Origin of the sequence: Pseudomonas sp. R3-52-08 (genome assembly GCF_003851745.1) — a bacterium.
GTDB lineage: Bacteria > Pseudomonadota > Gammaproteobacteria > Pseudomonadales > Pseudomonadaceae > Aquipseudomonas.
On sequence record NZ_CP027730.1, the window covers coordinates 5,301,290 to 5,531,975 of the forward strand.

The 230,686-nt window shown below is 60.6% G+C and carries 203 protein-coding genes, 7 tRNA genes, 3 rRNA genes, 1 pseudogene and 1 riboswitch (2 of these 215 cut by a window edge); of the genes and pseudogenes, 97 read left to right on the plus strand and 117 right to left on the minus strand.

What is annotated here, in order from left to right:
• From fusA to tyrS, 24 genes are all read right to left on the minus strand, one after another.
• Positions 1-371 carry the 5' end (the start) of an elongation factor G gene (gene fusA / locus C4J91_RS24495; RefSeq protein WP_124364614.1) on the minus strand. It extends 1,735 nt beyond the left edge of the window, so only the first 371 of its 2,106 coding nucleotides appear in the window; the start codon lies at positions 369-371; its stop codon lies off the left edge, out of view.
• A 30-nt stretch (positions 372-401) separates the two neighbouring features.
• Complete coding sequence (gene rpsG, locus C4J91_RS24500; RefSeq protein ID WP_002555493.1) at positions 402-872, minus strand: 30S ribosomal protein S7; 471 nt, start codon at positions 870-872, stop codon at positions 402-404.
• Positions 873-990: 118 nt separating this feature from the next.
• Positions 991-1,362 carry a 30S ribosomal protein S12 gene (gene rpsL, locus C4J91_RS24505; RefSeq protein ID WP_002555494.1) on the minus strand — a complete coding sequence of 124 codons (372 nt, stop codon included), beginning with the start codon at positions 1,360-1,362 and terminating at the stop codon, positions 991-993.
• Between the two features lie 216 nt (positions 1,363-1,578).
• Complete coding sequence (gene rpoC / locus C4J91_RS24510) at positions 1,579-5,778, minus strand: DNA-directed RNA polymerase subunit beta' (protein WP_124364615.1); 4,200 nt, start codon at positions 5,776-5,778, stop codon at positions 1,579-1,581.
• Between the two features lie 64 nt (positions 5,779-5,842).
• Entirely contained in the window at positions 5,843-9,916 is a 4,074-nt protein-coding gene (rpoB, locus tag C4J91_RS24515) for a DNA-directed RNA polymerase subunit beta (protein ID WP_057724824.1), read from the minus strand.
• A gap of 219 nt (positions 9,917-10,135) precedes the next feature.
• Positions 10,136-10,501 carry a 50S ribosomal protein L7/L12 gene (gene rplL, locus C4J91_RS24520; RefSeq protein WP_003176432.1) on the minus strand — a complete coding sequence of 122 codons (366 nt, stop codon included), beginning with the start codon at positions 10,499-10,501 and terminating at the stop codon, positions 10,136-10,138.
• A 78-nt stretch (positions 10,502-10,579) separates the two neighbouring features.
• A complete protein-coding gene (gene rplJ, locus C4J91_RS24525; RefSeq protein WP_003232405.1) occupies positions 10,580-11,080 on the minus strand; it encodes a 50S ribosomal protein L10 in 501 nt (166 codons plus the stop codon).
• A gap of 199 nt (positions 11,081-11,279) precedes the next feature.
• Complete coding sequence (rplA, locus tag C4J91_RS24530) at positions 11,280-11,975, minus strand: 50S ribosomal protein L1 (RefSeq protein WP_003232403.1); 696 nt, start codon at positions 11,973-11,975, stop codon at positions 11,280-11,282.
• Positions 11,975-12,406, minus strand: a complete 432-nt coding sequence (gene rplK, locus C4J91_RS24535) for a 50S ribosomal protein L11 (protein ID WP_003176435.1) — start codon at positions 12,404-12,406, stop codon at positions 11,975-11,977. The genes rplA and rplK overlap by 1 nt, the downstream gene beginning before the upstream one ends.
• Before the next feature lie 116 nt (positions 12,407-12,522).
• Positions 12,523-13,056: a transcription termination/antitermination protein NusG gene (gene nusG / locus C4J91_RS24540; protein WP_003176436.1), complete on the minus strand. Its 534-nt coding sequence runs from the start codon at positions 13,054-13,056 to the stop codon at positions 12,523-12,525.
• Between the two features lie 9 nt (positions 13,057-13,065).
• Positions 13,066-13,434, minus strand: coding sequence for a preprotein translocase subunit SecE (secE, locus tag C4J91_RS24545; protein ID WP_124364616.1), 369 nt, complete (start codon positions 13,432-13,434; stop codon positions 13,066-13,068).
• Positions 13,435-13,479: 45 nt separating this feature from the next.
• A tRNA-Trp gene (locus tag C4J91_RS24550) sits at positions 13,480-13,555 on the minus strand.
• 163 nt (positions 13,556-13,718) lie between these two features.
• A tRNA-Thr gene (locus C4J91_RS24555) sits at positions 13,719-13,794 on the minus strand.
• A 26-nt stretch (positions 13,795-13,820) separates the two neighbouring features.
• Positions 13,821-13,894: transfer RNA gene (locus tag C4J91_RS24560), tRNA-Gly, on the minus strand.
• Between the two features lie 23 nt (positions 13,895-13,917).
• Positions 13,918-14,002, minus strand: a tRNA-Tyr gene (locus C4J91_RS24565).
• A gap of 141 nt (positions 14,003-14,143) precedes the next feature.
• Positions 14,144-14,590, minus strand: coding sequence for a hypothetical protein (locus tag C4J91_RS24570; RefSeq protein ID WP_124364617.1), 447 nt, complete (start codon positions 14,588-14,590; stop codon positions 14,144-14,146).
• Between the two features lie 7 nt (positions 14,591-14,597).
• Positions 14,598-15,347 carry a pantothenate kinase gene (locus C4J91_RS24575; protein ID WP_124364618.1) on the minus strand — a complete coding sequence of 250 codons (750 nt, stop codon included), beginning with the start codon at positions 15,345-15,347 and terminating at the stop codon, positions 14,598-14,600.
• Positions 15,337-16,293 (minus strand): bifunctional biotin--[acetyl-CoA-carboxylase] ligase/biotin operon repressor BirA, encoded by a 957-nt coding sequence (gene birA, locus C4J91_RS24580; RefSeq protein ID WP_124364619.1) that lies wholly within the window; start codon positions 16,291-16,293, stop codon positions 15,337-15,339. Before birA ends, C4J91_RS24575 begins: the two co-directional genes overlap by 11 nt.
• 159 nt (positions 16,294-16,452) lie before the next feature.
• Positions 16,453-16,568: ribosomal RNA gene (rrf, locus tag C4J91_RS24585) — 5S ribosomal RNA — on the minus strand.
• A gap of 171 nt (positions 16,569-16,739) precedes the next feature.
• A 23S ribosomal RNA gene (locus tag C4J91_RS24590) occupies positions 16,740-19,631 on the minus strand.
• Between the two features lie 239 nt (positions 19,632-19,870).
• Positions 19,871-19,946, minus strand: a tRNA-Ala gene (locus tag C4J91_RS24595).
• A 10-nt stretch (positions 19,947-19,956) separates the two neighbouring features.
• Positions 19,957-20,033: transfer RNA gene (locus C4J91_RS24600), tRNA-Ile, on the minus strand.
• 122 nt (positions 20,034-20,155) lie between these two features.
• A 16S ribosomal RNA gene (locus C4J91_RS24605) occupies positions 20,156-21,692 on the minus strand.
• The 16S, 23S and 5S rRNA genes sit together here with 2 tRNA genes alongside, the layout of an rRNA operon.
• A 497-nt stretch (positions 21,693-22,189) precedes the next feature.
• Positions 22,190-23,389, minus strand: coding sequence for a tyrosine--tRNA ligase (tyrS, locus tag C4J91_RS24615; RefSeq protein ID WP_124364620.1), 1,200 nt, complete (start codon positions 23,387-23,389; stop codon positions 22,190-22,192).
• Positions 23,390-23,597: 208 nt separating this feature from the next.
• Here tyrS and C4J91_RS24625 point away from each other — a divergent pair, with 208 nt between their 5' ends.
• Both C4J91_RS24625 and C4J91_RS24630 read left to right on the plus strand, forming a co-directional pair.
• Positions 23,598-25,010: a peptidoglycan DD-metalloendopeptidase family protein gene (locus tag C4J91_RS24625; protein WP_124365211.1), complete on the plus strand. Its 1,413-nt coding sequence runs from the start codon at positions 23,598-23,600 to the stop codon at positions 25,008-25,010.
• A 3-nt stretch (positions 25,011-25,013) separates the two neighbouring features.
• Complete coding sequence (locus C4J91_RS24630) at positions 25,014-26,105, plus strand: anhydro-N-acetylmuramic acid kinase (RefSeq protein WP_124364621.1); 1,092 nt, start codon at positions 25,014-25,016, stop codon at positions 26,103-26,105.
• A 74-nt stretch (positions 26,106-26,179) separates the two neighbouring features.
• On the opposite strand, the gene erpA is transcribed toward C4J91_RS24630, so the two are convergent.
• A complete protein-coding gene (erpA, locus tag C4J91_RS24635) occupies positions 26,180-26,530 on the minus strand; it encodes an iron-sulfur cluster insertion protein ErpA (protein ID WP_003176443.1) in 351 nt (116 codons plus the stop codon).
• A gap of 154 nt (positions 26,531-26,684) precedes the next feature.
• On the minus strand, positions 26,685-27,719 hold the full coding sequence (gene argC / locus C4J91_RS24640) for an N-acetyl-gamma-glutamyl-phosphate reductase (protein ID WP_010206935.1): 1,035 nt from the start codon (positions 27,717-27,719) through the stop codon (positions 26,685-26,687).
• Positions 27,720-27,854: 135 nt separating this feature from the next.
• On the opposite strand from argC, the gene hemJ reads away from it, so the two are divergent.
• The 6 genes from hemJ to coq7 all read left to right on the plus strand — a co-directional run bounded on the left by hemJ (position 27,855) and on the right by coq7 (position 32,269).
• Positions 27,855-28,283, plus strand: a complete 429-nt coding sequence (gene hemJ, locus C4J91_RS24645; protein WP_124364622.1) for a protoporphyrinogen oxidase HemJ — start codon at positions 27,855-27,857, stop codon at positions 28,281-28,283.
• 24 nt (positions 28,284-28,307) lie between these two features.
• On the plus strand, positions 28,308-29,270 hold the full coding sequence (locus C4J91_RS24650) for a nitronate monooxygenase family protein (protein WP_124364623.1): 963 nt from the start codon (positions 28,308-28,310) through the stop codon (positions 29,268-29,270).
• Positions 29,271-29,339: 69 nt separating this feature from the next.
• A complete protein-coding gene (locus tag C4J91_RS24655; protein ID WP_124364624.1) occupies positions 29,340-30,302 on the plus strand; it encodes a DUF805 domain-containing protein in 963 nt (320 codons plus the stop codon).
• 62 nt (positions 30,303-30,364) lie between these two features.
• Positions 30,365-31,153: an SDR family oxidoreductase gene (locus tag C4J91_RS24660; RefSeq protein ID WP_124364625.1), complete on the plus strand. Its 789-nt coding sequence runs from the start codon at positions 30,365-30,367 to the stop codon at positions 31,151-31,153.
• A gap of 45 nt (positions 31,154-31,198) precedes the next feature.
• Positions 31,199-31,537: a histidine triad nucleotide-binding protein gene (locus tag C4J91_RS24665; protein WP_124364626.1), complete on the plus strand. Its 339-nt coding sequence runs from the start codon at positions 31,199-31,201 to the stop codon at positions 31,535-31,537.
• 84 nt (positions 31,538-31,621) lie between these two features.
• Complete coding sequence (coq7, locus tag C4J91_RS24670) at positions 31,622-32,269, plus strand: 2-polyprenyl-3-methyl-6-methoxy-1,4-benzoquinone monooxygenase (RefSeq protein ID WP_124364627.1); 648 nt, start codon at positions 31,622-31,624, stop codon at positions 32,267-32,269.
• A 141-nt stretch (positions 32,270-32,410) separates the two neighbouring features.
• Here coq7 and C4J91_RS24675 read toward each other — a convergent pair whose 3' ends face one another.
• A complete protein-coding gene (locus tag C4J91_RS24675) occupies positions 32,411-32,833 on the minus strand; it encodes an OsmC family protein (protein ID WP_124364628.1) in 423 nt (140 codons plus the stop codon).
• A 245-nt stretch (positions 32,834-33,078) separates the two neighbouring features.
• Between C4J91_RS24675 and crp the strand changes: the two genes are divergently transcribed.
• Positions 33,079-33,723 carry a cAMP-activated global transcriptional regulator CRP gene (gene crp / locus C4J91_RS24680; protein WP_124364629.1) on the plus strand — a complete coding sequence of 215 codons (645 nt, stop codon included), beginning with the start codon at positions 33,079-33,081 and terminating at the stop codon, positions 33,721-33,723.
• Here the strand turns inward: crp and C4J91_RS24685 are convergent.
• The 4 genes from C4J91_RS24685 to C4J91_RS24700 all read right to left on the minus strand — a co-directional run bounded on the left by C4J91_RS24685 (position 33,720) and on the right by C4J91_RS24700 (position 37,058).
• Positions 33,720-34,415 (minus strand): lipoate--protein ligase family protein, encoded by a 696-nt coding sequence (locus tag C4J91_RS24685; RefSeq protein ID WP_124364630.1) that lies wholly within the window; start codon positions 34,413-34,415, stop codon positions 33,720-33,722. The genes crp and C4J91_RS24685 overlap by 4 nt on opposite strands.
• A gap of 157 nt (positions 34,416-34,572) precedes the next feature.
• Complete coding sequence (gene trpC, locus C4J91_RS24690) at positions 34,573-35,409, minus strand: indole-3-glycerol phosphate synthase TrpC (RefSeq protein WP_124364631.1); 837 nt, start codon at positions 35,407-35,409, stop codon at positions 34,573-34,575.
• A complete protein-coding gene (trpD, locus tag C4J91_RS24695) occupies positions 35,406-36,455 on the minus strand; it encodes an anthranilate phosphoribosyltransferase (protein WP_057723690.1) in 1,050 nt (349 codons plus the stop codon). The genes trpC and trpD overlap by 4 nt, the downstream gene beginning before the upstream one ends.
• Before the next feature lie 9 nt (positions 36,456-36,464).
• Positions 36,465-37,058 (minus strand): aminodeoxychorismate/anthranilate synthase component II, encoded by a 594-nt coding sequence (locus C4J91_RS24700; RefSeq protein ID WP_124364632.1) that lies wholly within the window; start codon positions 37,056-37,058, stop codon positions 36,465-36,467.
• Between the two features lie 425 nt (positions 37,059-37,483).
• Here C4J91_RS24700 and estP point away from each other — a divergent pair, with 425 nt between their 5' ends.
• Positions 37,484-39,406, plus strand: a complete 1,923-nt coding sequence (gene estP / locus C4J91_RS24705; RefSeq protein WP_124364633.1) for an esterase EstP — start codon at positions 37,484-37,486, stop codon at positions 39,404-39,406.
• A gap of 131 nt (positions 39,407-39,537) precedes the next feature.
• Here the strand turns inward: estP and trpE are convergent, their stop codons facing one another.
• From trpE to C4J91_RS24755, 10 genes are all read right to left on the minus strand, one after another.
• The gene (gene trpE, locus C4J91_RS24710) at positions 39,538-41,019 is read right to left on the minus strand and encodes an anthranilate synthase component I (RefSeq protein ID WP_124364634.1); all 1,482 of its coding nucleotides are present in this window, start codon (positions 41,017-41,019) and stop codon (positions 39,538-39,540) included.
• 68 nt (positions 41,020-41,087) lie between these two features.
• Complete coding sequence (locus C4J91_RS24715) at positions 41,088-41,906, minus strand: phosphoglycolate phosphatase (protein WP_124364635.1); 819 nt, start codon at positions 41,904-41,906, stop codon at positions 41,088-41,090.
• Positions 41,903-42,577 carry a ribulose-phosphate 3-epimerase gene (gene rpe / locus C4J91_RS24720; protein ID WP_065937054.1) on the minus strand — a complete coding sequence of 225 codons (675 nt, stop codon included), beginning with the start codon at positions 42,575-42,577 and terminating at the stop codon, positions 41,903-41,905. The genes C4J91_RS24715 and rpe overlap by 4 nt, the downstream gene beginning before the upstream one ends.
• 85 nt (positions 42,578-42,662) lie before the next feature.
• Positions 42,663-43,811, minus strand: coding sequence for an iron-containing alcohol dehydrogenase (locus C4J91_RS24725; protein ID WP_124364636.1), 1,149 nt, complete (start codon positions 43,809-43,811; stop codon positions 42,663-42,665).
• Between the two features lie 216 nt (positions 43,812-44,027).
• The gene (locus tag C4J91_RS24730) at positions 44,028-44,852 is read right to left on the minus strand and encodes an ABC transporter permease (protein ID WP_124364637.1); all 825 of its coding nucleotides are present in this window, start codon (positions 44,850-44,852) and stop codon (positions 44,028-44,030) included.
• Positions 44,853-44,864: 12 nt separating this feature from the next.
• On the minus strand, positions 44,865-46,091 hold the full coding sequence (locus tag C4J91_RS24735; protein ID WP_124364638.1) for an ABC transporter permease: 1,227 nt from the start codon (positions 46,089-46,091) through the stop codon (positions 44,865-44,867).
• 197 nt (positions 46,092-46,288) lie between these two features.
• Positions 46,289-47,329 carry an ABC transporter substrate-binding protein gene (locus C4J91_RS24740; protein WP_124364639.1) on the minus strand — a complete coding sequence of 347 codons (1,041 nt, stop codon included), beginning with the start codon at positions 47,327-47,329 and terminating at the stop codon, positions 46,289-46,291.
• Between the two features lie 43 nt (positions 47,330-47,372).
• Complete coding sequence (locus tag C4J91_RS24745; RefSeq protein ID WP_124364640.1) at positions 47,373-48,485, minus strand: ABC transporter ATP-binding protein; 1,113 nt, start codon at positions 48,483-48,485, stop codon at positions 47,373-47,375.
• Positions 48,486-48,689: 204 nt separating this feature from the next.
• Complete coding sequence (locus C4J91_RS24750) at positions 48,690-49,319, minus strand: response regulator transcription factor (RefSeq protein ID WP_124364641.1); 630 nt, start codon at positions 49,317-49,319, stop codon at positions 48,690-48,692.
• Between the two features lie 18 nt (positions 49,320-49,337).
• Complete coding sequence (locus C4J91_RS24755) at positions 49,338-51,332, minus strand: histidine kinase (RefSeq protein WP_124364642.1); 1,995 nt, start codon at positions 51,330-51,332, stop codon at positions 49,338-49,340.
• A 77-nt stretch (positions 51,333-51,409) separates the two neighbouring features.
• On the opposite strand from C4J91_RS24755, the gene C4J91_RS24760 reads away from it, so the two are divergent.
• The gene (locus C4J91_RS24760; protein ID WP_124364643.1) at positions 51,410-52,384 is read left to right on the plus strand and encodes an alpha/beta hydrolase family protein; all 975 of its coding nucleotides are present in this window, start codon (positions 51,410-51,412) and stop codon (positions 52,382-52,384) included.
• 132 nt (positions 52,385-52,516) lie between these two features.
• Here C4J91_RS24760 and C4J91_RS24765 read toward each other — a convergent pair whose 3' ends face one another.
• From C4J91_RS24765 to C4J91_RS24775, 3 genes are read right to left on the minus strand one after another with little or no spacing between them, the layout of a single operon-like run.
• Positions 52,517-53,284 (minus strand): TerB family tellurite resistance protein, encoded by a 768-nt coding sequence (locus C4J91_RS24765; RefSeq protein WP_124364644.1) that lies wholly within the window; start codon positions 53,282-53,284, stop codon positions 52,517-52,519.
• Between the two features lies 1 nt (position 53,285).
• Positions 53,286-53,960: an N-acetylmuramate alpha-1-phosphate uridylyltransferase MurU gene (gene murU / locus C4J91_RS24770; protein ID WP_124364645.1), complete on the minus strand. Its 675-nt coding sequence runs from the start codon at positions 53,958-53,960 to the stop codon at positions 53,286-53,288.
• On the minus strand, positions 53,957-54,982 hold the full coding sequence (locus C4J91_RS24775) for an aminoglycoside phosphotransferase family protein (protein ID WP_124364646.1): 1,026 nt from the start codon (positions 54,980-54,982) through the stop codon (positions 53,957-53,959). Before C4J91_RS24775 ends, murU begins: the two co-directional genes overlap by 4 nt.
• A 130-nt stretch (positions 54,983-55,112) precedes the next feature.
• Here C4J91_RS24775 and C4J91_RS24780 point away from each other — a divergent pair, with 130 nt between their 5' ends.
• The 11 genes from C4J91_RS24780 to C4J91_RS24830 all read left to right on the plus strand — a co-directional run bounded on the left by C4J91_RS24780 (position 55,113) and on the right by C4J91_RS24830 (position 69,214).
• Positions 55,113-57,887, plus strand: coding sequence for an LPS-assembly protein LptD (locus C4J91_RS24780; RefSeq protein ID WP_124364647.1), 2,775 nt, complete (start codon positions 55,113-55,115; stop codon positions 57,885-57,887).
• Positions 57,868-59,202, plus strand: a complete 1,335-nt coding sequence (locus C4J91_RS24785) for a peptidylprolyl isomerase (RefSeq protein WP_124365212.1) — start codon at positions 57,868-57,870, stop codon at positions 59,200-59,202. Before C4J91_RS24780 ends, C4J91_RS24785 begins: the two co-directional genes overlap by 20 nt.
• On the plus strand, positions 59,199-60,188 hold the full coding sequence (gene pdxA, locus C4J91_RS24790) for a 4-hydroxythreonine-4-phosphate dehydrogenase PdxA (RefSeq protein ID WP_124364648.1): 990 nt from the start codon (positions 59,199-59,201) through the stop codon (positions 60,186-60,188). The genes C4J91_RS24785 and pdxA overlap by 4 nt, the downstream gene beginning before the upstream one ends.
• Positions 60,185-60,997, plus strand: a complete 813-nt coding sequence (rsmA, locus tag C4J91_RS24795; protein WP_124364649.1) for a 16S rRNA (adenine(1518)-N(6)/adenine(1519)-N(6))-dimethyltransferase RsmA — start codon at positions 60,185-60,187, stop codon at positions 60,995-60,997. Before pdxA ends, rsmA begins: the two co-directional genes overlap by 4 nt.
• Before the next feature lie 209 nt (positions 60,998-61,206).
• Positions 61,207-61,587, plus strand: coding sequence for a Co2+/Mg2+ efflux protein ApaG (apaG, locus tag C4J91_RS24800; RefSeq protein ID WP_124364650.1), 381 nt, complete (start codon positions 61,207-61,209; stop codon positions 61,585-61,587).
• Positions 61,587-62,438 carry a symmetrical bis(5'-nucleosyl)-tetraphosphatase gene (locus C4J91_RS24805; protein WP_124364651.1) on the plus strand — a complete coding sequence of 284 codons (852 nt, stop codon included), beginning with the start codon at positions 61,587-61,589 and terminating at the stop codon, positions 62,436-62,438. The genes apaG and C4J91_RS24805 overlap by 1 nt, the downstream gene beginning before the upstream one ends.
• Positions 62,439-62,447: 9 nt before the next feature.
• A complete protein-coding gene (gene glpE, locus C4J91_RS24810; protein ID WP_124364652.1) occupies positions 62,448-62,777 on the plus strand; it encodes a thiosulfate sulfurtransferase GlpE in 330 nt (109 codons plus the stop codon).
• Between the two features lie 285 nt (positions 62,778-63,062).
• Complete coding sequence (locus C4J91_RS24815) at positions 63,063-64,985, plus strand: PrkA family serine protein kinase (protein ID WP_124364653.1); 1,923 nt, start codon at positions 63,063-63,065, stop codon at positions 64,983-64,985.
• A 99-nt stretch (positions 64,986-65,084) separates the two neighbouring features.
• The gene (locus tag C4J91_RS24820) at positions 65,085-66,356 is read left to right on the plus strand and encodes a YeaH/YhbH family protein (protein WP_124364654.1); all 1,272 of its coding nucleotides are present in this window, start codon (positions 65,085-65,087) and stop codon (positions 66,354-66,356) included.
• The gene (locus C4J91_RS24825) at positions 66,353-67,918 is read left to right on the plus strand and encodes a SpoVR family protein (protein WP_124364655.1); all 1,566 of its coding nucleotides are present in this window, start codon (positions 66,353-66,355) and stop codon (positions 67,916-67,918) included. Before C4J91_RS24820 ends, C4J91_RS24825 begins: the two co-directional genes overlap by 4 nt.
• A gap of 63 nt (positions 67,919-67,981) precedes the next feature.
• Positions 67,982-69,214 (plus strand): multifunctional CCA addition/repair protein, encoded by a 1,233-nt coding sequence (locus tag C4J91_RS24830; protein ID WP_124364656.1) that lies wholly within the window; start codon positions 67,982-67,984, stop codon positions 69,212-69,214.
• Between the two features lie 72 nt (positions 69,215-69,286).
• Here the strand turns inward: C4J91_RS24830 and folK are convergent, their stop codons facing one another.
• Positions 69,287-69,805, minus strand: a complete 519-nt coding sequence (folK, locus tag C4J91_RS24835) for a 2-amino-4-hydroxy-6-hydroxymethyldihydropteridine diphosphokinase (protein ID WP_124364657.1) — start codon at positions 69,803-69,805, stop codon at positions 69,287-69,289.
• Positions 69,796-70,149 (minus strand): dihydroneopterin aldolase, encoded by a 354-nt coding sequence (gene folB / locus C4J91_RS24840; RefSeq protein WP_015886183.1) that lies wholly within the window; start codon positions 70,147-70,149, stop codon positions 69,796-69,798. The genes folK and folB overlap by 10 nt, the downstream gene beginning before the upstream one ends.
• 74 nt (positions 70,150-70,223) lie before the next feature.
• On the opposite strand from folB, the gene plsY reads away from it, so the two are divergent.
• Positions 70,224-70,793 (plus strand): glycerol-3-phosphate 1-O-acyltransferase PlsY, encoded by a 570-nt coding sequence (gene plsY / locus C4J91_RS24845; RefSeq protein ID WP_124364658.1) that lies wholly within the window; start codon positions 70,224-70,226, stop codon positions 70,791-70,793.
• Between the two features lie 19 nt (positions 70,794-70,812).
• Here the strand turns inward: plsY and tsaD are convergent, their stop codons facing one another.
• The gene (gene tsaD / locus C4J91_RS24850; protein WP_124364659.1) at positions 70,813-71,838 is read right to left on the minus strand and encodes a tRNA (adenosine(37)-N6)-threonylcarbamoyltransferase complex transferase subunit TsaD; all 1,026 of its coding nucleotides are present in this window, start codon (positions 71,836-71,838) and stop codon (positions 70,813-70,815) included.
• A gap of 202 nt (positions 71,839-72,040) precedes the next feature.
• Between tsaD and rpsU the strand changes: the two genes are divergently transcribed.
• The 14 genes from rpsU to pqqE all read left to right on the plus strand — a co-directional run bounded on the left by rpsU (position 72,041) and on the right by pqqE (position 89,553).
• Positions 72,041-72,256: a 30S ribosomal protein S21 gene (gene rpsU, locus C4J91_RS24855; protein WP_002551877.1), complete on the plus strand. Its 216-nt coding sequence runs from the start codon at positions 72,041-72,043 to the stop codon at positions 72,254-72,256.
• Between the two features lie 440 nt (positions 72,257-72,696).
• A complete protein-coding gene (gene dnaG / locus C4J91_RS24860; RefSeq protein WP_124364660.1) occupies positions 72,697-74,667 on the plus strand; it encodes a DNA primase in 1,971 nt (656 codons plus the stop codon).
• 67 nt (positions 74,668-74,734) lie between these two features.
• Positions 74,735-76,585, plus strand: coding sequence for an RNA polymerase sigma factor RpoD (rpoD, locus tag C4J91_RS24865; RefSeq protein ID WP_124364661.1), 1,851 nt, complete (start codon positions 74,735-74,737; stop codon positions 76,583-76,585).
• Positions 76,586-76,718: 133 nt separating this feature from the next.
• Entirely contained in the window at positions 76,719-80,462 is a 3,744-nt protein-coding gene (locus C4J91_RS24870) for a bifunctional diguanylate cyclase/phosphodiesterase (RefSeq protein ID WP_124364662.1), read from the plus strand.
• A gap of 15 nt (positions 80,463-80,477) precedes the next feature.
• Positions 80,478-80,554 (plus strand) — tRNA-Ile (locus C4J91_RS24875).
• A gap of 112 nt (positions 80,555-80,666) precedes the next feature.
• Positions 80,667-81,113 (plus strand): Lrp/AsnC family transcriptional regulator, encoded by a 447-nt coding sequence (locus tag C4J91_RS24880; protein WP_124364663.1) that lies wholly within the window; start codon positions 80,667-80,669, stop codon positions 81,111-81,113.
• A gap of 167 nt (positions 81,114-81,280) precedes the next feature.
• Complete coding sequence (locus tag C4J91_RS24885) at positions 81,281-82,963, plus strand: NAD(P)/FAD-dependent oxidoreductase (protein ID WP_124365213.1); 1,683 nt, start codon at positions 81,281-81,283, stop codon at positions 82,961-82,963.
• A 10-nt stretch (positions 82,964-82,973) separates the two neighbouring features.
• The gene (locus C4J91_RS24890; protein WP_124364664.1) at positions 82,974-83,768 is read left to right on the plus strand and encodes a carbon-nitrogen hydrolase family protein; all 795 of its coding nucleotides are present in this window, start codon (positions 82,974-82,976) and stop codon (positions 83,766-83,768) included.
• 48 nt (positions 83,769-83,816) lie between these two features.
• Positions 83,817-86,180: a pyrroloquinoline quinone biosynthesis protein PqqF gene (pqqF, locus tag C4J91_RS24895; RefSeq protein WP_124364665.1), complete on the plus strand. Its 2,364-nt coding sequence runs from the start codon at positions 83,817-83,819 to the stop codon at positions 86,178-86,180.
• A 158-nt stretch (positions 86,181-86,338) separates the two neighbouring features.
• Positions 86,339-86,413 (plus strand): pyrroloquinoline quinone precursor peptide PqqA, encoded by a 75-nt coding sequence (gene pqqA / locus C4J91_RS24900; RefSeq protein WP_003194766.1) that lies wholly within the window; start codon positions 86,339-86,341, stop codon positions 86,411-86,413.
• Positions 86,414-86,484: 71 nt separating this feature from the next.
• Positions 86,485-87,396 (plus strand): pyrroloquinoline quinone biosynthesis protein PqqB, encoded by a 912-nt coding sequence (pqqB, locus tag C4J91_RS24905; RefSeq protein ID WP_078739427.1) that lies wholly within the window; start codon positions 86,485-86,487, stop codon positions 87,394-87,396.
• Positions 87,397-87,405: 9 nt separating this feature from the next.
• Complete coding sequence (gene pqqC / locus C4J91_RS24910) at positions 87,406-88,158, plus strand: pyrroloquinoline-quinone synthase PqqC (RefSeq protein ID WP_124364666.1); 753 nt, start codon at positions 87,406-87,408, stop codon at positions 88,156-88,158.
• Positions 88,155-88,430, plus strand: coding sequence for a pyrroloquinoline quinone biosynthesis peptide chaperone PqqD (pqqD, locus tag C4J91_RS24915; protein WP_124364667.1), 276 nt, complete (start codon positions 88,155-88,157; stop codon positions 88,428-88,430). The genes pqqC and pqqD overlap by 4 nt, the downstream gene beginning before the upstream one ends.
• Positions 88,372-89,553: a pyrroloquinoline quinone biosynthesis protein PqqE gene (gene pqqE / locus C4J91_RS24920; RefSeq protein ID WP_124364668.1), complete on the plus strand. Its 1,182-nt coding sequence runs from the start codon at positions 88,372-88,374 to the stop codon at positions 89,551-89,553. Before pqqD ends, pqqE begins: the two co-directional genes overlap by 59 nt.
• Positions 89,554-89,558: 5 nt before the next feature.
• Here the strand turns inward: pqqE and C4J91_RS24925 are convergent, their stop codons facing one another.
• The gene (locus C4J91_RS24925; RefSeq protein ID WP_003194776.1) at positions 89,559-89,717 is read right to left on the minus strand and encodes a YqaE/Pmp3 family membrane protein; all 159 of its coding nucleotides are present in this window, start codon (positions 89,715-89,717) and stop codon (positions 89,559-89,561) included.
• Positions 89,718-89,897: 180 nt separating this feature from the next.
• On the minus strand, positions 89,898-91,160 hold the full coding sequence (locus C4J91_RS24930) for an aspartate aminotransferase family protein (protein ID WP_124364669.1): 1,263 nt from the start codon (positions 91,158-91,160) through the stop codon (positions 89,898-89,900).
• 209 nt (positions 91,161-91,369) lie between these two features.
• Between C4J91_RS24930 and C4J91_RS24935 the strand changes: the two genes are divergently transcribed.
• A complete protein-coding gene (locus C4J91_RS24935) occupies positions 91,370-92,269 on the plus strand; it encodes a LysR family transcriptional regulator (protein ID WP_124364670.1) in 900 nt (299 codons plus the stop codon).
• Positions 92,270-92,496: 227 nt separating this feature from the next.
• Here C4J91_RS24935 and C4J91_RS24940 read toward each other — a convergent pair whose 3' ends face one another.
• The 10 genes from C4J91_RS24940 to bioB all read right to left on the minus strand — a co-directional run bounded on the left by C4J91_RS24940 (position 92,497) and on the right by bioB (position 104,946).
• Positions 92,497-94,275 carry an acyl-CoA dehydrogenase C-terminal domain-containing protein gene (locus C4J91_RS24940; protein WP_124364671.1) on the minus strand — a complete coding sequence of 593 codons (1,779 nt, stop codon included), beginning with the start codon at positions 94,273-94,275 and terminating at the stop codon, positions 92,497-92,499.
• Positions 94,276-94,413: 138 nt separating this feature from the next.
• Positions 94,414-96,183, minus strand: a complete 1,770-nt coding sequence (locus C4J91_RS24945; protein ID WP_124364672.1) for an acyl-CoA dehydrogenase C-terminal domain-containing protein — start codon at positions 96,181-96,183, stop codon at positions 94,414-94,416.
• A gap of 89 nt (positions 96,184-96,272) precedes the next feature.
• Positions 96,273-97,562, minus strand: a complete 1,290-nt coding sequence (locus C4J91_RS24950) for a diguanylate cyclase (RefSeq protein ID WP_124364673.1) — start codon at positions 97,560-97,562, stop codon at positions 96,273-96,275.
• Between the two features lie 344 nt (positions 97,563-97,906).
• A complete protein-coding gene (locus tag C4J91_RS24955; protein WP_124364674.1) occupies positions 97,907-99,712 on the minus strand; it encodes a phenylacyl-CoA dehydrogenase in 1,806 nt (601 codons plus the stop codon).
• A gap of 335 nt (positions 99,713-100,047) precedes the next feature.
• Positions 100,048-100,329 (minus strand): pyrroloquinoline quinone biosynthesis protein PqqE, encoded by a 282-nt coding sequence (locus C4J91_RS24960; RefSeq protein WP_124364675.1) that lies wholly within the window; start codon positions 100,327-100,329, stop codon positions 100,048-100,050.
• Positions 100,330-100,435: 106 nt separating this feature from the next.
• Complete coding sequence (gene bioD / locus C4J91_RS24965) at positions 100,436-101,116, minus strand: dethiobiotin synthase (protein WP_124364676.1); 681 nt, start codon at positions 101,114-101,116, stop codon at positions 100,436-100,438.
• On the minus strand, positions 101,113-101,925 hold the full coding sequence (gene bioC / locus C4J91_RS24970; protein ID WP_124364677.1) for a malonyl-ACP O-methyltransferase BioC: 813 nt from the start codon (positions 101,923-101,925) through the stop codon (positions 101,113-101,115). Before bioC ends, bioD begins: the two co-directional genes overlap by 4 nt.
• On the minus strand, positions 101,918-102,649 hold the full coding sequence (locus C4J91_RS24975) for an alpha/beta fold hydrolase (protein ID WP_124364678.1): 732 nt from the start codon (positions 102,647-102,649) through the stop codon (positions 101,918-101,920). Before C4J91_RS24975 ends, bioC begins: the two co-directional genes overlap by 8 nt.
• Positions 102,642-103,823 carry an 8-amino-7-oxononanoate synthase gene (bioF, locus tag C4J91_RS24980; protein WP_124364679.1) on the minus strand — a complete coding sequence of 394 codons (1,182 nt, stop codon included), beginning with the start codon at positions 103,821-103,823 and terminating at the stop codon, positions 102,642-102,644. Before bioF ends, C4J91_RS24975 begins: the two co-directional genes overlap by 8 nt.
• Before the next feature lie 67 nt (positions 103,824-103,890).
• Positions 103,891-104,946 (minus strand): biotin synthase BioB, encoded by a 1,056-nt coding sequence (gene bioB, locus C4J91_RS24985; protein ID WP_124364680.1) that lies wholly within the window; start codon positions 104,944-104,946, stop codon positions 103,891-103,893.
• 92 nt (positions 104,947-105,038) lie between these two features.
• On the opposite strand from bioB, the gene C4J91_RS24990 reads away from it, so the two are divergent.
• The 5 genes from C4J91_RS24990 to rarD all read left to right on the plus strand — a co-directional run bounded on the left by C4J91_RS24990 (position 105,039) and on the right by rarD (position 110,770).
• Complete coding sequence (locus C4J91_RS24990) at positions 105,039-105,776, plus strand: ComF family protein (protein ID WP_124364681.1); 738 nt, start codon at positions 105,039-105,041, stop codon at positions 105,774-105,776.
• A gap of 57 nt (positions 105,777-105,833) precedes the next feature.
• On the plus strand, positions 105,834-106,598 hold the full coding sequence (locus tag C4J91_RS24995) for a TOBE domain-containing protein (protein ID WP_124364682.1): 765 nt from the start codon (positions 105,834-105,836) through the stop codon (positions 106,596-106,598).
• 79 nt (positions 106,599-106,677) lie between these two features.
• Positions 106,678-108,576 (plus strand): PhoX family phosphatase, encoded by a 1,899-nt coding sequence (locus C4J91_RS25000; protein WP_124364683.1) that lies wholly within the window; start codon positions 106,678-106,680, stop codon positions 108,574-108,576.
• 166 nt (positions 108,577-108,742) lie between these two features.
• Positions 108,743-109,717, plus strand: a complete 975-nt coding sequence (locus tag C4J91_RS25005) for a serine/threonine protein kinase (RefSeq protein ID WP_124364684.1) — start codon at positions 108,743-108,745, stop codon at positions 109,715-109,717.
• A gap of 168 nt (positions 109,718-109,885) precedes the next feature.
• Complete coding sequence (gene rarD, locus C4J91_RS25015) at positions 109,886-110,770, plus strand: EamA family transporter RarD (RefSeq protein ID WP_124364685.1); 885 nt, start codon at positions 109,886-109,888, stop codon at positions 110,768-110,770.
• Positions 110,771-110,992: 222 nt separating this feature from the next.
• Here the strand turns inward: rarD and C4J91_RS25020 are convergent, their stop codons facing one another.
• On the minus strand, positions 110,993-111,505 hold the full coding sequence (locus C4J91_RS25020) for a glycine cleavage system protein R (protein WP_124364686.1): 513 nt from the start codon (positions 111,503-111,505) through the stop codon (positions 110,993-110,995).
• Between the two features lie 267 nt (positions 111,506-111,772).
• Between C4J91_RS25020 and C4J91_RS25025 the strand changes: the two genes are divergently transcribed.
• The gene (locus C4J91_RS25025) at positions 111,773-113,950 is read left to right on the plus strand and encodes a malate synthase G (RefSeq protein WP_124364687.1); all 2,178 of its coding nucleotides are present in this window, start codon (positions 111,773-111,775) and stop codon (positions 113,948-113,950) included.
• A 163-nt stretch (positions 113,951-114,113) separates the two neighbouring features.
• Here C4J91_RS25025 and C4J91_RS25030 read toward each other — a convergent pair whose 3' ends face one another.
• Positions 114,114-114,560, minus strand: a complete 447-nt coding sequence (locus C4J91_RS25030; RefSeq protein WP_124364688.1) for a response regulator — start codon at positions 114,558-114,560, stop codon at positions 114,114-114,116.
• A gap of 246 nt (positions 114,561-114,806) precedes the next feature.
• On the opposite strand from C4J91_RS25030, the gene C4J91_RS25035 reads away from it, so the two are divergent.
• From C4J91_RS25035 to C4J91_RS25075, 8 genes are all read left to right on the plus strand, one after another.
• A complete protein-coding gene (locus tag C4J91_RS25035; protein ID WP_124364689.1) occupies positions 114,807-116,729 on the plus strand; it encodes a putative nucleotidyltransferase substrate binding domain-containing protein in 1,923 nt (640 codons plus the stop codon).
• Positions 116,726-117,433: a PolC-type DNA polymerase III gene (locus C4J91_RS25040; protein ID WP_124364690.1), complete on the plus strand. Its 708-nt coding sequence runs from the start codon at positions 116,726-116,728 to the stop codon at positions 117,431-117,433. The genes C4J91_RS25035 and C4J91_RS25040 overlap by 4 nt, the downstream gene beginning before the upstream one ends.
• A 228-nt stretch (positions 117,434-117,661) precedes the next feature.
• Entirely contained in the window at positions 117,662-118,180 is a 519-nt protein-coding gene (locus tag C4J91_RS25050; RefSeq protein ID WP_124364692.1) for an RNA polymerase sigma factor, read from the plus strand.
• Positions 118,177-119,145 (plus strand): FecR family protein, encoded by a 969-nt coding sequence (locus tag C4J91_RS25055; protein ID WP_124364693.1) that lies wholly within the window; start codon positions 118,177-118,179, stop codon positions 119,143-119,145. The genes C4J91_RS25050 and C4J91_RS25055 overlap by 4 nt, the downstream gene beginning before the upstream one ends.
• Positions 119,146-119,352: 207 nt before the next feature.
• Positions 119,353-121,782 (plus strand): TonB-dependent siderophore receptor, encoded by a 2,430-nt coding sequence (locus C4J91_RS25060; protein WP_124364694.1) that lies wholly within the window; start codon positions 119,353-119,355, stop codon positions 121,780-121,782.
• Between the two features lie 64 nt (positions 121,783-121,846).
• Complete coding sequence (locus C4J91_RS25065) at positions 121,847-122,950, plus strand: PepSY domain-containing protein (protein ID WP_124364695.1); 1,104 nt, start codon at positions 121,847-121,849, stop codon at positions 122,948-122,950.
• Positions 122,947-123,129: a hypothetical protein gene (locus C4J91_RS25070; protein WP_124364696.1), complete on the plus strand. Its 183-nt coding sequence runs from the start codon at positions 122,947-122,949 to the stop codon at positions 123,127-123,129. The genes C4J91_RS25065 and C4J91_RS25070 overlap by 4 nt, the downstream gene beginning before the upstream one ends.
• Positions 123,130-123,292: 163 nt before the next feature.
• Positions 123,293-123,922, plus strand: a complete 630-nt coding sequence (locus C4J91_RS25075) for a glutathione S-transferase N-terminal domain-containing protein (protein ID WP_124364697.1) — start codon at positions 123,293-123,295, stop codon at positions 123,920-123,922.
• 174 nt (positions 123,923-124,096) lie between these two features.
• Here C4J91_RS25075 and creD read toward each other — a convergent pair whose 3' ends face one another.
• From creD to C4J91_RS25095, 4 genes are read right to left on the minus strand one after another with little or no spacing between them, the layout of a single operon-like run.
• On the minus strand, positions 124,097-125,446 hold the full coding sequence (creD, locus tag C4J91_RS25080) for a cell envelope integrity protein CreD (protein WP_124364698.1): 1,350 nt from the start codon (positions 125,444-125,446) through the stop codon (positions 124,097-124,099).
• Positions 125,447-125,497: 51 nt separating this feature from the next.
• Complete coding sequence (creC, locus tag C4J91_RS25085) at positions 125,498-126,937, minus strand: two-component system sensor histidine kinase CreC (RefSeq protein WP_124364699.1); 1,440 nt, start codon at positions 126,935-126,937, stop codon at positions 125,498-125,500.
• Entirely contained in the window at positions 126,937-127,605 is a 669-nt protein-coding gene (gene creB / locus C4J91_RS25090) for a two-component system response regulator CreB (RefSeq protein WP_124364700.1), read from the minus strand. Before creB ends, creC begins: the two co-directional genes overlap by 1 nt.
• A 9-nt stretch (positions 127,606-127,614) precedes the next feature.
• Positions 127,615-128,130 (minus strand): ATP-dependent zinc protease, encoded by a 516-nt coding sequence (locus tag C4J91_RS25095; RefSeq protein ID WP_372238155.1) that lies wholly within the window; start codon positions 128,128-128,130, stop codon positions 127,615-127,617.
• Between the two features lie 171 nt (positions 128,131-128,301).
• On the opposite strand from C4J91_RS25095, the gene C4J91_RS25100 reads away from it, so the two are divergent.
• Positions 128,302-129,189, plus strand: coding sequence for an acyltransferase (locus tag C4J91_RS25100; protein WP_124364701.1), 888 nt, complete (start codon positions 128,302-128,304; stop codon positions 129,187-129,189).
• Here the strand turns inward: C4J91_RS25100 and C4J91_RS25105 are convergent.
• Positions 129,186-129,758, minus strand: a complete 573-nt coding sequence (locus C4J91_RS25105; RefSeq protein WP_124364702.1) for a DUF2780 domain-containing protein — start codon at positions 129,756-129,758, stop codon at positions 129,186-129,188. The genes C4J91_RS25100 and C4J91_RS25105 overlap by 4 nt on opposite strands.
• A gap of 125 nt (positions 129,759-129,883) precedes the next feature.
• Here C4J91_RS25105 and C4J91_RS25110 point away from each other — a divergent pair, with 125 nt between their 5' ends.
• Positions 129,884-130,342, plus strand: coding sequence for an anti-sigma factor domain-containing protein (locus C4J91_RS25110; protein WP_124364703.1), 459 nt, complete (start codon positions 129,884-129,886; stop codon positions 130,340-130,342).
• A 148-nt stretch (positions 130,343-130,490) separates the two neighbouring features.
• Here the strand turns inward: C4J91_RS25110 and fdhA are convergent, their stop codons facing one another.
• From fdhA to C4J91_RS25150, 8 genes are all read right to left on the minus strand, one after another.
• Positions 130,491-131,690: a formaldehyde dehydrogenase, glutathione-independent gene (gene fdhA, locus C4J91_RS25115; protein ID WP_065885453.1), complete on the minus strand. Its 1,200-nt coding sequence runs from the start codon at positions 131,688-131,690 to the stop codon at positions 130,491-130,493.
• 121 nt (positions 131,691-131,811) lie between these two features.
• Positions 131,812-132,669, minus strand: a complete 858-nt coding sequence (gene purU / locus C4J91_RS25120; RefSeq protein WP_124364704.1) for a formyltetrahydrofolate deformylase — start codon at positions 132,667-132,669, stop codon at positions 131,812-131,814.
• A 120-nt stretch (positions 132,670-132,789) separates the two neighbouring features.
• Positions 132,790-133,422 (minus strand): sarcosine oxidase subunit gamma, encoded by a 633-nt coding sequence (locus C4J91_RS25125; protein ID WP_124364705.1) that lies wholly within the window; start codon positions 133,420-133,422, stop codon positions 132,790-132,792.
• A gap of 138 nt (positions 133,423-133,560) precedes the next feature.
• A complete protein-coding gene (locus C4J91_RS25130) occupies positions 133,561-136,578 on the minus strand; it encodes a sarcosine oxidase subunit alpha (RefSeq protein ID WP_124364706.1) in 3,018 nt (1,005 codons plus the stop codon).
• A complete protein-coding gene (locus C4J91_RS25135; RefSeq protein ID WP_124364707.1) occupies positions 136,575-136,877 on the minus strand; it encodes a sarcosine oxidase subunit delta in 303 nt (100 codons plus the stop codon). Before C4J91_RS25135 ends, C4J91_RS25130 begins: the two co-directional genes overlap by 4 nt.
• A gap of 15 nt (positions 136,878-136,892) precedes the next feature.
• On the minus strand, positions 136,893-138,143 hold the full coding sequence (locus C4J91_RS25140; RefSeq protein ID WP_010207084.1) for a sarcosine oxidase subunit beta: 1,251 nt from the start codon (positions 138,141-138,143) through the stop codon (positions 136,893-136,895).
• Positions 138,144-138,165: 22 nt separating this feature from the next.
• The gene (glyA, locus tag C4J91_RS25145; RefSeq protein ID WP_124364708.1) at positions 138,166-139,419 is read right to left on the minus strand and encodes a serine hydroxymethyltransferase; all 1,254 of its coding nucleotides are present in this window, start codon (positions 139,417-139,419) and stop codon (positions 138,166-138,168) included.
• 235 nt (positions 139,420-139,654) lie between these two features.
• Positions 139,655-140,383, minus strand: coding sequence for a TraX family protein (locus tag C4J91_RS25150; RefSeq protein ID WP_124364709.1), 729 nt, complete (start codon positions 140,381-140,383; stop codon positions 139,655-139,657).
• Positions 140,384-140,473: 90 nt separating this feature from the next.
• Between C4J91_RS25150 and C4J91_RS25155 the strand changes: the two genes are divergently transcribed.
• From C4J91_RS25155 to C4J91_RS25165, 3 genes are all read left to right on the plus strand, one after another.
• Entirely contained in the window at positions 140,474-141,514 is a 1,041-nt protein-coding gene (locus C4J91_RS25155; protein WP_124364710.1) for a low specificity L-threonine aldolase, read from the plus strand.
• 192 nt (positions 141,515-141,706) lie between these two features.
• Positions 141,707-141,907 (plus strand): hypothetical protein, encoded by a 201-nt coding sequence (locus C4J91_RS25160; protein WP_124364711.1) that lies wholly within the window; start codon positions 141,707-141,709, stop codon positions 141,905-141,907.
• An 88-nt stretch (positions 141,908-141,995) separates the two neighbouring features.
• Positions 141,996-142,529: a transposase gene (locus C4J91_RS25165; protein ID WP_124364712.1), complete on the plus strand. Its 534-nt coding sequence runs from the start codon at positions 141,996-141,998 to the stop codon at positions 142,527-142,529.
• A gap of 129 nt (positions 142,530-142,658) precedes the next feature.
• Here the strand turns inward: C4J91_RS25165 and gbcB are convergent, their stop codons facing one another.
• A complete protein-coding gene (gene gbcB, locus C4J91_RS25170) occupies positions 142,659-143,759 on the minus strand; it encodes a glycine-betaine demethylase subunit GbcB (protein WP_124364713.1) in 1,101 nt (366 codons plus the stop codon).
• 284 nt (positions 143,760-144,043) lie between these two features.
• Here gbcB and gbcA point away from each other — a divergent pair, with 284 nt between their 5' ends.
• Positions 144,044-145,339, plus strand: coding sequence for a glycine-betaine demethylase subunit GbcA (gbcA, locus tag C4J91_RS25175; protein ID WP_124364714.1), 1,296 nt, complete (start codon positions 144,044-144,046; stop codon positions 145,337-145,339).
• A gap of 690 nt (positions 145,340-146,029) precedes the next feature.
• On the opposite strand, the gene C4J91_RS25180 is transcribed toward gbcA, so the two are convergent.
• From C4J91_RS25180 to C4J91_RS25205, 6 genes are all read right to left on the minus strand, one after another.
• Positions 146,030-146,800 (minus strand): electron transfer flavoprotein subunit beta, encoded by a 771-nt coding sequence (locus C4J91_RS25180; RefSeq protein ID WP_124364715.1) that lies wholly within the window; start codon positions 146,798-146,800, stop codon positions 146,030-146,032.
• A gap of 10 nt (positions 146,801-146,810) precedes the next feature.
• Positions 146,811-148,031: an electron transfer flavoprotein subunit alpha/FixB family protein gene (locus C4J91_RS25185; RefSeq protein ID WP_124364716.1), complete on the minus strand. Its 1,221-nt coding sequence runs from the start codon at positions 148,029-148,031 to the stop codon at positions 146,811-146,813.
• Entirely contained in the window at positions 148,031-149,974 is a 1,944-nt protein-coding gene (dgcB, locus tag C4J91_RS25190; protein WP_124364717.1) for a dimethylglycine demethylation protein DgcB, read from the minus strand. The genes C4J91_RS25185 and dgcB overlap by 1 nt, the downstream gene beginning before the upstream one ends.
• 136 nt (positions 149,975-150,110) lie before the next feature.
• Positions 150,111-152,171, minus strand: a complete 2,061-nt coding sequence (gene dgcA, locus C4J91_RS25195; RefSeq protein ID WP_124364718.1) for a dimethylglycine demethylation protein DgcA — start codon at positions 152,169-152,171, stop codon at positions 150,111-150,113.
• Positions 152,172-152,186: 15 nt separating this feature from the next.
• A complete protein-coding gene (locus tag C4J91_RS25200; RefSeq protein ID WP_122542214.1) occupies positions 152,187-152,717 on the minus strand; it encodes a DUF5943 domain-containing protein in 531 nt (176 codons plus the stop codon).
• A gap of 51 nt (positions 152,718-152,768) precedes the next feature.
• On the minus strand, positions 152,769-153,746 hold the full coding sequence (locus C4J91_RS25205; protein WP_124364719.1) for a dipeptidase: 978 nt from the start codon (positions 153,744-153,746) through the stop codon (positions 152,769-152,771).
• Positions 153,747-153,964: 218 nt separating this feature from the next.
• On the opposite strand from C4J91_RS25205, the gene C4J91_RS25210 reads away from it, so the two are divergent.
• Together C4J91_RS25210 and C4J91_RS25215 are read left to right on the plus strand one after the other, a co-directional pair.
• Positions 153,965-154,366, plus strand: a complete 402-nt coding sequence (locus C4J91_RS25210; RefSeq protein WP_124364720.1) for a lysozyme inhibitor LprI family protein — start codon at positions 153,965-153,967, stop codon at positions 154,364-154,366.
• 40 nt (positions 154,367-154,406) lie between these two features.
• The gene (locus C4J91_RS25215) at positions 154,407-154,823 is read left to right on the plus strand and encodes a DUF3010 family protein (protein WP_124364721.1); all 417 of its coding nucleotides are present in this window, start codon (positions 154,407-154,409) and stop codon (positions 154,821-154,823) included.
• 191 nt (positions 154,824-155,014) lie between these two features.
• On the opposite strand, the gene C4J91_RS25220 is transcribed toward C4J91_RS25215, so the two are convergent.
• Entirely contained in the window at positions 155,015-155,959 is a 945-nt protein-coding gene (locus C4J91_RS25220) for a GlxA family transcriptional regulator (protein WP_164484572.1), read from the minus strand.
• Between the two features lie 191 nt (positions 155,960-156,150).
• Between C4J91_RS25220 and C4J91_RS25225 the strand changes: the two genes are divergently transcribed.
• From C4J91_RS25225 to C4J91_RS25245, 5 genes are all read left to right on the plus strand, one after another.
• Positions 156,151-157,095 carry a choline ABC transporter substrate-binding protein gene (locus C4J91_RS25225; protein WP_124364723.1) on the plus strand — a complete coding sequence of 315 codons (945 nt, stop codon included), beginning with the start codon at positions 156,151-156,153 and terminating at the stop codon, positions 157,093-157,095.
• Positions 157,096-157,166: 71 nt separating this feature from the next.
• Positions 157,167-158,054 (plus strand): 3-keto-5-aminohexanoate cleavage protein, encoded by an 888-nt coding sequence (locus C4J91_RS25230; protein ID WP_124364724.1) that lies wholly within the window; start codon positions 157,167-157,169, stop codon positions 158,052-158,054.
• A gap of 144 nt (positions 158,055-158,198) precedes the next feature.
• Positions 158,199-159,164, plus strand: a complete 966-nt coding sequence (locus C4J91_RS25235) for an L-carnitine dehydrogenase (protein WP_124364725.1) — start codon at positions 158,199-158,201, stop codon at positions 159,162-159,164.
• A 27-nt stretch (positions 159,165-159,191) separates the two neighbouring features.
• Entirely contained in the window at positions 159,192-159,683 is a 492-nt protein-coding gene (locus C4J91_RS25240) for a thioesterase family protein (protein ID WP_124364726.1), read from the plus strand.
• A gap of 224 nt (positions 159,684-159,907) precedes the next feature.
• A complete protein-coding gene (locus C4J91_RS25245; protein ID WP_124364727.1) occupies positions 159,908-160,171 on the plus strand; it encodes a hypothetical protein in 264 nt (87 codons plus the stop codon).
• A gap of 94 nt (positions 160,172-160,265) precedes the next feature.
• Here the strand turns inward: C4J91_RS25245 and C4J91_RS25250 are convergent, their stop codons facing one another.
• The 11 genes and pseudogenes from C4J91_RS25250 to pilM all read right to left on the minus strand — a co-directional run bounded on the left by C4J91_RS25250 (position 160,266) and on the right by pilM (position 176,415).
• On the minus strand, positions 160,266-161,369 hold the full coding sequence (locus C4J91_RS25250) for a GlxA family transcriptional regulator (protein WP_124364728.1): 1,104 nt from the start codon (positions 161,367-161,369) through the stop codon (positions 160,266-160,268).
• Positions 161,370-161,869: 500 nt separating this feature from the next.
• Positions 161,870-162,937: a uroporphyrinogen decarboxylase gene (gene hemE, locus C4J91_RS25255; protein WP_124364729.1), complete on the minus strand. Its 1,068-nt coding sequence runs from the start codon at positions 162,935-162,937 to the stop codon at positions 161,870-161,872.
• Positions 162,938-163,172: 235 nt separating this feature from the next.
• Positions 163,173-164,597: an FAD-dependent oxidoreductase gene (locus C4J91_RS25260; RefSeq protein ID WP_124364730.1), complete on the minus strand. Its 1,425-nt coding sequence runs from the start codon at positions 164,595-164,597 to the stop codon at positions 163,173-163,175.
• A gap of 124 nt (positions 164,598-164,721) precedes the next feature.
• Positions 164,722-169,167 (minus strand): glutamate synthase large subunit, encoded by a 4,446-nt coding sequence (gltB, locus tag C4J91_RS25265; protein ID WP_124364731.1) that lies wholly within the window; start codon positions 169,165-169,167, stop codon positions 164,722-164,724.
• Positions 169,168-169,516: 349 nt separating this feature from the next.
• Positions 169,517-171,088, minus strand: a complete 1,572-nt coding sequence (locus C4J91_RS25275; RefSeq protein ID WP_124364733.1) for an SPOR domain-containing protein — start codon at positions 171,086-171,088, stop codon at positions 169,517-169,519.
• A 10-nt stretch (positions 171,089-171,098) separates the two neighbouring features.
• Positions 171,099-172,199: a 3-dehydroquinate synthase gene (gene aroB / locus C4J91_RS25280; protein ID WP_124364734.1), complete on the minus strand. Its 1,101-nt coding sequence runs from the start codon at positions 172,197-172,199 to the stop codon at positions 171,099-171,101.
• A gap of 125 nt (positions 172,200-172,324) precedes the next feature.
• Positions 172,325-172,843, minus strand: a complete 519-nt coding sequence (gene aroK, locus C4J91_RS25285; protein WP_003171222.1) for a shikimate kinase AroK — start codon at positions 172,841-172,843, stop codon at positions 172,325-172,327.
• Between the two features lie 4 nt (positions 172,844-172,847).
• A pseudogene (locus C4J91_RS25290) lies at positions 172,848-174,101 on the minus strand (type IV pilus secretin PilQ); the annotation flags it as partial.
• A gap of 141 nt (positions 174,102-174,242) precedes the next feature.
• A complete protein-coding gene (locus C4J91_RS25295) occupies positions 174,243-175,214 on the minus strand; it encodes a pilus assembly protein PilP (protein ID WP_124364736.1) in 972 nt (323 codons plus the stop codon).
• The gene (locus C4J91_RS25300) at positions 175,211-175,762 is read right to left on the minus strand and encodes a PilN domain-containing protein (protein WP_124364737.1); all 552 of its coding nucleotides are present in this window, start codon (positions 175,760-175,762) and stop codon (positions 175,211-175,213) included. Before C4J91_RS25300 ends, C4J91_RS25295 begins: the two co-directional genes overlap by 4 nt.
• Positions 175,759-176,415: a type IV pilus assembly protein PilM gene (gene pilM, locus C4J91_RS25305; protein WP_256658892.1), complete on the minus strand. Its 657-nt coding sequence runs from the start codon at positions 176,413-176,415 to the stop codon at positions 175,759-175,761. Before pilM ends, C4J91_RS25300 begins: the two co-directional genes overlap by 4 nt.
• A gap of 220 nt (positions 176,416-176,635) precedes the next feature.
• Between pilM and C4J91_RS25310 the strand changes: the two genes are divergently transcribed.
• The gene (locus C4J91_RS25310; RefSeq protein ID WP_372237511.1) at positions 176,636-179,098 is read left to right on the plus strand and encodes a penicillin-binding protein 1A; all 2,463 of its coding nucleotides are present in this window, start codon (positions 176,636-176,638) and stop codon (positions 179,096-179,098) included.
• Positions 179,099-179,297: 199 nt separating this feature from the next.
• Here the strand turns inward: C4J91_RS25310 and C4J91_RS25320 are convergent, their stop codons facing one another.
• From C4J91_RS25320 to rpmE, 3 genes are all read right to left on the minus strand, one after another.
• The gene (locus tag C4J91_RS25320; protein WP_124364741.1) at positions 179,298-180,566 is read right to left on the minus strand and encodes a malic enzyme-like NAD(P)-binding protein; all 1,269 of its coding nucleotides are present in this window, start codon (positions 180,564-180,566) and stop codon (positions 179,298-179,300) included.
• A 181-nt stretch (positions 180,567-180,747) separates the two neighbouring features.
• The gene (locus C4J91_RS25325; protein WP_124364742.1) at positions 180,748-181,554 is read right to left on the minus strand and encodes a thermonuclease family protein; all 807 of its coding nucleotides are present in this window, start codon (positions 181,552-181,554) and stop codon (positions 180,748-180,750) included.
• A gap of 14 nt (positions 181,555-181,568) precedes the next feature.
• Positions 181,569-181,805 carry a 50S ribosomal protein L31 gene (gene rpmE / locus C4J91_RS25330; RefSeq protein ID WP_003237330.1) on the minus strand — a complete coding sequence of 79 codons (237 nt, stop codon included), beginning with the start codon at positions 181,803-181,805 and terminating at the stop codon, positions 181,569-181,571.
• A 251-nt stretch (positions 181,806-182,056) separates the two neighbouring features.
• Between rpmE and C4J91_RS25335 the strand changes: the two genes are divergently transcribed.
• The 10 genes from C4J91_RS25335 (at position 182,057) to C4J91_RS25380 (ending at position 194,951) form a co-directional block, all read left to right on the plus strand.
• Positions 182,057-184,276: a primosomal protein N' gene (locus C4J91_RS25335; protein WP_124364743.1), complete on the plus strand. Its 2,220-nt coding sequence runs from the start codon at positions 182,057-182,059 to the stop codon at positions 184,274-184,276.
• 236 nt (positions 184,277-184,512) lie between these two features.
• On the plus strand, positions 184,513-186,249 hold the full coding sequence (gene argS, locus C4J91_RS25340) for an arginine--tRNA ligase (protein ID WP_124364744.1): 1,737 nt from the start codon (positions 184,513-184,515) through the stop codon (positions 186,247-186,249).
• 1 nt (position 186,250) lies between these two features.
• The gene (locus C4J91_RS25345) at positions 186,251-186,952 is read left to right on the plus strand and encodes an SPOR domain-containing protein (RefSeq protein ID WP_124364745.1); all 702 of its coding nucleotides are present in this window, start codon (positions 186,251-186,253) and stop codon (positions 186,950-186,952) included.
• A 224-nt stretch (positions 186,953-187,176) separates the two neighbouring features.
• Positions 187,177-187,707 carry an ATP-dependent protease subunit HslV gene (hslV, locus tag C4J91_RS25350; protein ID WP_003171209.1) on the plus strand — a complete coding sequence of 177 codons (531 nt, stop codon included), beginning with the start codon at positions 187,177-187,179 and terminating at the stop codon, positions 187,705-187,707.
• A 35-nt stretch (positions 187,708-187,742) separates the two neighbouring features.
• Positions 187,743-189,080: an ATP-dependent protease ATPase subunit HslU gene (gene hslU, locus C4J91_RS25355; protein WP_124364746.1), complete on the plus strand. Its 1,338-nt coding sequence runs from the start codon at positions 187,743-187,745 to the stop codon at positions 189,078-189,080.
• A gap of 149 nt (positions 189,081-189,229) precedes the next feature.
• Positions 189,230-189,607 (plus strand): gamma-butyrobetaine hydroxylase-like domain-containing protein, encoded by a 378-nt coding sequence (locus C4J91_RS25360; protein WP_124364747.1) that lies wholly within the window; start codon positions 189,230-189,232, stop codon positions 189,605-189,607.
• Between the two features lie 248 nt (positions 189,608-189,855).
• Complete coding sequence (phaC, locus tag C4J91_RS25365) at positions 189,856-191,535, plus strand: class II poly(R)-hydroxyalkanoic acid synthase (protein ID WP_124364748.1); 1,680 nt, start codon at positions 189,856-189,858, stop codon at positions 191,533-191,535.
• Between the two features lie 149 nt (positions 191,536-191,684).
• Positions 191,685-192,530, plus strand: coding sequence for a poly(3-hydroxyalkanoate) depolymerase (gene phaZ, locus C4J91_RS25370; RefSeq protein WP_124364749.1), 846 nt, complete (start codon positions 191,685-191,687; stop codon positions 192,528-192,530).
• 89 nt (positions 192,531-192,619) lie between these two features.
• Complete coding sequence (gene phaC / locus C4J91_RS25375; protein ID WP_124364750.1) at positions 192,620-194,302, plus strand: class II poly(R)-hydroxyalkanoic acid synthase; 1,683 nt, start codon at positions 192,620-192,622, stop codon at positions 194,300-194,302.
• A 28-nt stretch (positions 194,303-194,330) separates the two neighbouring features.
• Complete coding sequence (locus C4J91_RS25380) at positions 194,331-194,951, plus strand: TetR/AcrR family transcriptional regulator (protein WP_124364751.1); 621 nt, start codon at positions 194,331-194,333, stop codon at positions 194,949-194,951.
• 193 nt (positions 194,952-195,144) lie between these two features.
• Here the strand turns inward: C4J91_RS25380 and C4J91_RS25385 are convergent, their stop codons facing one another.
• The 3 genes from C4J91_RS25385 to C4J91_RS25395 form a co-directional block, all read right to left on the minus strand.
• The gene (locus C4J91_RS25385; RefSeq protein ID WP_124364752.1) at positions 195,145-196,023 is read right to left on the minus strand and encodes a phasin family protein; all 879 of its coding nucleotides are present in this window, start codon (positions 196,021-196,023) and stop codon (positions 195,145-195,147) included.
• 12 nt (positions 196,024-196,035) lie between these two features.
• Positions 196,036-196,458, minus strand: a complete 423-nt coding sequence (locus C4J91_RS25390) for a phasin family protein (protein ID WP_124364753.1) — start codon at positions 196,456-196,458, stop codon at positions 196,036-196,038.
• Positions 196,459-196,563: 105 nt separating this feature from the next.
• Positions 196,564-196,839 (minus strand): polyhydroxyalkanoic acid system family protein, encoded by a 276-nt coding sequence (locus C4J91_RS25395; RefSeq protein ID WP_124364754.1) that lies wholly within the window; start codon positions 196,837-196,839, stop codon positions 196,564-196,566.
• A 144-nt stretch (positions 196,840-196,983) separates the two neighbouring features.
• Between C4J91_RS25395 and ubiE the strand changes: the two genes are divergently transcribed.
• The 9 genes from ubiE to C4J91_RS25440 are packed head-to-tail and all read left to right on the plus strand — an operon-like array spanning position 196,984 to position 202,940.
• Positions 196,984-197,754: a bifunctional demethylmenaquinone methyltransferase/2-methoxy-6-polyprenyl-1,4-benzoquinol methylase UbiE gene (gene ubiE / locus C4J91_RS25400; RefSeq protein WP_003171186.1), complete on the plus strand. Its 771-nt coding sequence runs from the start codon at positions 196,984-196,986 to the stop codon at positions 197,752-197,754.
• The gene (locus C4J91_RS25405; protein WP_124364755.1) at positions 197,754-198,377 is read left to right on the plus strand and encodes an SCP2 domain-containing protein; all 624 of its coding nucleotides are present in this window, start codon (positions 197,754-197,756) and stop codon (positions 198,375-198,377) included. The genes ubiE and C4J91_RS25405 overlap by 1 nt, the downstream gene beginning before the upstream one ends.
• On the plus strand, positions 198,374-199,978 hold the full coding sequence (gene ubiB, locus C4J91_RS25410) for a ubiquinone biosynthesis regulatory protein kinase UbiB (protein WP_124364756.1): 1,605 nt from the start codon (positions 198,374-198,376) through the stop codon (positions 199,976-199,978). Before C4J91_RS25405 ends, ubiB begins: the two co-directional genes overlap by 4 nt.
• A 41-nt stretch (positions 199,979-200,019) precedes the next feature.
• A complete protein-coding gene (gene hisI / locus C4J91_RS25415) occupies positions 200,020-200,412 on the plus strand; it encodes a phosphoribosyl-AMP cyclohydrolase (RefSeq protein ID WP_065893709.1) in 393 nt (130 codons plus the stop codon).
• Between the two features lie 2 nt (positions 200,413-200,414).
• On the plus strand, positions 200,415-200,747 hold the full coding sequence (locus C4J91_RS25420; protein ID WP_124364757.1) for a phosphoribosyl-ATP diphosphatase: 333 nt from the start codon (positions 200,415-200,417) through the stop codon (positions 200,745-200,747).
• Positions 200,748-200,772: 25 nt separating this feature from the next.
• Positions 200,773-201,051: a twin-arginine translocase TatA/TatE family subunit gene (locus C4J91_RS25425; RefSeq protein WP_124364758.1), complete on the plus strand. Its 279-nt coding sequence runs from the start codon at positions 200,773-200,775 to the stop codon at positions 201,049-201,051.
• Positions 201,052-201,061: 10 nt separating this feature from the next.
• Complete coding sequence (gene tatB / locus C4J91_RS25430; RefSeq protein ID WP_124364759.1) at positions 201,062-201,448, plus strand: Sec-independent protein translocase protein TatB; 387 nt, start codon at positions 201,062-201,064, stop codon at positions 201,446-201,448.
• Positions 201,445-202,236 carry a twin-arginine translocase subunit TatC gene (gene tatC, locus C4J91_RS25435; protein ID WP_124364760.1) on the plus strand — a complete coding sequence of 264 codons (792 nt, stop codon included), beginning with the start codon at positions 201,445-201,447 and terminating at the stop codon, positions 202,234-202,236. Before tatB ends, tatC begins: the two co-directional genes overlap by 4 nt.
• Positions 202,233-202,940, plus strand: a complete 708-nt coding sequence (locus tag C4J91_RS25440; RefSeq protein ID WP_124364761.1) for a 16S rRNA (uracil(1498)-N(3))-methyltransferase — start codon at positions 202,233-202,235, stop codon at positions 202,938-202,940. The genes tatC and C4J91_RS25440 overlap by 4 nt, the downstream gene beginning before the upstream one ends.
• A gap of 59 nt (positions 202,941-202,999) precedes the next feature.
• Here the strand turns inward: C4J91_RS25440 and C4J91_RS25445 are convergent, their stop codons facing one another.
• The gene (locus C4J91_RS25445) at positions 203,000-203,386 is read right to left on the minus strand and encodes an MAPEG family protein (protein WP_124364762.1); all 387 of its coding nucleotides are present in this window, start codon (positions 203,384-203,386) and stop codon (positions 203,000-203,002) included.
• Positions 203,387-203,574: 188 nt separating this feature from the next.
• On the opposite strand from C4J91_RS25445, the gene C4J91_RS25450 reads away from it, so the two are divergent.
• Complete coding sequence (locus tag C4J91_RS25450) at positions 203,575-204,810, plus strand: sodium:proton antiporter (protein WP_124364763.1); 1,236 nt, start codon at positions 203,575-203,577, stop codon at positions 204,808-204,810.
• Between the two features lie 20 nt (positions 204,811-204,830).
• On the opposite strand, the gene C4J91_RS25455 is transcribed toward C4J91_RS25450, so the two are convergent.
• Positions 204,831-205,712 (minus strand): LysR family transcriptional regulator, encoded by an 882-nt coding sequence (locus tag C4J91_RS25455; RefSeq protein ID WP_124364764.1) that lies wholly within the window; start codon positions 205,710-205,712, stop codon positions 204,831-204,833.
• Between the two features lie 91 nt (positions 205,713-205,803).
• Here C4J91_RS25455 and C4J91_RS25460 point away from each other — a divergent pair, with 91 nt between their 5' ends.
• Together C4J91_RS25460 and C4J91_RS25465 are read left to right on the plus strand one after the other, a co-directional pair.
• Positions 205,804-206,217: a VOC family protein gene (locus tag C4J91_RS25460; RefSeq protein WP_124364765.1), complete on the plus strand. Its 414-nt coding sequence runs from the start codon at positions 205,804-205,806 to the stop codon at positions 206,215-206,217.
• A gap of 34 nt (positions 206,218-206,251) precedes the next feature.
• A complete protein-coding gene (locus tag C4J91_RS25465; RefSeq protein WP_256658893.1) occupies positions 206,252-207,577 on the plus strand; it encodes a cation:dicarboxylate symporter family transporter in 1,326 nt (441 codons plus the stop codon).
• Between the two features lie 18 nt (positions 207,578-207,595).
• Here the strand turns inward: C4J91_RS25465 and C4J91_RS25470 are convergent, their stop codons facing one another.
• A complete protein-coding gene (locus tag C4J91_RS25470; protein WP_124364766.1) occupies positions 207,596-208,486 on the minus strand; it encodes a formate/nitrite transporter family protein in 891 nt (296 codons plus the stop codon).
• A gap of 144 nt (positions 208,487-208,630) precedes the next feature.
• The gene (locus tag C4J91_RS25475; protein WP_124364767.1) at positions 208,631-209,035 is read right to left on the minus strand and encodes an acyl-CoA thioesterase; all 405 of its coding nucleotides are present in this window, start codon (positions 209,033-209,035) and stop codon (positions 208,631-208,633) included.
• A 186-nt stretch (positions 209,036-209,221) separates the two neighbouring features.
• A riboswitch (S-adenosyl-L-homocysteine riboswitch) is annotated at positions 209,222-209,328 on the plus strand.
• A gap of 21 nt (positions 209,329-209,349) precedes the next feature.
• Here C4J91_RS25475 and ahcY point away from each other — a divergent pair.
• The 5 genes from ahcY (at position 209,350) to C4J91_RS25500 (ending at position 215,908) form a co-directional block, all read left to right on the plus strand.
• Positions 209,350-210,759, plus strand: coding sequence for an adenosylhomocysteinase (gene ahcY, locus C4J91_RS25480; RefSeq protein WP_124364768.1), 1,410 nt, complete (start codon positions 209,350-209,352; stop codon positions 210,757-210,759).
• Between the two features lie 167 nt (positions 210,760-210,926).
• Positions 210,927-211,772: a methylenetetrahydrofolate reductase [NAD(P)H] gene (metF, locus tag C4J91_RS25485; protein ID WP_124364769.1), complete on the plus strand. Its 846-nt coding sequence runs from the start codon at positions 210,927-210,929 to the stop codon at positions 211,770-211,772.
• 77 nt (positions 211,773-211,849) lie between these two features.
• Positions 211,850-212,932: a hypothetical protein gene (locus C4J91_RS25490; protein ID WP_124364770.1), complete on the plus strand. Its 1,083-nt coding sequence runs from the start codon at positions 211,850-211,852 to the stop codon at positions 212,930-212,932.
• Positions 212,933-212,995: 63 nt separating this feature from the next.
• Complete coding sequence (locus C4J91_RS25495; protein WP_124364771.1) at positions 212,996-213,799, plus strand: ABC transporter substrate-binding protein; 804 nt, start codon at positions 212,996-212,998, stop codon at positions 213,797-213,799.
• A gap of 222 nt (positions 213,800-214,021) precedes the next feature.
• Positions 214,022-215,908: a DEAD/DEAH box helicase gene (locus C4J91_RS25500; protein WP_124364772.1), complete on the plus strand. Its 1,887-nt coding sequence runs from the start codon at positions 214,022-214,024 to the stop codon at positions 215,906-215,908.
• A gap of 184 nt (positions 215,909-216,092) precedes the next feature.
• Here the strand turns inward: C4J91_RS25500 and C4J91_RS25505 are convergent, their stop codons facing one another.
• Positions 216,093-216,671, minus strand: coding sequence for a YceI family protein (locus C4J91_RS25505; protein WP_124364773.1), 579 nt, complete (start codon positions 216,669-216,671; stop codon positions 216,093-216,095).
• A 32-nt stretch (positions 216,672-216,703) separates the two neighbouring features.
• Positions 216,704-217,255 carry a cytochrome b gene (locus tag C4J91_RS25510; RefSeq protein WP_124364774.1) on the minus strand — a complete coding sequence of 184 codons (552 nt, stop codon included), beginning with the start codon at positions 217,253-217,255 and terminating at the stop codon, positions 216,704-216,706.
• Positions 217,256-217,527: 272 nt separating this feature from the next.
• On the opposite strand from C4J91_RS25510, the gene C4J91_RS25515 reads away from it, so the two are divergent.
• Positions 217,528-218,934, plus strand: coding sequence for an adenosylmethionine--8-amino-7-oxononanoate transaminase (locus tag C4J91_RS25515; protein ID WP_124364775.1), 1,407 nt, complete (start codon positions 217,528-217,530; stop codon positions 218,932-218,934).
• A gap of 84 nt (positions 218,935-219,018) precedes the next feature.
• Positions 219,019-219,738, plus strand: coding sequence for a 16S rRNA (uracil(1498)-N(3))-methyltransferase (locus tag C4J91_RS25520; RefSeq protein ID WP_124364776.1), 720 nt, complete (start codon positions 219,019-219,021; stop codon positions 219,736-219,738).
• A 138-nt stretch (positions 219,739-219,876) separates the two neighbouring features.
• On the opposite strand, the gene C4J91_RS25525 is transcribed toward C4J91_RS25520, so the two are convergent.
• Together C4J91_RS25525 and C4J91_RS25530 are read right to left on the minus strand one after the other, a co-directional pair.
• A complete protein-coding gene (locus C4J91_RS25525; RefSeq protein ID WP_124364777.1) occupies positions 219,877-220,779 on the minus strand; it encodes a transporter substrate-binding domain-containing protein in 903 nt (300 codons plus the stop codon).
• A gap of 34 nt (positions 220,780-220,813) precedes the next feature.
• The gene (locus tag C4J91_RS25530) at positions 220,814-222,055 is read right to left on the minus strand and encodes a D-amino acid dehydrogenase (RefSeq protein WP_124364778.1); all 1,242 of its coding nucleotides are present in this window, start codon (positions 222,053-222,055) and stop codon (positions 220,814-220,816) included.
• Between the two features lie 107 nt (positions 222,056-222,162).
• Between C4J91_RS25530 and C4J91_RS25535 the strand changes: the two genes are divergently transcribed.
• A complete protein-coding gene (locus C4J91_RS25535) occupies positions 222,163-223,065 on the plus strand; it encodes a LysR family transcriptional regulator (protein WP_124364779.1) in 903 nt (300 codons plus the stop codon).
• 15 nt (positions 223,066-223,080) lie between these two features.
• Here C4J91_RS25535 and C4J91_RS25540 read toward each other — a convergent pair whose 3' ends face one another.
• Complete coding sequence (locus C4J91_RS25540) at positions 223,081-223,698, minus strand: hemolysin III family protein (protein ID WP_124364780.1); 618 nt, start codon at positions 223,696-223,698, stop codon at positions 223,081-223,083.
• A gap of 144 nt (positions 223,699-223,842) precedes the next feature.
• Between C4J91_RS25540 and C4J91_RS25545 the strand changes: the two genes are divergently transcribed.
• Positions 223,843-224,763, plus strand: coding sequence for a LysR substrate-binding domain-containing protein (locus C4J91_RS25545; protein ID WP_124364781.1), 921 nt, complete (start codon positions 223,843-223,845; stop codon positions 224,761-224,763).
• A gap of 119 nt (positions 224,764-224,882) precedes the next feature.
• On the opposite strand, the gene madM is transcribed toward C4J91_RS25545, so the two are convergent.
• The 9 genes from madM to mdcA form a co-directional block, all read right to left on the minus strand.
• Positions 224,883-225,647 carry a malonate transporter subunit MadM gene (madM, locus tag C4J91_RS25550; protein WP_046069909.1) on the minus strand — a complete coding sequence of 255 codons (765 nt, stop codon included), beginning with the start codon at positions 225,645-225,647 and terminating at the stop codon, positions 224,883-224,885.
• 1 nt (position 225,648) lies between these two features.
• The gene (gene madL, locus C4J91_RS25555) at positions 225,649-226,053 is read right to left on the minus strand and encodes a malonate transporter subunit MadL (RefSeq protein WP_124364782.1); all 405 of its coding nucleotides are present in this window, start codon (positions 226,051-226,053) and stop codon (positions 225,649-225,651) included.
• 67 nt (positions 226,054-226,120) lie between these two features.
• Complete coding sequence (mdcH, locus tag C4J91_RS25560) at positions 226,121-227,020, minus strand: malonate decarboxylase subunit epsilon (protein WP_124364783.1); 900 nt, start codon at positions 227,018-227,020, stop codon at positions 226,121-226,123.
• Entirely contained in the window at positions 227,017-227,613 is a 597-nt protein-coding gene (locus C4J91_RS25565; RefSeq protein WP_124364784.1) for a malonate decarboxylase holo-ACP synthase, read from the minus strand. Before C4J91_RS25565 ends, mdcH begins: the two co-directional genes overlap by 4 nt.
• Positions 227,607-228,377, minus strand: a complete 771-nt coding sequence (gene mdcE / locus C4J91_RS25570; RefSeq protein ID WP_124364785.1) for a biotin-independent malonate decarboxylase subunit gamma — start codon at positions 228,375-228,377, stop codon at positions 227,607-227,609. Before mdcE ends, C4J91_RS25565 begins: the two co-directional genes overlap by 7 nt.
• Positions 228,374-229,216 carry a biotin-independent malonate decarboxylase subunit beta gene (locus tag C4J91_RS25575; protein WP_124364786.1) on the minus strand — a complete coding sequence of 281 codons (843 nt, stop codon included), beginning with the start codon at positions 229,214-229,216 and terminating at the stop codon, positions 228,374-228,376. The genes mdcE and C4J91_RS25575 overlap by 4 nt, the downstream gene beginning before the upstream one ends.
• Positions 229,209-229,508: a malonate decarboxylase subunit delta gene (locus C4J91_RS25580; protein WP_124364787.1), complete on the minus strand. Its 300-nt coding sequence runs from the start codon at positions 229,506-229,508 to the stop codon at positions 229,209-229,211. The genes C4J91_RS25575 and C4J91_RS25580 overlap by 8 nt, the downstream gene beginning before the upstream one ends.
• Positions 229,508-230,341, minus strand: coding sequence for a triphosphoribosyl-dephospho-CoA synthase (locus C4J91_RS25585; protein ID WP_124364788.1), 834 nt, complete (start codon positions 230,339-230,341; stop codon positions 229,508-229,510). The genes C4J91_RS25580 and C4J91_RS25585 overlap by 1 nt, the downstream gene beginning before the upstream one ends.
• A protein-coding gene (gene mdcA, locus C4J91_RS25590; RefSeq protein WP_124364789.1) for a malonate decarboxylase subunit alpha crosses the window boundary here: on the minus strand, positions 230,342-230,686 show its 3' portion. It continues 1,326 nt past the right edge of the window; the window shows 345 of its 1,671 coding nt (coding positions 1,327-1,671); its start codon lies off the right edge, out of view — the gene reads right to left on this strand; its stop codon occupies positions 230,342-230,344.

Here is a 230,686-nt window from a genome sequence, read left to right on the forward strand (position 1 = left end):
GACTGTGGCTCAACACCCGAGGTACCACAGAACACAACGACAGCGCCGTCGAGTACGCGCAGGGAACGTTCAACTTCAATGGTGAAGTCTACGTGACCCGGGGTATCGATTACGTTGAAGCGGTGCTCGTCTTTGTACTGCTTCTCGGAACCTTTCCAGAAGGCGGTAATAGCAGCAGAAGTAATGGTAATACCACGCTCCTGCTCCTGAACCATCCAGTCTGTGGTCGCGGCGCCGTCATGCACCTCGCCCATCTTGTGACTTTTGCCGGTGTAAAACAGTACGCGCTCGGTGGTGGTGGTTTTACCAGCATCCACGTGAGCGACGATACCGATATTACGGTAGCGGCTAATCGGAGTAGTACGAGCCATAAAGCCCTCGCAAAATTAGTGAAGCTAAAATTAGAAGCGGTAGTGCGAGAAAGCTTTGTTAGCTTCAGCCATACGGTGCACGTCTTCACGCTTCTTAACAGCAGCACCTTTACCTTCAGCAGCGTCCAACAGTTCGCCGGCCAAACGCAGGGCCATAGACTTCTCGCCGCGCTTACGGGCGAAGTCTACCAACCAGCGCATTGCCAGAGCGTTACGACGGGACGGACGAACTTCAACCGGAACCTGGTAAGTAGCACCGCCTACACGGCGCGACTTCACTTCGACCAGCGGAGCGATGGCGTCGAGAGCTTTCTCGAAGATTTCCAGGGGGTCGCTGTTCTTGCGTTCTTTAACCTTTTCCAGCGCGCCATAAACGATACGCTCGGCAACGGCTTTCTTGCCGCTTTCCATTACGTGGTTCATGAACTTGGCCAGAATTTGGCTTCCGTATTTTGGATCGTCAAGCACTTCGCGCTTGGCTGCTACGCGTCTTCTTGGCATGGATAAGCCCTCAAACGGTCTTCAGGTTCGCTCGGAATCGGTGCCCTTTCGGGACGCCTCCGACCTTACTCTTATCGACTCAGAAAATAAGATGATTCAGGTTTACAAAAAGCCGTTACTACTTAGGCTTCTTGGTACCGTACTTCGAACGACCCTGGTTACGACCTTTAACGCCGGAAGTATCCAAGGAGCCGCGTACGGTGTGATAACGAACACCTGGCAAGTCTTTTACACGACCGCCGCGGATCAGTACCACGCTGTGCTCTTGCAGGTTGTGGCCTTCACCGCCGATGTACGAGGAAACCTCGAAACCGTTGGTCAGGCGCACACGGCATACTTTACGCAGTGCCGAGTTAGGTTTTTTCGGCGTGGTGGTATACACACGGGTGCATACGCCACGACGTTGCGGGCAGTTCTGCAGCGCAGGCACGTCGGATTTCTCGACGATACGCTTACGCGGCTGACGTACCAGCTGGTTGATAGTTGCCATCTACTAGCTCCACTGTTGTCTTGCGACGCTATTGTCTTGCAAGAAAAGCAAAATGGCAGGAACGAATTCCCGCCAAATTTAGGGGTACAAGAGTCTAAAGAGGATCTTGCCCCCAGTCAAGGCAAGGCCCCGACCTCCCCGCCCGTCGAACCGGGGCAAAAATGCCTCGATCCGACGAATGGGGCTGCCAGGGCCCGGACTTATTTATCGCAGAACTCAGTTACCGCTTGAGTTCAGCGCTTCGGTCAGTGCAGCTTCCACTTCACTGGCGCTTACGCGCAACGGCTTGTCAGCGTCACGGCGACGTTTACGCTCGCTGTGATAGGCCAAACCGGTACCGGCCGGGATCAGACGACCCACGACCACGTTTTCTTTCAGGCCGCGCAGGTAATCGCGCTTGCCGGTTACCGCTGCTTCGGTCAGTACGCGAGTGGTCTCCTGGAAGGAGGCCGCCGAGATGAACGACTCAGTGGACAACGACGCCTTGGTGATACCCAGCAGCACGCGAGTGAACTTGGAAACGAATTTCTCGTCGCCAGCCAGACGCTCGTTCTCTACGAGTACGTGAGTCAATTCCATCTGGTCGCCCTTGATGAAACTGGAATCGCCGGATTCAGCGATTTCAACTTTACGCAACATCTGACGCAGGATGGTCTCGATGTGCTTATCGTTGATCTTCACGCCTTGCAGACGATAAACGTCCTGGATCTCGTTAACGATGTACTTGGCCAGCGCACTCACACCCAGCAGACGCAGGATATCGTGTGGGTCGCTCGGGCCGTCGGAGATAACTTCGCCGCGGTTTACCTGTTCGCCTTCGAAGACGTTCAGGTGACGCCACTTCGGAATCAGCTCTTCGTACGGATCGCTACCGTCGTTCGGGGTAATGACCAGACGACGCTTGCCCTTGGTCTCTTTACCGAACGCGATGGTGCCGCTGACTTCAGCCAGAATCGACGCTTCTTTCGGACGACGAGCTTCGAACAAGTCGGCAACACGCGGCAGACCACCGGTGATGTCTCGAGTCTTCGAAGTTTCTTGCGGGATACGCGCGATAACATCACCGATCGCGATCTTCGCACCATCCGCTACACCGACCAGGGCGTTGGCTGGCAGGAAGTACTGAGCGATTACGTCAGTGCCTGGCAGCAACAAGTCCTTGCCGTTGTCATCGACCATCTTCACGGCAGGACGGATGTCTTTACCGGCAGCTGGACGATCTTTCGCGTCGAGTACTTCAATGTTGGTCATACCGGTCAATTCGTCAGTCTGACGCTTGATCGTGATGCCTTCTTCCATGCCCACGTAGGTCACGGTACCTTTCATTTCGGTAACGATTGGGTGAGTGTGCGGATCCCACTTGGCCACGATTGCGCCAGCGTCGACCTTGTCACCTTCTTTAACCGAAATCACAGCACCGTACGGCAGCTTGTAACGCTCACGCTCACGACCGTAGTCATCAGCGATCGCCAGCTCACCGGAACGGGACACAGCAACCAGGTGGCCATCCACTCGCTCAACGTGTTTCAGGTTGTGCAGACGGACAGTACCGCCATTCTTCACCTGAACGCTGTCGGCTGCGGAGGTCCGGCTTGCCGCACCACCGATGTGGAACGTACGCATGGTCAGCTGGGTACCCGGCTCACCGATAGACTGGGCAGCGATAACGCCGACCGCTTCACCGATGTTCACCTGGTGACCACGAGCCAAGTCACGGCCGTAGCACTTGGCGCAGATGCCATAGCGGGTTTCACAGCTGATCGGCGAACGAACGATCACTTCGTCGATGCTGTTGAGTTCGATGAACTCGACCCACTTCTCGTCTACCAGAGTGCCGGCAGGAACGATAACTTCCTCGGTACCCGGCTTGAAGACGTCACGGGCAATAACACGACCCAATACGCGCTCACCCAGTGGCTCTACAACGTCACCGCCTTCAATGTGCGGAGTCATCACCAGGCCATGCTCGGTGCCGCAATCGATCTCGGTTACAACCAGATCCTGGGCAACGTCTACCAGACGACGTGTCAGGTAACCGGAGTTAGCGGTTTTCAACGCGGTATCCGCCAGACCTTTACGAGCGCCGTGAGTGGAGATGAAGTACTGGAGTACGCTCAACCCTTCACGGAAGTTCGCTGTAATCGGCGTTTCGATGATGGAACCGTCCGGCTTGGCCATCAGGCCACGCATACCGGCGAGCTGACGGATCTGCGCAGCAGAACCCCGTGCGCCCGAGTCGGCCATCATGTACATCGAGTTGAAGGATTCCTGGTCAACTTCGTCGCCGTGACGGTCGATGACTTTCTCTTTCGAGAGGTTGGCCATCATCGCCTTGGAAACTTCGTCGTTGGCCTTGGACCAAAGGTCGATCACCTTGTTGTACTTCTCGCCCTGGGTTACCAGGCCGGAGGCGTACTGGCTCTCGATCTCTTTCACTTCATCGGTTGCAGCCGCGATGATGCGAGCTTTTTCATCTGGGATAACAAAGTCGTTAACACCGATGGAAACGCCGGAAATGGTCGAATAAGCAAAACCGGTGTACATCAACTGGTCAGCGAAGATCACGGTCTCTTTCAAACCAACCACGCGGTAGCACTGGTTGATCAGCCTGGAGATCGCCTTTTTCTTCATTGGCAGGTTGACGACGTCGTACGACAAACCTTTTGGTACAACCTGATACAACAGCGCACGGCCGACAGTCGTGTCGACGATACGAACATTGCTCACGCTGCCGCCGTCACGGTCGTTGACGGTTTCGTGAATCCGCACTTTGACCTTGGCGTGCAGTGCGGCTTCGCCGGCACGGAACACACGGTCAACTTCCTGCAGGTCAGCGAACACACGACCTTCACCCTTGGCGTTGATCGCTTCACGGGTCATGTAGTACAGACCCAATACAACGTCCTGCGACGGAACGATGATTGGCTCACCGTTGGCTGGCGACAGGATGTTGTTGGTCGACATCATCAACGCACGCGCTTCCAACTGGGCTTCCAGTGTCAGCGGAACGTGCACGGCCATTTGGTCGCCGTCGAAGTCGGCGTTGTACGCAGCACAGACCAGAGGGTGCAGCTGGATAGCCTTGCCTTCGATCAGTACCGGTTCAAACGCCTGGATACCCAGACGGTGAAGGGTCGGTGCACGGTTGAGGAGAACCGGGTGTTCGCGAATCACTTCAGCGAGAACGTCCCAAACCTCTGGCAGCTCGCGCTCGACCATTTTCTTGGCCGCTTTGATGGTGGTCGCGAGACCGCGCATTTCCAGCTTGCCGAAGATGAACGGCTTGAACAGCTCGAGCGCCATCTTCTTAGGCAGACCGCACTGGTGCAGACGCAGGGTCGGGCCTACGGTAATTACCGAACGACCGGAGTAGTCAACACGCTTACCGAGCAAGTTCTGACGGAAACGACCTTGCTTACCCTTGATCATGTCAGCCAGGGATTTCAGAGGACGCTTGTTGGAACCCGTGATAGCGCGGCCACGACGACCGTTGTCGAGCAAGGCGTCGACCGCTTCTTGCAACATACGCTTTTCGTTGCGCACGATGATGTCCGGAGCGGACAGATCAAGCAGGCGCTTCAAGCGGTTGTTACGGTTGATCACGCGGCGGTACAGGTCGTTGAGGTCGGACGTCGCGAAACGACCACCGTCCAACGGTACCAGCGGACGCAGATCTGGCGGCAGAACCGGCAGAACGGTCAGCACCATCCACTCTGGCAAGTTGCCGGAACCCTGGAAGGCTTCCATCAACTTCAGACGCTTGGACAGTTTCTTGATCTTGGTTTCGGAGTTGGTTTGCGGAATTTCTTCGCGCAGACGGCCAATCTCGTGTTCCAGGTCGATAGCGTGCAGCAGTTCGCGGACAGCTTCGGCACCCATGCGGGCATCGAAATCATCACCGAACTCTTCCAGCGCTTCGAAGTACTGCTCGTCGTTCAGCAGCTGACCTTTTTCAAGGGTGGTCATGCCTGGGTCGATAACGACATAGCTCTCGAAGTAGAGAACGCGTTCGATATCACGCAGGGTCATGTCCATCAGCAAGCCGATACGGGACGGCAGCGATTTCAGGAACCAGATGTGGGCAACCGGCGAAGCCAGTTCGATGTGCGCCATGCGCTCACGACGAACCTTGGCCAGCGCAACTTCAACGCCGCACTTCTCGCAGATCACACCACGGTGCTTCAAGCGCTTGTACTTACCGCACAGGCACTCGTAATCCTTTACCGGGCCAAAGATCTTGGCGCAGAACAGGCCGTCACGCTCAGGTTTGAACGTACGGTAGTTGATGGTTTCCGGCTTTTTAACTTCACCGAACGACCACGAACGGATCATCTCAGGCGATGCCAGTCCAATACGGATGGCGTCGAACTCTTCGACTTGACCCTGGTTTTTCAGCAAATTCAGTAGGTCTTTCAAGGCCTTTCCTCCTGGCGGAGCAGAGAGCGGGCATCACTGCCCCGCTCTCGATTCGCGTCACGTGTTATTCGGTTTCCAGATCGATATCGATGCCGAGGGAACGAATTTCTTTGATCAACACGTTGAAAGACTCGGGCATGCCCGGCTCCATACGGTGATCGCCGTCCACGATGTTTTTGTACATCTTGGTACGACCGTTCACATCGTCCGACTTCACTGTGAGCATTTCTTGCAGAGTGTATGCAGCACCGTATGCTTCCAGTGCCCAGACCTCCATCTCCCCGAAACGCTGACCACCGAACTGAGCCTTACCACCCAGCGGCTGCTGGGTAACCAGGCTGTACGAACCGGTAGAACGAGCGTGCATCTTGTCGTCTACCAAGTGGTTCAGCTTCAGCATGTACATGTAGCCAACAGTAACCGGGCGCTCGAACTTGTTGCCGGTACGGCCGTCGAACAGCTGCATCTGGCCGCTTTCCGGCAGGTCTGCCAGTTTCAGCATGGCCTTGATTTCGCTTTCCTTGGCACCGTCGAACACCGGGGTAGCCATTGGAACGCCGCCGCGCAGGTTCTTCGCCAGATCCAGGATTTCCTGATCGGTGAAGGTGTCCAGCTCTTCGTTGCGACCGCCGATCTCGTTGTAGATCTCGTGCAGGAACTTGCGCAGGTCTGCGACCTTGCGCTGCTCTTCGATCATACGGTTGATCTTCTCGCCCAGACCTTTGGCCGCGAGGCCCAGGTGGGTTTCGAGGATCTGACCAACGTTCATACGCGAAGGTACGCCCAATGGGTTGAGGACAACGTCGACCGGGGTGCCATTGGCATCGTGCGGCATGTCTTCAACCGGCATGATCACGGAGACCACACCCTTGTTACCGTGACGACCGGCCATCTTGTCGCCCGGCTGGATGCGACGACGGATTGCCAGGTAAACCTTGACGATTTTCAGCACGCCTGGAGCAAGGTCATCGCCCTGCTGCAGTTTGCGCTTCTTGTCTTCGAACTTGTCGTCCAGCAGACGGCGGCGATCAACGATATAGGCCTGGGCCTTCTCGAGCTGCTCGTTCAGAGCATCTTCAGCCATGCGCAGTTTGAACCACTGGCCGTGCTCAAGACCGTCGAGGATTTCGTCGGTGATGTCCTGACCTTTCTTCAGACCTGCGCCGCCTTCAGCCTTGTGGCCTACCAGAGCGGAGCGCAGACGTTCGAAGGTCGCGCCTTCAACGATACGGAACTCTTCGTTGAGGTCCTTGCGGATCTCGTCGAGTTGAGTCTTCTCAATGGACAGTGCACGAGCATCACGCTCAACGCCGTCACGGGTGAAGACCTGTACGTCGATGACAGTACCCTTGGTACCGGTAGGTACACGCAGGGAAGTGTCTTTAACGTCGCTGGCTTTTTCACCGAAGATGGCACGCAACAGCTTCTCTTCCGGAGTCAGCTGGGTCTCGCCTTTCGGAGTGACCTTACCGACCAGGATGTCGCCAGCGCCAACTTCAGCACCTACATAAACGATACCGGCTTCGTCCAGCTTGTTCAGTGCAGCTTCACCCACGTTCGGGATGTCTGCAGTGATTTCCTCTGGCCCAAGCTTGGTGTCACGCGCCACACAGGTCAATTCCTGGATGTGGATCGTGGTAAAGCGATCTTCTTGAACAACTCGTTCCGACAGGCAGATGGAGTCTTCGAAGTTGTAACCGTTCCAGGCCATGAACGCGATGCGCATGTTCTGACCCAGTGCCAGCTCACCCATGTCGGTGGACGGGCCATCGGCCATGATGTCGCTACGCTGAACGCGGTCACCCTTACGCACCAGCGGACGCTGGTTAATGCAGGTGTTCTGGTTCGAACGGGTGTATTTGGTCAGGTTGTAGATGTCGACGCCGGCTTCACCGGTTTCAACTTCGTCATCTGCAACACGAACCACGATACGGCTGGCATCAACGGAGTCGATCACGCCGCCACGACGAGCCACGACGCAAACGCCGGAGTCACGGGCTACGTTACGCTCCATGCCGGTACCTACCAGCGGCTTGTCGGCGCGCAGGGTCGGTACAGCTTGACGCTGCATGTTGGAACCCATCAACGCACGGTTGGCGTCATCGTGCTCCAGGAACGGGATCAGCGACGCTGCAACCGAAACTACCTGCTTGGGCGATACGTCCATCAAGGTGACGTCTTCCGGCGCCTTGACGGTGAACTCGTTCAAGTGACGAACGGCTACCAGCTCGTCGATCAGGACTTTCTTGTCGTTCATCGTGGCCGAAGCCTGAGCGATCACGTGATCAGCTTCTTCGATGGCGGACAGGAACACGATCTCGTCAGTGACCAGACCCTCTTTCACCACACGGTACGGGCTCTCGAGGAAGCCGTACTGGTTGGTGCGCGCATAAGCGGCCAGGGAGTTGATCAGACCGATGTTCGGACCTTCCGGCGTTTCGATCGGGCATACACGACCGTAATGCGTCGGGTGTACGTCACGGACTTCAAAGCCAGCGCGCTCACGAGTCAGACCGCCCGGGCCCAGTGCAGAGACACGGCGCTTGTGGGTGATCTCGGAGAGCGGGTTGTTCTGGTCCATGAACTGCGAGAGCTGGCTGGAGCCGAAGAACTCTTTCACCGCTGCAGCCACTGGCTTGGCGTTGATCAGGTCTTGCGGCATCAGGCCTTCGCTTTCAGCCATCGACAGACGCTCTTTGACCGCACGCTCAACACGTACCAGGCCAACGCGGAACTGGTTCTCGGCCATTTCGCCTACGCAGCGAACACGACGGTTACCCAGGTGGTCGATGTCATCGACAATGCCTTTGCCGTTACGGATGTCGACCAGGGTCTTCAGTACCGCGACGATGTCTTCCTTGCACAGCACGCCCGAACCTTCGATTTCGGTACGACCGATACGACGGTTGAACTTCATCCGGCCGACCGCAGACAGGTCATAGCGCTCAGGGCTGAAGAACAGGTTGTTGAACAGGGTCTCGGCAGCGTCTTTGGTTGGCGGCTCACCAGGACGCATCATGCGATAGATCTCGACCAGCGCTTCCAATTGGTTGCTGGTGGAGTCGATCTTCAGCGTGTCGGAGATGAACGGACCGCAGTCGATGTCGTTGGTGTACAGGGTCTCGATGCGAACGACCTGGGCCTTGGCAATTTTGGCCAGGATCTCGGTGTTCAGCTCGGTGTTGCACTCAGCCAGGATTTCGCCTGTAGCCGGGTGAACGATGACCTTGGCGGTAGTGCGGCCCAGGACGTAGTCCAGCGGCACTTCCAACTCTTTGAGGCCGGCTTTTTCGATCTGGTTGATGTGGCGCGCGGTAATACGACGGCCAGCTTCAACAATGACCTTGCCTTTTTCATCCTGGATGTCCAGGACGGCAATTTCACCACGCAGACGCGAAGCGATCAGCTCCAGCTTGAGGGTTTCATCCTTCAGGCTGAATACGTTGGTGGTGTAGAAGGCGTCCAGCACTTGCTCAGTGGTATAGCCGAGCGCGCGCAGCAGTACCGAGGCCGGCAGCTTGCGACGACGGTCGATACGCACGAACACGCAGTCTTTCGGGTCGAACTCGAAGTCCAACCACGAACCGCGGTACGGAATGATCCGCGCGGAGTACAGGAGCTTACCGGAGCTGTGCGTCTTGCCGCGGTCGTGGTCGAAGAACACGCCCGGGGAACGGTGCAGCTGGGAAACGATTACGCGCTCGGTACCGTTGATAACGAAGGTACCGTTTTCAGTCATCAGTGGGATTTCGCCCATGTAGACTTCTTGCTCTTTGATGTCCTTGATCGCTTTGTTCGACGATTCTTTGTCGAAAATGATCAGACGGACTTTTACCCGCAAAGGTACGGCGTACGTAACACCGCGCAACACGCATTCTTTGACATCAAATGCCGGTTCGCCCAGGCGATAACCGACGTACTCCAGCGCAGCATTGCCGGAGTAGCTGATGATCGGGAAAACGGATTTGAAGGCCGCATGCAGGCCCACGTCGCGGAACTGATCTTTGGTCGCTCCCGCCTGCAAGAATTCACGATACGAATCCAGCTGGATAGCCAGAAGGTACGGGACATCCATGACGTCCGGCAACTTGCTAAAGTCCTTGCGGATACGTTTTTTCTCAGTATATGAGTAAGCCATCAGCGTTCCCCAGCTTGGTCACCTGCTTGTTTGGCCCTCCCGACGGGAGCAGCCAGAAAATCTTGCAAACCCCATGGTTTGCACCACCGCATCGGGTGGCTACAGCGCGTTAATGGCGGCGACCGAGTCGTCAGCCAAGAACGGAAAAAGGCCGGTGGCAAGAGCCACCAGCCATCAGCCTTCAGCTTAAAGCGTGGGCTGGAGACGCAAGGTCGATGCTTACTTCAGCTCGACTTTAGCGCCTGCTTCTTCCAGAGTAGCTTTGGCTTTGTCAGCAGCGTCTTTCGACACAGCTTCCAGAACCTGGGCAGGAGCGCCGTCAACTACAGCCTTGGCTTCTTTCAGGCCCAGACCGGTCAGTTCACGTACTGCCTTGATCACGTTTACTTTCTTCTCGCCAGCTTCCAGCAGCATGACGTTGAATTCGGTTTGCTCTTCAGCAGCGACAGCAGCAACAGCTGGGCCAGCGGAAGCAGCGGCAGCGGAAACGCCGAATTTTTCTTCGAAAGCTTTGATCAGCTCAACAACCTGCAGAACCGACATTTCAGCTACGGCGTTGAGGATATCGTCTTGGGAGATAGACATTGCTGTATTTCCTGAATTGGGGGACGGCCTACGCGGCCATCGAAATAAACAAAAATACGCGAGAGACGTTGCTCAGCCTTAGGCTGCGGCAGCTTCTTTTTGCTCGCGAACTGCAGCCAGAGTACGAGCCAGCTTGCTGGTAGCGCCTTGAATCACGCTCATCAGCTGCGAAATGGCTTCGTCGCGGGTCGGCAGTGTTGCCAGTACGTCGATTTGGTTAGCTGCGAGGAACTTGCCCTCGAACGCAGCTGCCTTGATCTCGAACTTGTCCTGACTCTTGGCGAATTCCTTGAACAAACGGGCAGCAGCGCCTGGATGATCTTTGGAGAACGCGATCAGAGTCGGGCCGGTGAACACGTCGTTGAGCACACTGTATTCAGTGTCAGCAACGGCGCGCTTGAGCAAGGTGTTACGTACAACACGTACGTACACGCCAGCTTCACGAGCCTCTTTACGGAGTCCGGTCATAGCGCCTACTGTCACACCACGGGCATCAGCCACGACAGCGGACAGAGCAGCTTTGGCAGCCTCGTTGACTTCAGCGACGATGGCCTTCTTGTCTTCGAGATTAATTGCCACGGGTTTAACTCCTGCTTGTTACCGTTTCATCCGGCCTAGGCCTGATGTCGTTTTGGTGTCTGATTCGGTAAGGAACCGGGAGCACCATCTGCGTAGGCTTGTTGGTTTAAGACTTGCGTCGCCTACGGTCTTGGATAGCCCCCGCCAGGCAGGGACCCCAATCTTTCAATTGGCGCAATCACTTGCGCCAACCTGTGTCTTATACGTCCAGCGAGCCTTGGTCGATGACCAGACCTGGGCCCATAGTGGTACTCAGGGTAACGCGCTTGACGTAGATACCTTTCGAGGAAGCAGGCTTGATACGCTTCAGATCAGCGATCAGGGCTTCAACGTTTTCCTTCAGCTTGACGGCATCGAAGCCGACCTTGCCAACGGAGGTGTGAATGATGCCGTTTTTGTCGGTGCGATAACGAACCTGACCAGCCTTGGCGTTTTTAACCGCGGTAGCTACGTCTGGCGTTACGGTGCCGACTTTAGGGTTAGGCATCAGGCCACGTGGACCCAGGATCTGACCCAACTGACCTACAACGCGCATTGCATCCGGGGAGGCAATAACGACGTCATAGTTCAGGTCGCCGCCTTTCATTTCGGCAGCCAGGTCGTCCATGCCAACGCGATCGGCGCCAGCGGCCAGAGCAGCTTCAGCGGCCGGACCTTGGGTGAAGACAGCAACACGTACGGTCTTGCCAGTACCGTGTGGCAGCACAGTAGCGCTACGAACGACCTGGTCGGATTTACGTGGGTCAACGCCCAGATTCACAGCAACGTCAACGGACTCGCTGAACTTGACAGTCGACAGCTCGGTCAGCAGAGCAGCAGCGTCTACAAAATTGTAGGCCTTGCCCGCTTCGATTTTGCCGGCGATAGCCTTTTGGCGCTTGGTCAGCTTAGCCATTACACACCCTCCACGTTAAGGCCCATGCTACGAGCAGAACCGGCGATGGTACGCACGGCTGCATCCATATCAGCTGCAGTCAGATCCGCGTTTTTGGTTTTCGCGATTTCTTCCAGCTGAGCACGAGTTACGGTGCCAACCTTAACGGTGTTCGGACGAGCGGAACCGCTAGTCAGACCGGCAGCTTTCTTCAGAAGAACCGAAGCCGGAGTCGACTTGGTTTCGAAAGTGAAGCTACGGTCGCTGTATACAGTGATGATCACTGGAGTCGGCAGACCTGGCTCAAGACCCTGAGTACGGGCGTTGAAAGCCTTGCAGAACTCCATGATGTTCACGCCGTGCTGACCCAGAGCTGGACCGACGGGTGGGCTAGGGTTGGCCTGAGCGGCCTTCACTTGCAGCTTGATGTAAGCGGTAATCTTCTTGGCCATGAGGCACTCCAATTACGGGTTCGAACGCCTCGAAAGGCTCCCCGGTTACTTGCGCGTTTATCCCAGTGACGACAAAACCCCACAGCCTAGGCTGCGGGGTTGGGATGCTTGCTCAGCTAGACCTTCTCGACCTGACTGAACTCCAACTCTACCGGAGTAGAGCGACCGAAAATGAGCACTGCCACTTGGATCCGGCTCTTTTCGTAGTTAACTTCTTCGACAGTGCCGTTGAAATCAGCGAACGGACCGTCTGTAACACGAACAACCTCACCTGGCTCGAACAACGTCTTCGGCTTAGGTTTGTCGCTACCGTCAGCAACGCGACGCAGAATTGCTTCCGCTTCTTTGTCAGTGATCGGCGCAGGCTTATCAGCGGTACCGCCAATGAAACCCATGACACGAGGAGTGTCCTTGACCAAGTGCCAAGTACCTTCGTTCATGTCCATCTGTACCAGCACGTAGCCAGGGAAGAACTTGCGTTCACTCTTGCGCTTCTGACCATTCCGCATTTCAACCACTTCTTCAGTGGGAACCAGAATTTCGCCGAAGCCATCTTCCATGCCTGCCAGCTTTACGCGCTCCAGCAAAGAGCGCATAACATGCTTCTCGTAACCCGAGTAAGCATGCACAACGTACCAACGCTTAGCCACGGGACACCCTTAGCCAACAATCAAGGAAACAAGCCAGCCGAGCAGGGAATCAAGCCCCCACAACAGCAACGCCATAACCAGAACAACAGCCACGACAATCAATGTGGTCTGTGTGGTTTCTTGGCGAGTCGGCCAAACGACTTTACGAATTTCGGTGCGAGCTTCCTTTACCAGGACCGCGAAAGACTTGCCTTTAACGGTCTGCAGACCTACAAAGGCAGCTACAGCAGCAAGGGCAAGCAAAGCGAGAACGCGGTACAGGATCGGCGAAGCAGAATAGTACTGATTGCCAACAACGCCTACGACCACCAAGGCGACTACGGCGAGCCACTTGAACAGATCGAAACGAGAGCTTTGAGCTTCAGCCTTAGGAGTCATCTATGAAGATCCTGTGAAAAGAAAGCCAGACACACCATGTGAATCTGGCAGGTCAGGAGGGAATCGAACCCCCAACCTACGGTTTTGGAGACCGTCGCTCTGCCAATTGAGCTACTGACCTAAAACAAAATCAGGCCGACCATTATGCAGGCCTGAAAAAGACTTTACAATAACCAACCCCAACAGACTTGAAATCAACTGACAACCAACGCCAGAAACAACACGATACAAGCCGAGGCAGCCGTTAAAACAAAGGCAGATATTTTCATATCTGCCTTGTTATATGGAGCTCTTGAGCGGATTTGAACCGCTGACCTCACCCTTACCAAGGGTGTGCTCTACCAACTGAGCTACAAGAGCAAAACACCGTGCACAAACTGCAAACTTGGAGCGGGTAGCGGGAATCGAACCCGCATCATCAGCTTGGAAGGCTGAGGTTCTACCACTAAACTATACCCGCGGAGCTTGCAGCTCACGCTAAAATGGTGGAGGGGGAAGGATTCGAACCTTCGAAGTCGTAGACGTCAGATTTACAGTCTGATCCCTTTGGCCGCTCGGGAACCCCTCCTAAGCGAGCCGGCATTTTACATCACGCCGACCTTCTGTCAAGCATTTTCTCATTTAAATTATGAGGTTAGCTGCATTGACGTCGCTTCCCACCAAAGCCTCTGAAGGTCTTCACTGCGAAGCGGGCGCCATTCTATGCAAACTATTCGAGAGTTGCAATGCCTTCGCACAGCATTATTTTGTGTTTTAACTCATTGAATTCCTTAGCAAGGTTTTCAAAGGGCAGATCATCCGCCAAGCGCCTGCTTTCAGGGGCCACTCGAAGCCAGTAACCGCTGGCCTCAGGCATGTTCAGCAATTGAACCTTGACCTTTATATCCAGGCTGGTGAGGCGCTGCTCGACAGCTTGCGCCTGACGCTGATCGGTAAATCCTCCGATGTACAGGCAGGAATTTTGCGTGTCGGGCGTTTTTGCACGATCTCTTCGAGCCATCGTTTCGGAAGATTCACTCAGCAATCGTATGTCCTGCTGGGAGCCACGATAAAGGCTCAGGGGGGTGACGTCCTTGGCGCGCAATGGCGCCTCTTGCTGATGCCATATATAATAAAAGACGTTGAGGATCAGTAGAAGCAGGAACAGCCAACGCATAAACACCTCATAACAACGGACATGCCATTGCCAGACCAATAAATACCAGATCAGGAACAAGCCGCGCCTGCGGCACAGCGTCGAACACCAGGTCAGCATCTCCACCCGTCAGGAACACCGTGAAGTCGTCTCCCCAATAACCTCTGGCAAGCTCGATCTGTGTCAACACAAACCCCCTTAGCATCAGTGTACAGCCACGCTCGACGGCCTCGGCGGTTGTACGTCCAGGCAATAGACGTTCCAGAGCACGCTCAGCAGCAGCGTCGTCGTAGCGTATCTTGCGCGTATGCGTGCGCAGCTGGTTGCGCATAAGAGGCAGACCAGGGCAAATGAAACCTCCCAAGTGTTCGCCATCTGCATCGATAAAATCGGCAGTCGCCGCAGTGCCAAAATCCAGCACCAGGCAAGCGCCTGACGCCAACTTGTACCCACCAAGGATCGCCAGCCAACGATCAAGACCAAGCCGCTCGAAATCGTCATAGCCATTGCGAACGCCCGCCATCTGCGCAGCTGATGTCGCGCACGAAACAGTGATGCCAAAAGCCTCGACCAATGTCTCAACCAGCTTGTTTGTTTCCTCCAGCGCACGAACGCTCACCAGCCGGCAACGGGTGAGCGACATGTCCGGCACCGCATTCAGACTTTCAATCAATGCGAGATTCGAACCGACAACGCCCTCCGCCACGGCGGCCACCCTGTCGACACCCAGCACTCGCCATTTGATAAAGCTATTCCCACAGTCGAGTTCAAGAATCATCACGCAACCTCAGGCTTAGCTCACCACCGCTGTAAGTTTTCTCAACACCGTCAACGCTCAAGCGCAACGCACCTTGACGGTCAACACCGAGTACCACTCCATCAATACGATTCACACCGGCGATAAGCGATACCGCCCGCCCTTGCCATGCATGATTGCTCTCCCATTCCTCCTGGAGAGCTGAAAAGCCAGACTCCCTGTGCCGATCCAGGTAGCGCTGGAGCTGCAAGCTGACTTGGGCCACCAAGGCATTACGATCAGCAGCAGAACCCGTCTCAAGCTGTACCGACGTCCATTGCTGGTCAACCTCGGCCTTCTGCATATTCACGTTGATGCCGATGCCGACAACCACGTGACAGATGTCTGCCGGATCCCCCACTAACTCCAGCAATATTCCAGCAATCTTCTTCTGCCCGACCAATACGTCGTTTGGCCATTTCAAGGCTGCGCCCTGCACACCCGACTCTCGCAAAGCCTGGATGACCGCCAAACCCACCACAAGACTCAAGCCCTCCAATTGCCCGAGGCCATCCTCAATACGCAGCACGAGACTGTAATAGATATTTTGGGCGAATGGACTGACCCACTTTCGGCCACGCCTGCCTCGGCCAGCTGTTTGCTGCTCAGCCAATACCAGAACCGGCGCGGCTTGCGCAGCACCCACCAAGCGCAACGCCTCAGCATTGGTGGAATCAATCGAGTCATGAACGTGGATAGGCCACGGCGCCGACGGCACACTTCGCGCAATCTCTTCTGCATTCAAAAACACCAGCGGCGCTGCTAGCTGGTATCCCTTACCACGCACCTTATGAATAGGTAGATTCAATTCAGCCTCAAGAAGCTGAAGCTGCTTCCACACGGCACTGCGGCTAACGCCTAGGGCGGCACCCAGCGCCTCCCCGGAATGGAATCGGCCATCTTTCAGAAGTTCTAACAGCGTAAGCATGCAGGTATCGCCTCACAATGAGGCACGCATAATAGCCATGCGAAGAGGCATTGCATAGAAAGGCCGCACATCCCCAGCCGGAGATATATACCCCTGGCACTTTTCGACCGTCCAAAACAAAACCCCATCTGCTTTCGCAAATGGGGTTTCGGAATTTAATCTTGACGATGACCTACTCTCACATGGGGAAACCCCACACTACCATCGGCGATGCATCGTTTCACTACTGAGTTCGGGATGGGATCAGGTGGTTCCAATGCTCTATGGTCGTCAAGAAATTCGGGTACTGAGTCGTGGCCAGATGGCCTCGCTTCAGCAAATTGGGTATGGGATAGAAGTCGGTGTTTTGTGAGCCTCGAACTTTCGGTTCATTGCGTCTTCACACACCGCAATCTGATGCTTCTGCTTTTTTAAAGTCAGGAGTAGTCAAATTGCTTGGGTGTTATATGGTCAAGCCTCACGGGCAATTAGTATTGGTTAGCTCAACGCCTCACAGCGCTTACACACCCAACCTATCAACGTCGTAGTCTTCGACGGCCCTTCAGGGGACTCAAGGTCCCAGTGAGATCTCATCTTGAGGCTAGTTTCCCGCTTAGATGCTTTCAGCGGTTATCTATTCCGAACATAGCTACCCGGCAATGCCACTGGCGTGACAACCGGAACACCAGAGGTTCGTCCACTCCGGTCCTCTCGTACTAGGAGCAGCCCCTCTCAAATCTCAAACGTCCACGGCAGATAGGGACCGAACTGTCTCACGACGTTCTAAACCCAGCTCGCGTACCACTTTAAATGGCGAACAGCCATACCCTTGGGACCGGCTTCAGCCCCAGGATGTGATGAGCCGACATCGAGGTGCCAAACACCGCCGTCGATATGAACTCTTGGGCGGTATCAGCCTGTTATCCCCGGAGTACCTTTTATCCGTTGAGCGATGGCCCTTCCATACAGAACCACCGGATCACTAAGACCTACTTTCGTACCTGCTCGACGTGTCTGTCTCGCAGTCAAGCGCGCTTTTGCCTTTATACTCTACGACCGATTTCCGACCGGTCTGAGCGCACCTTCGTACTCCTCCGTTACTCTTTAGGAGGAGACCGCCCCAGTCAAACTACCCACCATACACTGTCCTCGATCCGGATAACGGACCTGAGTTAGAACCTCAAAGTTGCCAGGGTGGTATTTCAAGGTTGGCTCCACGCGAACTGGCGTCCACGCTTCAAAGCCTCCCACCTATCCTACACAAGCAAATTCAAAGTCCAGTGCAAAGCTATAGTAAAGGTTCACGGGGTCTTTCCGTCTAGCCGCGGATACACTGCATCTTCACAGCGATTTCAATTTCACTGAGTCTCGGGTGGAGACAGCGCCGCCATCGTTACGCCATTCGTGCAGGTCGGAACTTACCCGACAAGGAATTTCGCTACCTTAGGACCGTTATAGTTACGGCCGCCGTTTACCGGGGCTTCGATCAAGAGCTTCGCGTTAGCTAACCCCATCAATTAACCTTCCGGCACCGGGCAGGCGTCACACCCTATACGTCCACTTTCGTGTTTGCAGAGTGCTGTGTTTTTAATAAACAGTCGCAGCGGCCTGGTATCTTCGACCGGCATGAGCTTACGGAGCAAGTCCTTCACCCTCACCGGCGCACCTTCTCCCGAAGTTACGGTGCCATTTTGCCTAGTTCCTTCACCCGAGTTCTCTCAAGCGCCTTGGTATTCTCTACCCAACCACCTGTGTCGGTTTGGGGTACGGTTCCTGGTTACCTGAAGCTTAGAAGCTTTTCTTGGAAGCATGGCATCAACCACTTCGTCGTCTAAAAGACAACTCGTCATCAGCTCTCGGCCTTAGAATCCCGGATTTACCTAAGATTCCAGCCTACCACCTTAAACTTGGACAACCAACGCCAAGCTGGCCTAGCCTTCTCCGTCCCTCCATCGCAATAACCAGAAGTACAGGAATATTAACCTGTTTTCCATCGACTACGCTTTTCAGCCTCGCCTTAGGGACCGACTAACCCTGCGTCGATTAACGTTGCGCAGGAAACCTTGGTCTTTCGGCGTGGGTGTTTTTCACACCCATTGTCGTTACTCATGTCAGCATTCGCACTTCTGATACCTCCAGCAAGCTTCTCAACTCACCTTCACAGGCTTACAGAACGCTCCTCTACCGCATCACTTACGTGATACCCGTAGCTTCGGTGTATGGTTTGAGCCCCGTTACATCTTCCGCGCAGGCCGACTCGACTAGTGAGCTATTACGCTTTCTTTAAAGGGTGGCTGCTTCTAAGCCAACCTCCTAGCTGTCTAAGCCTTCCCACATCGTTTCCCACTTAACCATAACTTTGGGACCTTAGCTGACGGTCTGGGTTGTTTCCCTTTTCACGACGGACGTTAGCACCCGCCGTGTGTCTCCCATGCTCGGCACTTGTAGGTATTCGGAGTTTGCATCGGTTTGGTAAGTCGGGATGACCCCCTAGCCGAAACAGTGCTCTACCCCCTACAGTGATACATGAGGCGCTACCTAAATAGCTTTCGAGGAGAACCAGCTATCTCCGAGCTTGATTAGCCTTTCACTCCGATCCACAGGTCATCCGCTAACTTTTCAACGGTAGTCGGTTCGGTCCTCCAGTTAGTGTTACCCAACCTTCAACCTGCCCATGGATAGATCGCCCGGTTTCGGGTCTATTCCCAGCGACTAGACGCCCTATTAAGACTCGCTTTCGCTACGCCTCCCCTATTCGGTTAAGCTCGCCACTGAAAATAAGTCGCTGACCCATTATACAAAAGGTACGCAGTCACCCAACAAAGTAGGCTCCCACTGCTTGTACGCATACGGTTTCAGGATCTATTTCACTCCCCTCTCCGGGGTTCTTTTCGCCTTTCCCTCACGGTACTAGTTCACTATCGGTCAGTCAGTAGTATTTAGCCTTGGAGGATGGTCCCCCCATATTCAGACAAAGTTTCTCGTGCTCCGTCCTACTCGATTTCATGACTAAGAGATTTTCGCGTACAGGGCTATCACCCACTATGGCCGCACTTTCCAGAGCGTTCCGCTAATCTCAAAGCCACTTAAGGGCTAGTCCCCGTTCGCTCGCCACTACTAAGGGAATCTCGGTTGATTTCTTTTCCTCAGGGTACTTAGATGTTTCAGTTCCCCTGGTTCGCTCCATACACCTATGTATTCAGTGTAAGGTAACCATCTTATGATGGCTGGGTTCCCCCATTCAGACATCTCCGGATCAAAGTCTGTTTGCCGACTCCCCGAAGCTTTTCGCAGGCTACCACGTCTTTCATCGCCTCTGACTGCCAAGGCATCCACCGTATGCGCTTCTTCACTTGACCATATAACCCCAAGCAATCTGGTTATACTGTGAAGACAACATTCGCCGAAAATTCGATCATACTCAATTAAGAGCGACTCACAAATTTTACCTTAGCCTGAGCCGTTACCAGTGAAAGTAACGGTCAGTCTATCTTTCTATCACATACCCAAATTTTTAAAGAACGATCTAATCAAAGACTAGAAATCAATATTCACAGCGGAATACTCATTTCTAAACTCTAACAGCAGAAACAGTTAATGGTGGAGCCAAACGGGATCGAACCGTTGACCTCCTGCGTGCAAGGCAGGCGCTCTCCCAGCTGAGCTATGGCCCCATAACAAAATTGGTGGGTCTGGGCAGATTCGAACTGCCGACCTCACCCTTATCAGGGGTGCGCTCTAACCAACTGAGCTACAGACCCAATTTCGAGCGCAACTGATTAGCTAAGAGCTATCAGCTTGGAGCTTAAAGCTGCTTCTATCGTCTTCTTCAATGAATCAAGCAATTCGTGTGGGAGCTCATGAAGCAGCTGATGTCGTCGATTAAGGAGGTGATCCAGCCGCAGGTTCCCCTACGGCTACCTTGTTACGACTTCACCCCAGTCATGAATCACACCGTGGTAACCGTCCTCCCGAAGGTTAGACTAGCTACTTCTGGTGCAACCCACTCCCATGGTGTGACGGGCGGTGTGTACAAGGCCCGGGAACGTATTCACCGCGACATTCTGATTCGCGATTACTAGCGATTCCGACTTCACGCAGTCGAGTTGCAGACTGCGATCCGGACTACGATCGGTTTTCTGGGATTAGCTCCACCTCGCGGCTTGGCAACCCTCTGTACCGACCATTGTAGCACGTGTGTAGCCCAGGCCGTAAGGGCCATGATGACTTGACGTCATCCCCACCTTCCTCCGGTTTGTCACCGGCAGTCTCCTTAGAGTGCCCACCATAACGTGCTGGTAACTAAGGACAAGGGTTGCGCTCGTTACGGGACTTAACCCAACATCTCACGACACGAGCTGACGACAGCCATGCAGCACCTGTCTCAATGTTCCCGAAGGCACCAATCCATCTCTGGAAAGTTCATTGGATGTCAAGGCCTGGTAAGGTTCTTCGCGTTGCTTCGAATTAAACCACATGCTCCACCGCTTGTGCGGGCCCCCGTCAATTCATTTGAGTTTTAACCTTGCGGCCGTACTCCCCAGGCGGTCAACTTAATGCGTTAGCTGCGCCACTAAGAGCTCAAGGCTCCCAACGGCTAGTTGACATCGTTTACGGCGTGGACTACCAGGGTATCTAATCCTGTTTGCTCCCCACGCTTTCGCACCTCAGTGTCAGTGTTGGTCCAGGTGGTCGCCTTCGCCACTGGTGTTCCTTCCTATATCTACGCATTTCACCGCTACACAGGAAATTCCACCACCCTCTACCACACTCTAGTCAGTCAGTTTTGAATGCAGTTCCCAGGTTGAGCCCGGGGATTTCACATCCAACTTAACAAACCACCTACGCGCGCTTTACGCCCAGTAATTCCGATTAACGCTTGCACCCTCTGTATTACCGCGGCTGCTGGCACAGAGTTAGCCGGTGCTTATTCTGTCGGTAACGTCAAAACAATCACGTATTAGGTAACTGCCCTTCCTCCCAACTTAAAGTGCTTTACAATCCGAAGACCTTCTTCACACACGCGGCATGGCTGGATCAGGCTTTCGCCCATTGTCCAATATTCCCCACTGCTGCCTCCCGTAGGAGTCTGGACCGTGTCTCAGTTCCAGTGTGACTGATCATCCTCTCAGACCAGTTACGGATCGTCGCCTTGGTGAGCCATTACCTCACCAACTAGCTAATCCGACCTAGGCTCATCTGATAGCGCAAGGCCCGAAGGTCCCCTGCTTTCTCCCGTAGGACGTATGCGGTATTAGCGTCCGTTTCCGAACGTTATCCCCCACTACCAGGCAGATTCCTAGGCATTACTCACCCGTCCGCCGCTCTCAAGAGAAGCAAGCTTCTCTCTACCGCTCGACTTGCATGTGTTAGGCCTGCCGCCAGCGTTCAATCTGAGCCATGATCAAACTCTTCAGTTCAAACATCTTTGGGTTTTTAAGAAACCCTAAACTTGGCCCAGCAATCGTTGGTTACATCTTTGATTTCTCGCGGAGTAACTTGTGATGCTGATAATCTTGTTGACTATCAGCCTGACTCCACAAGCACCCACACGAATTGCTTGATTCAGTTGTTAAAGAGCGGTTGGTTAAGAGCTATTCGTCTCAACCGAGGCGCGCATTCTACAGCAGCCTCATTTGCTGTCAAGCGGTTATTTTCAGAAGTTTTCGAAGATTTCTTCAACAACTTCAACCACTTGCGCTTGCGATCTCTCGTAAGCGGGAGGCGAATTCTACAGCGTTACACGCTGCTGTCAACACCTCTTTTTCAACTTCCTTTTGGCTTCGATGAACTGAAGCAACTTACCGTCGAAACCTACTTAACTCATTGTTTACCAATAAGTTTTCCGTTTCGACTGCGCCGGAAGTGGGGCGAATTATAGAGCGATATAATTCGCCGTCAAGCCCTAATTAACGACTTATTCGGATTTGAGCGTGATACGCGCAAATGCCTTCTTGCCCGCCTGGCAAACGTGAGTCGCGCCTAGCTCGTATATAAAGGTGCGATCAACCACCTCGCCATCTATACGCACACCACCCGAACCGAGAAGATCACGGGCAACCGCTGAGTTCTTCACCAGGCCCGCCTTATTAAGGACAGCTGCGATCGGCATTGCCTCTGCCGCCGTCAACTCGATCTCCGGCAGATCGTCCGGCAACTCGCCATCCTTCATACGATTACCGGCCGCACGGTGAGCGTTGGCCGCAGCCTCTTCACCATGAAAACGCGCCACGATCTCTTCGGCCAGCTTGATCTTCACATCACGCGGGTTGGCACCTGCCTCCACATCAGCACGCAACGCATTGATCTCATCCATCGAGCGGAAGCTCAGCAACTCGAAGTAACGCCACATCAATGAATCCGGAATCGAAACCAGCTTGCCGTACATCACGCCCGGGGCCTCCTGGATACCGACATAGTTGCCCAGCGACTTGGACATCTTCTTGACACCGTCCAACCCCTCCAGCAACGGCATGGTCAAGATGCACTGAGCTTCCTGCCCATAGGCACGCTGCAGCTCACGCCCCATCAACAGGTTGAACTTCTGATCCGTCCCGCCCAGCTCGACATCCGCACGCAACGCCACCGAGTCATACCCCTGGACCAACGGGTAAAGAAACTCATGGATAGCGATCGGCTGATTGGTGGAATAGCGCTTGTCGAAGTCATCGCGCTCGAGCATGCGCGCGACGGTGTATTGCGACGTCAGGCGGATGAAGTCCGCCGGCCCCATCTGGTCCATCCAGGTGGAGTTGAATGCCACCTCGGTTTTGGCCGGATCAAGGATTTTGAATACCTGGGTCTTGTAGGTCTCGGCATTGTCGAGCACTTGCTCGCGAGTGAGCGGCGGACGCGTTGCGCTCTTGCCGCTCGGGTCGCCGATCATCCCGGTGAAGTCACCGATAAGGAAGATGACTTGATGACCCAGCTCCTGGAACTGACGCAGCTTATTAATAAGCACGGTATGGCCAAGGTGCAGATCCGGCGCGGTTGGGTCAAAGCCGGCCTTAATACGCAGGGGCTGGCCACGCTTGAGCTTTTCGACCAGCTCAGCTTCGACCAACAGTTCTTCCGCACCACGTTTTATCAGCGCTAGCTGCTCTTCAACCGACTTCATAACAGACCCGCAAGGCTCAGATTCAAAAGGGAACCAACCATACAAGATCAGGGACTAATTACAAGTTTTGCCCTGCGCACGGACACCATTGCGCAAGCCCAGCGTTCGCGAGCTTGCGCCACAGATGATTTGGTTATATTTTATACAGTTATTTCATCTTCATCATGTCATTCATCTTTTCCATTTCATCTTCAAAGTCAAAATACCTATGACCACTGAACCGTCTAAAGCGCCGCCGCTTTACCCGAAGACCCACCTGCTCGCCGCAAGTGGTATCGCCGCCCTTCTCAGCCTGGCACTCCTGGTATTCCCTTCCAGTGACGTAGAAGCCAAACGAACATCCCTAAGCCTCGACCTGGAAAGCCCTGTCGAGCAACTGACACAAGATCAAGACGCTTCCGACGCGCAACAAGCCACAAATACCCCTGCTGAGTCTCCGTTCGCACAGATTGAAAATACGCCCGAAGAAACTCAGGAAGCCGCCCAGGAAAAGCCCGCAGCAGTTGCAGCCAAGAGTCCTCAGCACCGTGAAGTGATCGTGAGTAAAGGCGACACACTGTCAACGCTGTTCGAAAAGGTCGGATTGCCTGCCGCCACCGTCAATGACGTCCTGGCCACCGATAAGCAAGCCAAGCAATTCACCCAGCTCAAACATGGGCAGAAGCTTGAGTTCGAACTGACGCCCGATGGCCAATTGAACAACCTGCACACCAATATCAATGACCTGGAAAGCATCAGCCTGAGCAAAGGCGCAAAGGGTTTTGCCTTCAATCGCATCACCACCAAACCGGTCATGCGCTCTGCCTACGTACACGGCGTGATCAATAGCTCGCTGTCGCAATCCGCCGCCCGGGCGGGCCTGTCCCACAGCATGACCATGGACATGGCCAGCGTATTTGGCTACGACATCGACTTCGCCCAGGACATTCGCCAGGGTGACGAATTCGATGTGATCTACGAGCAGAAAGTTGCCAACGGCAAGGTGGTCGGCACTGGCAACATCCTTTCTGCGCGCTTCACCAACCGCGGCAAAACCTATACCGCAGTACGCTACACCAACAAACAGGGCAACAGCAGTTACTACACCGCAGATGGCAACAGCATGCGCAAGGCGTTCATCCGTACACCGGTGGACTTCGCTCGTATTAGCTCGCGTTTCTCCATGGGTCGCAAGCATCCAATTCTGAACAAAATCCGCGCTCACAAAGGTGTCGACTATGCCGCTCCCCGTGGCACGCCAATCAAGGCAGCTGGCGACGGTAAGGTTCTGTTGGCCGGGCGTCGCGGTGGTTACGGCAACACGGTGATCATCCAGCACGGCAACACCTACCGTACGCTGTATGGCCACATGCAAGGGTTTGCCAAGGGCGTCAAAACCGGTGGCAACGTGAAGCAAGGGCAAGTGATCGGTTACATCGGCACGACCGGCCTGTCCACCGGGCCGCACTTGCATTATGAATTCCAGGTCAACGGAGTACACGTTGATCCATTGGGCCAGAAACTGCCGATGGCCGACCCGATCGCCAAAGCAGAACGCGCGCGCTTCATGCAACAAAGCCAGCCGCTGATGGCCCGTATGGATCAGGAGCGCTCCACCCTGCTGGCTTCGGCGAAGCGTTAAGGCATGCCGCGTTATATCGGTGTGATGTCCGGGACCAGCCTCGATGGCCTGGATATCGCCCTTATCGAACAAGATTCGGCGATCAGTCTGATCGCCACCCATTACATCCCCATGCCTGCCCCCCTGCGCGCCGAGCTGCTCAGCCTGTGCGCCAGCGGCCCGGACGAGATCGCCCGTTCGGCAATCGCCCAGCAATCCTGGGTGACACTCGCCGCTCAAGGCATCCACACTTTGCTGGACCAGCAAAACCTCACACCCCAGGACATCCGTGCGATTGGCAGCCACGGGCAGACCATCCGCCATGAACCTGCCCGAGGTTTTACGGTACAGATCGGCAATCCTGCGTTGCTCACCGAGCTGACTGGTATCACGGTGGTCAGTGACTTCCGCAGCCGCGACGTTGCCGCAGGCGGTCAGGGCGCCCCCTTGGTACCTGCCTTCCACGAGGCGCTGTTCGGTGAAAGTACCGGCAAACGTGCGGTGTTGAATGTCGGTGGTTTCAGCAACCTGAGCCTGATAGAAACCGGCAGGCCGGTATCGGGCTTCGACTGCGGCCCGGGTAATGTCTTGCTGGACGCGTGGATTCATCATCAACGTGGCGAGCACTTTGATCGTGACGGGCAATGGGCAGCCAGCGGCAAGGTTCAGCCGCAGTTACTCAACACGCTGCTCAGCGACCCTTTTTTCGCGACCAAAGGCCCGAAAAGTACCGGCCGGGAAGTTTTTAACCTGCGTTGGCTGCAGCAACATCTCGACGGGCTGCCAGCGTTTCTTCCCGAGGACGTGCAAGCCACATTGCTGGAGCTGACCAGCCTGACTATCGTCGAATCTCTGCAAAGCGCCCAACCTCAGACAGAAACCCTGTTGATATGCGGCGGCGGCGCTCACAACGGGACGCTGATGGATCGATTGGCCGCGCTGCTACCGTCCACACAGGTCAGTAGCACCGCGTTCTATGGTGTAGACCCCGACTGGGTGGAAGCCATGGCCTTCGCCTGGCTGGCCCACTGCTGCCTGGAAGGCATCGCCGCGAACCGACCTAGCGTCACAGGTGCTCGCGGGCTGCGCGTACTGGGCGCGATCTACCCGGCCTGATCTCCAGGCAGCAAAACGCCGCTTGGCCGATCAAAGCCAAGCGGCGTTTTTTATGCGTGCAGATCAGGCTTCGATCAGATCGAGAACGAAGACCCACAACCACAGGTCGTCGTAGCGTTAGGGTTCTTGATCACGAAACGCGACCCCTCGAGCCCTTCCTGGTAATCCACTTCAGCACCCGCCAGGTACTGGAAGCTCATCGGATCAACGACCAGGCTCACGCCCTCGCGCTCAACGATGGTGTCGTCATCGGCCACATCTTCATCGAAGGTAAAACCGTACTGAAACCCTGAACAACCGCCGCCCGTAACGAATACGCGCAGCTTCAAGCGATCATTACCCTCTTCATCGACCAGGCTCTTCACCTTGTGCGCAGCACCGTGGGTGAATTGCAAAGCCGTGGGGGTGAAGGATTCAACGCTCATGCTGATAATCTCCCGGCGTAGCGCCGCCATATGCGTAATGGCCGGTATTATCCGCTTCTCCTAGAAAAGCGGTCAACTATTATGGGAGCAGCGACAAGCTTCAAGCCGTTGAGGTCCGAGCTTGCCGCTGACAACTTGAAGCTTGCGGCTGCCTTTAAGGCAACATGCCCGCATGGGACAAGCCCAACTTCTCATCCAGACCAAACAGGATGTTCATGTTCTGCACCGCCTGGCCCGATGCGCCCTTGACCAGGTTATCGATCACCGACAATACCACCACCAGGTCGCCATCCTGCGGACGATGCACCGCAATCCGGCACACGTTGGCGCCCCGCACGCTACGGGTTTCCGGATGGCTACCCGCCGGCATCACATCGACGAACGGTTCGTTGGCATAACGCTTTTCGAACAATGCCTGCAGGTCTACCGAGCGATCGACAACGGTCGCATACAACGTGGAGTGGATCCCACGGATCATCGGCGTCAGGTGCGGTACGAAGGTCAGGCCCACATCCTTACCCGCAGCACGGCGCAACCCCTGGCGGATTTCAGGCAGGTGACGATGCCCTTTTACCGCATAGGCCTTCATGCTTTCCGACGTCTCGGAGTACAGCGAGCCTACTGCGGCCCCACGACCGGCTCCGCTGACGCCCGACTTGCAGTCCGCGATCAGACGCGAAGCATCCGCCAAGCCGGCTTCCAGCAGCGGCAGGAAACCCAGCTGGGTCGCAGTCGGGTAGCAACCCGGCACCGCGATCAGGCGGGCCTGCTTGATCTGTTCACGATTGACTTCCGGCAAGCCGTACACCGCCTCCTCCAGTAACTCTGGCGCGCCGTGGGGCTGGCCGTACCACTTGGCCCACTCATCGGCATCTTGCAGGCGGAAGTCCGCCGACAGATCGATAACCTTGGTGCCCGCCGCCAATAGCTCGCCAGCCAACGCGTGCGCAACCCCGTGAGGCGTGGCGAAGAACACCACATCGCAGGCGCCCAACGTCTTGATGTCCGGCACACTGAAGGCCAGGCCGTCATAGTGGCCTCGCAGATTGGGGTACATATCGGCCACGGCCAGGCCAGCCTCGGAGCGTGAAGTGATAACCACCACCTCAGCCTGCGGATGCTGAGCCAACAGACGCAGCAATTCGACACCGGTGTAACCCGTGCCGCCGACGATACCGACCTTGACCATAAACCTGCCCTCAACGAACCCACTGGAAAGCCGTCGATAATAGGGGCCGTATCGCCCTGCGACAACCGCCAACGTGACGTACGGGCGCATGAGCTACTACTATCTTCGCTACCGTGAACCTGGGAATTACTGAAAATGCTCTATCTATGGGTCAAAGCCTTCCATATCGTCAGCATCGTCTGCTGGTTTGCCGGGCTGTTCTACCTGCCACGCCTGTTTGTCTACCACGCCCAAAGCGAAGACACCGTCAGCAAGGAGCGCTTCAGCGTCATGGAACGCAAGCTGTACCGGGGCATCATGGGCCCGGCGATGGTTGCCACGCTGGTCTTCGGCATCTGGTTGCTGGCGCTCAACCCCGGTATCTTCCAATCGGGCGCGTGGATCCACGCCAAACTCACCCTGGTCGTCCTGCTGATCGGCTACCACCACATGTGCGGCGCGCAGGTAAAACGCTTCGCCCGTGGCGAAAACACCCGCAGCCATGTCTTTTATCGCTGGTTCAATGAAGTGCCCGTTCTGATATTGCTGGCGGTCGTAATTCTGGTCGTGGTCAAACCGTTTTAACGTCAATTATCCGGGGAACCTCCAATGTCGCTGCCCGCCCTGCTTGAACAACGTTTGCGCCTGCCTGTGGTGGCTGCGCCGATGTTCCTGATTTCCAACCCGCAACTGGTGCTGGCCTGCTGCCGCAACGGGGTCGTCGGCAGTTTCCCGGCGCTCAATCAACGCGAAAGCAGCGGTTTCAAGGCCTGGCTGGAGGAAATCGAAGCCGGCCTGGCGCTGTTGGATAACCCGGCGCCCTATGCCGTCAACCTGATCGTGCACAACAGTAACCCACGACTGGCGGCCGACCTGGCGATCTGCGTCGAGCACAAAGTGCCCATCGTTATCACCAGCCTCGGTGCGGTGAAGGAACTGGTCGATGCCGTGCACAGCTACGGCGGCCTGGTGTTTCATGACGTAACTACTCGTCGCCATGCCGAAAAAGCCGCTGAAGCGGGCGTCGACGGCCTGATCGCGGTCGCCGCCGGCGCGGGTGGTCACGCCGGCACCTGGAGCCCGTTTGCGCTGATTGCCGAGATACGCCAGTTCTTCGACAAAACCCTGTTGCTGGCCGGCTGTCTCAACCACGGTCGGGAGATTCTCGCCGCCCAAGTGCTTGGCGCGGACCTGGCGTATTTCGGCACGCGCTTTATCGGCACCACCGAAAGCCATGCCCCGGATGCGTATAAAGAGATGCTGCTCACAGCGCGCGCCGCCGACATCGTGCACACTCCGGCTGTTTCCGGCGTACCTGCAAGCTTTATGCGCCAGAGCCTGGAAAACGCCGGTTTTGATCTCGCTGCTCTTCAAGGCAAAGGTGAGGTCAACCTCGGCTCCAAGCTCAAACCGTTGAGCGATGAGGCCAAAGCATGGAAGACTGTATGGTCTGCCGGCCAAGGCGTCGGTGAGATCAATGATTTGCCGAGCGTGGATGAACTCGTCGCGCGACTGGATGCGCAATACCGCCAGGCACGCGAAAACGCGGCACAATTGCGCTGGCCACGTTGAACCAAATACCAGGCCTGCCAATTGGGCAGCCTGCATACCCTCCCCTGATCAAGTGACAAGGATGCCCGCATGAGCGACAGCCGTTTCAAGATTGTGTTCGACGGAGCCTTGCGCCCGGGTGTCGAAAGCACCACCGCCAAACTGAACCTCGCCGAGCTGTTCAAGAGCGATGTCGAGGCGATCGAAAAGCTTTTCACCGGCCGCCCGGTTGCGCTCAAGCGCGATCTGTCCCGCGCCGATGCCGACACCTACCTCACCGCCTTGCAAAACGCCGGGGTCGAGGCACGTATCGAAGCCGAACAACCCGTGGCTTTCAGCCTTGCCGAAACCCACGAGACAGGCGCATCGGCCTCGGACTTCTCGCACGCCGCCGCATCGCCTTACGCACCGCCACGCGCTGCGGTCGGTGATAACTTGCCGGAGTACGCCACGCTCAAGGTCTTCACTATCCACGGGCGTATCGGTCGCCTGCGCTATCTCGCCTGGACGCTGGCACTGACCGTCGCGATGCTTGTGGCTGCAGGCATCATCAGTACCGTGGGTTTCGCGGTGGCCACTGCCTCGCCAACGATCGCGATCATTCTCGGCTCGCTGCTGGGCTTTGCACTGTTCGTTGCGCTCGTCGTGGTAAGCGTGCAAATCGGCGTGCAGCGCCTGCACGACCTGGGCTGGTCTGGCTGGCTGTATTTGCTGAACCTGGTTCCGCTGGTGAACAGCGTGTTCCCTCTGCTGCTGCTGGTACTGCCGGGTAACACTGGCGCCAACCAGTACGGTGCGCCCCCACCGCGCAACTCCACAGCGGTTAAAATCCTGGCTTCGTTGTGGCTGGCGTTTATCCCGTTGATGCTCATCGTCGTGGTCACCCTGGGCATGAACGGCTACCTGGATCAACTCGAAGCCAACATGGGCAGCAGCTATGAAAGCAGCTCCCTGAGCACCGATGAAGACGCCGACCAGAGCGGCATCGTTGATGAAGACGCCGCGCAAAGTGCTGACGACGCGGCCGAACCTGTAGACTCTCCAGAACAGTGAAGAAACGCCCGCCGCCTGTGATGCCTCTGTCACAGGCCGGCGGCGTTGCGATGGAGAAAGGCATGACCCGTTACGCTCTGATCACCGGTGCCTCCAGCGGTATCGGCCTGGCTTTGGCCGAAGCCCTGGCCCGACGTGGCCGCAGCTTGATTCTGGTGGCCCGCCAGCGTGATCAGTTGGAAAGCATTGCGATCGAATTGACTCAGCGTTTCGGCGTCGAGGTGCTATTTCGCGCCTGTGACCTTGGCGAGCCGCTGCGGTTGTCGGGTTTTTTGCTGGAACTCGAAGAAGGTGAGCGGCAGATCGACCTGCTGGTCAACTGCGCCGGTATCGGCACCAGCGGGCCGTTCCTGGCCCAGGACTGGATGACCGAGCAAGACCTGATCGAAGTCAACATCCTCGCCCTGACCCGCATGTGCCATGCGTTGGGCAATGCCATGGCGCTGCACGGCGGCGGGCAGATTCTCAACGTGGCTTCGGTCGCCGCCTTCCAGCCAGGCCCGTGGATGAGCAGCTACTACGCGAGCAAAGCCTTTGTGCTGCACTTCTCCGAAGGCTTGCGCGAGGAACTGAAGACCTGTGGCATCAACGTCTCGGTGCTGTGCCCCGGCCCCACGCGCACCGCCTTCTTCGGTACCGCGCAAATGGACACCGCAAAGCTCGACCGCAGCCAACAGTTGATGAGCCCCGAAGAAGTCGCGCTCTACACCGTGCGTGCGCTGGAGAAGAACAAGGCCATTATCATCCCCGGACGGCGCAACCGCTGGCTGGCATTCAGCCCACGCCTGAGCCCGCGCTGGCTGACCCGCAAAATTGCCGGCGCCATCAACAAGGCCTATTGCCCACGTTGACCGCTTAAGTACACTCACCTTCACTTTCACCCTGGAGAAACAGCTGTGGATACTCTGTTCACCAAGATCATCAACCGGGAAATACCCGCGAACATCATCTATGAAGATGACCAAGTCCTGGCTTTCCACGACATCGCCCCACAGGCGCCGGTCCATTTTCTGGTCATCCCGAAAAAGCCCATTCGCACCCTCAATGACCTGACCGAAGACGACAAAGCCCTGGCCGGCCATATCCTGTTCACCGCCCAGCGCCTGGCGGTGGAACTAGGCTGCGAAAAAGGCTTCCGCGTGGTGATGAACTGCAACGAAGACGGCGGGCAGACCGTTTACCACATTCATATGCATGTGCTGGGTCAGCGCCAGATGAACTGGCCACCGGGCTGAGTGCGCGGGGCAAATTGACTCAGCGCAAACGCGCCGTCCTCTCTTGCGGTAAACTGGCCGCCGAGATTCTTCCCGGAGGTCAGCATGACTACCCAACGTCACTACTCGCCGATTGACCGTCTATTGCTGCAAGCCGACACGGCCATGCGTACGCTGCTGCCGTTCAGCGGCCAACCGTACCGCCCGTCACCCGCCATCGTGCAGCCGGACGCACAGATGAGCGAGACCGAAACACGCCATGTGGCCGGCCTGATGCGCATCAACCATACCGGTGAAGTCTGTGCTCAGGCGTTGTACCAGGGCCAGGCGCTGACCGCCAAGTTACCGCAGGTACGTGCAGCGATGGAGCACGCGGCCGAGGAAGAGATCGACCACCTGGCGTGGTGCGAACAACGCATCCGCCAGCTGGGCAGTCATCCCAGTGTGCTGAACCCGCTGTTCTACGGTTTGTCGTTCGGTATCGGCGCCGCTGCCGGCCTGATCAGTGACAAGGTCAGCCTTGGTTTTGTCGCAGCCACCGAACGTCAGGTCTGCAAGCACCTGGACGAACACCTTGAACAACTGCCGGCCGAGGACGAAAAATCCCGAGCCATTCTTGAGCAGATGCGCATCGATGAAGAACATCACGCTGAAAGCGCACTGGATGCCGGTGGCTTCCGCTTTCCTGCGCCGGTGAGATTCGGCATGAGCATGCTGGCCAAAGTCATGACCAAGAGCACCTACAGAATCTGAAGCATGGAGATCATTCCCACGCTCCGCGTGGGAATGCCACCCAGGACGCCCCGCGTCCCGCTTTCAGCGCAAAATCCGGCACCTGCGCAAGGGTGACGCGGAGCGTCACGAGTTGCATTCCCACGCAGAGCGTGGGAACGATCAACCCAACTCGACGATTTCGTAGTCATGGGTAATGGCCACACCGGCCGCGCCCAACATGATCGACGCCGAGCAGTACTTCTCTGCCGACAGCTCGATGGCACGCTTGACCTGCGCTTCCTTCAGCGCGCGCCCCTTTACCACAAAATGCATATGGATCTTGGTAAACACCTTGGGATCTTCGGTTGCGCGTTCGGCTTCCAGAAAGGCTTCGCAGCTTTCCACGGCCTGACGGGATTTTTTCAGGATACTGACCACGTCGAAATTGCTGCAACCGCCGACACCCAGCAGCAACATTTCCATCGGGCGTACACCCAGGTTGCGGCCACCGGCTTCCGGCGGGCCGTCCATGACCACCACATGGCCACTGCCCGATTCACCGAGGAACATGGCTTCGCCCGCCCATTGGATGCGTGCCTTCATCGCCCAGACTCCACTGCTAAAAAAGGGTCGCCAGCTTAGCACAGGGCCTCGCAGCGGCAGCGCCCTGCAGGAAAACGATCAATAACAGCGTTTGCCGGTGAAATACGCTAATCGAGTCAGAATGTGTCTGGTAAGCTGGCGCCAAATCAATGGCGCATTGCCATCGTTTGTACAGCGTGTATCAATGCCGGTCGCGCTGATAAAAACAAATCCAACCACATCGTGCAGTTTTTCGGGATACAACCATGGTTGCTCTTACTCCCACACCCAAGATCAAGAACCTCGACAAGCTGCTGATGCATTGCCAGCGCCGGCGTCATCCGGCCAAGCACAACATCATCTGCGCGGGCGAGCGCTCCGAAACACTGTTCTTCATTATCAAGGGCTCGGTCACCATCCTGATTGAGGACGAAGACGGTCGCGAAATGATCATCGCCTACCTCAACACCGGGGATTTCTTCGGCGAGCTGGGGCTGTTCGAGCAGGCCGGCAAGGAGCAACAGCGCAGCGCTTGGGTGCGCACCAAGGTGGAGTGCGAAGTGGCTGAGATCAGCTATACGAAATTTCGCGAACTGGCCCAACATGATCCCGACATTCTGTATGCCCTGAGTGGGCAGATCGCCCAACGTCTGCGCGATACCACGCGCAAGGTCGGCGACCTGGCGTTCTTCGACGTGACCGGGCGTGTCGCTCGCTGCCTGCTGGAGCTGTGCAAGCAGCCAGACGCCATGACCCACCCCGACGGGATGCAGATCAAGGTCACGCGCCAGGAAATCGGGCGCATCGTGGGCTGTTCGCGGGAAATGGTGGGGCGTGTGCTCAAGGATCTGGAAGAGCGCAACCTGGTGCACGTCAAAGGCAAGACGATGGTGGTGTTCGGAACCCGTTAGCCTGGCAGCAAGCCTGCCAACATCTGACGGTACAAGGTGTCGAGCCGGCTGAGCGCGTCCGGCACGGGAAACACTTCGTGCAGCGCGATATGGCTCTCGGCACGCACGCGCTGTTCCAGGCCACAGGCTTGATTGAAACGATTGACCGCCGCAACCAACTCATCGCGATCGTTATCCAGCAATAAAGCACCGTGTACCAACCCCACTGGGCGACCACCGCTCTGCCGCCAGCGTTGGGCCGTGCCGACCATTTTCCGGCCATTGAGATTGACGTTGTAACGACCGTCGCAGAACGCGCCATCGATTTCGCCAATAGACGCCTCGCCGCCCAATTCAAGCAACACATCGCAGATCGGCTGGCACAGGCGCTGGTAGCCGGTTTCGATGCGCCCTTGATCCCCCTCACTGCGCGGCGGCGCATAGACCAAGGCGATATTGACCGTGGCGGCCGACTGCGGCACCGGCTCACCGCCGGTTTCGCGCAACAGCACCGGCCAACCGGCCTCTGCCGAGACTCGGCTGGCCGCTTCAAAAGCCGGCAATCGGCTCAAACGTCGCGGCATGACCAAGGCTTGATCGTTGGGTTGCCAGAACAACAGCCCGTATTCCCGCTCACCTGCGCAGACGGCGGCCAGCAAGTCCTGCTCGGCGGCAAGGCCTGCTTGCACAGTCATCGAAACCAGCTTAGTCATCAACATTGACCTACCTGAATAAGCACAAGACCAATGTGGAAGGGGGCTTGCTCCCGATGGCGGTGTGTCAGTTGTGAATCAGTCAACCGACCACCGCTATCGGGAGCAAGCCCCCTCCCACACTTTTACTGCATTTCACATACCGACTGCGCTGGAATCAATCCAGTGTGGAACCGCTCACCACCACACCCCGCTCCGGGAAGAACAGACGCTGCAGTTCCGCCCCTGGGTTCTCGGCGCGCATGAACGTCTCGCCGACCAGGAACGAATACACCTCGCTGATCTCCATCAGCTCCACATCGGCGCGGTTGACGATGCCGCTCTCGGTGATCACCAAGCGGTCACGCGGAATACGCGGCAGCAGGTCGAGGGTGGTTTCCAGGCTGACATCGAAGGTGTGCAGGTTACGGTTGTTGACCCCCACCAGCGGTGTGTCGAGGGTCTTCAGCGCACGCTCCAACTCGTCGCCGTCGTGCACCTCGACCAATACATCCAGGCCCACGCTCTTGGCTACAGCGGCCAGCTCGGCCATCTTCACGTCATCCAGTGCGGAAACGATCAGCAGCACACAGTCAGCGCCCAAGGCACGGGCTTCGACGATCTGGTAAGGATCAACCATGAAGTCCTTGCGGATCACCGGCAACGTGCACGCGGCGCGCGCCTGCTGCAGGAACAGGTCGGAGCCTTGGAAGAAATCGACATCGGTCAGTACGGACAGGCACGTCGCCCCGCCCTTTTCATAGCTGACGGCGATTTCCTGTGGCACGAAGTGTTCGCGGATCACGCCTTTGCTCGGTGAGGCCTTCTTGATCTCGGCGATCACCGCCGGCTGCTTCTTCTTGGCCTGTTCGAGCAAGGCCCTGGCAAACCCTCGTGGCGCATCAGCAGCTTTTGCCAGGGCTTCCAGCTCGGCCAGGCTCACACGGGCACGGCGCTCGGCGACTTCTTCAGCCTTGCGCGCCAGGATTTTTTCCAGAACGGTCGGAACACTCATGCTTCATTCTCCATCTTGAATACGGCGGTGAATGCTCCGAGTTCTTCAAGTTTCTCGCGAGCCAGACCGGTGTGCAGCGCATCGTGGGCCAAGGCGACACCTTCCTTAAGACTATAGGCATGGTCGGCTGCGTAAAGTGCCGCGCCAGCATTGAGCACAATCATTTCCGCGGCTTTTTGACCGTTTTCGGTCTTGCGTCGCCCCAAGGCATCACGAATCAATTCCAGCGACGCCGCTGGGCTTTCCACCGCCAGGCCATGCAGGCTCTGGCTCTTCATGCCCAGGTCCTCAGGTTCGACCCAATATTCTGTAACTTGGTCGTTCTTCAACTCCGCCACGAAGGTTGGCGCCGCCAGGCTGAATTCGTCCAGGCCATCTTTGGAATGCACCACCAGCACATGCTTGCTGCCCAGGCGCTGCAGCACTTCGGCCAGTGGCCGGCACAACGCCTGGCTGAAGACACCGACGACTTGATGCTTCACACCGGCCGGATTCGTAAGCGGGCCGAGCATATTGAACAGGGTACGCAGGCCGAGGTCCTTGCGCGGGCCGGCCGCGTGTTTCATCGCGCCGTGGTGGGATTGGGCGAACATGAAGCCAATGCCGACGCTGTCGATGCAGCGTGCCACCTGTACCGGCGTCAGGTTCAGGTAGATGCCGGCCGCTTCCAGCAGGTCCGCGCTGCCACTTTTGCCGGACACCGCGCGGTTGCCGTGCTTGGCCACGGTGCAACCCGCTGCCGCGACCACGAACGAGGACGCCGTCGATACGTTGAAGATGTTCGCACCGTCGCCGCCGGTGCCGACCACATCGACCACGCCGTCGAGGGTCTTGAGTTCGACCTTGTCCGCCAGCTCGCGCATCACCGATACGGCGCCGACGATTTCGTCGATGCTTTCGCTCTTCATGCGCATGGCCATCATAAACGCGCCGATCTGTGCGTCGGAGCACTGGCCGGTCATGATCTCGCGCATCACATCGCTCATTTCAGCGGTGCTCAGGTCCAGGTGACCGACGATACGGCCCAGGGCAGTCTTGATATCCATGGAAAGTCCTTAGCGCGTGCCGCCGCTCTGCTTGAGAAAATTGGCGAACAGCTCGTAGCCCTGCTCGGTCAGGATCGATTCAGGGTGAAACTGCACCCCTTCGATATTCAGTGTCTTGTGGCGCAGGCCCATGATCTCGTCGACCGAGCCGTCTTCCAGTTGGGTCCAGGCCGTCAGTTCCAGGCACTCGGGCAGGGTGTCGCGCTTGACCACCAACGAGTGATAACGGGTCACGGTCACGGGCAGGTTCAAGCCGTGGAACACGCCCAGATCCTTGTGGAATACCGGGCTGGTCTTGCCGTGCATCACCTGGCGCGCGCGCACCACGTCGCCGCCGAACGCCTGGCCAATGGACTGATGGCCCAGGCACACGCCGAGAATTGGCAGTTTGCCAGCAAAATACTGAATGGCTTCCAGGGAAATGCCCGCTTCGTTCGGCGTGCACGGGCCAGGCGAAACCACGATACGTTCCGGATTCAGCGCGGCGATCTCGGCGACGGTCAGTTCGTCGTTGCGCACGACCTTGACCTCGGCACCCAGCTCGCCCAGGTACTGCACAACGTTGTAGGTAAAGGAATCGTAGTTATCAATCATCAGCAACATGTGGGTTCAAACCTCTTGAATTCACTGATTTCAAATGACCGCCTTCCAAGCGTGTGGCCCGCTGCCAGACGCACGTTCCGGTTGCCGGGGTGAACGGCAAGGGGCGTCAGACAAAAGGTAAAAGAAGGCAAATCGGTACAGATCCGGCCAGGCCGGCAGGGAAAAATGTCAGGCGCGCCAACGCCAACGGGCGTGTGCCTTGACTACTCGCATCAAGAGTTTGCTGATGATCAACACGGGGAGGGTCTCATTCATACGTTCAGGCACAGTAACGTAGCCTCGCCAGCGGTGCAATATAGAGCAGCAAATACGGGCTTATGCTCGTTGGGATGCGTGCAGGAAAATTCGGTTTTGCGCTATAGAAAACGCTCAATACTTTGCTAGTGTTTCGATTCCGACATAAAAACAACTCAATGGAATTTTCCATGCTCAGAGCTCCGTTGTTCGCGCCCCTGGCTGCCGGCCTGCTTTCCCTGGCTTGCGCGCAGGCCTATGCGGCACCGTCACCCTACTCAACCATGGTGGTGTTCGGCGACAGCCTGGCCGATGCCGGTCAGTTCCCCGACGGCAGCGCCGGATCGACGTTGCGCTTTACCAACCGCACCGGGCCGACGTTCCAAGGGGATTACGGTCTCGTTTCTTCGACCTTGCTCGGCGCAAAGCTGGGTGTAGCGCCAAGCGACCTGAATGCCTCCACCTCACCGGTGCGTGCGGTCCAGGGTTTGCCGGACGGCAACAACTGGGCAGTCGGCGGCTACCGTACCGACAATATCCTCGACTCGATTACCTCGGTCTCCAACGCTGCGATCCCACCCGGCAATGCCGGGGGCGGCACGGTGCTGCGCAGTCGACAGGGTTACCTGCCGGCAAACGGCGGGCTGGCCGATCCAAATGCGCTGTACTTTCTGTCCGGAGGCGGCAATGACTTTCTCCAGGGTCGCGTACTCAGCCCCGCTCAAGCGGTCGCCGCCGGCGGGCGCCTGGCGGACAGTGCCCAGGCCCTGCAACAAGCCGGCGCGCGTTACATCATGGTATGGATGCTGCCCGACATCGGCTTGACGCCGGCCGTCAACGGCACCCCGCAGCAGGCAGCAACGTCGGCCTTGAGCACTGTGTTCAACCAGTCCCTGGTACAGCGCCTGTCGCAGATCGATGCGCAGGTGATCCCGCTGAACATTCCATTGTTATTGAACGAAGCCTTCGCCGATCCGGCACGCTTCGGCCTCGCCACCGGGCAAAACCTCACCGGCACCTGTTTCAGTGGCAACAGTTGCACCGCCAACCCGGTCTACGGCATCGGCGGCACCGCCCCGGACCCGACCAAGCTGATTTATAACGACTCGGTTCATCCTACCGTCGCCGGGCAACAGCTGATTGCCGACTACGCCTACTCCCTGCTCGCGGCGCCCTGGGAGCTGACCTTGCTGCCGGAAATGGCCCAAGGCACATTGCGCGCCCATCAAGATGAGTTGCGCAACCAATGGCAGGCAGACACCGGCCACTGGCAAGCCGTGGGCCAATGGCGAGCGATCGTGGCGGGAGGGGGTCAGCGTCTGGATTTCGATGACCAGAGCAGCTCGGCCAGCGGCGATGGCAGTGGCTATAACCTCAACATCGGTGGCAGCTACCGACTCAACGAGGCCTGGCGCGTGGGCGTCGCCGCAGGCCTGTACCGCCAGACACTGGAAGCCGGCGCCAGCGATTCGGATTACAAGCTCAACAGCTACATGGGCACGGCGTTCGCCCAGTATCAGCAGAATCACTGGTGGGCCGACGCCGCCTTGACCGGCGGCAAGCTGGACTTCGACAGCCTCAAGCGCAAGTTCGCCCTGGGCGTCAGCGAAGGTTCGGAAAAGGGTGACACCGATGGCTGGCTTTGGGCCTTGAGCGGTCGCGTGGGTTATGACATCGCCGCGCCGGGCAGTGACTGGCACCTGTCACCCTTCATCAGCGCCGATTACGCGCGGGTCGAAGTGAACGGCTACTCGGAAAAAGACAGCCGCTCCACCGCCCTGACCTTCGATGACCAGCAGCGCGACTCCAAGCGCCTGGGCGTCGGGCTGCAGGGCAGCTATCGCATTAACCCGCACACCCAGGTGTTTGGCGAAGTGGCCCACGAGCACGAGTTCGAAAATGACACCCAGAAGGTGAATATTTCGCTCAACAGCGTGCAGGGGATCGACTTCAAGCTGGACGGGTATACGCCGCGCAGCAATTCGGATCGCTTGAGCCTGGGGGTCAGCCACAAACTGACGCAGGACCTGGCGTTACGGGCGGCGTATAACGTGAGGAAGGATGACAGTTTGACCCAGCAAGGGGTCAGTGTCGGGGTGAGTCTGGATTTCTAACAGCAGGACAATGAAGGCTTAATGTGGGAGGGGGCTTGCCCCCGATAGCGGTCTGTCAGTCCATAATGTGCTGGCTGACACACTGCTATCGGGAGCAAGCCCCCTCCCACATTTTTGATCGGCGCCAGCCGCTAGTCCTGCGGCGTTTGCTCAGCCAACGCCACCGCACGGAACATCGCCCGGCGCTTGTTCAGGGTTTCTTCCCATTCAAGGGCCGGCACCGAGTCAGCGACGATGCCGCCACCGGCCTGCACATGCAGTTCGCCGTCCTTGATCACCGCCGTACGGATCGCAATCGCCGTGTCCATGTTGCCGTTCCAGGCGAAATACCCCACGGCGCCGCCGTAGACGCCCCGCTTGACCGGCTCCAGTTCGTCGATGATTTCCATGGCGCGAATCTTTGGTGCGCCCGACAAGGTACCGGCCGGCAGAATCGCACGCAGTGCGTCCATCGCAGTCAGGCCGGCCTTCAGCTCACCGGTGACGTTGGACACGATATGCATCACATTGGAATACCGCTCGATGACCATCTTCTCGGTCAACTTCACCGAGCCGATTTCCGAAACACGCCCGGTGTCATTACGCCCCAGGTCGATCAGCATCAGGTGCTCGGCGATTTCCTTGTCGTCGCTCAACAGGTCCTCTTCCAGCGCCAGATCCGCTTCTTCGGTGGCGCCACGCGGGCGCGTACCGGCGATCGGGCGCACGGTGATCAGGTTGTCTTCGACGCGCACCAGCACTTCCGGCGAGCTGCCCACCACGTGGAAGTCACCGAAATTGAAGAAATACATATACGGCGTCGGGTTGAAGCAACGCAGCGCTCGATACAGGTCGATCGGCGCGGCCTTGAAGTCGATGGACATCCGCTGCGAGGGCACCACCTGCATGCAGTCACCGGCGAGGATGTATTCCTTGATGGTATCGACTGCCCGCTCGTAGTCCGCCTGGGTAAAGCTGGAGCGAAATACCGGGTCGGCGGCGGGTGGACGGCTGAGGTCCAGGCCACGGCGCGGGGTGATCGGCTGGCGCAGTTTTTCCAGCAGCGCTTCGAGGCTGGCCTGGCCTTGCTCGAAGGCATCCGCCTGGGCAGGGTCGGCCAGCACTATCGCGTGCATCTTGCCGGCAAGGTTGTCGAACACCACCACCGCGTCGGAGACCATCAGCAAGATGTCCGGCACGCCGAGCGGGTCCGGGTTCGGGCATTTACCCAAACGCTGCTCCACGTAGCGCACGCAGTCATAACCGAAATACCCCACCAAACCGCCGTTGAAACGCGGCAGGCCGGGAATGGTCGGCACGTTGTAGCGCGCCTTGAAGGCTTCGACGAAGGCCAGCGGGTCTTCTACGTCATGGCTTTCGATCTCGAGGCTATCATGGGTGATGCTCACATGATGGTCATGCACGCGCAGTACCGTGCGGCACGGCAGGCCGATGATCGAATAACGGCCCCACTTCTCACCGCCCTGTACCGATTCCAGCAGATAAGAGTTCGGCTCGTCGGCCAGTTTCAGGTAGATCGAAAGCGGCGTGTCGAAGTCGGCCAGGGTTTCACAGGCCATGGGGATACGGTTATAGCCGGCAGCGGCCAAACGCAGGAATTCTTCGCGGATCATCAGGTGCCTCGTGGTGTGAGGGTCAATCGGTCAGGTAGGCAAACGGGCCGCAGCGCGGCGAGGATCAGTCAGGCGCGCCAACGCCAGCGGGCCAGGGCCTTGATGACTTTCATCCAGAGTTTGCGAGTGACCACCACGATGGCATTTCCAGTAGGGGACGGGTCGATGTCGGGCAACGTTATCTCAGCGCCCGCGCCCAAGCAACCGGGGATTAACAGGCGCAGGTCATCGATGACCAGCGCTGGCGATTCTTCTGCAATCGGCCGGCCATGGTTGTAGCCGTAACTCAAGGCCACGCACTGCACCCCCGCCGCTTTTGCCGCCAAGACATCACTGCGCGAGTCGCCGACGAACAACGATTGGGACGCCGGAATATTCGCCATTTTCATCACGAAAAACAGCGCCGCCGGATCAGGCTTTTTCTGCGGCAGGGTATCGCCGCCGATGATCCAGCGAAAATACCGGCCGATCTTCATCTGGTCCAACAGCGGAGCGACGAAGCGCTCCGGCTTGTTGGTGATCAGGGCCATTTCCACGCCCTGCTTGCTCAACCACTTGAGCGTGTCACGCACGCCGGGATACACCACCGTCCGTTCGTGGCTGCTTTCGTAGGCGGCATTGAAGAGTTCCAGGGCATGTTCGGCTTCAACCTCATCCACACCGGTGGCGTCGATATGGCCTGCCAGTGCCCGTCGCACCAACATCGGCGCACCGTTGCCGACCCATTCACGCACCGCTTCGATTCCCACAGGCTTGCGCCCCAGCTTGAGCAGCATCTGGTCCACCGCCGCCGCCAGGTCGGGCACCGAATCGATCAAGGTACCGTCCAGATCGAACATCACCAGCCGTGGCAATTTGCCGGGGAACAGCTGCTCAAAGCCGCTCATGGACGCGCCAGCGCCAGTTCGGCATGCATCTTGGCGATCACTTCCTGGTAATCCGGCGCATTGAAGATCGCCGAGCCGGCCACAAAGGTGTCGGCGCCCGCCGCCGCGATCTCACGGATATTATTCACATTGACGCCGCCGTCGATCTCCAGGCGGATGTCCCGGCCCGACGCATCGATCAGCGCCCGCGCCTCGCGCAGTTTGTTCAGGGTGCCGGGGATGAACTTCTGCCCGCCAAAGCCTGGGTTGACGCTCATCAGCAGGACCATGTCGACCTTGTCCATCACGTACTCCAGCACACTCAGCGGCGTGGCCGGGTTGAACACCAGGCCGGCCTTGCAACCGCCTTCGCGGATCAATTGCAGGGTGCGGTCGACGTGCAGCGTGGCTTCCGGGTGGAAGGTGATGTAGGTCGCGCCGGCGTCGATGAAGTCACCGACGATGCGGTCCACCGGGCTGACCATCAGGTGCGCGTCGATCGGCGCGGTAATCCCGTATTTGCGCAGCGCAGCGCACACCATCGGGCCGATGGTCAGGTTGGGCACGTAATGGTTGTCCATGACGTCGAAGTGCACGAAGTCGGCACCCGCGGCCAATACCTTGTCCACTTCTTCGCCCAGGCGGGCGAAGTCGGCGGAGAGAATCGATGGAGCAATGACGAAGGGCTGCATGACGCACCTTTTTTTGAGCTAAATCACGATGGCGCGCATTGTATACCTCATGCTTTGCCCTGCGCACCGTGACCTAACTCAACGGCTAGTACGCAGCCCGGTAGATTTTCTCGATATCGGCGGCACTGAGCTGGCGCGGATTGTTGCGCATCAGGCGTTCGATACCTGCAGCTTCAGTGGCCATCGCCGGGATAGCCTCCTCCGGCACGCCGAAACTGCGCAGGCCCGATGGAATCTCGACGGCGGCGCACAGTCGCGTCATCGCCTCGACGGCCTGGTCGGCGGCATCATTCACACTCAGCCCGCTGACATTTACCCCCATGGCCTGGGCGATGTCGCGCATCCGCTCGACACAGGCCAGCTTGTTCCAGTGCATCACATAGGGCAGCAACAGTGCGTTGCTCACGCCGTGGGCGATGTTGAACCGGCCGCCCAACGGATACGCCAGCGCATGCACCGCGCCGACGCCCGCGTTGCCAAAGGCCATGCCGGCCATCAGGCTGGCGGTGGCCATATCGTCACGGGCCTGAAGGTTGGCCGGGTTGGCATAAACCTTGGGCAAGGCGCCAGCAATCAGCTTGATTGCGCCGATCGCCAGGGCATCGGTGATCGGCGAGGCGTTCAGCGACAGGTAGGATTCAATGGCATGCACCAGCGCGTCGACGCCACTGGCGGCCGTGACGCTGCGTGGACAGGTCAGGGTCATTTGCGGGCTGATCAGCGCGACATCCGGCAGCAGGTAGTCGCTGACGATGCCTTTTTTCAGCTGGGCGACCTTGTCGGAAAGGATCGCCACATTGGTCACCTCGGAGCCGGTGCCGGCGGTAGTGGGAATCGCGATCAGCGGCGGGCCCTTGCGCGGCACCTGGTCGACGCCGAACAAATCCGCCAGGGCGCCGTGGTAACCGGCGTACGCGGCCACGCTCTTGGCGATGTCGATGGCACTGCCGCCGCCCACGCCGATCAGGCCGTCGTGCCCGCCGTCGCGGTAGGCCTGCATGCAGTCTTCGACAATGGCGACTTCCGGGTCGGGCAGCACGCGGTCGAAAATTTCATAAGTCCGCCCGCCCAGATGTTCGAGTGCCAGCGCGACGGTGCCGGACTTGACCAGCGCGGCATCGGTGACAATCAGCGGGTTATCCACATCCAGGCGCGTCAACTCGGCGCCGAGTTGCTCAATGGCGCCAGCGCCGGTCAGCAGTTTGTGGGCGATCTTGAATGAGGAAGTACTCATGTGCGCGGCCTCTTGTCGGTGATGGGCTGGCACAAGAATAGCTGGGGATTTTGGGTTGCCTAGCATTCACCGACTGAATGGTAATTTCCTGAATGAACGCAAACTAATGTGGGAGGGGGCTTGCTCCCGATAGCGGTGAGCCAGTTGATAAATAAATCAACTGACAGAATGCCATCGGGAGCAAGCCCCCTCCCACATTTTGATCTCCAACAGGCTTTAGACCTGGGCGGTGCGCAGCTTCTCGCTACGGCCACGCAGCCATTCCAGGGTCAGCAACAGCACCACCGAGAAGCCGATCAGCAGGGTCGCCGCGGCGGCAATGGTGGGGCTGAGGTTTTCACGGATGCCGCTGAACATCTGCCTGGGCAATGTGGCTTGCTCCGGCCCGGCGAGGAACAGCGTCACCACCACCTCATCGAACGACGTGGCGAAGGCAAACAGCGCCCCGGAAATCACCCCCGGCGCGATCAGCGGCAAGGTCACCCGGCGAAACGCGGTCAATGGTGATGCGCCCAGACTGGCCGCCGCCCGCACCAGATTGTGGTTGAAACCCTGCAAGGTCGCCGACACGGTGATGATCACAAACGGCACGCCCAGTACCGCATGTACCACGATCAGCGAGAAGAAGCTGTTGCCCAGGCCCAGCGGGGCGAAGAACAGGTAACTGGCCACGCCAATAATCACCACCGGCACCACCATCGGCGAAATCACCAGGGCCATCACCAAGGCTTTGCCAGGGAAATTGCCACGGGTCAGGCCAATCGCCGCCAGCGTGCCGAACACCATCGCCAGCACCGTGGCTGCCGGGGCGACGATGATGCTGTTCTTCAGGGCGCGCATCCATTCGGCCGACGCGAAGAAGTCCTGGTACCACTGCAGCGAGAAGCCCTGCAACGGGTACACCAGGAAACTGCCGCTGTTGAACGACAGCGGGATGATCACCAGCACCGGCAGGATCAGGAACAGCAGGATCAGGCCACACAGAATCCGCAGGCTGTAGAACCACAGCCGCTCCACCGGTGACATATAAGGGCTCAGCATCGCAAGGTCTCCTCAGCTCAGGCGCAGGCGACTGGCGCCCACCAGCCGGTTGTAGATCAGGTACAGCAACACCGTCGCCAGCAGCAGCAAGCCGCCCAACGCCGTGGCCATGCCCCAGTTGATGCTGGTGTTGGTGTAGAAGGCCACGAAGTAGCTGACCATCTGGTCGTTCGGGCTGCCCAGCAACGCCGGGGTGATGTAGTAACCAATCGCCAGGATGAACACCAACAGGCAACCGGCGCCGACACCGGCGTAGGTTTGCGGGAAGTACACGCGCCAGAAGCTGGCGAACGGGTGGCAGCCCAGGGAAATCGCCGCACGCATATAAGTCGGTGAGATACCTTTCATCACGCTGTAGATCGGCAGAATCATGAACGGCAGCAGGATATGCACCATGGAGATGTACACGCCGGTACGGTTGAAGACCAATTCCAGCGGCGTATCGATCAGCCCCAGGCCCATCAGGGCGCTGTTGATCAGGCCGCCGGATTGCAGCAGTACGATCCACGCCGCCACCCGCACCAGGATCGAGGTCCAGAATGGCAGCAGTACCAGGATCATCAGCAGGTTGCTTTTGCGCGCCGGCAGGTTGGCCAGCAGGTAAGCCAGGGGATAGGCCAGCAGCAGGCAGATGACCGTGATCACCAGGCCCATCCAGAACGTTCGGGCGAAGATATCCAGGTAGATGGCCTGGTCGGGGGTGGCCGGAGCGATTTCGCCCAAGTCGTCGATACGGTGATCGACGGCCGCCAGCAGGTAGTAAGGCGTCAGGCTGCTGGTATTGCGCCGGATCGCCTGCCAGTACGCCGGGTCACCCCAACGCTCGTCGAGGGTTTCCAGCGCGACTTTATATGAGGCCGGCGCGTCGGTAAACGGCAGCGCCCGCGCGGTTTTGGTCAGCAGGCTGCGATAGCCGGCCAGTTCCATATTCAAGCGCTTGGACAGATCGCCAAGGGTCTGGTTTTTGCGCGCTTGGGCCAAGTCTTCACTGAGCGCCTGGTACACCGGCTCGCCGGGCAAGCCACGGCCATCCCAAGCCGTGACCGCCACCACCGTACGCGGCAAGCCGCCCACCACTTCCGGGTTGCCGACGCTCTTGTAGAGCAACGCAACGATGGGCACCAGGAACACCAGCAGCAAAAACAGCACTAATGGCGCAATCAAGGCCTGGGCTTTCCAGCGATTGAGCCGCTCGGCACGGGCCAGGCGCTGCTTGAGGGTGGGAATGGCGAGGGCCATGGCTGAACTCCGGATCTTGAAGATAAATGCAGATCCCTTGTGGGAGGGGGCTTGCCCTAATGCCAGTGTAGGAGCGAGCTTGCTCGCGAAAAACGCCCAGGCAACGCGTTCATTCTGAATAAACGCGGGGCCCTGAGTTCTTCGCGAGCAAGCTCGCTCCTACAAAAAGCCTCAAGGTTTGCCCCCTCCCACATGGATTACTTGGCTGCCCAGGAATTGAAGCGCTGCTCGAGCTGCTCGCCGTTATCGGCCCAGAAGCTCACATCGATCTGCACCTGGTTGGCGATGTTTTCCGGGGTGGTCGGCATGTCCTTGAGCACGCCCTTGGCCAGCAACGGGACGGCCTGGGTGTTGGCCGGGCCGTAGGCAATGTTTTCGGAGTAGGTCTTCTGCTGCTGCGGCTGCACCGAGAAGGCGATGAATTTCTTCGCCGCTTCGGCGCGGTCCTTGGCCAGGCCCTTTGGAATGGCCCAGGCGTCGAAGTCATAGATGCCGCCGTTCCACACCACTTTCAGATTGCTTTCTTTCTGCACGGCGGCGATGCGGCCGTTATAGGCCGAGCTCATCACCACGTCGCCCGAAGCGAGGTACTGCGGCGGTTGCGCACCGGCCTCCCACCATTGGATCGAGGCTTTGAGTTCGTCGAGTTTCTTGAACGCACGGTCCTGGCCATCTTTGCCGGCCAGCACTTTGTAGACGTCCTTAGGCGCGACGCCGTCGGCCATCAAGGCGAACTCCAGGGTGTACTTGGCGCCTTTGCGCAGGCCACGCTTGCCCGGGAATTTCTTGGTGTCCCAGAAATCCGCCCAGCCGGCGGGTGCGGACGCCAGTTTGTCGGCGTTATAGGCCAGCACCGTCGACCATACGAAGAAACCTACGCCGCAGGGCTGGATCGCGCCTTTGACGTAGTCCGCCGTGTTGCCGAACAGTTTCGGGTCCAGGGGCTCGAACATGTCTTCGTCGCAACCACGGGAAAGCTCAGGCGACTCCACTTCCACCAGGTCCCAGGACACGCTCTTGGTGTCGACCATGGCTTTGACCTTGGCCATCTCACCGTTGTATTCACCGGCGATGATCTTGCCGTTGCCCGCGCTTTCCCACGGTGCATAGAAGGCCTTGACCTGGGCTGCCTTGTTGGCGCCGCCAAACGATACGACGGTCAGGTCCGGGCCTGCCATGGCCTGTGTCGCGCCCATCAGGCCGATAGCCAGGACGGAAAACTTAAGGGATCTCAACATTGTTGTGCTCTCCACGTGCAGGGTTGGTGAAGCCAGGGGGCGATCAGTTCGCCTCTAGAAGTGGGTCGAGTGCGCGAACGTGCTCGACTTGCCAGCCAATCGGTACTACGTCGCCGACCGCCAGGGCCGGGTCCAGCTCGGCGATCGGTTGTTTCACGAAAAAATCGGTCTTGCCGCAGACTTCCAGGCGCAAACGCACGTGGTCGCCCAGGTAGATGAACTCCGCCACCCGCCCGGAAAAACGGTTGATGCAGCTGTCACTTGCGCCATTGAGGCTGACACGCTCCGGGCGTACCGACAGGGTCACCGGGCCGCCGATCTGGCCGACGTTCACCGCCAGCGCCTCCACCTTCTCGCCGCGCGCCAGTTCCACCACGCAGCGCTCGCCGGTGTGGCTGTACAGACGGCCATTGAGGCGGTTGTTTTCGCCGATGAAGTTGGCCACAAAGGTGTTTTTCGGTTCTTCGTAGAGGGTGCGCGGCGCGGCGATCTGCTGGATTTCGCCCTGGTGGAACACCGCCACGCGGTCGGACATGGTCAAGGCTTCGCCCTGGTCGTGGGTCACATACACCACGGTGACGCCAAGGCGCTGGTGCAGGTGCTTGATTTCCATCTGCATGTGTTCGCGCAGTTGCTTGTCGAGGGCGCCGAGGGGTTCGTCCATCAGCACCAGTTGCGGCTCGAACACCAATGCGCGGGCCAGAGCCACCCGCTGTTGCTGGCCCCCGGACAGTTGCGCCGGGTAGCGCTGGGCAAAGGCGTCGAGCTGCACCATGCTCAACACGCGCTTGACCCGCTCGCTGATGTCGGTCTTGCTCAAGCCACGTACGGACAGGGGAAATGCCAGGTTCTCGGCCACGGTCATGTGCGGAAACAAGGCGTAGTTCTGGAACACCATGCCGATATCGCGCTTGTGCGGCGGCACGTTATTGATCGAGCGGCCAGCCAGCTGGATTTCGCCAGCGGTGGGCGTTTCAAAACCGGCCAGCATCATCAGGCTGGTGGTCTTGCCCGAACCGGACGGCCCGAGCAAGGTGAGGAACTCGCCCTTGCGAATCTCCAGGTTGAGGTCTTTGACGATCAGGTTTTCGCCATCGTAGCTTTTCTGCACGCCACGAAAGCTGACCAGCACATCATTTGAATCCACCTCGCTCATACCCGCACCTTTGTGTTTTGGACTGCTGTGACACAAGCGTAGTCCAGGCGCGAGGCCCCGGAAATCGGGGGCCAGGAGAGAATCGCATCAGCCGGATGGAAGGTTCGGGGTAGGGATCGCCCTACACACATGGCGGGCATGGGACAGTGCAGCGACAAGCCTTCGCTGGGCGGCGCTTGCGCGGTGTCGTTAATGGATACGCCGCTACAGCAGCTTGTGTTCCATGGCGTATTTCACCAGCTCGGCCAGGGAGCTGATATGGAGCTTTTGCATCAAGCGCGCCTTGTGGGTGCTGATGGTTTTGCTGCTCAGGGCCAGTTGCACGGCGATGTCATTCACGTTGGCGCCCTGGGCCAGGCGTTCGAACACCGAAAACTCGCGCTCCGACAACAGCGAATGCAAGGGGCGTGAGTCCGTCAGGCCGACTTCGAAGACCATGCGGTCGGCCAGGTCCGGGTCGATATAACGCCCGCCCGCCGCGACCTTGCGAATCGCCATCAGCAGCAGCGCCGGGTCGCTGTCCTTGGTGGCATAACCGGCCGCGCCAACCTTGAGAGCACGGGCGGCCATTTGCGCTTCATCGTGCATGGACAGCACCAGGATTGCCGGCGGGTTATTCAGCGCACGAATGCGCGCGATGGCTTCCAGGCCATTCACACCGGGCATGGAGATATCCAGCAACACCACCTCGCAGGGCACATGACGCAGCGTCTCCAGCAACTGCTCGCCATTGCTCGCTTCGCCCACGACCAGCAGGTCTTTGGCCAGGCCAATCAATTGCTTGATGCCTTCACGAACAATGGTGTGGTCTTCGGCTACCAGTACGCGGATCACGGGAATTTCCTTTTAGTGTCATGCATTCAACGGCACCGTGACACTCAGGGTGGTGCCCTCCCCCAACTCACTGACCAGGGACAACTGCCCGCCCATGATCAGCACCCGCTCGCGCATGCCGACCAGGCCGAACGATACCGGCCGCCCTTGAGCCTGCACGAAGCCGATACCGTCATCGCTGATGGTCAGCCGCAGGTCCGGGCCGTCCACCTCCAGCGTGAGTTCTACAGTATGCGCCTGGGCATGGCGCATCACATTGGTCAGGGCCTCCTGCAGAATGCGAAACAGGCCGATGGCCTTGGCATCGCTCAGCACCGGCACGTTTTCCGGGACTTTGACCAGGCAGGGAATCTGCGTGCGCGCTTCGAAACGTCGCGCCTGCCATTCGATGGCCGAAGCAATGCCGGCATCGAGAATCGGCGGGCGCAGCGCGGTTGCCACATCCCGCACCAGTTGGAAGAGCTGGGCGATCAGGCGTTTCATACTGTTCAAACGCTCGTTGAGGCCCGGGTCGAGCTGCGCATAGGCCAACTCACACATTGAGGTTTCCAGCTTGAGCACGGTGAGCATCTGCCCCAGTTCGTCGTGAACCTCGCGGGCGATACGCGCCTTTTCTTCTTCGCGCACCGTTTCCAGGTGGGCTGACAATTCGCGCAACTGCGCCTCGCTTTGCAGCAAGGCGGCCACATAGCGGCGGCGCTCGGTGACGTCCGTCAGGTACACCACCAGGTACTCGCCGTCGGCAAAGCGCAGAAAGCTCAAGGACACATCGGCGGGCAGGATGCTGCCGTCAGCGCGCAGGCAATCGGTGGCGAAGGTCTGGGCACCGTCCTCGCTGGCACGTGCGCGTTTCCACAGGTTGAGCCAGCGGTCCATGCTCAAGGCCGGGTCAAGATCGATCAGCGGCCGTTCGATCAACGCGCCAGGGCCATAGCCGAGCATGCTTTCGGCGGCGCGGTTGGCGTAACGCACATGGCTGTCCCAATTGACCCACAGGATGCCGACCGTACTTTGATCGATGGAAAACTGCGTCAGCCGCAAGGCTTCGGCACCGGCGGCACGCGCTGCGCTTTCCTCCCGCGCCGCCAGCAGGGCGTGCTCCAGGCTGCGCTGCTGGCGGCGCTGCCAGAGCACCGCCGCAAGGCTGGCGAGCAGCAACAGGCCCAGCAACACGCTGAGGTTTTTCCACAAGCCCATTGATTCGGTAAAACGCGGGTACTGGGGTTGCAGCCAGCGGTTGTGCAACTGGTCGAGGTCGCGGGCGGGTATCGCCCGCAAGGCACTTTGCATGATGCTCGCCAGCTCCGGCCATTCATGCCGCGTGGCCACCCGCAGCAACTGCGGCAGGCCGATATCGCCGACCACCGCCAGCCCGGCAAACTCCGCCTCGCCGGCCAACCGGCTCAGTTGCGCCTCATCCACCACCGCATAGCGCGCCTGCTGGCTCACCAGTAACTGCAGGGCCTGGCGTTCCATGGGCACGCCTTGCAGGTTGAGGTTGGGATACGTACTGCGCAGGTAGTCGGCCACCGCGCTGGGCATGCGCACAGCGATGCGCGAGTGTGTGTCGAGTTTTTCCAGCTCCACCGCGCCGCCGCCTTCGCGAATGCCGACGATATGCTGAGGCACCCGCATATACGGGTCGCTGAACAACCACAGGCGCAAGCCGGCCGGGGTTTGCTGCAGGCCGGGTGCGATATCCACCTCGCCGTCACGCACGGCAGCTTCCAACTGCTCCAGATCAGGAAAGTTACGCCAGGTCAGCTCGATACCCAGCGCCTTGGCCAGCCACTGCATCAACTCGACATTGGCTCCGGACAAGCGCTGCAGGCGTCGGTCGTATTGTGCGTAGGGCGCCTGCAGTACCAAGCCCACCCGCAATTGCGGGTGCAGCGCCAGCCACTCACGCTGCTGCGCATTCAGTTGCGCCTGGGGCACGGCGGGTGCCGGGGCGGCGTTCGCCATCAAGGCAATCCACAGACAGCCGATAACCAGCAGGAAGCGAAAACCCATGATCCACGTCTCACATCACTGACAAATACTGATCAACCCATTAGGCTGCTGGAATCATTTCTGGCCGGGATTTAACGATGCCACCTCGAAACCGTTCGGCACTGCCAGCATTGTGCCTGTCGCTGCTATTTACCAGCGCCTTTTCTGTCCAGGCCGCCGACGCGCCAGCGCCCGCCGCCGAAACACCCGTCGAGCGCCAGCCTTTGCCCGAGCGCAGCCAGGCAGAAGCCAGCGCGCTCGAACGCCAGGTCGCGCAACAGGAACAACAACAATTGCAGGCCGGCAGCGATACGTTCCTGGCCCTGTGGAAGCCCGCCAACAGCGCCGACCCTCAGGGCGTGGTGATTATCGTGCCAGGCGCCGGCGAAAATGCTGACTGGCCGCAAGCAATCGGCCCGCTGCGCAGTAAATTGCCGAACGCTGCCTGGGGCACCCTCAGCCTGTCATTGCCGGACGTCAATCTGGACACCCTGCCGCCACGCGTCATCGAACCGCCCAAAGCGGCAGTCGACACCAGCAGCAAAGACGGCAGCACGGTCGCCCAGCCGGTCGAACAGGCCGCCAGCGCAGAAGCCGAAGGCACTGACCCGGCGGTGGTACCGGGCGCGGATGAACAGGACAAGACCGATGCCAAACGCATCTTCGACCGCATCGACGCCGCCGTCGCGTTCGCCCAGACCCAGGGCGCCCGCAGTGTGGTATTGCTCGGTCATGGCACTGGCGCATGGTGGGCCGCGCGTTATCTGAGCGAGAAACAACCTGCCCAGGTGCAGAAGCTGGTGATGGTGGCCGGAAAGACACCCGCCGCGCGTCAACCGGACCTGCAGCAATTGGCGCCAGCGTTGAAAGTACCTACGGCGGATGTGTTCTATCAAGACGGCGCCCAGGACGGCAAAAATGCATTGGCACGTGCCCAGGCGGCCAAACGCGGCAAAAATGAGGGCTACAAGCAGGTGCAGCTCAAGGCCTTGCCCGGCAACAGCGCCGCCGAGCAGGAACAGCTGTACCGGCGCGTTCGCGGCTGGTTGAGCCCGCAGGCCAGCAAAGACTGAACACAGTGTCCGCCAATGCCAAAAAACAATGTGGGAGGGGGCTTGCTCCCGATAGCAGTGTGTCAGTCTCAGTAATTCAAACTGACCCACCGCTATCGGGAGCAAGCCCCCTCCCACATTAGGGCAATCGCCTCAGCGAAAGTCCCGCCGCTCGCGAATCAACGCATAGGCGTTATGCAGCTCACGGGTTCGCTCGGTCGCCTCGCGCACCTGCGCGGGGCTGGCGCCACTGCCGGCGATCTTGTCCGGGTGGTGGCGGCTGAGCAGGCGGCGATAGGCCCGCTTGATCACCGAAGGCTCGGCGGTGGCCGTCACCCCCAGAAGCCGCAACGCGTCCTGATAAGCCCCGCTACGATTGACCAATGGCTTGCGCGCCGGCGTGTAATCGGAGGCCAAGGCCCGGACCTGTTGCGGCGTCCAGCCCAGCCATTTGCCCCACAGCTCGATCAGGTCGCGCTCGGCATCATCCGCCCGGCCGTCCGCCCAGGCCATGCGCCAGCAGGCCCGTAAAACACCCTCGGCGGCATGGGGTTGCGCCTTGAGCACGCGCAGATAACTGCGCACTCGGTCACCGCCGGACTTGCCACGATTAAACGCCAGGATGGCTCGGCGCTGGGCCGACTCGGTCATCTCCAGTGCGCGCATTTCCTGGCGCGCCTGCTGGATATGCCCGTCCACGACCCGGCCGTTACTTTTGGCCAGGCGCCCCAGCAGCACGAACAACAACTCGTCGTTGCGCAACGCGGGGCGCCCGCCAAGGCGTTCGCGCAACTGCGCCCAGCTGTGCAACTGCAGGCGCCGGTCCAGCGCCTGTCCCAGCAATGCACCCAACAAAGCCCCCGGAATACTGGCAATCGCAAAGCCAGCCCCGGCGCCGATCAGCGTCCCTGGCCACAACATCCTACGGCCTCGCTGTCAGCAAGGTTTCGACCTGCGCCAGACGCTCAAGCGTTCCGACATCAACCCAGCGTCCCTTCATGTGTTCACCCGTTACCAGACCTTTGTCCATCGCCGCCCGCAACAGCGGCGCCAGCTTGAAGGCACCCGCACTGCAGCCCGCGAACAACTGGGGGTCGAGCACGGAAATGCCACTGAAGGTCAGGTTATCGGCACCGGGCGCCGCATCATGAAGCAACCCGTCGTTCAAGTAGAAGTCGCCACCGGAGGGGTGATGCGCCGGGTTGTCGACCATCACCAGGTGAGCCAGGCCTTGGAGCGGTCGCTTCAACTGGCTGAAGTCGTAGTCGGTCCAGATATCACCGTTGACCACCAGAAACGGCGCATCCCCCAGCAACGGCAACGCCTTGAAAATCCCGCCGCCGGTTTCCAGCGGCTCGCCTTCAGCTGAATAGCGGATGCGCACGCCGAACTGGGCACCGTCGCCCAGGTAGCTTTCGATCTGTTCGCCGAGCCAGGCATGGTTGATCACGATCTCGGTGAAGCCGGCCTTGGCCAGCGCTTCAAGGTGATACTCGATCAGCCGCTTGCCGCCCGCCTGCACCAGCGGCTTGGGCGTATGCAGCGTCAGCGGGCGCATGCGCTCACCCTTGCCGGCCGCCAGGATCATCGCTTTCATACGCAGGCCTCGGCCGGTTGGCGCAGGCTGGCGAGCAGCTCGCCGAGGTCACTCAACTCCGGTCGGTCGGCGAGCACCGCTTCTATATAGGCAAAGAAGCGCGGCACATCCGCCAGGTAGCGTGGCTTGCCATCACGGTGGCAAATCCGCGAGAAGATACCGATGACCTTGAGGTGACGCTGCACGCCCATCAGGTCGCTGGCGCGCAGGAAGTCTTCAAACTCGGCCTGCACGGGGATCCCCAACTGCCCGGCGCGCTCCCAATAGCCACGCTGCCACTCCCGCACGCGAGCCTGGGGCCAACTGAGGAAGGCGTCCTTGAACAGGCAGGTAATGTCGTAGGTTACCGGGCCGTAGACCGCGTCCTGGAAGTCCAGCACGCCGGGGCTGGGCTCGCTGATCATCAGGTTGCGCGGCATATAGTCGCGGTGCACCAGCACTTTGGGCTGCGCCAGGGCACTGTCGATCAGCTGTTCGCTGGCGCGCTGCCAGAGGGCTTGCTGCTGGGTATCCAGCTCGATACCCAAGTGACGGCGTATGTACCATTCAGGAAACAATTCGAGCTCGCGGCGCAGCAACGCCACGTCATAGCTGGGCAACGGCGCGTCCATGGGCAACTGCTGGAACGCCAGCAACGCGTCGATGGCGTCGGCAAACAATTGATCGGCGTTTTGTTCGTCAACCACGTCCAGGTAGGTGTTTCGGCCCAGGTCATTGAGCAAAAGAAAGCCACGCGGCAAATCTTCCGCATAAATTTTTGGCACATTAATTCCCGATTTCGCGAGCAAATGCGCGATATCGACGAAAGGTTTGCAGTTTTCCTGGGGCGGTGGCGCATCCATCACGACGAATGTATGCGCCCCACCCTCCCAGCGGAAGTAACGCCTGAAACTCGCGTCGCTGCTGGCCGCAGTCAATGTGGCCGGGGGTACGGCGCCCCAGTCCTGGGCGTTGAAGAGGATCGGCAACTGCTCATCCAGCCAGACTTCCAGCTGTTGTAAACGTAGATCGTGCTCGGGCATTACAAGGGTCTCCGACGGCGCTAGCCGTCAAGCGGGGCATGCTTTATTATCACGCATCTTTTTCAGACCATCGAGAGGCGTGCGGCCCAAACCGCGGGCAGATGGCACGCAGGAAGCCCGGACTAATAAGATGGCATTGAAATCCCCCGCGTTTCGTAGAAAATTTCCGTTGCTGGTAACCGGCAGTCTGCTGGCCTTGCAACCCTTCGCCACCTCATTCGTGGTCGCCGCGGAACAGTATGACTGCTCAGTCTCTGCTTCGGGTGCCTGGGATTGCGCGCCGAAAACCGCCGCCGCCCCATTGCCACCGCGCCCGGTGCATGACGGCTCTGCCGTCAGCTCGGCCAACAGCACGCCGCAAGGCGAGGCTGGCGGCAGCGTCGACGCCGAGCCCAAGACCATGCTGGTCACCGAAGCCAAGGGCCGTGGGCTGCGTTCGCGCAGCAAAGACTACAGCCACCTGGACTGGGTGCCTCGCGAGAAGCTGACCGCAGCGCAGCTGGCCGAAACCGGCCCTTACTGCGGCGGTGCCTACATCGAGCCGACTCGTCCTGGCATGAACGACAAGACGGACAAGAGCGATGCGCCGACCTTCATCGGTGCCAAGGCCTCTCGTTACGAGCAGGAACAGCAGGTCGCGACACTGGCCGGTGACGTCGTCATGCGCCAGGGCAGCATGCAGCTGGAGTCCCAGGAAGCCAGCCTGTATCAAGCCGAGAACCGTGGCGAGCTGAACGGCAACGTGCGCCTGCGCGACAACGGCGCCCTGATCGTGGGCGACCATGCCCAGGTCCAGCTCGATACCGGCGCCGCCCAGATCGACAACGCCGAATACGTGATGCACAAGTCGCGTATTCGCGGTAACGCGCTGTACGCCAAGCGTGCCGAGAACGCGATCATCCGTCTCAAGGACGGTACGTACACCACCTGCGAGCCGGACAGCAACGCCTGGCAGCTCAAGGGCAACAACATCACGTTGAACCCGGCCACCGGTTTCGGTACGGCTACCAACGCGACGTTGCGGGTCAAGAACATCCCGATCCTGTACACCCCTTACATCTATTTCCCGATTGACGACCGTCGTCAGTCCGGCTTCCTGCCGCCGAGCTTCAGCACCGGCAGTGAAACTGGCTTTACGCTGGTGACGCCGTACTACTTCAACCTGGCACCGAACTACGACGCCACGTTGTACCCGCAATACATGACCAAGCGCGGCATGTTGATGGAAGGCGAATTCCGCTACCTCACCAAGTCCAGCGAAGGGCAGTTTGGTGGGGCGTACCTCAACGACGACAACGACGAGCGGAAGAACCAGAGCGATTACGAAAAAACCCGCTATATGCTCAATTGGCAGCATAAGGGTGGGTTGGATTCGCGTCTGACGTCTCAGGTGGATTACACCCGGATCAGTGACCCATACTACTTCCAGGATTTGAAGTCGTTCGAGGAAGGGGTTGAGAGCCAGGATTATCTGAATCAGCAGGGCTCCCTGACGTACCGGGGCGATTCATATCAGGCCCGTTTGAACGTCCAGGCCTATCAGCTCGCGACGATTTCTCAGATCACGCCGTATGACCGGTTACCGCAGCTCACGTTGAATGGCCAACTGCCATTCCACCCGGGCGGATTGAACTTCAGTTATGAAACTGAAGCTGTACGCTTTGATCGTGACTTGGAAAATGGCACCTTTACTGACGAGAACGGCGCCGTGTCGCCTCGTCTGGACACCAACGTCAGAGGCCTGACCCGTGCAAACGGCACACGCCTTAACGTTGCACCAGCCGTCGAATACCCGATGAACTGGGCTTACGGCTTTATTACACCGAAGCTCAAATACGTTTACACCAAATACGATCTTGACCTTGATACGCTTGGCAAAAACTCGCTGGGTCCGGGAGATGAGTTCAAAAGCTCCCAAGACCGCGCCATACCTATCGCCAGTGTAGACAGCGGCCTGTACTTCGACCGTAAAACCAATTTGTTCGGTAAAGATTTCAATCAGACCCTGGAACCACGGGCCTATTACCTTTACGTACCGAACAAGGACCAGAGCGACATTCCGGTCTTTGATACCAGTGAATACTCGTTCAGCTACTCTTCGCTGTTCCGCGATAACCGCTTCAGCGGCTCCGACCGGATCGGTGACGAGAACAAGCTGTCTCTGGGCGTGACGAGCCGCTGGATCGAAGATAACGGTTTCGAGCGCCAACGCGTTTCGGTAGGTCAGGCCGTGTACTTCAAGGATCGTGAGGTTCAACTGCCAGGCGTATTGGCCGCTGATCGTGATGACGCCCGTACGGACGTATCGCCTATCGCTTTGGAATATGAATTCCGCTTCAACCGCGATTGGCGTGCCAGTGCTGACTACAATTGGGACCCCGAAAGCCATTCCCCACGGTCCGGCAGCGCGATGTTCCACTACCAGCCGGAAAACAACCCGAACAAGGTGATCAACGTCGGTTATCGTTATCGCAACGACCAGATCGTATATAACCAGTTGACCAACAAATGGCAGTTCGGCGGCGACTACGGTCAGCCAGGCGATCCGAACTACGTGAAGGATTATTACAAAATCCAACAACACGACTTCTCGATGATGTGGCCGATCATTCCGCAGTGGAACCTGATCACCCGCTGGCAGTATGACTACGCCCGCAACCGTACCCTTGAAGCCTTTGGTGGTTTCGAGTACGACAACTGCTGCTGGAAACTGCGCGTCATCAACCGCTACTGGGTTTCCAACGACGAATACAGCCAGATCGCCCCTCTCAACGAAAAGGGTGACCACGGGCTCTTCTTCCAGATTGTCCTCAAAGGACTCGGCGGCCTGACCGGCGCCAAGGTAGAGAGCTTCCTCGACAAAGGCATTGAAGGTTATCGTGAACGTGAAGACAAAGCTTTCTGAGTGTTTGCGCCCGCTCGTGCTGGGCGCGCTGTTCCTGGGTGCAGCCTCGGCGCATGCCGCGGTGCAACAGCTGGATAAGGTCGCAGCCATCGTCGATAACGACGTGATCATGCAGAGCCAACTGGACCAACGGGTCAAGGAAGTTCAGCAAACCATCGCCAAGCGTGGCGGTGGTGTGCCGCCGACCAGCGTCCTGGAACCCCAGGTGCTGGAACGCCTGATCGTGGAAAACCTGCAACTGCAGATCGGCGAGCGCTCGGGCATCCGTATTTCGGACGAAGAGCTGAACCAGGCCGTCGGTACCATCGCTCAACGCAACAATATGAGCATCGACCAGTTCCGCGCAGCTCTGGCGCACGATGGCCTGTCCTATGAGGACGCGCGTGACCAGATCAAGCGTGAAATGATCATTAGCCGTGTACGCCAGCGTCGCGTCGCGGAGCGGGTTCAGGTGTCGGAGCAGGAAGTGAAGAACTTCCTGGCCTCGGACCTGGGCAAGATGCAGCTTTCCGAAGAGCTGCACCTGGCCAATATCCTGATCCCAACACCCGACAGCGCCAACGCCGAGCAGCTCAATGCGGCCGCAGCCAAAACCCAGGCTATCTATGATCGCCTCAAGGCCGGCGCTGATTTCGCCCAAATGGCGATTGCCCAGTCCGGCAGCGACAACGCGCTCGACGGTGGTGACATGGGCTGGCGTAAAGCCGCTCAACTACCACCGCCGTTCGACCGCGAGCTGAGTGCGATGAACGTGGGTGACATTACCCAACCGGCACGTACCCCAGGCGGTTTCATCATCCTCAAGCTGCTGGCCAAGCGCGGCGGCGAGACCTCGCTGAAAGACGAAGTACACGTTCGTCACATTCTGGTCAAACCAAGCGAAATCCGTACCGAGGCACAAACCAAGGAACTGGCCCAGAAGATCTATGACCGCATCGAAAGCGGTGAAGACTTCGCCACCCTGGCCAAGAGCTTTTCGGAAGACCCGGGTTCTGCCCTCAACGGCGGCGACCTGAACTGGATCGACCCGAAAGCCCTGGTGCCCGAGTTCCAGCAGGTGATGGCCGATACTCCGCAAGGCGTACTGTCCAAGCCATTCAAGACCCAATACGGCTGGCATGTGCTGGAAGTCCTTGGCCGTCGCGCCACCGACAACACCAACCAGGCCCGCGAACAGCAAGCCCTGACCGTACTGCGTAACCGCAAGTACGACGAAGAGCTGCAAACCTGGTTGCGTCAGATCCGTGACGAAGCCTACGTAGAAAACAAGCTGCCAGGCGCCGAGCAAACAGGCACCGACCAGGCAACCCAGTGAAACCCCAGCGTTTCGCGGTAACACCCGGCGAGCCGGCCGGCATTGGTCCAGACCTGTGCCTGCTGCTCGCCTCGCAACCCCAGCCATATCCCCTGATTGCCATTACCAGCCGCGACCTGCTCCTTGAGCGGGCCGCGCAGCTGGGTGTGGCTGTCAACCTGCTGAGCGTCGCACCGGGCAACTGGCCCGACCTGCCGGCGCCGGCGGGCAGCCTGTATGTGTGGGACACGCCCCTGCAAGCCAAGGTCATCGCCGGGCAACTGGACAAGGCCAATGCGGCCTTCGTGCTGGAAACCCTGACCCGCGCCGGCCAAGGCTGCATCGACGGCGACTTCGCCGGCATGATCACCGCGCCCGTACATAAAGGCGTGATCAACGAATCCGGCATCGCCTTTTCCGGCCATACCGAATTCCTGGCCGAACTCACACACACCGAACAAGTCGTGATGATGCTGGCCACCCGTGGCCTTCGCGTCGCGTTGGTCACCACGCACCTGCCGCTGCGCGACATCGCCGACGCCATCACCGCCGAGCGCATAGAACGCGTCACACGCATCCTGCACGCCGACCTGCAACACAAGTTCGGCATTGCCCAACCGCGTATCCTGGTCTGCGGGCTCAACCCCCACGCCGGTGAAGGCGGGCATTTGGGCCGTGAAGAAATCGACATCATTGAACCGACATTAGAGCGTCTGCGCCAAGAAGGCATGGACCTGCGTGGCCCATTGCCTGCCGACACTCTGTTTACCCCCAAATATCTGGAGCACTGCGACGCAGTGCTGGCGATGTACCATGACCAGGGACTGCCCGTGCTGAAATACAAAGGCTTCGGCGCCGCAGTCAACGTGACACTGGGCCTGCCGATCATCCGCACCTCCGTCGACCATGGCACTGCCCTGGACCTGGCAGGCAGCGGCAAGATCGATACCGGCAGCCTGCACGTGGCCCTGGAAACCGCCTATCAGATGGCCGAGACCCGTATATGACTGAGCATTACCAACACCGGGCGCGCAAGCGCTTCGGGCAAAACTTCCTGCACGACGCTGGCGTAATCGACCGCATCCTGCGCTCCATTCACGCCAAGCCTGAAGACCGCCTGCTGGAGATCGGCCCAGGCCAGGGCGCATTGACCCAGGGCCTGCTGGCCAGTGGCGGCCAACTGGACGTGGTTGAGCTGGACAAGGACCTGATCCCGATTCTCAACCAGCAGTTTGCCGACAAGCCCAACTTCAATCTGCATCAGGGCGATGCGCTGAAGTTCGATTTCAATACGCTCAACGCTGCGCCCAGCAGCCTGCGTGTGGTCGGTAACCTGCCGTACAACATCTCCACCCCGCTGATTTTCCACCTGCTGAACAACGCCGGAATCATCCGCGACATGCACTTCATGCTGCAAAAAGAAGTGGTGGAGCGCCTGGCCGCCGGGCCGGGTGGGGGTGATTGGGGCCGGCTGTCGATCATGGTCCAGTACCATTGCCGCGTCGAACATCTATTCAACGTCGGCCCGGGCGCATTCAACCCGCCGCCGAAGGTCGACTCGGCCATCGTGCGCCTGGTGCCGCATGCCGTGCTGCCACACCCGGCCAAGGACCACAAACTGCTGGAGCGCGTCGTGCGTGAAGCGTTCAACCAACGCCGCAAGACCCTGCGCAACACGCTCAAGGCGCTGTTGAGCAACGCCGAAATCGAAGCGGCCGGCGTCGACGGCAGCCTGCGCCCCGAGCAACTGGACCTGGCCGCGTTCGTACGCCTGGCCGACCAGCTTGCCATCCAGCCTGCGCCGACAGTGGAATAAGGCATCAGGCAAAAAATGTGGGAGGGGGCTTGCCCCCGATGGCGGCGCGTCAGTCAATGACTGTTTAACTGACCCACCGCTATCGGGGGCAAGCCCCCTCCCACCTTTGAACTGCGCGCCCCCGACACCATCTCTGGCCTAGTGCCCACCTATTGGCCTAGACTGGCCCGCATCTGCTGTCCTGCGCATCTGCTTTTAAGGCCTCTTGCATGTCCGATCCTCGCTACCAGATCGACGTCAGCGTCGTTACCCGCTTCCTGGCGGACCAATCGCAACCTGAACACAACCGCTTTGCCTTTGCCTACACCATCACGGTGAAAAACAACGGGCTGGTGCCGGCCAAGCTGCTGTCGCGCCATTGGGTGATCACCGACGGTGATGGTCAGGTCGAAGAAGTACGCGGCGCGGGTGTTGTCGGCCAGCAACCGTTGATCGACATCGGCGCCAGCCATACCTACAGCAGCGGCACGGTCATGACCTCCAAAGTCGGCACCATGCAAGGCACCTATCAAATGAAAGCGACCGACGGCAAGCTGTTCGACGCGATCATCAAGCCGTTCCGCCTCGCCGTACCCGGAGCCCTGCACTGATGGCAACGTATGCGGTCGGTGACCTGCAAGGCTGCCTGGAGCCCCTCAAGTGCCTGCTCGAACGCGTCACGTTCGACCCGGCAACCGATCGCCTGTGGCTGGTCGGCGATCTGGTCAACCGTGGTCCGCAGTCCCTGGAAACCTTGCGCTACCTCTATAACCTGCGTGATTCGCTGGTCTGCGTGCTGGGCAACCATGACCTGCACCTGCTCGCGGCCGGTCACAACATCGAGCGCCTGAAAAAAGGCGACACGCTGCGGGAAATCCTCGAAGCGCCGGACCGGGCCGAGTTGCTGGAATGGGTGCGCCGACAAAAGCTCATGCATTACGACGAGGCCCGCAACATCGCCTTGGTCCATGCCGGCATCCCACCGCAATGGACGTTGAAAAAAGCCCTGAAATGCGCAGCCGAAGTCGAAAGCGCCCTGGGCGATGACAACCTCTACACCGCCTACCTCGACGGCATGTATGGCAACGAGCCGATGAAGTGGGACAGCGACCTCAGCGGCGTTGCCCGCCTGAGGGTGATCACCAACTACTTCACGCGCATGCGCTTCTGCACGGCCGAGGGCCGGCTGGACCTCAAGAGCAAGGAAGGCGCCGATACCGCGCTGCCTGGCTATAAGCCCTGGTTTGCGCACAAGGAACGCAAAACCCGTGACACGAAGATCATCTTCGGTCACTGGGCCGCCCTTGAAGGCAAATGCGAAGAACCCGGCGTGTTCGCCCTCGACACCGGCTGCGTGTGGGGTGGTGCCATGACCTTGATGAACATCGACACCGGCGAGCGCATCAGTTGCCAGTGTGAATCCCCCGTATCCAATACACAGACGGCCGCCGCCAAGCCCTAGGAGCCCGCCATGACAGAATTCAAACGTATTCCCCCCGAACAAGCCCAAGCCCTGCGCGAACAAGGCGCTGTGGTCGTCGATATCCGTGACCAGCCTACGTATGCCGCTGCGCACATTGCCGGCGCCCAGCATCTGGACAACGTCAACATCGCCGACTTCATCCGCGCCGCCGACCTCGACGCGCCGCTGATCGTTGCGTGCTACCACGGCAACTCCAGCCAGAGCGCAGCGGCCTATCTTGTCAGCCAGGGTTTCTCCGACGTCTACAGCCTGGACGGCGGCTTTGAGCTGTGGCGTGCGACCTATCCTGCGGAAATATCTTCAGGCGATTCGCAATAATTTTTTTCACACCCCGCTACCCCGCGTGACGCTTGGGCTTGCGCCGTTTCTGACGAACGGCGCGGCCAAACTAATTACGCATCGCGCCTTGACCTCCCCGATTCCGAACTATCCTTAGGCACAGGCCATCCAAATCAGGGGAGAGCCGGTACACCGGCGTGCGGGTCATCGGTAGCGTTTCAGGGTGTTCTGGGGGGAAAACAGCTATTGGCGAACGTCAATGACTGCCAGCATCGACTGATTGATCCGGCGTCGGCTCCACGTATCGAGCGAGGTGACGACGTCATGAGTATCTTTAGCCACTTCCAACAACGTTTCGCGTCCACACAGGAGGAGGAACTCACGCTTCAAGAGTACCTCGAACTGTGCAAACAGGACCGCAGTACCTATGCGTCTGCCGCCGAACGCCTGCTGCTGGCAATCGGCGAGCCGCAGCTGGTGGAAACCGCCAACAACTCGCGGCTGTCGCGAATATTCTCCAACAAGGTGATCCGCCGCTATCCGGCCTTTGAAGACTTCCACGGCATGGAAGAATGCATCGACCAGATCGTCTCCTACTTCCGGCATGCTGCCCAGGGCCTGGAGGAGAAGAAACAGATCCTCTACCTGCTCGGCCCGGTCGGCGGTGGCAAGTCGTCCCTGGCCGAAAAACTCAAGCAACTGATCGAAAAGGTGCCCTTCTACGCGATCAAGGGCTCGCCGGTGTTCGAGTCGCCCCTGGGCCTGTTCAACGCCACCGAAGATGGCGCGATCCTCGAAGAAGACTTCGGCATCCCTCGGCGCTACCTCAATACCATCATGTCGCCCTGGGCCACCAAGCGCCTGTCCGAGTTCGGCGGCGATATCAGCCAGTTCCGCGTGGTCAAGCTCTACCCGTCGATCCTCAACCAGATCGGCGTCGCCAAGACTGAACCGGGCGACGAGAACAACCAGGACATCTCCGCACTGGTGGGTAAGGTCGATATCCGCAAACTGGAAGAATACCCACAGAACGACGCCGACGCCTACAGCTACTCGGGCGCGCTGTGCCGGGCCAACCAGGGCCTGATGGAATTCGTGGAGATGTTCAAGGCGCCGATCAAGGTGCTGCACCCACTGCTCACGGCCACCCAGGAAGGTAACTACAACAGTACCGAAGGCCTGGGCGCGATTCCGTTTACCGGGATCCTGCTGGCTCACTCCAACGAATCGGAGTGGCACACCTTCCGCAACAACAAGAACAACGAAGCCTTCATCGACCGTATCTACATCGTCAAGGTGCCTTACTGCCTGCGGGTCAGCGATGAAATCAAGATCTACGACAAACTGCTGTTCAACAGTTCCCTGGCCAAGGCGCATTGCGCACCCGACACCCTGAAGATGCTCGCCCAGTTCACCGTGCTGTCGCGCCTCAAGGAGCCGGAGAACTCGAATATCTACTCGAAAATGCGCGTGTACGATGGGGAAAACCTCAAGGACACTGATCCCAAGGCCAAATCGATCCAGGAATACCGCGACACGGCGGGCGTCGATGAAGGCATGAACGGCCTGTCGACGCGCTTCGCGTTCAAGATCCTCTCCAAGGTCTTCAACTTCGACCCTCACGAGATCGCCGCCAACCCGGTGCATTTGTTGTATGTGCTGGAGCAGCAGATCGAACAGGAACAATTCCAGGCCGAAACCCGCGAGCGCTATCTGCGCTTCCTCAAGGAATACCTGGCGCCGCGCTACATCGAATTCATCGGCAAGGAAATCCAGACCGCTTACCTGGAATCCTACAGCGAGTACGGCCAGAACATCTTCGACCGCTACGTGCTGTACGCCGACTTCTGGATTCAGGACCAGGAATACCGCGACCCGGAAACTGGCGAAATCCTCAACCGCGTGGCACTCAACGAGGAGCTGGAGAAAATCGAGAAACCCGCCGGCATCAGCAATCCGAAGGATTTCCGCAACGAAATCGTCAACTTCGTGCTGCGCGCCCGCGCCAACAACAACGGCAAGAACCCAACCTGGCTCAGCTACGAGAAGCTGCGGGTGGTGATCGAGAAGAAAATGTTCTCCAACACCGAGGATCTGCTGCCGGTTATCAGCTTCAACGCCAAGGCCAGCAAAGAGGACCAGCAAAAACACAACGACTTCGTCACACGGATGGTCGAGCGCGGCTACACCGACAAACAGGTACGGCTGCTCTCCGAGTGGTATCTGCGGGTGCGCAAATCGCAATGACGTAGCTGCAAGCTTTTAGCTACAAGCTGCAAGTAAAAGCCGATCCGCTTTTACTTGTCGCTTGCGGCTTACGACTTGAAGCTCCCCGGAGGGGCCCCCATGAGCTATGTGATCGACCGACGCCTCAATGGCAAGAACAAGAGCACGGTAAACCGCCAGCGTTTCCTGCGGCGTTACCGTGACCACATCAAAAAGGCCGTTGAAGAGGCCGTCAGCCGCCGCTCCATCACCGACATGGAACATGGCGAACAAATCAGCATTCCCGGACGGGACATCGACGAACCCGTGCTGCACCACGGCCGGGGCGGTAAGCAAACCGTGGTGCATCCGGGCAACAAGGAGTTCACCACCGGTGACCACATTCAGCGCCCGCAAGGTGGCGGTGGGGGCAAGGGCGCGGGCAAGGCCGGTAACTCCGGCGAGGGCATGGACGAATTCGTGTTCCAGATCACCCAGGAAGAATTTCTTGAATTCATGTTCGAGGACCTGGAGTTGCCCAACTTGGTCAAACGCAACCTGACCGGCACCGACACGTTCAAAACCGTGCGTGCGGGTATCAGCAACGAAGGCAACCCGTCCCGTATCAACATCATCCGCACCCTGCGCTCAGCCCACGCCCGGCGTATCGCCCTGTCGGGCAGCAGCCGTGCAAAATTGAAGCAGGCCAAGGAAGAGCTGGAGCGCCTGAGGCGCGAAGAACCGGACAACTTCGGCGATATCCAGGAAATAGAGGCAGAAATCGAGAAACTCAGCGCGCGCATTCATCGCGTGCCGTTTCTCGATACCTTTGACTTGAAATACAACCTGCTGGTCAAGCAGCCCAACCCGAGTTCCAAGGCCGTGATGTTCTGCCTGATGGACGTGTCCGGTTCCATGACCCAGGCCACCAAGGACATTGCCAAGCGCTTCTTTATCTTGCTGTACCTGTTCCTGAAGCGGAACTACGACAAGATCGAGGTGGTGTTCATCCGCCATCACACCAGCGCCCGGGAAGTGGACGAAGAAGAATTCTTCTATTCCCGCGAAACCGGCGGCACCATCGTCTCCAGCGCGCTGAAGCTGATGCAGGAAATCATGGCCGAACGCTACCCGGTCAATGAGTGGAATATCTACGCGGCCCAGGCGTCCGACGGGGACAACTGGAACGATGACTCGCCGATCTGCCGCGACATCCTGATCAACCAGATCATGCCTTTCGTGCAGTACTACACCTACGTCGAAATTACCCCCCGTGAGCACCAGGCGCTATGGTTCGAATACGAGCGCATCGGCGAAGCCTTTGCCGATACGTTCGCCCAACAGCAACTGGTCTCGGCCGGCGATATCTATCCGGTCTTCCGTGAACTCTTCCAGCGCAGGTTAGTGACATGACCGCCAAAAAAGAGCATAAGCGCCAACCCATTTCCACCGGGTCCGAATGGACCTTTGAACTGATCCAGGCCTATGACCGGGAAATCAGCCGCATCGCCGCGGGTTATGCGCTGGACACTTACCCCAATCAGATCGAAGTGATCACCGCCGAACAGATGATGGACGCCTACGCCTCCGTCGGTATGCCGCTGGGTTATCACCATTGGTCCTACGGCAAACACTTTCTCAGCACCGAAAAGTCCTACACCCGCGGCCAGATGGGCCTGGCCTACGAGATCGTGATCAACTCCGACCCGTGCATCGCTTACCTGATGGAAGAAAACACCATCTGCATGCAGGCGTTGGTGGTGGCCCACGCATGCTACGGGCATAACAGCTTTTTCAAGGGCAACTACCTGTTCCGCACCTGGACCGATGCCAGTTCGATCATCGATTACCTGGTGTTCGCCAAGCAGTACATCATGCAATGCGAAGAGCGCCACGGCATCGACGCGGTGGAAGACCTGCTCGACTCCTGCCACGCGTTGATGAACTACGGCGTTGACCGTTACAAACGCCCCTATCCGATTTCGGCCGAAGAAGAACGCCTGCGTCAGAAGGAACGTGAGGAACACTTGCAGAAACAGATCAACGATCTGTGGCGCACCATTCCAAAGCGCGCCGGCAAGAACAGCGACAAGGACAATGCACGCTTCCCCGCCGAACCTCAGGAAAACATCCTGTATTTTCTGGAAAAACATGCGCCGCTGCTGGAGCCATGGCAACGCGAAATCGTGCGCATCGTGCGCAAGATTGCCCAGTACTTTTATCCACAGCGCCAGACCCAGGTGATGAACGAGGGCTGGGCGACGTTCTGGCACTACACGCTGATGAACGACCTGTACGACGAAGGCCTGGTCACCGACGGGTTCATGATGGAGTTCCTCACCTCCCACACCAGCGTGGTGTTCCAGCCCGGCTTCGATAGCCCGTACTACAACGGCATCAATCCCTATGCGCTGGGCTTTGCGATGTATCGGGACATCCGGCGCATGTGCGAACACCCCACCGAGGAGGACCGCCGCTGGTTCCCGGAAATCGCCGGTAGCGACTGGCTCTCCACCATCAAGTTCGCCATGAGCAGTTTCAAGGACGAGAGCTTCATCCTGCAGTACCTGTCTCCCCAGGTGATTCGCGACCTCAAGCTGTTCAGCATCATGGATGACGATCTCAAGGACGACCTGGTAGTGCCCGCTATTCATGACGAACCCGGCTACCGGACTATCCGCGAGACCCTGGCGGCGCAATACAACCTGGGCAACCGCGAGCCCAACGTACAGATCTACAGCATCGATGTGCGGGGTGACCGCTCGCTGACCTTGCGTCACCAGCAGCACGACCGCAAACCCTTGGGCGAATCCACAGAGGAGGTACTCAAGCACTTGCACCGGCTGTGGGGCTTCGATATCCACCTGGAAACCCTGCAGGGCGACCAGGTGGTGAAAACCCACCACGTTCCCCCGCGCAGCGATCATAACGACACCGACTACGGCCGCCTGGACCTGGCCGTCGTGCATCTCTGAAACGGCAAAGCCTCCATTGGCCCGGCACAGACGGTATCCTGTGCCGCTAATGGAGGCTTTTTCATGAAAATCTACAAAGTCGGCGGTGCGGTGCGTGATCGCCTGCTGGGCATCGAGGTCACCGATATCGATCGCGTCGTCGTTGGCGCCACCATCGAAGAGATGCAGGCCAAAGGCTTCAAGCCGGTCGGCGCTGACTTCCCCGTGTTCCTGGACCCGAAAAACGGCGATGAATACGCCCTCGCCCGCACCGAGCGCAAAAGTGGCAGGGGCTACGGCGGCTTCGTGTTTCACGCCAGCCCCGACGTCACGCTGGAAGAAGACCTGGTTCGTCGCGACCTGACCATCAATGCCATGGCCGAAGATGATGAGGGCAATCTGACCGACCCCTATCACGGCCAACACGACCTGGAAGCACGTGTTTTACGTCACGTTTCGCCCGCGTTCGCCGAAGATCCCCTGCGAGTGCTGCGGGTTGCGCGGTTTGCCGCTCGCTATGCGCACCTCGGATTCAGCGTGGCTCCCGAAACCCTGGCACTGATGCGTCAGCTCAGCGAATCCGGCGAAATGGAAGCGTTGACGCCGGAGCGCAGCTGGAAGGAAATTTCCCGGGCATTGATGGAAGACCAGCCCCAGGTGTTTATTCAAGTGCTGCGCGACTGCCATGCGCTGAAAACCCTGATGCCGGAAGTGGATGCGCTGTTCGGCGTACCGCAGCCCGAAGCCCATCATCCCGAGATCGACACCGGCGTGCACACCCTGAGCGTGCTGGAACAGGCTGCAGTGCACAAACAACCGTTGACCGTACGCTGGGCCTGCCTGCTGCACGACCTGGGCAAAGGGCTGACACCTGTGGATAAGTTGCCGCAGCACATTGCCCACGAACACCGGGGCTTGAAGCTGATCAAGACGGTTAATGAACGCTTCAAAGTGCCAAAGGATTGCCAGGAACTCGCGCTGCTGGTGGGCCAATATCACACCCACGGGCATCGCGCCCTGGAGCTGAAGGCGTCGACGCTATTGGAGTTGCTGCAAAGTTTTGACGTCTACCGTCGACCGCAACGCTTCGAGGAATTCGTGGTCGCCTGCGAGATGGATGCGCGGGGCCGCAAGGGTCTTGAACAGCGCAGTTATCCACAGGCGGATTATTTGCGGGGGGCGGCAAAGGCTGCGCGCGAGGTGGCGGTGGCGCCACTGCTGGAAAAAGGCTTCAAAGGTCCGGAGCTGGGTGAGGCGCTCAAGCGTGAACGGCTCAACGCACTAAAAGCCTACAAAGAACAACACAAGCCTCTGTAGGAGCGAGCTTGCTCGCGAAGGACATCAACGATAACGCAGCGCCCTCTGGTTTTTCGCGAGCAAGCTCGGCTCCTACAGAAGCACATCTGCCGTGAGTGGCCGGCCCTGCCACTCAAACGCCACAGGCGCGAGCACCTGATCGATCTGCGCATCGCGCCACAGGGCAGCCATGGTCTTGCCCGCTTCAGGATGCACCCGATCCGGTGCCATCATCGACAGCGGCCACAACACAAAAGCGTTTTTCAGGATCTCAGCCCGTGGCAGGATCAAACCGTCGAAATTACCCACCAGATCGCCATACAGCAGCACGTCGATATCCAGGGGCAACCCTTTACGATCTGGCGCATAGCGGCCGTTGTCGGCCTCGATGGATTTCAACCGACGGTCCAGCTCCATCAATGACAGGTCGGTCCAGGCCGACACCACCAGATTGAAGAACGGCCCGCTCTTGATACCCACCGGCTGGCTTTCGAACACCGCCGAACAGCGCATGTCCGTCAAAAAGCTCGCCAGCGCATCGAGTCCCGCACGTAAATTGAGCTCGCGCTCGATATTACTGCCCAGGCCAAGGTAAACCTGAGTCAGCGACATCCGCGCTCGATCTCCACGCCCACGCCTTTGGCCGCTGGGACGGCACCTGGCTTGGTCAATTTGAGGTGCAGCCAGGGAATCTGGAATTCACTCATCAACACTTCGGCCAGGCGCTCGGCGAAGGTTTCCACCAGTTGGTACTGGGACTGCTCGGCAAAGGCCTGGATACGCGCGGACACGCTGGCATAATCCAGCGCCAGGGTGAGATCGTCGCCAGCGGCGGCCGGACGGTTATCCCAGGCAAAGCTCAGGTCCAGGCGCAGGCATTGACGGATTCCGCGCTCCCAGTCGTAGGCGCCGATCACGGTGTCGACTTCCAGGCCTTCGATAAACACTCTGTCCAAGCACTCTTCTCCGCAGCACGACAAGGGCGCGATGCCCCGTTAGAATCAGGGCGTCCTCGCCCGGAATAGTTAGCATGTTTTGGTCACTGGCGATTCTCGCCTACCTGCTCGGCTCGCTGTCCTTTGCCATTTTGCTCAGCCGCCTGACGGGAAATCCCGATCCGCGAATGAGTGGCTCAGGCAATGCCGGCGCCACCAATATGTTGCGCCTGGCCGGCAAGAAACTCGCCGTGCTGACGCTGCTGGGCGACATCTGCAAGGGCCTGCTGCCCGTACTGCTCGCCAGCCTCGTCGGCCTTTCCCTGCAACAGCAGGCCTGGGTGGGCGTATGCGCCGTCCTGGGCCATCTGTTCCCCCTGTACTTCCGTTTTCGCGGCGGCAAAGGCGTCGCCACGGCGGCCGGCATGCTGCTGGGGATCTACCCGCCGGCAGCCTTGCTGGCGGTGCTCGCCTGGCTGCTGACGTTCTACCTGACCCGCACCAGCTCGCTGGCTGCGCTGATCGCCACACCGCTCACCCTGCCATTACTGGCCTGGCAAGCACCGGCGGCGCTGCTGCCGATGAGCGTGCTGACACTGCTGATCGTCTGGCGTCACCGCGGCAATCTACGCGACCTGTTTGCCGGGCGCGAACGGCATTTCTAACGGGCGTCCAGGCTAACCCTTACAACGGCGACAACTGCTCCATCGGCCAACGTGCCTGCACGCTGATCGCCAGGCTCTCATGCTGCCCGGCCTGCAGGCGTTGGCAGCCGGCGTAGGCGATCATCGCGCCATTGTCGGTGCAGAACTCAGGGCGCGCATAGAACACGTCGCCGTTCATCTCACCGAGCATTTTCTCCAACGCGCTGCGCAAAGCCTTGTTGGCACTGACGCCGCCAGCAATCACCAGGCGCTTCATGCCTGCCTGCTTCAGGGCGCGCTTGCACTTGATGGTCAAAGTCTCCACCACGGCCTGCTGGAACGCCAGCGCGATGTCGCAACGGGCTTGCTCGCCGTCGTCTCCGGCGCTGACGCTCTGCTGCCAGGTATTCAACGCCGAGGTTTTCAAGCCGCTGAAGCTGAACATCAGCCCCGGGCGATCGCACATCGGCCGTGGGAACGTGTAACGACCGGCCACGCCTTTTTCGGCAAGACGGGCGATTTCCGGACCACCGGGGTAATTGAGCCCCATCATCTTCGCGGTCTTGTCGAATGCTTCGCCTGCGGCGTCGTCCAGCGACTCGCCCAACAACGTGTATTGGCCGATGCCGTCGACCTGAACCAGCTGCGTATGCCCCCCCGAAACCAACAAAGCGACGAACGGGAACGCTGGCGGTGTTTTTTCCAGCATCGGTGCCAGCAAATGCCCTTCCATGTGGTGCACACCGAGGGCCGGAATCCCCCAGGCAAACGCCAGCGCCTGGGCACAGGAAGCCCCAACCAGCAGGGCCCCGACCAATCCCGGGCCTGCGGTATAGGCAATCGCGTCGATCTCGGTCGGCACGCAGCCGGCCTCATCCAACACCTGGCGAATCAACGGCAGCATGCGTTTGACGTGATCACGGCTGGCAAGCTCCGGCACCACGCCGCCATAGGCGCGGTGCAGGTCGATCTGACTGAACAGCGCATCGGCCAAAAGCCCGCGTTCACTGTCGTAAAGTGCGACACCGGTTTCGTCGCAGGAGGTTTCAAGTCCCAGTACTAGCATGGGTTTGCGCCTTGTAGAGGCTGAATTCGAAGGCGCGCATAATAGTCGCCACTCCCCCTCCCGACTAGCGGTTTTCGATCAGAGGCTTTGCATTCCTGCCAATGAGGGGTTAACATCCGCAACCCTTAAAAACCGACGACCTCAGCCGCGAATTGTTTGCGACGAGAACGTTGATCCCGGTAATGAAAGAAGGTAGCTCTGGATGCCAGCCGTCAAAGTAAAAGAGAACGAACCCTTCGACGTAGCTCTGCGTCGTTTCAAGCGCTCCTGCGAAAAAGCCGGTGTTCTGGCTGAAGTTCGTAGCCGCGAATTTTATGAGAAGCCAACTTCTGAGCGTAAGCGTAAAGCAGCAGCCGCTGTTAAGCGTCACGCCAAGAAAGTTCAGCGCGAACAGCGCCGCGCCGTTCGTCTGTACTAATACACAGACGTTCGTAGCAAGCTTCTGCCAAGCCCGGCCCTCAGCCGGGCTGTTGGCATTTGCGGATATCGCTTGATGCTTCATCGTCGACGCCGCACACGCGACCGAGACACTGCTTCACACGTCAGGACTGGCTCTTTTGCCAGCGGTGCACGTCTCTTCTGACGAGCCTAACAAGGCTACTGACGAGCACACCTATTCTTCAAGCAGGCGATCAACTGTGTCGACTGTGCCCATTGATGAGCTTCCGAGACCGCTCACAGGTCAAGACCGGACTCACGGGCAACTTTTATTCGTCGGACACTGATAGAGACTAACGTCAGCGAATGTTCGGCAGATACACTCCCTGACACCCCATGCAGACGATAATGCTCGAGCGCCCAACGTGCGCTTGAACATTTCACGGGCCCTCATTTACACGCAGTGATGACGAGAACGCCATGGCCGGGCTGATTCCCCAGAGCTTTATTGACGACCTTCTGAACCGCACCGACATCGTCGATGTTGTCAGCTCACGCGTGCAACTGAAAAAAGCCGGCAAGAACTACACCGCCTGCTGCCCGTTCCATAAAGAAAAAACCCCGTCGTTCAGTGTCAGCCCGGACAAGCAGTTCTATTACTGCTTCGGTTGCGGCGCCGGCGGCAACGCCCTCGGCTTCCTGATGGACCACGACAACCTGGATTTCCCCCAGGCCGTCGAGGACCTGGCGAAAGCCGCGGGCATGGAAATCCCCCGCGAAGAAAGTGGCCGCGCGCACAAACCGCGACAACCCACCGACTCGCCGCTGTATCCGCTGCTGACCGCCGCCGCCGATTTCTACCGGCAAGCACTTAAAAGCCATCCGCAGCGCAAAGCCGCTGTCGATTACCTCAAGGGCCGAGGCCTCACCGGTGAAATCGCCCGGGACTTCGGGCTCGGTTTTGCACCGCCCGGCTGGGACAACCTGTACAAGCACCTGAGCAGCGATACGCTCCAGCAAAAAGCCATGATTGACGCCGGCCTGCTGATTGAAAACGCCGAGACCGGCAAACGCTATGACCGCTTCCGTGACCGCGTGATGTTTCCGATCCGCGACAGTCGCGGCCGCATCATCGCGTTCGGTGGCCGAGTGCTGGGGGACGACAAGCCCAAGTACCTGAACTCCCCGGAAACCCCGGTGTTCCATAAAGGCCAGGAACTCTACGGCCTGTTCGAAGCGCGCAAGAACAACCGCAACCTCGACGAGATCATCGTGGTTGAAGGCTATATGGACGTCATCGCCCTGGCTCAGCAGGGCCTGCGCAATGCGGTGGCGACCCTCGGCACCGCCACCAGCGAAGAACACATGAAGCGCCTGTTCCGCGTCGTGCCCAGCGTGCTGTTCTGTTTCGACGGCGACCAGGCCGGCCGCAATGCCGCCTGGCGCGCGCTTGAGGCCACGCTGTCGAGCCTGCAGGACGGGCGTCGTGCACGCTTTTTGTTCCTGCCCGAAGGCGAAGACCCGGACACCCTGGTGCGCTCCGAAGGCACCGACGCGTTCCGGGCGCGTATCAATCAACATGCGCAACCGCTTGCGGATTATTTTTTCCAGCAATTGACCGAAGAGGCCGACCCGCGCTCGCTTGAAGGCAAGGCCCATATGGCTACCCTCGCAGCGCCGTTGATCGACAAGGTCCCAGGCGCCAACTTGCGCACCTTGATGCGCCAGCGCCTGCTGGAAATCACCGGATTGAGCGGCGAAGCCGTGAGCCAACTGGTGCACAGCGCTCCTCAGCATGCGCCGCCCGCCTACGACCCAGGCATGGATTACGACGCCATGCCGGACTATGCCGACTTCCACCAACCGCAGGAGGCGTTTACGCCCCAGCAGGAGTGGACGCCGAAGAAGCCCGGGGCCGGCGGCAAGAAGTGGGACAAAAAGCCCTGGAGCAAGAATGGCAAGCGCGGCGATCGCGATGAGGCCTATGCCCCGCGCACGCCGGTTGCCGTAGAAGCGCCAACGCTGATTGCGTTGCGCACGCTTATCCACCACCCGCAATTGGCGGGCAAGGTTGAAAGCGCCGATCATTTCGCCAACGAAAGCAACACCTACGCTCAGGTGCTTATCGCCCTGATCGAGGCCGTGCAGAAAAATCCTAAGCTAAACTCAATTCAGCTGATGGCTCGCTGGCATGGCACGGAACAGGGCCGCCTGTTGAAGGCACTCGCGGAAAAGGAGTGGCTAATTGACGGCGATAACCTTGAACAACAGTTTTTAGACACCATTAACAGGTTATCCGCGGGTCAACATACACAGACCCTCGATGAGCTCATCAAGAGAGCAAGACAGCCGGGATTGTCGGCTGAAGAGCAGATTCAGATAGCAAAACAGATGCGCGACCTCTTAAAACAGAACGTTTGCACATCAAACCCGACCTCAGCTGGCGTGTGAGGTCATAGCTCGGGTATAATCCTCGGCTTGTTTTTTGCCCGCCAAGACCTTCAGTGGATAGGGTGTTATGTCCGGAAAAGCGCAACAGCAGTCTCGTATCAAAGAGTTGATCACCCTTGGTCGTGAGCAGAAGTATCTGACTTACGCAGAGGTCAACGACCACCTGCCTGAGGATATTTCAGATCCAGAGCAGGTGGAAGACATCATCCGCATGATTAATGACATGGGGATCCCCGTACACGAGAGTGCTCCGGATGCGGACGCCCTTATGTTGGCCGACGCCGATACCGACGAGGCAGCCGCTGAAGAAGCCGCTGCCGCGTTGGCCGCGGTGGAGACCGACATCGGTCGCACGACTGACCCTGTGCGCATGTATATGCGTGAAATGGGTACCGTCGAGCTGCTGACACGCGAAGGCGAAATCGAAATCGCCAAGCGTATCGAAGAGGGCATCCGTGAAGTGATGGGCGCAATCGCGCACTTCCCTGGCACGGTTGACCACATTCTCTCCGAGTACACTCGCGTCACTACCGAAGGCGGCCGCCTGTCTGACGTCCTCAGCGGTTATATCGACCCGGACGACGGCATTGCGCCGCCTGCCGCCGAAATACCGCCGCCTGTCGATCCGAAGGCGCCGAAAGCGGACGACGACGCCGACGAAGACGAGGCTGAAGCCAGCACCGACGACGAAGAAGAAGTCGAAAGCGGTCCAGACCCAGTCATCGCTGCCCAGCGTTTCGGTGCGGTTTCCGATCAAATGGAAATCACCCGCAAGGCCCTGAAGAAGCATGGTCGTGCCAACAAGCAGGCAATTGCCGAGCTGCTGGCCCTGGCTGAGCTGTTCATGCCGATCAAGCTGGTACCGAAGCAATTCGAAGGCCTGGTTGAACGCGTTCGTAGCGCCCTTGAGCGTCTGCGTGCACAAGAGCGTGCGATCATGCAGCTCTGTGTCCGTGATGCGCGCATGCCGCGTACCGACTTCCTGCGCCAGTTCCCGGGCCACGAAGTTGACGAAAGCTGGAGCGACGCCCTGGCCAAAGGCAAGGCGAAATACGCCGAAGCCATTGGTCGCCTGCAGCCGGACATCCTCCGTTGCCAGCAGAAACTGAGCGCACTGGAGGCTGAAACCGGCCTGACGATTGCCGAGATCAAGGACATCAACCGTCGCATGTCGATCGGTGAGGCCAAGGCCCGCCGCGCGAAGAAAGAGATGGTTGAAGCCAACTTGCGTCTGGTGATCTCCATCGCCAAGAAGTACACCAACCGTGGCCTGCAATTCCTCGACCTGATCCAGGAAGGCAACATCGGCTTGATGAAAGCGGTGGACAAGTTCGAATACCGTCGCGGCTACAAGTTCTCGACTTATGCCACCTGGTGGATCCGTCAGGCGATCACTCGCTCGATCGCCGACCAGGCCCGCACCATCCGTATTCCGGTGCACATGATCGAGACCATCAACAAGCTCAACCGTATTTCCCGGCAGATGTTGCAGGAAATGGGTCGCGAACCGACCCCGGAAGAGCTGGGCGAACGCATGGAAATGCCTGAGGATAAAATCCGCAAGGTATTGAAGATCGCTAAAGAGCCGATCTCCATGGAAACCCCGATCGGTGATGACGAAGACTCCCATCTGGGTGACTTCATCGAAGACTCGACCATGCAGTCGCCAATCGATGTCGCCACCGTTGAGAGCCTTAAGGAAGCGACTCGCGACGTACTCTCCGGCCTCACTGCCCGTGAAGCCAAGGTACTGCGCATGCGTTTCGGCATCGACATGAATACCGACCACACCCTTGAGGAAGTCGGTAAGCAGTTTGACGTGACCCGTGAGCGGATCCGTCAGATCGAAGCCAAGGCGCTGCGCAAGTTGCGCCACCCGACGCGAAGCGAGCATCTGCGCTCCTTCCTCGACGAGTGATACCAGAACCCCCGGCCCAGGCCGGGGGTTTTGCTTTCTAACAATTACTTCCACAGATAACTGCCCCGCAACCCCCCTCCCCCGCAATGCCCGTCTACACTCGAGAAATTCCCCGTGCCATAACGAGACCGTTATGCCCAGATTGCCGACCGTGATACTGCTGTCGCTGCTGACCTGGACCGCAACGGCTGGCGCGTTGACTCTCACGGATGATGAGCGTAGCTGGCTGACGGACCATCAGGAGCTGCGCCTTGGGGTGGATACGTCCTGGCCCCCCTTTGAATACCGCGATGAAGAGAGCCGCTACCAGGGTTTGTCCGCCGATTATGTGCGCCTGATCCAGGATCGCCTGGGCATCCGGGTCAAGCTGATCGAGCCAGCAAACTGGACCGCTGTGCTTGAGCAGGCACGCAACAGTCAGCTCGACCTGCTACCTGGCGTCATGTCTACCCCGGAACGCCAGAGTTTCCTGGCCTTCACGCGCCCCTATCTCGACTTTCCCATCGTGATACTGGCCCATGAAGGCGGCGCCAAGCCGCGCAATCTCAACGACTTGTACGGACTGAAAATCGCAGTGGTGGAAAACTATGCGCCGCATGAATTACTGCGCACCCACCACCCGGACCTCAATCTCGTCGCGATGCCGAACGCCAGCTCTATGCTGCAGGCCCTGGCCACCGATGAAGTCGATGCGGTCGTCAGCGACCTGGCTTCCAGCGTGTGGAGCCTGCGCCAACTGAAACTCGATGGTTTGTACGTGAGCGGCGAAACGCCCTACCGCTATCAGCTGGCAATGGGCGTTCCGCAGGATGAGAAAATACTGGTGGGCATTCTGGACAAGGTCCTCGCCGATCTCAGCCCAGCCGAAACCGATGCGATCCAGCAGCGCTGGGTCGGCAGCTTCAGCGATCACCGCACGTTATGGGCGGATTTGCTGATGTACGGTCTGCCTGCGGTATTGCTGCTGAGCACCGTGCTGGCCGTTGTGATTCGAATCAATCGTCGGCTCAGCTCGGAAATTTCCCGCCGGGTCGCCCTTGAGCAAGAACTGCGCAGCAGTGAGTACCACTATCGCGGCCTGGTGGAGAGCCTGTCCGCTATCGCCTGGGAAGCCAACATCAGCGATTTCACCTACAGCTACGTGTCGCCCCATGCTGAAGAATTGCTCGGCTACCCCCGCGCACATTGGCTGATCCCCGGTTTCTGGCGCAACATCATTCATCCTGCCGACCTGACCCGCGCCGAAACGTATTGCTACCGTGAAACCCGCGCTAACCGTGATCACAGCATCGACTATCGCGTTATCACCGCCGATGGCCGCTGCCTGTGGGTACGCGACATTGTCAGCCTGATCGAATACGGCCATGAACCGGTGCTGCGCGGCTTGATGATCGACATCAGCGAAGCCAAGCGTACGGAGGAGGCACTGCAGCTGTCCGAGCAGAAGTTTGCCTCAGTGTTCCAGCAATGCCCGGACATCCTGGTGATCGCCCGCCTGTCCGACGGATGCCTGCTTGAAGTCAACAAGGCCTTTGAAGACCAGATCGGCCTGAGCGCCCAGGAGGTGGTGGGCAAAACCGCCACCGAGCTGAATATCTGGGGTGTTGAAGGCGTCGGCCCGGATCTGCTGCAACGCGTGCAGACCACCAGCATCCGCAACCTGGAGATGATTTTCTGGCGCAGCAATGGCCAGGCTTTTACCGGGCTTATTTCGACCGAGCCGTTCCAACTCGATACCACCGAGGCCCTGGTGGTCGTGGTGCGAGATATCACCCAGCTCAAGGAAACCCAACAGCAGCTGCAAACTTCCGAGGAGAAGTTTGCCAAGGCGTTTCATGCCTCTCCCGATGGCTTGTTGCTGAGCCGGCAAAGCGATGGGCTGCTGATCGAAGTGAACGAAGGCTTCAGCCACCTGACCGGCTACACCAGCGCCACGTCGCTCGACCAGTCGGCCCTGGACCTTGGCATATGGGTCGACCTCAATGAGCGCAAGCACATGCTGGAGTTGATGCAGCGCGACGGCTTTGTCCGCGACTTCATCTGCCATATCCGCCGCGTTGACGGCCAGATTCGCCTCTGCGAACTGTCCAGCCGCCCGCTGCCCATTGGCGACGAAGACTGCATGCTGACCATCGCCCGCGACATCACCGAGCGCCAGCTGATGCAGGAAAAACTGCAACAAGCCGCCACGGTGTTCGAAAGTACCGCCGAAGGCGTGTTGATCACCGACACGCGGCAGAACATCAGTGCGGTCAATCGCGCCTTCAGCGAAATCACCGGCTACAGCGAGGCCGAAGCGCTGGGCCATACCCCGCGCCTGCTCGCCTCCGGCATGCACGACAGCGCTTTCTATGCCGCGATGTGGCACCAACTGACGACCCAAGGTCACTGGCAGGGCGAAATTTCCAACCGGCGCAAGAACGGTGAGCTGTACCCGAGCTGGCTGACCATCAGCGCCGTGCGCAATCGCGAGCAGGTGGTCACGCATTTTGTCGCCGTATTTGCCGACATCTCCAGCCTCAAGCTCGCCCAGGCGCGCCTCGACTATCAGGCCCATCACGACCCATTGACCGGCCTGCCCAACCGCACGCTGTTTGAAAGCCGACTGCAGGCCGCCCTCAACGGCCAGCAGGAAAGCGGCAGTCAAGGCGCGGTGTTGTTTCTCGACCTGGACCGCTTCAAACACATCAACGACAGCCTGGGCCACCCGGTCGGCGACCTGCTGCTCAAAGACATCGCCGTACGCCTCAAGGACCAGCTGCGCGATATCGACACCGTCGCCCGCCTGGGCGGCGATGAATTCATCATCCTGCTGCCCGGCCTGCACCAGGCCAGCGATGCCCAATACCTGGCGAACAAATTGCTCGATTGCTTCACACCGCCCTTCCAGGCCGGCGAGCACGAGTTCTTTATCAGCGCGAGTATCGGCACAAGTTTGTACCCGCAGGACGGCACCGATGTCGCCACCCTAGTCAAAAATGCCGACGCCGCGATGTACCGTTCCAAAGCCAAGGGCCGCAACCGCGTTGAAAGCTACACCCGCGACCTGACGGCTCAGGCCAACGAACGTGTGGCACTGGAGCATGAACTGCGCCGCGCCATCGAACGTGAAGAGATGAGCCTGTATTACCAACCCAAACGCAGCCTGCTCACCCAGCAACTGATCGGCGCCGAAGCCTTGATACGCTGGCATCACCCGACCTTTGGCGACGTACCGCCGGAACACTTCATCGCCCTGGCCGAAGAGAACGGCACGATTCTGCAAATTGGCGACTGGGTACTGGAACAGGCCTGCCGACAGATGCACGCCTGGCAAGGCGCGTTCGATGATTTCGGGCCGCTGTCCGTCAACCTCGCCGGCGCGCAATTGCGTCACCCAAACCTGCTGTCACGCATCGAACAACTACTGCGCGATTACCGCCTGGAACCCGGCTGCCTGCAACTGGAGATCACCGAAAACTTCATCATGAGCCAGGCCGAAGAAGCGCTTGACGTGCTGCACCAACTCAAAGGCCTGGGCGTGCAGCTGGCAATCGATGATTTCGGTACCGGCTATTCCTCCCTCAGCTACCTCAAGCGCCTGCCGCTGGACTTCCTCAAGATTGACCAATCCTTCGTCCGCGGCCTGCCCGACGACCCTCACGACGCCGCCATCGTCCGCGCCATCATCGCCCTCGGTCACAGCATGCAATTCACCATCATCGCCGAAGGCGTGGAGAACCCTGCCCAGCAAGCCTTCCTCGCCGCAGAAGGCTGTGAACAGATGCAAGGCTACATCGTCAGCCTGCCCCTGCCACCGGAGCAATTTGCCGCAACCTTCCTTCGCACGAGGCAGAAGGATTTTTCGGATGGCACAGTGAACAAACCATCGTTATAATCCGCGACCTACTGAGGGCCTATAGCTCAGTTGGTTAGAGCAGAGGACTCATAATCCTTTGGTCGTAGGTTCGAGTCCTACTGGGCCCACCAATTTCAAAAGCCGCGCATTGCGCGGCTTTTGCATGTCTGGCGCCGCAGTTCTGTAAGCCCGACCAAGCCTGTAACATGCACACCCACTGCCCCCCGCACTGGAGCTCCATCCTTGCCCGCCCTCGACGAAATCGACCGCCAACTGATCGCCGCGCTGCAACTCAACGCCCGCGAAAGCGTGGCCATGCTTGCCCGGCAACTGGGCATTGCGCGGACCACGGTGACTTCGCGCTTGGCGCGTCTTGAGAAGACCCAGGTGATTACCGGTTATGGCGTGCGCCTGGGCCAGCGCGTGGCGGATGGCGGGCTGCAGGCGTATGTGGGGATTACCGTGCAACCGCGTTCGGGCAAGGAAGTGCTGCGCCGGCTGAGCGCGATGGCTCAGGTGCAGCAGTTGTGCGCGGTGAGCGGTGAATTTGATTACGTGGCGTGGCTGCGCACAGAGTCGCCGGAGCAGCTTGATCAATTGCTGGATCAGATTGGCAGTGTCGAGGGTGTGGAAAAAACCACTACTTCAATCATTCTCAGTAACAAATTGGACCGTGGGCAACCTATCTGACCAGTGATTTCGTCAGATTGACTAAAACGGGTGCAATCCGACGACACATTGCGTCTTATTAACGAACGCAACGCTCCCTAAACTGGCTGCCATCTTTTCCTATACTCAACGGGCCCTGTCCCGCCGAGTCGTCAGTAAGGTCAGCCATGAGCATTCCGTCCAGCACCATCAGCAAGACCAACCGACACCCCGCCAATGGTAAAAAGCCTATCACCATCTTCGGCCCGGATTTTCCGTTTGCCTTTGATGACTGGATCGAACACCCCGCTGGCCTGGGCAGTATTCCTGCCGCCAACCATGGTGCTGAAGTGGCGATTGTCGGCGCGGGGATCGCGGGCCTGGTGGCCGCTTACGAACTGATGAAGCTGGGCCTCAAGCCGGTGGTATACGAAGCCTCGAAAATGGGCGGTCGCCTGCGCTCCCAGGCGTTTGAAGGCGCCGAAGGCATTATCGCCGAGCTGGGTGGGATGCGCTTTCCGGTGTCGTCCACCGCCTTCTATCACTATGTGGACAAGCTGGGCCTGGAAACCAAACCCTTTCCCAACCCGCTGACGCCGGCGTCTGGCAGTACCGTCATCGATCTGGAAGGCCAGACGCACTACGCGCAAAAACTCTCCGACCTGCCGGTGCTGTTCCAGGAAGTCGCCGACGCCTGGGCCGACGCGCTGGAAGCCGGTTCGCAGTTCGGCGATATCCAACAGGCGATCCGTGACCGCGACGTGCCGCGCCTCAAAGCGCTGTGGAATAAGCTGGTGCCGCTGTGGGACGACCGCACCTTCTACGACTTCGTCGCCACCTCAAAAGCCTTTGCCAAGCTGTCGTTTCATCATCGCGAAGTATTTGGCCAAGTCGGTTTCGGCACCGGCGGCTGGGACTCGGATTTCCCCAACTCGATGCTGGAAATCTTCCGCGTGGTGATGACCAACTGCGACGACCATCAGCACCTGGTCGTTGGCGGCGTGGCCCAGGTGCCCATGGGCATTTGGCGTCACGTACCGGAGCAATGCGCCCACTGGCCTGCCGGCACCAGCCTCAGCTCATTGCATCGAGGCGCGCCACGGGCCGGCGTGAAGCGCATTGCTCACGCCGCCGACGGCCGTTTCGCCGTCACCGACAACTACGGTGACACCCGCGAATACGCCGCCGTGTTGACCACCTGCCAAAGCTGGCTGCTGACCACCCAGATCGAATGCGACGAAACCCTGTTCTCGCAAAAAATGTGGATGGCCCTGGACCGCACGCGCTACATGCAGTCATCGAAAACTTTTGTCATGGTCGACCGCCCGTTCTGGAAAGACAAAGACCCGGAAACCGGCCGCGACCTGATGAGCATGACCCTCACCGACCGCCTGACGCGCGGCACTTATCTTTTCGACAACGGCGACGACAAGCCTGGGGTGATCTGCCTGTCCTACTCGTGGATGAGCGACGCGCTGAAAATGCTGCCCCAGCCCATCGATAAGCGGGTCAAACTGGCACTCGACGCGCTGACGAAGATCTACCCGAAAGTCGACATCAAGGCGCGCATCATCGGCGACCCGATCACCGTGTCCTGGGAAGCCGACCCACATTTCCTCGGGGCCTTCAAAGGTGCATTGCCCGGCCACTATCGGTATAACCAGCGGATGTATGCGCACTTCATGCAGAAGGACATGCCCGCCGAACAACGTGGGATTTTTATCGCCGGCGACGACGTTTCCTGGACCCCAGCCTGGGTGGAAGGCGCGGTACAAACCTCGCTGAACGCGGTGTGGGGCATCATGACCCACTTCGGCGGCAGCACCCATCCGGAAAACCCAGGGCCCGGCGATGTGTTTGACGAGATAGGGCCAATCGCCCTGCCCGAATAAGGAGCCTGACATGCGTGTCGCCCTGTACCAATGCCCGCCACTGCCGCTGGACGTGGCCGGTAATCTCAAGCGCCTGCAGCAACTGGCGCATGAAGCGTCGGGTGCCGATGTGCTGGTGCTGCCGGAAATGTTCCTGACGGGCTACAACATTGGCGCCGAAGCCACAGGCGCCTTGGCCGAGGCCCGGGATGGCGAGTCGGCACACACCATTGCTGAAATCGCGCAAAGTGCCGGGCTGGCGATTCTGTATGGTTACCCGGAGCGGGCCGAAGACGGCCAGATCTACAACGCCGTGCAGTTGATCGACGCCCACGGCAAACGCCTGTGCAACTACCGCAAGACTCACCTGTTTGGCGACCTCGATCACGCGATGTTCAGCGCTGGTGAGGATGACTTCCCGCTGGTGGAAGTGAACGGCTGGAAGCTGGGTTTCCTGATTTGCTACGACCTGGAGTTTCCGGAAAACACCCGGCGCCTGGCCCTGGCCGGTGCCGAACTGATCCTGGTGCCCACTGCCAATATGGTGCCGTTCGACTTTGTCGCCGACGTCACCGTGCGGGCGCGGGCGTTCGAGAACCAATGTTTCGTGGCCTATGCCAATTACTGCGGGCACGAAGACGATATTCAATATTGCGGCCAAAGCAGCATTGCCGGGCCCGATGGCCAACGCATCGCCCAGGCGGGCCTGGATGAAGCGTTGATTGTCGGCACGCTGGACCGGCAATCGATCCTCGACGCCCGCGCCGCCAATCATTACTTGCACGACCGTCGCCCCGAGCTTTACGGCGCGCTGCACAAGCCCTGATCCACCGGGTTTGCTAGCATAGGCGCTTCCCCCGCTTCGGAAGTGCCCATGCCTGCGTCGGTTCACGCTCAACCCCTGCACCTCACTCTGGCTAATGGCCTGCGGATTCGCCTGCGCCATGCACCGCGCTTGAAGCGCTGCGCGGTTGTTTTGCGGGTGGCTGCCGGCAGCCATGACGCGCCATTGGCATGGCCGGGGCTGGCGCACTTCCTTGAGCATTTGTTGTTTTTGGCAACCGAGCGCTTTCCGGCAGACGAAGGGTTGATGGCCTACGTGCAGCGCCATGGCGGGCAAGTGAATGCCAGCACCCGCGAGCGCACTACCGAATTCTTTTTCGAGCTGCCGGTTCCGACCTTCGCCGATGGGCTCGTGCGGTTAGCCGACATGCTGACGCACCCTCGTCTGGCCCTCGACGACCAACTACGCGAGCGCGAAGTGCTGCACGCCGAGTTCGTTGCCTGGTCGCAAGATGCCAAGGCGCAGCAACAGGTGGCCTTGCTGGAGGGCTTGGCCGCTGATCACCCGTTGCGCGGCTTCCATGCGGGCAATCGCGACAGCCTGCCAGTGGAATGTGAGGCTTTTCAGCAGGCGTTGCGCGAATTTCATCAGCGCTTCTATCAAAGCGGGCAGATGACGTTGAGCCTTGCCGGCCCACAATCGCAGCAAGACCTGGAAGCGCTGGCGCAGCAATTCAGTGCGCAGTTGAACGGCGGCCCGTTACATCCCCAGGCCGCGCCGCCAGCGTTGATGGCCGGGCAAGCCAGGGGCTATCAACATGTTGCCGATCATCATCTGCATCAGGTCATCACCTGTGACGCACCGCGCGAAGCGCTGGCGTTTCTCTGTACCTGGCTCAACAGCCCGGCGCCGGGTGGCTTGCTCGCTGAACTCAAAGCGCGACGCCTGGCGACTGCCTTGCACGCCTCGGTGCTGTACCACTTTGCCGGACAGGCTGTGCTGGATATCGACATCCAAGGCGATGCGACTACACAGATCGAGGCGCTGCTGCACGACTGGCTGAGTTTTTTCGCACACAGCGACTGGACGCCCCTACGCGAAGAGTTCGCCTTGCTGACTGCTCGCCAACAACAAGTCCAAAGCGCCCTGGGGCTGGCACGCAACGACCTTGAAGACGTATCGGACCAAAGTCTCGCAGCGCTCAAGGCCATGCTCGACGCACTGCATCTGCCGCCCGCCAGGCATGAATGGCAGCTTGCGCCGGCTAACCCGTTTCTTCGTCCCGCTGCTCAAGAAGAACGTGCCGGCTTGATTCGCGGCCAGACCAGCGCCCACCGGGGCTTGCGCACATTCGCCCAGGACCGCTCGCGGGGCCGACGGGAAACATCGGCGCTGACATTCAGCCAGGCATTGGCCAATGACACCGGTGAAGGCGCCCTGTACCTGCGCTGGCGATTTGAGGGCGCCGTGCCTGCTGGCCTGGACAGTCTGTTACAACCGCTGCGCGACAGTGCCGGTCAAGCGGGCGTCGAGTTGGCTTTCGAAACCATCGCCAATGACTGGCAGGTAAAAATGCTCGGTTTCCACGAGCCCATGCCAGCCGTGCTTGAAGCAATGACGCGCTGCTTGAGCACTGCCGCTGAACACTTGGCGCCTCCACCCCCTGCACCGATGATTGCCATCCGCGAATTGCTCAAGGCATTGCCCGCCTGCTGTGCCGGCGTTCAGCCGACGCCCCAAGCGACGCCAGCCTCGTGGGCCACCGCCCGCTGGCACGGGCTGGGCTCAGGGTTGCCGGCAGCCTGTGAAGCGGCGATCAAGACCGCAGCAGCCCGCTTGCCTGGGCAGCCTGCGCCTTTCCAGTGCGAGCCTCAACCGCTCAAAGGTCAGCGCCGCTGGCACGAGATCAACACCGCGTCCAGCGAAGCGGCGATGCTGTTGTTTTGCCCGACACCCACTCAAGCCCTGTCCGATGAAGCCGCCTGGCGCTTGCTCGGTCATCTGCTTCAGGGCCCGTTCTACCAGCGTCTGCGGGTCGAACTACAAATCGGCTACGCCGTTTTCAGTGGCATCCGACAGGTCAATGGGCAGACCGGCTTGCTGTTCGGCGTGCAGTCTCCCAGCGCATCCCTCGGTGAGATCGTCGAACAGGTGCAGACGTTCCTGGCACAACTGCCGTCGTTGATCGAGCGCAGCGCAGACATGGGCAACAAGGCCTTGGCGCAGCAATTCACTGCCCAATCCCTGCCGATGGCCCAAGCCGCTGATTTGCTGTGGCATGCGCAGTTGGCGGGCCACTCATCGGGTTATCTGGAACAATTACAAGAATTGATACAAAGCTGCTCGCGGGACGATATGCGGCGCGCCGCGCAACAACTGAACGACGCCACAGGCGGCTGGCGCTGCATCGCCAACGGCCCGTGCATCGGGGGGCGCTGGCAGCCAGCGGCGTGATCATTGCCAACCGTGCAACAGGCTTTTTCTTTCGGGACAGCGCTAACTTGAAAAGAATTGCGTAATATTCCCACGCAATATCTGAACATCTCCCATGGGAGGTGGACTATATGTACTACTTGGTAGTGAACATCCCGTCCCTTGATAGGAGTATGAATATGACCTGGTCCAAACCTGCTTACACTGATTTGCGCATCGGTTTCGAAGTCACCATGTACTTCGCCAGCCGTTAATCCGCTGGGTAATACAACGCCTCGGTTCGCCCGGGGCGTTTTTGTTTTGAGCTGTGCTTGATGGAGCGATCATGTTTGTCCAGATTCTAGGTTCCGCCGCCGGCGGCGGCTTCCCGCAGTGGAACTGCAACTGCGTGAATTGCGCAGGTTTTCGTGATGGTAGCCTGCGGGCCCAGGCGCGGACCCAGTCGTCCATCGCGATTTCCGATGATGGTGTGAATTGGGTACTGTGCAACGCATCGCCGGATATCCGCGCACAACTGCAAGGGTTTGCGCCGATGCAACCGGGCCGCGCCCTGCGTGACACCGGCATCAGCGCGATCATCCTGATGGACAGTCAGATCGACCACACCACCGGCCTTCTGAGCCTGCGCGAGGGTTGCCCGCACCAGGTGTGGTGCACCGACATGGTCCATGAAGACCTGAGCACCGGTTTCCCGCTGTTCACCATGCTTACTCACTGGAACGGCGGCCTGGCCTGGAACCGTATTGAGCTGGACGCCAGTTTCACCATCCCGGCCTGCCCCAACCTGCGCTTCACGCCACTGCCGCTGCGCAGCGCCGCCCCGCCGTATTCTCCGCACCGCTTCGACCCGCACCCAGGCGACAACATCGGCCTGATCGTCGAAGACCTGCGCACTGGTGGCAAACTGTTCTATGCCCCAGGCCTGGGCAAGGTCGACGCGCCGCTGCTGGACATCATGGCCGGCAGCGACTGCCTGCTGGTGGACGGCACGATGTGGGACGACGACGAAATGCAGCGCCGTGGCGTCGGTACCCGCACCGGCCGCGAAATGGGCCACCTGGCGCAAAATGGCCCTGGCGGCATGCTCGAAGTGCTGGAACAGTTGCCCGAGCAGCGCAAAGTGCTTATCCACATCAACAACACCAACCCGATCCTCGATGAAGATTCCCCCGAGCGAGCCGAGCTGGTGCGGCGTAATGTCGAAGTAGCCTACGACGGCATGAGCATCGAGTTGTAGGAGACTCATATGACTGATACACCGATGACCCCTGAAGCATTCGAACACGCCCTGCGCGCCAAAGGCGCCTTCTATCACATCCACCACCCGTATCACGTGGCGATGTACGAAGGCCGCGCCACCCGCGAGCAGATCCAGGGCTGGGTCGCCAACCGCTTCTACTATCAGGTGAACATTCCCCTCAAGGACGCGGCGATCCTGGCCAACTGCCCGGACCGTGAAATCCGTCGCGAATGGATCCAGCGCCTGCTCGACCACGATGGCGCGCCCGGCGAAGACGGCGGCATCGAAGCCTGGCTGCGCCTGGGCCAAGCCGTCGGTCTCGACCCGGACCAACTGCGCTCCCAGGAACTGGTATTGCCCGGCGTACGCTTTGCGGTAGACGCCTACGTCAACTTCGCCCGCCGCGCCAGTTGGCAAGAAGCCGCCAGCAGCTCCTTGACCGAACTGTTTGCGCCGCAGATCCACCAGTCGCGCCTCGACAGTTGGCCGCAGCATTACCCGTGGATCGACCCGGCCGGCTACGAATACTTCCGCACCCGCCTGGGCCAGGCCCGTCGCGACGTGGAACACGGGTTGGCGATCACCCTGCAGCACTACACCACCCGTGAAGGCCAGGCGCGCATGCTGGAAATTCTCCAGTTCAAACTGGACATCCTGTGGAGCATGCTTGACGCCATGAGCATGGCCTACGAACTGAACCGCCCGCCATACCACAGCGTGACCGAGCAGCGGGTGTGGCATAAAGGGATCATCCTATGAGCTTTGATCGCAGCAAAAAACCGACCTGGCGCCCGGGTTACCGCTTCCAGTATGAGCCCGCGCAGAAAGGCCATGTGCTGCTTTACCCGGAAGGCATGATCAAGCTCAACGACAGCGCCGCGCTGATTGGTGGCTTGATTGACGGTGAGCGCGACGTGGCGGCCATCATCGCCGAGCTGGACCGGCAATTTCCCGGCGTGCCGGAACTCGGTGATGACATCGAGCAATTCATGGAGGTCGCCCGTGCCGAGCACTGGATCACCCTTGCCTGAAAAACCCGCCATCGGCCTGCCGCTGTGGCTGCTCGCCGAGCTGACTTACCGCTGCCCGCTGCAGTGCCCGTACTGCTCCAACCCGCTGGATTTTGCCGAGCAGGGCAAGGAGCTGAGCACCGAGCAATGGATCAAGGTCTTTCGCGAGGCCCGCGAAATGGGCGCCGCCCAGCTCGGGTTTTCCGGCGGTGAACCGCTGGTGCGCCAGGACCTGGCCGAACTGATCTTCGAAGCGCGCAAGCTGGGGTTCTACACCAACCTGATCACCTCAGGCATTGGCCTGACCGAACAGAAGATCAGTGATTTCAAAAAGGCCGGCCTGGACCATATCCAGATCAGCTTCCAGGCCAGCGACGAACAGGTCAACAACCTGCTGGCCGGCTCGAAAAAAGCCTTCGCGCAAAAGCTCGAAATGGCTCGGGCGGTGAAAGCCCACGGTTATCCGATGGTGCTGAACTTCGTCACCCATCGGCATAACATCGACAAGATCGACCGCATTATCGAGCTGTGCATTGCCCTCGAGGCGGATTTTGTCGAGCTTGCCACCTGCCAGTTCTACGGCTGGGCGCAGCTCAATCGTGTGGGGTTATTGCCGACCAGGGAACAACTGGTACGCGCTGAACGCATCACCAACGAATACCGCGCCAAGCTCGAAGCCGAAGGCCACCCGTGCAAGCTGATTTTCGTCACGCCGGATTACTACGAAGAACGCCCGAAAGCCTGCATGAATGGCTGGGGCAGTATTTTTCTGACAGTGACACCGGACGGTACCGCCCTGCCCTGTCATGGTGCCCGACAAATGCCGGTGCAGTTTCCCAATGTGCGCGACCACAGCATGCAACACATCTGGTACGACTCGTTCGGCTTCAACCGTTTTCGTGGCTACGACTGGATGCCCGAGCCGTGCCGTTCATGCGATGAGAAGGAAAAGGACTTCGGCGGCTGCCGTTGCCAGGCCTTCATGCTCACGGGGGATGCGAGCAACGCCGACCCGGTGTGCAGCAAGTCCGAGCAGCACGGCATCATCCTTCAAGCGCGGGAAGAAGCCGAACACGCCACCCAGACCATCGAGCAACTGGCGTTTCGCAATGAGCGCAATTCGCGCCTCATCGCCAAAGGCTGAGGGTCTCAGCGCTTGGCGATGATGTACACCGCGTGAATGATGCCGGGGAAGTAACCGCACAGGGTCAGCAGAATGTTCAGCCAGAACGCGCCGCCGAAGCCTACTTGCAGGAACACACCCAGTGGCGGCAGCAGAATAGCGATGATGATACGAATGATGTCCATGGGTCAGCTCCAGAAATCGGCTCGTGTGAGCCGTGTAGCTAATCGACCTTGGCGCTTCGTGAGGGTTCAGTAGGTTCTGGCGTTGGGCCATCCTTTAATCAACAGACAAAAAAACGCCCCCAGCCAAAAGAATCAGGCTGGAGGCGCCGCGTATCCCGCGAGACGGTTCAGGAAATGGGGTTAGACGGCAATGCCCTTGCGGCATTGCAGTTGGGCGGTGCGTACCCGAGAGAAGGCACGGGCAAGGCGCAGAAGCATTTCGTCGATGTGGTTTTTGCTGACATTCAGGGCGGGGGTAAAGCGCAGACAATCAGGCTGCGTAGCGGTGAGGATCACGCCTTCGTGCAGCGCGGCCTTTACCACCGCAGCCGCAGAATCGTCCGACAGCGTGAGGCCCCATAGCAGACCGTTGCCGCGCAATTGTCCGTGTTCATAACGGTGAGCCAGGCGCGCAAGGCCTTCTGCCAGGTACGTGCCGGATTCGCGTACCTGTTCAAAAAAGCCGCTGGCCAACACGGCATCGAGTACCGCACCACCCGCTGACGCCATCAGCGCATTGCCGTGATGCGTGCCGTCCAGCTCGCCCGCCTCGAAGCAACAGGCTGTGCCGCGCGCCAGCAACGCCGCGAGGGGCACGCCACCGCCCAGGCCTTTGCCGAGGGTAATGATGTCGGCGCGTACGCCGTATTGCTGTTCGGCGAGCAGGCTGGCGCAGCGGCCGATGCCGGTTTGCACTTCGTCAAGAATCAGCAGGATCCCCAGCTCGCCGCACAGGCGTTCGACGCCTTTGAGGTAGTGTTCGGTGGCGGGAATGACACCCGCGGCGCTCTGGATTGGCTCCAGCATGATGGCGACGGTGTGCGCATCGACGGCGGCGTGCAGCGCCGGCAGATCGTTGAACGGCACATGGCTGAAGCCCGGCAGTTGCGGTTTGAAACGGTTTTCGCAGGCACCTGCCGAAGCCGACAAGGCCGCGAAACTGCGGCCATGGCAGCCGTTGCCTGCCGTGATGATGTGGTAAGCCCCGCCGCGATGCAACTGGCCCCATTTGCGCGCCAGCTTGATGGCGGCTTCAGAGGCTTCCGCACCGCTGTTGAGCAGGTACGCCTGATCGCTGCCGGTGTGATGGCACAGGCGATCAACCAGGTCGAGCTGAGCCCGGTTGTGCAAGCCCATCCCAGGGTTGATCACGCTTTGCATCTGCTCGGCAATCGCGTCGCGCACGACTTGTGGACTGTGACCGAGGCTATTGGCGCCGCTGCCTTGGCTGAAATCCAGGTAGGCACGGCCGTCGCTGTCCGACAGCCAGGCGCCTTGACCCTGGACGAATACTTCGGCGGGGCGGGTGGCAGACGGCATCAGACAATGGCTGGAAAAATCACGATGCGGATCATGAAGCACCAGGTCGTCAAGGCTAGGCGCGGCGCGCCGGAACAGGTTCACAGTTCACCTCTGACAGCAAGCGGACCTTGGTCGGTACCAGGTGCAAGCTCGGTGCTGAGGTGTGTTGCCTTGCCTATGTAAACGCCATTACCAAAAACGTTATTCATTGCTCGATCCGGCCCTGCAAGCCCTGCGAATAGGCGCTAGACTAGGCGTCTCAAGGGCCCACGGCCATTTCGATTTTTCAGCTTTTTCGATAAGCAAAACTTATGGATTTCAAGCAACTGCGTTATTTCGTCGCGGTTTACGAAGAAGGTCATGTAGGCCGTGCCGCCGAGCGTCTGTCGATCTCCCAGCCGGCCTTGTCGCAGCAGGTTCGCCAACTGGAACAGAACCTGGACGTGAGCCTGTTCGAGCGCAGCAGCAAACGCCTGCTCCCTACGCTGGCAGCACACACGTTATACAACCATGCCTTGCCCCTGATCGACGGCATGCAGCAAGCCGTGGAGGCGTTGCGCAACTTCAAAGGCCAGGCGATGCGCACCTTGGCCATCGGCGTGCTGCAAACCGTGCACACCAGCCTGGTGCCGCAGATGCTCGAGCGAGTGCGCAAGGCCCAACCTCACCTGGTGGTGCAGATCTACGAATTGACCGGGCTGGAAATCGAACGCCGGCTGCTCAACGGCTCGCTGGACATCGGTATCAGCTACCTGCCACCGCGTCAGCCGGGCCTGCATGGCGTGTTGTTGTATGAAGATGAATTGAAGGTGGTCATCCCTGAGCAGCATCCCTTGCGGGAATTCAAGAAGGTCTCGCTGAAACAGGCAGCCGAGTTGCCCATGTTGCTATTGGGCGAGGAATTTCAGGTGCGCCAGATCTGGCAGGCCCAGTTGGCCAACCTGGGCCGGCGCCCGCAGGTGCAGGCGGAGCTCAATACCATGGTGGGGATTCTCGACAGCTTGCCCCACACCCAGTTGGCCACTGTGCTACCGGGGCGCTCACAGGACGAACACAACAGCCAGTCGTTGCTGTGGAAACCATTGAGCGAACCCAGGGTGCCGTTGAAAGTCGGATTGGTGTGCCGTGACGTGCAGCGCCAGCAAGCGACGGTGGCATTGCTGCTCACGTTGCTGGAAGACGTGATGAATGCCCCGCAGGCAGGCGCCTGACTTTTTCGCGGGCAAAAGAAAACCCCGCCGAAGCGGGGCTTTGCAGACTGTTTCCCTGACATCCATTTCACTCCGCCATCCTGGCAGAATCCTACGTGTCCGTGTTGTTGCTTTGCGCTTCCTGCGCGACGTCCATGTGAAGTAGATTATCCGTGGATCCAATATGGCGATAGAGGACGATTAGCAGCACGTCATGTAAGAGAATGCTTACATACGTGCCTCGCCCCCTAGAACAGCGCTTCATCCATCAGGAACAGTGATTCGCTACCGGCTTTTACCGACGCGCTCAACGAGTGAATACGCGGCAACAGGCGTGCAAAGTAGAAGCGCGCAGTGCCCAGCTTGCTGGCATAGAAATCCTCTTCGGCCTCTTTGCCCAACGCGGCCTTGGCCATGCGCGCCCACATATAGGCGTACGCCATGTAACCGAACGCATGCAGGTATTCCACCGAGGCTGCGCCGATTTCATTCGGGTTGGTCTTGGCACGGTCCAGCACCCAGGCGGTCAGTTCATCCAGGTTATCCACCGCCGCGCCGAGCGGACGGGTGAACTCGCCCAATGCCTCGCCCGCAGTGGCGATGAACTGGCGGATCTCATCGGCGAACAAGGTGTAGAACGCGCCACCGCTGCCGACAATCTTGCGCCCCATCAAATCCAGCGCCTGGATACCATTGGTGCCTTCGTAGATCTGGGTGATGCGCACATCACGCACCAACTGCTCCTGGCCCCACTCGCGAATGTAGCCGTGGCCACCAAATACTTGCTGGCCGAGCACGGTGGTTTCCAGGCCCAGGTCCGTGAGGAATGCCTTGGCGACCGGCGTCAGCAACGCCACCAAATTGTCGGCGCGCTCGCGGGCGGCGGCGTCTTCGCTGAACTTGGCGATGTCCAATTGCGTTGCGACGTAGGTGGAGAACGCACGGCCGCCTTCGTTCGCCGCCTTCATGGTCAGCAGCATGCGGCGCACGTCCGGGTGCACGATGATCGGGTCGGCGGGTTTTTCCTTGGCTTGTGCGCCCAATGGAGAGCGGCTCTGCAGCCGGTCGCGGGCATATTCAATTGCGTTCTGGTAGGAGCGTTCCCCGGAAGCCAGGCCCTGAATGCCCACCCCCAGGCGCTCGTAGTTCATCATGGTGAACATCGCCGCCAAGCCACGGTTAGGCTCACCCACCAGGTAACCCACCGCTTCGTCGAAGTTCATCACGCACGTCGCGGAGGCCTGGATGCCCATCTTGTGTTCGATCGAACCGCAGTTCACCGGGTTGCGTGCGCCGAGGCTGCCGTCGGCGTTCACCATGAACTTCGGTACCAGGAACAACGAGATACCTTTGGGGCCCGCCGGTGCATCCGGCAGTTTGGCCAGCACCAGGTGGATGATGTTTTCGGTCAGGTCGTGTTCGCCGCCGGTAATGAAAATCTTGGTGCCGCTGACTTTGTAGGAACCGTCCGCTTGCGGCTCCGCCTTGGTGCGAATCATGCCCAGGTCGGTGCCGGCATGGGCTTCGGTCAGGCACATGGAACCGGCCCACTCGCCGGAATACATCTTCGGCAGATAGGTGGCCTTGAGTTCCTCGCTGGCGTGGGTATTGATCGACACGCAAGCGCCCGAGGTCAACATCGGGTACAGGCCGAAAGCCAGGCTCGACGAGTTGATCATCTCTTCGACCTGTGCCGACACCGCCTTGGGCATGCCCATGCCGCCGTACACCGGGTCGCCACCCACACCAACCCAGCCGCCTTCGGCGTAAGTCGCGTAGGCCTGGGGGAAACCGTCCGGCGTAGTGACCGCACCGTCCGTCCAATGGCAACCTTGCTCATCGCCGCCACGGCTTAACGGCGCGATGGATTTGGCGGTGACCTTGCCGGCTTCTTCGAGGATCGCTTCAACGGTTTCGGCGTCAACCGTATCTGCCAGGGCAGGCAATTGGGCCCACGTCGTGGCGACTTCAAAAACTTCGTTGAGGACGAAGCGCATATCACGCAACGGCGCTTTGTAATCAGCCATGGCAAACCTCGTGAGAAGGTGAAAAGTGATTCGATAGGATCGGTTTTACAGACTCCGAGTGTACCCGAACAACTTTTCAGACACATAGGGTCCGTTCGTGACCAATAAGTATTTATAAGTCACAACGACCCGTTCGGCCTATAGGGAAAACGCGCGCGCCGGTAAGCTCATCAGGCAGTCGCTGCCCGCCTCCACCGCAGCCCGGTGCATGGCGGTGCGTAGCAACAGGCGCTTGAAGTAAAAGTCGCAGGTCGCCAGTTTGCCCTGGGCAAACTCTGGCTCGTGGTGTGCCTGCGCCGCGATCGCCATGCGCAACCACAGGTAGGCAAGGATTATGTAGCCGCTGTACATCAGGTAATCCATGGCCGCCGCGCCCACTTCGTCGGGATTTTTCATCGCCGCCGTGCCGACCTTCAGGGTCAGCTCACCCCATTGCTGGTTCAACTGGTTGAGCTGCTCTACAGCGGCCTTGAGTTGCGCGTGCTCGGCATTGGCGACGCAGAACTTATGCACAATTCTGGTAAAGCCGCGCAGCAACTTGCCCTGGCTGCCCAGCACCTTGCGCCCCAGCAGGTCGAGGGCCTGGATACCGTTGGTGCCTTCATAGATCGGCGCAATCCGGGCATCCCGGACCAATTGCTCCATGCCCCACTCGCGAATGTAGCCATGGCCGCCGAATACCTGCATACCGTGGTTGGTCACCTCCAGCCCGGTTTCGGTCATAAAGGCTTTGCAGATCGGCGTGAGGAAGGCCAACAGGTCCTCGGCCTCTTGGCGCTGGCCGGCGTCGTCACTCAGGTGCGCCGTGTCGAGCAACTGGGCGGTGAAGTAGGTCAGCGCGCGATTACCTTCGTTGAAGGCTTTCATGGTCAGCAGCATGCGGCGTACGTCGGCATGCACGATGATCGGGTCGGCGGCTTTCTCCGGGGCCTTGGCGCCAGTCAACGAGCGCATTTGCAGGCGGTCGTTGGCGTATTTGATCGCGCCCTGGAAGCTCGCCTCGCCATTGCACAAGCCCTGCATCCCAGTGCCCAGGCGCGCGTGGTTCATCATGGTGAACATGCAGTTGAGGCCTTTGTTCGCCTCACCAATCAGGAAGCCCTTGGCGCCGTCGAAGTTCAGCACGCAGGTGGCCGAGGCCTTGATGCCCATCTTGTGCTCGATGGCGCCGCAGTGCACCGCGTTGCGTTCACCGGAGTCGGCATGGAACTTGGGCACGATAAACAACGAGATGCCTTTGGTGCCCGCCGGTGCATCCGGCAGTTTGGCCAGCACCAGATGGATGATGTTGGCACTCATGTCGTGCTCGCCGGCCGAGATGAAGATCTTGCTGCCCGTGACCGCATAACTGCCGTCGGCCGCAGGTACGGCGCGGGTCTTGATCAAGCCCAGGTCGGTGCCGCAGTGGGCTTCGGTCAGGCACATGGTGCCGGTCCATTCGCCAGCGGTGAGCTTGTGCAGGTAAGTGGCTTTCTGTTCGTCGGTGCCGTGGGCGTGGATCGCTGACATTGCACCGTGGGTCAGGCCTGGGTACATGCCCCAGGAGGTGTTGCTGGAGCCAATCATCTCGCTCAGCACCAGCCCCAGTGACTGCGGCAAGCCTTGGCCGCCGTAGGCCGGGTCTGCCGCCAGGCCATGCCAGCCGCCGTCCACGTACTGGGCGAAGGCTTCCTTGAAGCCCTTGGGCGTGGTCACCACACCCTGATCAAAATGACAGCCCTCTTCATCGCCGCTGCGATTGAGCGGCGCGAGTACGTTCTCGCAGAACTTCGCGCCCTCTTCGAGAATTGCATTGACCATGTCGGGGCTGGCGTCCGTCGCGCCCAGGGCCGCGTAATGGCCGTGGAAGTCGAACACGTTGTCGATCAGAAAGCGCATGTCGCGCAGGGGAGCTTTGTATTCAGGCATGGCAATGTCTCCGGCGGCAGATAGTTCAACCTACTGCCGGCCAACGCCCCGGACAATCACTGTAGCGCTGCTGAATACAGCACCATTACTCAACCGGCAGCACGCTCCATACGCACCGCACCGCGACGGTTCTGCCCGGCCGCAATCACACAATTGCGCCCAGCGCCCTTGGCGGCATACAGCGCCTGGTCGGCGCACTTGAGCACTTCTTCAGCGCTGCGCTGCTCGGCCTGACGCTCGGCCACGCCGATGCTGACGGTCACCGACACACTCGAGGCGCCGCTGCCGGCCCGACGCTGGCGGCCTTGATGGTCGTCAGGGGGGCGGTCCGGGTTGCGCAATTTGATCGCATAGTTGGCGATGATCTCGCGAATTTCCTCCAAGTGGGGCAGGCATTCATCCAGGCTCTTACCGGCGAACACCACGGCAAACTCTTCCCCGCCGTAACGATAAGCACGCCCACCACCGTTGACCTTGGACAGCTTGCTCGCCACCAGGCGCAACACCTGGTCACCCACGTCATGGCCATGGGTGTCGTTGAAACGCTTGAAGTGGTCGACGTCGCCCATCGCCAGCACGTAGTTGCGCCCCAGCCGCTGCATGCGCTCGTTAAGGGCGCGGCGCCCCGGCAAGCCGGTCAGCTCATCGCGAAACGCCATTTGATACGCCTCGTGCGCCACACCGGCAGCGATCATCAGCATGACCTGGCTGCACATGATGTTGAGGGTAAACGGCAGGATGAAGGTTTGCGGCAGCATCCAGAACATCCCCAGCAACCCCACCAGTTGCGCGGCGTGCAGCGGGCGCGGCTGATACCAGTACTGGGCGGCCAGGGTGAGAAAGCCGATCAGAAACATCGGGTATGACAGCTGGATCAGGCTCATCCAGGCGCCATGCAGCACCGGCCAGCGAATTTCAGCCAACCAGTCCAGCACGCCCTGGGGATAACTTTGCTCCAGCGCCAGCGCCACGCTGCCGACGGCCAGCAACACCGCGCAACGTGCGACGAAGTCGCGGAACAGGTGGGTCTTTTCCTGCCACAGCGCATACACGCTGAACAACAAGGGCAGCAGCAGGCAGCACAGGTGAAACACCACGGCGGCGTCTTCGCGCACGCGGCCATTATCGCGGTAGAAATCGGTCTGGGTGTCGAGCAGGAAATAAGCGACATACACCGTGATCATCAGGAACAGCTCACGCTGGCGCCGGTACACCGCGCAGTACGCACCGCCGAGTAACAGCACCAAGGTTGGCAGTACGTTGAACAGCGAGGTGAAGAAGACGTTGAGGTCTTTGAGATACGCAGCAGAGAGCCCGGCCAGCAACAGCAGTAACGAGGGCAGGAAATGGCTGAACCGTACAGCAGACACGCGTGACAAGGGTAAAACTCCGACCCGCAAAAAATGATGGCATAGTGCCTCTGCGCGACCAGTTAACCACAACTCGTCCGGCATGTATCACATTGCCATCACTGTAACGGCACCGGCTGGTAATCCCTTAATGCCAGAGCGCATTTTTATGACCGACAGTGACCGAATGTGGGAGGGGGCTTGCTCCCGATAGCGGTGGGTCAGCTACAAAGGGGCTGACTGATACACCGCTATCGGGAGCAAGCCCCCTCCCACAGGGGATCGCATTAACACTCTCAGGCTCGTGGCATTACAACTGGCGAAAAAAAACCGCCGCCCCTTAGGGCGGCGGTTTTGGAAGATCCCGGTGCAGCTTAGTAAGCCAGGCCGAAGTCTTCTTCTTTCATGTCCATCAAGTTGCTGGCGCCCGACAGCATGGTTGCCACGTGGGTGCGGGTGCGCGGCAGGATGCGCTGGAAGTAGAAGCGCGCGGTCTGCAGCTTGGCGGTGTAGAACGCCTCTTCGGTGGTGCCAGCAGCCAGTTTTTCAGCGGCCAGGCGGGCCATGTCGGCCCAGAAGTAAGCCAGGCACGCGTAACCGGAGTACATCAGGTAGTCCACCGAGGCGGCACCGACTTCTTCACGGTCTTTCATCGCGGCCATGCCGACCTTCATGGTCAACTCGCCCCACTCTTTGTTCAGCGCCGCCAGCGGTGTAACGAACTCTTTGACCGCGTCATTGCCTTCGTTGGCCTGGCAGAACTTGTGGACGATCTTGGTGAAGCCCTTCAGCGCTTCGCCTTGGGTCATCAGCACTTTACGACCGAGCAGGTCCAGCGCCTGAATGCCGGTGGTGCCTTCGTACAGCATCGAAATACGGCTGTCGCGAACGTTCTGCTCCATGCCCCACTCAGCAATGAACCCGTGGCCGCCGTAGATCTGCACGCCGTGGTTGGCGGACTCGAAACCGACTTCGGTCATGAACGCCTTGGCGATCGGGGTCATGAAGGCCAGCAGGCCATCAGCCTGTTTCTTGGCTTCGTCATCGGTGCCGTACTTGACGATGTCCACTTGCTTGGCGGTGAAGTACACCATCGCACGGTTGCCTTCGGCGAAGGCTTTCATGGTCAGCAGCATGCGGCGCACGTCGGGGTGCACGATGATCGGGTCGGCGGCTTTTTCCGGCGCTTTCGGACCGGTCAGGGAGCGCATCTGCAAGCGATCACGCGCATATTTGAGGCCGCCCTGAAAGCCGATTTCGGCGTGGGCCAGGCCTTGCAGCGCAGTCCCCAGACGCGCGGTATTCATAAAGGTGAACATACAGTTCAGGCCTTTGTTCGCCGGGCCGATCAGGTAACCCGTGGCCGCGTCGAAGTTCATCACGCAGGTGGCGTTGCCGTGGATACCCATCTTGTGCTCCAGGGAGCCACAGGTCACCGCGTTGCGCTCGCCCACCGAACCATCGGCGTTGGGCAGGAACTTGGGCACGATGAACAACGAGATACCTTTGGTGCCAGCCGGTGCATCCGGCAGGCGCGCCAATACGATGTGGACGATGTTGTCGGCCATGTCGTGTTCACCGGCCGAGATGAAGATCTTGGTGCCGGAGACTTTGTAGGAACCGTCAGCCTGGGGTTCGGCCTTGGTGCGCAGCATGCCCAGGTCGGTGCCGCAGTGCGGCTCGGTCAGGCACATGGTGCCGGTCCACTCGCCCGAGACCAGTTTGGTCAGGTAGGCGTCTTGCTGCTCGGGCGTGCCATGCTCGGAAATGGTGTTCATCGCGCCATGGGACAGGCCTGGGTACATGCCCCACGACCAGTTGGCTTCGCCGACCATTTCACTCACCGCCAGGCCCAGGGACTCCGGCAGACCTTGGCCGCCGTGCGCCACATCGTGAGCCAGGCTCGGCCAGCCGCCTTCGACGAACTGTTTATAGGCTTCTTTGAAACCTGCTGGGGTTTTAACGCCTGACTCGCTCCAGGTACACCCTTCGATGTCACCCACGCGGTTCAACGGTGCCAGCACTTGCTCACAGAACTTGGCGCCTTCTTCCAGAATGGCGTCGACCATGTCCGGCGTAGCGTCCTGGCAAGCCGGCAGGCTCTGATAGTGCGCTTCATAGCCGAGCAGTTCGTCACGCACGAAGCGAATATCACGCAAGGGGGCCTTGTAGTCAGGCATAGCGATAAACCTCTGCTGATGTATCTGGGATGAACAACCGCGTGGATGTGTGATGGCGGTCAAACAGGTGTTTGAAACATACGTTTACGACCTGGGGTTGTCAAGCGTCGGCCCGATGCCGTTTGTCTTGATGCGGGTCAATGGCAGGCACGGCGAAGCCTGTGGCGGGTTGCCGCTTCACAAATGAGTACAGGGATTTATCAGGAGTAAGCAGGGAAAAATGTGGGAGGGGGCTTGCCCCCGATAGCGGAGTATCAGTCAGTATATTTTTGACTGACCCATCGCCATCGGGGGCAAGCCCCCTCCCACATTTTGAATGGCATAAGGCAGAAGGGTCAGGCGTAAGTATCGATCAACGTACCGAGCATTTCGTCCGAAGCCTTGGCAACTTTTGCCCCCAGCTCCACTTGAAACTTGCCCTGGGCCATTTCGACCATATTGCTCGCCGAATTGGATGCCTGGGCACGATCGTTGGCTTGCAGACGGTCGCTCTGCGCGGCCGATGGCTGGGTGGTCGCGGCGCTGGCAATGTTGCCGGCGGCCTGGTCGACACGGCTCTGCCCGGCCTGAATGGTGCTCAGGCCCGAATAAAACGCGCTGCTTCCAGAGATTTCCATGGCGCAAGCCTGCCTTTAGAGAATCGTGATAACCAATTGAACCAGACATCCTGGCAAAAGGCCCGCTAAAAACACTAATGGCATATTGCCTTAGCGATAGCCAAAATCAGTCAAGCAGGTCCATTTCCAGGTAGGCGGCCACCGCGGCTGCCCCGGCGTGCTTGAGTTTGGGCACTCGCCCCAGGCAAGGCGCCGGCAAACGCTCGGCCAAGGTGGCGAGGTTCTCTTCCAGACGAGAGGTCTTCGGATCGATGATATTGGCCACCCAACCGGCCAGCGACAGACCATCTCGTGCGATCGCTTCGGCCGTGAGCAACGCGTGGCTGATACACCCCAGCCGCACCCCCACCACCAGAATCACCGGCAGCTTGAGCGCAATGGCCAGGTCCGACAGATTGGCCTGGTCGGCCAGGGGCACACGCCAACCGCCCGCGCCTTCGATCAACGTGAAGTCCGCTTGGTGCGCCAGGATCCGTTGCATCGGCTTGAGCAGCGATTGCACCGTGAGCGCGACACCTGCCTCACGGGCGGCCAGATGCGGTGCAATCGCCGGTTCGAACGCCACCGGGTTGACCTCGGCATACGTCAACGGCAACGAACATTCGGCGAGCAGCGCCAGGGCATCGGCATTGCGCAACCCCTTGGGCGTTACCTGGCAGCCCGAGGCCACGGGCTTTCCCGCCGCCGTGCTTTTGCCGGCTTGCCGCGCGGCATGCAGCAGGCCGGCAGCGATGGTGGTCTTGCCCACATCGGTGTCGGTACCGGTGATGAAATAAGCGGCGCTCATAGCGGTTTCTCCAGTACGGCGTACACCACCTGATAGGTGGCGGGCAGGCCCTGGGCCTGACGGAACTGCTCGTAAGCCTGGATCAATGCCGCGATTCGCGCACGGCCGGTCAACCCTCCCGGGCGCCCTGGGTTGAGGTTATGCGCGCCCAAGGCTTTCAATTCGTGGGTCAGGCTGCGTACGTCCGGGTAATGCAGTACATGGGCCCGCCGCTCCAGGCTCGCCACCCGAAAACCACTGGCGGCGCACAGCTGTTGATACGCCTCGAAGGTGCGGAAGCGGTTGACGTGAACCAGGCCATCCGCCGCGCGCCAGCTTTCGCGCAGCTCATCCAGCGTGCCTACGCACAGGCTGGCGAAGGCCAGCACGCCGCCCGGTTGCAGCACGCGAAACGCTTCACTGAGGACCGCATCGAAGTTCGCACACCACTGCACCGCCAGGCTGGAGAAGATCAGCTCGAAGCTGTCCGCCTTCAGCGGCAGGCGTTCCGCATCCCCCGCGACGAAGTGCTGCGCGCCGCCCAAAGGCCGCGCATGGTTGAGCATGCCCTCGGCAATATCCAGCGCGGCGCCCTGGCCGGCCGGCAGGCGCTCAGCCAGTGCACGGCTGAAATAGCCCGTGCCGCAGCCCAGGTCGAGCCAGCGCTGGGGCGCAAGGCCCATCGGCAGCCGAGCGAGCAGTGCGTGCCCGACCGCTCGCTGCAACTCGGCCACGCTGTCGTAACTGGCGGCGGCCCGGGAGAACGAAGCGGCCACCTGTCGTTTGTCCGGCAAGGCGCCCGGCAGAGGAGGATGGGATAGATCAGTCATCAGCATACTCATGCAAAAAAGCCTGGATGGCCCCCGCCACACCGTGGGGGTCTTCCAGAAGAAAAGCGTGACCGGCCTGTTCAATCAGGCCGATTTCCACATCGGGCAGCAGCGCCAGCAAATCACTGGCGGCTTCGGCCGGCACCAGCCCGTCCAGGCCGGCAAACAGATGCAGCTGTGGCCCGCGAAAGGCCTGCAAGGCGGCGCGGGTGTCCAGTTGGGCGAGCAACTCCAGGCCGGGCATCAACACGCTGGGCGCCGTGTTCGGTGCTCCACTGACCAGCAGCCGCGACAGCCCGCGTGGGTCGGCGGCGCCTTTGGCGCACAACAGGCCAAAGCGCTTGAGGGTGACCTGGGAATCCGCGTGGCAGCCGGCGAGGAACGCGTCGAATGTTTCAGCGGGCATGGCATGGGGCCAATCAGCGTGGGCGACAAAACACGGATTGCTCGCCAGGGTGAGCAAACCGCAGCAACGCTCGCCGCGTCGCGCCGCCAGCTCTGAGGCGAGCATGCCGCCGAGGGACCAGCCGCCGAGCCAGACATTGTCCGGCAGCGTGGCATCCAGTTCGTCGAGCCATTCGGCCAGTTCGCTGCCGTCCAGTGCCGGCAAGGGCTCGACCTGCACCTGCAGGTGTTCATTCAAGCCCTGCAACGCCGCAGCCAGCGGCTCCAGCGGCGACACCCCCAGGCCCCAGCCGGGCAGCAATACCAGTCGGTCACGCATGCTCGGGCTCCGTGGCGTTCAACAATCGGAAACATGCTTCCAACGCGTTTAACAATAGCTGCACCTGCGCCGCGCTGTGGGCCGCCGTCAATGTCACGCGCAAACGAGCGCTGCCGGCGGGCACAGTGGGCGGGCGGATCGCGGTCACCATCAACCCGCGCTCGCGCAGCATCTGCGACAGGCGCAGGGCGCGCGCGCTGTCGCCAATCAGGATCGGCTGGATCGGGGTAAAACTGTCCATCAGAGCCAGGCCGAGCTGTTCGGCGCCCTGGCGAAACTGGCGAATCAACGCGTTGAGGTGCTCGCGGCGCCAATGCTCGCTGCGCAGCAGCTCGAGGCTTTTCAGGGTGGCGCAGGCCAAAGCCGGCGGCTGGCTGGTGGTGTAGATGTACGGGCGGGCGAATTGGATCAGGCTTTCGATCAGCTCTTCACTGCCCGCCACAAAGGCCCCGGCGGTGCCGAACGCTTTGCCCAGGGTGCCGACCAGCACCGGCACGTCCTCCTGACTCAGGCCGAAATGTTCGACGATGCCCGCGCCATTGGCCCCCAGCGGGCCAAAGCCGTGGGCGTCATCCACCATCAACCAGGCACCTTTGGCCTTGGCTTCACGGGCCAGCGCCGGCAGATCGGCCAGGTCGCCATCCATGCTGAATACGCCATCGGTCACCACCAGCGTGTTACCGCAGGCTTTCTCCAGGCGCTTGGCCAGGCTGGCGGCATCGTTATGCAGGTAGCGGTTGAAACGGGCCCCCGACAACAAGCCGGCATCCAGCAACGACGCATGGTTGAGACGGTCTTCCAGCACAGTATCGCCCTGCCCCACCAACGCCGTGACCGCGCCGAGGTTGGCCATGTAGCCGGTGGTAAACAGCAGCGCACGCGGGCGCCCGGTCAGGTCGGCCAGTGCTTCTTCCAGCGCATGGTGCGGCGTGGAGTGGCCCACCACCAAGTGCGACGCACCACCGCCCACACCCCAGCGGGACGCACCGGCGCGCCAGGCCTCGATCACCTGCGGATGGTTGGCCAGGCCCAGGTAGTCGTTATTGCAGAAGGCGAGCAGCGGTTTGCCGTCCACCACCACTTCCGGGCCCTGAGGGCTCTGCAGCAAGGGGCGTTGACGGTAAAGGTGTTCGGCACGGCGGGCAGCGAGGCGCGCGGCGAGATCGAAAGACATGCAGGGTCAACTCGGTCAAAACTGTGGGAGGGGGCTTGCTCCCTCCCACATTGGGATTTGGTTTCAGTCAAACAGCGGCGTTGTAGAACTGTTCGCTGCTCTTCTGCTCCACCAACGCCTGCTCAATGGCCGCCTGATGCACTTCATCGGCGTGCTCCTCGCGGGCTTCCGGCAGGATCCCGAGGCGCGAGAACAATTGCATGTCCTTGTCCGCCTGCGGGTTGGCGGTGGTCAGCAGCTTGTCGCCGTAGAAAATCGAGTTGGCGCCAGCAAAGAATGCCAGCGCCTGCATCTGCTCGTTCATCGCCTCACGCCCAGCCGACAGGCGCACATGGGATTGCGGCATCAGGATGCGCGCCACCGCCAGCATGCGGATGAAGTCGAACGGGTCGATGTCGTCGGCATTTTCCAGCGGCGTGCCGGCCACCTTGACCAGCATGTTGATCGGCACCGACTCCGGATGCTCCGGCAGGTTGGCCAGTTGGATCAGCAGGTTGGCACGGTCATCCAGGGACTCGCCCATCCCAAGGATGCCGCCCGAGCAGATCTTCATCCCCGACTCACGCACGTAGGCCAGGGTTTGCAGACGCTCGCCGTAGGTGCGCGTGGTGATGATCGACCCGTAGAATTCCGGCGAGGTATCCAGGTTGTGGTTGTAGTAATCAAGGCCAGCCTGGGCCAGCGCGGCGGTCTGGTCCTGATCGAGACGGCCGAGGGTCATGCAGGTTTCCAGGCCCATGGCCTTCACGCCTTTGACCATCTCCAGCACGTAGGGCATGTCTTTGGCCGAAGGATGCTTCCATGCGGCGCCCATGCAGAAACGCGTCGAACCGATGGCCTTGGCGCGCGCGGCCTCTTCGAGGACCTTTTGCACTTCCATCAGTTTTTCTTTTTCCAGGCCGGTGTTGTAGTGACCCGACTGTGGACAATATTTGCAATCTTCCGGGCACGCGCCAGTTTTGATCGACAGCAGGGTGGATACCTGCACGCGGTTGGCGTCGAAATGCGCGCGGTGCACGGTCTGCGCCTGGAACAACAGGTCATTGAACGGCTGCACGAACAGTGCTTTGACTTCGGCCAAAGACCAATCGTGACGCAGGGTGGCAGAGGTGCTGGCGCTCATGGGTGATTCCTTGATTATGCTTAGGCTAACGCTGCGGGCAGGGCAATACCCACAGGTACGACACGGATGCTCGGCATATTTAAGGAAGATTCATGCACTGTCAACCAACCCACAAACACCAGGTTTACATCTGGTTAAAAAGCGTACAAACCTGTTTAATCTGCGATGAACGGGCTGATAGCGTCGATTGTGTGTGCAATGCCTGCGAAACCGAGCTGCCATGGTTGATGGAGCAGTGCGACGTGTGCGCCCTGCCCTTGCCGATGGACGGGTTGATTTGCGGCCAATGCCAGAAACACCCACCCGCGTATAAACAGGTGATCGCGCCCTGGACCTACAGTTTTCCGGTGGACAGCCTGATCAGCCGGTTCAAGCATCAGGCACGCTGGCCCTTGGGGCACTTGCTGGGACGCCTGCTCGGGCGATTCCTGCACCACCGGTTCGAGAATACCGAACTCAGCCGCCCCGATTGCCTGCTGCCGGTGCCGATGCCACCCAAACGTCTGCGCCAGCGGGGTTATAACCAGGCCGCAATGCTGGCGCGCTGGCTCAGCAGCGACCTGAACATCCCCTACGATGAACACCTGCTGTTACGTCCCCATGAAACCGTTGCGCAACAATACCTCGACGCCAAGACGCGCAAGCGCAACCTGCGCGATGCCTTCGCCCTGGCACCCGGCGCCTGGGTGCAGGGACGTCACCTGGCGCTGGTCGACGATGTACTGACCACCGGCGCCACCGCCCATAGCCTGGCGCGGTTATTGATGCAGGCCGGTGCGCGCCAGGTCGATGTGTATTGCCTGGCCCGCACGCCAAAACCCGGCGCGTGACTTGACTCCCGTGCCGCTGGGCGGCAACGTCCGCTCATTCCAGCCAAGCGTGTCCACATGCCCCTGACCTCCCCGCTCAGCCAGCACATCATCCGCCGCCCCCAGCGCATTGCCCTGCTGGGGCATATCGCCGAGCAGGGTTCCATCACCCGCGCCGCCAAAAGTGCCGGGTTGAGCTACAAAGCCGCCTGGGACGCCATCGATGAATTGAACAACCTGGCGCAAAAGCCCCTGGTGGAGCGCAGCGTCGGCGGTAAAGGCGGTGGCGGCGCCAGGCTGACCGCCGAAGGTGAGCGCGTGCTGCGCCTCTATCAGCGCCTGCAAGTGCTGCAAGCTGAAGTGCTCGCCACGGACGAAGCGGCCCGCGACTTCAACCTGCTGGGGCGCCTGATGCTGCGCACCAGTGCGCGCAATCAACTGCACGGTCAGGTCAGCGCCATCGAGCGCCAGGGCCGTAATGACCGAGTCCGCCTGGAATTGGCTGGCGGCCTGCAGCTGGACGCACAGATCACCCACGACAGCACGCAACGGCTGGAGCTTGAGGCTGGCGTGGAAGTGGTTGCCCTGATCAAGGCCGGATGGTTGGAATTGTTGGCCATCGGGCAAGCCGCAACACCTGGACACAATTGCCTGAGCGGTATGATCGAGACGATTCTGGACGCCGAAGACGGCCCCAGCGAAGTGCGCATCGGCCTGCCCAACGGTCAGGTGCTGTGTGCCCTGGCGCAGCCCGCCGCACTTACCGCGCTCAATGCAGCGCAAGGCCAGCCGATCCAAGTGCAGTTCGCCCCCGGCAATGTATTGCTCGGCACCCCGGTGTAGCCGGCACGCACCATCAAACTGCAACAATTTCGTCACGCGCGCTCCTTAAGGTGTCTGCAAAAACCGTAGGGAGCCTGACATGAACTTATTAGAAGAAAACCAAGCCACCGACCTTGAACAGATGGTCGGCCTCACACGTCGCCGCTTCATCGGCGCCGGCGCCCTGTGCGGCGCTGCGATGTTCCTGGGCGGCAACCTGCTCAGCCGCAGCGCACTGGCCGTGAACGCCGCTTCTGCCAGCCCGTTGCTGGGGTTTGCCAGCATCGGCGCGGCTACCAGCGACGGCATCACCCTGCCGCCCGGCTACAGCGCCTCGGTGCTGATCAGTTGGGGCCAGCCCTTGAGCAAGCGTGCGCCAGCCTTCGACCCCAGCGGCAACGGCACCGCCGAGGCCCAGGAACAACAGTTCGGCGACAACAATGACGGCATGAGCCTGTTTCCCTTCCCCGGTGACGACCGCCGCGCACTGATGGCGATCAACAACGAATACACCAACTACCGCTACCTCTACGCCCATGGCGGCGCGCCGCAATCGGCCGAAGACGTGCGCAAGGCGTTGGCCAGCGAAGGCGTTTCGGTGATCGAAATACAGCGCAAGGGCGATACCTGGCAGTTCGTCCAGGATTCACGCTACAACCGGCGCATCCACGGCAACACGCCGATCCGCCTGAGCGGGCCCGCCGCCGGCCACGACTGGTTGAAAACCCGCGCCGACAAGACCGGCAAGAAAGCCCTCGGCACCTTCCAGAACTGCGCCAACGGCAAGACGCCGTGGGGCACTTACTTGACCTGCGAAGAGAACTTCACCGACTGCTTCGGCAGCAGCGACCCACAGCAAAGCTTCGACGCCGGGCAAAAACGCTATGGCGTGGTCGCCGCCAGCAAAGACATCCACTGGCACACCCACGACCCGCGCTTCGACATGGCCAAGAACCCCAACGAACTCAACCGCCATGGCTGGGTAGTGGAAATCGACCCGTTCGACCCGCACTCCACACCGGTCAAGCGCACCGCCCTGGGCCGCTTCAAGCACGAAAACGCTGCCCTGGCAGAAACCCGCGATGGCCGCGCCGTGGTGTACATGGGCGATGACGAGCGCGGCGAGTTCATCTACAAGTTTGTCAGCCGCGATCGGATCGACCACAACAACCCGAAAGCCAACAAGGATCTGCTCGATCACGGCACTTTGTACGTGGCGATCTTCGACGCGGGCGATGGCGACGCCGATCATCCCAAGGGCAAAGGCCAATGGGTCGAACTCACCCACGGCAAAAACGGCATCGATGCCAGCAGCGGCTTTGCCAACCAGGCCGAAGTGCTGATCCATGCCCGCTTGGCCGCCAGCGTGGTGAAAGCCACGCGCATGGACCGCCCGGAATGGATCGTGGTCAGCCCCACCGACGGCCAGGTCTATTGCACACTCACCAACAACGCCAAGCGCGGCGAAGACGGCCAGCCGGTGGGCGGGCCCAACCCGCGTGAAAAGAATGTGTATGGCCAGATCCTGCGTTGGAAAGCCGACGCCGATAACCACGGTGCCACGCACTTTACCTGGGACCTGTTCGTGGTCGCCGGCAACCCCGGCGTACACGCGGGCTCGCCGAAGGGCGGCTCGTCCAACATCAACCCGCAAAATATGTTCAACAGCCCGGACGGCCTGGGTTTCGACAAGGCCGGCCGCCTGTGGATCCTCACCGACGGCGACTACAGCAACGCAGGCGACTTCGCCGGCATGGGCAATAACCAGATGCTCTGCGCAGACCCTGCTACTGGAGAAATCCGCCGGTTCATGGTCGGGCCGGTGGCGTGTGAAGTGACCGGTATCAGCTTTTCGCCGGATCAGAAAACCCTGTTCGTGGGCATTCAGCATCCGGGTGAAACCGGGGGGTCGACCTGGCCGGAGCACCTGCCGAATGGCAAGCCGCGCTCGTCGGTGGTGGCGATTCGGCGTGATAATGGTGGAGTTGTCGGCGCCTGACAAAACGCTATCGGGGCAAGCCCCCTCCCAAATTTTGACCTGCGGATACATTCCGTGTGGGAGGGGGCTTGCCCCCGATAGCGATAGCACAGCCCCCACCTATCTCAAGCCCGGTGCGTTACCATACCCGGCCGGACGCGGCGCCCTGCTGCGCGCAGGAGTTCGCATGGCCCACCCGTTTGAAACACTCACTCCCGACCTGGTGCTCGACGCCGTCGAAAGCATCGGCTTTCTCAGCGACGCCCGTGTATTGGCGCTCAACAGCTACGAAAACCGCGTGTATCAGGTGGGCATCGAAGACTCCGAACCGCTGATCGCCAAGTTCTACAGGCCCCAACGCTGGACCAACGAAGCGATCCTGGAAGAACACCGTTTCACCTTCGAGCTGGCTGACTGCGAAGTACCGGTGGTCGCCCCACTGATCCACAACGGCGAAAGCCTGTTCGAGCACCAGGGTTTCCGCTTCACTCTGTTTCCACGCCGTGGCGGCCGGGCGCCGGAGCCGGGTAACCTCGATCAGCTCTATCGCCTCGGGCAATTGCTCGGGCGTTTGCATGCCGTGGGTTCCACCCGCCCGTTCGAACACCGCGAAGCGCTCGGCGTGAAGAACTTCGGTCATGATTCCCTGACCACGTTGCTCGAAGGCAACTTCATTCCCAAGAGCCTGTTGCCGGCCTACGAGTCCGTGGCCCGCGACCTGCTCAAGCGTGTGGAAGAGGTCTACAAGGCCACCCCGCACAAGAACATCCGCATGCACGGTGACTGCCACCCCGGCAACATGATGTGCCGCGACGAGATGTTCCACATCGTCGACCTGGATGACTGCCGCATGGGCCCGGCGGTGCAGGACCTGTGGATGATGCTCGCGGGTGACCGCCAGGAATGCCTGGGCCAACTGTCGGAATTGATGGACGGTTACCAGGAGTTCCACGACTTCGACCCACGGGAACTGGCCCTGATCGAACCCTTGCGCGCCCTGCGCCTGATGCACTACAGCGCCTGGCTGGCGCGACGCTGGGAAGACCCGGCATTTCCCCACAGCTTCCCGTGGTTTGGCAGCGAGCGCTATTGGGGCGACCAGGTGCTGGCGTTGCGTGAGCAGTTGTCGGCGCTCAATGAAGAACCCCTCAAACTCTTCTGACCGCTGATCGTTCCCACGCTCCGCGTGGGAATGCCGATTTGGACGCTCTGCGTCCGCTTTTTGTGTGACGCAGAGCGTCACCCGATGCATTCCCACGCGGAGCGTGGGAACGATCGAAAAACCCAATTACAATCGCGCTTTGTTAGCTGCCTAAGCAAGGATTCTGCAATGCACGCCGCCAACCCTCGCAAGGGGTACATCCTGGGCCTGAGTGCCTATGTCATCTGGGGTCTGTTCCCGCTCTATTTCAAAGCCATTGCCAGTGTGCCCGCCGCCGAGATCATCGTGCATCGCGTGCTGTGGTCGGCGCTGTTCGGCGGTTTGCTGTTGATGGTGTGGAAACACCCAGGCTGGTTTCGCGAGCTGCGTGACAACCCCAGGCGTCTGGCGATCCTCGCCCTCAGTGGCTCGCTGATCGCCGCCAACTGGCTGACCTACGTGTGGTCGGTGAACACGGGGCGCATGCTTGAAGCGAGCCTGGGTTACTACATCAACCCGCTGGTGAATGTGCTGCTCGGCATGCTCCTGCTCGGCGAACGCCTGCGTCGTCTACAATGGGTGGCCGTGGGTTTGGCGGCGGTCGGTGTGGCGCAACAGGTGTGGCAGGTCGGCAGCTTGCCGTGGGTGTCATTGGTGTTGGCGCTGACGTTTGGCTTCTATGGCCTGATCCGCAAGCAGGCGCCGGTCAAAGCGCTGCCGGGGCTGGTGGTGGAAACCTGGATGCTGGTACCGATTGCCATCGCGTGGTTGCTGTTCAACCCGACGGCGCACAGTGCACAACTGGCTTTCTGGAGCACCTCCGAGGCCTGGTGGCTGGTGGCGGCCGGGCCAGTCACGCTGGTCCCGCTGGTGTGTTTCAACGCCGCCGCACGGCATTTGCCCTACACCGCCCTGGGCTTTCTACAGTACGTCGCGCCCACGCTGGTGCTGCTGGAAGCCGTGCTGCTGTTCGGCGAACATCTGGCGCCCAGTACGTTGATCGCCTTCGCCTTCATCTGGGCCGGCCTGGTTATCTACAGCCTGGATGCTTGGCTGACCATGCGCAAACGCTGATCAAATAACGTACAAACCCTCGCAAGCCACGGCCTTCGTGGCTTGCAGCGATTCACCCCAAGGTTATCCACAACCTGATCCCCGCCATTTGTGCACAAGCCGTTGAAACTGTTCGTTTTTTGCTCAGGCGGCAAAGAGGCCCGGTCGGCGTGGCCTGGCGACGGGTCTCTACAGGTTATCCACAGGCCCATGCAAGATTTCCATGCATAACCTTGTGCATGATTATTCGTCGGCGCGCAGTTCCACCATCAGATCATCCGCCAGGGTTTCCAGGGAGGCCTGCAACGTATCCAGGGATAACGTCGACGGCACCTGCAGCAAGGCCTCGGCGTTGAACAGCGGATCGCCGCTCATCGGCGCCGGGCGCACGTCGGTGCTCAAGCGCTCCAGGTTGACGCCCTGTTGACTCAACAGCGCAGTGATCTCACGCACGATGCCCGAGCGGTCATTGCCCACCAGGGTCATCACAATCGGTTTTGAAGCCGACGCCTGCCCGGAACTGCCCTCACCCACCAGCACGCGAATGCCGTGTGTGGATAAATCCTCCAGCGCCCCCACCAATGCCTGACGACTCTCTGCGGGAACGCTGACACGCAGAATCCCGGCAAACTGCCCGGCCATATGGGCCATGCGGCTTTCCAGCCAGTTGCCACCGTGGGCGGCAATGTTTTGCGCGATGCGCTCAACCAGGCCGGGTTTGTCGGCGGCGATAATTGTGAGTACAAGATGGTCCATGGCGAAGCCCTCTGGAATTCAATCTACAAGGTGGACCCGGGAGCCCTCGAAAACAAATCGTGTACCATCTTTATATTTATCTGGAACAATCCAATAGTTTTTTGAGAACATCCGATTCTCCGCTGTGACCGTACGACCAAAGTGGGTCGCTAAACGACGTATTTAGTCTAATTTTCACAACCGCAAGTCATCATGTAGTATGCCCAACCGTGCACTACATAATGAAAATCTGAAAAAGCGCATAAGCTCCGCAGAGTGAGGCAAGCAATGACTGAACACGTTCAAGTCGGTGGCCTGCAGGTCGCCAAAGTCCTGTTCGACTTCGTGAACAACGAAGCCATTCCCGGTACCGGCATCACTGCCGACCAGTTCTGGGCCGGCGCCGACAAGGTCATCCACGACCTGGCCCCGAAGAACAAAGCCCTACTCGCCAAACGCGACGATTTCCAGGCGCGGATCGATACCTGGCACCAGACCCATGCCGGCCAACCCCACGACCCGGTGGCCTACAAAGCCTTCCTGAAAGACATCGGATATCTGCTGCCAGAAGCCGCAGACTTCCAGGCCTCGACCCAAAACGTCGACGATGAAATCGCGCGCATGGCCGGCCCTCAGCTGGTGGTGCCGGTGATGAACGCCCGCTTCGCCCTCAACGCCTCGAATGCGCGCTGGGGTTCGCTGTATGACGCGCTGTATGGCACCGACGCCATCAGCGAAGCCAACGGCGCGGAAAAGGGCAAGGGCTATAACAAAGTGCGCGGCGACAAGGTCATTGCCTTCGCCCGTGCGTTCCTCGACGAAGCCGCGCCGCTCAGTGCGGGCAGCCACTTTGATTCCACCGGCTACAAGATCGTCGACGGCAAGCTGATCGTCAGCCTCAAGGGCGGCAGCAACAGCGGCCTGCGTGACGACGCGCAGTTGATCGGTTTCCAGGGCCCCGCGGCCGAGCCGATTGCGATTCTGCTCAAGCACAACGGCCTGCACTTCGAGATCCAGATCGACGCCAACACCCCGGTCGGCCAGACCGACGCGGCCGGCGTCAAAGACGTGCTGATGGAAGCCGCACTCACCACCATCATGGACTGCGAAGATTCCGTCGCCGCTGTGGACGCCGACGACAAAGTGGTGATCTACCGCAACTGGCTCGGCCTGATGAAGGGCGACCTGGCCGAAGAAGTGGCCAAGGGCGGCAAGACCTTCACCCGCACCATGAACCCTGACCGCGTCTACACCGGCGTGGATGGCAGCGACGTGACCCTGCATGGCCGTTCGCTGCTGTTCGTGCGCAACGTTGGGCACTTGATGACCATCGACGCGATCCTCGATAAAGACGGCAACGAAGTGCCCGAAGGCATCCTCGACGGCCTGCTCACCAGCCTGGCGGCGATCCACAGCCTCAACGGCAACAGTACGCGCAAGAACAGCCGCACCGGTTCGGTGTACATCGTCAAACCGAAGATGCACGGCCCCGAAGAAGCGGCGTTCACCAATGAGTTGTTCGGCCGTATCGAAGACGTGCTGAACCTGCCGCGCAATACCCTCAAAGTCGGGATCATGGACGAGGAGCGGCGTACCACCGTCAACCTCAAGGCCTGCATCAAGGCGGCCAGCGAGCGCGTGGTGTTTATCAACACCGGCTTCCTCGACCGCACCGGCGATGAAATTCACACCTCCATGGAAGCCGGCGCGATGGTGCGCAAGGCCGCCATGAAAGCGGAAAAATGGATCGGCGCCTATGAGAACTGGAACGTCGATATCGGCTTGAGCACCGGCCTGCAAGGGCGTGCGCAAATCGGCAAAGGCATGTGGGCGATGCCCGATCTGATGGCCGCGATGCTCGAACAGAAAATCGCGCACCCACTGGCTGGCGCCAACACCGCCTGGGTGCCCTCGCCCACCGCGGCTGCGCTGCATGCGCTGCACTATCACAAGGTTGACGTGTTCGCGCGCCAGGCCGAACTGGCCAAGCGCGAGCGCGCATCCGTGGACGATATCCTGACTATTCCCCTGGCCAGCAACACCGATTGGTCTGACGAAGAAATCCGCAACGAACTGGATAACAATGCCCAGGGCATCCTTGGCTATGTCGTCCGTTGGATCGACCAGGGCGTCGGCTGTTCGAAAGTGCCGGACATCAACGATGTCGGCCTGATGGAAGACCGCGCCACCCTGCGTATCTCCAGCCAGCACATCGCCAACTGGTTGCGCCACGGCATCGTCGACGAAGCCCAAGTGATGGAAAGCCTCAAGCGCATGGCGCCGGTGGTGGACCGTCAGAATGCCGGGGATGCGTTGTACCGCCCGCTGGCGCCGGATTTCGACAGCAACATCGCGTTCCAGGCAGCGGTGGAGTTGGTGATTGAAGGGACCAAGCAACCGAACGGGTATACCGAGCCGGTGCTGCACCGCAGGCGTCGGGAGTTCAAGGCTAAAAACGGCCTGTAAATGAAAAAGCCCTGATCGGAAGATCGGGGCTTTTTTTCGGGTGTTGGGGTGATTGAACTGGCCTCATCGGGAGCAAGCCCCCTCCCACATTTTGAATTGTGAATACTTTCAGAAGGTGGGAGGGGGCTTGCTCCCGATGGGGCCATCACCTTCATCACAAAACTCAGGAAACCATCCCCAACTCCTGCTTCACCAACTTCGCCAACTCCGCGCTATCAATCGGCTTGAGCAAAAAAGCCACCACTCCCAACTCCATGGCATCGATCACATCCCGCGCTTCGGCGTCCCCCGACATGATGATGATCGGCAACTCCGCACGAGTCGACTCGCGCACTTTTCGGATCAGTTCCAAACCGTTGCTCGGCGCCATGCGCAGGTCGGTGATCAGTAAACCGATGGAGCTGGTGGATTTCAACAAATCCCACGCCGCCTCACCATTGTCAGCCGTCATGCAGCGAATGCCGTTCAGCCCGAGGATTTCCGCCAGCAATTCACGCGCATCCTTGTCGTCGTCCACGATCAATACACGTTGGGGCGGTAAATCGGGCTCCAGCATCACGGCGCTAAGCGCCTCGCGCTCGGCATCACTCAAAATATCGTGGTCGGACATACAGTTCTCAGCAATTCTCATCAATCTCGCAGCACACTCGTCAGACATCTGCGGGAGGGCGAACAATGTGCACTTCGTCGGAAAGTTTGCCTAGTGGGTGTTCTACGGGTTTTGGACGATAGTCATGTAAGGTTTTTCCTTAGTTTTGCGTGGGTTTCACCAACCTAGACTTACGTCCAATGGGCACCCGCCGTGCGGCAGTCGACCATGCAGCACGATAACGACAAAAAAACTGCGGTCACTGTTATGAGTAAAGCTGATGCTTTCACGCAGGCGGGTAAAACCGCCGTGTTGCAGAACATCCATGGCACTTTGCAATTCCTGCAACGCTTCCCTCCATTCAATCAGATGGAACAGGCGCACCTGGCGTTTCTGGTGGAACAGTGCCAACTGCGCTTCTATGGCCCCGGCGACAGCATCCTCAAACCGTCGGGCGGGCCGGTCGAGCATTTTTATATCGTCAAGCAGGGCCGCGTGGTCGGCGAGCGCCCGGACTCGGCAGATACCACGTTCGAAATCACCACCGGCGAGTGCTTCCCCCTCGCCGCTTTGCTCGGCGAACGCGCCACCCGCACCGAGCACAAAGCCTGCGAAGACACCTTCTGCCTGCAACTGAACAAGATGGCGTTCATCAAGCTGTTCGCCCTGTCCAGCCCGTTTCGGGATTTCGCCTTGCGCGGTGTCAGCAGCCTGCTTGATCAGGTCAACCAGCAGGTGCAGCAAAAAGCCGTGGAAACCCTCGGCACCCAATATTCCCTGAACACGCGCCTGGGGGAACTGGCCATGCGCCATCCCGTCACCTGCAGCCCGGACACCGCGCTGCGCGAAGCGGTGAGGCTGATGCACGAGCAGCAGGTCGGCAGCATTGTGATTGTCGATGAGCACAAGGCGCCGCTGGGCATCTTTACCTTGCGTGACCTGCGCCAGGTAGTGGCCGACGGCACCGGTGATTTCAGTCAAGGTATCGCCGGCCATATGACCCAGGCGCCGTTTTTCTTGTCCCCGGACCACAGCGCGTTCGACGCGGCGATCGCCATGACCGAGCGGCATATCGCCCATGTATGCCTGGTGCAGGACCGGCGCCTGTGTGGCGTGGTATCGGAGCGCGATCTGTTTTCCCTGCAGCGCGTCGACCTGGTGCACCTGGCGCGGACCATCCGCAACGCGTCCCGGGTGGAACAGCTGGTGGCGATCCGCGGCGAAATCGGCCAACTGGTCGAGCGCATGCTGGCCCACGGCGCTTCGTCGACCCAGATTACTCACATCATTACCTTGCTGAACGATCACACCGTGTGCCGCGTCATCGAGCTGACCCTGGCGGAAAGAGGTGACCCCGGCGTGCCCTTCAGTTGGTTGTGCTTTGGCAGCGAAGGCCGCCGCGAACAGACGCTGTACACCGACCAGGACAACGGCATCTTGTTCGAGGCCAAAGACGCCGTGGAGGCCGCCGACATTCGCGAGCGCCTGCTGCCCCTGGCGCAACAGATCAACCAGAGCCTGGCGCTGTGCGGCTTCAGCCTGTGCAAGGGCAATATCATGGCCGGCAACCCGGAGCTGTGCCTGTCGCGGGCCGAGTGGGCGCGGCGGTTTGGTGCTTTCATCCGCGAGGCGACGCCGGAGAATCTGCTGGGGTCGAGCATCTATTTCGACTTGCGGGTAGTGTGGGGCGACGAGCAGGGCTGCGAGCAACTGCGCCAGGGCATTCTGGATCAGGTGGCGGACAACCGACTGTTCCAGCGCATGCTGGCCGAGAATGCCTTACGCCAACGCCCACCCGTGGGGCGCTTTCGCGAGTTCGTGCTGACGCGCAAAAACGGTGAAAAGGCCACCCTTGATCTCAAGGTGCAGGGCCTCACGCCGTTTGTGGACGGTGCGCGCCTGCTGGCCCTGGCCCACGGCGTGCATGCCAACAACACCCTGGAGCGGCTGCGCCAGTTGGTCGCCAAAGGCGTGATCGAGCCACTGGACGGCGCCGCGTATGAAGAGGCCTATCACTTCATCCAACAAACCCGCATGCAACAGCACCAGGTGCAGACGCGGGAAAACCAGCCGTATTCCAACCGCGTCGATCCGGACAGCCTCAACCATCTGGACCGGCGCATCCTGCGCGAATCCCTGCGTCAGGCCCAGCGCCTGCAAAGCAGCCTGACCTTGCGCTATCAACTGTGAGCCTGTTCAGTTGGCTGCGCGCGAAAAAACCCAGGCTCGACGCGGCGCAGCAGCAGCGCCTGGCCGAGTTGCGCGGGCCCTCGGCGCTGGGCCATGGCACATTGCGCAGCCAGCGCTGGGTGGTGGTCGACCTGGAAACCAGCGGCCTGAACCTCAACCGTGACCAGGTGCTGTCCATCGGCGCCGTGGTGATCGAGGACGGTGCGGTGGATTTCTCGCAGATGTTCGAACGCACCCTGCAACGCACCGCCACCAAACTCAGCCCCAGCGTGTTGATCCACGGCCTCGGCCCCAGCGCCATCGCGGCCGGCAGCGACCCGGTGGACGCGCTGCTGGACTTCATGGCGTTCGTTGGCGACAGCCCGCTGCTGGCCTTCCATGCGCCGTTCGATCAACACATGCTGGGCCGGGCGCTGATGGACAGCCTGAGTTATCGCCTGACCCACCCGTTTCTCGATGTGGCCGATATCGCCCCGCTGTTATGCCCTGAAGCGAACATCCGTGAGGCGGGGCTGGATGACTGGATCGGCCATTTCAAATTGCAGGTGGGCGAGCGCCATCACGCCAGCGCCGACGCATTGGCGACGGCGGAGCTGATGCTGATTCTGTTCAGCCGTGCGCGCCAGCAACACATCGACACGCCCCAGGCGCTGCAAGAGCGTTTGTCCCAGTGGAAGCGGCGTAAACAAGCTCCGTCGTTCTAGGGGACGCGGAGCGTCCGGGGCGGCATTCCCACGCCGTCGTTCTAGGGGACGCGGAGCGTCCAGGGCGGCATTCCCACTCCGTCGTTCTAGGGGACGCGGAGCGTCCAGGGCGGCATTCCCACGCAGAGCGTGGGAACGATCTCCCGACAGACGCCAATTGCGCCCATCCCACGCCTCTGACACAATCGCGAATAATTCTCGTTAGTTTAAACTTTATTCGGTGATGCCTTGTCGTCGGTCCAGCCCCCACACAGTGAGCTTGTTGGCGCGTTGTATCGCGACCATCGCGGCTGGCTGCTGGCCTGGCTGCGGCGCAACGTAGCCTGCCCGAGCCGCGCCGAAGACCTCAGCCAGGACACCTTCATGCGCCTGCTGGGCCGAGACGGGCTGCGCGCACCCCGCGAGCCACGCGCCTTTCTGGTAGCGATTGCCAAAGGCTTGCTGTTCGACTACTTCCGCCGCGCCGCCCTGGAACAGGCCTACCTCACCGAATTGATGCTGATCCCGGAAAGCGAACACCCTTCGCCCGAAGAACAGCACCTGATCCTTGAAGACCTCAAGGCCATCGACCGCCTGCTCGGCACACTGTCGAGCAAAGCCCGCGCCGCGTTCCTCTATAACCGCCTCGACGGCATGGCCCATGCAGAAATCGCCCAGCGCCTGGGTGTGTCGGTGCCGCGTGTGCGCCAGTACCTGGCCCAGGGCATTCGCCAGTGCTACATCGCGCTGTATGGCGAGCCGACGTGACGCTGATCAGCTCCAAGCCGGTGTCGGCCCGCGTGCTGGACGCCGCGATTGCCTGGCAACTGTCCCTCGACGCAGGCGATGGCAGCGAGGTGGAACAGGAAGAATTCGCCAAATGGCTGGCCAGCGATGAAGAACACGCCCGCGCCTGGCGCCAGCTGGGCATGCTCGACCAGCGTTTCAGCGTAGCCTGCGGGCCCGCGCGGGCCGCGTTGTTGCAGTCGCGCGAAAGCGTTCGCCAGCGCATGCGCAAGCTGGGCCGTGGCCTGGCGAGTATTGCGCTGGTAGTGGGGCTGGCGTTGTTTGCCGGTGAGCGGTATGTGCCGATCCACTATTGGCTGGCCGATCAACGCACCGCCACCGGCGAACAGCGCACGCTCACGCTGGCGGACGGCAGCCGGATCACGCTCAATACCCACAGCGCAATTGACGTGCATTTCGACGCTAAACGCCGTTTGATTGTGTTGCAGGAAGGCGAAATTTTCGTCGAAACCGGCCACAACGATGCGCGTCCGTTCTCTGTCCAGACCCGCGACGGCAACCTGCGGGCGTTGGGGACGCGGTTTATCGTCAGGCGCGAAGATCACGCCACGCGCCTGAGCGTGCTGCAATCGGCCGTGGCCGCCCAGCCCCAGGCACTGCATCAGGAGCAGGTGTTCAAGCAAGGCCAGCAAGTGCTGATGCGCAGCGATGGCCTTGGCCCTCTGCTTGCCGTGCCCCCGGCCACCGACGCCTGGACCCGCGGCATGCTCGTCGTCGACAACGCCCGCCTGGGCGATGTGGTGGCGGAACTCGGCCGGTATCGCACCGGCCATCTGGGCGTGGATGACAACGTGGCCGACCTGCGCATCACCGGCAGCTTCCCACTGCATGACACCGCCCTGGCGCTCAATGCGTTGTTGCCAACGCTGCCGGTGCGGATCGAGCAGCACACGCCGTGGTGGGTGACTGTCAAGGGTAAACCTTAGGGTTTGAAGTGCCTGGGCGATTGCTATCGGGGGCAAGCCCCCTCCCACATTTTGAATGTATTCACAAATCAAAGTGTGGGAGCGGGCTTGCCCCCGATGAGGCCCTCAAGAACACCACCCAAAAAATAGTTTCACCCCGCCCTATCACTTTCCAATTCTCGTCCGGCACCTAGGCAATTGAGAAATATTTCCATTCAGGAGCCGCCCATGTCCCGCACGCTAGACACTTTGTTGCGCCCCAGCCTGTTAGCCGTGGCGATTGCCCTCGGCGCCCCGCTGCTCAGCGCCCCGCTGATCGCCGCCGAACAGGCCACCAGCGTGCGCGCCTACAACCTGCCGGCCGCACCACTGGCCGCCACCCTGAACCAGATCGCCAGCCAGACCGGCCTCGCCCTCACCCTCAATCCGGCGCTCGCCGCCGGCAAGACCTCGGCCCCGGTCAAGGGCCAGTTCGACGCGCAGGGTGCGCTGCGGGAAGCGTTGCGGGGCACGGGGTTGCAGTTGGAGCAGAGCAGCGCCGGGACGTTTACGTTGATGGCGATTGCAGATGGTGTCGTGGCGTTGCCGCAGACGAGCATTATTGGTCAGGGCAGTTATGAGAGCGCGTGGGGGCCGGTCGAAGGTTACCTGGCGAAACGCACCGCCGCCGGCACCAAGACCGACACGGCCCTGGTCGAGGCGCCGCGCTCGATCTCCGTGGCCACCCGCGAGCAAATGCAGGATCGCAACGTGCAGAACCTCGACGACGCCGTCAAATACATGCCTGGCATCGTCTCCGCCAGCTACGGCAGCGACACCCGCTACGACTGGATGCGCGTACGCGGTTTCGAACCCACCCAGTTCCTCGACGGCCTGCCACTGTCCCGTGGCGTATACGCTAACCCGAAAGCTGAAACCTGGAACCTGGATCGCCTCGCCCTGCTGCGCGGCCCGGCTTCGTCGGTCTATGGTCAGACCCCGCCGGGCGGCCTGTTGGACATGGTCAGCCGCCGTCCCAGCGCAGAATCGAGCCACGCTATCCAGGTGCAATACGGCAGTGACAACTACCGCCAGATCAATTTCGAAAGCACTGGCAAGATCGATGATGAAGGCCAGTTTCTCTACGGCCTTGGCGGCGTGGTGCGCGATGCCGGCACCCAGGTCGATCACATCGACAACAAGCGCTACAACATCGCGCCAAGCCTGACCTGGAATATCGACACCGATACCAAGCTGACTTTCCTGTCGCAGTTCACCCGTGACGATACAGGCACCACCAGCCAGTTCCTGCCGATCCAAGGCACCAAGATCAAATCGCCGCTGGGCGACGTTTCCCACCACAAGAACCTCGGTGACCCCGATTACGATTTCTACGACCGCACCTACTACGCACTCGGCTACGCGTTCGAGCACCGCTTCAATGACACCTGGCAGTTCAAGCAAAACCTGCGCTACACCAAATCCGAGCTGGCGTTTCAGCAACTGACGGTGGGTTCGTATGCCTTCTCACCGGCCGACACCAATGGCAACATCAGCCGCTCGTCGACCAACGTGGACGAAGACATCAGCCAGTTCGCCGTCGATAACAACTTCCAGGCGGACTTCTCAACCGGCGCTGTGAACCACACCGTTCTGCTCGGTCTGGACCATCAACGTACCGATACGTCGTACTTGGCGATTTTTGGCGACGGCGGCACCACGAACATCTTCAACCCGGTCTACGGCCAGCCGATCGTGCGCCCGGCGCGCTCCACTGCGTTCTACGATTACAACCAGAAAACCGTACAGACCGGCCTTTACGTGCAGGACCAGATGGCCCTGGACAACTGGCGCCTGACCCTCGGCGGACGCGAAGACTGGGTACACCAGGGCACCACCTACTTCAACAAAAGCGACGCAACCAATACCGACCGCAGCAAAAACTTCAGTGGCAATGCAGCACTGAGTTATGTGTTTGACTCGGGTTTCGTGCCCTACCTCTCGTACGCCGAGTCATTCCAGCCCGCAAGCAACGCCAGTGTGGACCCCCTTCAGTCGTTTAAACCGACGGAAGGCAAACAGTGGGAACTTGGGATCAAATACCAGCCACCGGGCTCCAATACATTGCTCAGCGCTGCGGTCTACGACCTGACCCAGAAAAACGTGCAGGTCACCAGCTTCCAGTCCGGCGGCGCCTCGGTAACCGACCAGACCGGCGAGGTAAAGGTCAAGGGCCTGGAGCTGGAGGCTATCTCTGACGTAACCGAAAACCTCAAGGTAATCGCGGCGTATACCCTGGCCAAATCCGAAGTGCAAAAAGGTGACTTCAAAGGCAACCGCCTGCAACTGATGCCAAACCAGCAAGCCTCCCTGTGGACCGACTACACCTGGCATAGCGGCGCACTGGATGGGTTCGGCATCGGTTTTGGCGCCCGCTACACCGGCAATACCTATGGCGACCAGGCCAATACCTGGTCCGGCAAAGCCAACGCCTACACCGTATTCGACGGCGCCGTGCACTACGACCTCGGCCGCCTGGACAACAGCCTCAAGGGCGCGTCGGTGAAAGTGAACGCGACCAACCTGTTCAACAAAGATTACATTTCCACCTGTGACGGTTCCTACTGCTACTTCGGCGACCAACGCAGCGTCGTCGCCAGTGCCACCTACCAATGGTAATCGGCTGAGTTAACAACCGGGCCGTCCCAAACGGGGCGGCTTTGGTGTGTCTGAAGGCTAGAACATGAAAAGCAAAACCATCCGCCGCTGGTCCTTCATCCACACCTGGACCAGCCTGATCTGCACCGTATTCCTGCTGCTGCTCGCCCTCACCGGCCTGCCGCTGGTGTTTCACCATGAGATCGACCATCTGCTGGGCAACGAGCCGCAGCTCAAGCAGATGCCCGTCGGGACGCCGCAACTCAACCTGGAGCAACTGGTGGCCAAGGCCCAGGCTCATCGACCCGGCGAGGCCATGCAGTACCTGGCGTGGGACGAGGACGACCAGAACGGTGTGATCGCGATCATGGCCGCCACGGCCGGCACCGAACCGAATTCGTCCCACACCTTCATGCTGGATGCGCGTACCGGCGAAGCGGTGGAAATGCCCTCCGCCAATGGTGGACTCACCCTGTTCCTGCTGCGCCTGCATGTGGACATGTTCGCCGGGCTGCCAGGCAAGCTGTTGCTCGCGTTCATGGGCCTGCTGTTCGTGCTGGCGATTATCTCGGGCACGGTGCTGTACCTGCCGTTCATGCGCCGCTTGAAGTTCGCCACCGTGCGCCAAAACAAGTCAACTCGCCTGCGCTGGCTCGACCTGCACAACCTGATCGGCGTAGTCACCCTGACGTGGGCACTGGTGGTGGGCGTGACCGGTGTGATCAGCGCCTGCGCCGACCTGATCATCGCCGCCTGGCGCGAGGACGCCCTCAGCACCATGATCGAACCCTATAAAAACGCCCCGCCACTGACTCAGCGCGCACCGGCCACTGAGCTGCTGAGCATTGCCGCCAATGCCGCGCCGGGAATGGAGCCAGACTTCATCGCCTTCCCCGGCACGCGCTTTTCCAGCGAACATCACTACGCCGTGTTCATGAAGGGCAGCACCCACCTCACTTCCCATCTGCTCACCCCGGTATTGATCGACGCCCGCACCCTGGCCGTGACCGCCATCGCCGCACGGCCCTGGTACATGGACGCCATGGGCATGTCCCAGCCGCTGCACTTCGGTGACTACGGCGGCATGCCGATGAAAATCCTCTGGGCGGTGCTGGATGTGCTGACCATCATCGTGCTGGTCAGCGGGATTTACTTATGGATCGTGCGGCGCAAGGCGGGCAAGGCATGAAGCCCCGGCAGTCGAGTTTCTGGAAAGTGTTTGGCATTCCGCTGGGGATTGGCCTGTTGAGCGCCGCCGGGTTGTTTGCGGCGTTGCTGGGGGATGGGGGGTGGGATGTGTTGAGTTGGGTCGGGTTGGGCGTTCCTGCTGGCATTGGTGCATGGGGGTTGTTCAAGCGGCGCGGCTGAGGGCGCTATCGGGGGCAAGCCCCCTCCCACACTTGAATTGTGAATGCCGTTAAATGTGGGAGGGGGCTTGCCCCCGATGAGGCCTTCAAAACCACCAAAAATCCCCCTCGCCAGCCACGGCACAAGCCTCTAGGCTAGCCACATCCCATTTCGAGGAATGCCCATGTCCGCCCCCAGCATGACCTTGTTCCACAACCCCGCGTCGCCGTTCGTGCGCAAAGTCCGCGTGCTGCTGATCGAGACCGGCCAGCAGGACCGTGTGGCCCTGCATGCCTGTATGCCCACCCCCGTCAACCCGGATGCGCATGTGGTGCAAGGCAACCCGGTCGGCAAGATCCCGGCCCTGCGCCTGGCCGACGATTCGGTACTGCATGACAGCCGGGTGATCCTCGATTACTTCGACCACCAGCACGTCGGCAACCCGCTGATCCCCCGCGACGGTTCGGCCCGCTGGCGCCGCCTGACCCTGGCCTCGATGGCCGACGGGATCATGGATGCCGCCGTGCTGGTGCGCTACGAGACTGCGATGCGCCCGGTGGAGAAACATTGGGACCAGTGGCTGGACGAGCAGCGCAACAAAATGCGGCGCGCACTGGCCGAGCTGGAAGCCGAGGCGATTGCCGAACTGGCCAGCCACTTCGACATCGCCGCGATCAGCGTGGCCTGCGCCTTGGGCTACCTCGACTTCCGCCATCCCGACCTGCAATGGCGCATGGATAACCCAAGGCTTGCCGCCTGGTACGCTGAGGTCAGCCAGCGGCCTTCGATGCAGCAGACCCAACCGCCCGCGTGATGTTCACACAGACCCAATGTGGGAGGGGGCTTGCCCCCGATTGCGGTGTGTCATTGAGCACATCTGTTTCTGAACCACCGCTATCGGGGGCAAGCCCCCTCCCACATTGGAAAGCGGTGTGATTGAGGAAGTCGATCATCCTGGCCTTCATTTGCTGATCTTCGCGCAATCCGATCATTGCACCGCCTCCACCTTGCGCTTGCCCACGCCATACCAATCCAGCCTGCGCGTCAGCACCATCACCGTGCCCAGCAGGCCGAACAGCAACAACGAGCCCATCAGCAACGCGTAATCCTCGGCACTCAGCAGCCCGTACAACAACCCATACAACGCCGCCAAGCCCACCGAAAAGCCCAGGCCGTGGATCACGCTGCGCAGCACATGGCACACGTAGAAGCCGATCAACAACACGCAGGCACCGGCCGATATCAGGTACGCCAGGGCAAACCCCAGATGCTCGGACAGCGACAACAGCAGCAGGTAGAAGAACGCCAATGCAAAGCCCACCAAGGCGTACTGGATGGGGTGCACCGCCAGGTTCTTGAGCACTTCGAACAGGAAGAAGCCGGCAAAGGTCAGGGCGATGAACAGCAGCGCGTATTTGATCGCGCGTTCGCTCTTGAGGTACTGGTCCACCGGGTCGATGAAGTTCACGCCGAAGCTGCGGTTATTGAAGTCATCACAGCCCTGGCGGTCCAGGCACGTTTGCAGGGCCTGCTCGAGGTTGGTTGCGAAGAACGAGGTTTGCCAGTGGGCGGTAAAGCCCTTGTCGGTGACTTCCCGCTGCGCCGGCAGGAAGTTGCCGATAAAGCTTGGGTGCGGCCAGTTGGAGGCAAGTGATACCTGGCTGGTCTTGCCCACGGGCACCACCTGCAGTTGTTCGGTGCCCAGCAGGCGCAGGTCAAAGGCGAAGTCCACGGCGGCGGGTTTTCTGCTGTCCTGGTCGGGCAGCAGCACATGCACGCCCTCCCCCAGCCAGTCCACCAGGGAGCCCGGCGCAAATTCCAGGCGCTGATCGCCCAGCTCCAGCGTCAGCGCATTTTCGATGCCGCGAATATCGCTGATGCCCATCGCCAGAAACGCCGGTTCAAAACGGTAATCGGCGAAGTTTTCCGTGATGCCCAGTTGTGCTGGCAGTTGGAAACGCCCACTGATGCGGTTGTCGGCATGAAACAACCGCGCCTGGTAGATGCCCCGTGCGCGCAGCTCGGTCTGCACCTGGCCGTCGAGTTCAAAGCGCTCCGGCAGGAAATACAGACGGCCGCGCTCCTCGCGGGTTTCTTCGTAGCGTTTGTTGAGTTTTTCATTGAGTTTCCATTCGCGCACCGTCTTGCGATAAGGCACCACCATTACCGGGCCGGTGAGGCGCTGCGCGAAGCTGGAACTGCGGGCGATGTCCATCAATACGCCGTCGCGCAGTTGCTGGCGGTCGCTGATAATGCCGTTGATCATCAGCAACGGAATCAGCAACAGTAGGATCAGTAGCGCAATCGCGCCAAGTTTGAAAAGCAGGCTGCGGTTCATGGGGCTCTCCCTGTTTTGGTCAGAAGAGTCTGGGCAGCCTGTGTGGGGGATTTATGTGGGCAGTGTGGAGATTGTGTGGAGATGCAGCACCACCTCCACGCCACCCGGTACGTTGCCGATCTGCAGCGCGCCGCCGTGCAGCTTCATCACTTCTTCGACAAAGTTAAGGCCCAGGCCGGTGCTTTTGCGCCCGCTGGCCGGACGCGGCAGAGAATAGAAACGCTCGCTCAGGCGCGGCAATGCGTAATCCGGAATCGGCGCGGCCTGGTTGAACAGGCTCACCTGAACGTCGTTGTGCCGCACCTGCGCACTGAACCGCAGCTCGCCGCCGGGCGGGGTGAAGTCCAGGGCGTTGTCCAGCAGGTTGCCCAGGGCCTGGCGCAGCAGGAAGGGTTCGCCAAACACCCTCACATCGGCGCCGATACTTTGCTCGACCTGCAGGCCGGCGCTTTCGACCCGCGCACATTGCGCCTTGAGTACGTCATCGACCAGGCCCGCCAGCGCGATACTCGATTGTTCTTCCAGCCCCTGGCGTTGCTCTACCTGTGCCAGGTTCAACAACCGTTCGATCAGCTGCTGCAGGCGCGCGCTTTCGCTGTCGATATTGCCGACAAAACGCTGCTGCTGTTCGCGGGTCATGTCGCCCTGCAGCAACTCCGCCGCGCCGCGAATGGCCGCCAGCGGGCTTTTCAGTTCGTGGGTCAGGGTGTGCACGTAATGTTCGACATAGGCTTTGCCCTCCAGCTGCGTGCGCATGTGTTCGACAGCGGTGGACAGCTGCTTGAGCTCGCCGCCACGGTAATGGGGCAACTCGGCCCGACGCCCTTCGCTGACGGCCTCGGCATAGGCGGTCAAGCGTTTCAGGGCGACGCTCAGCCACCAAGACAACAGTGCGCCCAGCAGCAGGCCCAGAGTCACCAGCCCGGCGCCGTACCACAGCAGGCGCCGCTCGGTGCGGTCGACGTAGGGCTGCAACGAGCTATTGGGCTTGGCCACGGTCACCACGCCGATAATCCGGCCGTCGTCGCGAATCGGCGCGCCCACGTGCATCACCGACGAGGTTGGGTCATCCGCTTCGCTGCGGGTTGAGCGCGCGCCGTACTCACCGCGCAGGGTCAGGTACACGTCGTTCCACCTGGAATAGTCCTGGCCCACCGCCTCGCCCGTGGAGTCGAGCAATACCGTGCCCTTGGCGTCGGTGACATAGATGCGGTGGTTGACCTGGTTCTTCGGCAGGCCCCAGATGACCGCACCCGGCTGACGATTGCCATACGCCTTGAGCACCTGCGGCCAGTGGCTCTGGCCGAGGGTGCCGTTCTTCACATCGGTGCGCAGGATTTCGGCGAGCAGGTTGGCGGTGTCCACCAGGGTTTCTTCGGTGGACTGGCGTACGCCGGGGCGGATTTCCTTCATCACTGTGTTGAGCACAAAGTAACCGGTCAGGCCGATAAACAGCGCGTAAACCAGGAAAATCCGCAGCCCCAGGCGCATCAGCTATGGCTCGGGCTGTAGCTGTAACCCAGGCCGCGATGCGTCTGGATCGGCTCGGCATCGGCGGCCACGCTGCGCAACTTGCCGCGCAGGCTTTTGATATGGCTGTCGATGTTGCGCTCGTAACCAGCGTCGGCGGGTACGCCTACCGCGTCCAACAGTTGCTCGCGGCTGAACACACGCTCGGGTTGCTCCAGCAGGCTTTGCAGCAGGCGGAATTCGTGACGCGTCAGGCTCAGCGGCTGGCTGCGATAGTGGATCTGCATGCGTTCCAGGTCGACCTGGAACACCGCAGGCGCCACAGTCGGGCCGACCCGCTTGAGAATCGCCCGCACCCTGGCCGCCACTTCACGCGGGCTGAAGGGCTTGACCACGTAATCGTCGGCGCCGATTTCCAGCCCCACCACCCGGTCGATCTCGCCATCGCGCGCGCTGAGGAACATCACCGGCACTTCGCTGAACCGGCGCAATTGCTTGCAGGTTTCAAACCCGCTGATGTCGGGCAGGCCGATGTCGAGGATGATCAGGTCGGCCGGGGTTTGGCGCTGATGCTCCAGCGCCGCCTGGCCGAGGCTCAGCCAGGTGGTGCTGAAGCCTTCGCCTTGCAGGGCGAAGATCAGCGTGTCGGCAATCGCCGCTTCGTCTTCGACAATCAGGATATGCGGCATGTGGGTCCGTCAGCAGTCCGGTTTGTCGGCAGTGTAACGACGGGCCGGGTTTACTGCTGCACCGAATTCACGCAAGGCCTTGGCGCCGATCAGCAGCGGGTAATTGAAGCTGCTGCGGTCGGTAAGGTTGACCTCGACGGTACGCTTGACGTCACCCAGGCACATCTCCAGGTCGATCACCGGGCGCTTGGCCACACTGGCTTCGTCCTTGTCGTCATCTTCGTCGGCGCGGCTCTTGATCTTGCTGATGCGCGAGACCTTGTGCTCGTAGACTTTGTTGTCGGCGTCCTTGCCGCCGAGGCGGAAGCGCACCCAGTCGTCGCCATCACGGGTGAAGGTTTCGATATCGCGGGCCGACAGCGAGGCGGTCAGCGCGCCAGTGTCCATCTTGGCCTTGAAGGTCTGGCCGATTTCCGGCAGTTGAATGTATTCGTAGCGACCGTAGAGGGTCGGTTCGGCGGCCATCACGGGCAAGGCGGTGATAACGGGAAAAACTAGGGCGAACGCGCCAAGGAGCAATTTCACGGCATGATTTCCTCGAAAGAAGTGGACGGATTCTAGACCGCACGCACGGCACTTAGTTGGATCACCGAGCATAACCGGCACGTTGTGAAACATTCGTACAGCCATTTGCGATTTGGCCTCTAGACTCACCTTGCTTATCATTGCCCGCCCACAGAATTTCAAGAGTTGCTTATGCGCCGCCTGCTCACCGGCTGTTTGGTCACACTGCTGCTGTTACTCAACACGCTGATTTTGATCGGCCCCTTGCTGGTGTTTGCCCTGCTCAAGCTGGTGGCACCGGGCCGCTCGCGTGACTATGCGTCATCGGCGGTAATGTGGATCGCCGAGACCTGGGCCGAGATCGACAAGTTGATCTTCGCGGTGTGCATTCCCACCCAGTGGGATATTCGCGGCGGTGAGGACCTGCGGGGCGACACCTCTTACCTGGTCATCAGCAACCACCAGTCCTGGGTGGATATTCCAGCGCTGATCCAGGCATTGAACCGGCGCACACCGTTCTTCAAATTCTTCCTGAAAAAAGAGCTGATCTGGGTGCCCTTCCTTGGCCTGGCCTGGTGGGCGCTGGATTATCCGTTCATGAAGCGCTACACCAAAGCGTACCTGGCCAAGCACCCGGAGTTGGCCGGGCAGGACCTGAAGATCACCAAAGAGGCCTGCGAGCTGTTCAAGCGCCAGCCGGTGACGGTGGTCAACTACCTGGAAGGCACGCGGTTCAGCGAGGCTAAACGCAAGCAGCAGGATTCGCCGTTTAACCGACTGCTCAAACCGAAGGCGGGCGGCGTGGCCTTCGTGTTGGCGGCGCTGGGCGAGCAGTTGGATGCCGTCCTCGACGTGACCGTGGTGTACCCACAGCCAAAGATTCCAGGATTCTGGGATTTGATCAGCGGCGCGGTGCCGAAGGTGATCGTGGATATCCGCACCCGTGAATTGGACGCGGCGTTGTGGCAAGGGGACTACGAGAACGATCCGGCGTTTCGCCTGACCGTCCAGAACTGGGTCAACCAGCTCTGGCGGGAGAAGGATGCGCGCATCGAGCAGCTGCGCGCGCAGCAGTCTTAGCTGCCGGTGCCCCAGGCCTGGGCCAGCTTGCCCAGCACCGAGCTATCGGCGCCCTGCCCGCCCAGGTATTGCAGGATCACCGGGGCAAACTGACCGATCATGCCGCTGTCCATGCCCAGGGCGCTGAACGCGGTGTTCAAGTCATTAGTGTTTTTCACGTTGCCCAGCAGGCCGTCCAGGCCGCTGGTCTTGCTGCCGCCGGCCTGGCCGAGCATCCCGCTCAAGGCACCCAGGCTGCCCAGGGCATTGTTACCCGACAGTTTATCGAGGCCCGGCACGCTATCGCCCAGCTGGGAAAAGTCATTGCTGCTCAGCTTGTTCTTCGCCAGGCCCAGCATCGCGCCCGTGCCGCCGACGGCTTGCTCCGGGGTGATATTGAGTTGAGAGGTCAAGGCTGTCAGCAGGTCGGCCGTCTCCGATGTTGGAGCAGCGGCGGCGGCTTTGTTGTTGCCACCCTGCATGCCGGAAATGGCGTTGGCCGCATCGCCAAGGCTGAAGCCTGCGGCAAACACCGGGCTGGCGGCCACGGTCAACAGGCAGGAAAGGGCAAAACCGCGTGAAATCTTCATCAAGACAACCTCAGGAGATAGGTGCAAAAGCAGGCGTTGGACTGGGTATCCCGTCGGTTGTTCCGGAACCCATCGGGGATAAGCGGGTCTAGGAACTGACTACAAAATTTGTCAGGAAGAGACTTATGACTGCGATCCAACCCCAAGTGATTGAGCACAAGCCTGCCTTCTGGAGCCGCCCGCGTCTGTTCATCGGCGCCTGTGCCGTAGTGGCTGCCGGCATCGGCGGCGCGCTCTACACCCAGGACAGCGTCAAATCCGCGGCGACGTTGGTGACGACGACCCAGCAGCCGGCCGCGCAAATCATGGCGCACAAGGATTATCTGGAAGTACAGCCGATTGCCGCCACGGCGCCTGCGCCCGACCAGAGCCTGGAGCTGTGGGCCATCCCCAAAGACGGCACGCCTGTGTCTCTGGGACTTTTGCCGGAAGATGGCAAAGGCATCATTGGTTTGAATCCACGCCAACAGGAAAGCATCAGCAAGCCGGTGGAACTGATGGTGAGTTCGGAGACTAAGGGTGGCTCGCTGAGCAAGCAGCCAACCGGCCCGACCGTCTACCAGGGGGCACTGGCCATACGCTAATCCCTAAAACACCCTAAATCCCTTGTGGGAGGGGGCTTGCTCCCGATAGCGGCAGGTCAGTCACAGAGGCACTGACTGAACCACCACCATCGGGGGCAAGCCCCCTCCCACATTTGATTTTCAGTGGCTGGGACATTTGCCCAAGGTTTTACGCCGCGCTGAACAACTTATGCGGATCAATCACAAACTTCTTCGGCACGCCCGCATCGAACTCGCCATACCCGCGTGGCGCGTCGTCCAGGCTGATCACCTGCACGCCGACGATCTCGGCGATGTTGATACGGTCCCACATGATCGCCTGCATCAGCTGGCGGTTGTACTTCATCACCGGCGTTTGCCCGGTGTGGAAGCTGTGGGATTTGGCCCAGCCCAGACCAAAGCGAATGCTCAGGCTGCCCATTTTCGCGGCGGCATCGACAGCGCCTGGGTCTTCGGTGACGTACAGGCCGGGGATACCGATCTTGCCCGCCACGCGCACCACGCCCATCAGTGAGTTGAGTACGGTGGCCGGGGCTTCGGCCTTGACGCCGTCGTGGCCGTGGCCGCGCGCTTCAAAGCCGACGGCGTCGACGGCGCAGTCCACTTCAGGCTCGCCGAGCAGCGCGGCAATCTGTTCGTGCAACGGCGTGTCGGTGGACAGGTCGGCGATTTCAAAGCCCTGAGCCTTGGCGTGAGCCAGGCGGATCGGGTTGACGTCGCCGATGATCACGACCGCAGCGCCCAACAGACGTGCTGACGCGGCAGCGGCGAGGCCGACCGGGCCGGCACCGGCGATGTAGACCGTGCTGCCCGGGCCAACGCCTGCCGTGACGGCACCGTGGTAGCCGGTCGGCAGAATGTCGGAGAGGCACGTCAAGTCGCGGATTTTCTCCATCGCCTTGTCGCGGTCCGGCAGTTTCAACAGGTTGAAGTCGGCGTAAGGCACCAGCGCGTATTCAGCCTGGCCACCGGTCCAGTCGCCCATGTCGACATAGCCGTAAGCACCGCCCGGGCGCGCCGGATTGACACTCAAGCACACGCCGGTGTGCATTTCCTTGCAGGAGCGGCAACGACCGCACGCTACGTTGAAGGGCACCGACACCAGGTCGCCGATCTTCAGGTTCTCGACGTCGCTGCCCTTCTCGATCACTTCGCCGGTGATTTCATGCCCCAGCACCAGGCCGGTCTGGGCGGTGGTGCGGCCACGCACCATGTGTTGGTCGGAGCCGCAGATGTTGGTAGAGACCACGCGCAGGATGACGCCGTGCTCGATCTTCCTGCCACGGGGGTCCTGCATTTTGGGATAGTCGATTTTCTGTACTTCGACCTTGCCGTTGCCGAGATACACGACACCACGATTACCAGACATGTCAGTCACCTCTATATTTATCGTTGTTGAGATAGTGGAGTGAGCTTCACGCGGCAAGCTACAAGCCGCAAGAAGTGTGCAGTACCGCTTTTACTTGCGGCTTGAAGCTTGCAGCTAGCTACTAAAGAACGACCGTCCTGTTAGCGTTCAAGAACACACGTCTTTCGATGTGATACCCCACCGCCCGCGCCAACGTGAGCCCTTCGATATCGCGCCCCTTGGCAATCAAATCCTCGGGATAGTGGCTGTGATCCACCACCTCCACGCCTTGGGCGATGATCGGGCCTTCATCCAGATCGTTGTTGATGTAATGCGCCGTGGCGCCGACCAGTTTCACGCCCTTGTTGTACGCCTGGTGATAGGGCTTGGCGCCCTTGAAGCCCGGCAGCAACGAGTGGTGGATGTTGATCGCCTTGCCATCCAGCTTGCGGCACAGTTCCGGCGACAGCACCTGCATGTAGCGCGCAAGAATCACCAATTCGGCGCCGGTGTCTTCCACCACTTGCCACACCTGGCGCTCCTGGGACGGCTTGTCGTTGGGGTCCAGCGGGAAATGGAAGTAGGGAATCTGGTGCCAGTCGGCCAAGGGTTTCAGATCGGGGTGGTTGGACACCACCGCGACCACGTCCATCGACAATTGGCCGATGCGCTGGCGGTACAGCAAGTCATTCAGGCAGTGATCGGCCTTGGAGACCATGATCACCACTTTGGGCCGGTAGTTGGGCGCCGTCAGCTCGAAGATCATGCCAAAGGCTTCGCCGCGCGTGGCCAGGCCGTCGCGAAAGGCTTGCTCGTCAAAACCGTCCGGCTGGCGAAATTCCACGCGGATGAAAAACCGGCCCGAGAGGCGGTCATCGAACGAGTGGTGCTCGGTGACGTAGCAGCCCTGCTCGAACAGGTAGCGGGTGACCGCGTCCACCGTGCCGAGCACGCTGGGGCAGTCGGCGGTTAAAATCCATGTATCGGGTGCGCGGCTCATTACGGTTGACTCCTTGATCGTTCCCACGCTCTGCGTGGGCATGCCGCCATGGACGCTCTGCGTCCGCTCTTGGGACGCGGAGCGTCCCGGGATGCGTTCCCACGCGGAGCGTGGGAACGATCAGGCTTGAACGCTCAGGCCAAACTCGGCGCAGGCGTCCTGCAACCACAACCACCAGTAGTCCGAGAAGCTGCGACGGATCAGCAGTTCCCAGGTGTCTTCTGCGGTATGACGGATCACCAGTTGCGACTTGGCGAACACCGTGCCCACCGCCTTGCCCACCGGGAAGTTGTTGGGGTGCACGTCGTAGCTGGTGGACTTCATCAGCACATCGCGCACGTTCGGACCACTGAGTTCAAGAATTTGCTGGCCGCCGCTGACGTTGACGATCTGAATATGCAGGTCGCCCAACGCCGCACGCAGGTTTTGTTCGGCAGCGAACTCTTCGCCGCCTGGCACGATCAACAGCCACTCGTCCGGGCCGAGCCATTGCAGGCTGGTTTCACCGTTGACGATGACCTGCAGGGCGCCAGGCAGTTCGATGCCCAGGGCCTTGTGCACGCCGCTGGCGAATGCGGCATCGTGGCCGTCGCCGCGGAGGGTCAGGTGGCCCAGAAGCTTCTTTTCACGCACGGTCACGCCGGCATTCTTGCGGCCCTTGCCGACCAGGCTGGCGAGGTCGGCATGGTGCAGCGAGGACTCCGCCTTGGCGCCGGTGGTGGGGCGTTGTTGGTATACGTTGGCTGCTGTCATAAAGCACCTGTCTGAATTCTGTATTGATCGTTCCCACGCTCTGCGTGGGAATGCCGCCATGGACGCTCTGCGTCCGCTCAAGGGACGCGGAGCGTCCCGGGGATGCATTCCCACGCGGAGCGTGGGAACGATCAGGTATCAGATGTTCTGCCGCTCACCTTTCGGATCAAAGAACACCGAAGACACAATCTCCGCCTCGATCACGCTGCCATCGGCCTGGGGCGAAAACACCCGTTCGCCGATGCGCTTCAAGCCGCCCTTCACCACGCCCATGGCAAACGAATAGCCCAGGGAGTTGTGCGCATAGCTTGAGGTGACGTGGCCGACCATCTTCATCGGGATCGTCTGCTTCGGATCGAACACCAACTGTGCGCCTTCCGGCAGCCATACCGTCGGGTCAATCGGTTTGAGCCCGACAAGCTGCTTGCGCTCTTCACGCACGCAGTCTTCGCGGTTCATTCCGCGCCAGCCGATCCAAGAGAACGGTTTGGTACGGCCTACGCACCAGCCCATGTTCAGGTCGTCCGGGGTCATCGAGCCGTCGGTGTCCTGGCCGACGATGATGAAGCCCTTCTCGGCGCGCAGTACGTGCATGGTTTCGGTGCCGTACGGCGTCAGGTTGTACTTTTTGCCGGCCTCGACGATCTGTTCCAGCACGCCCATGGCGTAGTCGGCCTGCACGTTGACTTCATACGACAGCTCGCCGGTAAACGAGATACGGAACACCCGCGCCGGTACGCCGCCCACCAGGCCTTCTTTCCAGGTCATGAACGGGAAGCCGTCCTTGTCCAGGTCGATGTCGGTGACTTCGCTCAGCAGTTTGCGGCTGTTGGGGCCAGACAGGGTCATGGTCGCCCAATGGTCGGTGACCGAGGTGAAGTACACCTTGAGGTCCGGCCATTCGGTCTGTTGATAGATTTCCAGCCACTGCAGAACACGCGCGGCGCCGCCGGTGGTGGTGGTCATCAGAAAGTGATTGTCGGCCAGACAGGCGGTGACGCCGTCGTCGAAGACCATGCCATCTTCCTTGCACATCAGGCCGTAGCGCGCCTTGCCCACGTCGAGCTTGGTCCAGGCGTTGCTGTAGATACGGTTGAGGAACTCACGGGCATCCGGGCCCTGGATATCGATCTTGCCGAGGGTGGACGCATCCAGCAGGCCGACGCTGTCGCGCACGGCCAGGCATTCGCGTTTGACCGCAGCGTGCAGGTCTTCGCCGTTGCGCGGGAAATACCACGGGCGTTTCCACTGGCCGACGTCTTCAAATTCGGCGCCGTTCTTCACGTGCCAGGCTTGCAGCGCGGTGTAGCGCACCGGTTCGAAGATGTGCCCACAGTGACGGCCCGCTATCGCACCGAATGACACGGGTGTGTAGTTGGGACGGAACATGGTGGTGCCCATCTGCGGGATGGTCACGTTCAGCGAGCGCGCGGCAATGGCCAGGCCGTTGACGTTACCCAGCTTGCCCTGGTCGGTACCGAAGCCCAGCGCGGTGTAGCGCTTGACGTGCTCGACCGATTCGAAACCTTCGCGGGTAGCCAGTTCGATGGCGGCGGCGGTCACGTCGTTCTGCAGGTCGACGAATTGCTTCGGCGCCCGTGCGGTAACTTTTTCGTGCGGTACCTGGAACAGCGCCAGGGTCGGCTCTTCCAGACGGCTCAAGGCTTTCGGCAACACGCCTTCAACCGGGGCGAACCCGGCTTCGCTGGCCGCACGTACGCCGCCTTCGAACCCATCGGCCAGGGAATCGCCCAGGCCGTAGACGCCGTTGATACCGCCGACGCACACGCGTTTCTGCGGCGCTTCGCCCGGCACGAAACCGAGGATGTCTTCACGCCAGGTCGGCTTGCCGCCCAGGTGCGAGGCCAAGTGGACCACCGGGCTGTAGCCGCCGGAGCTGGCCACCAGGTCGCAGTCCAGCCACTCGCCGGGGCTGGTGACTTTGTGTGCTTTCACATCGATCGCAGCCACTCGGGCAGCGCTCACGCGCTTGGTGCCACGCGCTTCGACTACGGCGCTGCCGGTGAGGATACGAATACCTTTGGCGCGGGCTTCTTCAACCAGCGCGCCGCGTGGGTTGTGGCGTACATCGGCCACCGCGACCACTTGCAGGCCCGCATCGAGCCAGTCCAGTGCAACGCGGTAGGCGTGGTCGTTGTTGGTCGACAGCACCAGCTTTTTGCCCGGTGCCACGCCGTAGCGGCGCACGTAAGTAGAGACGGCTCCGGCGAGCATGTTGCCCGGCACGTCGTTGTTGCCGTACACCAGCGGACGCTCACACGCACCGGTGGCCAGCACCACACGCTTGGCACGCACGCGGTGGATACGCTGGCGCACCACGCCAATCGGCGCACGGTCGCCAAGGTGGTCGGTGAGGCGCTCGTGAATGGTCAGGAAGTTATGGTCGTGGTAGCCGTTGACGGTGGCGCGGGGCAGCAGCACCACGTCCGGCAGGGCTTTCAACTCGGCAATGACGCTGGCAACCCATTCGGTCGCCGGCTTGCCGTCAAGGCTTTCACGCGAATCCAGCAGCGAACCACCGAACTCTTCCTGTTCATCGGCAATGATCACCCGCGCACCGCTGCGCGCAGCCGCCAGTGCAGCGGCGAGGCCGGCCGGGCCGGCACCGACCACCAGCACATCGCAGTGACGGTTGAAGTTGTCGTAGGTGTCCGGATCGTTCTCGGTCGGCGAACGGCCAAGACCGGCCGCCTTGCGGATGTATTTCTCGTAGGTCATCCAGAACGATTGCGGGTACATGAAGGTTTTGTAGTAGAAACCCGGCGGCATCAGCTTGCCGCCGACCTTGCCAAGGATGCCCATCATGTCGTTGTTGACGCTCGGCCAGCCGTTGGTGCTGGTGGCAACCAGGCCTTGGTACAGCGCTTGTTGCGTGGCGCGCACGTTGGGAATCTGGGTGGCTTCGGTGGCGCCGATCTGCAGCACCGCGTTCGGCTCTTCGGCGCCGGCGGCGAAGATGCCGCGAGGGCGCGAGTACTTGAAGCTGCGGCCGATGATGTCGACGCCGTTGGCCAGCAGTGCAGCGGCCAGGGTGTCGCCTTCAAAGCCCTTGTAGCTCTGCCCGTTGAAGGTAAAGGTCAGGACTTTGTTACGGTCGATCCGGCCACCGTTGGACAGGCGATTGATCTGGCTCATACCTTCTCTCCAGCGGCCTTGGCGGTGAATTTCGGCTTCTCGCCGATCTTGTAGGTTTCAAGAATTTCGTAAGTCAGGGTGTCGCGCGTTGCGTTGAAGTACTGACGGCAACCGGCGGCGTGAATCCACAGTTCGTGGTGCAGGCCACGGGGGTTGTCGCGAAAGAACATGTAGTCGCCCCACTGCGCATCGGTGCAGGCATTCGGGTCCAGCGGCCGCGGGATGTGCGCTTGGCCGGACGCGTGGAATTCCTCTTCGGAGCGCAGTTCGCCACAGTGAGGACAGAAGATATGCAACATAGGAAATTTCTCCTGTTAGTGGGCGACGGCCGCAGCGCCGTGTTCGTCGATCAGCGCACCGTTGTGGAAACGGTCGATGGAGAATGGCGCGGCCAACGGATGCATTTCACCCTTGGCCAGGCTCGCGGCAAACACGTTGCCTGAGCCCGGCGTAGCCTTGAAGCCACCGGTACCCCACCCGCAGTTGAAGAACATGTTCGGCACCGGGGTCTTGGAGATGATCGGGCAGGCGTCCGGCGTGGTGTCGACGATGCCGCCCCACTGGCGGTTCATGCGCACGCGGGACAGCACCGGGAACATCTCGACGATGGCCTGGATGGTGTGTTCGATCACCGGGTACGAACCACGCTGGCCGTAGCCGTTGTAGCCGTCGATACCGGCGCCGATCACCAGGTCGCCCTTGTCGGACTGGCTGATGTAGCCGTGCACGGCGTTGGACATGATCACGCTGTCGATAATCGGCTTGATCGGCTCCGACACCAACGCTTGCAGCGGGTGGGATTCGATCGGCAAACGGAACCCGGCGAGTGACGCCATGTGCCCGGAGTTACCCGCCGTGACCACGCCGACGCGCTTGGCGCCGATAAAGCCCTTGTTGGTTTCCACGCCGATGCACACGCCGTTTTCCTTGCGAAAGCCGATCACCTCGGTCTGCTGGATCAAGTCCACACCGAGAGCGTCAGCGGCGCGGGCAAAACCCCAGGCCACGGCATCGTGGCGAGCCACGCCGCCGCGACGTTGCACGGTGGCGCCGAGGACCGGGTAACGGGTGTTTTTCGAGCAGTCGAGGTACGGGATCTCGTCCGCTACCTGTTTGGCGTTTAGCAGTTCGCCGTCCACGCCGTTGAGGCGGTTGGCGCTGACGCGACGCTCGGAATCGCGGATGTCCTGCAGGGTGTGGCACAGGTTGTACACACCGCGCTGGGAGAACATCACGTTGTAGTTCAGGTCCTGGGACAAACCTTCCCAGAGTTTCATCGCGTGTTCATACAGGTGCGCCGACTCATCCCAAAGGTAGTTGGAACGCACGATGGTGGTGTTGCGCGCCGTGTTGCCGCCGCCCAGCCAGCCTTTCTCGACCACGGCCACGTTGGTGATGCCGTGCTCTTTGGCCAGGTAGTAAGCGGTCGCCAGACCATGCCCGCCGCCGCCGACGATGACCACGTCGTAGACCTTCTTGGGGGTCGGCGTGCGCCACATCTTCTGCCAGTTTTCGTGATGGCTGAGGGAGTGCTTGAAGAGGCCGAAGCCTGAGTAGCGTTGCATAGTCATTACTCCAAAACCGCGCTCAGCGATAAACCGGGAAATCAGCGCACAGGGCAGACACGTGCTTGGCCACGTTGGCCTCGACATCGGCGTCGCCGAGGTTGTCGAGGATGTCGCAGATCCAGCCGGCCAGTTCGATGCACTGCGGCACTTTGAAGCCACGGGTGGTCACCGCCGGGGTGCCGATGCGCAGGCCCGAGGTCACGAACGGCGACTGCGGGTCATTCGGCACAGCGTTCTTGTTGACGGTGATGTGGGCGCGGCCGAGGGCGGCGTCCGCGTCTTTGCCGGTGAGGCCCTGACGGATCAGGCTGACCAGGAACAAATGGTTGTCGGTGCCGCCGGAGACCACGTCGTAGCCGCGTTTGATGAACACCTCGGCCATGGCCTGGGCGTTGTCGATCACCTGTTGCTGATACGCCTTGAAGCCGGGCTCCAGCGCTTCTTTGAAGCACACCGCCTTGCCGGCGATCACATGCATCAGCGGGCCGCCCTGGGCGCCAGGGAAGACAGCCGCGTTGAGTTTCTTTTCGATGGCTTCGTTGGCCTTGGCCAGGATCAGGCCACCGCGTGGACCGCGCAGGGTCTTGTGGGTGGTGGTGGTGACCACGTCCGCGTAGGGCAGCGGGTTCGGGTACAGACCGGCGGCCACCAGGCCGGCGACGTGGGCCATGTCGACGAACAGCAGCGCACCTACCTTGTCGGCGATCGCACGGAAGCGAGGGAAATCCAGGGTCTTGGAGTAGGCAGAGAAACCGGCCACGACCATTTTCGGCTTGTGTTCCACGGCCAGGCGCTCGACTTCGTCGTAGTCGATCAGGCCGGTGTCGGTGTTGATGCCGTACTGCACCGCGTTGTACAGCTTGCCCGAGGACGACACCTTGGCGCCGTGGGTCAGGTGGCCGCCGTGGGCCAGGCTCATGCCGAGAATGGTGTCGCCGGCATTGATCAGCGCCAAGTACACCGCACTATTGGCGGACGAACCTGAGTGCGGCTGCACGTTGGCGTAATCGGCGCCGAACAGCTGCTTGGCGCGCTCGATGGCCAGGGCCTCGACCTTGTCCACATGCTCGCAGCCACCGTAGTAGCGCTTGCCCGGATAGCCTTCGGCGTATTTGTTGGTGAGGCCGCTGCCTTGAGCTTCCATCACGCGCTTGCTGGTGTAGTTCTCCGACGCGATCAGCTCGATATGATCTTCCTGACGCTGCTCCTCGGCATTCATCGCCGCCAGCAGTGCGTCGTCATATCCCTGGATCTGGTCTTGTTTGCTGAACATCGCGTCTCTCCCAGCCTTTCGTATTGTTGAGGCCCGTGCAGGGCCCTTTGATGCGATGGTAGGGCTGGCGCGTGCAGGTCAAATGCCTGCGCACGCCACGCAAAGGTGCGTTTACGACATTAGATGAGCGACACGAAACAAATGTGGGAGGGGGCTTGCCCCCGATAGCGGTGGATCAGCTTGCAGATGCAGCGGCTGACACACCGCAATCGGGGGCAGCCCCCTCCCACAAGGGTTAAGCGATGATCTGGCGGATGAGTAGCAGCAGGAGGAAATGCGCAGGGTACAGAGCGTACGCCCAGCGACGCATGGCGGGCGGGGAGGCGCTTTTGGCATGTCGCAACAAGACCAATCCGGCCAATGGCGCGATCAGGCACGCGGCCAACCCGGTCAGCGCAACGATCGAGCCGCTGTTGAGCAAAATCTGCCATTGGTTGGCGGCCACGCAAACCAAGCCCGGCAATACACTGAAATACCATGGCCGACTGAATACCAGCAGCATCGCCAGCGGCAGCAATACACCAAAAAAACCGAACATCAGTTGCGTGGAAAAGACAGCGCCTATTGCGAGCGCCAGCAGCGCCAATCCTCGATCAACAAGGGCTTTGTGCTGCCATCCCCTGGCAACCAGCACGCCCAGCGCCAGGGTCGGTAGCACATTCAACGTATCGGCATCCTCGATGAACAGCCGATAGGGCACTTCGCTGATCACACTGAACAACAGCAACCAGCCAAGGTAGCGCCACTGGCCGCTCATCGGCGCATTGCGCGCACGATGCAGGTTCGCCGCAATCGCCAGGCAAAACCACGGGAACGCCAGGCGCCCCGGCACGTACAGCCCATCCAGGCTCAACCCCACATAGCGCAGGTGGTCCAGCACCATGCTCAGCAGCGCCAGCCACTTGAGCAGATCCAAAGCGCCATCGCGGATACGTCCGACAGGAATCGTTTCAGTACCGTGCATAATTCCCCAACGACTTTGCATTTACAGTGCGTGCGCCCCCCTCCCAATCTTGGTTAAAGTGCGCACCAACATCGACCACAGGAATGGGCCATGACCGACAAGAGCCAACAATTCGCCAGCGACAACTATTCCGGCATCTGCCCGGAAGCCTGGGCCGCCATGGAACAAGCCAACCAGGGCCATCAACGCGCCTACGGTGATGATGAGTGGACCCACCGCGCCGCCGACGGTTTCCGCAATCTGTTCGAAACCGACTGCGAAGTGTTCTTCGCCTTCAACGGTACCGCCGCCAACTCCCTGGCGCTGTCTTCGCTGTGCCAGAGCTACCATAGCGTGATTTGCTCGGAAACCGCCCACGTCGAGACCGACGAATGCGGCGCGCCGGAGTTTTTCTCCAACGGTTCCAAACTGCTCACCGCGCGCACCGAAAACGGCAAGCTGACCCCGGAATCGATCCGCGAAATCGCCCTCAAGCGCCAGGACATCCACTACCCGAAACCGCGCGTCGTCACGCTGACCCAGGCCACCGAGGTCGGCAGCGTCTACACCCCGGAGGAAATCCGCGCCATCAGCGCTACCTGCAAGGAACTGGGCCTGAACCTGCACATGGACGGCGCACGCTTCTCCAACGCCTGCGCCTTCCTCGGCTGCTCACCGGCCGACCTGACCTGGAAGGCCGGTGTAGACGTGCTGTGCTTTGGCGGCACCAAGAACGGCATGGCGGTGGGTGAAGCCATCCTGTTCTTCAACCACAAGCTGGCCGAAGACTTCGACTACCGCTGCAAACAGGCCGGCCAACTGGCGTCGAAGATGCGCTTTTTGTCGGCACCGTGGGTGGGCCTGCTGGAAAACCACGCCTGGCTCAAGCATGCGCGCCACGCCAACCACTGCGCGCAACTGCTCAGCAGCCTGGTGGCGGATATTCCCGGCGTTGAGCTGATGTTCCCGGTGCAAGCCAACGGCGTGTTCCTGCAACTCTCGGAACCGGCCATCGCCGCGCTGACCGCCAAGGGCTGGCGTTTCTACACCTTTATCGGCAAAGGCGGCGCACGCTTCATGTGTGCGTGGGATACCGAGGAAGAGCGTGTAAGAGAATTGGCGGCCGATATCAGGGAAGTGATGAACGCTTGAAGTAGAAATCAGCCCAGCTCGTACTGGCCGGTTGCCGAGTCTGTTTTTTGATATTTCTGACAGCAGCGCAATGTGATTTCGTTGTCTAGCCTCTTGGAACCCGAAAGGAAACGCAGCGATACCTGCCACCTTTCGGGTCTATTACCCGTCGAATGATCGGCCGGAAATACCTATCCAATGGAGAGCTCAATCATGGAATATCAAAACAACATCAATACTCTGCAAGGCAACGGCACCGACAGCACCACTGTCATCGACTGGGACGAGTTCAGGAAGCACGCCAAAGTCGGCGATACCATCCGCGAGCCATCCAGAACGCTCAGGATCTATGACAAAGTCTATGAAATGACAGCCTCAGGCCAACACTTCGTCATCCACATCTACGCCCAGTAACCCCCCACGTTGATCGTTCCCACGCTCTGCGTGGGAATGCCTCCTCCCCTGGACGCTCCGCGTCCCACCCCAACTCAAGGATGAGCACGTGGGTAGAAGCCGCTACGTCATCACCGAGCCCGAAAAGCCGCACTTTCTAACCTGTACGGTCATGGAGTGGCTGCCACTCTTCACCCGCAGTTACTTGGTGGACCATCTTTTAGATTGCTGGCGATATCAACAAAGTAACCATGCGTTAAACCTGTTTGGCTACGTCGTGCTGGAAAACCACCTGCACTTCGTTGCCCAAGCGCCCGACTTGGGAAAATGCGTCAGCCAATTCAAATCCTTCACTGCCCGTACCATCATCGACGACCTGCAAAGCAAAGGTGCGGAGCGCGTGTTACAGCGCCTGCGTTTCAGCAAACGTGCGCACAAGGCAGATCGTGTTTATCAACTCTGGCAGGAAGGCTCCCATGCAGAACTGGTCTACAGCGAGGCTGTCATGCGTCAGAAGCTTGATTACATCCATCACAACCCCGTGAAACGAGGCTATGTGGACCGCGCAGAACACTGGCGGTACTCCAGCGCTCGCAACTATGCAGGGATGGAAGGGCTGATCGACATACAGCCTTGGCTCTGATAAGCGGGACGCGGAGCGTCCCATGAGGCGTTACCACGCGGAGCGTGGGAACGATCAGCGCTAGTCAAGATCATTCCCACGCTCCGCGTGGGAATGCCTCCCCTGGACGCCGCGTCACCAGCGCTCGGGTCAGAACTCGATGCGCACATCGCCCTTCGGCACACTGCAGCACGACAGGATGTAACCCTCGGCTTCGTCCTCTTCGGTAATCCCGCCGTTGTGCTCCATCTCCACCTCGCCGCCCAGCTTCATCACCTTGCATGTGCCGCAGATGCCCATGCCGCATGCTTTCGGGATCAACAGGCCAAGCTTGGCCGCCGCCGCATGCACGGTTTCGCCCGGCGCAACGCGGATGCTCTTGCCGGACGCAATGAATTCCACCTGATGCAGGTCCGCCAGGTCGACTTCAGGGGCATCAGCGGCTTGTTCGGCCTGCTCCACCGCGTCGGCCCGCGCTTCTGGCGGCGTCGCGCCGAAGGATTCTTCGTGATAGCGCGTCATGTCGAAACCGGCGGCTTCCAGCAGGCGTTTTACCGCGCTCATGTACGGCGTCGGGCCGCAGCAGAACACTTCGCGCTCGAGGAAGTCCGGCACCATCAGTTCCAGCATCTTGTGGTTCAGGTAGCCGCGGTACCCGGCCCAGGGTTCTCCAAGCCCGTGCTTCTCACAGATCAGGTGCAGGCTGAAGTTATCGATCCGCGACGCCATGTGCTCCAGCTCGCGGTGGTAGATGATGTCTTTGGGTGAACGGGCGCTGTGCACGAAGACCATGTCGACATTGGCGTTGGTGTCGTAAAACCAGCGCGCCATGGACATCACCGGGGTGATACCGACGCCGCCGCTCAGGTACAACACTTTCGGATTGGTGTAGTCGATCGCGTTGAACAGCCCCACCGGCCCGTGCACCGCCAGCTCCTGGCCTTCATGCAGCGTGTCGTGCAGCCAGTTGGAAACTTTGCCGCCCGGTACGCGCTTGATGGTCACCGAAAAGCTGTAGGGCACCGAGGGCGAACTGGAAATAGTGTAGGAGCGCATGATCGGCTGGCCTTCGATTTCCAGCTCCAGGGTGACGAACTGCCCGGGCTTGAAAAAGAACAGGATCGGTTGATCGGCCATGAAGCAGAAGGTGCGCACGTCCCAGGTTTCCTGGATGACTTTGACGCAACGGACGATGTGCCGACCATTGGCCCAGGTCTGGGTGGTTACCGGATTCAGGAAGCTGTTGGACATACTGTTCTCCACCGCCGAGGCTCGGCCTTATGGTGGCGATTCTGCGTAACGCGAGAATCCGCCATTTACCTATCTGCGACATTCACATACTTACCGCGACCAGCCCCCAACGACAGGGGGTTGCGCGTCGGGATCAGATTGGGCCATGTCGCCCATGGATAAGGTTCGACGCAACGCCGGGCCCACACTCGCTCCCAACGAAAGACACTTTCTTTACGCCTTGCACAGCACCAACCGTAGCCACTATTCGCCGGCCACACAGAATGGCCATGAGGACATACACGATGGACGTCACCGCAACCTTAAGCTTGGGCGATCCGCTGGAACCCGCACGCAAGGCCACCGCGCAGATGCTGCAAGAGCGCGAGCGCACCTTTTCGCTGCCACAGCCGTTTTACTCTGATGAGCGACTGTTCGATATCGACATGCAGGAGATCTTCCAGAAAGAGTGGTTGATTGCCGGCATGACCTGCGAAATCCCCACCAAGGGCAATTACCTGACCCTGCAAGTGGGCAAGAACCCAATCATCGTGATCCGTGGCGCCGACGGCGTGGTGCACGCCTTCCACAACGTATGCCGTCACCGTGGCTCGCGCTTGTGCACCAGCGAGAAGGGCAAGGTCGCCAAGCTCGTTTGCCATTACCACCAGTGGACCTACGAGCTGGACGGTCGCCTGTTGTTCGCCGGCACCGAGATGGGCGCTGACTTCGACATGAAGCAGTACGGCCTCAAACCGGTGAACGTGAAGACCGCCGGCGGCTACATTTTCATCAGCCTGGCCGAAAACCCACCGGCCATCGATGACTTCCTGTCGACCCTGAACCATTACATGGAACCGTACGACATGGAGAACACCAAGGTGGCGATCCAGACCACCTTGTTTGAAAAAGCCAACTGGAAGCTGGTGCTGGAAAACAACCGCGAGTGCTACCACTGCAACGCGTCGCACCCGGAACTGCTGAAAACCTTGCTGGAATGGGACGACGTCACCGACCCGCGCGCCGACCAGGCGTTCAAGGACCACGTGGCTGCTTCCGCCGCCGCCTGGGATGCCGAGAAGATTCCTTATGCCCACGCCAGTTTTGGCCTGCGCAACCGTATCGTGCGCATGCCACTGCTCAAGGGCACCGTGTCGATGACCCTGGACGGTAAACAGGGCTGCGCAAAACTGATGGGCCGGATCAAGAACCCCGACCTGGGCTCGATGCGTATCCTGCACCTGCCCCACTCGTGGAACCACTGCATGGGCGATCACATCATCGTGTTCACCGTGTGGCCGATCAGTGCCCAGGAAACCATGGTCACCACCAAGTGGATCGTGCACAAGGACGCGGTGGAAGGCGTTGATTATGACGTGGAGCGCATGCGCCAAGTGTGGGACGCCACCAACGACCAGGACCGTCGCCTGGCCGAAGAGAACCAGCGCGGGATCAACTCCACCGCTTACCAGCCAGGCCCGTACTCCAAGACCTATGAGTTCGGCGTGGTGAACTTTATCGATTGGTACAGCGAACGCATGCTAAACAACCTCGGTGCCGCGCCCGCGCCCTACCTCAAAGGCGTGGCCGCCCACGAATAACCGACACGCCGTGGATCAAAATGCGGGAGGGGGCTTGCTCCCGATAGCGGAGTATCAGCCAATGCATGTGCAAGCTGATCCATCCCTATCGGGAGCAAGCCCCCTCCCACACTTGTACCAGGCGCGCTGAACAATATTTGATCAACTCTCGCGCGGACCGCTAAAAGCCTGCCCCTCCAGCCATTGCCCAACAACTTATCCACAAAGCCACCCACAGCAATTGTGGGCAACTGCGCTTTCCTTTGAAAATAAATCAAGAAAATCCGTGACTTATTCAAAGCCCAGGGTTTCACCTCCCATTGATCATTTTTTGATCTAAAGCCTGTAAGCCACGGTACTCAAGGGCTACAGAGGAACGCGAACACCTTATCCACAGAAGCACCAACAGACTTTGGGGGCAACTTTGCTCACGCTGTGGAAAACCGCGTCAAACCTGCATATATCGGGGGTTCAGCACTTTCAGGGCTGTAAAAACAACCTTTGATCAGATTTTGAGCAGATTGAGGATAGCCTTTGTTTATAAGGCCTGTAACCGACAGCGAACATCTTATCCACAGGCGGATCAACAGCCATTGTGGGTAAACCTCAGATCCAAATGTGGGAGGGGGCTTGCTCCCGATAGCGGTGGGTCAGTTACAGCTATATCAACTGATACTCCGCCATCGGGAGCAAGCCCCCTCCCACAGGGGTTCAGCGTACGACGCCTTCTTCTATCAACAGCTTGAGAATGGCTTCAGCGCCCGCCTCCGGGCTCAGGCCCTTGAGCACCTGCCCGCCGCCGCCACTGGCCTTGGCCGTTGCTGCCTTCATACGGTCGGCGCCGCTCTTGGCCTTGATCACCTTGAGGCGCTTGGGCCGCGACTTGGCCGGCTGCAGCAGCGCGTCTGTGAATAACTCATCCTGTTCGATCTCGACTTCGTGGGCGGCAAGCTCGCCACGTTGCGCTGGCCCATAGGCGCTTTGCCGAGGCTTGGGCGCGGCGTTATCCACAGTGGCGAGAAACGGCAGGCGCACCTTCAAGCGCCGCCGCTGGCCACGGGGCAAGGCTTGCAGCACATGGGCCACGCCGTTTTCGATGGACTCCACCTGGGCCAGGCCGACAATCAGCGGCCAACCCAGTTGTTCGGCCAGCAGAAACGGCAGCATGCCCGACCCCTCGCCGGTTTCCGCCTGGCTGCCGGTGAGCACCACCTGGGCACCGGCGTCGCGTAGATAGTCACTCAACACCGGCAATGCATCGGCACCCGCCGGCTGTTCCAGCACATGCAGTTGCGGCAAGCCCATGCCCAGGTAGCTGCGCAAGGTCGGCTCGCTGATGTCGCCCGCGTGCAGTACCTGCAACTTATCCCCAGCCATCTGCAAACCTAGCTCGACGGCACGCGCATCTTGTTCGGCTCGGCGCGGGCGCCCGGAAGTGGGGTGGGCGCCGACGGATACCAGGCTGATTACATTGGTTGTCATGGTCATACCCCTAGGCTGCATCGCGCTTGGCGCCGTTGCGGTGGGCCTCGACCGCAGCGATCAAGGCTTGCAGAATCGCGGCGCTTTCGCCGATCACCGACAGGTCGGCACGCTTGATCATGTCGCAACCCGGGTCGAGGTTGATCGCCACCACCTTGTCGCAGGCACCGATGCCTTGCAGGTGCTGGATCGCCCCGGAAATGCCCACGGCCACGTACACCCGTGCCGTGACCCAGGTGCCGCTGGCGCCGACCTGGCGATCACGCGCCATATAGCCATCGTCCACCGCCACCCGCGACGCGCCCTCGGTGGCGCCCAGGGCGGCGGCGGTCTGGTGGAACAGCGCCCAGTCCTTCACGCCGTTGCCGCCAGAAAAAATGAATTCCGCTTCGGCCATGGGAATCGCCGCCGGGTCCACCGCCACTGCGCCGAGGTCTTCGATACGTGGCAGGCTGCGCGCCAGGGTTGTGGATAACTCCACGGGCAAGACTTCATGGCGCGTCTCGCTGATCGGATCTGCACATTCGGCGGCCGCAAGGATCAGGCGTGGCAATGGCCGGGCCAGATCTTCCTGGCCCGCACCGGCGCGGCCGATGCACGCCTGGCCTTTGATCTGCCACACCCGCGTGGCCGGGCGCTCCTTGAGGCTGGCGGCAAAACGCCGACCCAGCTCGCCACCGCCGCTGCGGCTGTCCGGCAGCAACCAGTGACGCGGGTTGAACTGGTTATCCACAGCCCGCAGGCCCTGGACGCGCTGCTCCGGTGAATAACCGTCGAACTCATGACCGTCCAGCACCAGCAGGCGGTCTACACCCGCTGCAGCAAACGCGCTTTCCTTGTGTTCACCAAACACCACCGCCAGCACTGCGCCGTCGTTGCCGGCCAGTTGCCGGGCCAGGCCGAGCAAATCACGGTCGTGGCTGCTCAAGCGGCCACCGACCATATCCGGTACCACGTTGATGTAGAACGCCGGCATTGGCACCTGGTGCAGCGGCAACAGCACCTCGACCGCCGCCGTACGCTTGGCCGCACCGCCCTGCTGGGCGCCACTGCGGTCGATACGCTTGATCCCGTTGGGGCCGATAAAACCAATCCCATGCACGTTCTTGCGGATCACACCGTTGGGCCCCATCCAGCTTTGTTGCACGGGCTGCATCGCCGCGTGCAAAGGATGAAGACGGTTACGGGCGATCCATTCGGCACGGGGATCGCGGCGGATAATGTCGCTCATCAATGCACCTCCGCAGGTTCACGCTTGTTGGGCGCCTTGGCCGGTGCCGCATCTTCAAGCAAGGCGTCGGCCACCAATTCGGCAATGTCTTTGATCAACGGACGCGGTTCGACCACACCCTCGAGCATCGCCGTGCACTGCGGGCAACCCACAGCTACTAGTTCGGCGCCGGTTTCGCGGATGTCGTCCATGCGCATATCGGGGATGCGTTGCTTGCCGGGGATGTCGGTGATCGGCGCGCCGCCACCGCCGCCGCAGCAGCGTGAACGAAAGCCCGAGCGCTGCATCTCCTTGACCTCGATACCCAGCGCCCGCAGCACTTGGCGCGGCGCCTCGTATTCGCCGTTGTAGCGGCCCAGGTAGCAGGGATCGTGATAGGTCACGCTGTTGCCTTTGTGCTGACCCAGGTTCAGCGCGCCCTCGCCGATCAGCTCGGCCATGAAGGTGCTGTGGTGCTGCACGAGGTAGTTGCCGTTGAAGGCGCCGTATTCGTTTTTCAGCACATGAAAACTGTGCGGATCGCAGGTGACGATGCGCTTGAAGCTGTACTTGGCCAGGGTCTGGATATTGCGCGAAGCCAGCAACTGAAAGGTCGCTTCATCGCCCAGGCGCCGTGCCACGTCGCCGCTGTCGCGTTCTTCCAGGCCAAGCACGGCGAAGTCGACCTTGGCCGCCTTGAGCACTTTGACAAACGCGCGCAGGGTGCGTTGGTTGCGCATGTCGAAGGCACCGTCGCCGACCCAGAACAGCACCTCGCAGCTGCCTTTCTCGCTGAGCAGCGGCAGGTTCAAATCCGCCGCCCAGTTCAGCCGGCCGCCGGGTGCGAAGCCGCCGGGGTTGTCGGTGGCGATCAGGTTTTCCAGGACTTCGGCGCCTTTGTTCGGCGTTGCGCCCTTTTCCAGGGTGAGGTAGCGGCGCATGTCGACGATGGCGTCCACGTGCTCGATCATCATCGGGCACTCTTCCACGCAGGCGCGGCAGGTGGTGCATGACCACAGGGTCTCGGCGTCCACCAGGCCGTTGACGATCGGCTGGTGCGGATTGCCGCCGTGCTCGCCGATGGGTTTGCCTGGATACGGACTGCCGGCGAACTTGGCATCGGTGCCGCCAGCCAGGCCGACCACCATGTCCTGGATCAGCTTCTTCGGGTTCAGCGGCTGGCCGGCGGCGAACGCCGGGCAGGCGGCTTCGCACTTGCCGCACTGCACGCAGGCGTCGAAGCCGAGCAATTGGTTCCAGGTGAAGTCCTTGGGTTTTTCCACGCCCAACGGCGCGGTTTTGTCGCTGAGGTCCAGCGGTTTCAAACCGGTGGAACGCCCGCCCCCAAAGCGCTCGGAGCGGCGGTGCCAGGCCAGGTGCAAGGCACCGGCGAAGGCGTGCTTCATCGGGCCGCCCCAGGTCATGCCGAAGAACATTTCGGACACGCCCCACAGCACGCCCACGCCGAGCAACGCGGCCAGCAGCCAGCCACCGAAATCAGCGGGCAGGATCCCCGCCACCGGCAGCGTCACCAGGAAAAAGCTGACCGAGAACGCCATCAGGCTTTTCGGCAAGCGCATCCACGGGCCCTTGGACAGGCGGGCCGGCGGATTGCGCCGACGCAGGTAGACAAAGGTGGCGCCGACAAACATCAGCACCGAGGCCAGCAGCAACCCATAGCCGAGGATACGGTTGTGCAGGCCGAAACCGTGCACCAGGATCGCCAGCAGCGCCGACAGCACAAAGCCCAGCGCAGTAGCGACGTGGGTATTGGCGATGTATTTGTCGCGGGCGACCACATGGTGCAGGTCGACCATGTAGCGCTTGGGCATGGCCAACAGGCCGCCGAGCAGGTCGACCTTGGAGGCGCGGCCACGGCGCCACATGTTCACCCGGCGCAGGGCGCCGAGGACGGCAAGGCCTAGGGCGGCAAACAAAAGAATAGGCAGCAAGGTGTTCAACATGGTGAAGCTCCCACAGACCACACAAAACTAATGTGGGAGGGGGCTTGCCCCCGATAGCGGTGGGTCAGCTACAGCTGTATCAACTGACACTCCGCCATCGGGGGCAAGCCCCCTCCCACATTTGAACCCAGTCGGCTTAGAAATCCTTGCACAAGCGCAGGGCGTCATAGATCGCGGCATGGGTATTACGCTGGGCCACACAGTCACCGATGCGGAACAACAAGTACCCCTCACCCGGTTCGCTCAGGCAGGGCTGCGGCTTGATCGCGAACAGGGCTTCGACGTCTATCTGGCCCTTGTTGCGCGAACCTTCCTTGAGCCCGTAATAAATCGCCTCGTCCGGGCGCACGCCGTTCTCCACCACCACCTGGTCGACCACCCGCTCTTCCTTGGCCCCGGTGTATTCGTTCTCCAGCACCGCCACCAGCTTGTCGCCTTCGCGGTAGACCTTTTCCAGCATCATGTCGCCGGTCATGATCACTTCCTTGGGGTACATGCTGCGGTAGTAAGTCGGGAACGACGTACCGCCGATGGCCACGCCCGGCTTGATATCGTCAGTGACGATCTCGACCTGGCAGCCTTTGTCCGCAAGGAAATCCGCCACCGACATGCCGGTGAATTCGCAGATGGTGTCGTACACCAGCACGTTCTTGCCCGGTGCGACTTTGCCGTCGAGCACGTCCCAACTGCTCACCACCAGGCCTTCGGCAGCGCCCCAGTGTTCGTTCTGTTCAATGAACGGATGCCCACCGACGGCCAGCACCACCACGTCCGGGCGCAGGTCGAGGATAGTTTCGGCATCAGCCGCCACACCCAGGCGCAGATCGACTTTCAAGCGTGCCAGCTCCAACTGGAACCAGCGGGTGATACCGGCAATCTGGTCGCGTTGCGGGGCTTTCGATGCGGTGGTGATCTGCCCGCCGATAAATTCTTTCTTTTCGAACAGGGTCACCTCGTGGCCGCGTTCGGCGGCGACGCGTGCAGCCTCCATACCGGCCGGCCCCGCACCCACCACGACCACTTTGCGTTTGGGCCCGGTGGACTTCTCGATAATGTGCGGCACGCCCATGTATTCACGGGAGGTCGCGGCGTTCTGGATGCACAGCACATCCAGGCCCTGGTACTGGCGATCGATGCAATAGTTGGCGCCGACGCACTGTTTGATCTGGTCGATCTGGCCCATCTTGATCTTGGCGATCAGGTGCGGGTCGGCAATATGGGCGCGGGTCATGCCGACCATGTCCACGTAGCCGCCTTCCAGAATGCGCGTGGCCTGGTTCGGGTCCTTGATGTTCTGCGCGTGCAGCACCGGGACTTTCACCACTTCCTTGATACCGGCCGCCAGGTGCAGGAACGGCTCCGGCGGGTAACTCATGTTCGGGATCACGTTGGCCAGGGTGTTGTGCGTATCGCACCCCGAGCCCACCACGCCGATGAAGTCGAGCATGCCGGTGTCGTCGTAATACTTGGCGATCTGCTTCATGTCCTCGTGGGACAGGCCGTCCGGGTGGAACTCGTCGCCGCACAGGCGCATGCCCACACAGAAATCGTCACCGACTTCGGCGCGCACGGCCTTCAACACTTCCAGGCCGAACTTCATGCGGCCTTCGAAGGTACCGCCCCATTCGTCGGTGCGCTTGTTGACCCGCGGGCTCCAGAACTGGTCGATCATGTGCTGGTGCACGGCGGACAGTTCCACCCCGTCCAGGCCACCGGCCTTGGCGCGCTTGGCGGCGCTGGCATAGTTGCCGATCACGCGCCAGATCTCTTCCGGCTCGATGGTCTTGCAGGTGGCGCGGTGCACCGGCTCACGCACGCCGGACGGCGACATCAGGGTCGGCCAGTTGAAGCCGTCCCAACGCGAGCGACGGCCCATGTGGGTAATCTGGATCATGATCTTGGCGCCATGCTTGTGCATGGCGTCGGCCAGGTTCTGGAAGTGCGGGATGATGCGGTCAGTGGACAGGTTCACCGAACTCCACCATTCCTGGGGACTGTCGATGGCCACCACCGAGGAGCCGCCGCAGATCGCCAGGCCGATACCGCCCTTGGCCTTCTCTTCGTAGTACTTCACATAGCGGTCGGTGGTCATGCCGCCGTCGGTGGCATACACCTCGGCGTGGGCGGTACTGAGCACGCGGTTGCGGATGGTCAGTTTGCCGATCTGAATCGGTTGGAACATTGCTTCGAAAGCCATGGCACGGTCCTCGGCTTACAACGGCTTGACGGTGAACAGGCCATCATCGTGGCCCTCTTCGGAGCCTCCGTAGACTTGTTCGGCCACAGTACGAATAGTGCTGCCACGCGCTTGAAGGATCTGGTCCATCGCGCCGGCAAACCAGCCGGTGAACATGTAGTCCACTTTGCGCCCGACCTTGCCGTACACGTAGACGAAGGCCGAATGTTCCAGCTTGACGCTGGCGGTGCCTTTATCCAGGTCGATGTCCTGGATCTTGAACAGGCCCCAGCCACGTTGCGACAGGCGCTTCATGTAGTGCTCGAACACCGCGACGCCTTCCAGGCCGTGGCACTCGGCTTCTTTTTCACACCAGTGCCAGGCGGACTTGTAGCCGGCCTTGTAGAGGATCTCGGCGTAGGCGTCGGCACCCAGCACTTCTTCGATGCCCATGTGGTTGTTGACGAAGAAATGGCGCGGCACGTACAGCATCGGCAGGGCGTCGGAAGTCCAGACACCGGTTTCGCTGTCGACTTCGATTGGCAATTGCGGGGCGATCTTGGCCATGGAAACTTAACTCCAGAAAAATTCGTAGTGGTGTTGCCGGTGGTGTCTGGCTTATTCGCCCCAGACGTCTCTCAAGACATTGACCCAGTTCTCGCCCATGATTTTGCGCACCACGCGTTCAGGATGGCCGCGCTTGAGCAGGGTCTCGGTGAGGTTGGGAAACTCGCCCACGGTGCGGATGCCCAGCGGGTTGATGATCTTGCCGAAGCTGGTCAGGCGGCGGGCGTAGCCTTTGTCATGGGTCAGCATTTCAAAGAAATCCTGGCCATGGCCCTGGGTGAAGTCGGTGCCGATGCCGATGGCGTCTTCGCCGACGATGTTCATGGTGTATTCGATGGCTTCGGCGTAATCGTCGATGGTCGAATCGATGCCCTTGGCCAGGAACGGCGCGAACATGGTCACGCCGACAAACCCGCCGTGGTCGGCGATGAACTTGAGTTCTTCATCGGATTTGTTGCGCGGGTGCTCCTTGAGGCCCGAGGGCAGGCAGTGGGAATAGCACACCGGCTTTTTCGATTCGAGGATGACTTCTTCGCTGGTCTTGGAACCGACGTGGGACAGGTCGCACATGATGCCGACGCGGTTCATCTCGGCGACGATCTCGCGGCCGAACCCCGACAGGCCGCCGTCACGCTCGTAGCAGCCGGTGCCCACCAGGTTCTGGGTGTTGTAGCACATCTGCACCACACCGACGCCGAGCTGTTTGAAGATCTCGACATAGCCGAGCTGGTCTTCAAACGCGTGGGCATTCTGGAAGCCGAAGATGATGCCGGTCTTGCCCTGCTCCTTGGCGCGACGGATATCGGCGGTGGTTTTCACCGGGATCACCAGGTCGCTGTTTTCGCGGATCAGGGTCTGGCTGGCGACGATGTTATTGATCGTGGCCTGGAAGCCTTCCCACACCGACACCGTGCAGTTGGCGGCCGTCAGGCCACCTTTGCGCATGTCTTCGAACAGGTCGCGGTTCCACTTGGCAATAATCAGACCGTCGATAACGATGCTGTCGGCGTGCAACTCGGCTGGGCTCATCAGGCGTCCCCTTATTGGCAATTCATGCGCCGAATCGTCTGCCGGCGCTTTGGGGCCAGCATATGCCCAGGGGCCGACGGAGCCGGGTGCAAAAACGACAGGGGAATTGCCGAAAGCGTCAATCCGCGACAAAGCCTGTGTAGACATGCCTGACTGGCGGCTGTTCTTTGTCTTACGCTTGAGCCAGAATTCCGCATCACCTGATATGAGACGGCGCAATGAAATCGATTTTCCTGGCTTTGGCACTCATCGCAACCGGCGTCCACGCCGCCGAAGACACCGACAGCACGCCGTGCGACGGCATCGAGAACGACCAGCAAACCCTGGAATGCGCCACCTACAACAAAACCACCGCCGAGCAATTGTTGAAAGACAACTATCAGGGCCTGCTGGAGCGCATGGGTTCCACCTACGGCAGCGACAAGACCAAGCTCGCCGACATTACCGCTCGTCTGAAGGATGCCCAGCAGAAGTGGGAAAAACTACGCGATGCCGATTGCGCGGTGGACACCTTCCCGGCGGCGACCGGGACCAAGGCGTATGCGATTGCGCTGAATGATTGCCTGGCGCGGATGAGTGACGAGCGGTCGGAGTTTTTGGAGTCGATTGGGCAGGAATAAGCGACAATCCTGCGACTTTCCTTCTGAACCAGGGCTTTTCATGACTCTCTGCGGCATCGAAATCAAAGGCAGCGAAGCCATCATCGCCGTCGCCTCCCTGGATGGCCTGGCGCTGACCCACGTCGCTCTGGCCACCAAGAAAATCGCCCTTGAAGACGATGACGAAGCCGCCAACGTCAAGGCCTTCGCCGCCCAGGTGGAGGCATTCGTGCAGGCAAACGCCATCACCCGTATCGCGATCAAGAAACGCAGCAAGAAAGGCGAATTCGCCGGTGGCCCGACGACGTTCAAGATTGAAGGGGTGTTTCAGTTGCTGGACGGGGTGGAGGTGACGCTTTTGTCACCGCAAACCATCAATGCGCAGAACAAGAAGCGCAACTTTGATCTGCCTGCCACGCTGAACAAGTATCAGCATGAAGCTTACAAGGCGGCGTGTTCGGCCCTGCTGAAAAAATAAGCCACACCAAAATCTACTGTGGGAGGGGGCTTGCCCCCGATGGCGGTGTGTCAGTCACTTATGTGCTGCTGACCCACCGCTATCGGGGGCAAGCCCCCTCCCACATTTGATCCGCGGTGCCGGCCGCTTTTATACCTAATTATAGAAACAACTATAAATTATAGTCGCGCCTATAATTGACTAAAAAACGATCAAACCACCTCCCGTCGCCGATCCTCCCTCGGACACTTCGCAAACCTCGCCCGATAGCTGCGGGTGAAATACGACGGCGACTCGAACCCGCAAGCAATACTCACTTCCAGCACGCTCATATCGCTCTGGCGCAGCAGTTGCCGGGCTTTTTCCAGGCGCAGGCGCAGGTAGAAGTTACTCGGTGTGTCGTTCAGATGCAGGCGGAACAAGCGCTCCAGTTGGCGCCGGGTAACCTTGATCGCGTCGGCCAGGGCCAGGGTGCTCAGCGGTGGCTCGGTGTGTTGCTCCATCTCGCCGATCACCTGCACCAGTTTTTTATTGTTGATGCCGTAGCGGGTGGCGATCTGCATGCGCTGGTGGTCTTGGCGCGGGCGGATGCGGCCCAGTACGAACTGTTCGGACACCTGGATTGCCAGGTCAGGGCCGTGGGCCTGGGCGATGAGGTCGAGCATCAGGTCGATGGATGCGGTGCCGCCGGCACAGGTGATGCGACGGCGGTCGATCTCGAACAGTTCCTGGGTGACGCTCAGGTGAGGATACGATTCCTTGAACGCATCGATGGCTTCCCAGTGCAAGGTCAGGCGGTGGCCGTCGAGCAGGCCCGCTTCGGCCAGCACGCAGGCGCCGGTGTCGATGGCGCCGAGGGTCACGCCGTCGTGGTCGAGACGGCGCAGCCAGTGATCCAGCGCGGGCGTGGCGAACTGCAGCGGTTCGAAGCCGGCCACCACCAGCAGCGTTGCGCCCTTCTTCAGCGGTTCCAGTGCGGCGTCGGCATTGACCGACATGCCGTTGCTCGCCAATACCGCACCGCCATCGGCGCTCAAGACATGCCAGCGGTACAGCTCGCCACGGAAGCGATTCGCCACTCGCAGCGGCTCCAGCGCGGAAATAAAGCCAATGGCCGAGAACCCCGGCATCAGTAAAAAGTAGAAATCCTGGGACATGGTGGCGCTCTCGTCGGGCCGGCAGCGTGGCACTGTGATACTCCCGTTCCTGGGCGGATTCAAGGGGCAGGTCGCTGCAGTGCAAAAGTGGGTCGCCGCCGTGCGTTTTGTCACCAGCCAAGCTGCGTAACGTGGCACCACGGCGCACAAAGACGCCGACCCCACAATAACGACCTGCCGAGGGCTCCACCATGAACCGACTGATCAGCCGCAGCGTGCTTGCACTCAGCGTCAGCGCTATTTTGAGCACCCCCGTCATGGCAGCGGATGCCGCTTCCTGCCAGAACGTGCGCCTGGGCGTGGTGAACTGGACCGACGTGATCGCCACCAGCGCCATGACCCAAGTGCTGCTCGACGGCCTCGGCTACAAGACCAAACAGACCAGCGCGTCCCAGCAGATCATCTTCGCCGGCATCCGCGACCAGCGCCTGGATCTGTTCTTGGGCTACTGGAACCCGCTGATGACCCAGACCATCACGCCGTTCGTCGACGCCAAGCAAGTCAAAGTGCTCGACAAACCGAGCCTGGAAGACGCCCGCGCCACCCTCGCCGTGCCGACTTACCTGGCGGACAAGGGCCTGAAAACCTTTGCCGACATCGCCCGCTTCGAAAAAGAGTTGGGCGGCAAGATCTACGGCATCGAGCCGGGTTCGGGCGCCAATACCCAGATCAAGGCCATGATCGCCAAGAACCAGTTCGGCCTGGGCAAGTTCCAACTGGTCGAATCCAGCGAAGCGGCCATGCTCTCTGCGGTCGACCGTGCGGTACGGCGCAAGGAACCCGTGGTGTTCTTCGGCTGGGCGCCGCACCCGATGAACGTCAACGTGGCGATGACTTACCTCACCGGCAGCGAAGACGCCCTGGGGCCCAATGAAGGCAGGGCGACCGTGTGGACCGTCACCGCGCCGACCTATGCCGAGCAGTGCCCCAACGTCCACAAGTTGTTGACCAACCTGACCTTCACCGCCGCCGATGAGAGCCGGATGATGCAGCCCTTGCTGGATCACAAGGACCCCATTGAGTCGGCCAAGCAGTGGCTCAAGGATCACCCGCAAGACCAGGCGCGCTGGCTGGAAGGTGTAACCACCTTCGATGGCAAGCCGGCGGCGGCCAACCTTCAACTGACCGTTAAATAAGCTGTTCAAGACACCGCTCGCAGCCCCGACCGGCTGCGAACGGCACCCCCACGCCTGCAAGGAACCGCCTCATGAACCACGACGTCATCATCACCTGCGCACTCACCGGTGCTGGCGACACGACCGCCAGAAGCCCGCACGTGCCGGTCACCCCCAAACAAATCGCGGCCGCCGCCGTGGAAGCCGCCAAGGCCGGCGCGACCGTGGTGCACTGCCATGTGCGTGACCCGCACACCGGCAAGTTCAGCCGCGACGTGGCGCTGTACCGCGAAGTGATGGAGCGCATCCGCGAGGCCGACATCGACATCATCGTCAACCTCACTGCCGGTATGGGCGGCGACCTGGAGATCGGCAGTGGCGAGCACCCCATGGAGTTCGGTCCCAACACCGACCTGGTCGGCCCACTGACGCGCCTGGCCCATGTCGAGGAATTGCTGCCGGAAATCTGCACCCTCGATTGCGGCACCCTGAACTTCGGCGATGGCGACACCATTTACGTGTCCACTCCGGCGCAATTGCGCGCCGGCGCCAAGCGAATCCAGGCGCTGGGCGTTAAAGCCGAGCTGGAGATTTTCGACACCGGCCACCTGTGGTTCGCCAAGCAGATGATCAAGGAAGGCCTGCTCGACAACCCGCTGTTTCAACTGTGCCTGGGCATCCCGTGGGGCGCGCCGGCCGACACCACCACCATGAAAGCCATGGTCGACAACTTGCCCGCCGACGCCGTGTGGGCCGGCTTCGGCATCGGCCGCATGCAGATGCCGATGGCGGCGCAGGCGGTGCTGCTGGGCGGCAACGTGCGAGTCGGCCTGGAAGACAACCTGTGGCTGGACAAAGGCGTGCTTGCCACCAATGGGCAGTTGGTGGAGCGCGCCGGTGAAATCCTCAGCCGCCTGGGGGCGCGGGTCATGACCCCGGCGGAAGGTCGCATCAAGATGGGCCTGGCCAAACGCGGCTAGTCCCTGCCAAAACCAAATCAAAAATGTGGGAGGGGGCTTGCTCCCGATTACGGTGTGTCAGTCGATGCATTCGGTGCTGAGCCACCGCTATCGGGGGCAAGCCCCCTCCCACAAGGGATCACCGAACGCTTTAGGAATGTGCCAATGAGCTTTATCACCGAAATCAAAACCTTCGCCGCCCTCGGCAGCGGTGTTATCGGCAGCGGCTGGGTGTCCCGCGCCCTCGCCCACGGCCTGGACGTCGTGGCCTGGGACCCGGCACCCGGCGCCGAAGCGGCCCTGCGCAAACGTGTCGCCAACGCCTGGGGCGCCCTGGAGCAACAAGGCCTGGCACCGGGAGCATCCCAGGCGCGCCTGCGCTTTGTCGCCACCATCGAGGAATGTGTAAGGGACGCCGACTTCATCCAGGAAAGCGCCCCGGAACGCCTGGAGCTGAAACTGGATTTGCACAGCAAGATCAGCGCCGCAGCCAAGCCAAATGCGTTGATCGGCTCGAGCACGTCCGGGCTATTGCCAAGTGAATTTTATGAGGGTTCGACCCACCCGGAACGTTGCGTGGTTGGCCACCCGTTCAACCCGGTTTACCTGCTGCCGTTGGTGGAAGTGGTCGGCGGCAAGCACACCGCGCCGGAGGCGATCCAGGCCGCGATCAAGGTCTATGAATCCCTCGGCATGCGCCCACTGCACGTGCGCAAGGAAGTGCCGGGGTTTATTGCTGATCGCCTGCTGGAAGCGCTGTGGCGCGAGGCGCTGCACCTGGTCAACGATGGCGTGGCGACCACGGGCGAAATCGACGACGCGATTCGCTTTGGCGCCGGGCTGCGCTGGTCGTTCATGGGCACCTTCCTCACCTACACCCTGGCCGGTGGCGATGCGGGTATGCGCCACTTCATGGCGCAGTTCGGCCCGGCATTGCAGTTGCCGTGGACCTATTTGCCGGCCCCGGAGCTCACTGACAAGCTGATCGACGATGTGGTCGATGGCACCCGCGACCAGCTAGGCAAACACAGCATTGCGGCGCTGGAGCGCTATCGTGATGATTGCCTGCTGGCGGTATTGGAGGCAGTCAAAGTGACTAAAGCCAAACACGGCATGAGCTTCGCCGAATAACTCACATTCTTGACCGAGTCTGGATCCATGCCCGCATTGAAGACCTACACCACTCAAATCCTGCCTGAATGGGTCGACTACAACGGCCACCTACGCGATGCGTTCTACCTGCTGATCTTCAGCTACGCCACCGACGCACTGATGGACATGCTGGGCCTGGACAGTGATAACCGCGAAGCCAGCGGCCACTCGCTGTTCACCCTGGAGTTGCATCTGAACTACCTGCACGAAGTGAAGCTGGGAGCCGAAGTGGAGGTGCGCACCCAGCTGATCGCCCACGACGCCAAGCGCCTGCATCTCTATCACAGCCTGCACCCGGTGGGGGATGACAAGGAACTGGCCGGCAACGAACAGATGCTGCTGCATGTCGACCTGGCGGGGCCGCATGCCACGCCGTTCACCGAGGCCGCGCTGGAACGTCTGGCTGCCATCAGCGCCGCACAGGCCGAGCTGCCAATGCCCGCCCTGCTTGGCCGTGTCATTGGTTTGCCGGCAAAAAAAGCCCCGAGCCAGCCGTGACTGGATCGGGGCAGAGTGCCTTGTGTGAGCCGTGCATCCGGAGGGTGACCAAACCATCAAGCTGCGTGCCTGGGACCAGTGTGCCGGTAAGTGCACCGGGTGCATGGCCCGAAAACGACACCCTCATAGCCATCTGAGGCATTCACGCATTCTGCCCTTGCCGACCGCCTGGGCGGCTACCAGAATCGAGGTCGAACCCCGCTCCCCTCACCAGGATAAACGTCATGATGCATGCGGATTTGATTGACCAGGATGACCTGTTGGGCCAACTGCGCTCGTTGGGTTTCGAAGTGTCCAGCGGTGCCAGCGCCGAGCAGGCTTGCGAGTGCGCGGTACGCGGTTTGAGCGAGGCACGGGCCAAGGCGCTCAAGGGCATGGTTGAGCGGATGTACAGCGGCAGCGCGACGATTCTGCCGGCGGTGCGTCAGGCGATCGATAAACAGTTGTTGCCGGCCTTGATGCAGTTCAAGCAGAACCGCGGCGCCTGACAGAGTGCTATCGGGGGCAAGCCCCCTCCCACCTTTGACTGTGTTCACAAATCAAATGTGGGAGGGGGCTTGCCCCCGATGCAGTCAACCCGGTCTAGAGCCTTACACTGGCAAAAGTCGACTCATTCCTGGCCTGGCTCAACGCCGACATCGGCCCCGACAACGGTGACAACACCAGCGCCTGCGGAATCGGCAGCATCGCCACCTGCTGGGTGGTGTTGGAGCCTACACGCTCATCGCGCGGCGGAATGCCGAAGTATTCGCGGTAGCACTTGGAGAAATGCGGGGTGGACACAAACCCGCACACCGACGCCACTTCGATGATCGACATCGGCGTTTGCTTGAGCAACTGCCGCGCACGGATCAGGCGCAACTTGAGGTAGTAGCGCGACGGCGAACAGTGCAGGTATTTCTGGAACAACCGCTCCAGCTGGCGACGCGACACGGCGACATAGACCGCCAGTTCGTCCAGGTCGATGGGCTCTTCCAGGTTGGCTTCCATCAGCGCCACGATTTCCTGCAGCTTCGGCTGGTTGGTGCCGAGCATGTGCTTGAGCGGCACACGCTGGTGATCCTGTTCGTTGCGGATGCGTTCGTACACGAACATCTCGGAGATGGCGGCCGACAGCTCACGGCCGTGGTCGCGGCTGATCAGGTGCAGCATCATGTCCAACGGCGCGGTGCCGCCGGAGCTGGTGAAGCGGTTGCGATCGAGGGTGAACAGGCGTGTGCTCATGGCCACGCGGGGAAACGCTTCCTGCATCGACGCCAGGCATTCCCAATGCACGCTGCAATCGAAACCGTCGAGCAGGCCCGCACAGGCCAGGGCCCAACTGCCGGTGCAGACCGCACCGAGACGACGGGATTGACGCGCCTGGCTTTGCAGCCACGACACGTGTTCGCGGGTGACGGTGCGCTGGATGCCCACGCCACCGCACACGATCACCGTGTCCAGGGCTGGAGCCTTGTGCATGGCGGCATCGGGGGTGATCTGCAGGCCGTCACTGGCCCATACTTGGTTGCCGTCGACACTCAGGGTTGTCCAGCGATACAACTCGCGGCCGGACAGCTGGTTGGCCATGCGCAGCGGTTCCACGGCCGACGCCAGGGAAATCAGCGTGAAATTGTCCAGCAGCAAAAAGCCGATGGATTGAGGCGCACGGTTCTGGGGTTGAGCCCCGGAGTTGAACGACGTCATCGCAGTATCTCCTCACACAAAGCGGGTGATGGCCTCAGGCGAGGCTCTTGTTATTGCGCTCATCTCCTGAGAGGGAGAGAGGCTTTGAATTGATAGAGCAAATGCCATGCCTGAAATTGAATAGCCATTCAACAAATCCTGAAAACGACCTGTTGATGCGTCTATATAAGCCCGCCGATTAAACGCGAGATATGACGCACGAGGCCGGGGCCCAGAGGGCCGTGAGCAGATCGGTAGCACTTGTGGGAAGGCGCTTTGCGGGCGTAGGAGAAGTCTGTCACCCAACGCACGGGAGACGGGTGGTCGAGGGAGAAATCGTTCGCGAGCTACTTATCTATTTGCGACGCGCTAAAAGGTGGCGCTTTAGGCTCGGGTGTTCACTTTATGAGCAGTGCTGGCTGCCCTGGCGCTATCGGGGGCAAGTCCCCACCCAGCGTTGAAATGTATTCACAGGTCAAAATGTGGGAGGGGGCAACCCCTTCCCACATTGGTCTTGCGTGTTACTCGTGATATTGCGCTGACAGCTCGTGCACCGCGCGCAGGAAGGCGCCGGCATGTTCCGGGTTCACCTCCGGGGTGATGCCATGACCCAGGTTGAACACGTGCCCGGTGCCTTTGCCGTAGCTGGCGAGGATGCGCCCGACTTCGGTGCGGATCGCTTCCGGCTTGGCGTACAGCACGGTCGGGTCCATGTTGCCTTGCAGCGCAACCTGGTTGCCGACGCGACGGCGGGCTTCGCCAATGTCGCAGGTCCAGTCCAGGCCCAGGGCATCGGCGCCGGCGTCGGCGATGCTTTCCAGCCACAGGCCACCACCCTTGGTGAACAGGATTACCGGCACCTTGCGGCCTTCGTGTTCGCGGATCAGGCCGCTGACGATCTTGCGCATGTAAGCCAGGGAGAACTCCTGGTACGCCGCCGCCGACAGGTTGCCGCCCCAGGTATCGAAAATCTGCACCGCTTGCGCGCCGGCCATGATCTGGCCATTGAGGTACGAGATGACCGACTGCGCCAGCTTGTCCAGCAACAGGTGCATAGCGTGCGGGTTGTCGTAGAGCATGGCCTTGGTCTTGCGGAAGTCTTTCGACGAGCCGCCTTCGACCATATAAGTGGCCAGGGTCCATGGGCTGCCGGAGAAACCAATCAGTGGCACGCGGCCATTGAGCTCGCGGCGGATGGTGCTGACGGCATCCATCACGTAGCCGAGGTCTTTGTGCGGATCAGGGATCGGCAAGGCTTCGATATCAGCCAGAGTACTGACGACTTTCCTGAAACGCGGACCTTCGCCGGTCTCGAAGTACAGGCCTTGGCCCATGGCGTCCGGGATAGTGAGGATATCGGAGAAGAGGATGGCCGCATCCAGCTGCGGGTAGCGGTCCAGCGGCTGCATCGTGACTTCGCAGGCGAACGTAGGGTTCATGCACAGGCTCATGAAGTCGCCGGCATTGGCGCGACTGGCGCGGTATTCCGGCAGGTAGCGACCGGCTTGACGCATCATCCACACGGGCGTGACGTCTACGGGCTGCTTGAGCAGGGCACGAAGGAAACGGTCGTTCTTGAGGGCAGTCATGTCGGCATCCGCAAAAAAAGTGCGGGCATTTTCTCAGAGCGCGACGCAAAAGGCACGGAATGCGCCGTGCCTTTTGTCTATCGGGTCAATTTGTCGCGGACATGGAAACGCTGCAAAACCAATGTGGGAGGGGGCTTGCTCCCGATTGCGGTGGTTCAGTTATAGATACTGAAACTGACACACCGCTATCGGGAGCAAGCCCCCTCCCACATTTTGATCTCATTTCAAGCGGGGATCAGGGCCAGACTTGCAGGTAGTCCAGGATGCCTTCAGCGGCATTGCGCCCTTCGAAGATCGCCGTTACTACCAAGTCAGAGCCGCGCACCATATCGCCACCGGCGAAGATTTTCGGGTTGCTGGTCTGGTGCTTGTACTGGCCTTGCTCCGGGGCCACAACACGGCCCTGGCTGTCGGTCTGGATCTCGAACTGCTCGAACCACGGCGCCGGGCTTGGGCGGAAACCGAAGGCAATGACCACGGCGTCGGCCGGGATGATTTCTTCGGAACCCGGGATCGGCTCGGGGCTGCGACGGCCACGGGCGTCCGGTTCGCCAAGACGGGTCTCGACCACCTTCACGCCTTCGACGCGGTCTTCACCAACAATCGCGATCGGTTGGCGGTTGTAGAGGAATTTCACGCCTTCTTCCTTGGCGTTCTTCACCTCTTTGCGCGAACCGGGCATGTTGGCTTCGTCACGGCGATACGCACAGGTCACCGACTTGGCGCCCTGGCGGATCGAGGTGCGATTGCAGTCCATCGCGGTGTCGCCACCGCCAAGCACCACGACCTTCTTGCCTTTCATGTCGACGAAATCTTCCGGCGACTTTTCAAAGCCCAGGTTGCGGTTGACGTTGGCGATCAGGAAGTCGAGCGCGTCGTACACGCCCGGCAGGTCCTCACCGGCAAAGCCGCCCTTCATGTAGGTGTAGGTGCCCATGCCCATGAATACCGCATCATATTCGGCGAGCAGTTGCTCCATGGTGATGTCTTTGCCGATCTCGGTGTTCAGGCGGAACTCGATGCCCATGCCGGTGAACACTTCGCGACGGTTGCTCAGTACGGTCTTCTCCAGCTTGAACTCGGGGATGCCGAAGGTCAGCAGGCCGCCGATTTCCGGGTTCTTGTCGAACACCACCGGGGTCACGCCGCCACGCACCAGCACGTCGGCACAGCCCAGGCCCGCAGGGCCCGCGCCGATGATCGCGACGCGCTTGCCGGTCGGCTTGACCTTGGACATGTCCGGGCGCCAGCCCATGGCGAACGCGGTGTCGGTGATGTACTTCTCCACCGAACCGATGGTCACCGCGCCAAAACCGTCGTTGAGGGTGCACGCGCCCTCGCAGAGACGGTCCTGCGGGCACACCCGGCCGCAGACTTCCGGCAGGGTGTTGGTCTGGTGCGACAGTTCAGCGGCGGCGAGGATGTTGCCCTCGGCCACCAACTTGAGCCAGTTGGGAATGAAGTTGTGCACCGGGCACTTCCATTCGCAATACGGGTTACCGCAACCCAGGCAGCGGTGGGCCTGGTCGGCCGAGTGCTGGGGTTTGAAGGGTTCGTAGATCTCCACGAACTCTTTCTTGCGTTGACGCAACAGTTTCTTCTTCGGATCTTTGCGCCCGACATCGAGGAATTGGAAGTCGTTGCTGAGACGTTCGGCCATCTTTAAAACCTCGTACACGACAGCTTTAAGCTACAAGCTTCAAGCTGCAAGAAATCAAATAAACCGGTACACCGCGCACTGCCCTTAGCTTGCGGCTTGAAGCTTGCTACTTGCCGCTGCGTCGTCATTGCGGACTCGCAAGTGTGCTCGACAGCAAAGACTTCAAACTCGCCGCCTTAGGCTTGACCAGCCAGAAACGACGCAGGTAATCATCGAGGTTTTCGGCGAGGTTACGCCCCCATTCGCTGCCGGTTTCCTCGACGTACTCGTCCAGCACGTGCTGCAAGTGGTTGCGGTAGGACTCCATGGCTTCGCCGCTGATCCGCTGGATCTCGACCAACTCGTGGTTGACCTTGTCGACGAAGGTGTTGTCCTGGTCGAGCACGTAGGCGAAACCGCCGGTCATGCCCGAACCAAAGTTGTAACCGGTCTTGCCCAGTACCGCGACAAAGCCCCCGGTCATGTACTCGCAGCAGTGATCGCCGGTGCCTTCCACCACGGTGTGGGCACCGGAGTTACGCACGGCGAAACGCTCACCGGCGGTACCGGCGGCGAACAGCTTGCCACCGGTGGCGCCGTACAAGCAGGTGTTGCCGATGATGGCGCTGTCCTGCGACTTGTAGACGCTGCCGAGTGGCGGAACGATCACCAGCTTGCCGCCGGTCATGCCCTTGCCCACGTAGTCGTTGGCGTCGCCTTCCAGGTACATATGCAGGCCACCGGCGTTCCACACGCCGAAGCTCTGGCCCGCAGTGCCCTTGAAGCGGAAGGTGATCGGCGCTTTCGCCATGCCCTGGTTGCCGTGCTTGCGTGCGATTTCGCCGGAAACACGAGCGCCGATGGAACGGTCGCAGTTGCAGATATCCAGGGCAAACTCGCCACCGCTGGCATCGTTGATCGAGGAACCGGCCAGGTCGACCATCTTCTCGGCCAACAGGCCCTTGTCGAACGGTGGGTTGCGGTCCACCTGGCAGAATTGTGGCTTGTCTGCCGGGATGTGATCGCTGCCCAGCAGCGGCGTCAGGTCCAGGTGCTGTTGCTTGGCGGTCTGGCCTTCGAGGATATCCAGCAAATCGGTACGACCGATCAGCTCTTCCAGCGAGCGCACGCCCAGCTTGGCCAGCCACTCACGGGTCTCTTCGGCGACGTAGGTGAAGAAGTTCACCACCATGTCGACGGTGCCGATGTAGTGATCCTTGCGCAGCTTTTCGTTCTGAGTGGCGACGCCGGTGGCGCAGTTGTTCAGGTGGCAGATGCGCAGGTATTTGCAGCCCAGGGCGATCATTGGCGCGGTGCCGAAGCCGAAGCTCTCGGCGCCGAGGATTGCGGCCTTGATCACGTCAAGACCGGTTTTCAGGCCACCGTCGGTCTGTACCCGGACTTTGCCGCGCAGGTCGTTGCCGCGCAGGGTCTGGTGGGTTTCGGCCAGGCCCAGTTCCCACGGCGCACCGGCGTATTTGATTGAGGTCAGCGGCGAAGCACCGGTACCGCCGTCGTAGCCGGAGATGGTGATCAGGTCGGCATAGGCCTTGGCCACGCCAGCGGCGATGGTGCCCACGCCCGCTTCTGCTACCAGCTTCACCGAGACCAGCGCCTGCGGATTGACTTGTTTGAGGTCGAAAATCAGCTGCGACAAATCTTCAATCGAATAGATGTCGTGATGCGGCGGCGGCGAAATCAGGGTCACGCCGGGTACCGCATAGCGCAACTTGGCGATCAGGCCGTTGACCTTGCCGCCAGGCAGTTGGCCGCCTTCACCGGGCTTGGCGCCCTGGGCCACCTTGATCTGCAGCACTTCGGCGTTGACCAGGTATTCCGGGGTCACCCCGAAGCGGCCGGTGGCAACCTGCTTGATTTTCGAGCTCTTGATAGTGCCGTAACGCGCCGGGTCCTCACCGCCTTCGCCGGAGTTGGAACGCGCGCCCAGGCGGTTCATGGCTTCGGCCAGGGCTTCGTGAGCCTCGGGCGACAACGCGCCCAGGGAAATACCGGCGGAGTCGAAGCGCTTGAGGATCGATTCCAGCGGTTCGATTTCGCTGATGGCCAGCGGCGTGTCCAAGGTCTTGACCTTGAACAGGTCGCGGATCATCGACACCGGGCGGTTATCCACCAGGCTCGTGTACAGCTTGAACTTGGCGTAGTCGCCCTGCTGCACGGCGGCTTGCAGGGTGCTGACCACGTCCGGGTTGTAGGCATGGTATTCGCCACCGTGCACAAACTTGAGCAGGCCGCCTTGCTGGATTGGCTTGCGCGCGCTCCAGGCTTCGGCCGCCAGGGCTTTTTGCTCGGCTTCGATGTCGACGAAACGCGCACCCTTGATGCGGCTCGGCACACCACGGAAGCTCAGCTCGCAGACTTCTTCGGACAGGCCGATGGCCTCGAACAGTTGCGCGCCACGGTAGGAGGTGACGGTGGAGATGCCCATCTTCGACAGGATCTTCAGCAGGCCTTTGGTGATGCCCTTACGGTAGTTCTTGAACACTTCGTAGAGGTCGCCCAGCACCTCACCGGTACGAATCAGATCGCCGAGCACTTCGTACGCAAGGAACGGATACACAGCCGAGGCGCCGAAACCGATCAACACGGCGAAGTGATGCGGGTCACGGGCGGTGGCGGTTTCCACAAGGATGTTGGAGTCGCAGCGCAGGCCTTTTTCAGTCAGGCGGTGATGTACCGCGCCCGTCGCCAGGGCGGCATGGATCGGCAGCTTGCCTGGGGCGATATGACGGTCGGTCAGCACGATCTGGGTACGACCGGCGCGCACGGCTTCTTCGGCCTGGTCGGCGACGTTGCGCACAGCGGCTTCAAGGCCCAGGCTCTCGTCGTAGTTCAGGTCAATGATCTGGCGATCGAAGCCCGGACGCTCCAGGGTCATCAAGGAGCGCCACTTGGCCGGGGAAACGACCGGCGAGCTGAGGATCACGCGGGACGCGTGCTCCGGCGACTCCTGGAAAATGTTGCGCTCGGCACCCAGACACACTTCCAGGGACATCACGATGGCTTCGCGCAGCGGATCGATCGGTGGGTTGGTCACCTGGGCGAATTGCTGGCGGAAGTAGTCGTACGGCGTGCGCACACGCTGGGACAGCACGGCCATCGGCGTGTCATCGCCCATGGAGCCGACCGCCTCGTAGCCTTGCTCGCCGAGCGGACGCAGCACCTGGTCGCGCTCTTCGAACGTAACCTGGTACATCTTCATGTATTGCTTGAGCTGGTCGACGTCGTAGAAAGCCGAACCGTGGTCGTTGTCTTCCATGGTCGCCTGGATGCGCAGGGCGTTCTTGCGCAGCCATTGCTTGTACGGGTGACGGGACTTCAAACGGTTGTCGATGGCGTCGGTATCGAGGATCTGCCCGGTTTCGGTGTCCACGGCGAGGATCTGGCCAGGGCCTACGCGGCCTTTGGCGATCACATCTTCAGGCTTGTAGTCCCACACGCCGATTTCCGACGCCAGGGTGATAAAGCCGTTGGTGGTGGTGACCCAACGCGCCGGGCGCAGGCCGTTGCGGTCGAGCAGGCACACCGCATAGCGACCATCGGTCATGACCACGCCGGCCGGGCCGTCCCACGGTTCCATGTGCATCGAGTTGTACTCATAGAACGCCCGCAGGTCGGGGTCCATGGTCTCGACGTTCTGCCACGCTGGCGGAATGATCATGCGCACGCCACGGAACAGGTCGATGCCGCCGGTGACCATCAGCTCGAGCATGTTGTCCATGCTGGAGGAGTCGGAACCGACGCGATTGACCAGCGGGCCGAGCTCTTCCAGGTCCATCAAATCATTGGCGAACTTGGTGCGACGGGCCACGGCCCAGTTGCGGTTGCCGGTAATGGTATTGATCTCGCCGTTGTGGGCGAGGAAGCGGAATGGCTGGGCCAGCGGCCATTTCGGCAGGGTGTTGGTGGAGAAGCGCTGGTGAAACACGCAGATTGCGGTTTGCAGGCGCTCATCGCTCAGGTCCGGATAAAAGGCGGTGAGGTCCGCCGGCATCATCAGGCCTTTATAAATGATGGTTTTGTGGGAAAAGCTGCAGATGTAGTGGTCGGTATCGGCGGCGTTGGCCACCGACGAACGACGGCGGGACGTGAACAGTTTGATCGCCATGTCCTGGTCGCTCAGGCCGTCGCCTGCGATGAACACTTGTTCGATCTGCGGCAGGCGCTCCAGGGCCAGGCGGCCGAGTACGCTGGTGTCGATCGGCACTTTGCGCCAGCCGACTAGCTGCAGGCCGGCAGCAACGATCTCGCGGTTCATGTTCTCGCGAGCAGCTTCGGCTTTAACCGGGTCCTGGTTGAAAAACACCATGCCCACGGCGTACTGCTTGGGCAGCTCGACGGCGAAGTGCTCTTTGGCGACCGCGCGCAGGAACTGGTCGGGCTTTTGAATCAGCAAGCCGCAACCGTCACCGGTCTTGCCGTCGGCGTTGATCCCACCGCGGTGGGTCATGCAGGTCAGGGCCTCGATGGCCGTTTGCAAAAGGGTATGACTGGGCTCGCCCTGCATGTGGGCTATCAGGCCGAAACCGCAGTTATCCTTGAATTCATCGGGTTGGTACAGACCTGCTTTCATAGACACTTTCTCACCAGGCTGCCTCTTATATCGAGGCAAATTTCTTTTCAATTCAACCGGTTACCTTCCACGCCGAACGTGCGCCGGCTTAGCGGGGGCAAAAGGGAGGTCATTGTACACACCGCCACAGACGCTCACAAATTTAGCGACGAAATGTCGCAAATCTATGTCGCATTTATGAAAGGTTTAAAGCGATATGCTGTGCTAGTCAAAACTTTTTTAATTCTGACCGCTACGACTCAAAAGCTACCGTGACGCAGACACCACAAAGCGCGCGGCCTTCAGGGCTGCACGCTGTTGTAGTTTTTTGAGGTGCCGGGAGGGCGGCCTGGGTAAGGCCGCCGGATCTTCAGCGAGTTGTTGCCAGTTCTTGTTGAACGCTGGCAACAGTGCGAGGCCAAGGTTTACCAGCCTGAACCTTCGCTGGCAAGGCCTTGATGGCGGAATCGGCTGCGGCGCGGCTTGGGAAGCTGCCGTAGGTGATCACATACAGCGGCTTGCCGTTGAGCACTTTCTTGAAATAACGGTACTGGCCGCCCTGCTCTTTGACGAACGCCTGCGCGTTGGCCTCGGAGCTGGTGCCGAGTATCTGCACCACGAAGTTGCCGGTGGGCTGGCTGCTGTACCAGCTGCTACCGGCAGCGCCGGCCTTGGCAACGGTGGCCGCCGGTTTTTCCGCCGGCTTGGCCGCTGGAGCAGGCGTTGGCGCGGGCTTGGTCACCGGCGCAGGCGCAGGCTTGGCTGTGGCAACCGTCGGCGCCGGGGTCGGCTTGGCAGCTGGCGCAACCGGTGCAACGGGAGTCGCTGGCGTACCGGCAGGCACGCCCGCAGGTGGCGCGGTGGTGGTCACGGTTGGCGGTGTCGCGCTGGAGCCTTCCACCGGCACGCCGTCGTCGCCTTCGGAGATGCCCCCGGCTTCTTCGGCCAACGGGCCGCGCATCACAGGTTGGCCGACCATCGGCAGGTTGGTCGGTTGGCCGGAATTGGCGAATTCGACGTTCGGCGTGGGCTTGCCCAGTGGCAACTGCGCCTGTTCGGTTGGCGCGCCAGCGGTTGCCGGTGCCTTGCTGCGCCCTGGGATCAACCAGGCGGCGGCAACAGCGACCACGACAACGGCAGAAATAGCCAATACGTGCTTCTTAGGCATAGTGAACCCCATCTTTGGACGCTTGACCGCAGAGCGGCTGGCAATCATGGCTTCGATCATTGCATCGCGGGCAACCTGATTGATGTTGCCAGGCCAGCCATCGGAGCTTTCGTGAATATCAGAGATCTGCGCAGCGGAGAAAAGTTCGATACCCGCCCCCGCGCCCTCGAGGCGTTGAGCCAGGTATTCGCGGGTCTCTTCTTCTTCGTACGGCTGCAATTCGATGACGTGGAACAGCTCTTGTTCGCCGCTGATCTGCTCCAGATCGGCGATCAGTGACGACTCGCCAAACAAGAACACATGGGGACGCCCTTCCGGGGTACCCGCCGCCAGCGCCAACAGGGCTTCCAGGGCAGATTCGTCGAGCTGCTCGGCGTCATCCACCAACAGATAGACTTCCTGGCCGGTCAGGCCCAGTTGCACCACCTGTTTGAGAATCGCGTTCGGCTCAGGGTTGGCCACGTCCAACGCCTGCGCCACCTGGCGCAACACGCCGGCCGCGTCACCGGCACCACGGGCCGAGACGACGACGCTCTGCACCGATTGCTTGTTGGTGCTGGCAACCAGCGCCTGGCGCAGCAAGGTCTTGCCGCTACCCAACGGCCCCGTCACCACCAGCAGCAACTGGCTGTAGCGCGCGAGATGGTGCAATTGCCCCAGTACCGGCTTGCGCTGGGCAGGGAAGAATTTGAAACCAGGCACCCGAGGCGCGAAAGGGTCGTGGCTCAGGTGGTAGTGGCCGAGGAACGCCTCGTCGGCATGCAAACTAGTCATCGGGATCTTATTAACCTTTAAGCTGGGCCAGGGCGCGGTAATCCGCTCCCAGCGTGGCCTGTAAAATCTCTTTCGGATAATCGTCGGTCACCACCGCTTCGCCCATGTGGCGCAACAGCACCAGTCGCAGTCGACCGTCGATCACTTTCTTGTCTATCGCCATGTGTTCCAGGAAATCCGCCTCGGTCATTTCAGACGGCGGAATCACCGGCAAACCGGCGCGCTGGAACAGACAGATACCGCGATCACGCTCCTGGACGCTGATCCAGCCCAGGCGCTGCGACATTTCCAATGCCATCACGGTGCCAGCCGCTACGGCTTCCCCATGCAGCCACACACCATAGCCCATGTGGGTTTCGATCGCATGGCCGAAGGTGTGGCCCAGGTTCAGGGTAGCCCGCACACCGGACTCCCGTTCGTCGGCATTCACCACCAACGCCTTGGCCGCACAGGAGCGGGAAATCGCTTCGGTGAGTGCCACCTGGTCGAGGGCGCGCAAGGCGTCCATGTGTTCTTCCAGCCAGGTCAGGAAGGGCTCGTCGCAGATCAGCCCGTACTTGATGACTTCCGCCAAGCCCGCCGACAGCTCGCGGGGGGGCAGGGTGTTGAGGGTTGCGGTGTCAATCAGCACGGCCTGCGGCTGATAGAACGCGCCGACCATGTTCTTGCCCAGCGGGTGGTTGATACCGGTCTTGCCGCCCACCGACGAATCGACCTGGGACAGCAGCGTGGTCGGCACCTGGATAAAGTCCACGCCACGCTGGTAGCAGGCGGCCGCGAAGCCGGCCATGTCACCGATCACACCGCCGCCCAGGGCGACCACGGTGGTACGGCGGTCGTGCCGTGCGCTCAGCAGGCCATCGAAAATCAGTTGCAGGGTTTCCCAGTTCTTGTGGGCTTCGCCGTCGGGCAGGATCACCGAGATCACCGAGTACGCCGCCAGGCTGCGGCTCAGACGCTCAAGATACAGCGGCGCCACCGTTTCGTTGGAGATGATCGCCACTTGCCGACCGGCAATATGCGGTGCGAGCAGCTCGGGCTGGTCCAGCAGACCTTCGCCAATATGGATCGGGTAGCTGCGCTCGCCTAGATCGACCTTAAGTGTCTGCATGTGTCCCCGCGTTGAAGATATTTTGACGACCGGTAACGCCTGGATCAGACGCTGCCTGATGGCTCTACGCCACACCCCGCGAGGTCATGGCGCGCCGCCGAGAATAGCGCATTTGCGGCCAGGCTTTAACGGGGTGGTAGCCGTTGCAGGCGCTCAAGAATGTCGAGTACCACCATTCGCGGCGGCCGTTCATCGGTTTCCACCACCAGATCGGCGATTTCCCGATACAGCGGATCGCGTAGCGCCAGCAGGTCTCGCAGGGTTTTTTCCGGGTTGGCCGTGCGCAGCAACGGGCGATTGCGATCACGGGCGGTGCGGCCCACCTGCTGCTCCACCGAGGCATGCAGGTACACCACTCGCCCCCCGGCGTGCAGGGCGCGGCGATTTTCATCGCGCATCACCGCGCCACCGCCGGTGGCCAATACCACGCCATCGCAGCCGCACAGTTCGGCAATCATTGCCTGTTCGCGGTCGCGAAAGCCCAGCTCGCCTTCCTTATCGAAGATCCATGGGATATTGGCACCCGTGCGCAATTCAATTTCCTTATCGGAATCTTTGAATGGCAGGCGCAGCTCTTTGGCCAGCAAACGGCCGATGGTGCTTTTTCCAGCCCCCATCGGCCCTACAAGAATCAAATTTCGCACAGAATCAACGACTCACAGCAATCGCCTGGTTATTCATGATACGCGGAGTCAGGAATACCAGCAGCTCGGATTTTTTCTCCGCCCGCACATCGCGCCGGAAAAGGCGGCCAAGATACGGCACATCGCCTAAAAATGGCACTTTATCTACCACTTTGCTTTGGGTATTGGAGAAAACCCCGCCGATGACAATGGTCTCGCCATCCTTGACCAGGACCTTGGCATTGACCTCGTTTTTCTTGATCGGTGGAACGTCGTTGAGTTTGTTCAGATAGTCGGGCTCGTCCTTGGTGACTTTGACCACCATGATCACATGATCGTCGGGGGTGATTTGCGGCGTGACCTCCAATGACAGCGAGGCTTCCTTGAACGACACCGAGGTTGCGCCCTGGGACGTGGATTCCTGGTAGGGGATCTCGGTGCCCTTGAGGATGCGCGCGGTTTCCTTGTCCGAGGTGACCACCTTGGGCTGTGAGACGATTTCGCCGTTGCCGGACTTTTCCATGGCGGTCAGCTCAAGGTCCAGCAGCAGGTTGTCGGTGATAAAGGCCAGTCCCAAGCCCGAGGTGGCGGTCAGCGAACCCAGGTCGACGAAGGGTGAGCTGGGCGGGTTCTCTGGTGGCTGCGCGCCGTCCGCCTGGGGCTTGGGGATACCGCCGGCGCTCCAATTGCCGCGATTGAGCCGCCCACCCCAGCGTGCGCCCAGGCCTTTGTCGTAATCGACATTGGCCTCGACGATGCGCGCCTCGATCATCACCTGGCGCACCGGCACATCCAACTGCGCCACGATCCGCCGCAGTTCTTCCAGCCGCTCTCCAGTCTGGTAGGCGATGATATTGTTGGTGCGGTCGTCGACCGCCACCGAGCCGCGCTCGTCGGTCGCGCCTTCAAAGCCGGTCACCGACTGGAACAGCTTGGCCAGGTCCGCTGCCTTGGCATAATTGACCTGCAGCAACTCCCGGCGTAACGGTGCCAGCTCAGCCATCTGCTTGCGCGCCTCCAGCGTCAGCAGTTCGCGAGCGGCCAATTCGTCAGCCGGCGCCACCAGCAATACGCCGGCCTTCACCCGTTTGTCCAACCCCTTGGCTTGCAGCACCAGGTCCAGCGCCTGGTCCCAAGGCACCTCCTTGAGCCGCAGAGTGATCGAACCTTGCACCTCGTCACCGGCCACCAGGTTGAGGCCTGCGACATCGGCGATTTGCTGCAGCGCTGCGCGCAAATCGATGTTCTGGAAATTGAGATTCAGCTTGTCGCCCGTGTAGCCGACCGAAGATGTGCTTTCGGGCGGCGGCAATTGGATCAGGTCGAGGCGATTGGCTACAGCAGCAGCCGTCGGCGCCGTGAACGCTATCCATAGCGCCACACCGAAGCACGAGAAAATCCTTTTCATGGTTTGATTCCGTTATGAGTTGACGTTCATTACCAGGGTTCGCGGGCGCTCCAGCCAGAGGCCCTGTTCATCGGGAAAGCGCTCGATCAGCTCGACATGACTGTCCTGGATGGACATGACCTGGCCATGATCGGGCCCGAGGTAGTCACCGACCGCCAGCCGATGCACTGTCGGTCCGGCACGCAATAGCGCGAAGGTCTGTCCACCGCCCGACAGCGTACCGACCATGGCGAACTGCTCGATTGCGATGCCCTCCAGCAGCCCGCGAGGCCGAGTGAGATCCGGAGCAAGGGCCGCTCGCCCAGGCGTGTGCTCCGCCTGCAAGGCGGGGCGTTGAAACGGGTCGCGCAGGGATGATGAGTCATAAACAAAGCGCGGAGCCGGGACGACCGCCTGGGACGCGCTGCCGCCTGGCGACGCACTTCGATAGGCCTTGGCCAGCAGGTCAAGACGTAACAATGCCCCTTCAGGCCGCACCGCCACGTCATGCACCGTGACGATGCGCTGCAACCCGCCCAGGGCGCTGACGAACGCCGCCAAGTCGTGATAGGCCCCCGTAGCGGCAATCTTCAAGGGCTGCTCGACATGGAACGGCAGCGACGCCTCATCCAGCACCGCGACGCCTTCGATCCAGACGCCTTTGGCAACCGCCAGCCGGGCGATGTCCTCCAGCAAGCCCGGCACGGAGGACTCACCGGACAACTGCCCTTGAAGGCCCGCGACAGTCTCTTCCATCCCCCTGACTTGTTCGGTGTACGCCTCAAGCTCGGCGGCCAAGCCGGTTTTTTCTTCGAGCTGCGCTTGCAGCGCCTGCTCCCGAGCCTCTAGGCCGTGCAGTCGCTCCCGCGAAGCCCCCAGGTAAACCCCCTCTCCAAGCAACAGCACCAGGCCGGCCAGCGCACAGCCAAGCAGGGCCTTTCCAGGCCAGGGCCATTTTGCAGCGTTGTAGGAGAGTGTGGAAAAATCGAGCCTGGGCAGGCTCATGGTTGCGCCTCGATGGTTTCCCCCTGACGCACCATCAACTGAAACTCGTGATCGCCGCGCTCGCCCTCTGCGCGCACCCGCTCGAGCCGCGCGGAGTGGCCACCCTGTGACGCCTCCAACCGACGCATCAACTGGGCGATATCCTGATTGCTGTCGGCACTGCCACGGATGCTGATCGTATCGCCACTCGCGACCACTTCATGCAGATGAACGCCATCGGGCATTGCACGAGCCAACTGATCGAACAGCCGAGCACCGGAAGATCGCGCATCGTGCAGGTCCTGCACGACCTTCATGCGCTGTGCCAATTGCTGGCTTCGCTCCTGCAGGTCGTCGATGGTCTTGATGCGTGAGTCCTGCACGGCGACATCCCCGTTCAGGCGCACATTGCGGGTAACCTGCCGGTCGATCGCCTGGTCGATCACCTGGTCAGCCAGCCACACCGCCGCGAGCGCCAGGCAGGCAAATACCAGCAACAGTGCCAGGAAATATTTGCGGCGCCGCTCCGCCAGCACTCGGCGCCAGGGCAAAAGATTGATTCGTGTCATCCAGCGAAACTCCTCAGGGCTAACCCGCAAGCCACTCCCATCCCCTGGGCATCGACGGCCCATTGTGCGCCATCGACTCGATGACCCGGCATGAAGCTGGCAAAATCCTGACGGCAAGCGCGCTCCAATGCAAACGCTTCGACATCCACTACCTGCGTCACCAGCCCGGCCAGGGCCAGCGCCGCCTCGCGGGCCTCGACCTGCTCACGCAGGCACGCCACCAGCAACACCTCGACCCGCCCCGCTTCCTGGGGCGATGGCCCGCGCACCTGAAAATCGATGGCGACCTCGTCCAGAGGATAAGGAATGTACTGGTCGGCCTCCATCTGTATCTGCCAGGCCATCTCTTCGTCGCCCAGGTCCGTGTCCATTTCGATCACCCGCGTAATGACCGAAGGGCCCGCCACCGCGACGGCCGCGTGCCTGGTGCCACTGTGCAAGCGGGATAATGCCTGGTGCAGCGCCCGCCCTACGCCGTCGAGGTCAAGCAATGTGCCATCGACCACCGCATGTGCCGGCAATACCTGCGTGACATACCGCTGAATGCTGAAACCTTGCGCCGAACGGCCCAGCTCGACCAGCTTGATACCCTGGTCATTGATGTCAACGCCGAGGACGACGTCGAGTTTTCGCCTGAAAAATCCCTTTCCCATAAAACTCCCTAAAGCTTTGCCTGTCTTACCGCCTGATTGCCGCCGGGCAGCGTGCATTCGGTCGACTTGTTTGAGCCGCGCGAATGACGCCCGAAGGCGAAAATGCTTTAATGCCCAGCGTTTTTTCCCGCTTTTTATCTGCTGCCCGGGTCGATCCATCGTTTGCCATGCATGCCCCGACGCATAACTCTTTCATTTCTCTGGAAATCCAAAAGCCTTGATTCGTCTGCTGAAGTTTTTCGGGTACTCCATTGTCGCGATCGTCTGCGGGCTGCTGCTCGTACTCAGCGGGGCCTACCTCTACCTTAGTCCGGGTTTGCCGTCCGTAGAGGCTCTCAGAAGTATCCAGTTGCAGATTCCTTTGCGGGTCTACAGCAGCGATGAAAAACTGATCGCGGAGTTCGGCGAAATGCGCCGCACCCCGATCCGTTTCGCCGACATTCCACCCAATTTCATCAGCGCGTTGCTGTCGGCTGAAGACGATAATTTCGCCAACCACTACGGCGTCGACCCCAGTAGCCTGGTACGCGCAGCCACGCAGTTGGTAAAAAGCGGACACATTCAATCGGGCGGCAGCACCATCACCATGCAGGTGGCGAAGAACTTCTTCCTCACCAGCGAGCGCAGTTTTTCGCGCAAGGCCACCGAGATCCTGCTGGCGCTGCAGATTGAACGTCAGCTGACCAAGGATGAAATTCTCGAGCTGTACGTCAACAAGATTTACCTGGGCAACCGCGCCTACGGCATCGAGGCGGCTTCCCAGGTGTACTACGGCAAGTCGATTCGTGATGCCAGCCTGGCGCAGATGGCGATGATTGCCGGCCTGCCCAAGGCGCCGTCGCGCTTCAACCCCTTGGCCAACCCGGCGCGCAGCAAGGAGCGTCGCGACTGGATCCTGGGGCGCATGTACAAACTCGGCAAGATCGACCAAGCCGCCTACGAAAGCGCGGTGGCCGAACCGTTGAACGCCAGCTATCACGTGCCGACGCCGGAAGTGAATGCGCCGTATATCGCCGAAATGGCGCGTGCCGAGATGGTCGGCCGGTATGGCAGCGAGGCCTACACCGAAGGTTTCCGTGTTACTACCACCGTTCCAAGCAACTTGCAGGAAATTGCCAACCATTCGCTGCACGAAGGCCTGATCACCTATGACCAGCGCCATGGCTATCGCGGCCCTGAATCGCGCCTGCCGGGCAAGACCCTGAGCGCCTGGACCACCGAGCTGGGCAAACAGCGCTCCATCAGTGGCCTGGAGCCAGCCATCGTCACCCAGGTGAAGAAAGACGGCGTGCAAGTGCTGACCCGCACCGGCGAAGCGCATGTGGCGTGGGACAGCATGAAATGGGCGCGCCCGTTCCTGAATACCAACAGCATGGGCCCGATGCCCAAGCAGCCGTCCGACGTGGCGCAGGTGGGTGATTTGATCCGCGTGCAGCGCCAGGCGGATGACAGCCTGAAATTCAGCCAGGTCCCGGTCGCCCAAGGCGCCCTGGTGTCCCTCGACCCGCAGAACGGTGCGATCCGCTCCCTGGTCGGCGGCTTCGCCTTCGAGCAGAGCAACTACAACCGCGCCACCCAGGCCAAGCGCCAGCCGGGCTCGAGCTTCAAGCCATTCGTCTACAGTGCCGCGCTGGATAACGGCTATACCGCCGCCAGCCTGGTCAACGATGCACCGATCGTGTTTGTCGATGAGTACCTGGACAAAGTCTGGCGCCCGAAAAACGACACCAACACCTTCCTCGGCCCGATCCGCATTCGCGAAGCGTTGTACAAGTCGCGCAACCTGGTGTCGATCCGCCTGCTGCAGGCAATGGGCGTGGGCAAGACCATCGACTACATGACTCGCTTTGGCTTCGCCAAGTCTGACCTGCCGCCGAACCTGTCCCTGGCCCTGGGTACCGCCACTCTCACGCCGATGGAAATCGCCACCGGCTGGAGCACCTTTGCCAACGGTGGTTACAAAATCTCGCCATACCTGATCGACAAGATCGAAAGCCGCAATGGCGACACCCTGTTCACCGCCAACCCGCCACGGGTGCCCGGCGATGTGGTCAATGGCGTGGCGGCGACCGATGGTCTCGCCGCACCCAGCAACGGCGGCATCACCATCGAGCCGACCCCAGGCACGACGCCTGCCGCAAATACCCCCGCGCCGGCCGAGCCGCAGGCGCCGGCAGTGGCCGAGCGCATCGTGGATGGCCGCACCACCTATATCCTCAACAGCATCCTGCAAGACGTGATCAAGAAGGGTACCGGCCGGCGCGCATTGGCCCTCGGCCGCGCGGACATCGCTGGCAAGACCGGTACCACCAATGAATCCAAGGATGCCTGGTTCTCCGGCTACAACGGCGACTATGTGACCACCGTGTGGACCGGTTACGACCAGCCGGAAAGCCTGGGCCGTCGCGAATTCGGGGGCACCGTCGCGCTGCCGATCTGGATGAGTTACATGGGCGCGGCGCTGAAAGACAAGCCACTGCACACCCAGCCGGAACCGGAAGGCATCCTCAGCCTGCGCATCGACCCGGTAAGCGGCCGCGCAGCCTCGCCGAGCACGCCGAACGCCTACTTCGAACTGTTCAAGAGCGAAGACACACCGCCGTCGGTCAACGAACTGGGCAACGGGGTTGCACCGGGCAGCCCGCTGCCAGCAGATGAAGGTGCGCCGATCGATCTGTTCTGATGACGCTCGTTCCCACGCTCCGCGTGGGAACGCCGCTTTGGACGCTCTGCGTCCAGGGTGCGCGCACGGCTTTGTGGTCAAGCACATGTGACGCGGAGCGTCACGGGGTGCATTCCCACGCGGAGCGTGGGAACGCTCAGCCACAAAAAAGCCCCGACTCGCGAGAGCCGGGGCTTTTTTGTGGGTGCGCTACAACGGCTTAGCCGTTGAACACATCATCCACGCTTTTGAGCGGGTAGTTCTTCGGATACGGCAGGGTTGCCACACCGGTCTCGATTGCAGCCTTGGCCACGGCATCGGAGATCAGGGTGATCAGGCGCTTATCCATTGGTTTGGGAATGATGTACTCACGCCCGAATTCCAGCTTGGCGCCACCGTAGGCGTCGCATACATCCTGCGGCACCGGCAGTTTGGCCAGTTCACGCAGGGCGTTGGCGGCCGCTACTTTCATCTCTTCGTTGATGCGCTTGGCGCGAACGTCCAGGGCACCACGGAAGATGAACGGGAAGCCCAACACGTTATTGACCTGGTTCGGGTAGTCCGAACGGCCGGTGGCCATGATCACGTCGCTGCGGGTGGCGTGCGCCAGTTCCGGGGAGATTTCCGGGTCTGGGTTGGAGCAGGCGAACACGATCGGGTTCGGCGCCATCGACTTCAGGCCTTCGGCGCTCAGCAGGTTCGGGCCGGACAGGCCGACGAACACGTCGGCACCGTCGAGGGCATCCGCCAGGGTGCGCTTGGAGGACGGGTGGGCGAACATTGCCTTGTACTGGTTCAGGTCGGTACGCTCGGACTGGATCACGCCCTTGCTGTCGACCATGTAGATGTTTTCCAGCTTGGCGCCCATGCTGATGATCAGCTTCATGCAGGAAATGGCCGCAGCACCGGCGCCCAGGCAGACGATTTTCGCCTCGCTCAGGGTTTTGCCGGCGATTTCCAGGGCGTTGATCATGCCGGCCGCAGTAACGATCGCGGTGCCGTGCTGGTCATCGTGGAATACCGGGATGTCGCACTGTTCGATCAGGGCCTTTTCGATCTCGAAGCACTCAGGTGCCTTGATGTCTTCCAGGTTGATGCCACCGAAGGTGATGGAGATGCGCTTGACGGTGTCGATGAAGGCCTGCGGGCTTTCGGAGTCGACCTCGATGTCGAAAACGTCGATGCCGGCAAAGCGCTTGAACAGCACGCCCTTACCTTCCATGACCGGCTTGGAAGCCAGTGGGCCGAGGTTACCCAGACCCAGGATCGCGGTGCCATCAGAAATCACTGCAACCAGGTTGCCCTTGCCGGTGTACTTGTACGCCAGCTCGGGGTCGCGGGCGATTTCACGTACGGGCTCGGCAACGCCAGGGCTGTAGGCCAGCGACAGGTCGCGGGCGGTGGCAGTGGCTTTGGTGAGCTCTACACTCAGCTTTCCTGGACGAGGATTGGCATGATATTCGAGAGCGGCAGTTTTCAAATCAGACATATCGGCATTCCGCTTTTACTGTTGGTCGACGGACCGCCGAGGATACGCGTGTCGTAAAGCCCCTACAAGACTGGTCGGTCACAGGTGTCAAGGCCCTGCAACAGCGTACTTTAGTCTAAAGCCACGGGATACAAGGGCTTGACTGTTCACAATCGACTGAAAAAATGTCTACAATTTTTTATCATTGCACCAATTTGAGCATGCCGGGATCGGTGATCGGCAGCAGCCAACGTGCCTGGCCGCTTTTGTGCCCACTACGCCGAGAGCGATCCTGCACCCAGCCACGCGCCTCGATTGTCTTGCCTTGCAGACCACCGAGCATGGCAGTGTCGAATTGATGGGCCAGATCGGGCGCAACGCGTAATACCAGTGAACCCTGCAATTCGATCCAGGTTCCGCCGCGATTGCGTTCGATCTTGCTGACACGGCCGCTGACCAGGGCGAAGCCGGACTGCTTGAGCCGGGCCACACCTTGCACCGGCGATTGCCGCCACAGGCCCAGCCCTGCCTGGCGCGCCGTGTGCTCAGCCGCCTGCTGACAGGCAACGAGGTCGACGTTGGGCGCGACACCCACCTGAAAACCCAGGCCCTCGGCCAGTAATTGGGCTTCCAGGTTCTTGCCGTCGGCGCCGTAAAGGTGCGCCAGGGTTCGCCCATAGCGATCCTTGGCCTCGCGACCCGGCACCAGCCCGACGCCTCCTCCACTGGCGCTCACCAAGGCTTGCAAGCGCTGGCGCGCGGCGATGGCAAAGGGCTCGTCAGCGCGGCCCTTCTTGCCGGTTTCCGGGGCGTTGAGGCCGATCAGCCGCACGCTGCGGCCATCCTTGAGGCGCACGGTGTCGCCGTCCACCACGCGCTGTACTTCTACACGCGCCACGGAGGCCGGCGCTGGGCAAAACACCTGGGCCTGGGCCGCGCCGAACCAAATCCCAGGCACAAAAAAGGCGCCCACAAGGGACGCCTTTTTCAACAGCTGGCAAAAGCCCATAAGGCCTTTGAGCCTTACTCTGCTGGAGTAGCAGCAGCAGGCTTCTTGCCGAAAGCACCAAAGCGATCTGCGAAGCGCTGTACACGGCCGCCGGTGTCCAGAGTTTTCTGCTTACCGGTGTAGAACGGGTGGCACTCGTTGCATACGTCAGTACCCAGTGGCTTGCACAGGTTCGAACGAGTCTCGAACTTGTTGCCGCAGCTGCAGGTGACTTCGATGGTTTCGTACGCTGGATGGATATCGGCTTTCATGGCACTTCCTCGGGCTAGCGTGCCGCCACTCGACACTATTGTCGAATACCGCACGTAATTAGGCCGCGAATTCTAACAGACCTTTTCAATCGCGCAAGCGGCGGTGACGGCCGAGTACGCCCTTTCATCAGAAAATCCCGGTGCCTGCGCAAGTCTCTCCTTCCTGCAGCAGAGACGGGACACCTCCACCGCCGGTCTGCTAGGCTCCCGCCCCTGCGCCACCGCCTGCCTTTATAGATGAGACTTCTCACGTGCCCGACGCCATTTTGCGCCTAGCCCTGCCCTCGCCCCTGCGCCGCCTGTTCGATTACCGGGCCCCGCCCGGTGTGCCGCGTGCGCAGCTGGAGCCAGGCATGCGCGTGCGCGTGCCGTTCGGGCGCCGGGAAATGATCGGCATCCTGGTGGAAGTCACCGACCACAGCGAAGTGCCCGCCGAAAAACTCAAGCCGGCCATCGCCATCCTCGACGCCACACCGCCGCTGCCGCCCGCGCTGTTCAAGTTGTGCCTGTGGACCGCGCAGTATTACCAGCACAGCCTGGGCGACACCTTGAGTTGGGCGCTGCCGGTGCTGCTGCGCCAGGGCGAACTGGCCGAAGCGCGCCAGGAGCGATTCTGGTTGATGACGCCCGGCGCCCGCCTGGATGACCCGCGTATCGCCCGCGCCCCGCGCCAGCGTGAAGCCCTGGCCACCCTGGCCCAGCACCCGCATGGCGTCGCCCATCAGCTCTTGAGCAAGCTGATGCTGAGCAAAGACAGCCTCGACCTGTTGCTCGCCAAAGGCCTGGTGCAGGTGGAAATCCGCAAGCATGCCCCCGACCCGCGCCACGAACACTGGCTGGCGCAACCGGAGCTGCCGTTGAACCCCGAACAGCGCGCCGCCTATGAAGCGATCCGCGCCGGGTTCGACAGCTTCCACGCGTTCCTGCTGGCCGGCGTTACCGGCAGCGGCAAGACCGAGGTCTATTTGCAGTTGATCCGCGAAACCCTGCAAGCCGGTAAACAGGCGCTGGTGCTGATCCCCGAGATCAACCTAGGCCCGCAGACCCTGGCGCGTTTCGAACAGCGTTTCAACGCCCGCATCGCCCTGGTGCACTCGGCGGTCAACGACCGTGAGCGTCTGGAGTCGTGGCTGGCGGCGCGGGACGGCGAAGCCGACATCATCATCGGCACCCGCTCGGCGCTGTTTACCCCGATGAAAAATCCGGGGCTGATCATCATCGACGAAGAACACGACGGCTCCTATAAACAGCAGGAAGGCCTGCGTTACCACGCCCGCGACCTGGCGCTGGTACGCGCACGCCAGGAAGACATCCCGATTGTGCTCGGCTCGGCCACGCCTTCCCTGGAAAGCCTGCATAACGCCTACACCGGCCGGTATGGCCTGCTACGCCTGAATGAGCGCGCAGGTGGCGCCAAACAGCCGCGTTTCCTGCGCCTGGATGTAAAAAGCCGTCCGCTGGACAGCGGTATTTCCGGCCCGATGCAGCAAGCCATCGGCCAGACTCTCGCCGCCGGCCAGCAAGTGTTGGTGTTCCTCAATCGCCGTGGCTTTGCGCCGACGCTGTTGTGCCATGACTGTGGCTGGATGTCCGAATGCGAACGCTGCGATGCCCGCATGACCGTGCACCAGCGCTACGGCGAACTGCGCTGCCATCACTGCGGCCATGTCGAGCCGGTGCCGCGCCACTGCCCGCAATGCGGCAAGGTCGACCTGCGCCCGGTCGGCGCGGGCACCGAACGCGCCGAAGAGCGCCTGGGCATTCTGTTCCCGGATTACCCGGTACTGCGGGTGGACCGCGACAGCACCTCGCGCAAAGACGCGATGAACCAATTGTTCGCCACCATCCAGAAAGGCCAGCCGTGCATTCTGGTTGGCACGCAAATGCTCGCCAAAGGGCATCACTTCCCACGGGTGACCCTGGTGTCGATCCTGGATGCCGACGGTGGTTTATTCTCCGGCGACTTCCGCGCCAGCGAGCGCATGGCGCAGTTGATCGTGCAGGTTGCCGGCCGTGCCGGGCGCGCCGAAGAGCCGGGCCGGGTGATTATCCAGACACACTTGGCCGACCACCCACTGCTGATTCAACTGACCGAGCAAGGTTACTTTGCCTTCGCCGAGCAGGCATTGAGCGAACGCCGCGCCGCCGGGCTGCCGCCGTTTTCGCACCTGGCACTGCTGCGCGCCGAGGCGCATAAACCGGGCCAGGCCGAAGCCTTTCTCGACGAAGCCTGCAGCGCCGCCGAACGTTTGCTCGCCGAACTGGGTCTGAGCGGCATCGAACTGCTCGGCCCGGTGCCCGCACCGATGGAGCGCCGCGCCGGGCGCTATCGCGCGCAGTTACTCTTGCAGGCAACGTCCCGCGCACCGCTGCATCGGCTATTAAGTAGCTGGTTGCTTGCCCTGGAGCAAATGCCCAGCGGCCGGCAAGTGCGATGGTCGCTGGATGTAGACCCGGTAGATTTGTATTAAGCCGTTCCCTGTAGGAACGAGCTTGCTCGCGAAAAACGTTAACGATAACGCGGTATCCTGATTTCACGCGGCGCCCTCGGGTTTTTCGCGAGCAAGCTCGCTCCTACAGGGGGCACAACGCCCTTAAACAGCTCCACAGGTCTGGAACGGTTGGCAAGCCCGCCCTCGCCACGGATAATGCCCAGTTTTTCCACCTGCGCATCGCGCGCCGCCGCTTGCGGTCGAAAGAGAACACCATGAAAGACACCATTCGCCAGCTGATCCAGCAAGCCCTCACCCAACTCGTCAACGAAGGTGTGTTGCCTGAAGGCCTGTCGCCGGCGATCCAAGTGGAGAACACTCGCGACAAGACCCACGGCGACTTCGCCAGCAACATCGCGATGATGCTGTCCAAGCCCGCGGGCATGAAACCCCGCGACCTGGCGGAAAAAATCATCGCGGCGCTGCCGGCCGACGCCAGTGTCACCAAGGCCGAAATCGCCGGCCCAGGCTTTATCAACTTCTTCCAGAACACCCAGGCCCTGGCGTCGCGCCTGGATGCCGCCCTGGCCGATGCCAGCATCGGCGCACGCAAAGCCGGCGACAGCCAGCGCGTGGTCATCGACCTGTCGGCACCGAACCTGGCCAAGGAAATGCACGTTGGCCACCTGCGCTCGACCATCATTGGCGACGGCGTGGCGCGGGTACTGGAATTTCTCGGCGACACCGTGATCCGCCAGAATCACGTGGGCGACTGGGGCACCCAGTTCGGCATGCTGATGGCGTACCTGCAGGAAAACCCGATCACCAGCAACGAACTGGCCGACCTGGAAAACTTCTACCGCGCCGCCAAGAAGCGCTTCGACGAATCCGCCGAGTTCGCCGACCGCGCGCGCAGCCTTGTGGTCAAGCTGCAAGCGGGCGACAAGGAATGCCTGGAACTGTGGGGTCGTTTCCGCGATATCTCGCTGTCCCACTGCCAGGAAATCTACGAACTGCTCAACGTCAAGCTGACCATGGCCGACGTGATGGGCGAAAGCGCCTACAACGATGACCTGATCAACGTGGTCAACGACCTCAAGGCCGCAGGCCTGCTGGTCGAGAGCAACGGCGCGCAGTGCGTGTTCCTTGAAGAATTCAAGACCGCCGAGGGCGAACCGCTGCCGGTGATCATCGTCAAGGCCGATGGTGGCTATCTCTACGCCACCACCGACCTGGCCGCCGTGCGCTACCGCAGCGGCGTGCTCAAGGCCGACCGCGCGCTGTATTTCGTCGACCAGCGCCAGGCCCTGCATTTCCAGCAGGTGTTCGAAGTGGCGCGCCGCGCCGGCTTCGTCACTCACCCGATGCACATGGAACACATGGGCTTCGGCACTATGAACGGCGCCGATGGCCGCCCGTTCAAGACCCGTGACGGCGGCACCGTGAAGCTGATCGACCTGCTGACCGAAGCCCAGGAACGCGCCTACAGCCTGGTGAAGGAAAAGAACCCTGAGCTGGCCGAGGCCGACCTGCGCAACATCGCCCGCGTGGTAGGCATTGGCGCGGTGAAATACGCCGACCTGTCCAAGCATCGCACCAGCGACTACAGCTTCAACTTCGACCTGATGCTCAACTTCGAAGGCAATACCGCACCGTACCTGCTGTACGCCTACACCCGCGTGGCCGGTGTATTCCGCAAACTGGGCAAGGACTTCAGCGAAGTCGAAGGCCAGATCGTGCTGGACGCACCCCAGGAGCAGGAACTGGCCGCCAAGCTCGCGCAGTTCGGCGAAGTGCTCAACAGCGTCGGCGAGAAAGGCACGCCGCATATCCTCTGCACCTACCTGTACGAAGTGGCCGGCCTGTTCTCCAGCTTCTACGAGAACTGCCCGATCCTCAGCGCCGAGGATGAAGCCCAGAAGCACAGTCGCCTGCGCCTCGCCGCACTGGCTGGACGGACCCTCAAGCAAGGCCTGGAGCTGTTGGGCCTGGAAACTCTGGAGCGCATGTAAGTTGGCCGCCAAGAAAAAACCTGCACCCAAGCGCGGCGCCAGCCGCTATCAGGCCCCGGCCAAGCAGCCGATTCCGGGTTGGCTGTGGATGGCCATCGGCCTCACGGTCGGCGCATTCGTGGTATTTCTGATGAAGCTGGAGCCCGGCCAGGGCGATGACGTCAAGCGCGTCAAACAGGAGCAGCAGAAAGCCACGAAGATCGCCGAGGCCAACAAGACCGCACCAAGCCCGACGGCGCCGGTGAAGCCCAAGTACGACTTCTACACACTGCTGCCGGAATCGGAAGTGATCGTGCCGCCCGACGCCGTGCCGGAGAAAACCCTGCCGACGCCGCAAGTGCCGACCACGCCGGTGACGCCTGCGGAAGCGGCGAAAATCGACACGGCGCGCGCCCAGGCGGCATTGGCAGGTATCACCCCGCCGCCGGCACCTCCAGTGGCAGAGACCAAGGCCGCCCCGGTGACCAAGTTCTTCCTGCAGGCGGGCTCGTTCCCGAAACAGGCGGATGCCGATCGCGTGCGGGCGCAGATCATTCTGTTGGGTCAGGCGGTGACGGTGGAATCCGGCACGGTGAAGGAAGCGACTTGGTATCGCGTGCTGGTAGGCCCGTTCAGCAACCGCGAGCAGCTGACCGTGGCGCAGAAACAATTGGCCGGCGCAGGGTTTAGCAACCTGTTGTTACAACAGCGCCAGAGCCGCTGATCATCCCTCATGATCGTTCCCACGCTCCGCGTGGGAATGCAGCCGTGACGCTCCGCGTCACAAGAGAAGACGCAGAGCGTCAATTGCGGCATTACCACGCAGAGCGTGGGAACGATCAGTCCACCACTCATCCCTGCGACCGTCCTACGGTTGAAATCCCCTCCGCCACCCCCATATCAGTTTCCATCAGGGCATTTTCGCCCCGCTGCGTGGAGACTCTCCCCTTGACCACCATCGTTTCAGTACGTCGCCACGGCAAAGTCGTCATGGGCGGCGACGGCCAGGTTTCCCTGGGTAATACCGTGATGAAAGGCAACGCCAAGAAAGTGCGTCGCCTGTACCACGGCCAGGTGCTCGCCGGGTTCGCAGGCGCGACCGCCGACGCCTTCACCCTGTTCGAGCGTTTCGAAGGCCAGCTTGAAAAGCACCAGGGCCACCTGGTGCGCGCCGCCGTCGAACTCGCCAAGGAGTGGCGCACCGACCGCTCCCTCAGCCGTCTTGAAGCCATGCTGGCGGTCGCCAACAAAGACGCGTCCTTGATCATCACCGGCAACGGCGATGTGGTTGAACCTGAACACGGCCTGATCGCCATGGGTTCCGGTGGCGGCTATGCACAGGCCGCGGCCAGCGCGCTGTTGAAGAAAACCGATCTGTCGGCGCGTGAAATCGTCGAGACCGCGCTGGGTATCGCCGGTGATATCTGCGTGTTCACCAACCACAACCAGACCATTGAGGAGCAGGACCTCGCCGAGTAAGCGTAGGCTTATTCCGCTTGAGGCCGCCAAACACTATGTCCATGACTCCCCGCGAAATCGTCCATGAACTCAATCGCCATATCATCGGCCAGGACGATGCCAAGCGCGCCGTTGCCATTGCGCTGCGTAACCGCTGGCGCCGGATGCAACTGCCCGAAGAATTGCGCGTTGAAGTAACGCCAAAGAACATCCTGATGATCGGCCCGACCGGTGTTGGTAAAACCGAGATCGCCCGGCGTCTGGCCAAGTTGGCCAATGCACCGTTCATCAAGGTCGAAGCCACCAAGTTCACCGAAGTGGGCTATGTGGGCCGCGACGTCGAATCGATCATTCGCGACCTGGCCGACGCCGCCTTGAAAATGCTGCGCGAGCAGGAAGTGACCAAGGTCAGCCACCGCGCCGAAGACGCCGCCGAAGAACGCATCCTCGATGCCTTGCTGCCACCGGCACGCATGGGCTTCAACGAAGATGCCGCGCCGTCGTCAGACTCCAACACCCGTCAGCTGTTTCGCAAGCGCCTGCGTGAAGGCCAGTTGGACGACAAGGAAATCGAGATTGAAGTGGCCGAGGTGTCCGGCGTCGATATTTCCGCGCCACCGGGCATGGAAGAAATGACCAGCCAGTTGCAGAACCTGTTCGCCAATATGGGCAAGGGCAAGAAGAAAAGCCGCAAGCTCAAGGTGAAGGAAGCGCTGAAACTGGTGCGCGACGAAGAAGCCGGGCGCCTGGTGAATGAGGAAGAACTCAAGGCGAAGGCCCTGGAAGCGGTCGAGCAACACGGCATTGTGTTTATCGATGAGATCGACAAAGTCGCCAAACGCGGCAACTCCGGTGGTGTCGATGTGTCTCGCGAAGGCGTACAGCGCGACCTGCTGCCGCTGATCGAGGGCTGCACGGTGAACACCAAGCTGGGCATGGTCAAGACCGACCACATCCTGTTTATCGCTTCCGGTGCGTTCCACCTTAGCAAGCCAAGCGACCTGGTGCCGGAGCTGCAAGGTCGCCTGCCGATCCGCGTGGAACTCAAGGCGCTCACTCCGGGCGACTTCGAGCGCATCCTCAGCGAGCCGCATGCGTCGTTGACCGAGCAGTACCGTGAGCTGCTGAAAACCGAGGGCCTGGGGATCGAATTCCAGGCAGACGGTATCAAGCGCCTGGCGGAGATTGCCTGGCAGGTCAACGAGAAGACCGAGAATATCGGTGCGCGGCGTCTGCACACGTTGCTTGAGCGCCTGCTTGAAGAAGTGTCGTTCAGCGCCGGGGACATGGCAGGTTTGCAGAATGGCGTGGCGATCAAGATCGATGCGGATTACGTCAACAGCCACCTGGGTGAATTGGCGCAGAACGAAGACTTGTCGCGGTATATCCTGTAAGCCTCACACAGAACTGCTTTGCTTCAAATGTGGGAGGGGGCTTGCCCCCGATTGCAGTGGGTCAGCTACAGATAAGCTGACTGATCCACCGCTATCGGGAGCAAGCCCCCTCCCACATTTTCAAGCCGGTTTATTCAGGATTATCTCCAATGTCGAAATTTCCTACTGCTGTAAACCTGCACAAAACCTCCAACACCCTCGGCCTCACCTACGGCCCCGACGAGGTTTACCAACTGCCCGCCGAATTCCTGCGCGTGCACTCACCCTCCGCCGAGGTCCAGGGCCACGGCAAACCCATCCTGCAATTCGGCAAGCTCAACGTTAAGTTGATCAAGCTGGAACCGGCCGGCCAGTACGCACTGAAATTGACCTTCGACGACGGCCATGACAGCGGGCTGTTCACCTGGGACTACCTGTATCAACTGGCCGTGCGTCAGGACGCGCTGTGGGCGGATTACCTGGCCGAACTGAAAGCTGCCGGAAAAACCCGCGACCCGAGTCAGTCGGTCGTGCGTCTGATGCTCTAGCCCAGGCTTCTTGCTCTTTAGAGGGCATTTTCTAATTTCATCTGCTTGAATGCCCTGTCTGGTGGCCAACGATTGGCCCGCTTGCGAAAAAAATTAAACTCGGGTAACCAATGGAACTGGCAAGTTCCCTGCATTTGACGATGCGGTATCAACGGTCACCCGAGTCGCAGTACCAGGCTGGTGTCGTGTATCGAAATGGGTGCGCAGCAATCGCCGGTACTCGTCTTTCGGACAATGGAGCGTCGTAGATGAGTAACAAGAATAACGATGACTTGAAACGCCAGGCCTCTGAAAACACCCTGGGGTTGAACCCGATCATCGCGTTACGCAAAAAGGATCTATTGGCCTCGGCGAAGATGGTGCTGACCCAAGCCATCAAGCAACCGTTACACAGCGTCAAACACGTCGCCCATTTTGGGGTGGAGCTCAAGAACGTGATGTTCGGCAAATCGGCGCTGGTGCCGGAAAGCGACGACCGCCGCTTCCACGACCCGGCCTGGAGCCAGAACCCGCTCTACAAGCGCTACCTGCAGACTTACCTGGCGTGGCGCAAGGAACTGCACGACTGGATCGGCGACAGCAATCTGTCGGAACAGGACATCAGCCGTGGCCACTTCGTGATCAACCTGATGACCGAAGCCATGGCCCCCACCAACAGCGCAGCCAACCCGGCGGCGGTCAAACGCTTCTTTGAAACCGGTGGCAAAAGCCTGCTCGACGGCCTGTCCCACCTGGCAAAGGACATGGTGCACAACGGCGGCATGCCGAGCCAGGTCAACATGGGCGCCTTCGAAGTGGGCAAGACCCTGGGCATCACCGACGGCGCCGTGGTGTTTCGCAATGATGTGCTGGAGCTGATCCAGTACAAGCCGATCACCGAGCAGGTGCACGAGCGCCCGCTGCTGGTGGTGCCGCCGCAAATCAACAAATTCTATGTATTCGACCTGAGCCCGGAGAAGAGCCTGGCGCGTTTCTGCCTGCGCAATGGGCAGCAGACCTTTATCGTCAGTTGGCGCAACCCGACCAAGGCCCAGCGCGAATGGGGCCTGTCGACCTATATCGAGGCGCTCAAGGAAGCGGTCGATGTAATCAGGGCGATTACCGGCAGCAAGGACGTGAACATGCTGGGCGCCTGCTCCGGCGGCATCACCTGCACCGCGCTACTGGGCCACTACGCGGCGCTGGGCGAGAAGAAGGTCAACGCCCTGACCCTGCTGGTGAGTGTGCTGGACACCACGCTGGACACCCAGGTGGCGCTGTTCGTCGATGAACAGACGCTGGAAGCGGCGAAGCGCCATTCCTATCAGGCCGGCGTGCTCGAAGGCCGCGACATGGCCAAGGTATTCGCGTGGATGCGGCCCAACGACTTGATCTGGAATTACTGGGTCAACAACTACCTGCTCGGCAACGAGCCGCCGGTGTTCGACATTCTGTTCTGGAACAATGACACCACGCGCCTGCCGGCCGCGTTCCATGGCGACCTGATCGAGCTGTTCAAGAACAACCCGCTGGTGCGCGCCAACGCGCTGGAAGTGTGCGGTACGCCCATCGACCTCAAGCAAGTCACGGCCGATATCTATTCACTGGCCGGCACCAACGACCACATCACACCCTGGCAGTCCTGCTACAAGTCGGCGCAATTGTTTGGCGGCAAGGTGGAGTTCGTGCTGTCGAGCAGCGGGCATATCCAGAGCATCCTCAACCCGCCGGGCAACCCCAAGTCCCGCTACCAGACCAGCGAGGGGCTGGCGGGCACTGCGCTGGAGTGGCAGGAAAACGCGACCAAGCATACGGATTCGTGGTGGCTGCACTGGCAGGTGTGGCAGGCGGAGCGGGCGGGTAAGTTGAAAAAAGCGCCTACGACATTAGGCAGTAAGACCTATGCTGCCGCCGAAGCGGCGCCAGGCACCTATGTACATGAGCGGTAGATTGGAATGAGATCCAAATGTGGGAGGGGGCTTGCTCCCGATAGAGATGGATCAGTGTCAGGTGTGCTGACTGACACACCGCCATCGGGAGCAAGCCCCCTCCCACATTTTGACCCCATTTCTCCTGTAATACTTCACAGGGCTTGAGCATGCCGCAACCGTTCATCTTCCGCACTATCGACCTGGATGGCCAAGCCATCCGCACGGCGGTACGACCGGGCAAGCCGCACTTGACGCCGCTGCTGATCTTCAACGGCATCGGCGCCAACTTGGAGTTGGTGTTTCCGTTCGTGCAGGCCCTGGACCCGGACGTGGAGGTGATCGCCTTCGACGTGCCGGGCGTGGGCGGTTCCTCCACGCCCAACCGGCCCTATCGCTTCCCCGGCTTGGCCAAGCTGACGGCGCGCATGCTCGATTACCTGGACTATGGCCAGGTGAACGCGGTGGGCGTGTCGTGGGGCGGAGCGCTGGCGCAGCAGTTTGCCTATGACTACCCGGAACGGTGCAAAAAACTGATCTTGGCGGCCACGGCGGCGGGTGCGGTGATGGTGCCGGGCAAGCCGAAAGTGTTGTGGCTGATGGCCAGCCCCAGGCGTTATATCCAGCCGTCCCACGTGGTGCGTATTGCGCCGATGATTTATGGCGGCTCGTTTCGCCGCGACGCCAAGCTGGCCGCCGAACATGCCAGCAAAGTGCGCTCGGCCGGTAAGCTGGGCTACTACTGGCAACTGTTCGCGGGGCTGGGCTGGACCAGCATTCACTGGTTGCACAAGATCCGTCAGCCCACCCTGGTATTGGCCGGGGACGACGACCCGCTGATCCCGCTGATCAACATGCGCCTGCTCGCCTGGCGCATCCCCAATGCACAGCTGCACATCATCGATGACGGCCATTTATTCCTGATCACCCGGGCGGAAGCCGTGGCGCCGATCATCATGAAGTTTCTCGAGGAGGAGCGCCTGCGCGCCGTGATACATCCGCGCCCGGCGGTGTGAAGGATCGCACCACCGCGCAACTTGCCAGGAACCGACTATGGTTCTGAATTGGCGTGCCTCTTGATGGCTTGACGAAGGAGTGTTGGCTCATGCGAGAAAGACCCGTGACGAACCCGGCGCCCACCCCTGCTGCGTTCATCAACGCGCAAAACGCGATCACTGGGCTGCGCGGCCAGGATCTGCTGTCGACCCTGCGCACCGTCGCGGCACATGGCATGCGCAACCCGATGCACACCGCACGCCACGCTCTGGCCCTGGGCAGCCAACTGGGCCGCGTGTTGCTGGGTGAAACGGTGCATGAACCCAACCCCAACGACAACCGCTTCAGCGACCCCACCTGGAAGCTCAACCCCCTGTACCGGCGCAGCCTGCAGGCCTACTTGAGCTGGCAAAAGCAGACGCGCAACTGGATCGATGACAGCGCCCTCAGCGCGGATGACCGCATTCGCGCACAGTTCGCCTTCACTCTGCTCAACGATGCCGTCTCCCCGTCCAACACCCTGCTCAACCCGCTGGCGATCAAGGAACTGCTCAATTCCGGCGGCAACAGTGTGGTGCGCGGCGTGAGCCACTTGTTCGAAGACCTGCTGCACAACAACGGCCTGCCGCGCCAGGTCAGCAAGCACGCCTTCGAAGTGGGCAAGACCGTTGCCACCACCCCGGGCTCAGTGGTGTTTCGCAACGAACTGCTGGAACTTATCCAGTACAAGCCCATGAGCGAAAAACAATACGCCAAGCCCTTGCTCGTGGTGCCGCCGCAAATCAACAAGTACTACATCTTCGACCTCAGCCCGGCCAACAGCTTCGTGCAATACGCCCTGAAAAACGGCCTGCAGACCTTCATGGTCAGTTGGCGTAACCCGGATGTGCGCCATCGCGAGTGGGGCCTGTCCACCTATGTTGCCGCGCTGGAGGAAGCGCTCAACGTCTGCCGCGCGATCACCGGCGCGCGCGAGGTCAACCTGATGGGCGCCTGCGCGGGTGGCCTAACCATTGCGGCTCTGCAAGGCCACCTGCAAGCCAAGCGCCAGCTGCGGCGCGTCGCCAGCGCCAGTTATCTGGTGAGTTTGCTGGACAGTCAGATCGACAGCCCGGCCGTGTTGTTCGCCGATGAGCAAACCCTTGAAGCCGCCAAGCGTCGCTCCTACCAGAAAGGCGTGCTGGACGGCCGCGACATGGCCAAGGTGTTCGCCTGGATGCGCCCCAATGACCTGATCTGGAACTACTGGGTCAACAACTACCTGCTGGGCAAGGAACCGCCGGCCTTCGACATCCTGTACTGGAACAACGACAACACGCGCCTGCCCGCCGCGTTGCATGGCGACCTGCTGGATTTCTTCAAGCACAACCCGCTGAGCCATCCCGGGGGCCTGGAGGTGTGCGGAACCCCCGTCGACCTGCGCAAGGTCACGGTAGACAGCTTCAGCGTGGCCGGCATCAACGATCACATCACGCCATGGGACGCCGTGTATCGCTCCACCCAACTGCTGGGCGGTGAGCGGCGTTTCGTGCTGTCCAACAGCGGACATATCCAGAGCATCCTTAACCCGCCCGGCAACCCCAAGGCCAATTACGTCGAGAACCCCAAGCTGAGCAGCGACCCGCGTGCCTGGTACTACGACGCCCATCACGTCGAAGGCAGTTGGTGGCCGCAGTGGTTGGCGTGGGTCCAGCAACGTTCGGGCGTGCAACGCGAAACCCTCACTGCCCTGGGCAACCAGAATTACCCACCGATGGAAGCGGCGCCAGGCACCTACGTGCGCGTGCGCTGAGCTCAACGATCCCACTTAAGAAGGCTGGATGAAGACCCGCGACCGTATCCTTGAATGTGCCCTGCTGCTGTTCAATCGCAAGGGCGAGCCGAACGTGTCGACCATGGAAGTGGCCAATGAAATGGGGATCAGCCCCGGCAATCTCTATTACCACTTCCACGGCAAAGAGCCTTTGGTGCTTGGGTTGTTCGAGCGCTTTCAGGCTGAGCTGGCGCCCTTGCTCGATCCGCCCGCCGACGCGCAACTGGAGCCCGAGGATTACTGGCTGTTCCTGCACCTGATCGTGGAGCGCATGGCCCACTACCGGTTCCTGTTCCAGGACCTGTCGAACCTGGCCGGGCGTTTGCCGAAACTGGCGAAAGGCATTCGTAGCCTGCTCACGGCGCTCAAGCGCACCCTGGCTTCTTTACTGGCACGGTTGAAGGCGGCGGGGCAATTGGTCAGCGATACACAAGCGCTCGGCCAATTGGTGGAACAGATCACCATGACGCTGCTGTTTTCCCTGGACTACCAACGGATTCTCGACCGCAAGGGTGAAGTGCAGGTGGTGATTTACCAGGTGATGATGCTGGTAGCGCCGCACTTGCTCGCGCCGGCACGGCAGGCGGCCGAGAGATTTGCGCTGAAATACCTGGATAACACTGACTGAACAGATCGTTCCCACGCTCTGCGTGGGAATGCCTCTTGGGACGCTCCGCGTCCCGCCCCAACCGCGCGCACAGGTGACGCAGAGCGTCACGGCCGCATTCCCACGCGGGAGCGTGGGAATGATCTTTAAAATGCGGCGCCATAAAAAATGCCCGACCTCTGCAGGCCGGGCATTTTTTGTGTCCTGGAAAAACTCAGGACTGACTGGATGGCGTCGGCGTCGACGTAGCAGTCGGGGCCACAGCAGCAGGGGTCGGTGCGGACACTGAGTTGGCTGTGGAAGCGGTTGCCGCAGCAGGCTTGGCTGCCGCTGGTTTTTTCGCTACCGCTGGCTTCTTCGCAACGGGTTTTGCCGCAGGTTTGGCAGCGGCAGATTTGGCTGCGGGCTTTGCAGTTGCAGGCTTAGCGGCAGGTTTCGAGACGGCCTTGGCTGCAGGTTTAGCGGCAGCTTTGGCGGCTACGGGTTTTGCGGCTGGCTTGGCGACCGGCTTGGCAGCTGCAGTTTTCGCCGCAGGCTTGGCGGCCGATTTTGCAGCCGCTTTGGCTGGAGCTTTCGCCGCAGGTTTGGCGGCAGCTTTAACCAAGGGCTTGGCCGCGGCTTTCGCAGCGGGTTTGGCCGCAGCGGTTTTAGCCGCAGGCTTGGCCACAGGGTTTGCAGCAGCAGCCTTCACGGGAGTCGCTTTCGCGCCAGTGAGTTTTTCGATTTGCTTGGTCAGGGTGTCGACCTTGCTGTGCAGCGTTTTCAGTTCAGCTTTGCTCGGCACGCCCAGTCGCGAAATAGCACTGTTGAGACGCTTGTCGAAGGTTTCTTCCAACTTGCTCCAAGTGTCGGAAATGCTCGACTTGGCAGAACCTGCGCTGGCCTTGGCCGCATCAACTTTTTTACCAACGGTGCTCTTGGTCAACTTCTCGGCCTTCTCACCGTCCTTGACCAGCGTCTCGAAGTATTTGCCACCGTCACTGCTAACCTTCGAGTACACGCCTAAACCAGCAAGCCAGATCTTTCGGGAATATTTTTCAACTTCCCCGACCCACGAGCTGCTTTCTTTCTGAGTAGTTTTTTTAACAGCCATCCCGATGTCTCCTTAGTGTTTACGCGCGACACGTTCGAGCAATGCCGTCAGCTCTTCGAGCTTAGCAGAGAGTGTCTCCACGTCATGTTTAGACGCAATGCCGATTCGATTCAAGGCACTTGCAACACGTGTGTCAAAAGCTTTTTCAACTTTATCCAGTTGCACTTCAACCCGGCGGCTGATGCTGGAGACGTTACTCGTTACTTGGTCAATCTGACTGTTGGCGGCATCAAGTTGTTCAACCACAACTTTTTTGCTTTTACTTTCAATATGTTGACCGCTCTTAACGAGCTCTTTGAAGTATTCGCCACCCTCGCTGCCGACCTTGGCGTAGGCACCAAGACCCGCCAGCCAGATCTTGCGGGCATAGCCTTTGACCTCACTCAGGACAGTGGTCTGACTGTCGATTTTTTTCTTCAAAATAACTTTGGCCATGGTGCACCTCACGCAAAATTGGGTGGAGGAACCGCCCGCAGGAGTTGAGGGCTTGGGCACAAAGTAAGGTGAAAAATTAGAATCGGCACCCTAAGCGTCATCACATCAGGCCAATGCCTTATCCACGGCTTTTTCGATTTCGGATTTGAGGGTACCGCTCATGGCCGACATCAACAGCCCCAGTTCCACCTCGATACGCAATGAATCATCGGCGACCAGAACGGTGCCTTTAACGCCTGACCGCTTGAGGTTCAAGGTATCGCCAGACCATGACGACTCCAGGCCATATTTATCCTTGAGTTTCTGCGCCAGCAGGTCGGCCTTGGCCCGGGCGCCTTCTTTACCCAGGGTATGCTCACGCTCAACGGTTATACGGGCCATTGCAATGACTCCTCTCTATAAGTGCCTGGAAACCTTCGATGCGGCAAAAGGTCTCGATAAGCACCTATCTTACCTTCAGCCTTGCCAAGACAAAGCAGGCCCTGGGGATTATCATGTCCCGCATTCTCTTTTGGTGACAGCGATATGACTGATCAGCGCAAAGGCAGCGATGCCGAACCCACCACTCACTTCGGCTTCAAGAACGTTCCGGAAAGCCAGAAAGCGGAAAAAGTCGCTGAGGTGTTCCACTCCGTAGCCGCCAAGTACGACTTGATGAACGACGTGCTCTCCGGCGGCATGCACCGCCTGTGGAAGCGGTTCACCATCGAACTGTCGGGCGTACGCACCGGCAATCGCGTGCTGGACATCGCCGGCGGTACGGGTGACCTGGCGGCCAAGTTTTCCAAGCTCGTGGGGCCGACCGGCCAGGTGGTATTGGCCGATATCAACGGCTCGATGCTCAAGGTTGGGCGTGACCGCCTGCTCGACAAGGGCGTGGCCGGCAATATCGAGTTCGTCCAGGCCGACGCCGAAAAGCTGCCATTCCCCGACAACCACTTCGACTGCGTGACCATCGCCTTCGGCCTGCGCAACGTCACCCACAAGGAAGACGCGATCCGCTCGATGCTGCGCGTACTCAAGCCGGGTGGCCGCCTGTTGGTGCTGGAGTTCTCCAAGCCGACCAACGCGCTGATGTCCAAGGTGTACGACACCTACTCGTTCGCCTTCATGCCGTTGATGGGCAAGCTGATCACCAATGACGCCGAGAGCTACCGCTACCTGGCCGAATCGATCCGCATGCACCCCGACCAGGAAACCCTGAAGTCGATGATGGTGGAGGCAGGTTTCGACCGCGTGACCTACCACAACATGACCTCGGGCATCGTCGCCCTGCACCGCGGCATCAAGCCCTGATGTTGCTCGCAGGCCTTCTGGCAAGCGTCGAACACGGCCTCAACCGTGTTTTGCGCCTGGACAGCACCGCACTGGCGCGGCTTGCGCACCTGACCGGCAAAGTCATCGCCGTCGATTGCCGCAGCCCCGCCTTGCAGCTGTTTATCCTGCCCAGCGATGAAGGCCTGCTGCTCGCAACGCAATGGGCCGCCGAGGCCGACTGCACCCTGCGTGCGCCAGCCTCCAGCCTGTTGCACCTGGCGCTGAGCCGCAACAAGACCGCTATCCTGCACAGCCCCGAAGTGGCGCTGGAAGGCGACAGCGCGGTGCTGATGGACCTGGCCGCCGTGCTGCAAGACCTGGAGCTGGACTGGGAATACGAACTGTCACGCTGGATCGGCCCCGTCGCCACCCAGTTGGTCAGCGGTCACCTGCGCAGCCGTTCGCGCTGGTACCAGCAAGGGTTCGCCAGCCTCAACCAGAACCTCGCCGAATACCTGAGCGAAGAATCGCGCACCCTGGTCGGGCAACGGGAAGCGCAAGCGCGCTTTCGTGAGCTCGACAAGGCCAAAATCGACCTGGAACGCCTCGAGGCCCGCTTCGAGCGCCTGAGCCGTTCCCTTGATCCAAGCGATAACGCATGAAGCTGCTCGCCGTCCGCCGTTTGTTTCGTATCCAGCGCGTCGTAATCCGCTACCGCCTCGATGACCTGCTGTTCGCCCTGCCCCTGCCATGGTTCCTGCTGGCGGTGCGCTATGTGCTGCCGTGGCGCTGGTTGCCGCGTAAAAAGCTGGAGCTGAGCCGAGGGGCCTGCCTGCGCCTGGCATTGCAGGACCTGGGGCCGATCTTCATCAAGTTCGGGCAGATCCTATCGACGCGCCGCGACCTGCTGCCCGAAGACATCGCCGATGAACTGATGCTGCTGCAAGACCGCGTGCCGCCGTTCGATTCGCAGGTGTCGATGAAGCTGATCGAAGAGCAGTTGGGCAAGAAGATCACCGAGGTGTTCAGCCGCTTCGATGTCGAGCCGCTGGCATCAGCCTCGGTCGCGCAGGTGCATGCCGCGCAGCTCAAGAGCGGCGAAGAAGTCGTGGTGAAGGTGATCCGCCCGGGCCTCAAGCCGATCATCGGCCAGGACCTGGCGTGGTTGTTCATTCTCGCCCGCGCCGCCGAACGTTTTTCCGCCGATGCGCGCCTGCTGCATCCGGTGGATGTGGTGGCCGACTACGAAAAAACCATCTACGACGAACTCGACCTGCTGCGCGAGGCCGCCAACGCCAGCCAACTGCGCCGCAATTTCGAAGGCTCGCAACTGCTGTATGTGCCGCAAGTGTATTGGGACTGGTGCCGCCCCAAAGTGCTGGTGATGGAACGCATCTACGGTGTACAGGTCACCGACCTCGCCACCCTGGCCGACCAGCGTACCGACATGAAGATGCTGGCCGAACGCGGCGTGGAGATTTTCTTCACCCAGGTGTTCCGCGACAGTTTCTTCCACGCCGACATGCACCCCGGCAATATCTTCGTCAGCACCGTCAACCCGTGGAGCCCGCAATACATAGCGATCGACTGCGGCATCGTCGGCAGTCTCACGCCGGAAGACCAGGACTACCTGGCGCGCAACCTGTTCGCCTTTTTCAAGCGTGACTACCGTCGCGTGGCGCAGTTGCACATCGACTCGGGCTGGGTGCCGGCGGAAACCAAGCTCAATGAATTCGAAGCGGCGATCCGCACCGTGTGCGAGCCAATCTTTGAAAAACCGTTAAAAGATATTTCCTTCGGCCAGGTGCTGATGCGTCTGTTCCAGACCGCGCGGCGCTTCAATATGGAAGTGCAGCCGCAGTTGGTGCTGCTGCAGAAAACCTTGCTCAACATCGAAGGGCTGGGCCGTCAGCTGTACCCGGACCTCGACCTGTGGAACACCGCGCAGCCGTTCCTGGAACGCTGGATGCGTGAGCGGATGAGCCCGAAAACCATGCTGGGCAACCTGCACAGCCAGATGGAACAGCTGCCGCACCTGGCCAACATGACCCGCGATTTGCTGGAGCGCATGTCCCAGCCGCACGCCAAGGATCCCGAGCCGCCATGGCGCAAGCGCAAGGACGACTGGTTCCTGCGCCTGCTCGGTGCCGCGCATCTGGTGGGTGGGGTCATGCTGGCGATTGGTGGCCCGTTGAATCAACTGGGCCAGTGGCCGGCCGGCATCATGGTGGCCGTGGGCGTTTATCTGATCGTGCGTCGATAACCCATCCGGTTATACACTGTCGCAAATTGCCGGAGCCGAACATGAAAGACTGGCTGGACGAGATCAAGTGGGACAGTGACGGCCTGGTGCCGGCCATTGCCCAGGACTACAAGACCGGGCGCGTGCTGATGATGGCCTGGATGAACCGCGAGGCCCTGAGCCTCACCGCCGCTGAGCAGCGCGCCATCTACTGGTCACGTTCGCGTGGCAAACTGTGGCGCAAGGGCGAAGAGTCCGGGCATGTGCAAACACTGCATGAGTTGCGCCTGGACTGCGATGCCGACGTGGTGATCCTCAAGGTCGAACAGATCGGCGGCATTGCCTGCCACACCGGCCGTCACAGTTGCTTCTATCGCGTGTTCGAAAACGGCGAATGGAAGGTGGTGGAACCAGTACTCAAAGACCCGCACGCCATCTATTCGGCAGGACATTGAACATGAGCGATACCCTGAACCGTGTGGCCCAGGTGCTGGAAGAGCGCAAAGGCGCGGATGCCGACAGCTCCTACGTCGCCAGCCTGTATCACAAGGGTCTGAACAAGATCCTGGAAAAGCTCGGCGAAGAATCCGTCGAGACAATTATTGCCGCCAAGGATGCGCAGATCAGCGGCGATTGCAGCGATGTCATCTATGAGACCGCCGACTTGTGGTTCCATAGCCTGGTCATGCTCGCCCAACTGGGGCAGCATCCACAGGCCGTGCTGGATGAACTGGACCGTCGCTTCGGCCTGTCCGGGCACGCTGAAAAGGCCTCGCGCCCGTCCGCCTGAATAACTTTTATCGAGGATTTGCAGCATGGGTATTTTCGACTGGAAACACTGGATCGTCATTCTGGTGGTAGTGGTCTTGGTGTTCGGCACCAAGAAGCTGAAAAACCTCGGCACCGACGTGGGTGAGTCGATCAAGGGCTTTCGCAAGGCCATGAACGATGACGAAAAACCTGCCGACCCGGTGGTGAATCCGGTTCCGCCAGCCCAACCGGTGCACCCTCAGGCCGCCCAGCCGATCACCGAGCGTCGTACCTTCGACGTGCAGGCTGAAAAAGTCGAAGAGCCGACCCGCAAAGACTCGTGAGCACTGACTAATGTTTGGTATCAGCTTCTCTGAACTGCTGCTCGTCGGCCTCGTGGCCCTGCTGGTACTGGGGCCGGAGCGCCTGCCCGGTGCAGCACGCACGGCCGGCCTGTGGATCGGGCGCCTGAAACGTAGTTTCAACGCGATCAAACAGGAAGTTGAACGGGAAATCGGTGCCGACGAGATCCGCCGGCAGCTGCACAACGAACATATCCTGTCGTTGGAGCAGGAAACGCGCAAGATTCTGTCGCCGGTGCAGGAACCCGCCAAACCTGCGGAACCTGTGGTTGAAAACAGCATCGCGCCAGCAGCCGCAACCACCCCGACAGAGCCTGCGCCGACGCCCGTTGCGTCGCCCGCGCCCCATGACCCTACATTGCCGCCGCGAGCCCCATGAGCGCTGATAAACCGGAAAACGACCAGCACATGCCGCTGGTCTCGCACCTCACCGAGCTGCGTACCCGCCTGCTGCGTTGCGTAGCGGCCATCTTCATCATTTTTGCAGGGCTGTTCGCCTTTACCCAGCAGATCTATACCTTCGTCTCCACGCCACTGCGCCAGTATTTGCCGGCGGGCGCGACAATGATCGCCACCGACGTGTCGTCGCCGTTCCTGACGCCGTTGAAGCTGACCATGATGGTCTCGCTGTTCCTGGCGATCCCGGTGATCCTGCATCAGATTTGGGGCTTCATCGCACCGGGGCTGTACAAGCATGAAAAGCGCATCGCCGTGCCGTTGCTGGTGTCGAGCATCCTGCTGTTCTACACCGGCATGGCGTTCGCCTACTTCCTGGTGTTTCCGCTGATCTTCAAATTCTTCGCCGCCGCCACCCCGGCCGGCGTGGAGATGATGACCGACATCACCAGCTACCTCGACTTCGTGATGACGCTGTTCTTCGCCTTTGGCGTGGCCTTCGAAATCCCGGTGGCGGTGGTGTTGCTGGTGTGGATCGGCGTGGTCAATGTGAAGTACCTGAAGAAGATCCGCCCGTACGTGATCATCGGCTGCTTCGTGGTCGGCATGATCCTTACCCCGCCAGACATCTTCTCCCAGACCCTGCTGGCCGTGCCGATGTGGATGCTGTTCGAAATCGGCATCCTGTTCAGCGGCTTGATCAGCAAGCGTGGCGAACACCCGGATGATCAGGCTGCTGACGACGACCAGCCGCCAGCGACCCAGCCGTGAACCTGCTGCTGCTCGAAGAGGCCGATTTTATTGCGGCTGACCGGGTGATCCTGCGTGATCGGCGCCTGGTGCATATGCAGCAAGTGCATCGCGCCGAAGTGGGTGACAACCTGCGGGTCGGGCGTATTGGCGGGGCGATGGGCAATGCGCAGTTGCTGCGCCTGCAAGACAGCGAGGCCGAGCTGCAGGTCAGCTTCGACCAACCGCCGCCGAGCAAACTGCCGCTGACCCTGCTGCTGGCGCTGCCACGCCCGAAGATGCTGCGCCGGGTGCTGCAAACCGTTGCGGCCATGGGCGTGCCAAAGGTGGTGCTGGTCAACAGTTACCGGGTGGAAAAAAGCTTTTGGCAAACGCCGTTCCTTGAGCCGCAGGCGGTCCGCGAGCAACTGATCCTGGGCCTGGAACAGGCGCGGGACACGGTACTGCCCGAGATCATTATCGAGAAACGCTTCAAGCCGTTCGTTGAAGATCGCCTGCCGGCCATGGCTGAGGGCACGCTTGGCCTGATCGGCCACCCCGGCGACTACCCGCCCTGCCCACGAGGCCTGGAGGAACCGGTGACCCTGGCGATTGGGCCGGAAGGCGGCTGGATTCCCTATGAAGTCGAGCTGCTGACCAAGGCCGGCCTGCAACCGGTGCAACTTGGCGCACGTATCCTGCGGGTGGAAACCGCCGTGACCGCCCTGCTTGCCCGGTTGTTCTAACCCAATAACCTATGCACAGCGCAGTCAAGCCAGCGCACACAAGGTATGTGCGCTAACCGTCAGATCGAGACAAAGAAGAAACTCGCGATCAACGCCATCCCCACGGCCCACACCAGCGAACGCAACAGCGCCCAGTCCGCCAGGTAGCAAATGATGTACAGCAGGCGGCTGGTGATGAACAACACCGCCAGCACGTTGATCGTCACCAGCTCGGCGGTGCCGGCCAGGTGCGCGATGATCACCGCCGCCGCAAAGGCCGGGGTGACTTCAAAGCTGTTGAGTTGCGCATTGTGGGCACGCTTGGCAACGCCTTCGACCGTGTCCAGGAACGCACGCGGGTCGTGGTTATGCCGCGGCCCGAACTTGCCGCCGCTGAACTTGGCCACACCGGTACACAGGTACGGCAGAAAGATTGCGATCAACACACACCAGAAAGCCACTGTCATCAGTCATTCCCTTTTTTGGTTTTATCAAGGCAGTCAGAGCGTCATCACTCACAGGCCGATCGGCGCCGACGTTCAAGCTATGAGCCATGATCGGCCGAAAGGTTCTTTCCTGTAAGGGCACCTGTTTATACTAAACAACTTCCCGACGCACGCTGTGCACCTACATTTCCCCGTCCCAAGGACCCCGGATGCTTGAACTTGTCGCCGCCTTCATTTGCCTCACCACCCTGCTCACCTATGTGAACTTTCGTTTTATCGGCCTGCCGCCGACCATCGGCGTGATGGTCACTGCGCTGCTGTTTTCGCTGATCCTGCAAGGCCTCAGTTTCATCGGCTACCCCGGCCTGGAAGAACGCATCCAGCAACTGATCGGCCAGATTGACTTCGGCGATTTGCTGATGAACTGGATGCTCTCGTTCCTGCTGTTCGCCGGCGCGTTGCACGTCAACTTGAGCGACCTGCGCAGCTACCGCTGGCCCATCGGCCTGTTGGCGACCTTTGGCGTATTGATCGCTACCCTGGTGATCGGCAGCCTGGCGTACTACATCTTCGCCCTGTTCGGCTGGCACGTGAGTTTCCTGTATTGCCTGCTGTTCGGCGCGCTGATCTCGCCGACCGACCCGATTGCGGTACTGGGCGTGCTGCGTACCGCCAACGCCTCGAAACCGCTGAAAACCACGATCGTCGGCGAATCGTTGTTCAACGACGGCACCGCAGTGGTGGTGTTCACCGTCCTGCTGGGCATCGCGCAGCTCGGTGAAACACCGACCGTCGGCGCCACGGCCATGCTGTTCGCCCATGAGGCGATTGGCGGTGTGGTGTTCGGTGGACTGATCGGTTACCTCGTGTACCTGATGATCAAGAGCATCGAGCAGCACCAGATTGAAGTCATGCTGACCCTGGCGCTGGTGATCGGCGGCTCGGCGATGGCCACTGAGTTGCACGTCTCGGCACCGATTGCGATGGTCGTGGCCGGGCTGATCATCGGCAACCTGGGCCGCAAGCTGGCGATGAACGACATGACTCGGCGCTATCTGGATGGTTTCTGGGAGTTGCTCGACGACATGCTCAACGCCCTGCTGTTTGCATTGATCGGCATGGAACTGCTGCTGTTGCCGTTCAACTGGCTGCACGTATTGGCGGCCAGTTTGCTCGCTGTGGCGATCCTGCTGTCACGCCTGCTGACCGTGGCCCCGGCGATCCTGCTGCTGCGCCGCTGGCGTACGGTACCGCGCGGCACCATCCGCATCCTGACCTGGGGCGGTTTGCGCGGTGGCGTCTCGGTAGCACTGGCCCTGGCATTGCCGCTGGGCCCGGAACGCGACTTGTTGCTGAGCATCACCTATATCGTGGTGCTGTCGTCGATCTTGTTGCAAGGCTTGACCATTGGCCGGGTCGTAAAGCGCGTAGCCGAGTCGCAGTGAGCCCCTGAGCATTTACATTTCTACACCACAAGTTTGCCTACGGGCGCTCTGCACAGATGTTCAAGCAGGTGCCGCATCGCCAGTGGGCGGCGCGGCATCGAGCTGTGCATGACAACCAGATCCCGCGAATAGTGCGACGCGTCGTCGACCGGCAAGACACATAGGCCACGGCTCGACATCCCCGACCACTGCGGTACCAGTGATACACCCATGCCTTGGGCGACCAGCATGACGATGGTTTCCAAGGCATCCAGCTCACACAATACCTGCGGAGCAAAGGACTGTTCATCCAGAAAACGCTGGGCAATCTGCCCACCCCACGAACGGGCGTCATAGCGAATGAATGGCCGCTCGCGCAGCAATGCTTCGAAGGTCTGCGCGTCACACTCAGCGGGAGCAATCAGAATCAGGGGTTCGGCCCGCAGCAAGGTGGTCGCTAACGCCTTGGGCGGCTCAAACGGCGGTCTGACAAGAATCGCCGCGTCCAACTCGCGGGCAAGCAATCTCTCATAGAGGCTTCTGGAGTCACCCGGTGTGATCTTCAGCTTCAGCTCCGGTGCTGAAAGTGCCAGTCGCTCGATCGTTCTTGGCAAGACGCCGGTCAATGCCGTTGAAATAGCGCCGATCTTGATCTCTCCCGATAAGCCATCCTGACTCAGGTCCTCCTGCAACTCGCGCGCCTGCTCGATGACTGCCTGAATTTTTGGTAACAGCAGCAGGCACTGGTCCGACGGCCACGCGGCATGCGCCGTGCGCATAAGCAGCGTGCACCCCAGCGTCCGCTCAAGCGCCTTGACCCGTTGGCTGATCGCCGCTGCGGTACGGTTTTCGCGTCGCGCCGCCGCAGCAATGGAGCCGGTTTCAATGACCGCGACCAGGCTTCTCAGGAATCGAATATCCATAAATTTTCCTTTCGCTCAGACCAACGCGAACCCGTTTTACCCGGATGCGCGGCCTGTTTAATTTGAGGATCCCCCTACAGAGATTCCGCTCATGAACAGACCCTTCCACGCTGCATACCATGTTTATGACTTAAACAAGGCGCGCATTTTTTATCGAGATGTTTTGGGCTGCGCAGAAGGCCGCAGCAGCGAGACCTGGATCGACTTCGACTTTTTCGGCAACCAGCTTTCACTGCACCTGGGCACGCCCTTCCCCACGACGCGTACCGGCCTGGTGGGGGACCATCATGTGCTGATGCCGCACCTCGGTGTGGTGTTACCGCTGGAGGAGTGGCTGGTGCTGGCCGAGCGTCTCACTCAAATGAGCACGCCCTTCGAGATCCCGCCGGTGGTTCGTTTCGCCGGCGAGCCGGGCGAACAGCGCACGATGTTTTTTCTCGACCCCAGCGGCAATCCCATCGAAGTGAAAGGCTTCAAGGACTTCGCTGGACTGTTCGCTCAATAAACCCCTGACAACTACAACAATAAGGGTCACCTGCATGAACACAAAAAAACCAACCAGCCTCGTCACCCGGATTATGATCGGCCTGGCAGCCGGAATAATCGTCGGTATCCTTCTTAACCAGTTTCCCGAACATAAGTCCTGGTTCATTGACAACCTGCTGCAACCGGCAGGCGACTTGTTTATCAAGCTGATGAAGATGATCGTCGTGCCTCTGGTCTTCGCTTGCATGACGGTCGGCATTGCCGGCATGGGAAATCCCGCCGCCTTGGGACGTGTCGGCGTGAAGACCCTCGTTTATTTCTTCACGATCACCAGTATTGCAATCGTCTTCGGCCTGATTGTGGGTAATGTCGTCGCGCCCGGCTCGGGCGCAGAATTCGGCAGCACTTTACCAACACCCGTAACAGGGCTGGCTGCCAACAGCACAACGCAGAACCTGGGCCAGACGCTATTGGCGATCGTGCCGGATAACATCGTGTTGGCCATGTCGCAGGGCAAGCTACTGTCGGTGCTGTTTTTCGCCATCCTGTTCGGCTGCGCCTTGTCTATGTTGCCTGAGCAGCGCAAGGCTCCGCTGATCAGTGTGATGCAGGGCATCTCAGACACCATGTTCAAAGTCACCCATCTGGTAATGCACTACTCGCCGATAGGCATTTTCGGGCTGATAGCGGTCACCGTCGCCAGCTTTGGCCTCAGTGCCCTGCTGCCGTTGGCCAAGCTGATCGGCACGACTTATGTCGCAGTGCTGTTATTTGCCCTGTGCATATTGGGTGCAGTCGCTCGATTGGTGGGTGTCGGTTTTTTCCATTTGGTGCGAGAAATACGCAGTGAATTGCTGCTGGCCTATAGCAGTGCCGCCTCAGCGACGGTGATGCCTCAATTGATCGAGAAGATGGAGCGCTACGGCGCGCCACGCCCTATTACCAGCATGGTTATCCCGTTGGGCTACTCGTTCAACCTGGATGGCGCATCGCTGTTCGCTGCACTGGGCACGTTGTTCATCGCCCAAGCGTATGGCATCGACTTGAGCCTGGCCGATCAGGGGATGCTGATATTGATCATGGTGTTGACGTCGAAGGGCGCAGCGGGCGTGCCAGGCTTCATGTTTATCATCCTTACCGCGACGTTGACTGCAGCGGGGCTCCCCGTAGAGGGCGTGGCGATCATTGCAGGCGTTTATCGCCTGATGGATATGCCAGTCACGGCATTGAATGTGCTGGGCAACGCGTTGGCGCCGCTGGTAATTGCTCGGTGGGAAGGCCAATTGAAGGCACCTGACAGCACGCCTGCGGCCAATCTCGCCGACGTACCGGTCCAAGGCCTGAAGGTTCCCGGAACGCCCCGCAAAGCTCGCATTTGAGCCTTGTGCGGGGCTGCATCATTGTTTTTCCTTGCTTTGAGGACGCTGCTCCGCTGCGCCGACGTGAGTCCCGGAAAGCACCTTGCCTTCGCTACGAATCTGCGCATGGCTGATCAGCGCGAAGATGAAGCTGCCACCGATGATATTGCCGGCCAGGGTCGGGCCGGCAAATATCAGCCAGAAGTCATGCCAGGACAGTTCGCCGGCAAACACCAGGTAGGACACTTCCGCCGAACCCACTACGATGTGGGTAAAGTCCCCCAGCGCCATGAGGTAGGTGATCACAATAATGATGAACATCTTGGCGCTTTCCATCGACGGGATCATCCACACCATGGTGGCGATCATCCAGCCGGAGACGATGCCCTTGGCGAACATCTGGCCGCTGTCATTCTCCATGACCTTGCGCCCGATTTCGAGGAAGGCCAGGTCGGTCTTTGCATCGAAGATCGGCAGGTGCAACATCACATAAGCCACCAGCAAGGTCCCGCACAGGTTGCCCACCAGCACCACCGTCCAGAGCCGCAACAGGCGCCCGGCATTGGCCAGGGTCGGTTTGCTCATCACCGGCAATACGGCAGTGAGGGTGTTTTCGGTAAACAGTTGCTGGCGCGCGAGGATCACCGCTAGGAACCCCGCGCAATAACCAAAGCTGGCGATGACCTTGAACGCTTCGCCGTCCGGCAAGCGCGAATTGAGCAAGCCCATGGCCATCAGCGACAGCCCCATGGTCAACCCGGCAGCCAAGGCAGACCACCACAACGCCGCGACGTTGCGCTCCAGCTCCTGGTCGCCCTGAGTACGGATGATTTCATGCAGCACCGCCGCGCGGGGCGGCTGGTTCTTGTCTACGTCCTGCTGCTCTTCGTGGGACAGGTTGGGGGTTTTGCCTGCTTCGTCGGTGGCCATGATGTTCCGGTGTCCAAGGGGGGCGTGTAGCTACGACACGCCGCCACCGTGGCTGTTCAGTGACCAGGCAACTAAAGCGCAATCCTCCAGGCCTTGATCCAACTCCATCGGATTCTTGAAGACAGTATTTACACCGCCACGCTGTTACTCGGAAAGACCGTCGCCCTCGAACTGATCCTTCACGTATTTGATTTCGGTGCGGCCGTGAGGCGCTGGCAGGCCGTCTTCACCGAGGTTGACGAAGACCATTTTCTCTACGGTCAGGATGCTCTTGCGGGTGATTTTGTTACGCACTTCACAGGTCAGGGTGATGGAGGTGCGGCCGAACTCGGTTGCGGTGATGCCCAGTTCGATGATGTCACCCTGGCGCGAGGCGCTGACGAAGTTGATTTCGGAGATGTACTTGGTCACCACGCGCTGGTTACCCAATTGCACGATCGCGTAGATCGCCGCTTCTTCGTCGATCCAGCGCAGCAGGCTGCCGCCGAACAGGGTGCCGTTGGGGTTGAGGTCTTCGGGTTTTACCCATTTGCGGGTGTGGAAGTTCATGGGGGGCGGACTCCGAGGTGTTTGAGCGATAAATTTCCCCCTAGCTTCAAGTTTTAAGCGACAAGCTGCAAGTTAAAAGCCGATTCGCTTTTACTTGCCGCTTGTAGCTTGTCACTTGCCACTAGCCAACCAAAGAAAGCTATAATCGCCCCCGATTTCGAACGGCTACTCCCGTTCTCCCGCCACCTGTCCGAGGGGCGCTGCAGCAGGCTTGGCCTGTCAGGCTCGGATGGGGCGTTGTCTGGCCTGGCTCACCTGGCTCGATACTAAACGCACAACGGCGCCCATTCGCACACTACGAATGGAGGCTCTTCATGAGCGCTGTAATTACGCCTGCAGAATTCAACGACTACAAAGTCGCCGACATGTCCCTCGCCGCCTGGGGCCGTCGCGAAACCTTTATCGCCGAATCCGAAATGCCAGCCTTGATGGGCCTGCGTCGCAAGTACGCCGCTGAGCAGCCGCTCAAGGGTGCGAAGATCCTCGGCTGCATCCACATGACCATCCAGACTGCCGTGCTGATCGAAACCCTGGTTGCCCTGGGTGCCGAAGTGCGTTGGTCGTCCTGCAATATTTTCTCGACTCAAGACCAGGCCGCTGCCGCTATCGCCGCCGCCGGTATCCCGGTGTTCGCCTGGAAAGGCGAAACCGAGGCCGAGTACGAGTGGTGCCTGGAGCAAACCATCCTCAAGGACGGCGCGCCTTGGGATGCCAACATGATCCTCGACGACGGCGGCGACCTGACCGAGCTGCTGCACAAGAAATACCCGCAGATCCTCGACCGCGTCCACGGCGTGACCGAAGAAACCACCACCGGCGTACACCGCCTGTTGGACATGCTGGCCAAGGGCGAGCTGAAAATCCCGGCCATCAACGTCAACGACTCGGTGACCAAGAGCAAGAACGACAACAAATACGGCTGCCGTCATAGCCTCAACGACGCCATCAAGCGCGGCACCGACCACCTGCTGTCGGGCAAGCAAGCCCTGGTGATCGGCTACGGTGACGTGGGCAAGGGTTCGTCCCAGTCCCTGCGCCAGGAAGGCATGATCGTCAAGGTCTCCGAAGTTGACCCGATCTGCGCCATGCAAGCCTGCATGGACGGTTTCGAAGTGGTTTCGCCGTTCATCGACGGCATCAACGACGGCACCGAAGCGAGCATCGACAAGGCGCTGCTGGGCAAGATCGACCTGATCGTGACCACCACCGGTAACGTGAATGTCTGCGACGCGAACATGCTCAAGGCGCTGAAGAAACGCGCAGTGGTCTGCAACATCGGCCACTTCGATAACGAGATCGACACCGCTTTCATGCGCAAGAACTGGGCATGGGAAGAAGTAAAGCCACAGGTGCACAAGGTTCACCGTACCGGCTCGGGCGATTTCGACCCGCAGAACGACGATTACCTGATCCTGCTGGCCGAAGGCCGTCTGGTGAACCTGGGTAACGCGACCGGCCACCCAAGCCGCATCATGGACGGCTCGTTCGCCAACCAGGTACTGGCGCAGATCTTCCTGTTCCAACAGAAATACGCCGACCTGTCGCCTGCCCAGAAAGCCGAGCGCCTGACCGTGGAAGTACTGCCGAAGAAACTCGACGAAGAAGTGGCCCTGGAAATGGTCCGCGGCTTCGGCGGCGTGGTGACCCAACTGACCAAGACCCAGGCCGACTACATCGGCGTGACCGTTGAAGGTCCGTTCAAGCCGCACGCTTATCGGTACTAAGCAGCTGCAAGCTTTCAGCTACAAGCGCCAAGGAAAAGCGTTTGTGCTGAGGGTTTGCTACTTCATTGCTCTTTAAGCAGCCGCGAGCTGTGAGCTTCATGCTGCAAGAACAGGCGCACCGCCCTCTTGCAGCTTGAAGCTTGCAACTCGCAGCTGGAGACCTCCCCATGTCCCAAGACCGTCGCTACAGCTTCGAGTTCTTCCCGACCAAGACCGATGCTGGGCATGAAAAACTGATGACCACTGCCAAGCAGTTGGCCAGCTACCAGCCCGACTTCTTTTCCTGCACCTACGGCGCCGGCGGTTCGACCCGTGATCGCACGATCAACACCGTGCTGCAGCTCGAAAGTGAAGTCAAAGTTCCTGCCGCTCCGCACTTGTCGTGCGTGGGCGATAGCAAAGCCGACCTGCGCGGCCTGCTGACCCAATACAAAGCCGCCGGCATCAAGCGCATCGTCGCCCTGCGTGGCGACCTGCCCTCCGGCATGGGCATGGCCAGCGGTGAGCTGCGCTACGCCAATGACCTGGTGAGCTTCATCCGCGAAGAAAGCGGCGATCACTTTCACATCGAAGTGGCCGCTTATCCGGAGATGCACCCCCAGGCGCGCAATTTCGAAGACGATCTCAAGAACTTCGTACGCAAGGCCAACGCCGGCGCCAATAGCGCGATCACCCAGTACTTCTTCAACGCCGACAGCTACTTCTACTTCGTCGAGCGTGTACGCGCCATGGGTGTGAACATCCCGATCGTGCCGGGCATCATGCCAATCACCAACTACAGCAAGCTGGCGCGCTTCTCCGACGCCTGCGGTGCCGAAATCCCGCGCTGGGTGCGCAAGCAACTGGAAGCCTATGGCGACGACGTCAAAAGCATCCAGGCGTTCGGCGAGCAGGTCATCACCGAGATGTGTGAGCAATTGTTGCAAGGTGGTGCGCCAGGGTTGCACTTCTATACCCTGAACCAGGCTGAACCCAGCCTTGCCATCTGGAACAACCTCAAGCTGCCACGCTAAGGCTTGCCCGGTTGTGCCAAGGCCCTCGTTCAAACGAGGGCCTTTGTGCTTCACATACACACGGAACCCCGCAGTCCATGAATACAGTGTCTTCCTCTTCCCGTCCGCAGCTGGTCTACCTCGTCTTCGGCGCCGAAACCTACCACCAGGAAGCGGTATTCAGCATCGCCAGCGCATTGGCTTTCCTGCAGGACACCCCTGATGCAGCCGTGGACATCCAGGTCTTCAGCGACAACCCCGAACCCTATCGCCTGCTGCCGGTGCGTGTACGCCCGCTGGACGAGGCGACCCGCAAGCGCTGGAGTGAACCCCACGGTTATCACTTTCGCACCAAGCACGTTGTGCTGCGCCAGGTGTTGCAAGAGTCGCCGGTAGCGTTGCTGATCGACACCGACACGTTTTTCCACCGTTCCCCCCTGACGCTGTTCGAGCGTGTGCAGCCGGGCACCTTGCTGTGTAACGCCTTCTACACCAAGTACGGCGATAACCACGAAAGCATCCTCTACACCGCCCTGCGCCAGCGCCTGTTGGAGATGGGCGTGGCCGACGATGACATGATGACCCTCAACTCCGGCGTGATGGGCCTGACCCAGCAGGACGCGCACATCCTCGACCGTTCGATCGAGTTGATGGACGAACTGTTTCCCCATGCCCAGGGTGCCTACACACTGGAAGAGTTCTGCCTGTCCATCGCCGCCTACCGCACCGTCAACGTGCGCGAGTGCCCGGACCTGATCCACCATTACTGGAGCCGCAAGCAGCTGTTCCGGGCCAAGGTCAAGGCCTGGATCGCCAAGCACGCCGCCGCGCCCACCAGTGCACTGGCCCTGGCCGACACGCGCCAGGTGTCCGCCCACTTGCCGCGCCCGCCGCGTTTGCAGCGCACGCTGTACAAACTGATTACCCTGTTGCTGCCCAAGCACCAGCAGCAGTTCATCCGTGAAATCCTCTACGGTTGCTATGAACACGAAAACGAATTCGACCAGGCCTGCGGCCCCGTCTGGTGGGACAAGGCCCGACAGAACCAGGAAGAGCGCCAGCAACGCCCGATTGACGCGCACCAGCTCGAACGCTGGTTCGCCAACCCGGTGGTGCGCCTGATCCTCGGCGAGCGGCGTGCCGCGATCCACGCTCACCTGATGGACGCGCCAGTAAACTGAGACCCGGCGCCAACGCGCGTGCCAGAGCTTCTCTTTATCTCGGTAGCGTCGTAACCTCAGGGAATGCCCGTCATTTTCAAGTTGTTGATCGCTACGCTTTTCACTTGCCTGAGCCTGGCCGCTTATGGCGAGAAACTGCGCATTGTCACCGAACCATGGGCGCCCTACGTCTACGACGACAACGGCAGCATGCGTGGCCTGGACTACGAAACCACGGTGATCGTGTTCCAGCGCCTCGGCGTGGATGTGCAATGGCAGTTCCTGCCCTGGAAACGTTGCCTGGCGATGCTTGACCAAGGCCACGCCGACGGCGCGCTGGACATTTTCCACAGCCACGAGCGCGACGCCTTGCTGCTCTACCCCAGCGAACCCTTGTCGACGGTCGAATTCGTGCTGTTCTACGCCAATGAGCGTCCGCACCCCGCCGAAACCCTCGACGATCTGCGCGGCCTGAGCGTGGGCATCTCTCCCGGTTACCTGTATGGCGACGCCTTCGGCGCGTCCGACAGCTTTGCCCGTGAACCCGCTCCCAGCCATGAGGCCAACTTCGGCAAGCTGATGCTGGGACGCATCGATATGGTGGTCACTGATCGTCGCGTGGGGCAGCACGTGATCAAGCAATTGGGCCTGGAAGACAAGGTCAGCCAGGCGCCGCTGGTGGTCAGCCGCCAGCAGCAGTTTCTTGCCGTACGCCGTGGCGCGGGCATGGATTTGCTGGTCCAGCGCTTTGCCGCTGAGCTCAGGCGCTTCAAGCAAGAGCCGGCCTACGCCGCCTTGAGCGCCAAATATGGCGGTATCCAGGCGCAAACGGCGCCCATCAGCGCGTCCGAATACACCGTTGAGCAGCAGGAAAGCAGCGTGCAGTGATTGCTCTGTTATACTCCGGCCTTTCCGCCAGGCTTACGCCCGGCCGCTGAGGTCTTGAAAAAGGCACCCAACCCCGCTACAGCGCAGCTTTGCAGCCCGCGCGAGCCGGTGGAGTGCCCGCCAGACGCAGCAGGACCGGACGGGATTACGCTCCCCTAAGCGCCATTCACGCCCGGCAAGATTATCCCTCTGGGCCAAGCCCTAACTAAAACAGGATTACTCATGTCCTTTGCTTCCCTCGGTCTCTCCGAGGCTTTAGTCCGCGCCATCGAGGCAGCGGGCTATACCGAGCCTACTCCGGTGCAACAGCGGGCCATTCCCGCCGTGTTGCAAGGTCGCGACCTGATGGTTGCGGCGCAGACAGGTACCGGTAAAACCGGTGGTTTCGCCCTCCCGATTCTGGAGCGGTTGTTCCCCAACGGTCACCCGGACAAATCCCAGCGTCACGGCCCGCGCCAACCGCGCGTACTGGTCCTGACCCCTACCCGCGAACTCGCCGCCCAGGTGCACGACAGCTTCAAGCTGTATGCCCGCGACCTGAAGTTCGTCAGCGCCTGCATCTTCGGCGGCGTCGGCATGAACCCCCAGGTTCAGGCCATGTCCCGTGGTGTTGACGTGCTGGTGGCCTGCCCGGGTCGCTTGCTCGACCTGTGCGGCCAAGGCAGCGTCGACTTGTCCCACGTGGAAATCCTCGTGCTGGACGAAGCCGACCGCATGCTCGACATGGGCTTTGTCCATGACGTGAAGAAGGTCCTCGCCCGCCTGCCGGCCAAACGTCAGAACCTGCTGTTCTCGGCAACTTTCTCCCAGGACATTACCGCCCTGGCCGGCAAGTTGCTGCACAACCCGGAACGCATCGAAGTCACGCCGCCCAACACCACGGTCGAGCGTATCGAGCAACGCGTGTTCCGCCTGGCCGCCAGCCACAAGCGTTCGCTGCTCGCGCACCTGATTACCCACGGTGCCTGGGAACAGGTGCTGGTGTTCACCCGTACCAAGCATGGCGCCAACCGCCTGGCCGAGTACCTGGACAAACACGGCCTCACCGCCGTCGCCATCCACGGTAACAAGAGCCAGAACGCGCGCACCAAAGCCCTGGCCGACTTCAAGGCCGGCAGTGTGCGCATCCTGGTCGCCACCGATATCGCCGCGCGCGGCCTGGATATCGACCAGTTGCCGCATGTGGTCAACTTCGAGCTGCCGAACGTCGACGAAGACTACGTGCACCGTATCGGCCGTACCGGCCGTGCCGGTCGTTCGGGCGAGGCCATTTCCCTGGTCGCACCGGACGAAGAGAAGCTGCTGAAAAGCATCGAGCGCATGACCAAGCAGAAAATCGCCGACGGCGACCTGATGGGCTTCGATTCCAGTGCCGTGGAGGCCGAAAAGCCTGAAGCGCGCGAGCGTCCGGACGTGCGCAACCCGCGCAACCCACGCGGTCCGAAGGGCGATGGCCCGAACGGCGGCGGTGGCGGTGGCGGTGGTGGCCGTCGCGACAAGGGCAAGGACAAGGGCAAGGAAAAAACCGCGACCAGCAGCCGTGGCGAACGCCCGGCCCGCGAGCAGAAGCCCCGTGAAGGCACCCCGGCCCGCGAACAGCGCCAGCCGAGCCAGCCTCCACGCGCCGCATCCGACCGTGCCCCGGACGAATTCCTCGACGACGATGTGGATAACTTCGGTAACCGCGTTGACTACGTGCCACAAGCCAAGCCGGCGCAAGGCCGTGGCCGTCGCCCAGGTGTCCCGGCACAAGGCGCAGGCGCAGCCGCTCCACGGGGTGGCCAGCCACAGGGCGCGCGCCAGAACGGCCCGCGCAACAGCAGCGGCGGCACCACCGGCACACCACCGGCCAAACGCAGCGGCCCGCGCAACGGCGCACCGCGTGACGGCCAGGCCCGTCGCGAAGACTCGCGCAGCAACAACCGCCGCCCGGCCCGTGACGACCAGCCGCTGTCCGAGCCAGCCGTGCAAAACCCGCGCGGTGGCCCGGCGCCGAAGATTATCCACAAGGAGTCGAAAGCGGATCGCTTCCCGACACCCGAGCAGTTGGATCAACTGCCTGGCCGTCCTCGTGGTGAAAAACCAGCGCTGCTGACCCGCAACCGCTGAGTTCCAAGGCGCCATAAAAAATGCCCCGCATCTTGGATGCGGGGCATTTTTTTTGACTCGACCAGATCAAATGTGGGAGGGGGCTTGCTCCCGATAGCAATGGATCAGCCAGCACTGCTGGGGCTGACCCACCGCTATCGGGAGCAAGCCCCCTCCCACAAAGGTCCGCATTGTCAGGCGGACATTACTTCTGCTTCACACCTTCCAGCGAAATATCCAGGTCGACGGTCTGCGAAGTCGGGCCTGGGCCTTTCACGCCGAAGTCGTTCAGGTCGATCGTGGTCTTGGCGTTGAAGCCAGCACGCTCGCCGCCCCATGGGTCCTTGCCTTCACCGTTGAAGGTGGCCTTGAAGGTCACAGGCTTGGTCACACCGTGGAAAGTCAGGTCGCCGGTCACGTCAGCGGTTTTGTCGCCGGTGGATTTAACTGCGGTGGACACGAACTTGGCGTCGGCAAACTTGGCCACGTCGAGGAAGTCTTTGCTGGCGATGTGCTTGTCACGCTCAGCGTGGTTGGACCACAGGCTGGCGGTTTTCACGTCGACTGCGATTTTGCTGGCTTCCGGCTTGGCGGCATCCCAGCTGAAAGTACCATCCCAGTCCTTGAAGGTACCGTGGATGGAGCTGTAGCCCAGGTGGCTGATTTTCCAGTCGATGAAGGCGTGCTGGCCTTCCTTGTCGATCTTGTAGTCAGCAGCCATCACCTGACCTGCGGACAGCAGGGCGGTACCGATAGCCAGAGCGGCGAGAGTCTTTTTCAACATGCTTTCTATTCCTTGTGAGTCGAGGTTGAACATCAGGCTTTGCGCCCCAGCATTCGCTTAAGGGTCACATCACGATCGATAAAGTGGTGTTTCAGCGCAGCCACGCCATGCAAGCCGGCGAAGACCACCAACACCCAGGCGAGATACAGATGCACCACGCCAGCGGTGTCTGCCTGGTCCGGTAGCCCGGAAACCACGGCAGGAATCTCAAACAGGCCAAACACCGGAATACCGACACCGTCTGCGGTGGAAATCAGGTAACCGGCAATCATCACGGCAAACAGCCCCACATACAGGAACGCGTGACCAAACGCGGCGCCGATGCGGGTCAGCCGGCTGTAGCTGGCCAGCGGCGCGGGCGGCGGGCTGACCAGGCGCCAGACGATACGTACCAGCATGATGGCGAACAGCGTGATGCCAATGCTCTTGTGCAGGTCCGGCGCGTCTTTGCGCCAGGCACTGTAGTAATCGAGACCGACCATCCACAGGCCCAGGGCGAACAATCCAAATACCACCAAGGCCACGCCCCAGTGCAAAACCATGCTGACCCAGCCATAGCGGGCCGATGAATTGCGTAACTGCATGAACTTAATCCCGTAAGAACTGTGCCCAAGACTAGCGCTTTACCTATCGAATTAAAGCGAAAAATTTCGCTTTGAAATATCGAGAAATGCGATCTGAAGGCTATGCATCATAAATTAACAAGGGATTAAGACTATTCCCAAGAAACGTGACAGACCGTCCTGCATTTACCGCGAATTTCCCCACAATGGCTTGTGACCCACGCCACCATTGCATAGGCTTGCGCGATTGTTTCGCCCGCGCAGGTTGCGGGACCGCTTCGAGGAGATCACCGATGGGCTTGAACAACCAGTGGATGCAACGCGACCTCGCGGTGCTGTGGCATCCCTGCACCCAGATGAAAGACCACCAGCAACTGCCACTGGTCCCGATCAAGCGCGGTGAAGGCGTATGGCTGGAAGACTTCGAAGGCAAACGTTACCTCGATGCCGTCAGCTCTTGGTGGGTCAACGTGTTCGGCCACGCCAACCCGCGCATCAACCAGCGCATCAAGGATCAGGTCGACCAGTTGGAACACGTGATCCTCGCCGGCTTCAGCCATCAGCCGGTGATTGAGCTGTCCGAGCGGCTTGTGGCGATGACCCCCGAAGGCCTGACGCGCTGCTTCTACGCCGATAACGGCTCATCGTGTATCGAAGTCGCGCTGAAAATGAGCTTTCACTACTGGCTCAACCGTGGCCTGCCGAATAAAAAGCGCTTCGTCACCCTGACCAACAGCTACCACGGTGAGACCATCGCGGCGATGTCGGTGGGCGACGTGCCGCTGTTTACCGAAACCTACAAGGCATTGTTGCTCGACACCCTCAAAGTGCCGAGCCCTGACTGCTACCTGCGCCCCGAGGGCGTGAGCTGGGAAGAGCATTCGCGCACGATGTTCCAGGCCATGGAACAGACCCTGGCCGAGCACCACGACAGCGTCGCCGCCGTGATCGTCGAACCGCTGATCCAGGGCGCCGGTGGCATGCGCATGTATCACCCGGTGTACCTCAAGCTGCTGCGCGAAGCCTGTGACCGTTATGGCGTGCACCTGATCCACGACGAAATCGCCGTGGGCTTTGGCCGCACCGGCAGCATGTTCGCCTGTGAACAGGCCGGCATCCGCCCAGACTTCCTGTGCCTGTCCAAGGCCCTGACCGGCGGCTACCTGCCGCTGGCGGCGGTGGTCACCACCGATGATGTGTACGATGCCTTCTACGACGACTACCCGACCCTGCGCGCCTTCCTGCACTCCCACAGCTACACCGGCAACCCGCTGGCCTGCGCGGCGGCCCTGGCCACCCTGGATATTTTCGAAGAAGACAACGTCATCGAAAACAACAAGGCCTTGGCCCAGCGCATGGCCACGGCCACGGCGCATCTGGTCGACCATCCGCATGTGTCTGAAGTGCGCCAGACCGGCATGGTCCTGGCCATCGAGATGGTGCAGGACAAAGCTACCAAGACCGCCTACCCCTGGCAGGAACGCCGTGGCCTGAAGGTGTTCGAGCACGCCCTGGAACGCGGCGCGCTGTTGCGACCGTTGGGCAGTGTGGTGTACTTCCTGCCGCCGTATGTGATTACCCCGGAGCAGATCGATTTCCTTGCCGAGGTTGCGAGTGAAGGCATCGATATCGCCACCAACAGCAAGGTCAGCGTTGCCGTGCCGAAGGATTTTCACCCAGGCTTTCGCGACCCAGGTTAACCATGATCGTTCCCACGCTCCGCGTGGGAATGCAGCCCTGGACGCTCCGCGTCCGCTCTGCACACCCTTTTCCAGAGAACACATATGAGACTGTCCCGCTTTTTCACCGACACCCCGCTGAGCCTCGGCGATCACGAGTTGCCCGAAGCCCAGGCGCATTACATCAGCCGCGTGCTGCGCATGAGCGAGGGCGACGCCGTGCAACTGTTCGATGGCTCCGGCCAGGAGTTTCTCGGCAGCTTGCTGGAAGTCGGTAAAAAACGCGTCAGCGTGCAGCTCACAGAAAGCTTCAAAGGCCAGGCCGAATCGCCGCTGCATATTCACCTCGGCCAAGGCCTGTCCAGGGGCGAGCGCATGGACTGGGCGATCCAGAAAGCCACCGAACTGGGCGTCAACGCCATTACCCCGATTTTCAGCGAGCGCTGCGAAGTGCGCCTCAAGGACGAACGTGCCGACAAGCGCCTGCTGCACTGGCGCCAGGTGGCGATCAGCGCGTGCGAGCAATGCGGGCGCTCGACGGTGCCGATGATTCACCCGCCGCTGTTACTGGCGGACTGGCTCAAGCAAGCCGAGGCAGACCTGAAGCTGGTACTGCACCCGGTGGCCGAGCCGATGGTCAGCCACGCCAAGCCTGCGAGCCTGGCCTTCCTGATCGGGCCTGAAGGCGGACTGACCGACAACGAAGTCGACACCGCCCAAGGCGCCGGCTTCCACGCCGCCCGCCTCGGCCCTCGGGTGTTGCGCACCGAGACTGCACCGGTGGTCGCCTTGGCCGTCGCCCAGCAACTCTGGGGCGACTTCTAACTACCCCTTTGCAAACCCAGTCAACACTGTGGGAGGGGGCTTGCTCCCGATAGCGGTAGATCAGCCAGCACCTGTATCGGCTGACACACCGCTATCGGGGGCAAGCCCCCTCCCACATTTGGATTGGGTTGCTACCGCCTACTCCACTGGGTCGCTGACCGGCTTGGCAATGATCGCCTTCAACTCACGGGTCATCGGAAACTCCAGATTCAACCCCTTGGGCGGAATCGGCTGTTCAAACCAGCGCTGGTAAATCCCGTTGATCTCCCCCGAGCGGTACAGGTCACCGAGCGTCTCATTGACCACCGCAAGAAACTGCGGATCGTCCTTGCGCACCATGCAGCTGTAGATCTCCCGCGACTGCTCCTCGCCCACCACCACCCAGTTGTGCGGGTCCCTGGCCTTGGCACGTTCACCGTAGAGCAACGCATCATCCATGTAGAACGCTGCCGCACGGCCGGTCTCGAGCATCTTGAACGCCTCGCCGTGGTCCTTGGCACTGATGACAAACATATTGGCCTTGTGTTCGGCGTTGTAGCTTTTGAGGAATCGTTCGTTGGTGGTACCGGCGGTGGTGACCACGTTCTTGCCGTTAAGGTCGGCAAAGCCCTTGATGCCGCTGTCCTTCGCCGTCAGCAATTGCCCCTTCACGTAAATAAACCCGTAGGAAAATGCCACCTGCTTCTGCCGGTCGGCCGTCACCCCGGTAGAGCCGCATTCCAGGTCGACGGTACCGTTCTGCACCAGCGCAATTCGGGTCTGTGAGGTCACCAGGGTGTACTTGACGTTGAGGTTGGCCACCCCGGTTTTCTGCTGGATACGCTCGACGATCTTGCTTGCCAGGTCCACTGAATAGCCCATGGGTTTGCCACTGCTATCCCCTACATAGGAAAACGGCACCGACGCATCGCGGTATCCCAGGGTGATGGACCTGGCATTGGCGATCTTGCCCAGGGTGCCCTCCAGCGGCGCTTGGGCCCCATGGGCCTGTGCGCCGAACAAAAGGCCCAGGGTACAGCCGGTCAACAGGATCTTTTTCATTGTTATTCTCCGTTGGTTTTCGGGTGGTCGAGTGTCAAGCGGCGCGGGGCGTCAGGCCCTGCATATCGATGGAAGGGCTGCGCTGACCGATCAACTCGGCCAGCAGTTGGCCGCTGCCGCACGCCAGCGTGAAGCCAAGGGCGCCGTGGCCGAGATTCAGCCACAGGTTGCGGTAGCGGCTTGCGCCAATCAGCGGCACCCCGGTGGGCGTGGCCGGGCGCATACCGGCCCATTCAACCGCGTGGGCGTAGTCGCCGGCATTGGGAAATGTCTCAAGGGCCTGGCGTTTCATCAAAGCCAGGCGCTTGGGATCAAGACCCGCGTCGAAGCCGACAATGTCCACCATGGCCGCGACCCGCAGTTGCTCACCGATGCGCGCGTAGACGATCTTGCGATCGTAGTCGGTGATGCTCACATTCGGCGCCCGGTGCTGCGCGCCAATCGGCACGCTCAGGCTATAGCCCTTGAGCGGATACAGCGGCAGCGACAACCCCGGCAAGCCCAGTTCAGCGCTGCGATGCCCTGCCGCCAGCACCAGTTGCTCGACCGGCATCACCTCATCACCCAATTGAAGGGCGTGCACCACTGCGTCGGTGTGGCGAATCCCGGTGACCCTGCGCCCCAACAAAAACGTGCAACGCCCCGATGCTTCAAGCCGCGCCGCCAATTGCTGGCAAAAGGCATGACAATCCGCTACTTCCTCGTTGGGCGTGTAGATCCCGCCGACAAAACCATCACCGGCCAACGCCGGCTCCAGGCGCGTGCAATCGCTAGCGGACAACACCTGCTGTTGCAGGACATTGGTCACTTTACTGCGGGCATGTTCAAAGGTATTGGCGTTGCGAAACGTCACCAGCTTGCCATTGCGTCGCCAATCGAAGTCGCCCAGGCGATCTTCCTCGCGCCATTGCTGCAAGGTGTCCTGGCTCAGGGATGCCAGGCGCAGCAAGTGAGCGGCATTGCGCTTGTTCACCGAACTACGACAGGCGCCGATAAAGGCGGCCATCCAGCGCCATTGCTGGGGATCGAGACGTGGGCGCAGCTTCAACGGCGAGTCACCGCGCAGTAACCAGCCAATCGCTTGCAGCGGCACCCCGGCGTCGGCCAGCGGCGCAACATAGCGGTAGGACAACTGCCCGCCATTGGCGTAACTGGTTTCACTGCCCAGGCTGTCACGCGCTTCGATCAGCGTCACCCTATGGCCGGCACGCACCAACGCAAAAGCGCTCGCCAGGCCGATAACCCCACCGCCAATAATGCAAACCTGCCTGGCCATCCCCGCCTCCCGCCGTTAATTGACAGCGCTCAGCGTAGAGCCAGGTGACAGGCCGCCGACAATGAATAAAGATGGCTCACCTATAAACAAAGGTTATGGGACTCGCCATGCGCTTGCGTCATATCGAAATCTTCCAGGCCATCCGCCAGACCGGCTCCATCAGTGCCGCCGCGCAGTTGCTGCACGTCTCGCAACCGGCGGTGACCAAAGTGTTGCAGCACGCCGAACTGCAGCTGGGCTTTGCGCTGTTCCTGCGGGTACGCGGCAAATTGCAACCCACGCCGGAAGCCCTGGCGCTGGAAAGCGAAGTCGAAAAAGTCAGCGCAAGCCTGCAAGGCGTGCGGCGTCTGGCCAAGAGCTTGCGGCGCGAACCGGGGCAAAGCATCCGCATCGGTGCGATCCCGGCGTTGGCGCTGTCGCTGCTGCCGCCGTCGATCCTGGAATGGAAGCGTGATTACCCGGACATTGCCTGTGAGCTGTCCAGCGACCATAGCCGCGAGCTGGTGCAGAAGCTGTTGATGCGCGAGATCGACCTGGCGTTGACCCTCACGTTCTCCGGCCATCCGGGGCTCACCACCCAGGTGCTGGCCAACGGCGTGCTGGTGGCGTTGGCGTCAAAAGGCTATTGGCCGGACGCTGAACGGCACAAGCCCTTGCCGCTGGCCGAACTGGCTGGCGCGCCCTTGATCGGCCTGTCCAGCGCTGACCCGCTGGCAGCGAAGCTGGGCAGCTACCTGGAAAATGTCGACCCGCCGCCACGGGTGACGATCTCGGTGCAAACCTATTCCCTGGCCCGCGCGATGGTCGAATCCGGCGCCGGCCTGACCGTGATCGATCCGTTCACTGCGCTGGGTGCCTCGACGGCCACTACCCACATTCGCACGCTCACGCCACCGCTGCCGATTACCCTCTACGCACTGACCCGCGCCAACGAGCCACCGCCGCATATGCTGGCCAGGCTGCTGGAGATTTTCGGCAGTCGCGCCTGTGAGCTGCTGGAGCGTCTCTAAACACACCTCCCACATTCAAAGCACGTAATGCATGATCGCCACAAAATGCAGCAGGCTGCCGCCGATCACGAACAAGTGCCAGATGCCATGGGAATGGCGCAGGCGGTCCTCCAGGGCAAAAAAGATAATGCCGACGGTGTACAACACCCCGCCCGCCGCCAGCCAGGTAAACCCTGCCGTGCCCAACGCCGACAGCAGCGGCTTGACCGCCACCAGCACGATCCAGCCCATCACCGCATAGATCACGATCGACAGGATGCGCTTCTCCGAGCGGGGCTTGATCTCCTGCAAGATGCCGATCACCGCCAGCCCCCACACAATCCCGAACAGCGTCCAGCCCCAAGGCCCGCGTAGCGTCACCAGGCAAAACGGGGTGTAGCTGCCGGCGATCAACAGATAGATCGAAAAGTGATCGACCTTCTGCATGATCTCTTTTCGTCGCCCGCGCACGCTGTGGTACACGGTGGACGCGCTGTACAGCACCATCAAGGTAAAGCCATAAATCGCCACACTGACGATTTTCCAGGGGCTGCCGTCCAGGCTCGCCACCACCAACATCCACACGACGCCAATACACGCCGCGACTGCACCGAGCAAATGGCTCCAGGCGTTGAATCGTTCCCCGTGGTACATCTGCAACCGACCTCCCGTGACCAATAAGGGTTGGCTGGCAAGCCTCCAGCCTTCGCCATAAGAGTGCAAGCGCCTTATGACGTTCCGAGGACGCCGAGCACATTTGCGGGCACAATCGAGGGCATTCGAACAAGAGCCACGGCCATGCTGATCGACGAAGAATTCACCCTCAAAAAGCTGGAAATCTTCCTGGCATTCATGCGCACCGGCAATCTGGCCCGCGCCGCCGCCGAGCTGCAAACCAGCAACGTCAGCGTGCACCGCGCCATTCATTCGCTGGAAAACGCCCTGCGCTGCCCGTTGTTCAAGCACGAAGGGCGCAATCTCACGCCACTGGAAAGCGCCTATGTACTCGAAGAGCGCGCGCAGAAACTGGTGGCCGATGTGGTCGACAGCGTACGCCTGACCCGTGAAGCCGCCGGCTTTTCCGCCGAACGATTCAAGCTGGGTTCGCTGTATTCATTGACGGTCAAGACCGTGCCGCAACTGATCATGGGCCTGAAAATCAGGCGCAGCGAACTGAATATCGACCTGATCCTTGGCTCCAATTTCGACCTGCTCTACAAGCTCAAGAACATGGAAGTGGACGCGATCCTCATCGCCCTCGACGACCATGCGAACGACCCGGACTGCGCGCAGATTGCGCTGTTCAGCGACGATATCTTCCTCGCCACTCCGGCCGACTCGCCCTTCGACCGAGAACAGCGGATCGACCTGGCCGACGTGCGCGACGCAACCTTCATCACCCTCACCCAAGGCTTTGCCACGCACCAGGACGGCAACCGCGTGTTCAAGCAGGCCGGGTTCGAGCCGAAAGTGGCGATGCAGGTCAACGACATCTTCACGCTGCTGAGCATGGTCAGCTCGGGCGTGGGTTATGCGCTGCTGCCGGGCCGGATTGCAGCGGTGTATGAGAACCGCGTGAAGCTGATACCGCTGCAGCCCAGGTATCGGCTGCAGCAGCATATCGGCGTGGTGTTCTTGAAGGCCAAGGAGCGCGACCCGAACTTGCTGGCGCTGTTGGCGGAGTGTCGGATGTATGCCAATCGGCAGGGGTCAGCCTGAGCTGATCGTTCCCACGCTCCGCGTGGGACACGCCTCCTGGGACGCTCCGCGTCCCGACTTCAAGAGCGGACGCGGAGCGTTCAGGGCTGCATTCCCACGCGGAGCGTGGGAACGATCACTCAGCCCACCAACCCCCGCACAATGAAATACAGCAGCGAAGGCCCGAGCAAACACCCAAGCCCGGTATGAAATGTCGCCGTCAGCGCGCCATACGGCACCAACCGCCGATCCGTCGCCGCCAGCCCCGCCGTCACCCCGCTCACGGTGCCGGCCAAGCCACCAAACACCATCGCCGAACGCGGGTTGTCCAGGCCCATCCAGCGCGCCGCTACTGGTGTGCCGACCATCACCAGAATCGCCTTGATCAACCCGGTGGCAATCGACAGCGCCATCACATCCGAGGTCGCGCCAATCGCCGCACCGGTCACCGGGCCGACAATGTAGGTCACTGCGCCCGCGCCAATGGTGGTCATGCTGATCGCATCGCGATAACCAAAGGCCCAGGCCATGCTCGCGCCGACGATGAAGGGCAGGATCGTGCCCAGCAGCAGCGCAATCACACCGATCATGCCGGCTTTGCGCGCCTCGGTGGCCTGCACTTCAAATGCAGTGGCAACAATGGCGAAATCCCGCAACATCGCACCGCCCATCAGGCCGATACCAGAGAACAGGGCCAGGTCCGCCAGGCCTTTCTGCCCACCCGTTAGCGTGCCGCCGACCCAGGCCAGCACCAGGCCGATGACGATGGCAATCGCCGAGCCGTGGATGCGCCCGAACGTAAGGCGCTTGGACAGCACCACGGAAATCCACATCACCACGCCCACAAAAGCAAACGCGGTGATCAGGCCGTTATGCTCCAAGCCTTTCTCTATGAGGTCCCACATTTCAGCGACCTCCCGCAGGAACGATCAGCGGCTCTTCGGCGGGCAGAGGCTCGCCCCTGTGCGTGCGGCTGATCAAGGCGATGGTGCAACCACAGACCACCACCGAACCAATCGCCGCCAGCACCGCGACCGGGCCGCCGTGCAGGGCGGTCACGACATTTTGTTGCGCGGCCATCGCCACCACCACCGGAATGTACATTGCGCCCCAGAAGCCCACGCCCATCTCGCACTCCTTGGTCATCCCGCCGCGCTTTTGCATCCACAACCGTGCGCAGATCAGCAGGATCATGGCGATGCCCACGCCGCCCACGTTGGATTTGACGCCCAGTAAAACGCCGAGCATGTCGCCCATGATCACGCCTGCAAGCGTGCAGATCGCCAGCAATGCCACACCGTAGATAATCATCGTTGTTGTCCTCAAAGTGCTCGATCGAAATTGTTGTTGTTGTGCTTCGAAAGCCTTGGGTAGTGCTTTATCGGTGGCGGCGCTCCTCCTCTTCCAGCAGGGCCTGCAAGGTGTCCAGGCGCGCCCCTTCGCAGGCGATCACCGTGCCTTGTTCGAACACGCGGCGTGACAGGCCGGTGAGCACGGCGCCGGGGGGCAGTTCGATTTGCAGGCGCACACCGCGCTCATAGGCGCTTTGCACGGTGCCGCGCCAGTCGACGACGCGGCACATGTTGAAGGCCAGGTCGTCGCAAAGGTGTTCGGGGTTGTGGATCGGCCGCGCGCGGGTGCTGCTCAGGTAGGTGATGCGCGGCGTCTTGAGCGGAACGAAGGCCTGGGCGAGGACCTTGGCGGGTGCATCCAGCAACGCACAGTGGGACGGTACGCTGACGGCCAGGCGCCGGGCGATGCCGTTGCCTTTGATGCGCGCCGCCACCTGTTTCATCGCCTCGTCGCTGCCGGCGATGACCGTCTGGTTATCGGCGTTGATATTGGCCAGGTACACGGGGGTTTGCGCGCTGTGGATCTCGGCCAGCAACGTTTCAACGGTGGATAAATCAGGGCCTATCAGCGCGGTCATGCCATAGCCCTGTGGATAAGCCTGCTGCATCAACTCACCGCGCAGGCTGACCAGCCTGACGGCGTCGGCGAAATCCAGCGCACCGGCGATGACAGCGGCGGGATAGGCGCCGATGGACAGGCCCGCGACGTAATCCGGGGTGCGCTCCAACAGACGGGCGTGGGCAATGCCGGCGATCAACAGGCACAGTTGCACGGCGCGGGTACTTGCCAGGGCTTGCTCCGAATCGAGCAGGCGTACGTCTTCGCCCAGCACATCGCTGGCTTCTTCCAGCACCGCTTCGGGCAGCGACTGGAGCATGCCCGGCCGTTGGGCGCCCTGCCCTGGAAACACCAGCAGGCTGCTCATGCCACGGCCTGCCACGGGTCGAGCACCAGCTGTGCACCGCTGGCGGTTTTCAGCAGCACACGGGGTGAACCGCTGGCCCATTCGCGCAAGGCGACGGCGCCGAACGGGGTTTGCAGTTGCAGGTCGACGGCGCACTCTGCCCTATCAAGCATCGCCTGGAGGTCTTCAGCATCATCGCGGGCCAAAGGTTCGGGGGTGCGCAGAAGCAAATCCAGGTCACTCTGGGCATGCAGCGCTTCAATCCCGCTGGCCAACTCGAAACCCGCGCTGCCCGTGACGCCCCATCTCTCCTGCGCCAACACCGGCCGCAGTTGGTCGAGCGCGCGCAACGCCGGTAAATCCCTCGGCGAAATCACCCCACGCAACGCTTCCGGGATCACCCGCCGCTGCACCGCCGCCAGCGGCATCCACCCGGCAAAACGGTGCTCGCGCAAACGCCCGCGCACGCCGACCGCCACATAACCCGGTTCGGCGATGGCACGGCGCACCACCACCGGGTGACCGGCACCGAGCGTCTCCCGCACCCAGGCCGGTGCGTCGGCGGGCACATGCGCCGGGGTCATGCCCCAGAGCAAGTCGTGGGCGTTCACCATTGCTCCCGCAGCAATTGGCGAACGTGGCTGGAGGCTGCGCGATTAGTCGCGCCGAGGCGCCCGCTCAAATCGGTGCTGCCGACATCCTTGATCGCATTCATCAGGCAATCGCTGACCCGCGCCACATCATCCGCCGTCGGCTGTTCAATCTGGCTGACGGCCAAGGTTTCCCAGAGCAAGCCGAGGCTGGCATAGCTGTCGATGTCGTAAGCCATGGGCGGCACGCTGGCGGCCAGGGCTTCCAGCTCTTCGACGCTGCGCAGCGTCACCCGCGCCGCCGAAGCCTTGCCCATGGCGTGCACCATCACGCCGGGGTCACGCAGGGCGATCAGGCGGTTGGCCTGGTAACCGTGGGCCAGGAACGCACCGGACATGGCCTTGCCCACCAGCAATGCGATCACCGGATGCCCGGCGAGACGGGCGCGAGCGTAGCTGTCGGCAGCAGCGGCCAGGGCCTGATGGATGCCGAGCGCTTCTTCGCGACGGCCATAGGCTTGGCTGGGCACATCGACGATGGCGATGATGGGCCGCTTGTCGCCCCTCGCGACGGCCTCATCGACGGCCTTGGCCAGGCCCCAGCCTTCGAGCAGGCCGACTTCGCCATTGCGCGCCCGGGGGAAGCGGTTTTGCGCGTCAGTGACCACGGCGACAAAGCGCACTTTTTGCTCACCCAAGACCGCGTCGGCAACCCTCAGCGACGCCGGCAAACCTGCTACAGGCGCAGCGCCGGCGCTCAATGCGTTGAACCACTGCAAGCCTCTCATGAGCGTTCTCCTTGATACAGCTCGCGCACCGTCGCCGGGTCGATTTGCGGTACGGCGTCCAATTCGGCCAAGCGTGTGAGGTAATAATCAGCCTGGCGACTGCGTTGTAGCGCGGGCAAGCCTTGCTGCAACAACGCACTGACCGTCTGCTGGATCTGCGCCACATCGTCGGCCACGTAACGGTCGGCCAGGCCGCTGTTGAAACGCTGTTCGCCGCCCGTAAGGCTCCAGATAAAGGGCCGATCGCGCGAGTCGTATTCTTCCAAGCCGGCTTCCTGTTCGATCACTTGCGGACCATTGAGGCCCAAGCGCGCTTCACGGGTGAGGACGAGGTAGCTGCACAGCCCGGCCGCGATGGACATGCCACCGAAACAACCCACGCTGCCCGCCACCACGCCGATCACCGGCTGGTACTGGCGCAGGTCGACAATCGCCGCGTGTATGTCGGCAATCGCGGCCAGCCCCAGGTTCGCTTCCTGCAGCCGCACACCACCGGTTTCCAGCAGTAGCACGGCGCGGGTCGGGACGCCGGTGCGGTTATCTTCAGCCGCCAGTTCCAGGGCGCCGGCGATTTTCGCGCCACCCACTTCGCCGAGGCTGCCGCCCTGGAAGTTGCCTTCAATGGCTGCAATCACCACAGGCAAGCCGCCGATGCTGCCCTTGGCGATCACCACGCCGTCATCGGCCTGGGGCACCACACCTTGGCGGCTGAGCCAGGGCGACATGACGCGCTGGAAGGGGTCGATCAGTTCGCGAAAGGTGCCGGCATCCAACAAGGCCTTGGCCCGCTGGCGCGCACCCAGTTCGACAAAGCTGTGTTTGGCGAGCAAGTCAGTCATGGCCGATCTCCTCGAAGCCTTGCTCCAGGCGCAAGCGCACCACGCCGGGGGTGGCGCCGAAATCGTGGATATCAATGTTCAGGGCCGGTGGTGTCTGCTCCTGAAAGATGCGTTCGAACAGGTGCTGCCAGCGTTGTTCGGCGCCATTCACCGAGGTCTGTACCTGGATGGTCAACGTGCCGGCGGTGCCCGGTTCCAGCAGCACCTCAAGGTCGCCGGAGCCGACGCACCCCACCAGCGCGCGGCCTTTTGCTGGCTGCCCGGCGGGGAATTCAAAGGTTAAGGTTTCCATCACAACGCTCCGTCGAGGCGGTCGATAAACAGGCAGGCGGCCAACAGGTCGGCGGCGCCACCGGGGGAGGCATTCAGGGCCAGCAGTTGTTGGTCCAGCGCGTGCAGTTGGCGGCGACCGGCGAGGCTGGCGCTGCCGCCGGCTTCGAGCACGGCCTGGGCGCCGCGCTGCATGGCCTGCAGGCCTTCCAGACCGGCGCGGTAGAGCACGCAGGTGTCGGCCAGGTCGGTCATGATCGCGAGCAAGGCGTCGAGGCGCGCGTTCTGTTCACCGGCGTTTTGCTGGCGGCTTTTGTGCAATTGCGGCAGGCCGCGTTGCAGCACTGACGGGAAGCCCAGTTGCGCTTCTTCACGGGCGCCGCGTGCGCCGTAGCGCTGGGCGACCAGCGTGCCGTGGCTCAGGGGTTGCGGGGCGTAGCGGTCACTGAGCAGGGCTAGTCTGGCGGCGTTCAGCGGTATGGCGCGGGGTTGCAGTGCCGCCGCCGCAGTCAGCAGGCCGAGGGCCCAGATCGCGCCGCGATGGGTATTCACGCCGCCCGTGGTAGCAAGCATCGCCTGCTCACCGTCACGACCGATTCGCCCGAGGGCTTCACGCAGGGGCAAACCGACTTCACCGAACTCAAGCGCAGCCTCGGCCATTTCCTTGAACATCGGCCACAGCGACAGCGCCGACGCGTGCATCAGCCCCAGGTGCAAATCACTGTGGGCGCCGTTGCCGCGACGGTCCACCAGGGCCGGTTTGGGCGACAGGTCGGCTTCATCGATCAGCGCATCGACAGCCATATCCGCCAGGCGATCGGCCAGGCTCACTTCGTGCAGTTTGAGCGCGCGCATTTACCAGCTCCTGAATTTGGCAGGCGGGTTGTACAAGCCACCGGACCACTCCACCAGGTCGGCCACGCTCTTGGCGGCCAGCAGTTCACGGGTGGCGTCGGTGCGGCGGATGCCCAAGTCTTCGGGCAAGGCAATCAAGCCTTCACGGCGCATGCGCGCGGTGTCCTTGGGGTTATGGCGCAGGCCGATGGCGGTCACCCCGGCGACGGCGGCGATCATCGCCTGGCGTTCTTCCAGGGAGCGGGCCTTGTACAGGTAGGCGATGCCTTCTTCGGTGAGCAGATGGGTAACGTCGTCGCCGTAGATCATGATCGGCGCCAAGGGCATGCCGCTTTTGCGTGCCAC

What these genes read in the sequence shown, in the direction of transcription:
- rpsG (WP_002555493.1), bottom strand. Translation starts at nt 872, where the DNA reads ATGCCAAGAAGACGCGTAGCAGCCAAGCGCGAAGTGCTTGACGATCCA.
- rpsL (WP_002555494.1), bottom strand. Translation starts at nt 1,362, where the DNA reads ATGGCAACTATCAACCAGCTGGTACGTCAGCCGCGTAAGCGTATCGTC.
- rpoB (WP_057724824.1), bottom strand. Translation starts at nt 9,916, where the DNA reads ATGGCTTACTCATATACTGAGAAAAAACGTATCCGCAAGGACTTTAGC.
- rplL (WP_003176432.1), bottom strand. Translation starts at nt 10,501, where the DNA reads ATGTCTATCTCCCAAGACGATATCCTCAACGCCGTAGCTGAAATGTCG.
- rplA (WP_003232403.1), bottom strand. Translation starts at nt 11,975, where the DNA reads ATGGCTAAGCTGACCAAGCGCCAAAAGGCTATCGCCGGCAAAATCGAA.
- rplK (WP_003176435.1), bottom strand. Translation starts at nt 12,406, where the DNA reads ATGGCCAAGAAGATTACCGCTTACATCAAGCTGCAAGTGAAGGCCGCT.
- secE (WP_124364616.1), bottom strand. Translation starts at nt 13,434, where the DNA reads ATGACTCCTAAGGCTGAAGCTCAAAGCTCTCGTTTCGATCTGTTCAAG.
- C4J91_RS24570 (WP_124364617.1), bottom strand. Translation starts at nt 14,590, where the DNA reads ATGCGTTGGCTGTTCCTGCTTCTACTGATCCTCAACGTCTTTTATTAT.
- C4J91_RS24575 (WP_124364618.1), bottom strand. Translation starts at nt 15,347, where the DNA reads ATGATTCTTGAACTCGACTGTGGGAATAGCTTTATCAAATGGCGAGTG.
- birA (WP_124364619.1), bottom strand. Translation starts at nt 16,293, where the DNA reads ATGCTTACGCTGTTAGAACTTCTGAAAGATGGCCGATTCCATTCCGGG.
- tyrS (WP_124364620.1), bottom strand. Translation starts at nt 23,389, where the DNA reads ATGAAGTCGGTTGAAGAGCAGCTAGCGCTGATAAAACGTGGTGCGGAA.
- C4J91_RS24625 (WP_124365211.1), top strand. Translation starts at nt 23,598, where the DNA reads ATGACCACTGAACCGTCTAAAGCGCCGCCGCTTTACCCGAAGACCCAC.
- C4J91_RS24630 (WP_124364621.1), top strand. Translation starts at nt 25,014, where the DNA reads ATGCCGCGTTATATCGGTGTGATGTCCGGGACCAGCCTCGATGGCCTG.
- erpA (WP_003176443.1), bottom strand. Translation starts at nt 26,530, where the DNA reads ATGAGCGTTGAATCCTTCACCCCCACGGCTTTGCAATTCACCCACGGT.
- argC (WP_010206935.1), bottom strand. Translation starts at nt 27,719, where the DNA reads ATGGTCAAGGTCGGTATCGTCGGCGGCACGGGTTACACCGGTGTCGAA.
- hemJ (WP_124364622.1), top strand. Translation starts at nt 27,855, where the DNA reads ATGCTCTATCTATGGGTCAAAGCCTTCCATATCGTCAGCATCGTCTGC.
- C4J91_RS24650 (WP_124364623.1), top strand. Translation starts at nt 28,308, where the DNA reads ATGTCGCTGCCCGCCCTGCTTGAACAACGTTTGCGCCTGCCTGTGGTG.
- C4J91_RS24655 (WP_124364624.1), top strand. Translation starts at nt 29,340, where the DNA reads ATGAGCGACAGCCGTTTCAAGATTGTGTTCGACGGAGCCTTGCGCCCG.
- C4J91_RS24660 (WP_124364625.1), top strand. Translation starts at nt 30,365, where the DNA reads ATGACCCGTTACGCTCTGATCACCGGTGCCTCCAGCGGTATCGGCCTG.
- coq7 (WP_124364627.1), top strand. Translation starts at nt 31,622, where the DNA reads ATGACTACCCAACGTCACTACTCGCCGATTGACCGTCTATTGCTGCAA.
- C4J91_RS24675 (WP_124364628.1), bottom strand. Translation starts at nt 32,833, where the DNA reads ATGAAGGCACGCATCCAATGGGCGGGCGAAGCCATGTTCCTCGGTGAA.
- crp (WP_124364629.1), top strand. Translation starts at nt 33,079, where the DNA reads ATGGTTGCTCTTACTCCCACACCCAAGATCAAGAACCTCGACAAGCTG.
- C4J91_RS24685 (WP_124364630.1), bottom strand. Translation starts at nt 34,415, where the DNA reads ATGACTAAGCTGGTTTCGATGACTGTGCAAGCAGGCCTTGCCGCCGAG.
- trpC (WP_124364631.1), bottom strand. Translation starts at nt 35,409, where the DNA reads ATGAGTGTTCCGACCGTTCTGGAAAAAATCCTGGCGCGCAAGGCTGAA.
- trpD (WP_057723690.1), bottom strand. Translation starts at nt 36,455, where the DNA reads ATGGATATCAAGACTGCCCTGGGCCGTATCGTCGGTCACCTGGACCTG.
- C4J91_RS24700 (WP_124364632.1), bottom strand. Translation starts at nt 37,058, where the DNA reads ATGTTGCTGATGATTGATAACTACGATTCCTTTACCTACAACGTTGTG.
- estP (WP_124364633.1), top strand. Translation starts at nt 37,484, where the DNA reads ATGCTCAGAGCTCCGTTGTTCGCGCCCCTGGCTGCCGGCCTGCTTTCC.
- trpE (WP_124364634.1), bottom strand. Translation starts at nt 41,019, where the DNA reads ATGATCCGCGAAGAATTCCTGCGTTTGGCCGCTGCCGGCTATAACCGT.
- C4J91_RS24715 (WP_124364635.1), bottom strand. Translation starts at nt 41,906, where the DNA reads ATGAGCGGCTTTGAGCAGCTGTTCCCCGGCAAATTGCCACGGCTGGTG.
- rpe (WP_065937054.1), bottom strand. Translation starts at nt 42,577, where the DNA reads ATGCAGCCCTTCGTCATTGCTCCATCGATTCTCTCCGCCGACTTCGCC.
- C4J91_RS24725 (WP_124364636.1), bottom strand. Translation starts at nt 43,811, where the DNA reads ATGAGTACTTCCTCATTCAAGATCGCCCACAAACTGCTGACCGGCGCT.
- C4J91_RS24730 (WP_124364637.1), bottom strand. Translation starts at nt 44,852, where the DNA reads ATGCTGAGCCCTTATATGTCACCGGTGGAGCGGCTGTGGTTCTACAGC.
- C4J91_RS24735 (WP_124364638.1), bottom strand. Translation starts at nt 46,091, where the DNA reads ATGGCCCTCGCCATTCCCACCCTCAAGCAGCGCCTGGCCCGTGCCGAG.
- C4J91_RS24740 (WP_124364639.1), bottom strand. Translation starts at nt 47,329, where the DNA reads ATGTTGAGATCCCTTAAGTTTTCCGTCCTGGCTATCGGCCTGATGGGC.
- C4J91_RS24745 (WP_124364640.1), bottom strand. Translation starts at nt 48,485, where the DNA reads ATGAGCGAGGTGGATTCAAATGATGTGCTGGTCAGCTTTCGTGGCGTG.
- C4J91_RS24755 (WP_124364642.1), bottom strand. Translation starts at nt 51,332, where the DNA reads ATGGGTTTTCGCTTCCTGCTGGTTATCGGCTGTCTGTGGATTGCCTTG.
- C4J91_RS24760 (WP_124364643.1), top strand. Translation starts at nt 51,410, where the DNA reads ATGCCACCTCGAAACCGTTCGGCACTGCCAGCATTGTGCCTGTCGCTG.
- C4J91_RS24765 (WP_124364644.1), bottom strand. Translation starts at nt 53,284, where the DNA reads ATGTTGTGGCCAGGGACGCTGATCGGCGCCGGGGCTGGCTTTGCGATT.
- murU (WP_124364645.1), bottom strand. Translation starts at nt 53,960, where the DNA reads ATGAAAGCGATGATCCTGGCGGCCGGCAAGGGTGAGCGCATGCGCCCG.
- C4J91_RS24775 (WP_124364646.1), bottom strand. Translation starts at nt 54,982, where the DNA reads ATGCCCGAGCACGATCTACGTTTACAACAGCTGGAAGTCTGGCTGGAT.
- C4J91_RS24780 (WP_124364647.1), top strand. Translation starts at nt 55,113, where the DNA reads ATGGCATTGAAATCCCCCGCGTTTCGTAGAAAATTTCCGTTGCTGGTA.
- rsmA (WP_124364649.1), top strand. Translation starts at nt 60,185, where the DNA reads ATGACTGAGCATTACCAACACCGGGCGCGCAAGCGCTTCGGGCAAAAC.
- apaG (WP_124364650.1), top strand. Translation starts at nt 61,207, where the DNA reads ATGTCCGATCCTCGCTACCAGATCGACGTCAGCGTCGTTACCCGCTTC.
- C4J91_RS24805 (WP_124364651.1), top strand. Translation starts at nt 61,587, where the DNA reads ATGGCAACGTATGCGGTCGGTGACCTGCAAGGCTGCCTGGAGCCCCTC.
- glpE (WP_124364652.1), top strand. Translation starts at nt 62,448, where the DNA reads ATGACAGAATTCAAACGTATTCCCCCCGAACAAGCCCAAGCCCTGCGC.
- C4J91_RS24815 (WP_124364653.1), top strand. Translation starts at nt 63,063, where the DNA reads ATGAGTATCTTTAGCCACTTCCAACAACGTTTCGCGTCCACACAGGAG.
- C4J91_RS24820 (WP_124364654.1), top strand. Translation starts at nt 65,085, where the DNA reads ATGAGCTATGTGATCGACCGACGCCTCAATGGCAAGAACAAGAGCACG.
- C4J91_RS24825 (WP_124364655.1), top strand. Translation starts at nt 66,353, where the DNA reads ATGACCGCCAAAAAAGAGCATAAGCGCCAACCCATTTCCACCGGGTCC.
- C4J91_RS24830 (WP_124364656.1), top strand. Translation starts at nt 67,982, where the DNA reads ATGAAAATCTACAAAGTCGGCGGTGCGGTGCGTGATCGCCTGCTGGGC.
- folK (WP_124364657.1), bottom strand. Translation starts at nt 69,805, where the DNA reads ATGTCGCTGACTCAGGTTTACCTTGGCCTGGGCAGTAATATCGAGCGC.
- plsY (WP_124364658.1), top strand. Translation starts at nt 70,224, where the DNA reads ATGTTTTGGTCACTGGCGATTCTCGCCTACCTGCTCGGCTCGCTGTCC.
- tsaD (WP_124364659.1), bottom strand. Translation starts at nt 71,838, where the DNA reads ATGCTAGTACTGGGACTTGAAACCTCCTGCGACGAAACCGGTGTCGCA.
- rpsU (WP_002551877.1), top strand. Translation starts at nt 72,041, where the DNA reads ATGCCAGCCGTCAAAGTAAAAGAGAACGAACCCTTCGACGTAGCTCTG.
- dnaG (WP_124364660.1), top strand. Translation starts at nt 72,697, where the DNA reads ATGGCCGGGCTGATTCCCCAGAGCTTTATTGACGACCTTCTGAACCGC.
- rpoD (WP_124364661.1), top strand. Translation starts at nt 74,735, where the DNA reads ATGTCCGGAAAAGCGCAACAGCAGTCTCGTATCAAAGAGTTGATCACC.
- C4J91_RS24870 (WP_124364662.1), top strand. Translation starts at nt 76,719, where the DNA reads ATGCCCAGATTGCCGACCGTGATACTGCTGTCGCTGCTGACCTGGACC.
- C4J91_RS24890 (WP_124364664.1), top strand. Translation starts at nt 82,974, where the DNA reads ATGCGTGTCGCCCTGTACCAATGCCCGCCACTGCCGCTGGACGTGGCC.
- pqqF (WP_124364665.1), top strand. Translation starts at nt 83,817, where the DNA reads ATGCCTGCGTCGGTTCACGCTCAACCCCTGCACCTCACTCTGGCTAAT.
- pqqB (WP_078739427.1), top strand. Translation starts at nt 86,485, where the DNA reads ATGTTTGTCCAGATTCTAGGTTCCGCCGCCGGCGGCGGCTTCCCGCAG.
- pqqC (WP_124364666.1), top strand. Translation starts at nt 87,406, where the DNA reads ATGACTGATACACCGATGACCCCTGAAGCATTCGAACACGCCCTGCGC.
- pqqD (WP_124364667.1), top strand. Translation starts at nt 88,155, where the DNA reads ATGAGCTTTGATCGCAGCAAAAAACCGACCTGGCGCCCGGGTTACCGC.
- pqqE (WP_124364668.1), top strand. Translation starts at nt 88,372, where the DNA reads ATGACATCGAGCAATTCATGGAGGTCGCCCGTGCCGAGCACTGGATCA.
- C4J91_RS24925 (WP_003194776.1), bottom strand. Translation starts at nt 89,717, where the DNA reads ATGGACATCATTCGTATCATCATCGCTATTCTGCTGCCGCCACTGGGT.
- C4J91_RS24935 (WP_124364670.1), top strand. Translation starts at nt 91,370, where the DNA reads ATGGATTTCAAGCAACTGCGTTATTTCGTCGCGGTTTACGAAGAAGGT.
- C4J91_RS24940 (WP_124364671.1), bottom strand. Translation starts at nt 94,275, where the DNA reads ATGGCTGATTACAAAGCGCCGTTGCGTGATATGCGCTTCGTCCTCAAC.
- C4J91_RS24945 (WP_124364672.1), bottom strand. Translation starts at nt 96,183, where the DNA reads ATGCCTGAATACAAAGCTCCCCTGCGCGACATGCGCTTTCTGATCGAC.
- C4J91_RS24955 (WP_124364674.1), bottom strand. Translation starts at nt 99,712, where the DNA reads ATGCCTGACTACAAGGCCCCCTTGCGTGATATTCGCTTCGTGCGTGAC.
- C4J91_RS24960 (WP_124364675.1), bottom strand. Translation starts at nt 100,329, where the DNA reads ATGGAAATCTCTGGAAGCAGCGCGTTTTATTCGGGCCTGAGCACCATT.
- bioD (WP_124364676.1), bottom strand. Translation starts at nt 101,116, where the DNA reads ATGAGCGCCGCTTATTTCATCACCGGTACCGACACCGATGTGGGCAAG.
- bioC (WP_124364677.1), bottom strand. Translation starts at nt 101,925, where the DNA reads ATGACTGATCTATCCCATCCTCCTCTGCCGGGCGCCTTGCCGGACAAA.
- C4J91_RS24975 (WP_124364678.1), bottom strand. Translation starts at nt 102,649, where the DNA reads ATGCGTGACCGACTGGTATTGCTGCCCGGCTGGGGCCTGGGGGTGTCG.
- bioF (WP_124364679.1), bottom strand. Translation starts at nt 103,823, where the DNA reads ATGTCTTTCGATCTCGCCGCGCGCCTCGCTGCCCGCCGTGCCGAACAC.
- bioB (WP_124364680.1), bottom strand. Translation starts at nt 104,946, where the DNA reads ATGAGCGCCAGCACCTCTGCCACCCTGCGTCACGATTGGTCTTTGGCC.
- C4J91_RS24990 (WP_124364681.1), top strand. Translation starts at nt 105,039, where the DNA reads ATGCACTGTCAACCAACCCACAAACACCAGGTTTACATCTGGTTAAAA.
- C4J91_RS24995 (WP_124364682.1), top strand. Translation starts at nt 105,834, where the DNA reads ATGCCCCTGACCTCCCCGCTCAGCCAGCACATCATCCGCCGCCCCCAG.
- C4J91_RS25000 (WP_124364683.1), top strand. Translation starts at nt 106,678, where the DNA reads ATGAACTTATTAGAAGAAAACCAAGCCACCGACCTTGAACAGATGGTC.
- C4J91_RS25005 (WP_124364684.1), top strand. Translation starts at nt 108,743, where the DNA reads ATGGCCCACCCGTTTGAAACACTCACTCCCGACCTGGTGCTCGACGCC.
- rarD (WP_124364685.1), top strand. Translation starts at nt 109,886, where the DNA reads ATGCACGCCGCCAACCCTCGCAAGGGGTACATCCTGGGCCTGAGTGCC.
- C4J91_RS25020 (WP_124364686.1), bottom strand. Translation starts at nt 111,505, where the DNA reads ATGGACCATCTTGTACTCACAATTATCGCCGCCGACAAACCCGGCCTG.
- C4J91_RS25025 (WP_124364687.1), top strand. Translation starts at nt 111,773, where the DNA reads ATGACTGAACACGTTCAAGTCGGTGGCCTGCAGGTCGCCAAAGTCCTG.
- C4J91_RS25030 (WP_124364688.1), bottom strand. Translation starts at nt 114,560, where the DNA reads ATGTCCGACCACGATATTTTGAGTGATGCCGAGCGCGAGGCGCTTAGC.
- C4J91_RS25035 (WP_124364689.1), top strand. Translation starts at nt 114,807, where the DNA reads ATGAGTAAAGCTGATGCTTTCACGCAGGCGGGTAAAACCGCCGTGTTG.
- C4J91_RS25060 (WP_124364694.1), top strand. Translation starts at nt 119,353, where the DNA reads ATGTCCCGCACGCTAGACACTTTGTTGCGCCCCAGCCTGTTAGCCGTG.
- C4J91_RS25065 (WP_124364695.1), top strand. Translation starts at nt 121,847, where the DNA reads ATGAAAAGCAAAACCATCCGCCGCTGGTCCTTCATCCACACCTGGACC.
- C4J91_RS25070 (WP_124364696.1), top strand. Translation starts at nt 122,947, where the DNA reads ATGAAGCCCCGGCAGTCGAGTTTCTGGAAAGTGTTTGGCATTCCGCTG.
- C4J91_RS25075 (WP_124364697.1), top strand. Translation starts at nt 123,293, where the DNA reads ATGTCCGCCCCCAGCATGACCTTGTTCCACAACCCCGCGTCGCCGTTC.
- creD (WP_124364698.1), bottom strand. Translation starts at nt 125,446, where the DNA reads ATGAACCGCAGCCTGCTTTTCAAACTTGGCGCGATTGCGCTACTGATC.
- creC (WP_124364699.1), bottom strand. Translation starts at nt 126,937, where the DNA reads ATGCGCCTGGGGCTGCGGATTTTCCTGGTTTACGCGCTGTTTATCGGC.
- creB (WP_124364700.1), bottom strand. Translation starts at nt 127,605, where the DNA reads ATGCCGCATATCCTGATTGTCGAAGACGAAGCGGCGATTGCCGACACG.
- C4J91_RS25100 (WP_124364701.1), top strand. Translation starts at nt 128,302, where the DNA reads ATGCGCCGCCTGCTCACCGGCTGTTTGGTCACACTGCTGCTGTTACTC.
- C4J91_RS25105 (WP_124364702.1), bottom strand. Translation starts at nt 129,758, where the DNA reads ATGAAGATTTCACGCGGTTTTGCCCTTTCCTGCCTGTTGACCGTGGCC.
- C4J91_RS25110 (WP_124364703.1), top strand. Translation starts at nt 129,884, where the DNA reads ATGACTGCGATCCAACCCCAAGTGATTGAGCACAAGCCTGCCTTCTGG.
- fdhA (WP_065885453.1), bottom strand. Translation starts at nt 131,690, where the DNA reads ATGTCTGGTAATCGTGGTGTCGTGTATCTCGGCAACGGCAAGGTCGAA.
- purU (WP_124364704.1), bottom strand. Translation starts at nt 132,669, where the DNA reads ATGAGCCGCGCACCCGATACATGGATTTTAACCGCCGACTGCCCCAGC.
- C4J91_RS25125 (WP_124364705.1), bottom strand. Translation starts at nt 133,422, where the DNA reads ATGACAGCAGCCAACGTATACCAACAACGCCCCACCACCGGCGCCAAG.
- C4J91_RS25130 (WP_124364706.1), bottom strand. Translation starts at nt 136,578, where the DNA reads ATGAGCCAGATCAATCGCCTGTCCAACGGTGGCCGGATCGACCGTAAC.
- C4J91_RS25135 (WP_124364707.1), bottom strand. Translation starts at nt 136,877, where the DNA reads ATGTTGCATATCTTCTGTCCTCACTGTGGCGAACTGCGCTCCGAAGAG.
- C4J91_RS25140 (WP_010207084.1), bottom strand. Translation starts at nt 138,143, where the DNA reads ATGCAACGCTACTCAGGCTTCGGCCTCTTCAAGCACTCCCTCAGCCAT.
- glyA (WP_124364708.1), bottom strand. Translation starts at nt 139,419, where the DNA reads ATGTTCAGCAAACAAGACCAGATCCAGGGATATGACGACGCACTGCTG.
- C4J91_RS25150 (WP_124364709.1), bottom strand. Translation starts at nt 140,383, where the DNA reads ATGCACGGTACTGAAACGATTCCTGTCGGACGTATCCGCGATGGCGCT.
- C4J91_RS25155 (WP_124364710.1), top strand. Translation starts at nt 140,474, where the DNA reads ATGACCGACAAGAGCCAACAATTCGCCAGCGACAACTATTCCGGCATC.
- C4J91_RS25160 (WP_124364711.1), top strand. Translation starts at nt 141,707, where the DNA reads ATGGAATATCAAAACAACATCAATACTCTGCAAGGCAACGGCACCGAC.
- gbcB (WP_124364713.1), bottom strand. Translation starts at nt 143,759, where the DNA reads ATGTCCAACAGCTTCCTGAATCCGGTAACCACCCAGACCTGGGCCAAT.
- gbcA (WP_124364714.1), top strand. Translation starts at nt 144,044, where the DNA reads ATGGACGTCACCGCAACCTTAAGCTTGGGCGATCCGCTGGAACCCGCA.
- C4J91_RS25180 (WP_124364715.1), bottom strand. Translation starts at nt 146,800, where the DNA reads ATGACAACCAATGTAATCAGCCTGGTATCCGTCGGCGCCCACCCCACT.
- C4J91_RS25185 (WP_124364716.1), bottom strand. Translation starts at nt 148,031, where the DNA reads ATGAGCGACATTATCCGCCGCGATCCCCGTGCCGAATGGATCGCCCGT.
- dgcB (WP_124364717.1), bottom strand. Translation starts at nt 149,974, where the DNA reads ATGTTGAACACCTTGCTGCCTATTCTTTTGTTTGCCGCCCTAGGCCTT.
- dgcA (WP_124364718.1), bottom strand. Translation starts at nt 152,171, where the DNA reads ATGGCTTTCGAAGCAATGTTCCAACCGATTCAGATCGGCAAACTGACC.
- C4J91_RS25200 (WP_122542214.1), bottom strand. Translation starts at nt 152,717, where the DNA reads ATGGCCAAGATCGCCCCGCAATTGCCAATCGAAGTCGACAGCGAAACC.
- C4J91_RS25205 (WP_124364719.1), bottom strand. Translation starts at nt 153,746, where the DNA reads ATGAGCCCAGCCGAGTTGCACGCCGACAGCATCGTTATCGACGGTCTG.
- C4J91_RS25210 (WP_124364720.1), top strand. Translation starts at nt 153,965, where the DNA reads ATGAAATCGATTTTCCTGGCTTTGGCACTCATCGCAACCGGCGTCCAC.
- C4J91_RS25215 (WP_124364721.1), top strand. Translation starts at nt 154,407, where the DNA reads ATGACTCTCTGCGGCATCGAAATCAAAGGCAGCGAAGCCATCATCGCC.
- C4J91_RS25220 (WP_164484572.1), bottom strand. Translation starts at nt 155,959, where the DNA reads ATGTCCCAGGATTTCTACTTTTTACTGATGCCGGGGTTCTCGGCCATT.
- C4J91_RS25225 (WP_124364723.1), top strand. Translation starts at nt 156,151, where the DNA reads ATGAACCGACTGATCAGCCGCAGCGTGCTTGCACTCAGCGTCAGCGCT.
- C4J91_RS25230 (WP_124364724.1), top strand. Translation starts at nt 157,167, where the DNA reads ATGAACCACGACGTCATCATCACCTGCGCACTCACCGGTGCTGGCGAC.
- C4J91_RS25235 (WP_124364725.1), top strand. Translation starts at nt 158,199, where the DNA reads ATGAGCTTTATCACCGAAATCAAAACCTTCGCCGCCCTCGGCAGCGGT.
- C4J91_RS25240 (WP_124364726.1), top strand. Translation starts at nt 159,192, where the DNA reads ATGCCCGCATTGAAGACCTACACCACTCAAATCCTGCCTGAATGGGTC.
- C4J91_RS25245 (WP_124364727.1), top strand. Translation starts at nt 159,908, where the DNA reads ATGATGCATGCGGATTTGATTGACCAGGATGACCTGTTGGGCCAACTG.
- C4J91_RS25250 (WP_124364728.1), bottom strand. Translation starts at nt 161,369, where the DNA reads ATGACGTCGTTCAACTCCGGGGCTCAACCCCAGAACCGTGCGCCTCAA.
- hemE (WP_124364729.1), bottom strand. Translation starts at nt 162,937, where the DNA reads ATGACTGCCCTCAAGAACGACCGTTTCCTTCGTGCCCTGCTCAAGCAG.
- C4J91_RS25260 (WP_124364730.1), bottom strand. Translation starts at nt 164,597, where the DNA reads ATGGCCGAACGTCTCAGCAACGACTTCCAATTCCTCGATGTCGGGCGC.
- gltB (WP_124364731.1), bottom strand. Translation starts at nt 169,167, where the DNA reads ATGAAAGCAGGTCTGTACCAACCCGATGAATTCAAGGATAACTGCGGT.
- C4J91_RS25275 (WP_124364733.1), bottom strand. Translation starts at nt 171,088, where the DNA reads ATGACTAGTTTGCATGCCGACGAGGCGTTCCTCGGCCACTACCACCTG.
- aroB (WP_124364734.1), bottom strand. Translation starts at nt 172,199, where the DNA reads ATGCAGACACTTAAGGTCGATCTAGGCGAGCGCAGCTACCCGATCCAT.
- C4J91_RS25295 (WP_124364736.1), bottom strand. Translation starts at nt 175,214, where the DNA reads ATGAGCCTGCCCAGGCTCGATTTTTCCACACTCTCCTACAACGCTGCA.
- C4J91_RS25300 (WP_124364737.1), bottom strand. Translation starts at nt 175,762, where the DNA reads ATGACACGAATCAATCTTTTGCCCTGGCGCCGAGTGCTGGCGGAGCGG.
- pilM (WP_256658892.1), bottom strand. Translation starts at nt 176,415, where the DNA reads ATGGGAAAGGGATTTTTCAGGCGAAAACTCGACGTCGTCCTCGGCGTT.
- C4J91_RS25320 (WP_124364741.1), bottom strand. Translation starts at nt 180,566, where the DNA reads ATGTCTGATTTGAAAACTGCCGCTCTCGAATATCATGCCAATCCTCGT.
- C4J91_RS25325 (WP_124364742.1), bottom strand. Translation starts at nt 181,554, where the DNA reads ATGGGCTTTTGCCAGCTGTTGAAAAAGGCGTCCCTTGTGGGCGCCTTT.
- rpmE (WP_003237330.1), bottom strand. Translation starts at nt 181,805, where the DNA reads ATGAAAGCCGATATCCATCCAGCGTACGAAACCATCGAAGTCACCTGC.
- argS (WP_124364744.1), top strand. Translation starts at nt 184,513, where the DNA reads ATGAAAGACACCATTCGCCAGCTGATCCAGCAAGCCCTCACCCAACTC.
- hslU (WP_124364746.1), top strand. Translation starts at nt 187,743, where the DNA reads ATGTCCATGACTCCCCGCGAAATCGTCCATGAACTCAATCGCCATATC.
- C4J91_RS25360 (WP_124364747.1), top strand. Translation starts at nt 189,230, where the DNA reads ATGTCGAAATTTCCTACTGCTGTAAACCTGCACAAAACCTCCAACACC.
- phaC (WP_124364748.1), top strand. Translation starts at nt 189,856, where the DNA reads ATGAGTAACAAGAATAACGATGACTTGAAACGCCAGGCCTCTGAAAAC.
- phaZ (WP_124364749.1), top strand. Translation starts at nt 191,685, where the DNA reads ATGCCGCAACCGTTCATCTTCCGCACTATCGACCTGGATGGCCAAGCC.
- phaC (WP_124364750.1), top strand. Translation starts at nt 192,620, where the DNA reads ATGCGAGAAAGACCCGTGACGAACCCGGCGCCCACCCCTGCTGCGTTC.
- C4J91_RS25380 (WP_124364751.1), top strand. Translation starts at nt 194,331, where the DNA reads ATGAAGACCCGCGACCGTATCCTTGAATGTGCCCTGCTGCTGTTCAAT.
- C4J91_RS25385 (WP_124364752.1), bottom strand. Translation starts at nt 196,023, where the DNA reads ATGGCTGTTAAAAAAACTACTCAGAAAGAAAGCAGCTCGTGGGTCGGG.
- C4J91_RS25390 (WP_124364753.1), bottom strand. Translation starts at nt 196,458, where the DNA reads ATGGCCAAAGTTATTTTGAAGAAAAAAATCGACAGTCAGACCACTGTC.
- C4J91_RS25395 (WP_124364754.1), bottom strand. Translation starts at nt 196,839, where the DNA reads ATGGCCCGTATAACCGTTGAGCGTGAGCATACCCTGGGTAAAGAAGGC.
- ubiE (WP_003171186.1), top strand. Translation starts at nt 196,984, where the DNA reads ATGACTGATCAGCGCAAAGGCAGCGATGCCGAACCCACCACTCACTTC.
- C4J91_RS25405 (WP_124364755.1), top strand. Translation starts at nt 197,754, where the DNA reads ATGTTGCTCGCAGGCCTTCTGGCAAGCGTCGAACACGGCCTCAACCGT.
- ubiB (WP_124364756.1), top strand. Translation starts at nt 198,374, where the DNA reads ATGAAGCTGCTCGCCGTCCGCCGTTTGTTTCGTATCCAGCGCGTCGTA.
- hisI (WP_065893709.1), top strand. Translation starts at nt 200,020, where the DNA reads ATGAAAGACTGGCTGGACGAGATCAAGTGGGACAGTGACGGCCTGGTG.
- C4J91_RS25420 (WP_124364757.1), top strand. Translation starts at nt 200,415, where the DNA reads ATGAGCGATACCCTGAACCGTGTGGCCCAGGTGCTGGAAGAGCGCAAA.
- C4J91_RS25425 (WP_124364758.1), top strand. Translation starts at nt 200,773, where the DNA reads ATGGGTATTTTCGACTGGAAACACTGGATCGTCATTCTGGTGGTAGTG.
- tatB (WP_124364759.1), top strand. Translation starts at nt 201,062, where the DNA reads ATGTTTGGTATCAGCTTCTCTGAACTGCTGCTCGTCGGCCTCGTGGCC.
- tatC (WP_124364760.1), top strand. Translation starts at nt 201,445, where the DNA reads ATGAGCGCTGATAAACCGGAAAACGACCAGCACATGCCGCTGGTCTCG.
- C4J91_RS25445 (WP_124364762.1), bottom strand. Translation starts at nt 203,386, where the DNA reads ATGACAGTGGCTTTCTGGTGTGTGTTGATCGCAATCTTTCTGCCGTAC.
- C4J91_RS25450 (WP_124364763.1), top strand. Translation starts at nt 203,575, where the DNA reads ATGCTTGAACTTGTCGCCGCCTTCATTTGCCTCACCACCCTGCTCACC.
- C4J91_RS25455 (WP_124364764.1), bottom strand. Translation starts at nt 205,712, where the DNA reads ATGGATATTCGATTCCTGAGAAGCCTGGTCGCGGTCATTGAAACCGGC.
- C4J91_RS25460 (WP_124364765.1), top strand. Translation starts at nt 205,804, where the DNA reads ATGAACAGACCCTTCCACGCTGCATACCATGTTTATGACTTAAACAAG.
- C4J91_RS25465 (WP_256658893.1), top strand. Translation starts at nt 206,252, where the DNA reads ATGAACACAAAAAAACCAACCAGCCTCGTCACCCGGATTATGATCGGC.
- C4J91_RS25470 (WP_124364766.1), bottom strand. Translation starts at nt 208,486, where the DNA reads ATGGCCACCGACGAAGCAGGCAAAACCCCCAACCTGTCCCACGAAGAG.
- C4J91_RS25475 (WP_124364767.1), bottom strand. Translation starts at nt 209,035, where the DNA reads ATGAACTTCCACACCCGCAAATGGGTAAAACCCGAAGACCTCAACCCC.
- ahcY (WP_124364768.1), top strand. Translation starts at nt 209,350, where the DNA reads ATGAGCGCTGTAATTACGCCTGCAGAATTCAACGACTACAAAGTCGCC.
- metF (WP_124364769.1), top strand. Translation starts at nt 210,927, where the DNA reads ATGTCCCAAGACCGTCGCTACAGCTTCGAGTTCTTCCCGACCAAGACC.
- C4J91_RS25490 (WP_124364770.1), top strand. Translation starts at nt 211,850, where the DNA reads ATGAATACAGTGTCTTCCTCTTCCCGTCCGCAGCTGGTCTACCTCGTC.
- C4J91_RS25495 (WP_124364771.1), top strand. Translation starts at nt 212,996, where the DNA reads ATGCCCGTCATTTTCAAGTTGTTGATCGCTACGCTTTTCACTTGCCTG.
- C4J91_RS25500 (WP_124364772.1), top strand. Translation starts at nt 214,022, where the DNA reads ATGTCCTTTGCTTCCCTCGGTCTCTCCGAGGCTTTAGTCCGCGCCATC.
- C4J91_RS25505 (WP_124364773.1), bottom strand. Translation starts at nt 216,671, where the DNA reads ATGTTGAAAAAGACTCTCGCCGCTCTGGCTATCGGTACCGCCCTGCTG.
- C4J91_RS25510 (WP_124364774.1), bottom strand. Translation starts at nt 217,255, where the DNA reads ATGCAGTTACGCAATTCATCGGCCCGCTATGGCTGGGTCAGCATGGTT.
- C4J91_RS25515 (WP_124364775.1), top strand. Translation starts at nt 217,528, where the DNA reads ATGGGCTTGAACAACCAGTGGATGCAACGCGACCTCGCGGTGCTGTGG.
- C4J91_RS25520 (WP_124364776.1), top strand. Translation starts at nt 219,019, where the DNA reads ATGAGACTGTCCCGCTTTTTCACCGACACCCCGCTGAGCCTCGGCGAT.
- C4J91_RS25525 (WP_124364777.1), bottom strand. Translation starts at nt 220,779, where the DNA reads ATGAAAAAGATCCTGTTGACCGGCTGTACCCTGGGCCTTTTGTTCGGC.
- C4J91_RS25530 (WP_124364778.1), bottom strand. Translation starts at nt 222,055, where the DNA reads ATGGCCAGGCAGGTTTGCATTATTGGCGGTGGGGTTATCGGCCTGGCG.
- C4J91_RS25535 (WP_124364779.1), top strand. Translation starts at nt 222,163, where the DNA reads ATGCGCTTGCGTCATATCGAAATCTTCCAGGCCATCCGCCAGACCGGC.
- C4J91_RS25540 (WP_124364780.1), bottom strand. Translation starts at nt 223,698, where the DNA reads ATGTACCACGGGGAACGATTCAACGCCTGGAGCCATTTGCTCGGTGCA.
- C4J91_RS25545 (WP_124364781.1), top strand. Translation starts at nt 223,843, where the DNA reads ATGCTGATCGACGAAGAATTCACCCTCAAAAAGCTGGAAATCTTCCTG.
- madM (WP_046069909.1), bottom strand. Translation starts at nt 225,647, where the DNA reads ATGTGGGACCTCATAGAGAAAGGCTTGGAGCATAACGGCCTGATCACC.
- madL (WP_124364782.1), bottom strand. Translation starts at nt 226,053, where the DNA reads ATGATTATCTACGGTGTGGCATTGCTGGCGATCTGCACGCTTGCAGGC.
- mdcH (WP_124364783.1), bottom strand. Translation starts at nt 227,020, where the DNA reads ATGAGCAGCCTGCTGGTGTTTCCAGGGCAGGGCGCCCAACGGCCGGGC.
- C4J91_RS25565 (WP_124364784.1), bottom strand. Translation starts at nt 227,613, where the DNA reads ATGGTGAACGCCCACGACTTGCTCTGGGGCATGACCCCGGCGCATGTG.
- mdcE (WP_124364785.1), bottom strand. Translation starts at nt 228,377, where the DNA reads ATGAGAGGCTTGCAGTGGTTCAACGCATTGAGCGCCGGCGCTGCGCCT.
- C4J91_RS25575 (WP_124364786.1), bottom strand. Translation starts at nt 229,216, where the DNA reads ATGACTGACTTGCTCGCCAAACACAGCTTTGTCGAACTGGGTGCGCGC.
- C4J91_RS25580 (WP_124364787.1), bottom strand. Translation starts at nt 229,508, where the DNA reads ATGGAAACCTTAACCTTTGAATTCCCCGCCGGGCAGCCAGCAAAAGGC.
- C4J91_RS25585 (WP_124364788.1), bottom strand. Translation starts at nt 230,341, where the DNA reads ATGCGCGCGCTCAAACTGCACGAAGTGAGCCTGGCCGATCGCCTGGCG.